This window comes from Nonomuraea sp. NPDC003707 (assembly GCF_053587055.1).
Window position 1 is genome coordinate 397,376 of record NZ_JBSFNK010000001.1, and the last position, 221,758, is coordinate 619,133.

The 221,758-nt window shown below is 70.7% G+C and carries 225 protein-coding genes, 1 pseudogene and 1 riboswitch (1 of these 227 only partly in view); of the genes and pseudogenes, 101 read left to right on the plus strand and 125 right to left on the minus strand.

What is annotated here, in order from left to right; all coding sequences use genetic code 11:
* Window positions 1-91 precede the first annotated feature (91 nt).
* A complete protein-coding gene (locus ACWDRB_RS01765; RefSeq protein ID WP_449891457.1) occupies window positions 92-571 on the plus strand; it encodes a nucleotidyltransferase family protein in 480 nt (159 codons plus the stop codon).
* Window positions 572-587: 16 nt separating this feature from the next.
* Here ACWDRB_RS01765 and ACWDRB_RS01770 read toward each other — a convergent pair whose 3' ends face one another.
* A complete protein-coding gene (locus ACWDRB_RS01770; RefSeq protein ID WP_449891458.1) occupies window positions 588-1,808 on the minus strand; it encodes an RNA-guided endonuclease InsQ/TnpB family protein in 1,221 nt (406 codons plus the stop codon).
* On the minus strand, window positions 1,801-2,229 hold the full coding sequence (gene tnpA, locus ACWDRB_RS01775; protein ID WP_449891459.1) for an IS200/IS605 family transposase: 429 nt from the start codon (window positions 2,227-2,229) through the stop codon (window positions 1,801-1,803). The genes ACWDRB_RS01770 and tnpA (ACWDRB_RS01775) overlap by 8 nt, the downstream gene beginning before the upstream one ends.
* Before the next feature lie 152 nt (window positions 2,230-2,381).
* On the opposite strand from tnpA (ACWDRB_RS01775), the gene ACWDRB_RS01780 reads away from it, so the two are divergent.
* On the plus strand, window positions 2,382-2,522 hold the full coding sequence (locus tag ACWDRB_RS01780; RefSeq protein ID WP_449891460.1) for a nucleotidyltransferase family protein: 141 nt from the start codon (window positions 2,382-2,384) through the stop codon (window positions 2,520-2,522).
* A gap of 21 nt (window positions 2,523-2,543) precedes the next feature.
* Here ACWDRB_RS01780 and ACWDRB_RS01785 read toward each other — a convergent pair whose 3' ends face one another.
* Window positions 2,544-3,635: a barbiturase gene (locus ACWDRB_RS01785; protein ID WP_397365252.1), complete on the minus strand. Its 1,092-nt coding sequence runs from the start codon at window positions 3,633-3,635 to the stop codon at window positions 2,544-2,546.
* A gap of 169 nt (window positions 3,636-3,804) precedes the next feature.
* On the opposite strand from ACWDRB_RS01785, the gene ACWDRB_RS01790 reads away from it, so the two are divergent.
* From ACWDRB_RS01790 to ACWDRB_RS01800, 3 genes are all read left to right on the plus strand, one after another.
* Window positions 3,805-4,473, plus strand: coding sequence for an alpha/beta fold hydrolase (locus ACWDRB_RS01790; protein ID WP_449891461.1), 669 nt, complete (start codon window positions 3,805-3,807; stop codon window positions 4,471-4,473).
* A 104-nt stretch (window positions 4,474-4,577) separates the two neighbouring features.
* Window positions 4,578-5,693, plus strand: coding sequence for an FUSC family protein (locus ACWDRB_RS01795; RefSeq protein WP_449891462.1), 1,116 nt, complete (start codon window positions 4,578-4,580; stop codon window positions 5,691-5,693).
* A 51-nt stretch (window positions 5,694-5,744) separates the two neighbouring features.
* Window positions 5,745-6,842, plus strand: coding sequence for an FUSC family protein (locus ACWDRB_RS01800; protein WP_449891463.1), 1,098 nt, complete (start codon window positions 5,745-5,747; stop codon window positions 6,840-6,842).
* Between the two features lie 18 nt (window positions 6,843-6,860).
* On the opposite strand, the gene ACWDRB_RS01805 is transcribed toward ACWDRB_RS01800, so the two are convergent.
* Together ACWDRB_RS01805 and ACWDRB_RS01810 are read right to left on the minus strand one after the other, a co-directional pair.
* Window positions 6,861-7,241, minus strand: a complete 381-nt coding sequence (locus tag ACWDRB_RS01805) for a type II toxin-antitoxin system death-on-curing family toxin (RefSeq protein WP_449891464.1) — start codon at window positions 7,239-7,241, stop codon at window positions 6,861-6,863.
* A complete protein-coding gene (locus ACWDRB_RS01810; RefSeq protein WP_449891465.1) occupies window positions 7,238-7,435 on the minus strand; it encodes a CopG family transcriptional regulator in 198 nt (65 codons plus the stop codon). Before ACWDRB_RS01810 ends, ACWDRB_RS01805 begins: the two co-directional genes overlap by 4 nt.
* Before the next feature lie 4 nt (window positions 7,436-7,439).
* Here ACWDRB_RS01810 and ACWDRB_RS01815 point away from each other — a divergent pair, with 4 nt between their 5' ends.
* Complete coding sequence (locus ACWDRB_RS01815) at window positions 7,440-7,646, plus strand: hypothetical protein (RefSeq protein ID WP_449891466.1); 207 nt, start codon at window positions 7,440-7,442, stop codon at window positions 7,644-7,646.
* Between the two features lie 88 nt (window positions 7,647-7,734).
* Here ACWDRB_RS01815 and ACWDRB_RS01820 read toward each other — a convergent pair whose 3' ends face one another.
* Window positions 7,735-8,751, minus strand: coding sequence for an aldo/keto reductase (locus ACWDRB_RS01820; protein ID WP_449891467.1), 1,017 nt, complete (start codon window positions 8,749-8,751; stop codon window positions 7,735-7,737).
* Window positions 8,752-8,841: 90 nt separating this feature from the next.
* On the opposite strand from ACWDRB_RS01820, the gene ACWDRB_RS01825 reads away from it, so the two are divergent.
* Window positions 8,842-9,390 (plus strand): TetR/AcrR family transcriptional regulator, encoded by a 549-nt coding sequence (locus tag ACWDRB_RS01825; protein WP_355195186.1) that lies wholly within the window; start codon window positions 8,842-8,844, stop codon window positions 9,388-9,390.
* Between the two features lie 6 nt (window positions 9,391-9,396).
* Here the strand turns inward: ACWDRB_RS01825 and ACWDRB_RS01830 are convergent, their stop codons facing one another.
* Window positions 9,397-10,563, minus strand: a complete 1,167-nt coding sequence (locus tag ACWDRB_RS01830; protein WP_449891468.1) for a pyridoxal phosphate-dependent aminotransferase — start codon at window positions 10,561-10,563, stop codon at window positions 9,397-9,399.
* A 150-nt stretch (window positions 10,564-10,713) separates the two neighbouring features.
* Here ACWDRB_RS01830 and ACWDRB_RS01835 point away from each other — a divergent pair, with 150 nt between their 5' ends.
* The 7 genes from ACWDRB_RS01835 to ACWDRB_RS01865 are packed head-to-tail and all read left to right on the plus strand — an operon-like array spanning window position 10,714 to window position 17,361.
* Window positions 10,714-12,369, plus strand: coding sequence for an alpha/beta fold hydrolase (locus tag ACWDRB_RS01835; RefSeq protein ID WP_449891469.1), 1,656 nt, complete (start codon window positions 10,714-10,716; stop codon window positions 12,367-12,369).
* Window positions 12,366-13,286: a DUF418 domain-containing protein gene (locus ACWDRB_RS01840; protein WP_449891470.1), complete on the plus strand. Its 921-nt coding sequence runs from the start codon at window positions 12,366-12,368 to the stop codon at window positions 13,284-13,286. The genes ACWDRB_RS01835 and ACWDRB_RS01840 overlap by 4 nt, the downstream gene beginning before the upstream one ends.
* Entirely contained in the window at window positions 13,246-14,022 is a 777-nt protein-coding gene (locus ACWDRB_RS01845) for a carbon-nitrogen hydrolase family protein (RefSeq protein WP_449891471.1), read from the plus strand. Before ACWDRB_RS01840 ends, ACWDRB_RS01845 begins: the two co-directional genes overlap by 41 nt.
* A 26-nt stretch (window positions 14,023-14,048) precedes the next feature.
* Window positions 14,049-14,495 carry a hypothetical protein gene (locus ACWDRB_RS01850; protein WP_449891472.1) on the plus strand — a complete coding sequence of 149 codons (447 nt, stop codon included), beginning with the start codon at window positions 14,049-14,051 and terminating at the stop codon, window positions 14,493-14,495.
* Window positions 14,492-14,890 (plus strand): hypothetical protein, encoded by a 399-nt coding sequence (locus ACWDRB_RS01855; RefSeq protein WP_350722531.1) that lies wholly within the window; start codon window positions 14,492-14,494, stop codon window positions 14,888-14,890. Before ACWDRB_RS01850 ends, ACWDRB_RS01855 begins: the two co-directional genes overlap by 4 nt.
* 33 nt (window positions 14,891-14,923) lie before the next feature.
* Window positions 14,924-15,421: a SigE family RNA polymerase sigma factor gene (locus ACWDRB_RS01860; protein WP_397365242.1), complete on the plus strand. Its 498-nt coding sequence runs from the start codon at window positions 14,924-14,926 to the stop codon at window positions 15,419-15,421.
* Window positions 15,418-17,361, plus strand: a complete 1,944-nt coding sequence (locus ACWDRB_RS01865; protein WP_449891473.1) for a hypothetical protein — start codon at window positions 15,418-15,420, stop codon at window positions 17,359-17,361. The genes ACWDRB_RS01860 and ACWDRB_RS01865 overlap by 4 nt, the downstream gene beginning before the upstream one ends.
* Here ACWDRB_RS01865 and ACWDRB_RS01870 read toward each other — a convergent pair.
* Both ACWDRB_RS01870 and ACWDRB_RS01875 read right to left on the minus strand, forming a co-directional pair.
* Window positions 17,358-18,842, minus strand: a complete 1,485-nt coding sequence (locus tag ACWDRB_RS01870) for a carboxyl transferase domain-containing protein (protein WP_449891474.1) — start codon at window positions 18,840-18,842, stop codon at window positions 17,358-17,360. The genes ACWDRB_RS01865 and ACWDRB_RS01870 overlap by 4 nt on opposite strands.
* A gap of 74 nt (window positions 18,843-18,916) precedes the next feature.
* Window positions 18,917-20,074 carry a CaiB/BaiF CoA transferase family protein gene (locus tag ACWDRB_RS01875; protein ID WP_355194669.1) on the minus strand — a complete coding sequence of 386 codons (1,158 nt, stop codon included), beginning with the start codon at window positions 20,072-20,074 and terminating at the stop codon, window positions 18,917-18,919.
* Between the two features lie 77 nt (window positions 20,075-20,151).
* On the opposite strand from ACWDRB_RS01875, the gene ACWDRB_RS01880 reads away from it, so the two are divergent.
* Window positions 20,152-20,724, plus strand: coding sequence for a uridine kinase family protein (locus ACWDRB_RS01880; protein WP_449891475.1), 573 nt, complete (start codon window positions 20,152-20,154; stop codon window positions 20,722-20,724).
* A gap of 51 nt (window positions 20,725-20,775) precedes the next feature.
* Here ACWDRB_RS01880 and ACWDRB_RS01885 read toward each other — a convergent pair whose 3' ends face one another.
* A complete protein-coding gene (locus ACWDRB_RS01885) occupies window positions 20,776-21,435 on the minus strand; it encodes a histidine phosphatase family protein (RefSeq protein ID WP_449891476.1) in 660 nt (219 codons plus the stop codon).
* 71 nt (window positions 21,436-21,506) lie between these two features.
* On the opposite strand from ACWDRB_RS01885, the gene ACWDRB_RS01890 reads away from it, so the two are divergent.
* Window positions 21,507-23,465, plus strand: a complete 1,959-nt coding sequence (locus ACWDRB_RS01890) for a hypothetical protein (protein WP_449891477.1) — start codon at window positions 21,507-21,509, stop codon at window positions 23,463-23,465.
* Here the strand turns inward: ACWDRB_RS01890 and ACWDRB_RS01895 are convergent.
* The 5 genes from ACWDRB_RS01895 to ACWDRB_RS01915 all read right to left on the minus strand — a co-directional run bounded on the left by ACWDRB_RS01895 (window position 23,450) and on the right by ACWDRB_RS01915 (window position 30,168).
* A complete protein-coding gene (locus ACWDRB_RS01895) occupies window positions 23,450-25,468 on the minus strand; it encodes a hypothetical protein (protein ID WP_449891478.1) in 2,019 nt (672 codons plus the stop codon). The genes ACWDRB_RS01890 and ACWDRB_RS01895 overlap by 16 nt on opposite strands.
* 57 nt (window positions 25,469-25,525) lie before the next feature.
* Window positions 25,526-26,701, minus strand: coding sequence for a DegT/DnrJ/EryC1/StrS family aminotransferase (locus ACWDRB_RS01900; RefSeq protein ID WP_449891479.1), 1,176 nt, complete (start codon window positions 26,699-26,701; stop codon window positions 25,526-25,528).
* Window positions 26,702-26,781: 80 nt separating this feature from the next.
* Window positions 26,782-27,495, minus strand: coding sequence for an amidohydrolase family protein (locus ACWDRB_RS01905; protein ID WP_350722548.1), 714 nt, complete (start codon window positions 27,493-27,495; stop codon window positions 26,782-26,784).
* A complete protein-coding gene (locus ACWDRB_RS01910) occupies window positions 27,492-28,181 on the minus strand; it encodes an amidohydrolase family protein (RefSeq protein ID WP_449891480.1) in 690 nt (229 codons plus the stop codon). The genes ACWDRB_RS01905 and ACWDRB_RS01910 overlap by 4 nt, the downstream gene beginning before the upstream one ends.
* 19 nt (window positions 28,182-28,200) lie before the next feature.
* A complete protein-coding gene (locus ACWDRB_RS01915; RefSeq protein ID WP_449891481.1) occupies window positions 28,201-30,168 on the minus strand; it encodes a PQQ-binding-like beta-propeller repeat protein in 1,968 nt (655 codons plus the stop codon).
* Between the two features lie 85 nt (window positions 30,169-30,253).
* On the opposite strand from ACWDRB_RS01915, the gene ACWDRB_RS01920 reads away from it, so the two are divergent.
* From ACWDRB_RS01920 to ACWDRB_RS01930, 3 genes are read left to right on the plus strand one after another with little or no spacing between them, the layout of a single operon-like run.
* Entirely contained in the window at window positions 30,254-31,057 is an 804-nt protein-coding gene (locus tag ACWDRB_RS01920) for an amidohydrolase family protein (protein WP_449891482.1), read from the plus strand.
* A complete protein-coding gene (locus ACWDRB_RS01925; protein ID WP_449891483.1) occupies window positions 31,054-31,782 on the plus strand; it encodes an amidohydrolase family protein in 729 nt (242 codons plus the stop codon). The genes ACWDRB_RS01920 and ACWDRB_RS01925 overlap by 4 nt, the downstream gene beginning before the upstream one ends.
* Window positions 31,783-31,826: 44 nt before the next feature.
* Window positions 31,827-33,776, plus strand: a complete 1,950-nt coding sequence (locus ACWDRB_RS01930; RefSeq protein WP_449891484.1) for a PQQ-binding-like beta-propeller repeat protein — start codon at window positions 31,827-31,829, stop codon at window positions 33,774-33,776.
* On the opposite strand, the gene ACWDRB_RS01935 is transcribed toward ACWDRB_RS01930, so the two are convergent.
* The 5 genes from ACWDRB_RS01935 to ACWDRB_RS01955 all read right to left on the minus strand — a co-directional run bounded on the left by ACWDRB_RS01935 (window position 33,773) and on the right by ACWDRB_RS01955 (window position 38,925).
* A complete protein-coding gene (locus ACWDRB_RS01935) occupies window positions 33,773-34,669 on the minus strand; it encodes a dihydrodipicolinate synthase family protein (RefSeq protein ID WP_449891485.1) in 897 nt (298 codons plus the stop codon). The two genes, ACWDRB_RS01930 and ACWDRB_RS01935, sit on opposite strands and share 4 nt — an antisense overlap.
* 10 nt (window positions 34,670-34,679) lie before the next feature.
* Window positions 34,680-35,546 carry a carbohydrate ABC transporter permease gene (locus ACWDRB_RS01940; RefSeq protein WP_350722559.1) on the minus strand — a complete coding sequence of 289 codons (867 nt, stop codon included), beginning with the start codon at window positions 35,544-35,546 and terminating at the stop codon, window positions 34,680-34,682.
* Window positions 35,543-36,412 (minus strand): carbohydrate ABC transporter permease, encoded by an 870-nt coding sequence (locus tag ACWDRB_RS01945; RefSeq protein ID WP_449891486.1) that lies wholly within the window; start codon window positions 36,410-36,412, stop codon window positions 35,543-35,545. Before ACWDRB_RS01945 ends, ACWDRB_RS01940 begins: the two co-directional genes overlap by 4 nt.
* 32 nt (window positions 36,413-36,444) lie before the next feature.
* A complete protein-coding gene (locus ACWDRB_RS01950; protein WP_350722563.1) occupies window positions 36,445-37,686 on the minus strand; it encodes an extracellular solute-binding protein in 1,242 nt (413 codons plus the stop codon).
* Between the two features lie 87 nt (window positions 37,687-37,773).
* Window positions 37,774-38,925 carry a DegT/DnrJ/EryC1/StrS family aminotransferase gene (locus ACWDRB_RS01955; protein ID WP_449891487.1) on the minus strand — a complete coding sequence of 384 codons (1,152 nt, stop codon included), beginning with the start codon at window positions 38,923-38,925 and terminating at the stop codon, window positions 37,774-37,776.
* A 59-nt stretch (window positions 38,926-38,984) separates the two neighbouring features.
* Between ACWDRB_RS01955 and ACWDRB_RS01960 the strand changes: the two genes are divergently transcribed.
* Complete coding sequence (locus ACWDRB_RS01960) at window positions 38,985-40,190, plus strand: hypothetical protein (protein WP_449891488.1); 1,206 nt, start codon at window positions 38,985-38,987, stop codon at window positions 40,188-40,190.
* Between the two features lie 411 nt (window positions 40,191-40,601).
* On the opposite strand, the gene ACWDRB_RS01965 is transcribed toward ACWDRB_RS01960, so the two are convergent.
* From ACWDRB_RS01965 to ACWDRB_RS01985, 5 genes are all read right to left on the minus strand, one after another.
* The gene (locus ACWDRB_RS01965) at window positions 40,602-41,657 is read right to left on the minus strand and encodes a dihydrodipicolinate synthase family protein (RefSeq protein WP_449891489.1); all 1,056 of its coding nucleotides are present in this window, start codon (window positions 41,655-41,657) and stop codon (window positions 40,602-40,604) included.
* A 65-nt stretch (window positions 41,658-41,722) separates the two neighbouring features.
* The gene (locus ACWDRB_RS01970; RefSeq protein ID WP_449891490.1) at window positions 41,723-42,730 is read right to left on the minus strand and encodes an NAD-dependent epimerase/dehydratase family protein; all 1,008 of its coding nucleotides are present in this window, start codon (window positions 42,728-42,730) and stop codon (window positions 41,723-41,725) included.
* An 83-nt stretch (window positions 42,731-42,813) separates the two neighbouring features.
* Window positions 42,814-43,698: a Gfo/Idh/MocA family protein gene (locus ACWDRB_RS01975; RefSeq protein ID WP_449891491.1), complete on the minus strand. Its 885-nt coding sequence runs from the start codon at window positions 43,696-43,698 to the stop codon at window positions 42,814-42,816.
* A 12-nt stretch (window positions 43,699-43,710) separates the two neighbouring features.
* Window positions 43,711-45,519 (minus strand): hydantoinase B/oxoprolinase family protein, encoded by a 1,809-nt coding sequence (locus ACWDRB_RS01980; RefSeq protein ID WP_449891492.1) that lies wholly within the window; start codon window positions 45,517-45,519, stop codon window positions 43,711-43,713.
* A complete protein-coding gene (locus ACWDRB_RS01985) occupies window positions 45,512-47,512 on the minus strand; it encodes a hydantoinase/oxoprolinase family protein (protein ID WP_449891493.1) in 2,001 nt (666 codons plus the stop codon). The genes ACWDRB_RS01980 and ACWDRB_RS01985 overlap by 8 nt, the downstream gene beginning before the upstream one ends.
* A gap of 65 nt (window positions 47,513-47,577) precedes the next feature.
* On the opposite strand from ACWDRB_RS01985, the gene ACWDRB_RS01990 reads away from it, so the two are divergent.
* Window positions 47,578-48,288 (plus strand): thymidine kinase, encoded by a 711-nt coding sequence (locus ACWDRB_RS01990; RefSeq protein ID WP_449891767.1) that lies wholly within the window; start codon window positions 47,578-47,580, stop codon window positions 48,286-48,288.
* Here the strand turns inward: ACWDRB_RS01990 and ACWDRB_RS01995 are convergent.
* From ACWDRB_RS01995 to iscB, 4 genes are all read right to left on the minus strand, one after another.
* Window positions 48,260-48,664, minus strand: coding sequence for a MarR family winged helix-turn-helix transcriptional regulator (locus ACWDRB_RS01995; protein ID WP_350722579.1), 405 nt, complete (start codon window positions 48,662-48,664; stop codon window positions 48,260-48,262). The genes ACWDRB_RS01990 and ACWDRB_RS01995 overlap by 29 nt on opposite strands.
* 34 nt (window positions 48,665-48,698) lie before the next feature.
* On the minus strand, window positions 48,699-49,595 hold the full coding sequence (locus ACWDRB_RS02000) for a hypothetical protein (protein ID WP_449891494.1): 897 nt from the start codon (window positions 49,593-49,595) through the stop codon (window positions 48,699-48,701).
* A gap of 42 nt (window positions 49,596-49,637) precedes the next feature.
* Window positions 49,638-50,276, minus strand: a complete 639-nt coding sequence (locus tag ACWDRB_RS02005) for an SRPBCC family protein (protein ID WP_449891495.1) — start codon at window positions 50,274-50,276, stop codon at window positions 49,638-49,640.
* 91 nt (window positions 50,277-50,367) lie between these two features.
* A complete protein-coding gene (iscB, locus tag ACWDRB_RS02010) occupies window positions 50,368-51,678 on the minus strand; it encodes an RNA-guided endonuclease IscB (RefSeq protein ID WP_449891496.1) in 1,311 nt (436 codons plus the stop codon).
* A gap of 737 nt (window positions 51,679-52,415) precedes the next feature.
* On the opposite strand from iscB, the gene ACWDRB_RS02015 reads away from it, so the two are divergent.
* Together ACWDRB_RS02015 and cydB are read left to right on the plus strand one after the other, a co-directional pair.
* Window positions 52,416-53,762: a cytochrome ubiquinol oxidase subunit I gene (locus tag ACWDRB_RS02015; RefSeq protein ID WP_449891497.1), complete on the plus strand. Its 1,347-nt coding sequence runs from the start codon at window positions 52,416-52,418 to the stop codon at window positions 53,760-53,762.
* 11 nt (window positions 53,763-53,773) lie between these two features.
* Window positions 53,774-54,670, plus strand: coding sequence for a cytochrome d ubiquinol oxidase subunit II (gene cydB / locus ACWDRB_RS02020; protein ID WP_449891498.1), 897 nt, complete (start codon window positions 53,774-53,776; stop codon window positions 54,668-54,670).
* On the opposite strand, the gene ACWDRB_RS02025 is transcribed toward cydB, so the two are convergent.
* The 5 genes from ACWDRB_RS02025 to ACWDRB_RS02045 are packed head-to-tail and all read right to left on the minus strand — an operon-like array spanning window position 54,667 to window position 59,220.
* On the minus strand, window positions 54,667-55,395 hold the full coding sequence (locus ACWDRB_RS02025; protein WP_449891499.1) for an ABC transporter ATP-binding protein: 729 nt from the start codon (window positions 55,393-55,395) through the stop codon (window positions 54,667-54,669). The genes cydB and ACWDRB_RS02025 overlap by 4 nt on opposite strands.
* Window positions 55,396-55,414: 19 nt before the next feature.
* Entirely contained in the window at window positions 55,415-56,146 is a 732-nt protein-coding gene (locus tag ACWDRB_RS02030; protein ID WP_449891500.1) for an ABC transporter ATP-binding protein, read from the minus strand.
* On the minus strand, window positions 56,143-57,132 hold the full coding sequence (locus tag ACWDRB_RS02035; RefSeq protein WP_355194625.1) for a branched-chain amino acid ABC transporter permease: 990 nt from the start codon (window positions 57,130-57,132) through the stop codon (window positions 56,143-56,145). The genes ACWDRB_RS02030 and ACWDRB_RS02035 overlap by 4 nt, the downstream gene beginning before the upstream one ends.
* Complete coding sequence (locus tag ACWDRB_RS02040) at window positions 57,116-57,997, minus strand: branched-chain amino acid ABC transporter permease (RefSeq protein WP_449891501.1); 882 nt, start codon at window positions 57,995-57,997, stop codon at window positions 57,116-57,118. Before ACWDRB_RS02040 ends, ACWDRB_RS02035 begins: the two co-directional genes overlap by 17 nt.
* On the minus strand, window positions 57,991-59,220 hold the full coding sequence (locus ACWDRB_RS02045) for an amino acid ABC transporter substrate-binding protein (RefSeq protein ID WP_350722598.1): 1,230 nt from the start codon (window positions 59,218-59,220) through the stop codon (window positions 57,991-57,993). The genes ACWDRB_RS02040 and ACWDRB_RS02045 overlap by 7 nt, the downstream gene beginning before the upstream one ends.
* 104 nt (window positions 59,221-59,324) lie before the next feature.
* On the opposite strand from ACWDRB_RS02045, the gene ACWDRB_RS02050 reads away from it, so the two are divergent.
* From ACWDRB_RS02050 to ACWDRB_RS02060, 3 genes are all read left to right on the plus strand, one after another.
* Window positions 59,325-60,356 (plus strand): LacI family DNA-binding transcriptional regulator, encoded by a 1,032-nt coding sequence (locus ACWDRB_RS02050; RefSeq protein ID WP_350722600.1) that lies wholly within the window; start codon window positions 59,325-59,327, stop codon window positions 60,354-60,356.
* A 105-nt stretch (window positions 60,357-60,461) separates the two neighbouring features.
* Window positions 60,462-61,172, plus strand: coding sequence for a hypothetical protein (locus tag ACWDRB_RS02055; protein WP_449891502.1), 711 nt, complete (start codon window positions 60,462-60,464; stop codon window positions 61,170-61,172).
* Window positions 61,173-61,200: 28 nt separating this feature from the next.
* Window positions 61,201-63,510 (plus strand): PQQ-dependent sugar dehydrogenase, encoded by a 2,310-nt coding sequence (locus ACWDRB_RS02060; RefSeq protein ID WP_449891503.1) that lies wholly within the window; start codon window positions 61,201-61,203, stop codon window positions 63,508-63,510.
* Here the strand turns inward: ACWDRB_RS02060 and ACWDRB_RS02065 are convergent.
* From ACWDRB_RS02065 to ACWDRB_RS02110, 10 genes are all read right to left on the minus strand, one after another.
* Complete coding sequence (locus ACWDRB_RS02065) at window positions 63,507-63,926, minus strand: hypothetical protein (protein ID WP_350722604.1); 420 nt, start codon at window positions 63,924-63,926, stop codon at window positions 63,507-63,509. The genes ACWDRB_RS02060 and ACWDRB_RS02065 overlap by 4 nt on opposite strands.
* A gap of 50 nt (window positions 63,927-63,976) precedes the next feature.
* Complete coding sequence (locus ACWDRB_RS02070) at window positions 63,977-64,399, minus strand: hypothetical protein (protein WP_449891504.1); 423 nt, start codon at window positions 64,397-64,399, stop codon at window positions 63,977-63,979.
* 66 nt (window positions 64,400-64,465) lie between these two features.
* Window positions 64,466-65,473: a leucine-rich repeat domain-containing protein gene (locus tag ACWDRB_RS02075; protein ID WP_449891505.1), complete on the minus strand. Its 1,008-nt coding sequence runs from the start codon at window positions 65,471-65,473 to the stop codon at window positions 64,466-64,468.
* Between the two features lie 87 nt (window positions 65,474-65,560).
* Window positions 65,561-67,918: an aerobic carbon-monoxide dehydrogenase large subunit gene (gene cutA / locus ACWDRB_RS02080; RefSeq protein ID WP_449891506.1), complete on the minus strand. Its 2,358-nt coding sequence runs from the start codon at window positions 67,916-67,918 to the stop codon at window positions 65,561-65,563.
* Window positions 67,915-68,424, minus strand: coding sequence for a (2Fe-2S)-binding protein (locus ACWDRB_RS02085; protein ID WP_350722612.1), 510 nt, complete (start codon window positions 68,422-68,424; stop codon window positions 67,915-67,917). Before ACWDRB_RS02085 ends, cutA begins: the two co-directional genes overlap by 4 nt.
* Window positions 68,414-69,241, minus strand: a complete 828-nt coding sequence (locus ACWDRB_RS02090; protein ID WP_449891507.1) for an FAD binding domain-containing protein — start codon at window positions 69,239-69,241, stop codon at window positions 68,414-68,416. The genes ACWDRB_RS02085 and ACWDRB_RS02090 overlap by 11 nt, the downstream gene beginning before the upstream one ends.
* Complete coding sequence (locus ACWDRB_RS02095) at window positions 69,238-70,650, minus strand: uracil-xanthine permease family protein (protein ID WP_397365205.1); 1,413 nt, start codon at window positions 70,648-70,650, stop codon at window positions 69,238-69,240. Before ACWDRB_RS02095 ends, ACWDRB_RS02090 begins: the two co-directional genes overlap by 4 nt.
* Before the next feature lie 148 nt (window positions 70,651-70,798).
* Window positions 70,799-71,443, minus strand: coding sequence for an NYN domain-containing protein (locus ACWDRB_RS02100; RefSeq protein WP_449891508.1), 645 nt, complete (start codon window positions 71,441-71,443; stop codon window positions 70,799-70,801).
* A gap of 150 nt (window positions 71,444-71,593) precedes the next feature.
* Complete coding sequence (locus ACWDRB_RS02105; RefSeq protein ID WP_350722619.1) at window positions 71,594-71,797, minus strand: RNA-binding S4 domain-containing protein; 204 nt, start codon at window positions 71,795-71,797, stop codon at window positions 71,594-71,596.
* A gap of 11 nt (window positions 71,798-71,808) precedes the next feature.
* Window positions 71,809-73,410 carry a PucR family transcriptional regulator ligand-binding domain-containing protein gene (locus tag ACWDRB_RS02110; protein WP_350722621.1) on the minus strand — a complete coding sequence of 534 codons (1,602 nt, stop codon included), beginning with the start codon at window positions 73,408-73,410 and terminating at the stop codon, window positions 71,809-71,811.
* Between the two features lie 130 nt (window positions 73,411-73,540).
* Between ACWDRB_RS02110 and ACWDRB_RS02115 the strand changes: the two genes are divergently transcribed.
* The 6 genes from ACWDRB_RS02115 (at window position 73,541) to ACWDRB_RS02140 (ending at window position 81,140) form a co-directional block, all read left to right on the plus strand.
* Entirely contained in the window at window positions 73,541-74,395 is an 855-nt protein-coding gene (locus ACWDRB_RS02115; RefSeq protein WP_449891509.1) for a DUF2877 domain-containing protein, read from the plus strand.
* Window positions 74,392-75,744: an FdrA family protein gene (locus ACWDRB_RS02120; RefSeq protein WP_449891510.1), complete on the plus strand. Its 1,353-nt coding sequence runs from the start codon at window positions 74,392-74,394 to the stop codon at window positions 75,742-75,744. Before ACWDRB_RS02115 ends, ACWDRB_RS02120 begins: the two co-directional genes overlap by 4 nt.
* Window positions 75,741-77,117: a DUF1116 domain-containing protein gene (locus tag ACWDRB_RS02125; RefSeq protein ID WP_449891511.1), complete on the plus strand. Its 1,377-nt coding sequence runs from the start codon at window positions 75,741-75,743 to the stop codon at window positions 77,115-77,117. Before ACWDRB_RS02120 ends, ACWDRB_RS02125 begins: the two co-directional genes overlap by 4 nt.
* 121 nt (window positions 77,118-77,238) lie before the next feature.
* On the plus strand, window positions 77,239-79,275 hold the full coding sequence (locus ACWDRB_RS02130) for a protein kinase domain-containing protein (protein WP_449891512.1): 2,037 nt from the start codon (window positions 77,239-77,241) through the stop codon (window positions 79,273-79,275).
* 41 nt (window positions 79,276-79,316) lie between these two features.
* Window positions 79,317-79,889: a TetR/AcrR family transcriptional regulator gene (locus ACWDRB_RS02135; protein WP_449891513.1), complete on the plus strand. Its 573-nt coding sequence runs from the start codon at window positions 79,317-79,319 to the stop codon at window positions 79,887-79,889.
* 51 nt (window positions 79,890-79,940) lie between these two features.
* Complete coding sequence (locus ACWDRB_RS02140; protein WP_449891514.1) at window positions 79,941-81,140, plus strand: Cmx/CmrA family chloramphenicol efflux MFS transporter; 1,200 nt, start codon at window positions 79,941-79,943, stop codon at window positions 81,138-81,140.
* On the opposite strand, the gene ACWDRB_RS02145 is transcribed toward ACWDRB_RS02140, so the two are convergent.
* On the minus strand, window positions 81,123-82,352 hold the full coding sequence (locus ACWDRB_RS02145; protein WP_449891515.1) for an RNA-guided endonuclease InsQ/TnpB family protein: 1,230 nt from the start codon (window positions 82,350-82,352) through the stop codon (window positions 81,123-81,125). The two genes, ACWDRB_RS02140 and ACWDRB_RS02145, sit on opposite strands and share 18 nt — an antisense overlap.
* Before the next feature lie 138 nt (window positions 82,353-82,490).
* Here ACWDRB_RS02145 and ACWDRB_RS02150 point away from each other — a divergent pair, with 138 nt between their 5' ends.
* Window positions 82,491-83,306, plus strand: a complete 816-nt coding sequence (locus ACWDRB_RS02150) for an MOSC domain-containing protein (protein WP_449891516.1) — start codon at window positions 82,491-82,493, stop codon at window positions 83,304-83,306.
* A 116-nt stretch (window positions 83,307-83,422) separates the two neighbouring features.
* Complete coding sequence (locus ACWDRB_RS02155; protein ID WP_449891517.1) at window positions 83,423-84,622, plus strand: MFS transporter; 1,200 nt, start codon at window positions 83,423-83,425, stop codon at window positions 84,620-84,622.
* Between the two features lie 64 nt (window positions 84,623-84,686).
* On the opposite strand, the gene ACWDRB_RS02160 is transcribed toward ACWDRB_RS02155, so the two are convergent.
* Window positions 84,687-86,255 (minus strand): bifunctional 3'-5' exonuclease/DNA polymerase, encoded by a 1,569-nt coding sequence (locus ACWDRB_RS02160; protein ID WP_449891518.1) that lies wholly within the window; start codon window positions 86,253-86,255, stop codon window positions 84,687-84,689.
* A 21-nt stretch (window positions 86,256-86,276) separates the two neighbouring features.
* Window positions 86,277-87,719, minus strand: a complete 1,443-nt coding sequence (locus ACWDRB_RS02165; RefSeq protein ID WP_449891519.1) for a metallophosphoesterase family protein — start codon at window positions 87,717-87,719, stop codon at window positions 86,277-86,279.
* A gap of 175 nt (window positions 87,720-87,894) precedes the next feature.
* Between ACWDRB_RS02165 and ACWDRB_RS02170 the strand changes: the two genes are divergently transcribed.
* Window positions 87,895-88,314, plus strand: a complete 420-nt coding sequence (locus ACWDRB_RS02170; RefSeq protein WP_449891520.1) for a hypothetical protein — start codon at window positions 87,895-87,897, stop codon at window positions 88,312-88,314.
* Between the two features lie 58 nt (window positions 88,315-88,372).
* Here the strand turns inward: ACWDRB_RS02170 and ACWDRB_RS02175 are convergent, their stop codons facing one another.
* A complete protein-coding gene (locus ACWDRB_RS02175; RefSeq protein ID WP_449891768.1) occupies window positions 88,373-89,965 on the minus strand; it encodes an FAD-binding oxidoreductase in 1,593 nt (530 codons plus the stop codon).
* A 31-nt stretch (window positions 89,966-89,996) separates the two neighbouring features.
* On the opposite strand from ACWDRB_RS02175, the gene ACWDRB_RS02180 reads away from it, so the two are divergent.
* The 4 genes from ACWDRB_RS02180 (at window position 89,997) to ACWDRB_RS02195 (ending at window position 93,419) form a co-directional block, all read left to right on the plus strand.
* On the plus strand, window positions 89,997-90,506 hold the full coding sequence (locus tag ACWDRB_RS02180; RefSeq protein WP_192786458.1) for a TetR/AcrR family transcriptional regulator: 510 nt from the start codon (window positions 89,997-89,999) through the stop codon (window positions 90,504-90,506).
* Window positions 90,507-90,522: 16 nt separating this feature from the next.
* Window positions 90,523-92,034: a glycerol-3-phosphate dehydrogenase/oxidase gene (locus ACWDRB_RS02185; protein WP_350722643.1), complete on the plus strand. Its 1,512-nt coding sequence runs from the start codon at window positions 90,523-90,525 to the stop codon at window positions 92,032-92,034.
* A gap of 112 nt (window positions 92,035-92,146) precedes the next feature.
* Window positions 92,147-93,007: a sucrase ferredoxin gene (locus ACWDRB_RS02190; RefSeq protein WP_355194584.1), complete on the plus strand. Its 861-nt coding sequence runs from the start codon at window positions 92,147-92,149 to the stop codon at window positions 93,005-93,007.
* A 100-nt stretch (window positions 93,008-93,107) separates the two neighbouring features.
* Window positions 93,108-93,419: a WhiB family transcriptional regulator gene (locus ACWDRB_RS02195; RefSeq protein ID WP_080036407.1), complete on the plus strand. Its 312-nt coding sequence runs from the start codon at window positions 93,108-93,110 to the stop codon at window positions 93,417-93,419.
* A gap of 110 nt (window positions 93,420-93,529) precedes the next feature.
* Here ACWDRB_RS02195 and ACWDRB_RS02200 read toward each other — a convergent pair whose 3' ends face one another.
* Entirely contained in the window at window positions 93,530-93,937 is a 408-nt protein-coding gene (locus ACWDRB_RS02200) for an NUDIX hydrolase (protein ID WP_350722646.1), read from the minus strand.
* A gap of 77 nt (window positions 93,938-94,014) precedes the next feature.
* Between ACWDRB_RS02200 and ACWDRB_RS02205 the strand changes: the two genes are divergently transcribed.
* Window positions 94,015-94,656 carry a DinB family protein gene (locus tag ACWDRB_RS02205; protein ID WP_350722648.1) on the plus strand — a complete coding sequence of 214 codons (642 nt, stop codon included), beginning with the start codon at window positions 94,015-94,017 and terminating at the stop codon, window positions 94,654-94,656.
* A 29-nt stretch (window positions 94,657-94,685) separates the two neighbouring features.
* Here ACWDRB_RS02205 and ACWDRB_RS02210 read toward each other — a convergent pair whose 3' ends face one another.
* Window positions 94,686-94,919, minus strand: coding sequence for a DUF397 domain-containing protein (locus tag ACWDRB_RS02210; RefSeq protein ID WP_127935054.1), 234 nt, complete (start codon window positions 94,917-94,919; stop codon window positions 94,686-94,688).
* Between the two features lie 135 nt (window positions 94,920-95,054).
* Window positions 95,055-95,936 (minus strand): helix-turn-helix domain-containing protein, encoded by an 882-nt coding sequence (locus tag ACWDRB_RS02215; protein ID WP_397365190.1) that lies wholly within the window; start codon window positions 95,934-95,936, stop codon window positions 95,055-95,057.
* A 231-nt stretch (window positions 95,937-96,167) separates the two neighbouring features.
* On the opposite strand from ACWDRB_RS02215, the gene ACWDRB_RS02220 reads away from it, so the two are divergent.
* Window positions 96,168-96,539, plus strand: coding sequence for an ATP-binding protein (locus ACWDRB_RS02220; protein WP_449891521.1), 372 nt, complete (start codon window positions 96,168-96,170; stop codon window positions 96,537-96,539).
* 14 nt (window positions 96,540-96,553) lie between these two features.
* Here the strand turns inward: ACWDRB_RS02220 and ACWDRB_RS02225 are convergent, their stop codons facing one another.
* Window positions 96,554-97,186, minus strand: a complete 633-nt coding sequence (locus ACWDRB_RS02225) for a phosphoribosyltransferase (protein WP_355194576.1) — start codon at window positions 97,184-97,186, stop codon at window positions 96,554-96,556.
* Between the two features lie 57 nt (window positions 97,187-97,243).
* Window positions 97,244-98,341, minus strand: coding sequence for a ribosome small subunit-dependent GTPase A (gene rsgA / locus ACWDRB_RS02230; protein WP_449891522.1), 1,098 nt, complete (start codon window positions 98,339-98,341; stop codon window positions 97,244-97,246).
* Window positions 98,342-98,624: 283 nt separating this feature from the next.
* On the opposite strand from rsgA, the gene ACWDRB_RS02235 reads away from it, so the two are divergent.
* From ACWDRB_RS02235 to ACWDRB_RS02245, 3 genes are all read left to right on the plus strand, one after another.
* Complete coding sequence (locus tag ACWDRB_RS02235) at window positions 98,625-99,203, plus strand: sigma-70 family RNA polymerase sigma factor (RefSeq protein ID WP_350722658.1); 579 nt, start codon at window positions 98,625-98,627, stop codon at window positions 99,201-99,203.
* Entirely contained in the window at window positions 99,200-99,913 is a 714-nt protein-coding gene (locus ACWDRB_RS02240) for an anti-sigma factor family protein (RefSeq protein ID WP_350722660.1), read from the plus strand. Before ACWDRB_RS02235 ends, ACWDRB_RS02240 begins: the two co-directional genes overlap by 4 nt.
* A 163-nt stretch (window positions 99,914-100,076) precedes the next feature.
* A complete protein-coding gene (locus tag ACWDRB_RS02245; RefSeq protein WP_449891523.1) occupies window positions 100,077-101,363 on the plus strand; it encodes a CHRD domain-containing protein in 1,287 nt (428 codons plus the stop codon).
* Between the two features lie 361 nt (window positions 101,364-101,724).
* Here ACWDRB_RS02245 and glyA read toward each other — a convergent pair whose 3' ends face one another.
* The 3 genes from glyA to ACWDRB_RS02260 all read right to left on the minus strand — a co-directional run bounded on the left by glyA (window position 101,725) and on the right by ACWDRB_RS02260 (window position 104,620).
* Window positions 101,725-102,999, minus strand: a complete 1,275-nt coding sequence (glyA, locus tag ACWDRB_RS02250; RefSeq protein ID WP_449891769.1) for a serine hydroxymethyltransferase — start codon at window positions 102,997-102,999, stop codon at window positions 101,725-101,727.
* Window positions 103,000-103,077: riboswitch (ZMP/ZTP riboswitch) on the minus strand.
* Between the two features lie 42 nt (window positions 103,078-103,119).
* Window positions 103,120-103,254 (minus strand): hypothetical protein, encoded by a 135-nt coding sequence (locus tag ACWDRB_RS02255; RefSeq protein WP_449891524.1) that lies wholly within the window; start codon window positions 103,252-103,254, stop codon window positions 103,120-103,122.
* A 91-nt stretch (window positions 103,255-103,345) separates the two neighbouring features.
* Entirely contained in the window at window positions 103,346-104,620 is a 1,275-nt protein-coding gene (locus ACWDRB_RS02260) for an RNA-guided endonuclease InsQ/TnpB family protein (RefSeq protein ID WP_449891525.1), read from the minus strand.
* Window positions 104,621-104,643: 23 nt separating this feature from the next.
* Between ACWDRB_RS02260 and tnpA (ACWDRB_RS02265) the strand changes: the two genes are divergently transcribed.
* Window positions 104,644-105,072, plus strand: a complete 429-nt coding sequence (tnpA, locus tag ACWDRB_RS02265) for an IS200/IS605 family transposase (RefSeq protein WP_449891526.1) — start codon at window positions 104,644-104,646, stop codon at window positions 105,070-105,072.
* A gap of 76 nt (window positions 105,073-105,148) precedes the next feature.
* On the opposite strand, the gene ACWDRB_RS02270 is transcribed toward tnpA (ACWDRB_RS02265), so the two are convergent.
* Genes ACWDRB_RS02270 through ACWDRB_RS02285 form a run of 4 tightly spaced genes read right to left on the minus strand, consistent with a single transcriptional unit; the run spans window position 105,149 to window position 107,563 of the window.
* Window positions 105,149-105,367, minus strand: coding sequence for a hypothetical protein (locus tag ACWDRB_RS02270; RefSeq protein ID WP_449891527.1), 219 nt, complete (start codon window positions 105,365-105,367; stop codon window positions 105,149-105,151).
* Between the two features lie 12 nt (window positions 105,368-105,379).
* On the minus strand, window positions 105,380-106,312 hold the full coding sequence (locus ACWDRB_RS02275) for a YihY/virulence factor BrkB family protein (RefSeq protein WP_449891528.1): 933 nt from the start codon (window positions 106,310-106,312) through the stop codon (window positions 105,380-105,382).
* Between the two features lie 57 nt (window positions 106,313-106,369).
* Entirely contained in the window at window positions 106,370-106,744 is a 375-nt protein-coding gene (locus ACWDRB_RS02280; protein WP_350722670.1) for a YccF domain-containing protein, read from the minus strand.
* Between the two features lie 54 nt (window positions 106,745-106,798).
* Window positions 106,799-107,563, minus strand: a complete 765-nt coding sequence (locus ACWDRB_RS02285; RefSeq protein WP_449891770.1) for a TIGR03084 family metal-binding protein — start codon at window positions 107,561-107,563, stop codon at window positions 106,799-106,801.
* A gap of 250 nt (window positions 107,564-107,813) precedes the next feature.
* On the opposite strand from ACWDRB_RS02285, the gene ACWDRB_RS02290 reads away from it, so the two are divergent.
* The 5 genes from ACWDRB_RS02290 (at window position 107,814) to ACWDRB_RS02310 (ending at window position 111,337) form a co-directional block, all read left to right on the plus strand.
* Window positions 107,814-107,900, plus strand: coding sequence for a putative leader peptide (locus ACWDRB_RS02290; RefSeq protein ID WP_350723228.1), 87 nt, complete (start codon window positions 107,814-107,816; stop codon window positions 107,898-107,900).
* 107 nt (window positions 107,901-108,007) lie between these two features.
* A complete protein-coding gene (locus ACWDRB_RS02295; RefSeq protein ID WP_350722671.1) occupies window positions 108,008-109,696 on the plus strand; it encodes a nitrite/sulfite reductase in 1,689 nt (562 codons plus the stop codon).
* Entirely contained in the window at window positions 109,693-109,836 is a 144-nt protein-coding gene (locus tag ACWDRB_RS02300; RefSeq protein WP_185077756.1) for an Insertion element protein, read from the plus strand. The genes ACWDRB_RS02295 and ACWDRB_RS02300 overlap by 4 nt, the downstream gene beginning before the upstream one ends.
* Complete coding sequence (locus ACWDRB_RS02305; RefSeq protein ID WP_350722673.1) at window positions 109,833-110,561, plus strand: phosphoadenylyl-sulfate reductase; 729 nt, start codon at window positions 109,833-109,835, stop codon at window positions 110,559-110,561. The genes ACWDRB_RS02300 and ACWDRB_RS02305 overlap by 4 nt, the downstream gene beginning before the upstream one ends.
* Window positions 110,543-111,337 (plus strand): sirohydrochlorin chelatase, encoded by a 795-nt coding sequence (locus tag ACWDRB_RS02310; protein WP_363965766.1) that lies wholly within the window; start codon window positions 110,543-110,545, stop codon window positions 111,335-111,337. The genes ACWDRB_RS02305 and ACWDRB_RS02310 overlap by 19 nt, the downstream gene beginning before the upstream one ends.
* 7 nt (window positions 111,338-111,344) lie before the next feature.
* Here ACWDRB_RS02310 and ACWDRB_RS02315 read toward each other — a convergent pair whose 3' ends face one another.
* On the minus strand, window positions 111,345-112,094 hold the full coding sequence (locus tag ACWDRB_RS02315) for a DUF1707 SHOCT-like domain-containing protein (protein ID WP_449891529.1): 750 nt from the start codon (window positions 112,092-112,094) through the stop codon (window positions 111,345-111,347).
* Between the two features lie 168 nt (window positions 112,095-112,262).
* Here ACWDRB_RS02315 and ACWDRB_RS02320 point away from each other — a divergent pair, with 168 nt between their 5' ends.
* A complete protein-coding gene (locus ACWDRB_RS02320; protein ID WP_449891530.1) occupies window positions 112,263-113,600 on the plus strand; it encodes an ankyrin repeat domain-containing protein in 1,338 nt (445 codons plus the stop codon).
* A gap of 30 nt (window positions 113,601-113,630) precedes the next feature.
* Here the strand turns inward: ACWDRB_RS02320 and ACWDRB_RS02325 are convergent, their stop codons facing one another.
* From ACWDRB_RS02325 to ACWDRB_RS02340, 4 genes are all read right to left on the minus strand, one after another.
* Window positions 113,631-114,203 carry an HD domain-containing protein gene (locus ACWDRB_RS02325; RefSeq protein WP_357732042.1) on the minus strand — a complete coding sequence of 191 codons (573 nt, stop codon included), beginning with the start codon at window positions 114,201-114,203 and terminating at the stop codon, window positions 113,631-113,633.
* Between the two features lie 104 nt (window positions 114,204-114,307).
* Window positions 114,308-114,820, minus strand: a complete 513-nt coding sequence (locus tag ACWDRB_RS02330; protein WP_449891531.1) for a hypothetical protein — start codon at window positions 114,818-114,820, stop codon at window positions 114,308-114,310.
* A gap of 241 nt (window positions 114,821-115,061) precedes the next feature.
* Window positions 115,062-115,952 (minus strand): maleylpyruvate isomerase family mycothiol-dependent enzyme, encoded by an 891-nt coding sequence (locus ACWDRB_RS02335; protein WP_449891532.1) that lies wholly within the window; start codon window positions 115,950-115,952, stop codon window positions 115,062-115,064.
* Window positions 115,952-116,509: a sigma-70 family RNA polymerase sigma factor gene (locus ACWDRB_RS02340; protein ID WP_350722683.1), complete on the minus strand. Its 558-nt coding sequence runs from the start codon at window positions 116,507-116,509 to the stop codon at window positions 115,952-115,954. The genes ACWDRB_RS02335 and ACWDRB_RS02340 overlap by 1 nt, the downstream gene beginning before the upstream one ends.
* A gap of 152 nt (window positions 116,510-116,661) precedes the next feature.
* Here ACWDRB_RS02340 and ACWDRB_RS02345 point away from each other — a divergent pair, with 152 nt between their 5' ends.
* Entirely contained in the window at window positions 116,662-117,087 is a 426-nt protein-coding gene (locus ACWDRB_RS02345) for an OsmC family protein (RefSeq protein WP_363965774.1), read from the plus strand.
* Window positions 117,088-117,199: 112 nt separating this feature from the next.
* Window positions 117,200-119,320, plus strand: coding sequence for a glycogen debranching protein GlgX (gene glgX / locus ACWDRB_RS02350; protein ID WP_449891533.1), 2,121 nt, complete (start codon window positions 117,200-117,202; stop codon window positions 119,318-119,320).
* On the opposite strand, the gene ACWDRB_RS02355 is transcribed toward glgX, so the two are convergent.
* Window positions 119,274-119,687, minus strand: coding sequence for a hypothetical protein (locus tag ACWDRB_RS02355; RefSeq protein ID WP_350722688.1), 414 nt, complete (start codon window positions 119,685-119,687; stop codon window positions 119,274-119,276). The genes glgX and ACWDRB_RS02355 overlap by 47 nt on opposite strands.
* A gap of 193 nt (window positions 119,688-119,880) precedes the next feature.
* Between ACWDRB_RS02355 and ACWDRB_RS02360 the strand changes: the two genes are divergently transcribed.
* The gene (locus ACWDRB_RS02360) at window positions 119,881-120,351 is read left to right on the plus strand and encodes a GNAT family N-acetyltransferase (RefSeq protein WP_449891534.1); all 471 of its coding nucleotides are present in this window, start codon (window positions 119,881-119,883) and stop codon (window positions 120,349-120,351) included.
* Between the two features lie 82 nt (window positions 120,352-120,433).
* On the opposite strand, the gene ACWDRB_RS02365 is transcribed toward ACWDRB_RS02360, so the two are convergent.
* The gene (locus ACWDRB_RS02365; RefSeq protein ID WP_449891535.1) at window positions 120,434-120,682 is read right to left on the minus strand and encodes an SDR family NAD(P)-dependent oxidoreductase; all 249 of its coding nucleotides are present in this window, start codon (window positions 120,680-120,682) and stop codon (window positions 120,434-120,436) included.
* A gap of 126 nt (window positions 120,683-120,808) precedes the next feature.
* Here ACWDRB_RS02365 and ACWDRB_RS02370 point away from each other — a divergent pair, with 126 nt between their 5' ends.
* A complete protein-coding gene (locus ACWDRB_RS02370; protein ID WP_355203876.1) occupies window positions 120,809-121,408 on the plus strand; it encodes a TetR/AcrR family transcriptional regulator in 600 nt (199 codons plus the stop codon).
* Window positions 121,409-122,445: 1,037 nt separating this feature from the next.
* Here ACWDRB_RS02370 and ACWDRB_RS02375 read toward each other — a convergent pair.
* Complete coding sequence (locus ACWDRB_RS02375) at window positions 122,446-123,051, minus strand: TetR/AcrR family transcriptional regulator (protein ID WP_449891536.1); 606 nt, start codon at window positions 123,049-123,051, stop codon at window positions 122,446-122,448.
* A 68-nt stretch (window positions 123,052-123,119) separates the two neighbouring features.
* On the opposite strand from ACWDRB_RS02375, the gene ACWDRB_RS02380 reads away from it, so the two are divergent.
* A complete protein-coding gene (locus ACWDRB_RS02380; RefSeq protein WP_449891537.1) occupies window positions 123,120-123,821 on the plus strand; it encodes an SDR family oxidoreductase in 702 nt (233 codons plus the stop codon).
* Between the two features lie 73 nt (window positions 123,822-123,894).
* Window positions 123,895-124,317, plus strand: a complete 423-nt coding sequence (locus ACWDRB_RS02385; RefSeq protein ID WP_449891538.1) for a tautomerase family protein — start codon at window positions 123,895-123,897, stop codon at window positions 124,315-124,317.
* Between the two features lie 478 nt (window positions 124,318-124,795).
* Here the strand turns inward: ACWDRB_RS02385 and ACWDRB_RS02390 are convergent, their stop codons facing one another.
* The 3 genes from ACWDRB_RS02390 to ACWDRB_RS02400 all read right to left on the minus strand — a co-directional run bounded on the left by ACWDRB_RS02390 (window position 124,796) and on the right by ACWDRB_RS02400 (window position 128,510).
* Window positions 124,796-125,815, minus strand: a complete 1,020-nt coding sequence (locus ACWDRB_RS02390; protein ID WP_449891539.1) for an alpha/beta fold hydrolase — start codon at window positions 125,813-125,815, stop codon at window positions 124,796-124,798.
* A 967-nt stretch (window positions 125,816-126,782) separates the two neighbouring features.
* Window positions 126,783-128,021 carry a serine hydrolase domain-containing protein gene (locus ACWDRB_RS02395; protein WP_449891540.1) on the minus strand — a complete coding sequence of 413 codons (1,239 nt, stop codon included), beginning with the start codon at window positions 128,019-128,021 and terminating at the stop codon, window positions 126,783-126,785.
* A gap of 129 nt (window positions 128,022-128,150) precedes the next feature.
* Complete coding sequence (locus tag ACWDRB_RS02400; protein WP_449891541.1) at window positions 128,151-128,510, minus strand: DUF1048 domain-containing protein; 360 nt, start codon at window positions 128,508-128,510, stop codon at window positions 128,151-128,153.
* A gap of 310 nt (window positions 128,511-128,820) precedes the next feature.
* On the opposite strand from ACWDRB_RS02400, the gene ACWDRB_RS02405 reads away from it, so the two are divergent.
* A complete protein-coding gene (locus ACWDRB_RS02405; protein WP_449891542.1) occupies window positions 128,821-129,549 on the plus strand; it encodes a MarR family transcriptional regulator in 729 nt (242 codons plus the stop codon).
* A gap of 479 nt (window positions 129,550-130,028) precedes the next feature.
* Here ACWDRB_RS02405 and ACWDRB_RS02410 read toward each other — a convergent pair whose 3' ends face one another.
* From ACWDRB_RS02410 to ACWDRB_RS02425, 4 genes and pseudogenes are all read right to left on the minus strand, one after another.
* Complete coding sequence (locus ACWDRB_RS02410) at window positions 130,029-130,385, minus strand: hypothetical protein (RefSeq protein WP_449891543.1); 357 nt, start codon at window positions 130,383-130,385, stop codon at window positions 130,029-130,031.
* A gap of 190 nt (window positions 130,386-130,575) precedes the next feature.
* Window positions 130,576-130,887 (minus strand): annotated as a pseudogene (locus ACWDRB_RS02415) (thymidine phosphorylase); the annotation flags it as partial.
* A gap of 74 nt (window positions 130,888-130,961) precedes the next feature.
* Entirely contained in the window at window positions 130,962-131,171 is a 210-nt protein-coding gene (locus tag ACWDRB_RS02420; protein ID WP_449891544.1) for a hypothetical protein, read from the minus strand.
* Entirely contained in the window at window positions 131,164-131,454 is a 291-nt protein-coding gene (locus ACWDRB_RS02425; protein ID WP_449891545.1) for a hypothetical protein, read from the minus strand. The genes ACWDRB_RS02420 and ACWDRB_RS02425 overlap by 8 nt, the downstream gene beginning before the upstream one ends.
* A 225-nt stretch (window positions 131,455-131,679) precedes the next feature.
* On the opposite strand from ACWDRB_RS02425, the gene ACWDRB_RS02430 reads away from it, so the two are divergent.
* The 3 genes from ACWDRB_RS02430 to ACWDRB_RS02440 are packed head-to-tail and all read left to right on the plus strand — an operon-like array spanning window position 131,680 to window position 133,950.
* The gene (locus tag ACWDRB_RS02430) at window positions 131,680-132,414 is read left to right on the plus strand and encodes a pyrimidine reductase family protein (protein ID WP_449891546.1); all 735 of its coding nucleotides are present in this window, start codon (window positions 131,680-131,682) and stop codon (window positions 132,412-132,414) included.
* A complete protein-coding gene (locus ACWDRB_RS02435) occupies window positions 132,398-133,573 on the plus strand; it encodes an ATP-dependent DNA ligase (protein WP_449891547.1) in 1,176 nt (391 codons plus the stop codon). Before ACWDRB_RS02430 ends, ACWDRB_RS02435 begins: the two co-directional genes overlap by 17 nt.
* Before the next feature lie 56 nt (window positions 133,574-133,629).
* On the plus strand, window positions 133,630-133,950 hold the full coding sequence (locus ACWDRB_RS02440; protein ID WP_449891548.1) for a hypothetical protein: 321 nt from the start codon (window positions 133,630-133,632) through the stop codon (window positions 133,948-133,950).
* A gap of 24 nt (window positions 133,951-133,974) precedes the next feature.
* Here the strand turns inward: ACWDRB_RS02440 and ACWDRB_RS02445 are convergent, their stop codons facing one another.
* Window positions 133,975-134,184 (minus strand): hypothetical protein, encoded by a 210-nt coding sequence (locus ACWDRB_RS02445; protein ID WP_449891549.1) that lies wholly within the window; start codon window positions 134,182-134,184, stop codon window positions 133,975-133,977.
* A gap of 89 nt (window positions 134,185-134,273) precedes the next feature.
* Here ACWDRB_RS02445 and ACWDRB_RS02450 point away from each other — a divergent pair, with 89 nt between their 5' ends.
* Window positions 134,274-134,453 (plus strand): hypothetical protein, encoded by a 180-nt coding sequence (locus ACWDRB_RS02450; RefSeq protein ID WP_449891550.1) that lies wholly within the window; start codon window positions 134,274-134,276, stop codon window positions 134,451-134,453.
* Here the strand turns inward: ACWDRB_RS02450 and pgeF are convergent.
* The 7 genes from pgeF to ACWDRB_RS02485 are packed head-to-tail and all read right to left on the minus strand — an operon-like array spanning window position 134,446 to window position 140,468.
* Complete coding sequence (gene pgeF, locus ACWDRB_RS02455; protein ID WP_355194539.1) at window positions 134,446-135,153, minus strand: peptidoglycan editing factor PgeF; 708 nt, start codon at window positions 135,151-135,153, stop codon at window positions 134,446-134,448. The two genes, ACWDRB_RS02450 and pgeF, sit on opposite strands and share 8 nt — an antisense overlap.
* Before the next feature lie 43 nt (window positions 135,154-135,196).
* A complete protein-coding gene (locus ACWDRB_RS02460; protein ID WP_449891551.1) occupies window positions 135,197-135,967 on the minus strand; it encodes an enoyl-CoA hydratase/isomerase family protein in 771 nt (256 codons plus the stop codon).
* Window positions 135,964-137,451, minus strand: a complete 1,488-nt coding sequence (locus ACWDRB_RS02465) for a tripartite tricarboxylate transporter permease (protein ID WP_449891552.1) — start codon at window positions 137,449-137,451, stop codon at window positions 135,964-135,966. Before ACWDRB_RS02465 ends, ACWDRB_RS02460 begins: the two co-directional genes overlap by 4 nt.
* Entirely contained in the window at window positions 137,451-137,924 is a 474-nt protein-coding gene (locus ACWDRB_RS02470; RefSeq protein ID WP_449891553.1) for a tripartite tricarboxylate transporter TctB family protein, read from the minus strand. The genes ACWDRB_RS02465 and ACWDRB_RS02470 overlap by 1 nt, the downstream gene beginning before the upstream one ends.
* Window positions 137,921-138,874, minus strand: a complete 954-nt coding sequence (locus tag ACWDRB_RS02475) for a tripartite tricarboxylate transporter substrate binding protein (RefSeq protein WP_449891554.1) — start codon at window positions 138,872-138,874, stop codon at window positions 137,921-137,923. Before ACWDRB_RS02475 ends, ACWDRB_RS02470 begins: the two co-directional genes overlap by 4 nt.
* Window positions 138,871-139,257, minus strand: coding sequence for a thioesterase family protein (locus ACWDRB_RS02480; RefSeq protein ID WP_449891555.1), 387 nt, complete (start codon window positions 139,255-139,257; stop codon window positions 138,871-138,873). Before ACWDRB_RS02480 ends, ACWDRB_RS02475 begins: the two co-directional genes overlap by 4 nt.
* Window positions 139,254-140,468 (minus strand): CaiB/BaiF CoA transferase family protein, encoded by a 1,215-nt coding sequence (locus ACWDRB_RS02485; RefSeq protein ID WP_350722709.1) that lies wholly within the window; start codon window positions 140,466-140,468, stop codon window positions 139,254-139,256. The genes ACWDRB_RS02480 and ACWDRB_RS02485 overlap by 4 nt, the downstream gene beginning before the upstream one ends.
* Before the next feature lie 135 nt (window positions 140,469-140,603).
* Here ACWDRB_RS02485 and ACWDRB_RS02490 point away from each other — a divergent pair, with 135 nt between their 5' ends.
* Genes ACWDRB_RS02490 through ACWDRB_RS02500 form a run of 3 tightly spaced genes read left to right on the plus strand, consistent with a single transcriptional unit; the run spans window position 140,604 to window position 142,089 of the window.
* Window positions 140,604-141,317 (plus strand): GntR family transcriptional regulator, encoded by a 714-nt coding sequence (locus tag ACWDRB_RS02490; RefSeq protein ID WP_363965800.1) that lies wholly within the window; start codon window positions 140,604-140,606, stop codon window positions 141,315-141,317.
* Window positions 141,314-141,703 (plus strand): FAS1-like dehydratase domain-containing protein, encoded by a 390-nt coding sequence (locus ACWDRB_RS02495; RefSeq protein ID WP_363965802.1) that lies wholly within the window; start codon window positions 141,314-141,316, stop codon window positions 141,701-141,703. The genes ACWDRB_RS02490 and ACWDRB_RS02495 overlap by 4 nt, the downstream gene beginning before the upstream one ends.
* On the plus strand, window positions 141,700-142,089 hold the full coding sequence (locus tag ACWDRB_RS02500; RefSeq protein ID WP_449891556.1) for a MaoC/PaaZ C-terminal domain-containing protein: 390 nt from the start codon (window positions 141,700-141,702) through the stop codon (window positions 142,087-142,089). Before ACWDRB_RS02495 ends, ACWDRB_RS02500 begins: the two co-directional genes overlap by 4 nt.
* Here the strand turns inward: ACWDRB_RS02500 and ACWDRB_RS02505 are convergent.
* On the minus strand, window positions 142,079-143,122 hold the full coding sequence (locus tag ACWDRB_RS02505) for a class I SAM-dependent methyltransferase (RefSeq protein ID WP_449891557.1): 1,044 nt from the start codon (window positions 143,120-143,122) through the stop codon (window positions 142,079-142,081). The two genes, ACWDRB_RS02500 and ACWDRB_RS02505, sit on opposite strands and share 11 nt — an antisense overlap.
* Before the next feature lie 136 nt (window positions 143,123-143,258).
* Between ACWDRB_RS02505 and ACWDRB_RS02510 the strand changes: the two genes are divergently transcribed.
* Together ACWDRB_RS02510 and ACWDRB_RS02515 are read left to right on the plus strand one after the other, a co-directional pair.
* Window positions 143,259-144,698, plus strand: coding sequence for an aldehyde dehydrogenase family protein (locus tag ACWDRB_RS02510; RefSeq protein WP_363965808.1), 1,440 nt, complete (start codon window positions 143,259-143,261; stop codon window positions 144,696-144,698).
* 19 nt (window positions 144,699-144,717) lie between these two features.
* Complete coding sequence (locus ACWDRB_RS02515) at window positions 144,718-145,593, plus strand: tetratricopeptide repeat protein (RefSeq protein ID WP_350722720.1); 876 nt, start codon at window positions 144,718-144,720, stop codon at window positions 145,591-145,593.
* Between the two features lie 50 nt (window positions 145,594-145,643).
* Here ACWDRB_RS02515 and ACWDRB_RS02520 read toward each other — a convergent pair whose 3' ends face one another.
* On the minus strand, window positions 145,644-146,024 hold the full coding sequence (locus tag ACWDRB_RS02520; RefSeq protein ID WP_350722722.1) for a hypothetical protein: 381 nt from the start codon (window positions 146,022-146,024) through the stop codon (window positions 145,644-145,646).
* A 262-nt stretch (window positions 146,025-146,286) separates the two neighbouring features.
* Here ACWDRB_RS02520 and ACWDRB_RS02525 point away from each other — a divergent pair, with 262 nt between their 5' ends.
* On the plus strand, window positions 146,287-146,679 hold the full coding sequence (locus tag ACWDRB_RS02525) for an NUDIX hydrolase (protein ID WP_350722724.1): 393 nt from the start codon (window positions 146,287-146,289) through the stop codon (window positions 146,677-146,679).
* A 63-nt stretch (window positions 146,680-146,742) separates the two neighbouring features.
* Here the strand turns inward: ACWDRB_RS02525 and ACWDRB_RS02530 are convergent, their stop codons facing one another.
* Window positions 146,743-147,132, minus strand: coding sequence for an RNHCP domain-containing protein (locus tag ACWDRB_RS02530; protein ID WP_449891558.1), 390 nt, complete (start codon window positions 147,130-147,132; stop codon window positions 146,743-146,745).
* Between the two features lies 1 nt (window position 147,133).
* Window positions 147,134-147,502: an RNHCP domain-containing protein gene (locus ACWDRB_RS02535; protein ID WP_350722726.1), complete on the minus strand. Its 369-nt coding sequence runs from the start codon at window positions 147,500-147,502 to the stop codon at window positions 147,134-147,136.
* 318 nt (window positions 147,503-147,820) lie between these two features.
* Here ACWDRB_RS02535 and ACWDRB_RS02540 point away from each other — a divergent pair, with 318 nt between their 5' ends.
* Window positions 147,821-149,893: an acyl-CoA dehydrogenase gene (locus ACWDRB_RS02540; protein WP_449891559.1), complete on the plus strand. Its 2,073-nt coding sequence runs from the start codon at window positions 147,821-147,823 to the stop codon at window positions 149,891-149,893.
* Here the strand turns inward: ACWDRB_RS02540 and ACWDRB_RS02545 are convergent, their stop codons facing one another.
* Together ACWDRB_RS02545 and ACWDRB_RS02550 are read right to left on the minus strand one after the other, a co-directional pair.
* The gene (locus tag ACWDRB_RS02545; protein WP_449891560.1) at window positions 149,894-150,622 is read right to left on the minus strand and encodes a class F sortase; all 729 of its coding nucleotides are present in this window, start codon (window positions 150,620-150,622) and stop codon (window positions 149,894-149,896) included. It lies immediately after the preceding gene.
* Between the two features lies 1 nt (window position 150,623).
* Complete coding sequence (locus ACWDRB_RS02550; RefSeq protein WP_397365162.1) at window positions 150,624-151,064, minus strand: hypothetical protein; 441 nt, start codon at window positions 151,062-151,064, stop codon at window positions 150,624-150,626.
* A 166-nt stretch (window positions 151,065-151,230) separates the two neighbouring features.
* Here ACWDRB_RS02550 and ACWDRB_RS02555 point away from each other — a divergent pair, with 166 nt between their 5' ends.
* On the plus strand, window positions 151,231-151,425 hold the full coding sequence (locus ACWDRB_RS02555; protein WP_364239536.1) for a hypothetical protein: 195 nt from the start codon (window positions 151,231-151,233) through the stop codon (window positions 151,423-151,425).
* Between the two features lie 6 nt (window positions 151,426-151,431).
* Complete coding sequence (locus tag ACWDRB_RS02560) at window positions 151,432-152,241, plus strand: MBL fold metallo-hydrolase (RefSeq protein WP_449891561.1); 810 nt, start codon at window positions 151,432-151,434, stop codon at window positions 152,239-152,241.
* Here the strand turns inward: ACWDRB_RS02560 and ligD are convergent.
* Both ligD and ACWDRB_RS02570 read right to left on the minus strand, forming a co-directional pair.
* Window positions 152,238-153,239, minus strand: coding sequence for a non-homologous end-joining DNA ligase (ligD, locus tag ACWDRB_RS02565; RefSeq protein WP_449891562.1), 1,002 nt, complete (start codon window positions 153,237-153,239; stop codon window positions 152,238-152,240). The genes ACWDRB_RS02560 and ligD overlap by 4 nt on opposite strands.
* A gap of 177 nt (window positions 153,240-153,416) precedes the next feature.
* A complete protein-coding gene (locus ACWDRB_RS02570) occupies window positions 153,417-153,557 on the minus strand; it encodes a hypothetical protein (RefSeq protein WP_350722739.1) in 141 nt (46 codons plus the stop codon).
* 106 nt (window positions 153,558-153,663) lie between these two features.
* Between ACWDRB_RS02570 and msrB the strand changes: the two genes are divergently transcribed.
* Window positions 153,664-154,065 (plus strand): peptide-methionine (R)-S-oxide reductase MsrB, encoded by a 402-nt coding sequence (gene msrB / locus ACWDRB_RS02575; protein ID WP_350722740.1) that lies wholly within the window; start codon window positions 153,664-153,666, stop codon window positions 154,063-154,065.
* 154 nt (window positions 154,066-154,219) lie between these two features.
* Here msrB and ACWDRB_RS02580 read toward each other — a convergent pair whose 3' ends face one another.
* Entirely contained in the window at window positions 154,220-154,963 is a 744-nt protein-coding gene (locus ACWDRB_RS02580; protein WP_449891563.1) for a hypothetical protein, read from the minus strand.
* A 308-nt stretch (window positions 154,964-155,271) separates the two neighbouring features.
* Between ACWDRB_RS02580 and ACWDRB_RS02585 the strand changes: the two genes are divergently transcribed.
* Together ACWDRB_RS02585 and ACWDRB_RS02590 are read left to right on the plus strand one after the other, a co-directional pair.
* Window positions 155,272-156,027, plus strand: coding sequence for an SDR family NAD(P)-dependent oxidoreductase (locus ACWDRB_RS02585; RefSeq protein ID WP_449891564.1), 756 nt, complete (start codon window positions 155,272-155,274; stop codon window positions 156,025-156,027).
* Window positions 156,027-156,905, plus strand: coding sequence for an ABC transporter substrate-binding protein (locus tag ACWDRB_RS02590; RefSeq protein ID WP_449891565.1), 879 nt, complete (start codon window positions 156,027-156,029; stop codon window positions 156,903-156,905). Before ACWDRB_RS02585 ends, ACWDRB_RS02590 begins: the two co-directional genes overlap by 1 nt.
* On the opposite strand, the gene hemQ is transcribed toward ACWDRB_RS02590, so the two are convergent.
* Window positions 156,902-157,603, minus strand: coding sequence for a hydrogen peroxide-dependent heme synthase (gene hemQ / locus ACWDRB_RS02595; protein ID WP_350722748.1), 702 nt, complete (start codon window positions 157,601-157,603; stop codon window positions 156,902-156,904). The two genes, ACWDRB_RS02590 and hemQ, sit on opposite strands and share 4 nt — an antisense overlap.
* 5 nt (window positions 157,604-157,608) lie before the next feature.
* The gene (hemG, locus tag ACWDRB_RS02600) at window positions 157,609-159,012 is read right to left on the minus strand and encodes a protoporphyrinogen oxidase (RefSeq protein ID WP_449891566.1); all 1,404 of its coding nucleotides are present in this window, start codon (window positions 159,010-159,012) and stop codon (window positions 157,609-157,611) included.
* Window positions 159,013-159,115: 103 nt separating this feature from the next.
* Here hemG and ACWDRB_RS02605 point away from each other — a divergent pair, with 103 nt between their 5' ends.
* Window positions 159,116-160,069 carry a DUF4349 domain-containing protein gene (locus ACWDRB_RS02605; protein ID WP_449891567.1) on the plus strand — a complete coding sequence of 318 codons (954 nt, stop codon included), beginning with the start codon at window positions 159,116-159,118 and terminating at the stop codon, window positions 160,067-160,069.
* Between the two features lie 88 nt (window positions 160,070-160,157).
* On the opposite strand, the gene katG is transcribed toward ACWDRB_RS02605, so the two are convergent.
* The 3 genes from katG to hemE all read right to left on the minus strand — a co-directional run bounded on the left by katG (window position 160,158) and on the right by hemE (window position 163,966).
* A complete protein-coding gene (gene katG / locus ACWDRB_RS02610) occupies window positions 160,158-162,386 on the minus strand; it encodes a catalase/peroxidase HPI (RefSeq protein ID WP_449891568.1) in 2,229 nt (742 codons plus the stop codon).
* A gap of 29 nt (window positions 162,387-162,415) precedes the next feature.
* The gene (locus ACWDRB_RS02615) at window positions 162,416-162,838 is read right to left on the minus strand and encodes a Fur family transcriptional regulator (protein ID WP_357730872.1); all 423 of its coding nucleotides are present in this window, start codon (window positions 162,836-162,838) and stop codon (window positions 162,416-162,418) included.
* 123 nt (window positions 162,839-162,961) lie between these two features.
* The gene (hemE, locus tag ACWDRB_RS02620) at window positions 162,962-163,966 is read right to left on the minus strand and encodes a uroporphyrinogen decarboxylase (protein ID WP_449891771.1); all 1,005 of its coding nucleotides are present in this window, start codon (window positions 163,964-163,966) and stop codon (window positions 162,962-162,964) included.
* A gap of 622 nt (window positions 163,967-164,588) precedes the next feature.
* Here hemE and ACWDRB_RS02625 point away from each other — a divergent pair.
* The 5 genes from ACWDRB_RS02625 to ACWDRB_RS02645 all read left to right on the plus strand — a co-directional run bounded on the left by ACWDRB_RS02625 (window position 164,589) and on the right by ACWDRB_RS02645 (window position 170,076).
* Entirely contained in the window at window positions 164,589-165,185 is a 597-nt protein-coding gene (locus ACWDRB_RS02625; protein ID WP_350722757.1) for a DUF3000 domain-containing protein, read from the plus strand.
* Window positions 165,186-165,230: 45 nt separating this feature from the next.
* Window positions 165,231-166,457, plus strand: coding sequence for an HRDC domain-containing protein (locus tag ACWDRB_RS02630; RefSeq protein ID WP_449891569.1), 1,227 nt, complete (start codon window positions 165,231-165,233; stop codon window positions 166,455-166,457).
* A gap of 438 nt (window positions 166,458-166,895) precedes the next feature.
* The gene (locus ACWDRB_RS02635; protein WP_449891570.1) at window positions 166,896-168,041 is read left to right on the plus strand and encodes a Gfo/Idh/MocA family protein; all 1,146 of its coding nucleotides are present in this window, start codon (window positions 166,896-166,898) and stop codon (window positions 168,039-168,041) included.
* A complete protein-coding gene (locus ACWDRB_RS02640) occupies window positions 168,038-169,207 on the plus strand; it encodes a dihydrodipicolinate synthase family protein (protein WP_397365150.1) in 1,170 nt (389 codons plus the stop codon). The genes ACWDRB_RS02635 and ACWDRB_RS02640 overlap by 4 nt, the downstream gene beginning before the upstream one ends.
* On the plus strand, window positions 169,204-170,076 hold the full coding sequence (locus ACWDRB_RS02645) for a sugar phosphate isomerase/epimerase family protein (RefSeq protein ID WP_355194483.1): 873 nt from the start codon (window positions 169,204-169,206) through the stop codon (window positions 170,074-170,076). The genes ACWDRB_RS02640 and ACWDRB_RS02645 overlap by 4 nt, the downstream gene beginning before the upstream one ends.
* A gap of 9 nt (window positions 170,077-170,085) precedes the next feature.
* Here ACWDRB_RS02645 and ACWDRB_RS02650 read toward each other — a convergent pair whose 3' ends face one another.
* The 7 genes from ACWDRB_RS02650 to ACWDRB_RS02680 form a co-directional block, all read right to left on the minus strand.
* Complete coding sequence (locus ACWDRB_RS02650) at window positions 170,086-170,679, minus strand: class I SAM-dependent methyltransferase (RefSeq protein ID WP_449891571.1); 594 nt, start codon at window positions 170,677-170,679, stop codon at window positions 170,086-170,088.
* 4 nt (window positions 170,680-170,683) lie between these two features.
* Complete coding sequence (locus ACWDRB_RS02655; RefSeq protein WP_449891572.1) at window positions 170,684-173,254, minus strand: PEP/pyruvate-binding domain-containing protein; 2,571 nt, start codon at window positions 173,252-173,254, stop codon at window positions 170,684-170,686.
* A 60-nt stretch (window positions 173,255-173,314) separates the two neighbouring features.
* Window positions 173,315-174,241: an alkaline phosphatase family protein gene (locus ACWDRB_RS02660; protein ID WP_449891573.1), complete on the minus strand. Its 927-nt coding sequence runs from the start codon at window positions 174,239-174,241 to the stop codon at window positions 173,315-173,317.
* Between the two features lie 26 nt (window positions 174,242-174,267).
* Window positions 174,268-175,041: a sugar phosphate isomerase/epimerase family protein gene (locus tag ACWDRB_RS02665; RefSeq protein WP_449891574.1), complete on the minus strand. Its 774-nt coding sequence runs from the start codon at window positions 175,039-175,041 to the stop codon at window positions 174,268-174,270.
* Window positions 175,038-176,030, minus strand: a complete 993-nt coding sequence (locus ACWDRB_RS02670) for a LacI family DNA-binding transcriptional regulator (RefSeq protein WP_449891576.1) — start codon at window positions 176,028-176,030, stop codon at window positions 175,038-175,040. The genes ACWDRB_RS02665 and ACWDRB_RS02670 overlap by 4 nt, the downstream gene beginning before the upstream one ends.
* 67 nt (window positions 176,031-176,097) lie before the next feature.
* A complete protein-coding gene (locus ACWDRB_RS02675) occupies window positions 176,098-177,285 on the minus strand; it encodes a hypothetical protein (protein ID WP_449891577.1) in 1,188 nt (395 codons plus the stop codon).
* Between the two features lie 350 nt (window positions 177,286-177,635).
* Window positions 177,636-179,120 (minus strand): LCP family protein, encoded by a 1,485-nt coding sequence (locus ACWDRB_RS02680; RefSeq protein ID WP_449891578.1) that lies wholly within the window; start codon window positions 179,118-179,120, stop codon window positions 177,636-177,638.
* 212 nt (window positions 179,121-179,332) lie between these two features.
* Between ACWDRB_RS02680 and ACWDRB_RS02685 the strand changes: the two genes are divergently transcribed.
* The 4 genes from ACWDRB_RS02685 to ACWDRB_RS02700 all read left to right on the plus strand — a co-directional run bounded on the left by ACWDRB_RS02685 (window position 179,333) and on the right by ACWDRB_RS02700 (window position 183,858).
* On the plus strand, window positions 179,333-180,061 hold the full coding sequence (locus tag ACWDRB_RS02685; RefSeq protein ID WP_449891579.1) for a hypothetical protein: 729 nt from the start codon (window positions 179,333-179,335) through the stop codon (window positions 180,059-180,061).
* A gap of 57 nt (window positions 180,062-180,118) precedes the next feature.
* Window positions 180,119-181,282, plus strand: a complete 1,164-nt coding sequence (locus ACWDRB_RS02690) for an acetyl-CoA C-acyltransferase (RefSeq protein WP_435054210.1) — start codon at window positions 180,119-180,121, stop codon at window positions 181,280-181,282.
* Complete coding sequence (locus ACWDRB_RS02695) at window positions 181,279-183,381, plus strand: 3-hydroxyacyl-CoA dehydrogenase NAD-binding domain-containing protein (protein ID WP_449891580.1); 2,103 nt, start codon at window positions 181,279-181,281, stop codon at window positions 183,379-183,381. The genes ACWDRB_RS02690 and ACWDRB_RS02695 overlap by 4 nt, the downstream gene beginning before the upstream one ends.
* A gap of 93 nt (window positions 183,382-183,474) precedes the next feature.
* Complete coding sequence (locus ACWDRB_RS02700) at window positions 183,475-183,858, plus strand: SSI family serine proteinase inhibitor (RefSeq protein ID WP_364239577.1); 384 nt, start codon at window positions 183,475-183,477, stop codon at window positions 183,856-183,858.
* A gap of 30 nt (window positions 183,859-183,888) precedes the next feature.
* On the opposite strand, the gene ACWDRB_RS02705 is transcribed toward ACWDRB_RS02700, so the two are convergent.
* Window positions 183,889-185,361, minus strand: a complete 1,473-nt coding sequence (locus ACWDRB_RS02705) for an amino acid permease (RefSeq protein ID WP_449891581.1) — start codon at window positions 185,359-185,361, stop codon at window positions 183,889-183,891.
* A 126-nt stretch (window positions 185,362-185,487) separates the two neighbouring features.
* Entirely contained in the window at window positions 185,488-187,368 is a 1,881-nt protein-coding gene (dxs, locus tag ACWDRB_RS02710) for a 1-deoxy-D-xylulose-5-phosphate synthase (protein ID WP_350723235.1), read from the minus strand.
* 132 nt (window positions 187,369-187,500) lie between these two features.
* Here dxs and ACWDRB_RS02715 point away from each other — a divergent pair, with 132 nt between their 5' ends.
* From ACWDRB_RS02715 to ACWDRB_RS02725, 3 genes are read left to right on the plus strand one after another with little or no spacing between them, the layout of a single operon-like run.
* Window positions 187,501-188,391, plus strand: a complete 891-nt coding sequence (locus ACWDRB_RS02715) for a neutral zinc metallopeptidase (RefSeq protein WP_449891582.1) — start codon at window positions 187,501-187,503, stop codon at window positions 188,389-188,391.
* A 43-nt stretch (window positions 188,392-188,434) separates the two neighbouring features.
* Window positions 188,435-189,247 (plus strand): neutral zinc metallopeptidase, encoded by an 813-nt coding sequence (locus ACWDRB_RS02720; RefSeq protein ID WP_449891583.1) that lies wholly within the window; start codon window positions 188,435-188,437, stop codon window positions 189,245-189,247.
* Between the two features lie 22 nt (window positions 189,248-189,269).
* Window positions 189,270-190,025, plus strand: a complete 756-nt coding sequence (locus tag ACWDRB_RS02725) for a neutral zinc metallopeptidase (RefSeq protein WP_350722789.1) — start codon at window positions 189,270-189,272, stop codon at window positions 190,023-190,025.
* A 7-nt stretch (window positions 190,026-190,032) separates the two neighbouring features.
* Here the strand turns inward: ACWDRB_RS02725 and ACWDRB_RS02730 are convergent, their stop codons facing one another.
* From ACWDRB_RS02730 to ACWDRB_RS02755, 6 genes are all read right to left on the minus strand, one after another.
* On the minus strand, window positions 190,033-191,238 hold the full coding sequence (locus ACWDRB_RS02730; protein ID WP_350722790.1) for an ROK family transcriptional regulator: 1,206 nt from the start codon (window positions 191,236-191,238) through the stop codon (window positions 190,033-190,035).
* A gap of 35 nt (window positions 191,239-191,273) precedes the next feature.
* Complete coding sequence (locus tag ACWDRB_RS02735; protein ID WP_363965870.1) at window positions 191,274-192,536, minus strand: sugar ABC transporter permease; 1,263 nt, start codon at window positions 192,534-192,536, stop codon at window positions 191,274-191,276.
* Window positions 192,533-193,297, minus strand: a complete 765-nt coding sequence (locus tag ACWDRB_RS02740) for an ATP-binding cassette domain-containing protein (protein ID WP_350722794.1) — start codon at window positions 193,295-193,297, stop codon at window positions 192,533-192,535. The genes ACWDRB_RS02735 and ACWDRB_RS02740 overlap by 4 nt, the downstream gene beginning before the upstream one ends.
* Before the next feature lie 50 nt (window positions 193,298-193,347).
* A complete protein-coding gene (locus ACWDRB_RS02745) occupies window positions 193,348-194,469 on the minus strand; it encodes a sugar ABC transporter substrate-binding protein (protein ID WP_449891584.1) in 1,122 nt (373 codons plus the stop codon).
* Between the two features lie 352 nt (window positions 194,470-194,821).
* Window positions 194,822-195,028 carry a 4-oxalocrotonate tautomerase family protein gene (locus ACWDRB_RS02750; protein WP_350722797.1) on the minus strand — a complete coding sequence of 69 codons (207 nt, stop codon included), beginning with the start codon at window positions 195,026-195,028 and terminating at the stop codon, window positions 194,822-194,824.
* A 71-nt stretch (window positions 195,029-195,099) separates the two neighbouring features.
* Window positions 195,100-195,834, minus strand: a complete 735-nt coding sequence (locus ACWDRB_RS02755) for an SDR family oxidoreductase (RefSeq protein WP_449891585.1) — start codon at window positions 195,832-195,834, stop codon at window positions 195,100-195,102.
* A 102-nt stretch (window positions 195,835-195,936) separates the two neighbouring features.
* On the opposite strand from ACWDRB_RS02755, the gene ACWDRB_RS02760 reads away from it, so the two are divergent.
* Window positions 195,937-196,641 carry a TetR/AcrR family transcriptional regulator gene (locus ACWDRB_RS02760; RefSeq protein WP_449891587.1) on the plus strand — a complete coding sequence of 235 codons (705 nt, stop codon included), beginning with the start codon at window positions 195,937-195,939 and terminating at the stop codon, window positions 196,639-196,641.
* 123 nt (window positions 196,642-196,764) lie between these two features.
* Window positions 196,765-196,932, plus strand: a complete 168-nt coding sequence (locus ACWDRB_RS02765) for a hypothetical protein (protein WP_449891588.1) — start codon at window positions 196,765-196,767, stop codon at window positions 196,930-196,932.
* Between the two features lie 41 nt (window positions 196,933-196,973).
* Here the strand turns inward: ACWDRB_RS02765 and ACWDRB_RS02770 are convergent, their stop codons facing one another.
* The gene (locus ACWDRB_RS02770; protein WP_449891589.1) at window positions 196,974-197,708 is read right to left on the minus strand and encodes a sulfite exporter TauE/SafE family protein; all 735 of its coding nucleotides are present in this window, start codon (window positions 197,706-197,708) and stop codon (window positions 196,974-196,976) included.
* Between the two features lie 197 nt (window positions 197,709-197,905).
* Between ACWDRB_RS02770 and ACWDRB_RS02775 the strand changes: the two genes are divergently transcribed.
* The 3 genes from ACWDRB_RS02775 (at window position 197,906) to ACWDRB_RS02785 (ending at window position 199,299) form a co-directional block, all read left to right on the plus strand.
* Window positions 197,906-198,136, plus strand: a complete 231-nt coding sequence (locus tag ACWDRB_RS02775) for a hypothetical protein (RefSeq protein WP_449891590.1) — start codon at window positions 197,906-197,908, stop codon at window positions 198,134-198,136.
* Window positions 198,117-198,452 (plus strand): type II toxin-antitoxin system PemK/MazF family toxin, encoded by a 336-nt coding sequence (locus tag ACWDRB_RS02780; RefSeq protein WP_449891591.1) that lies wholly within the window; start codon window positions 198,117-198,119, stop codon window positions 198,450-198,452. The genes ACWDRB_RS02775 and ACWDRB_RS02780 overlap by 20 nt, the downstream gene beginning before the upstream one ends.
* An 82-nt stretch (window positions 198,453-198,534) precedes the next feature.
* Complete coding sequence (locus ACWDRB_RS02785; protein ID WP_449891592.1) at window positions 198,535-199,299, plus strand: neutral zinc metallopeptidase; 765 nt, start codon at window positions 198,535-198,537, stop codon at window positions 199,297-199,299.
* On the opposite strand, the gene ACWDRB_RS02790 is transcribed toward ACWDRB_RS02785, so the two are convergent.
* Window positions 199,236-199,916: a TetR/AcrR family transcriptional regulator C-terminal domain-containing protein gene (locus tag ACWDRB_RS02790; RefSeq protein WP_449891593.1), complete on the minus strand. Its 681-nt coding sequence runs from the start codon at window positions 199,914-199,916 to the stop codon at window positions 199,236-199,238. The genes ACWDRB_RS02785 and ACWDRB_RS02790 overlap by 64 nt on opposite strands.
* 70 nt (window positions 199,917-199,986) lie before the next feature.
* Here ACWDRB_RS02790 and ACWDRB_RS02795 point away from each other — a divergent pair, with 70 nt between their 5' ends.
* Together ACWDRB_RS02795 and ACWDRB_RS02800 are read left to right on the plus strand one after the other, a co-directional pair.
* On the plus strand, window positions 199,987-200,904 hold the full coding sequence (locus ACWDRB_RS02795) for an ATP-binding cassette domain-containing protein (RefSeq protein WP_449891594.1): 918 nt from the start codon (window positions 199,987-199,989) through the stop codon (window positions 200,902-200,904).
* 15 nt (window positions 200,905-200,919) lie between these two features.
* On the plus strand, window positions 200,920-201,720 hold the full coding sequence (locus tag ACWDRB_RS02800; RefSeq protein ID WP_449891595.1) for an ABC transporter permease: 801 nt from the start codon (window positions 200,920-200,922) through the stop codon (window positions 201,718-201,720).
* Window positions 201,721-201,885: 165 nt separating this feature from the next.
* On the opposite strand, the gene acnA is transcribed toward ACWDRB_RS02800, so the two are convergent.
* Together acnA and ACWDRB_RS02810 are read right to left on the minus strand one after the other, a co-directional pair.
* Window positions 201,886-204,615 carry an aconitate hydratase AcnA gene (gene acnA / locus ACWDRB_RS02805; protein WP_449891596.1) on the minus strand — a complete coding sequence of 910 codons (2,730 nt, stop codon included), beginning with the start codon at window positions 204,613-204,615 and terminating at the stop codon, window positions 201,886-201,888.
* Window positions 204,616-204,762: 147 nt separating this feature from the next.
* A complete protein-coding gene (locus tag ACWDRB_RS02810) occupies window positions 204,763-205,491 on the minus strand; it encodes a metal-dependent hydrolase (protein WP_350722815.1) in 729 nt (242 codons plus the stop codon).
* Between the two features lie 428 nt (window positions 205,492-205,919).
* Here ACWDRB_RS02810 and ACWDRB_RS02815 point away from each other — a divergent pair, with 428 nt between their 5' ends.
* The 3 genes from ACWDRB_RS02815 (at window position 205,920) to ACWDRB_RS02825 (ending at window position 208,003) form a co-directional block, all read left to right on the plus strand.
* Entirely contained in the window at window positions 205,920-206,648 is a 729-nt protein-coding gene (locus tag ACWDRB_RS02815; protein WP_449891598.1) for a PadR family transcriptional regulator, read from the plus strand.
* 32 nt (window positions 206,649-206,680) lie between these two features.
* Window positions 206,681-207,235, plus strand: a complete 555-nt coding sequence (locus tag ACWDRB_RS02820; RefSeq protein WP_449891600.1) for a DUF1707 SHOCT-like domain-containing protein — start codon at window positions 206,681-206,683, stop codon at window positions 207,233-207,235.
* Window positions 207,236-207,322: 87 nt separating this feature from the next.
* Window positions 207,323-208,003: a DUF6879 family protein gene (locus ACWDRB_RS02825; protein WP_449891601.1), complete on the plus strand. Its 681-nt coding sequence runs from the start codon at window positions 207,323-207,325 to the stop codon at window positions 208,001-208,003.
* 18 nt (window positions 208,004-208,021) lie between these two features.
* Here the strand turns inward: ACWDRB_RS02825 and ACWDRB_RS02830 are convergent, their stop codons facing one another.
* From ACWDRB_RS02830 to ACWDRB_RS02850, 5 genes are all read right to left on the minus strand, one after another.
* The gene (locus ACWDRB_RS02830; protein WP_449891602.1) at window positions 208,022-208,897 is read right to left on the minus strand and encodes an ABC transporter ATP-binding protein; all 876 of its coding nucleotides are present in this window, start codon (window positions 208,895-208,897) and stop codon (window positions 208,022-208,024) included.
* Window positions 208,897-209,838 carry an ABC transporter ATP-binding protein gene (locus ACWDRB_RS02835; RefSeq protein ID WP_449891603.1) on the minus strand — a complete coding sequence of 314 codons (942 nt, stop codon included), beginning with the start codon at window positions 209,836-209,838 and terminating at the stop codon, window positions 208,897-208,899. The genes ACWDRB_RS02830 and ACWDRB_RS02835 overlap by 1 nt, the downstream gene beginning before the upstream one ends.
* Window positions 209,835-210,719, minus strand: a complete 885-nt coding sequence (locus ACWDRB_RS02840; protein ID WP_185077827.1) for an ABC transporter permease — start codon at window positions 210,717-210,719, stop codon at window positions 209,835-209,837. Before ACWDRB_RS02840 ends, ACWDRB_RS02835 begins: the two co-directional genes overlap by 4 nt.
* A complete protein-coding gene (locus ACWDRB_RS02845; RefSeq protein ID WP_355194426.1) occupies window positions 210,716-211,711 on the minus strand; it encodes an ABC transporter permease in 996 nt (331 codons plus the stop codon). The genes ACWDRB_RS02840 and ACWDRB_RS02845 overlap by 4 nt, the downstream gene beginning before the upstream one ends.
* Before the next feature lie 64 nt (window positions 211,712-211,775).
* A complete protein-coding gene (locus ACWDRB_RS02850) occupies window positions 211,776-213,533 on the minus strand; it encodes an ABC transporter substrate-binding protein (RefSeq protein WP_449891604.1) in 1,758 nt (585 codons plus the stop codon).
* Between the two features lie 328 nt (window positions 213,534-213,861).
* On the opposite strand from ACWDRB_RS02850, the gene ACWDRB_RS02855 reads away from it, so the two are divergent.
* Window positions 213,862-214,767, plus strand: coding sequence for an LLM class flavin-dependent oxidoreductase (locus ACWDRB_RS02855; protein WP_449891605.1), 906 nt, complete (start codon window positions 213,862-213,864; stop codon window positions 214,765-214,767).
* A gap of 15 nt (window positions 214,768-214,782) precedes the next feature.
* On the opposite strand, the gene ACWDRB_RS02860 is transcribed toward ACWDRB_RS02855, so the two are convergent.
* From ACWDRB_RS02860 to ACWDRB_RS02875, 4 genes are read right to left on the minus strand one after another with little or no spacing between them, the layout of a single operon-like run.
* Window positions 214,783-215,382 (minus strand): response regulator transcription factor, encoded by a 600-nt coding sequence (locus tag ACWDRB_RS02860; protein ID WP_192786541.1) that lies wholly within the window; start codon window positions 215,380-215,382, stop codon window positions 214,783-214,785.
* Complete coding sequence (locus ACWDRB_RS02865; protein WP_449891606.1) at window positions 215,379-216,470, minus strand: sensor histidine kinase; 1,092 nt, start codon at window positions 216,468-216,470, stop codon at window positions 215,379-215,381. The genes ACWDRB_RS02860 and ACWDRB_RS02865 overlap by 4 nt, the downstream gene beginning before the upstream one ends.
* A complete protein-coding gene (locus ACWDRB_RS02870) occupies window positions 216,467-217,585 on the minus strand; it encodes a sensor histidine kinase (protein WP_449891607.1) in 1,119 nt (372 codons plus the stop codon). Before ACWDRB_RS02870 ends, ACWDRB_RS02865 begins: the two co-directional genes overlap by 4 nt.
* Window positions 217,586-217,636: 51 nt before the next feature.
* The gene (locus ACWDRB_RS02875; RefSeq protein WP_449891608.1) at window positions 217,637-218,620 is read right to left on the minus strand and encodes a hypothetical protein; all 984 of its coding nucleotides are present in this window, start codon (window positions 218,618-218,620) and stop codon (window positions 217,637-217,639) included.
* A gap of 145 nt (window positions 218,621-218,765) precedes the next feature.
* Here ACWDRB_RS02875 and ACWDRB_RS02880 point away from each other — a divergent pair, with 145 nt between their 5' ends.
* The 3 genes in view from ACWDRB_RS02880 to ACWDRB_RS02890 are tightly spaced (at most 44 nt apart) and all read left to right on the plus strand, a layout consistent with a single transcriptional unit that may run on beyond the window.
* Window positions 218,766-219,680 (plus strand): LLM class F420-dependent oxidoreductase, encoded by a 915-nt coding sequence (locus ACWDRB_RS02880; protein ID WP_449891609.1) that lies wholly within the window; start codon window positions 218,766-218,768, stop codon window positions 219,678-219,680.
* 44 nt (window positions 219,681-219,724) lie between these two features.
* Window positions 219,725-221,224 carry a 3' terminal RNA ribose 2'-O-methyltransferase Hen1 gene (locus tag ACWDRB_RS02885; RefSeq protein WP_449891610.1) on the plus strand — a complete coding sequence of 500 codons (1,500 nt, stop codon included), beginning with the start codon at window positions 219,725-219,727 and terminating at the stop codon, window positions 221,222-221,224.
* A protein-coding gene (locus ACWDRB_RS02890; protein ID WP_449891611.1) for a polynucleotide kinase-phosphatase crosses the window boundary here: on the plus strand, window positions 221,163-221,758 show its 5' portion. It continues 1,912 nt past the right edge of the window; 596 of the gene's 2,508 nt are visible here — the first part of the coding sequence; it begins with the start codon at window positions 221,163-221,165; the stop codon falls past the right edge of the window. The genes ACWDRB_RS02885 and ACWDRB_RS02890 overlap by 62 nt, the downstream gene beginning before the upstream one ends.

A 221,758-nucleotide genomic window follows, 5' to 3' on the forward strand; every position in this document is an offset into this window, starting at 1 on the left:
CTCTACATAGCTAGAACAAGGCCCACCCTCCCGCTCCGGCGACATGCTCGTACCCACCGACGATGTCGGTTCCGGCTGGTAGACAGGTGCGATGCGGATCGGACGCCTTCCCCTGGACGAGCAGCTCGCCGCTCTACGGACGGTGCTCGGCGCCAACCCCACCCTGACCACCGTGCTCGACGGCGCTCGCGCGCTCGACCTGCCCGGATGGTGGGTCGCGGCAGGCGCGGTCGTCCAGACGATCTGGAACCACGTCACCGGTCGTGACCCCGAGCACGGGATCAAGGACTACGACCTGGTCTACTACGATCCCTCCGACCTGTCCTGGGAGGCCGAGGACAGGGCGATCAGGGCGGGGGCCGAGCTGTTCGGGGACGTGCCGGTGGAGATCCGCAACGAGGCCCGGGTGCATCTGTGGTACGAGGAGCGGTTCGGCGTGCCGTGCCCGCCCTATGAGAGCGCCGAGGACGCGATCGACTCCTTTCCCTCCACCACCAGCTCCCTCGGCGTGCGGCTCACGCCGTCGGGCCGGTGGCAGGTCTACGCGCCCTGTGACTCCTCCCCCTCGTAAACGAGGGGGCTTCTCGCTACGCCGCGCCGGCGTCGCGGAGGACCAGCCCGGCCCTCTTGATGTTGCTCGCCCCGACCACGTCCGCGTTGGCGGCATACCCGCATGCCACGCAGGCGAAGTCGGCTTGGACCTTGCGGTTCTCTCCGCTCGCGTGCCCGCACCGGGGGCAGGTGCGGGAGGTGTTGGCGGGGTTCACCGAGATCAGCTCTCGACCGGCGCTTTCAGCCTTGTGCGCGAGGATGCCCAGGAACACCCCCCAACCCGCGTCCAGAATGCTCTTGTTCAGCCCGGCCTTAGCGGCTGCCCCGTTGGCCAGGAACACGCCCGCCCGCTCAGGATCGGGCCTGGCCCTCGGACTCTTGGTCATATTGGCGATCCGCAGGTCCTCCACCACGATCACGTCCGCGTTCCGGACCAGCGCGAGCGCGGTCTTGTGCGCGTGGTCGGCTCGTCGCCGGGCCACCGCACGGTGAATCCGGCCGATCTTCCGCGCCACCTTCCGGCGACGCCGGGAACCGCGTTTCGTGCCCGCGTAGGCGCGCTGAGCGGCCGCCAGCTCTTCCTGCGCGGTTCGCAGGTGGCGCGGGTTGGGGATGTGACCATGTTCGTCGCTCACCCCGGCAATCGGCTCGCTGGCGGTGGCGAAGTGGACCACACCCATGTCCACGCCGATCTCGCGGCCGGTCGCCGGCAGCGGCACAGCGGGCACATCGTCGCAGGAGACGATCACGAACCAGCGGGAGCCTTCCCGCTTGACCTCGATCTGCTTGACCCGGCCGCGCACCGGACGGTGCCGATGCGCCCGCACCTGCCCGATCCCGTGCAGCTTCACGACCGTCGCACCGGGGTGGTGGGGCTGGGAGTCCCACTTGGCGCCGTCACCCTCGACAAAGGTGACCGTGTCGAACCAGCCCTGCCCCTTGAACCGCGGGTAGCCAGGCCTCTGACCCGCTTTGACGCGGCGGAAGAATGCCTCGAACGCCTTGTTCAACCGGCGTAGCGTCTGCTGCTGGCTGGTGAACGACCAGCGGCCTTGGCCTGCCGGGTCATCGGCGCGGATCTCCTTCAGCTGCGCCGACTGCTCCCCGTACCGGATCGAGATCTTCGCCCGGCGGTACGCCTCGCGACGCTCTTCCAATGCCGCGTTGTACAGCGCCCGATGATCGTCCAGCATCGCGGTCAGCGCGATCTGCTGCTTGACCGTGGGACGCAGCACGAACTTGAACGACCTACGCATCAGCGCCCCCGCCGTTGCCGGGGACACGCTCGTCGGGGGTCTCGATAGAGCGCGGCACGTCCGCCACGCTGACCGCTCCCACGCTCGCCACAGAATACGAGCGTGACCACAGGTCGCAAGCCGGGAGCGCAGGTGCGGGAACTCGGCCCGCAGGTGGCCGGAGGTGAACCCCTTGAACGGGTCGGCCACGTACGAGGGCGAGTGCTTCGGGGTACGGCCTGACGAACAGGTGCACGTGGTCAGGCACCACCTCCAAGGCGATGATTTCCCCGTCGTGCGCTGCGGCCCTGGCGCGAATCAACTCCTCCAGCCGGGCCTTGATCCGGCCGCCCAGAGCACGACGCCAGCACTTGGGGCACCACACCACGTGATAGCCCAAGTCGTACGCCGCACCGGGGGAAGCGCGCACCTGACGAGACACTCGATCATTATCAGACCTGCGCTCCTCTAAGAGCAGCGGTTTCTGAAAGCCGAAATCCGCAGGTTAACGCACGCTCAGGCGCTAGAGCGCCTTCCCGCGCGGCATTCCCCCGCTCCCTGAAGGAAGCGGTCCCCTGCCTTCGACTTGATGGCGTGGCCGACGCGTTCGGCCTGGTGCTGCGGCCCAATCCCAGGCAGGCGCCCAGGCACGTGTACGAGGCCAAGGTGGCCCGGTGGACCGAGGAATGGCCCGAGCTCACCGCCCTGAGCCCGGGTTCCCCGGCCCTGCTCTGATCCCCAGGGCCCTTTGGCCGTCTATCCCAGGTCGGAGATGGCCGCGACCGGGCCGCCGCCCGAGGGACCCTGGTGGACGGCCGCCACCGAGACGAACACCGCCGGGTCGCCCGTGACCGAGGCCGCCACCCCGCCCACCGTCGCCTTGATCTGCCGGTGCCAGTGCACGTCCGAATCGTCCAGCATGATGTTGCGCCGTCCGCGAACCCGTCCCGACGGGTCGGCCTCGCACTTCATGAACACGTTCACCAGCCGCCCCCCGAGGTCCGACGGGTGCGGGCGCTCCGGCAGCGGCAGCCCCGAGTCCCTGATGGCCTCCCAGATGCCGTCGGCGTCCAGGGCGTCCTTCATGACGCTGTGGCCGACGCGGTAGCGGCCGCCGATCCCCCGCACGTTCCCCACCAGCACGATCTGCGCCCGGTCCAGCTCCACCCCGGACGAGCACGAGGCCACGGACGAGTACAGCGACAGGTCCTTGTGGATCTGGTCGGCGCTCGGCATGTCGATCTCGCCGAGGGCGACGGCGATGCCGAGGGCGGTGGTCGAGTTGGACAGGTCCATGGAGGGGCCGGTCTCCTCGATGGCGGTGTCCTGGCCGCGGCTCTTGGCGTCGGTGATGGTGGCCAGGGTGAGCAGCGGCGTCTTGGTCTGTACGTAGTGGACGTCGCGCGGGTCGTCGATCCCGGCGATCTTCATGGCCTCGCGTACGCCCGCTGCGACCTTCTCCACCATGGCGGGCCTGCCGATGTCCTCGGGCAGGATCACCTCGCTCATCGCCACGCCCACCGACAACCGCGGCTCGTCGGACGGGGGCGCGTCGGCCGTGGTGGCGAAGATGGTGGCGTGCGGGCTGAGCACGCCGTCCGTGCCGCCCGACCACACCAGCGGCACGCTCTCCGGCGCCGGATGCCCGTGCTCCGCCAGCACCTCGCGGAAGGCCCGGTCGGCGAGGATGCGCGTGTAGTCGTTCACGCCGCCGTTGCCCTCGGTCTTGCCGACGACGGCGAGCACCCGGCGCGCCTCGATCACCCCGTCGGCGATGAGCCGGGCGAGACCGGAGGCGTCGGTGACGCTCTCGATCGGCACCTTGCGTACTTCAATCGGGTCCGGCATATGACGCCCCTTCTCCGTTACCGGTCCTCCCCGCCCTCGCGACGCTATCCGAGCCGGTCAGCGGGGTTCATGGTCAATGTCTGCCCATGAACCCCGCCGACGATGTCAAGGTGCGCTCAGCGCCACGGGCCGGGGAGCACGCCGGACGCCGGGCGGTATGGTCGCCGGTGTGATTCGCGAAGCACTCGTCAACGGGATCAAGCTCGTGTACCGGGAGGAAGGCGACCCCACCGCTCCCCCGCTCCTGCTCATCCACGGCCGGACCGCCAACCACAACGACTGGAACGGCATCACCCAGCACTTCGCGGCGCGCTACCACGTCATCGCCCCCGACCTGCGCGGGCACGGGGTCAGCGACTACCAGGGCCCGTACGAGGTGCCGGAGATGGCCGAGGACGTCGTCGCGCTGCTCGACCACCTGGGCATCGGGCGCGCCACGCTGGTCGGGCACTCGCTCGGAGGCGTGGTGGCGTACCACGCGGCCATGAACCACCCGGACCGGGTCGAGCGGCTCGTGCTCGAGGACGCGCCGCCGCCGCTCCCCTTCAAGAACCGCCCGCCGGTCGTCGAGGACGATTCGACCGGGTTCGACTGGCGCATGATGCACGACACGGAACGGCAGCTGGCCGGCCCCGATCCCGCCTGGCTGGCGGGGCTCGGCAAGATCACGGCGCCGACGCTGGTGTTGAGCGGCGGGGACCAGAGCCCCGCCAACACCGGGGAGGTGGCGGCGCGGATCCCCGGGGCGCGGCTGGTCACGATCGACGTCGGGCACCTGATCCACACCACGGCCCGCAGCCGGTTCCTGCAGGCGGTGGACACCTTTCTGGACGGCTGACGGGCCGCATCTCATCACGCCGTAACCCTGGTGTCACGTATGCACGGCAGGGTAGAGGCGTGGTTGACATGCACGTACATCAGCGTCTGGGCAGACTGAGGCTGATGGCCCCCACGATCGGCCAGTGCGCGATCGGAGCCGCGATCGCCTGGCTCGTGGCCAAAAATCTGCTGGGCCACAGCCGCCCGTTCTTCGCGCCCATCGCCGTCGTGGTCTGCATCGGCGTGGCGCTGGGCCAGCGGCTGCGGCGGGTGGTGGAGCTGGTCGTCGGGGTCACCCTCGGCGTCGGCGTCGGCGACCTGCTGGTGTCGCGGATCGGTTCGGGCGCCTGGCAGATCGCGCTGGTGGTGGCGCTGGCGATGGCCGTGGCGGTGCTGCTCGACAGCGGTTCGCTGATCGTCCTCCAGGCGGGCTCGTCGGCCGTGCTCGTCGCCACGCTCCTGCCACCGAGCGGCAGCGGCGGGTTCGACAGGATGGTCGACGCCCTGGTCGGCGGGCTCATGGGGCTCGCGGCCGTCGCCCTGCTGCCCACCAGCCCGGCGGCGCTGGCGAGGAGGCACGCGAAGGGGACGTTCGGCGCGCTGGCCGACGCGTTGCGGCAGATCGCCGAGGCCATCGAGAACCGCGACGCGCGCGTGGCCTCCGACGCGCTGGAGGAGGCGCGCGGCAGCCACAAGAACGTGGAGGAGTTCAGGCAGGCGCTGGAGACGAGCAAGGAGATCGCCACCATCTCGCCGCTCCACCGCCACCGCCGCCCCTTCCTGGACGGGTACGAGCAGGCGGCCGTGCCACTCGATCACGCGCTCAGAAACGCCAGAGTGCTGGCCAGGCGGGCCATCGTGGCACTCGACGGCCCCGGCGCCCTCCCGCCCCGGCTGCCGGGCGAGCTGCGCGAACTGGCCGACGCCGCGCTCATGCTGCGGGACGACCTCGCCGCCGGACGCTCGCCGGAAAGGGCGCGCCGGGCGATCCTGTCGGTGGCCTCGCGGCAGGGCGCGGAGCGGTGGGGCTTCTCGGCGGACGTGATGACCGCCCAGCTCAGGTCCATCATCGTGGACCTCCTCCAGGCGACCGGCATCGATCGGGACGAGGCGGTCGCGACCCTGCCGCCGCTGGACGTCCACCCCGACCACCCATCAACCGACTCGCCCGACCCCGGCGCGGAGAGCGATCCCCCAAGCTCCGAAAAACCCCCACAACGCCCGACGAAAAGGACGTAGCTGGGGCAAACGTGACCTCAATGTCATATAGATCCGCCTTAAGGTAGAGGGGTGCGAACCAGGCTCAGCGATCATGTGAAGGAACGACTGGGCACGTTCGGCCTCATGGCCCCCTCCATCGCGCAGTGCGCGGTGGGCGCCGCACTGGCCTGGATCATCGCCATGGAGCTGCTCGGCCACCCCCGCCCGTTCTTCGCGCCGATCTCGGTGCTGATCTGCGTGGGCGTCGGGCTGGGGCAGCGGCTGCGCAGGGTGGCCGAGCTGGTGATCGGCGTCAGCCTCGGGGTGGGCATCGGCGACCTGCTGGTGTCCTGGATCGGTTCGGGCGCCTGGCAGCTCGCGCTCGTGGTGGCGCTGGCGATGGCCGTCGCGGTGCTGCTGAACAGCGGGGCGCTGTTCGTCGCGCAGGCCGGATCGTCGGCCGTGCTGGTGGCCACCCTGGTGCCCGGCGACGGGGCCGGCGGGCTGGACCGGATGGCGGACGCGCTCACCGGGGGCATCGTCGGGGTCATGGCGGTCGCGCTGTTGCCCGCCAGCCCGTTCACGATCGCGGCCAAGCACCTGTCCGGGGTGCTCGACGCGCTGTCCACGGTACTGGAACGAGCGGCGGAGGCGATCGAGAAGCGGGACGTGGAGCTGGCGGCGGAGGCGCTCGAGGAGGCGCGGAACACGCAGGAGGCGGTGGCGGAGTTCGAGCACGCGCTGGAGACCGCCAAGGAGATCACGATGCTCTCGCCGCTGCACTGGCACCGGAAGGCCAGGCTGGCGCGCTACGAGACCGCCGCCGTGCCGGTGGATCTGGCACTGCGGAACGCCCGGGTGCTGAGCAGGCGTACCCTCGCCTCGCTCGGGGAGGCCAGCCCGCCGCCCACCGCCCTGGCGGAGGCCCTGCGCGAGGTCTCGGAGGCGGCGCTGCTGCTGCAGCTGGAGCTCGGCGCCGGCCGCGAGCCGACGCTGGCGCGCCAGGCGCTGCTGGCGGTGGCGGCGCGGGAGCGGCCCGACGGGCTCGGCTTCTCGGCGCACGTGATCATCGCGCAGCTGCGTTCGGTGGTCGTGGACCTGCTGCAGGCGACCGGGATGGAGCACGAGGCGGCCACGGACACGCTCACCCCGTTGGACGAGCCCCGCGACGAAACCAGCCGCCGCTGATCCGGGGCAGGCTGTCGGTCAGGGCCGGATCGTGAACGTACGCAGGACGTCGGCGATCTCATCGACCTCGGTGAGCTTGCCGGCCGCGACGGCGACGACCAGGTCATAGGCGGAGTCGTCGTCAGTGTCGAGCTCAACTCCGTTGAACCGCAGGAAGACGTCCGTCACCAGCCAGGACAACCGTTTGTTGCCGTCGATGAGCGGATGATTGACCGCGAGCGAGTGCAGGAGCGCGGCGGCTTTCGTGATCAGGTCGGGATAAGCCTCCTGGCCGAACATGGCGGAGCCTGGTCGATGCACAGCCGAGGAGAGGAGACCGAGGTCTCTGACCGCGAGAGCGCCGCCGAGCTCCGCTTCCGCGAGCGCGAAGACCTGCTCCAAGGTGAGATAGCGCGTCATTCGCCGAGCCGATCAAGCACTGACCGCCAGCGCTCCCTGGACTTCGCGCCGAGCCGCCGAACCTCTTCGTCCGCAGCGTGCCGCGCCAGATACTCGTCGACGGCGGCCAGAATGACCTGCTGCATGCTCCGCCCCTCGAACTCGGCGCGCTTGCGGAGGGCCTCGGTCTGATCGTCGGTCAGGCGAAGGGTCATAGCCATGCCCCCCATCGTAGGTCGAGGGCGGTATCACGACGACACCAGCACGATGACGCCGAGGCCGCCGGGAACCTGGGCGGGGCGCCACGCGGTGCCGTCGTACCCGAGCAGGAACGGCTCGCCGTCCCGCGTCCCGGCCGCCCACGCGCTGGTGGGGCCGGTGGCGATGACGTCCCGCAGCCGGCTGCCGGGGTCCTCGCCGACGTAGGTGTAGCGCCAGCCGCCGGGGGTGGCCTCCGGGACGATCGGGGTCGGCGTCGCCGAGGGGGTGACGCGATCGGTCGCCGGCGGCTGGATCAGCGGGGGACGAGGTGGAAGAACGAGCCGTCCATGGGGCCGAGGTCGTGGTGGGAGATCTCGTCCAGCCGGGCCGCCGCCTCGTCCGGGAGGTCGAGGTCGAAGGCCGCCAGGTTCTCCCGCAGCTGCTCCACCGATCGCGGGCCGATCAGCACCGAGGTCACCCCGGGCCGCCGCGCCACCCAGGCCAGGGCCACCGATGCCGGTGCGGCGCCGAGTTCGGCCGCGACCTTGACGAGTTCGTCGGCGATGTCCAGATTGCGGTCGTTGAGCAGCGATCGGGCCCAACGGTTCGCGCCGGGGAGGGAGTGGCCGAGCAGCCTGCCCATGCGGCTGTCGGGGTCGGGGGTCTCGCCGTGCCGGTAGCGGCCGGTCAGCACGCCGCCGCCGAGCGTCCCGTACACGACGGCGCCGATCCCGTGCCGCTCGCACGCCGGCAGGATCTCCGCCTCGATCACCCGCTGGATGAGCGAGTACTGCGGCTGCAGGCTCACGAACGGCGTGCCGCCCACGCGGGCGGCGGCCCACTGCGACTCGACGAGCTGGGTCGCGGTGAAGTTGGAGCAGCCGAGGTAGCGGACCTTGCCCGCCTTGACGAACCCGTCCAGCGTGGCCATCGTCTCCTCGATCGGCGTCACCGGGTCCCACTGGTGGCACTGGTAGAGGTCCACATAGTCGGTGCCGAGCCGGCGCAGGCTGGCGTCGAGGGCTCTGGTGAGGTGGCGGCGCGACAGGCCGCGCCCTTCCGTACCCACCGGCATGGCGCCCTTGGTGGCCAGCACGACCCACTCGCGCCTGCCCTTCAGCGCACGGCCGACGATCTCCTCGGTCTCGCCCCGGTGGTACAGGTCGGCGGTGTCGATGAAGTTGCCGCCCGCGTCGAGGAACGCGTCGATGATCCGGCCCGCCTCGGCCTCGTCACTGGCGGCCAGGCCGTACTCGGTGCCGAAGTTCATGGTGCCCAGGCAGGCCCTGGAGACGCGCAGGCCGGAACGGCCGAGATTCAGGTAGTCCAAGGGATTCCCCCTAGAATCGGAATGGTTGTTCCGGATGTTGACCATACGGAACAACGGTTCCGGTTGTCAACGAGGAAGGGGCTCTCTGTGATGCGTGCGGACGCGCGACGCAATCGCGCCCGGGTGCTGGAGGCCGCCGAAGTGGTTTTGGCCAGGGACGGGCTGTCCGCGTCGATGCGCGAGATCGCCTCGCTGGCCGGGGTGGGGGTGGGGACGATCTACCGCCAGTTCCCCACCAAGGAGGACCTCTACCAGGCGATCGTCGTCGACCGGATGGCGCGGCTGGCCGCGCTGGCCGACGAGCTGGCCACGGCCCCGGACGCCGGGGAGGCGTTCTTCGAGTACTTCACGATGATCGTGGAGGATTCGACCGTCAAGAAGGTGCTCGTGGACGCCCTGGCGGCGGCGGGGATCGACGCCAAGGCCGGGATGCCGGACATCCGGGGGGCCATCGAGACGCTGCTGGTGCGGGCGCAGGGCGCCGGGGCGGTTCGGGGGGATGTGGGGATGGCGGAGTTGCTGGCGCTGTTGAGCGCCACGTGTCTGGCGGCGCAGCACAACGGGTGGGACGAGGGCCTGCGGACGAGGACCCTCGCCATCGTCTTCGACGGCCTCCGCCCCTCGCCACCGACCCGATGACTCCCGTCAGGTGGAGAGGCGTTTGAGGCGGGTCACGGCCTCGTCGATGACCTCGTCCTTCTTGCAGAACGCGAACCGGACGAAGTGCCGCCCCCGGTCGGCGTGGTCGTAGAAGACCTGGGTCGGGATGGCCACCACGCCGGCCAGGTCCGGGAGGCGGCGGGTGAGTTCGAGGCCGTCGGTGAAGCCCAGGGGGCGGATGTCGGTCTGGACGAAGTACGTGCCGGAGGGCCGCAGGACGGAGAAGCCGGCGGCCGCGAGGCCCTCCATGAGGCGGTCGCGCTTGTCCTGGAGGCCGGCGCGCAGCGCGGACACCCACTCGAGCTCGTGCCGCAGCCCGTACGCCACCGCCATCTGCCACGGCGCGCTCGACGTGAACGTGAGGAACTGCTTGACCGTCTGCACCGCCGTGATCAAGGCGGGAGGGGCGCAGATCCAGCCCGTCTTCCAGCCGGTGACCGAGAACGTCTTGCCCGCGGACGAGATCATCACCGTGCGCTCGCGCATGCCGGGCAGCGTGGCCAGCGGGATGTGCTCGACCCCGTCGAACGTCAGGTGCTCGTACACCTCGTCGGTCACCGCGATCAGCCCGCGCTCCTGGCAGAGCTCGGCGATGACCTCGAGCTCGGCGCGGGTGAAGACGGTGCCGGTGGGGTTGTGCGGGGAGTTGACGAGGATGACGCGGGTGCGCGGGGTGACGGCGGCGCGCAGCTCGTCGGGGTCGAACGTGAAGCGCCCGTCCACCGGGCGCATCGTGACGGCGACCAGGCGGGCCTGGGCGAGCGCGATCGAGGCCGCGTACGAGTCGTAGTACGGCTCGAAGGCGATCACCTCGTCCCCCGGCTCGCAGAGGGCGAGCACGGCCGCCGCGATGGCCTCGGTGGCCCCCACCGTGACCAGGATCTCGCCCGCCGGATCGTAGGAGAGGTCGTAGTGGGCGGAGCGGTGTTCCGAGATCGCCCGGCGCAGCTCCAGGACCCCCGGACCCGGCGGGTACTGGTTGGCGCCCGAGGTGATCGCCTGGACCGCGCGGTCGAGCATGGCCGCGGGCCCGTCGGTGTCGGGGAAGCCCTGGCCGAGGTTGATGGATCCGGTCTCGGCGGCGAGCGCGCTCATCTCCGCGAAAATCGTCGTGCCGAAGGCGCGCATCCTGGCAACAAGTGGTTCGGTCACGGCACTTAGGCTATGCCCGGCGGGAAAGCCGCCCATCATTCCGCCCCCTGATGTCGCGAAGGGCATGGGCGGTTCGCCGCGCCTTGTCGGTAGTCTCGTCCCGTGATCATTCGGGTCGTGCTAGCCCTCGCTTTAATGACGCCCCCTGTCATGACCCCGTCGGACGCCGGCCCGAGCGCCTGCCCGGTCGCCATGCCACCCCGTACGACGTGCGGTTTTCTCGAGGTCCCCGAGCGCAGGGACGCGCCGGAGCGGAAGATCAAGGTGGGGTACGCGGTCCACGCCTCCACCGCCAAGGACCGCAGGCCCGACCCCGTGGTGTACATGAGCGGGGGCCCGGGGTCGGCGTCCATGCAGCTGACGGGGTTCCTGAGCCAGATGTTCCCCGATCGCGACGTGGTGACGATCGAGCAGCGCGGCAGCAAGTACTCCGAGCCGGTCCTGGGGTGCCCCGAGACGGCCGAGGCGCTGCTCGGGCAGCTCAGGCGGCCCCCCGCCGACGTCGGCGCGGCGGCCGTCCGCTGCCGCAAGAGGCTCCAGGAGCAGGGCGTCGACCTGCGCGGATACAACACGAAGGAGATCGCGGCCGACGTGGTCGCGTTACGGGAGAAGCTCGGGTACGACTCCTGGAACCTGTTCGGCGTCAGCTACTCCACCAGGGTCATGATGGACGTGGCCGCCGCGGACCCCAAGGGCGTGCGGTCGGTGGTGCTGGACTCGTACCTGCCGGAGAGCGTCAACTGGTACGACGACGCCGACCGCAACCTGGCCGACACGGCGGCGCGGCTGAACATGAAGGACGCGTTCGAGGCCATGACGACCCGGCTGAACGCCACGCCCGCGCAGGTGACGACGACCGACCCGCTGCTCGGCAAGGCGTTCGAGGCGCGGATCAGCGGTGACGACGTGGCCACGATCATGGCGGAGGCGCTGCACGAGGCGGACTTCGCGGCGGTCGCGCCCGCCATGGTCGGCGCGCTCGCGAAGGGCCACGACGAGCTGCTGCGGGCGCTGGCCGACGCGGTGGGCGAGGGGCTGGTTTCGCACGAGTTCGGGCTGTACCACGCGGTGCAGTGCCAGGACGAGGTCCCGTTCAACACATACACCCCCAAATCACGACTTTTCACTGCAAATGGGGACAAGGCGGTGTGCGATGCGTGGCAGCTCCCCAAGTCCAAGCCCGTCAACGCCACCACCAAGGCCCCCGTGTACGTGGTGGGCGGCCAGTACGACCCCACCACCCCCACCAGGACCACCAGGCCCGCGGCCGAGGCCCTCCCCGGCGCCCGCTTCGAGGAGTTCCCCCGCGCCTCCCACGCCGTCTTCCTGACCAGCCCCTGCGCCCGCCGCAAGATCGTGGAGTTCCTCGACGCACCGGCCGGCGGCACGGCCTCGCCGTGCGTCGACGACGCCGCCGGGCAGCCGGGCGACCTGCACGTGACCGCCGCCCCGTACCAGATCTCGAAGTCGCCCTGGCTGGCCGCGCCCTTCGCGCTGTTCGCCCTCGTCTCCCTGATCCAGCTGGTCGCGGGCGCGCTGAGGGGCCGGGCGCTGGCGGCGTTCGGCGGGCTGGCCGGCGTGGCCTTCGCCGGGCTGGTCGGGCAGTCCGTATACGCCCTGGTCACCCGGAACGAGACCGCGCTCGCCGTCGGCGTGCCCGGCACGGCCGTCGTCTACACCTGGATCGCCGCCGCCTCGGCCGCGCTGACCGCCGCCGCGCTCCTGCGCGACCGGCGCTGGCCGCAGATCGCGGCGACCGCCGTCGGCACCGGATTCCTCGTATGGTGGTTGGCCTGGTTCCTGTGACGCGCATCCGTGAGCTCGACGCCCTCCGCGGTTTCGCGGTGGGCGGCATCATGCTGGTCAACACCTGGCAGCACACCGACAAGGACCCGCGCAACGGCCTCGACTGGGTCATCGAGGCGCTGTTCCAGAGCCGGTTCTACCCGATCTTCTCGCTGCTGTTCGGCATCAGCTTCATGCTGTTCCTGCGCGGCAACAGCCGCTGGGCGCTGCTGAGCAGGCTGTTCTGGCTGTTCTGCCTCGGACTGGTCCAGCACACGTTCTACGAGGGCGAGGTGCTGACCTACTACGCCTTCTACGGCGCGGCGGTGCTGCTGCCGGCCTCGTTCCTGACCGGCGGCCTGCCGGTGCTGCTGCTCGGGGTGGCGGTGCTGGCGTGGGGGCTCCAGGTGGGCGGCGGGGCGTGGCTGATCCCCGGCCTGTTCCTGATCGGCATGGGGCTGTGGCGGCTGAGCCCGTCCAGGTCGCTGCTACTGCCGTCGTTCGCGGTCACCGCGCTGGCCGGCGCGCTGCTGACGGCCGCCTGGGCGAGCCAGGGCGGGTGGATCCTCTACAGCACGGCCGCGCTGGCGGGCGCGGCGGCGTACTCGCTGGGGCTGCTGCTGGCGCTGCGGCCGTGGTTGTCGGCGGTGCTGGAGCCGCTGGGCAGGATGGCGCTGACCAACTACGTCACGGGCACCGTCGTGATCGTTCTGGCCACCCCGCTGCTGAACACCGACCCGACGCGCTGGTCGGTGGTGGCGCTGGCGGCGGTGACCGTGACGGCGCAGGTGCTGTTCAGCAGGTGGTGGCAGGCCAGGTTCAGGTACGGGCCTCTTGAGTGGATCTGGCGGTGCCTGACCTGGTTTCGAGTGGTACCCAACCGGTTAGAGTCGGGCCGTGACCGAAATCGCCCTCTGCCAGATCCCGGTGTCTCCTGACCCGGCCACGAACCTCGAACGTGCCCGGGAGGCGCTCGCCAGGGCCGAGGGGGCCGACCTGGCGATCTTCCCCGAGGCGACTCTCACCCGCTACGGGCGGCGCATCACGGACCTGGCCGAGCCGCTGGACGGGCCGTTCGTGTCGGGCCTGGCGGAGGCGGCCAGGAAGCACGGGCTGGCGGTGATCGCCGGGGTCTTCGAGCCGGGCGACGACCGCGTGCACAACACGGCCGTGGCCATCGACGCGCAGGGCGCGGTGCGGGCGGCGTACCGGAAGATCCACCTGTTCGACTCGTTCGGCGCGAAGGAGTCCGACCTGGTCGCGCCCGGCGCGGAGCCGACCGTGGTGGAGCTCGCGGGGCTCAAGGTCGGCCTCGTCACCTGCTACGACGTGCGTTTCCCCGAGCTGGCCAGGGCGCTCGTGGACAAGGGCGCCGAGCTGTTCGCGGTGATCGCCGCGTGGGGCTCCGGGCCGCTCAAGGAGGACCACTGGGTCACCCTGGTCAGGGCCCGGGCGCTGGAGAACACGATGTGGACGGCCGCCGTCGGCCAGGCGCCCAACCCGGCCGAGTCGTCCGACGGCTACGGGGTGGGCCGCAGCATGCTGGTCGATCCCCTGGGCGTGATCCGCGCCGATCTGGGCACGGCGCCCGGCGTGCAGACCGTGCGGGTGGATCACGAATGGACAACAGCCGCCAGGGCGACCCTGCCGTGCCTCCAACACCGGGTTCTCTGAGGTTCAACCGATCGTAAAGTAGTACCGTGAGCGGAACGCAGATGCAGAAGGTTGTCCCGCCGCGTCTGCTCGTGCCATACCTGTCGGGCAAACGCACGGTGATCTCGGGTTACGTCTACCGCGTGCAGGACTGCGTCAGGCTGACCACGCCTGAGTCGCTCTACCACGGGCTCGACCTGTCCTACGACGGATCGGAGCTGTTCGGCGAGGTGCCCGAGCTCTACGTGATGCGCTGGTACGCGCGCGACGTCGACACGTACGCGGTGCCGTACGGGCCCCACATGGGTGGCGACTGGAGCGACGCGCCGCCGTTCGCCGGCAACGGTTTCACAACATCGTCGGATCACGTGGTGCCGCAGTTCCACACCGTTCCGATGCCGATCCCGGCCGGGACGGAGATCGTCCACGTCACAGCCGACGGCGAGCGGCCCTTCGCCGAGTACGACGGCCTGACTTGGCGGCCCGCGGCATGAGCGACGACGAGATCATGCCGGTCGCGTCCGGCTTCGTGGCACGCTTCGACGGCCGCACGCTGCCTGCCGCCCTGGGCCCCGACAACGACCAGGTGGTGCTGTTCAGCGAGGTCGAGCTGGACGGGTTCGATCCCGCGTCGGGCTACTGGCGCAGGGTGGTGGCCAGGTCGCAGGTGGAGTGGCTCGTGCTGATCCGTACGGTGGGGGCGTTCGGCGGCGAGCCGTGCATCGTGATCGACGAGGACGATGACGGGCTGCACATCGCCTACACGGGGCACAGCGGGATGAAGGCGGAGGCGCTGGGCTACTGGCTGGTCGACCACGGCGCCTACGAGGTCGTGGTGCCCCGCGAGGAGGTCTTCTCGATCCGCGTCGAACGGATTCCGGTCCCCTAGTCAACCTGCCACCGTTCCGGGTGTCTCTATGAGGTGACCGAAACAGCGACCACGACGCAGCCGTCGTTCGCCGAGCTGTTCGCGGCCCAGTACCACTCCCTGGTACGCCTGGCCGGGCTGCTCGGCGCGGACGACCCTGAGGACATCGCCCAGGAGGCGTTCGCCCGGCTGCACACAAGGCGGTTGCGCGACGACGGGGCCGCCCTGGCCTACCTGCGCTCCACCGTCTGCAACCTGACGCGCAACCGCCTGCGCCACCTCAGCCTCGTACGACTGCGCCGCCCCGACCCTCCCGAACCGGCGCGCAGCAGCGAGCACGCCGTGCTCGCCTCCGAGGAGCATCGCGAGCTGCTGGCCGCCGTGGACCGGCTGCCGCGCCGCCAGCGCGAGGCGCTCGTCCTGCGCTACTGGCTGGACCTGTCGGAACGCGAGATCGCCGACGCCATGGGCGTCTCGCCCGGATCGGTGAAGACGCACGCGAGCCGGGCCCTGGCGGCCCTGGGCAAGGCGCTGAAGGAGGAGGACGCGTGAACGACCTGGAAGAGCGCCTTCGAGCCGCGTTCGACGCCCGTGCCCGGGCCTACGAGCCCGATCCGCACGCCTGGGCGCGCATCATGGAGCGCCGGCCGCGGCGCCGACCGGCCCGGTGGCTGCTGGCCGCGCTGCCGGTGGCGCTGCTGACCGTGTTCGTTCCTGTGCTGCTCAACGGGGGCCTGGGCAGGAACACCGCGATCGACCCGACCGGGATCTACCAGCAGCTCATGAAGGAGCGCACGCCCCTCGGCAAGGAGGCGTCCGTCGACAACCCCTCCGAGGGCAAGCCGCTGCGGATCTGGTTCGCCAGAGGGAAGCTGGGCTATCCCGAGGTCTGCTACATCGTCGAGCGGGCCGCCGGCGAGCCGTACGGGGCCTGCCTCGACGCCGTCGAGTGGGAGCACGCGGACGCCTGGTACGTGGGCAGCACGCTGCGGGACGGCGCGGCGACCGCGATGGACTGGGGGCTGGCGCGCCAGGACGTCGGCGCGGTGGCCGGGGTCACGAAGGGCGGGCAGGAGTTCCAGGGCACGGTGCGGAGCCTGGACGGCGCGCCGTACCGGCTGTGGACGGTGACGTATCCGTCCCAGGATCCCATGTCCAAGATCCGGATCTCGGACGTCGACGGCAAGAGCCTCGGGTGGTGGTCCCGCGACGGCCTGTTCCTGCCGGACGGGCAGCCCATGAGCGCGCCCATGGAGCTGTCCCAGGGCATCTCCGTCCAGCCGTACCTGACGAAGGAGGGGACGCGGCTGACCTGGTCGCGGCACGGCGCCGAACTCACCTCGCTGCTGCCCTCCGCGACGGACTCGGCAGTGACCATCAGCGGGCGACGGGACATGATCATCGGCCTCGCCCGCAAAGACGTCGCCAGGATCGAGGTCTCGTTCGGCGGCGGGAGCACAGCGAGCGTCGTGACCAGGCCCGATCCCTGGAACCTGGGCGTCACGCTGTTCGCCGCCATGAGCCCGTCCGACGACCGGGCCGAAAGTCGCCGCGTCACCGCCTACGACGCGTCGGGCAAGCAGGTCTGGAGCCGAGACGAGCCGGGTGAGGCAGCGCCGGCGCCGTACAAGGACGACAAGGTCGCCGGCGAGGTGATGATCCTCCCGGGCACCGAAGGCTCCGGCCGCCCGGTACGCGTCTGGTTCACCCAGAGGTCCGACGACGGGGACGGGTTCTGCTTCACCGGCGGGCCCGGGCCGAGCGACCGGGGCGTGAGCGGCTGCTTCATCAGCTTCGCGCAGAACTCCTACCCCTTCCAGCAGTCGACCACCTACCTGCCGGACCCCGGCGCCGACATCTACTTCGGCCCGGCCCTCGCGGGCTGGGAGTCGGTCGAAGCGGTGCTCCTCGACGGGCAGCGGGTGCGCGCCTCGTTCCTGCGCGGCAAGGGCACCCCGTACCCGGTCTGGCACGTCAGTGTCCCGCGCGACACCGAGGTCGGGGGCTTCGTCGTGAAGGCGAAGGGCAAGCCGGACAAGCAGGTCCCGAATTACAGCAAGAGCTGCGCGAGGCAGGCCGCGAGGTCCGGGGCCACCCCCCAGACCCTGCCGGCGGGCATCACGGCTCTGCTCGTGCCGGGCTGCGCGGCCTTCTGGGAGAACGGCGAGCTGACGCCGGCGCTGCCCGGGCCGCTGCCCGGCGCGCGGCTGAGCGACCTGCTCGACGCCGAGCGGCCGGTCCAGTGGATCAGCCTCAAAACGGCGTGGTACGGCTACGCGCCCGCGGGCACGGCCAAGGTGGGGATCCGCATGAAGGGCGGCGCCACCGCGACGGCCGAGGCCGTACCGGACTCGTGGGGGCAGAATGTGACGCTGTTCGCGGCCCCGGCCCCCAAGGGAGGCGACGAGACCGTCGCCCTCACGGGCTATGACGCCGGCGGCAAGGAGCTGTGGCGGTACGAGCCGGCAGCTCGGCGCGCCCCGAAGTCCTAGCCGAGGTTGCGGTAGCGGGCCCGGCGGGCCGCGAAACGGTCCGCCGGGCTCAGCTCCAGCAGCCGGGCGATCTCATACTCCAGCGCCCGCCCCACCCGCTCGCAGAACTGCCGCGGCTCGTACGCGGCGTCCGGCACCTCCGGGACGACCCGGTCCACGATGCCGTCGCGGCGCAGGTCGGTGGCGCGGATGTGCTGGGCCTGGGCGATCTCGGGCGCGAAGTCCACCGAGCGGTAGAGGATGGCCGAGGCGCCCTCCGGCGGCAGCGGCGACAGCCAGGCGTGCTGGGCGCAGAGCACCCGGTCGGCGGGCAGCAGCGCCAGCGCCGCCCCGCCCGCCCCTTCGCCAAGCAGCAGGCACACGGTCGGCGCGTCGAGCATGACCAGCTCGGCCAGGCAGCGGGCGATCTCGGCGGCCAGCCCGCCCTCCTCGGCCGCCTTCGACAGGTCGGCGCCCGCCGTGTCGACGACGGTGATCAGGGGCAGGCCCAGCTCGGCCGCCAGCCGCATGCCCCGCCGGGCCACCCTGAGCCCGGCCGGGCCGAGGGGCGAGTTGGTCCGCTGGACCCGCCGGTCCTGGCCGAGCACCACCGCCGGCGCCGTGCCGAACCTGGCCAGCGCGAGCAGCAGCCCCGGCTCGTTCTCACCCTCCCCGCTGCCGCTGAGCGGGGTCACGTCGGTGGCGGCGAGCTTGAGCAGCGTACGCACGCCGGGCCGGTCGTCGCGGCGCGAGCGGGTGATCGCCTCCCACGCCTCCACGGGCCGCAGGTCCTCCTCCGGCGGAATGCCCGCCTCCACCCGCGACCTGTCGTCGGCGAGCACGCCGAGCGCCCTGATCGCGATCTCCCGCGCCTCCTCGGCCGGGACCACCGCGTCGATCAGGCCCTTGCGGTGGAGGTTCTCGGCGACCTGCACGCCTTCGGGGAACGGATAGCCGTGCAGCGACTCGAACACCCGCGGCCCCATGAACCCGATCAGCGCCCCCGGCTCGGCCGCCGTGACGTGCCCGAGCGACCCCCACGACGCGAACACCCCGCCCGTCGTCGGATGCCGCAGGTAGACCAGGTAGGGCAGGCCCTCGCTCCGGTGCAGCTGGATCGCGGTGGTGATCTTCACCATCTGGACGAACGCGAGCGCGCCCTCCTGCATCCGCGTGCCGCCCGACGCGGGCGCGGCCAGCACCGGCAGCCGCTCGCGGGTGGCCCGCTCGACGGCCACCGTGAACCGCTCGGCCGCCGCCACCCCGATCGAGCCCGCCATGAACGAGAACTCACACACCACCAGGGCCACCCTGCGGCCGCCGAGCAACCCTTCGCCGGTGATGACGGACTCGTCGTAGCCGGACTTGACGCGGGCCGCGGCCAGCTCGTCGGCGTAGGGGGAGCCGGGCTGCGCGGGGTCCGCGGGCGGCGCGTCCCACGACTTCCACGACCCCTGGTCGAGGATCGTTTCGATCAGTGTGCGCGCGTCCGGACGGCTCACTATCGCTCCCTAAATGTCGGCCAGCCTTGCAATGTTGACGCACGAAGAGTTCGTCCGGTGCCGCGAAATGCGGATCATCGTTCACGCTCTTCGAGCCAGGCGAGCACGGCGTCGCCGTCCTGGCCGAGGGCGGGTGGCGCGGTGTGCTCGAACCCCTCGAGACCGTCGAAGCGCAGCGGCGGCCCGGGCAGCTCGATCGTGCCCAGCACCGGGTGCTCCACCTCGACGACCAGGCCCTGCGAGCGGGTCTGGTCCCAGGCGTAGACCTCGTCGAGCGTCCTGATCGCGCCCGCGGGCACGCCCTCCTCGCCCAGCCTGGCCAGCCAGTGGGCGCGGTCGTGGGCCGCCAGGGCCTTCTCCATGTCCGCGATCAGCTCGTCCCGGTGCGCGAACCTGTCGCGGTTGGTGGCGTACTTCGCGGCGTCGGGGTCGATGCCGAGGAGCGTGGCGACCTTCTTCCACTGGCCGTCGTTGGCCGCGGCGATCTGCAGCATGCCGTCGGCGCAGCGGAAGGCGCCGTAGGGGGCGATGGAGGCGTGGTGGTTGCCGCCGGCCGCCGGCACCTTGCCGCCGACCGTCCAGGCGGTGCCGTGGTAGGCGTGGACGCCGGTGATCGCGGCCAGCAGCGAGGTGCGTACGACGCGGCCCTTGCCGGTGCGCTCGCGCTCGTAGAGGGCGCCGGTGACGCCGTACGCGCCGTGGATGCCGGCGAGCAGGTCGGCGATGGAGGCGCCGACGCGGTAGGGCTCGTCGGGCGACGGCCCGGTCAGCGACATCAGGCCGGCCTCGCCCTGGGCGATCTGGTCGTAGCCGGGCCGTCCGCCCTCCGGGCCGTCGTGGCCGAAGCCGGTGATCGACAGGATGACCAGCCGGGGGTTGAGCTCGTGGAGGCGCTCGACGGAGAAGCCCAGGCGGTCGAGCACGCCGGTGCGGAAGTTCTCGATCAGGACGTCGCTCTGGCGGACGAGGCGCTCGATGAGCCGCTTGCCGTCGGCGGACTTGAGGTCGACGGCGATGGACTGCTTGTTGCGGTTGGCTGCCAGGAAATAAGTCGATATTTCGTGATCCGGTCCGACGAACGGCGGTCCCCACCCGCGCGACTCGTCACCCCCGTCCGGATGCTCCACCTTGATCACCCGAGCGCCCAGGTCACCCAGCATCTGCGCCGCGTGCGGCCCGGCCAGGGCCCTGGACAGATCGAGCACGACGATGTCACCGAGGGGTCCGAGCAAGATCAACCTCCTGCTTGCATTCGGGGCGAAAGAACATTCTCTCAGTAGCCCACACCACGTCTTCTACCCTGGGTCCGGTGAACCACCTGGCCGATCGCATCATGACCCTGCGCCCCTCGTGCGGCCCCGTCCGGCTGGTGGCCGTGGACGGGCCGGCGGGGGCGGGCAAGACGACGTTCGCGGGGCGGCTGGGGGCTGCGCTCGGCTGCCAGGTGATCCACAGCGACGACTTCCCCGTGCCGTGGGAGGAGGGGCCCGGCGGCTGGTTCCACGCGCTGGAGTCGCAGGTGCTGGTCCGGCTCCGGGACGGCGAGCCCGGGGGTTTCCGCAGGTACGACTGGGTGCTCGGCGAGTACGCCGAGCACGTGGCGGTCCCGGTCGCGCCGGTCCTGGTCATCGAGGGCGTCGGCACGGCCCGCGCCTCGATCGCCCGCCTGCTGGCCTTCACCGTCTGGATGGACGCGCCGCGGGCGCTGCGCTTCGCGCGGGTCATGGAGCGGGACGGGGCCGAGCTGGAGCCGCGGTGGCTGGAGTGGTTCGCGGCCGAGGAGAAGTGGTTCGCCGAGGACCGGACGCGTGACCGGGCCGACCTGATCGTCGAGACCGGCCCGGACCGGCCAGGGACGGGCGACGCCGCCGAGACCGGCTGATCAGAGACCGGCTAGAGGTGGCGGGAGCCGTCGAGACCGACCAGAGACGGGCTAGAGGTGGCCGACGTCGTTGAACCGGACGAGCCCGGAGCCGTCCCACACGGAGACGGAGGCGTTCAGCACCGGCGCGAACTCCAGGACAGCGGCCAGATCCGCGTCCGGGCCGCCCGCGAGGACGTGGCGCAGGCCCAGCACCACCGAGTCGTGGGCGACGATCAGCACCCGCCGCCCGGCCGCGTGCTCGCGCAGGTCGGCGAGGAGATCACGGAGCCGCACCACGACGTCGGCCAGCGACTCGCCGCCGGGCGGCCGGAAGGCGTAGGCGCCCTGGGCCTCCCGCCGCGCCATCTCCTCGGGGAAGAGCTCTTTGATCGCGGCCAGGTTGTAGCGCGCGAACGCGCCCGCCTCCTGGTCCCTGAGCCGCCCGTCCACGGTGAGCGGGAGCGGGCCGGCGCCCCACGCCCGCAGGGCCACCCGCCACGTGTCGAGCGCCCGCAGGTAGGGCGAGCACCACACCACCTCGGGGGCCTCGGCGGCGGGCAGGCCCGCCAGTGACCGTCCGAACGCGGCGGCCTGCGCCCGGCCCAGGTCCGTCAGCGTGACCTCGTCGTCCCCGCGCCCGTAGACCAGGGGCGCCGACCCGGCCTCCCGGTGCGCGAGGTTGGCCTCGCTCTCCCCGTGCCGCACCGCCATGATCCGCGTCGGTCCCATCCCGACATCTTGTCACGGCACCCTCCGGCCAATTACGGTCAAGCCCGTTATATCGCTCTGGGAGGTCGTACGTGCGCACCATCCTCGCAACGCTCCTCGTTGCCTTATCCCTCTCGGCTCCGGCCCAGGCCGAATCCACCGCAGCCCCACCCACCGGGTGCGGCTTCCAGAACCTCGGCACGCTCCCGCTGACCGGCGCCACCACCGCCGGCACCGCGCTGGACGCCCGCCACCCGCAGGGCCCGCGCGTTTACTCGGTCACCTCCAGCGCCTCCGGCCCGGCGCTGCTCGGGATCAGGGACGCCCGCGACGGCCGCCTGATCGCCGAACGCCCGCTCCCGCTCGCGCTCGGCTCCTGGGCCGTCACCGTCGCCCCCGACCACTCCGTCTACGTCGGCAGCTACAACGCCACCGCCGGGGCGATGGGCCGCCTCTTCCGCTACAACCCGTCCACCGACCAGGTGAGCGAGCTCGGCATCCCCATCGCGACCGAGACGTTCGTCTGGGCCGTCGCCGCCAGTCCCGACGGCTCGGCCGTCTACGGCGGCACCTCGCCCACGGGCAAGCTCTTCCGCTACGACACCGCGACCGGCGCCTTCGCCGACCTGGGCAGCCCGGTCCCCGGCGACCAGTACGTCCGGGACCTGGCCGTCGGCGAGAACGGCACCGTGTACGCCGGCGTCGGCGCGCGCAGCATGAAGGTCGCGGTGCTCACCCCCGCCGGCACGGTCGAGCGGGTGATCGACCCGCCCGTCGAGGGCAGCGGCTACGCCTACGACGTGGACGTGGCCGGCCGCTACCTGCTGGTCCGCTTCGTCACCTCCACCGGCGCCAACCCCATGGGCGTGTACGACCTGCGCAAGCGCGCGTGGAAGGACGTCGTGGAGGACGTCGACAACCTGACCGTCGGCGGCGGCAGGCGCGGCCACGACCTCTACCTGTTCCAGCATGACGAGCTCGTGAAGTACGACCTCAGGACCCGGAAGATCACCAGGCTGGGCTTCACCGGGTACGGCGAGGGCGCCGCCCGCCCGCTCGGCTGGCTCGGCCACACCCTCGTCGGCACCAGCTCCACCGGCCGCATCTGGCAGTTCGACCGCAGGACCGGGCAGGGCCGGCTGCTCGACGGCGCGCTGACCGGCCAGCCCGTCAGCATCCGCTCGCTCGGCACGGGCCCCGACGGCCGCGTCTACGCGGGCGGGTTCTTCACCGGCGGCCTGGCCGCCTACGACCCCTCAACGGGCCAGTCCCAGAACTGGCCGAACGTGGGCCAGAGCGAGGGCATCGTCACCCACAAGGGCAAGCTCTACCTCGGCGTCTACCCCGGCGCCCGGATCTACGAGTTCGACGGGACCGCGCCCAAACTGCTGCTGGACCTCGGCGGCCAGGAGCAGGACCGGCCCTTCGCGATGATCTCGGCGGGCGACCGGCTGGCGTTCGGCACGGTGCCCAAGGCCGGCACCCACGGCGGCGCGCTCGGCCTGCTCGACCCCGCCACCGGCCGCACCGTGATCAGGCGGGACATCGTCCCTGGCCACAGCATCATCGGCCTGGCCTACCGCGACGGGGTCGTGTACGGCGCCACCTCGGCCTTCGGCGGCACCAGCACGCCGCAGGGCGACGCCGTGGCGTTCGCGTACGACATCGCCACGGACTCGCTCAAGTGGCAGTCCACCCCCGTGCCCGGCGACCTGGCGCTCGGCTCGATCGCCTTCGACGGCGACGGGCGGCTGTGGGGGCTGACCCCGGACACCCTGTTCGAGCTGGACCCGGCCACCGGGCGGACCGTCAGGAGCGTGAAGCACCAGACCTACGCCTGGTCCAGCGCCACGCAGGTCTGGCTGGACACCAACCTCGTCTTCCACAAGGGCTACCTGTGGGGCAAGGTGCAGGGCAAGGCGTACCGGATCGATCCGGGGACGATGACGCTCGCGCTCATCGCCCGCCCGATCTCGAACCTGATCCTCGGCCCCGACGGCCACCTCTACCTCTCACGCTTCGAGAACTTCTCCACTTACCGCGTCTGCTGACGGGTCAGCCGGAACAGGCGCGGCCCTTCGGCGAAGTAGACATCCCCGGACCCGTGCACCGCGAGCTGGTGCACGGGTCCCTGCCGCAGCACCGCGTGCCGTCCGGTCCGCGGGTCGAGGGAGAAGACGTCCTGGCCGGCGTGCGCGCCGTACAGGGTGCGGTCGCGCCGGTTGTACGCGAGCTGCCCGCTCGCGCTCTTGCTGTCCGACAGCGTGACGCGCGAGACCACCTTGCGCGCGGTCGTGTCGACCGCGAACACCTCGCCGCCCGCGATCCCCCACAGCCTTCCCCGGTCGTCGAACGTCAGCGCCGGGACGGCCGGCTTGCCCGCGGCGGGCACGATCTCCCACAGCAGCCGGTTCGCCTTCACCGACCACGCGAACAGCTTGGCCTCCGGCTGCGTCGGCGGCGTCGCCGACTGGCCGCTGTAGATGGACGTGCCGCCGTAGAGCACGCCGTCGCGGTAGGCGAGCGAGACGATGCTCTGGTCCTGGACGACGTTGCGCTGAGCGTGCTTGAGCGTCCCGGTCCGCGGGTCCCACACGGCGAGCACCCCGCCGAGCTGGCCGAGGTCGGGCATCGTGCCCGCCGCGAGGTAGCGGCCGGCCGACACCAGCGCCCGCGGCCTGATCTGCTTGTCAGCGGCGAAGTCGAACAGCCGGGCCGGGTTCGGCGCGGGGCCGGGCTCGGGGCTGGGCGAGTACTCGGTGCTGTTCCACGGCAGCGCCGGGTCGTAGGCGTAGACCCTGGCCTCGGGATAGGCGCCGACGTAGAGCTTGCCGTCGTGCGCGATCATGTCCTCGCTCTGCGAGAACGTGTGAAACTCCGTCCTTTTTCCGGTCTTCGGGTCCAGGGCGGCGAAGCCGCCGTTGAGGAAGCCGCCGGCGTACATGCGGTGGTCGGGGCCCTCCGCGAGCGCGGTCACGTCGATGGGCTCGCCCCTGACCGCCGTCTGCACGAACGACTTCGCGCCGGTCTGCGGGTTGTAGCGGAACATCAGCCCGCGCCAGAGCAGGCCGACGACGCTCTTCCCCGGATAGTCCGGCAGGCCCAGCTCGGCCCAGCCGATGCCGCGCGTGTTGGCCACCCGGCCGGTGAAGGGCAGGCCGGTCGACGTTGTGGCCTGCGTACGGGGGTCGTAGCGGACCAGCTCGCCGCTCTTGACCAGGTAGACCGCGCCGTCGGCGGCCGGGGGCGAGACGTCGAGGCCGTGTACGGCGTCGAGCGCGCCGGTCCACTGGCCGGCGGCGATGTCCCAGACGTGCATCGGGCCCGGGCTCGCGCCGCCGTAGCGGACGTAGAGGAAGCCGCCCGCGACGTTGACGTCGTACGCCCACTTGCCCGCCGGGTCGAGGCCGTCGGGCGTCGGGAGCTGCCTGGTCGCGCCCGAGGCGGCGTCGATCTCGAAGACGGCGGCCGGGGCCTCGGTGCCGGCGTAGATCTTCCCGTCGGCGTAGGAGACGCTGCGCACGTAGGCGTGGGCGGGCGAGAGCTTGCCGTAGTCGCGCACGCCGGTCGCGGGGTCGTAGGCGAACAGGCGGCCGCCCGGGGAGGTGCCGCCGTAGACGGTGGCGCCCTCGCCCGCGGCCACGGACCAGATGAAGTTCTCCGAGGGCAGGGGGCGGCCGAGGTCCTGGACGCCGCCCTGGTCCGCCCAGCGGTAGAGGCGGCCGTCGCCGTACGTGCCCGCGTACACGCTGCCGTCCGGGGTCGCCTCCACGGCCCAGGAGCCGCCGGCGCCCGGCAGGTCGTACCTGGCCACCTCGGCGCCGGTGGCGGGATCGACGGCGTTGAGGTGGGCGGGGGTGCCCGACGAGGCGCCCCACAGCACGGTCCGGCCGCCGGGGCCCGGCGCCACCACGCCGCCGATCAGCAGCACGTCCTCCAGGGGGACGCCGAGATCCTCCACACGGGGCGCCGCCGCGACCGCGGGGGCGGCGGCGCCGAGCACGGCGAGGGTGGCCGCCATGCTGCATGCCAGCATGCGCTTAATTAAGGTCATGACCGAAACCTAAGATGAGGCTGGTTTCGCCGTCAATGACGAATTACGGCCAAGGAACTAATTGGCGAGCACCTTCGCGAGAGCCTCGGCGACATCGCCGGCCGCCTCGGGGGCGTCCATGAGCATGGCCTGGCGTACCCACACCACGGTCCTGGCGGCCTCCTCGGCGCCCGGGCACGGCTCGACGCGGGCGCCCTCGGCGGTGAGGGCCTCCATCGTGCCGAGCGGCGGGTAGCCGGCGTCGAGCGGCACCCCCTCCGCGGCCATGGCGGCCAGCACGAACTCCCGGTCCACCCCGGCGTCGAGGCGCAGCATGAGCAGGTGGCGCGAGTCGCGGGTCGTGCCCTCCGGCGGCGGCACCACGGTCACCTCGGGAACGTGGGCCAGCTCGCGCTCCAGGGCGGCGCAGAAGGCGTTCCTGCGGTCGATCTCCTCGTCGAGGCGGTCCAGCCAGGGCAGCAGGAGCGCCGCCTGGATCTCGGTGAGGCGCAGGTTCCAGCCGACGGACGGGTGGCCGTACCAGCGGCCGCCGGGCGCGCGGCCGACGTTGCAGGCCGACCAGACGCGGTCGTGCACGGTCTGGTCGCGGCAGACGATCAGGCCGCCCTCGCCGGCGGTCATCGCCTTGCTCGCCTGGAAGCTGTAGACCCCCGCGTCGCCCAGACCGCCCACGGGACGGTCCCGGTACGTGGCGCCGTGCGCCTGGGCGGCGTCCTCGACGACCGCGAGGCCGTGCCGGGCGGCCAGATCGTTGAGCGGGTCCATGTCGGCGGGGCTGCCCGCCAGGTGCACGGGCATGATCGCCGCGGTCCTGCCGGTCACGGCGTCCCGCACGGCTCGCGGGGACAGGTGCAGGTCCACCGGGTCCACGTCGGCGACGACGGGGACTGCGCCGGCCAGCAGCACGGCGGTGGCCGAGGCCACGAACGTGTACGCCGGGACGATCACCTCGTCCCCCCTGCCCACGCCGAGGCCGCGCAGCGCGGCGAACAGGCCCAGCGTGGCGTTGCCCACGGCGACGCCGTACGGGACGCCGGAGCGGCGGGCGAACGCGCCGGTCAGGTCCGCCACCACGGAACCGCCCTGCGTGGCTCCCCACAGTCCGCTCTCGAGCACCTTGGTGACGAGCTCGCGCTGCGCGGGGTCGAGGGGCGGCGGCCAGGCGGGCCAGGGGGCCGAGCGGACAGGAGTGCCGCCGTGGATGGCGAGCGTCACGGGGAGACGTCCCTTCACGAGTGGACCTTCACGGGTGGGCCCTTGCGAGCGGGCCTTCACGGGCGGACCTTCACGGGCGAGCCCTTACGGGCGGGCCTTCACGAGTGGCCGAGCAGGCGGGCCAGGTTGGCGCCCTGGATGAGGGCGCGGTCGGTGTCGGTGAGCGGGGCCAGGGCGACGCGGCCGTAGCCGGTGCGCAGGTCGAGGAAGCAGGCGTCCGAGCCGAACAGCACCCGTTCGGCCCCCGCCAGGGCGGCCAGCCGGGCGATCCACCGGCCGGTCATCTTCGATCCGCACGTCTCCAGGTAGACGTTCGGCAGGTCGGCCACGAGACGGGCCGCGCGGCCGAACCCGTACGCCCAGAGCCCGGTGTGCCCCATGATCAGCGGAACGTGCGGGTGCCGGGCCGCGACGGCGGCGAACTGGGCGGGGTCGCTCCAGGGCGAGTCCGTCTGGCCGTGCGCCAGGACCGGCAGGCCGAGCCGCCAGACCGGCTCGTACAGGGGGTCGTCCAGGCGGCACTGGTGCACGTCGGGATGGAGCTTGACCCCCCACACGCCGTCGCGGGCGAGCGGGGTGCGGTGGTGCGGGTTGTAGACCTGCCACACCCCGAACCGGCCGGGGAAACGCCCGGCGATCTCCATGGCCAGCTCGTTGCCGCGCACGGCGTCGGGGCCGACGGCGAGCAGGTGGCTGATGCCCATCGCGGTGACGCCGATCCGGTCCATCGCGGCCACGAGGTGTTCGGCGGTGGGATGGGGGATGAGGAAGTCGGGCCAGGTGCCGACGTGGCCGTGCGCGTCGAGGATCACAGCAGCTCCTCCAGCGTCCCGGCGGCGATCCGCTCGATGTCCTTCTGGGGCAGGTCGAGGTGGTCGAGCAGGAAGCGGGGGCCGCAGTCGTCGGACACCGGCGCGCCCGTGCCGAACACCAGCCGCCCCGCCCCGAACAGCGCCGCCAGCCACTCGACGCCGCCCTGGGTGTTGACGGTGCCGATCTCGGCCCGCACGTTCGGCGCCTCGGCCATCAGCTCCGCCAGCGCGCGCAACCGGCGGTAGCCGGGGTTGAGGACGAGCAGGGGCAGCTTGGGCAGGCGCTCGGCGAGGTGGCCGAGCTGGGCGGGCGAGGTCTCGTCGAGGTCGATCGCGACGGGCAGGCCGATCTCGGCCAGCCACCGCAGGGCCCACGGTCCCGTGAGGTCGAAGCGGTGGCGTTCGGGGCAGAGCCTGATCATCCGTACGCCCCATGCCGCCACCTCGTCCGGCCCGTCCGGCTCCCCGGCCCCCGGCACCACGACGGGGACGGGGATGAACCGGGGGTCGTCGAGCGCGAGCAGCGCCTCGTTGCCCGCCTTCGGGTCGGAGTAAAGGCTGAGCGTGTGGGTGACACAGGCCAGGCCGATGCCCAGCCGGTCCATCTCGTCCCGGGGGTCCGTCGGCAGGTCGTCGAACGGCACGGGACCGATGAGCCGGTGGGCATCGATCACATATTTCGGCACAGACCGAAACTAGCAGAGATTACGGAGTGACGGTCAAGGACGGGCAGCGCGGATCGAGCCGGATCCTGGCCAGGTCGCGGCCCACGAGCCCCCAGGCCCGCCAGGAGCCGGGCTCGAAGTGCAGCTGCGGGTTGGTGTACCACTCGTCGCCGAGCCCGGTGGCCAGCAGCTTGGCCTCGGTGCCCAGCTCGTACGCGTTCCCGCCGCCGAAGAACGTGGACGCGAACACCCTGCCCCGGTGCACGGTCAGCTCGCCGTACCCGGAGAGCTTGCCCTGCCGCACCACTGCCTTGGTGGCCAGGTCCATGGCGATCCAGGTGCCCGAGTCGCGCTTGTAGACGCCGTACAGCAGCCCGTCGTGCACCTTGATGTCCTGGAACGTGCGGTGCCCCGGGATCGGGTCCACCTGCCAGAGCACCTTGCGGGCGCGCAGGTCGAAGGCGGCCACGGACGCGGACGTCTTCACCGGCGGGGTGCCGCCCCCGCCGAGCACGTCGCCGCCCAGGTAGACGACGCCGCCCCGGGGATCCACCGACAGGCTCATGAGGCTCTGGTCGGGGATGACGCCCTCGTAGACGTCGATGCGGCCGGTGCGGGGGTCGATCACGGACAGCGCGCCGTTCAGCTTGGCGCCGAGCGGGGCGCTGGCGACCACGAGCTTGTCGGTGGCGGGGTCGTACTCGATGTCCCAGGGGCGCTGCTGGCCGTGGCCCAGGTAGCCGAGGCTGCGCACCCGGTCCGTACGCAGGTCGACGGAGACGATCTGCCCGCTCGGGTAGATGGCGGCGTAGATCTTGTTGCCCTTCCGCACGAGGTCCTTCGGCTCGCCGGGCATCCGGAACCTGCGCTTCTCGCCCGTGCGCAGGTCGCGTACCTCCATGGAGAAGTGGCCGCCGATGTAGACGGCGCGGTTGGGCACGACGAGCATGCTCTGCGGCCGCTCCGGGCCGCTGGGCAGGCCGGCGTCGATGAGGTCGACGAACTCTGACTTGCCGGTGCGCAGGTCCAGCCACCACATGCCGCCGCTGCCCGAGAAGCCGAGCATCGTGTTGTCGTCGAGCTGCTGCAGCCGTCTGGTCTCGTCGCCAGGGGACGGCGGTTCGGCGACCTTGGTGAACGCGGTCTCGCCCACGCGGTAGCGGTGGACGGCGCCATCGGGCCGGGAAGTGGCGTAAACGGTGTCATCTGCGGCCACGGTCAGCATGTCGATCGTGCCGCCGGTCAGGGTCGCCCGGCGCTCGTCCGTGCCGTCCGAGCGGATGTCGATCAGCGTGTCTCCGGCGGCGGCCAGCACCCGGTCGCCGTGCACGGCGACGGCGCCGATGCCGGTCGGGGCGGCGGCCAGCTCCTTCACCGTGCCGTCCGCCCGGGTGATCCGGACGAGCCGGCCCTTGTCGAGCAGCCCCGCGTACACGTAGGTGGCGTCGGCGGCGACCGCGCGCACGTACCGCTCTCCCTGGACCAGCACGCCGAAGTCGCGCACCGCGCCCGTGCCCGGCACGTACTCGCGGACCCGGCCGTCCGGGTAGGTGCCCACGTAGAGGGTGCCGTCGGGCGCGGCGGCGAGGCTCCAGACGAAGCCGCCGTTCTTCCCGAACGACGCCAGCCGCTCCACGGCGCCCGTGGCCGGGTCGAAGCTGTAGAGGTCGGGCACCGGGTAGGTGCCGACGTAGATCTTGCCGCCGGACACGGCCGTGGCCCAGGCGCCCTCGGGCTCACCGGCGGCCGGGCCGTCGGGCAGGGTGACGCTCCTGACGACCTTGCGGGTGGCGAGGTCGATGTCGGCCAGCACGGGGGGCTTCAGGCCGCGGGTCACCACGTAGGCGTGCCCGTCGAGCACGGAGGCGCCCACGATGGCGCCGGTGACCGACGCAGGGCCGAATCGCTCCACGGCCGGGGTGTCACAGGCCGTCGCCGCCCGCGCGACCGGGCCGGTGAGGAGCGCGGGTAAGAGCGCCGACAGGATTACCAGGAGGGATCGGAGCATGGGCGCACCTCGCGTTCATTGCTGAGCAATTATGGGCCAGACCGTAACTTTATAAGCACAGTTCGTCAATGGCATGATGTGCGGCATGGCGATTGAGGATGGGTCCGGTATTCCGTTCGACGCGTGGCGCCTGGTCGGCGGGCTGGAGGTGGCGCTGGACGTGGACGTGCTGTTCGGGGCCTACCCCGACCGCGACGGCCCGCCCGGCGCCCCGGACCAGGTGCTGCGGCTGCTGGGCGAGCACCGGATCAGGGCCGCGGCGGTGGCGAGCCTGCGGGCCGCGCTGTTCGACGTGCGCTCGGGCAACGACGAGCTGATCGGCGTGCGGTCCGGCAAGGACGAGCTGATCGCGCGGGCGGCCCCGGAGGTCGTCCCCGTCGGAGCCGTGGACCTGCGCGACCCGATCGGCGCCGCGCGCGAGCTGGAGCGGCTGGCCGCCGGAGGCGTCCGGGCCGTCCGGCTGTTCCCCGACGAGCAGGGCGTCGAGGCGGGCTTCCCGTCCGTCAGGCACGTCGCGCGCCGGGCGGCCCGGCTCGGCCTGGTGGTGCTCACCGGCGGCGACGTGCGCAGGTTCTGGCAGCCCTTCGCAGGGCTCGGGGCCGACGTGGTCTTCCTCGACACGCACTTCTACCACCTGGGCGACTTCCTGGTGGCCGCCGCGGACGAGCCCGGCTTCCACACCTCCACCCGCCTGCTCAACTCCCCCGACGCGCTGGAGCTCGCCGCCGCCGAACTCGGCGCCGACCGCCTCCTGTACGGCTCGCGCGCCCCCCACTACGAGCCGCTCGTACCCCTCCTGCGCCTGGCCACCAGCGGGCTGAAACCGGAGGAGATCGCCACCGTGGCGGGCGGCAACGCGGAACGGCTCCTGAGGAGGCCACAGTCATGATCATCGACGTGCACGCCCACTGGGGCCCGTGGTTCTTCACCATGGACGTGGCCGAGGCCAACCTCGCCACCATGGACCGCTACGGCATCGACCGCGCGATCGTCTCCGCCACCGAGGCCGTCATCTACGACGCCGCCGCCGGCAACCGAGCCCTCGCCTCCTACCTGGAGACGCAGGACCGCCTGCTCGGCTACGTCACGGTCAACCCGCGCCGGCTGCGCGAGGCGGAGGCGGACCTGGCGGCGCACCTGCCGGGCGGCCGGTTCGTCGGCGTCAAGATCCACACCGACTACACGGGCTCGCCGGTCGGCTCCGCCCAGCTCCGCGACGCACTCACGCTGGTGGCCGCGACCGGGCGGCCCGCGCTCGTGCACACCTGGGGCACATCCGTGCTGGCCCTGGCGGAGGTCTGCGCGGACATCCCGGACCTGCGGGTGATCGCCGGGCACATGGGAGCCGACGGGTTCCGGTACGCCGTCGAGGCCGCGAACGCCTGCGACCGCCTCTACCTGGAGCCCTGCTGGTCGCACTTCCCCGCCGGCCGCATCGCGGAGGTGGTGGCGGCCGTGGACCCGGCGCAGCTGCTGTTCGGCACCGACGCGACGCTGATCGACCCCTCGTCGGCGTTCGGGGCGGTCGCGGCGGCGGGGCTCACCGGTGGGACCGCCGAGCGGATCGCCTGGCGCAACGCCGCGGAGCTCTTCGCTCTGGACATTACGGCCTAGCCCGTTATAGCGTGCGGCCCAAACTTCACCAAGGGAGCCCGCGCATGATCCCCCGCCGTCGTTTCCTCCAGGCGGCCGCCGCGACCACGGCGGCCGCCACGTTCACGACCACGCCGGCCCGCGCCGCGACCCACCAAAAAGCCCAGCCCGAGGGCACCCTCACCGACCTGGGGCCGGCGAGCGTCGCCAGCCCGCTGGGCAACGGCGAGTTCGTCGGCGGCGTGCTCTACGCCGGCTCGCGCGGCCTGTCGCCCAACGTGGTCGGCGCGTTCGACCTCGGCCAGGATTCGGTCACGACCCATTTCGACATCCCGACCGGCGTGGGCATCTGGGCGATGTGCAAGGTCGGCACCGACGTCTACGTCGGCACCCACGCGAGATCCGACCTGTACAAGATCGACACGATCGCCGGCCAGGTCACCAAGGTCGCCGAATACCCCGACCACTACATCTGGACCATGGCCTCCTCCCCCGACGGCAAGGTCTACCTGGGCACGTCGGAGCCCGGCCGCGTCTGGGAGTACGACCCGGCCACCGGCACCAGCCGCGACCTGGGCCAGCCCGCCCCCGGCGAGGCGTACGTCCGCAGCATCCAGGCCGACGACACGTACGTGTACGCCGGGATCGGCGCCAACGCCCACCTGATCGCGATCGACCGCAGGACCGGCGAGAAGCGCGAGCTCCTGCCGTCCGCCGTGGCCGACCGCGACTGGGTCTCCAGCATGGGCATGTCGGAGACCCACCTGGCCGGCGGCATGAACTCGCTGGGCGAGCTGCTCGTCCTGGAGAAGGCCGCGCCGCAGAACTACAAGGTCGTCAAGGCCACCGCGGCCGGCGAGAAGTACATCGTCGCGGTCCTGATCCACGACGGGTACGTCTACTTCGCCGGCCGCCCCTCCGGCACGTTCTACCGCTACCACCTGGCCACGGAGAAGCTGGAGGTCCTCGGCGTCCCCTACTTCGAGGCCCTGACCCACCGCATCCTGGCCCACGAGGGCCGGATCTACGGCATCCAGGACAGCGCGGTCTTCGTCTACGACCCGGCGACCGGCTCGCTCGACTACGTCAACCTCGTCCAGCGCGGCTTCAAGGCGGCACCCGAGGAGCCGATGTCCGTGCACTCCGACGGCCGGCGCGTCTACGTCGGCGGCAAGGGCGGCGCCGACGTCCACGACCTGGAGACCGGCAAGGTGACCCGGCTGGGCATCTCGGGCGAGCCGAAGACGCTGCTCACCGTCGGCGACACCACGTACCTGGGCATCTACACCCAGGCGGCCCTGTACGCGCACCGCCGCGGGAAGACCGAGGCCGACCTGATCGCCCGCACCGGCAACCAGCAGGACCGCCCGCGCGACCTCGCCTACGACGCCACGACGGGCCTGATCGTGATGCCCACCCAGCCGGAGCCCGGCCACATGAACGGCGCGCTCTCCCTGTACTCGCCCCGGAAGGGCACGTACGAGACCTACCGGCCGGTGGTCGAGCGCCAGACCGTCTACTCGGTCGTCGCCCGGCACGGCGTCGCCTACCTGGGCACCCTCATCCAGGAGGGCCTCGGCCTGCCGCCGGTCACGACGACCGCCCGCCTGGCCGCGTTCGACCTGCGCACGCGCAAGCTGCTCTGGCAGCTGGAGCCGATCCCCGGCGCCCGCATGATCTCCTCGCTCGCCCTCGGCAGGAACGGCACCCTGTACGGGATGGCGAGCACGGGCGAGGTGTTCGAGTTCGACCTGCGGAGCAGGAAGGTCACCAGGACGATCAAGGTCGGGACGAAGGGCGGCGAGCTGTTCGTCACCGGCCGGGTGGCGTACTGCACGGACGGCGGCTCGATCTACAAGATCGACCTGGTCGCGTTCACGTCGAAGGCCATCGTGGAAGGGCTGGCCGGGCAGTGGTTCGGCGGCGAGCCCAAGCTGGCGCTCGACCCCTCCCGCCGGGCCCTGTACGCGGTGCGCGCCCGCAACCTCGTCCGGGTGGCCATCGCCGGCCGCTAATGAGCCGCCTGGCTCATCGCGACGATCACGGCCCGCTCCTCCGCCGGGAGGGGCGGGCCGTACGGGTCATGGGAATGCGTCTCGGGCACGCGCCCCTCGGCGGCGGCCAGCCAGAGCATGCGCTGCACGTAGCCCTCCATGGGCTCGGTGAACGTGACCTGCGCCAGCCGGTCCAGCCGCCCGGACGCCTCCTCGAACGCGCGCAGGTCCTTGCCCGCGAACGCCTCCAGGACCGCGGCGGTCACCCCGACGCTCGCCGCGGCGATGCCGACCAGGGCCGCCTCGGCCCCCCACAGCAGGGACGGGCCGAACATGCGGTCCTCCCCCGTGATCGCCAGCCGGTCCGCCTCCCTGGCCAGCGCGATGGCGCGCTGGCAGCCCATCGCGTCCGACAGCAGCGCCGTCTTCAGCCCCGCCACGCCGGGATGCGCCAGCAGCTCGCGCAGCGTTCCGGCCGGGCACGGGCGCGTGTAGAGGTCGAACGCGATCATCGGCAGCCGGGCCGCCCGCCACACCTCCTCGTGCAGCGCCACCCGGTCACCCTCCGACGGGAAGACGAGCACGCCGTCCGCGCCCAGCTCGGCCGCCACCCGCGCCTGGGCCGCCGGGTCCTCCGCCCCGCCGCCCACGCCGGCCAGCACCGGGACTCCCCCTTTACCGGCGCAGGCGACCGCGCGCTCGATGACGGCGGCGCGGACGTCGGGGGCGAGGTACGGGCCGCGGCCCGTGTGGGCGAGCACGGCCAGGCCGGTGGCGCCGTCGGCCACCAGACCGGCGAGGTAACGGGAGACCAGGTCGAGGTCCACCTCGCCGGACGCGGTCATGGGGGTGGCCGCGGCGGGGATCAGCGCGCCGCGGAGCCGGTCACGAAGGTTTCGTACAGCGATGTCCACCCGCACGACCCTATTTCAGGCCGGTCATCGCGATGCTGTTGACCAGGTACCGCTGCAGCAGGAAGAACACCAGCAGGCACGGCACCACCGACACGGCCGCCGAGGACATGAGCACCGACAACTGCAGTTCCTCGGTCCGCAGCGTGGTCAGCCCGACGGTCAGCGTACGGGTGGCGTCGCTCTGGCCGACGACCAGCGGCCACAGGAAGTCGTTCCAGTGCCACAGGAACACGAACACGCCCAGCGTCGCCAGGATCGGCCTGGTCAGCGGCACCACGATCGTCCAGTAGACCCGCCACTCCGAGGCCCCGTCGACCTTGGCCGCGTCGAACAGCTCGTCCGGCAGCCCCAGGATGAACTGCCGCATCAGGAAGACGGCCTGCGAGTTCGCCAGCGTCGGCACGATCAGGCCCCAGAACGTGTCCACCCCGTCCAGGCTGTTGACCAGCACGAACGTCGGGATGAGCGTGGCCTGGAACGGCACCATCATGGTGGCGAGGAACGTCCAGAACATGGCCTCGCGGCCGGGGAAGCGCTTCTTGGCGAACGCGTACCCGGCCATGGACGAGGTGAGCAGGATGATCACCACGGAGACCACGGCGTAGATCAGCGAGTTGATCGTCCACGTGACGAACCCCGACGACTCCAGCACCCGCGCGATGTTGTCGAGCGTGAGCGAGTCCGGCCACCGGGCCGGCACGGTCGGCCGGCCCGCCGGCGAGAGCGCCACGATGAACATCGCCACGAACGGGCTCACGGTCAGCACGGACAGCACCGCGAGCAGGGCGGCCAGCGGCCACTTGCCCCGCCACCACCGGCGGCGGGCCGCGCGGGCCGTCCGCACCTCGGTGACGGGCCGGGACGCGGTGATCGTCATGTTGTGTTCCCCCGATCCAGGAAGCGGCGCTGGACCAGCGACACGATCAGCACGATCGCGAACAGCACCATGCCCCACGTGGCGGCGTAGCCGAAGTCGAACGATCGGAAGCCGTGGTCGTAGATGCCGAAGATGAGCGTGTAGGTGGCCCTGGCCGGGCCGCCGCCCGTCATCACGTACACGGTGTCGAAGGTCTGGAAGGCGCTGATCGTCTCGATCACCACGACGAAGAAGATCGTGGGCTTGAGCAGCGGCAGCGTGATCCTGCGGAACCGCTGCCACGCGCTCGCCCCATCCACCGTGGCCGCCTCCAGGTAGGAGGACGGGATCGACTTCAGCCCGGCCAGCAGGATCAGCATCGAGTAGCCGAACCCCTTCCACACCGACACGACGGCCAGCGCGGGCAGGATCACGGCCGACTGCTCCAGGAACGCCACCGGGCCGAGGTCCGCCTTGGCCAGCAGGCCGTTGATCAGCCCGTCGAACTCGTAGATCCAGCGCCAGATGATGCCCGCCAGTACGAAGCTGGTCACGTACGGCAGGAACAGCATGCCGCGGAACAGCCCGCGCATGAAGACCACCTGGTTGAGCAGCAGCGCCGTGCCGAGCGCGACGAGCAGCGTGAGCGGCACGTAGATCGCCACGTACACGAGCGTGACCCGCAGGCTCAACCAGAAGTTCACGTCGTCGAGCAGCCGGGCGTAGTTGTCCGTGCCGATGAATTCCCAGTCGCCGCCGATGTTCCAGTTCGTCAGGCTCATCCCCGCCGCGCCGAGCGACGGGAAGATCCGGAAGATCAGGAACAGCACGAGCACGGGCAGCACGAACAGCAGGCCGGTGACCGGGTCACGCAGGCGTTGGCGCACCAGGTGTTTCCTTTCTGGCGGTGTGCGGGGGCTCAGCCGGTGCCGAGCAGCTGGTTGGCCTCCTTGGCGGCCGCGTCGAGCGCGGTCTTGGCGTCCTCCTTGCCGAGCAGCGCCGCCTGGATGTGCGGCGCGAGCACGCCCATGACCTGGCGGGCCTTGGGGTGGGTGTCGCCGGGGAAGGCGTACTGCAGGGACTTGGCGAACTCCTTGGAGGCCGCCGACTGGTCGGGCACGGTCACGTCCGTGCGGGCGGGGAAGAAGCCCGACTCCTTGGCCAGCCCGCCGGACACCTCGGGCGAGGCCAGGTAGGTGGCGAACTTCTTGGCGGCGTCCTTGCTCTCGGAGTGCTTGGCCAGCACCAGGGCGCCGGGGATGCCGAACGCGACCCGCTTGGTCCCTTCGAGCGGCAGGCCGATGCCGACGTTGTCGGCACCGATGGCGGCGCCGAGCTGGTCGGCCATGCCCGCGGTGGCCGCGTGGTACATGGCGGTCTTGCCGGCGGCCAGCGGGCCGCCCTCGATGTCGTTGGCCTTGCTCGCGGTGTTCTCCGGCAGCCCGCCCACGGCCTTCAGGTCGAGCAGGAACTGCAGGCTGGCCACGCCCTCCTGGCCGTTGAAGGCGACGCTCTTGCCGTCGGCGGAGAAGACCGTGCCGCCGTTGGCCCACAGGATCGGGTAGAAGCTCTGGTTGAGGCTGACGTCGGGCTTGCCCGGGTAGTCCAGTACGGCGACCTTCTTGGCGGCCAGCTTGGGCGCGGCCTCCTTCAGCTCCGCCAGCGTCTCCGGCACCTTCTCGACGCCCGCGTCGGCGAACAGCTTCTTGTTGTAGATGGGCGCGGTGATCGTCTGGTAGATCGGCACGCCGTACAGCTTGCCGTTGACGGTGAGAGCGGCCAGGGAGTTGGGCAGGTAGGAGGACTTGGCCGGGGCGACGATGTCGTCCACCGCCTCGACCGTGCCCTGCTGGGCGTACTGGGGGATCTGGTCGGGACCGAGCACCACCAGGTCGAAGCCCTTCTTCGAGACCAGTGCGGTGGTGACCTTCTCCTGGCGGCCCTCCCAGGGCTGCTGGTCGATCTTGATGTCGATCGTGGGGTTGGCGGTCTCGAAGTCCTTCTCCACCTTGCCCCAGAACGCCTGGGCCTTGGCCTGGTCTCCGATGACGGGATACATCCACAGGGTCACGGTGCTCTTGTCCGAGCCGCTGCTGGATCCGCACCCGGCGGCCGCGAGGCTCAGGGCGGCCGCGAGGCCGACTGCCGCTGCCTTCTTCATCGGCGGCTTCCTTTCAACTAATACCGGTCCTGACCGAAACCTAATGAGCGCGTCTTGACCGGGTCAATCCCTGATACATGAACGTAACTACGGTCGAGCCCGAAATTTCGTGATTTCCTGGGCGATCAGCTCGACGTGCTCGGGGGTGTAGGCCTCGTTCCAGTCGATGACCAGCAGCGTACGGTCCACCATGAGCTCCGCCTGCGGGCAGGGGTTGGGCCGGTAGTCCTCGAGCGGATAGCGGGAGGAGCCGTAGATGGCAGCGTCCCACACGGGCGCCCTGTTCAGCGGCTCGGCGAGGTAGCCGGCCCGCGCCGGGATCCCGGCCGCGGCCAGGTGGGCGGCCAGCTCGGGCGCGTCGCCGTCCGGGCACACGATCGGGAACAACCACCAGGCGTGGCCGTCCGGGCGCGGCAGGCGCACCCCTGGGAGGCCCTTCAGCGCGTCCAGGAGCAGTCCGGCCGTGCTGCGGCGGGCCGCGACAACGCCGGGGAGTTTCGCGAGCTGAGCGCGTGCCACGGCGGCCTGGAGCTCGGTCATGCGGTAGTTGATCCCGAAGGCGGCGTGCGACCGGCCGGCCGCGCGATCCCAGCCCTTGTCCGAGAACAGCCGCATCCGCCTGGCCAGCTCGTCGTCGTCGGTGATCGCCACCCCGCCGTCGCCGCAGGTGATGTGCTTCCACTGCTGCAGGCTGAGGCAGCCGACCTGGCCCACCGTGCCCGCGAGCCCGCCGCCGGGCAGCTCGGTCAGCCAGGCCTGCGCGCAGTCCTCGATCAGCGTCAGGCCGCGCTCGTCGGCGAGCGCGCGCAGCTCGCCGACCCTGGCCGGCGCGCCGAACAGGTGGACCGCCATGATCGCCTTCGTACGGGGGCCGATGAGCGCGGCCACCGCGTCCGGATCGAGATTGCCGTCGGAGGGATCCACATCGGCGAAGACAGGGACGGCGTTCTGCGCCAAGATGGGGGCCACGGTCCCGAAATCCGTGATCGGGGTCGTGATGATCTCGTCTCCGGGGTCCGGCGCGGCCGCGACGACCGACAGGTGGAGGGCCGCGGTGCCGGAGCTGCAGGTGATCGCGTGACGGGAGCCGTAGACTCGGGCGATCTCACGCTCCAGCGCCCGCGCCTCGGTCCCCCAGACGGAGTTGAGCATGCCCGAGCGGATCACCCGCTCGGCGGCGGCCACCTCCTCGTCGCCGAGCGTACGGCCGTCCGCTTCTGCCATGGACGGGAACTTCACCGGGCACCTCACAAGATATGATTGCGGTCTTGACCGAAAATAGCGAGAGGGAGGCGTGGGTGGGAATCGTCATCGGGGTCGTCGGCCCGCACGACCTGGTCGACGACGTCGCGGCCGTCTGCGAGGAGCAGCCGGGCGTCAGCACGCTGCGCCTCGACTACGACCACGAGTCTCAGGCGCCCGCGATCGTCGAGGCGCACGCCTCCTCCGTGGAGGGGTGGCTGTTCACCGGCATAGTGCCCTACATGCTCTCGCGTGACGCCGACGCGCTCACCCGCCCGGCGGCGTTCGTCGACTACTCGGGTGCGACGCTGCTCAGCGCCCTCGTACGCCTCCAGCACGAGGGCCAGGACATCACCCGGCTGTCGATCGACACGCTGTCGGCCGCCGACGTCCAGACCACGTTCGCCGAGGCCGGGCTGCCCACCGGCGATCTGCGCACGCTGCCGTACCGGCCGGAGATGACCTCCAAGAAGGCCGTCACCTTCCACCGGAAGGGGCCCGCGCACGCGGTGATCACCTGCCTGAGCTCCGTGCACGAGGCCCTGCGCGACGAGCGCCACGTGCTGCGCCTGGTGCCCTCCGTCCATTCGGTACGGGTGGCGCTGCGCCAGCTCATGCTGACCGCCGAGGGCCAGGCGCAGGAGGACGCCCAGATCGCGATCGGGCTCGTCGAGGTGGCCAACGAGGAGGGCCTGCTGCGCGAGGCCACGGCGCTCGGCGGCACCCTGGCGGCCTTCCGCGGCGGCACGCACCTGCTGGTGACGACCCGCGGCCCGCTCCACGACGCCACGGGCGGCTTCACCGGGCTGCCCATGCTGGCGCGGCTGGCCGGCCAGAACGACGTCGTACGCGTCGGCTTCGGCCTGGGCCGCAGCGCGGCGGAGGCCGAGAGCCTGGCCCGCCGCGCCCTGGCCAGGGCCCGCCGGATCGGCGAGGTGGCCGCGGTCCTGTCGCTGCGGGCGGACACGGACATCGTCCTGGAGTCGGTCACCCCGGCGCCCACGGGGGCGCAGAACCTGTCGGTCATCGCCCGCCGCGTCGGCCTGTCGGTGCCCACGCTGGAGAAGCTCCTGGAGGCGCGGGCGGCGGCGGGGGACGAGCCGCTGACGACCCGGGAGATCGCCGAACGGCTGGCCGTCCAGCAGCGCACGGCCCGGCGCATGCTTCATCGGCTGGAGCTCGCGGGCCTGGCGGAGCGCACCGGCAACCTCACCAGCGGCTCCAGCGGCCGCCCCCTGACCCTCTACCGCCTGACCCTCTGACCGTTCCTCGACGCCGAGCGGGAGTGAGTCCCACGCAGCGGCACGCCCCGAACGGTCTTGGGCGCACTGGTCCCCCACGTACAACCCTGGGCGGCGACGCACGTCCCGCGTGCGGTCCGATCCAGAGCGGCAGGCTCCCTGACGACCTGGGCCACACCGACGCGGCCAGAGGCAGCCGGGGAGGCCCCGGCCCATCGCACCGGTGGAACGGGGGCCCCGGAAGCCGACACCGCATCGTGCGCACCAGATCGCACACGCAACGTACACGCACCGTTTCAAACTGTCAACGCAAACACTCACTCAAGCGACCTCGTGTACACGGGAATGCCTTCCTCAACGAACAGTTCCAACCCCCACGGGCCAGACGCAGCGGCGGCGGGCGTGGGGGTGGCGGGGAGGAGGGGCATGGGGTCAGGAGAGCCAGCGGTCGAGCCCGGCCGAGACGAAGTCGTCGTCCCGGAGCCACGGATACGCGCCCCAGATCCGGTCGATCTCCGTGAGCTGCCCCGGTGAAAGCTCCTCCGCCGGGTCCAGGCACCACCGCCCCGCCAAGAGCCCCTGCCGCCGCAGCACCTCGTGGATGCCCGGAATGCACCCATGGAACCCGTTGGCCGAGTCGAAGATGGCCGCGTTGGCATCCGTCAGGTGCCCGTCCAGCGTGAGCAGCCGCCGTACCACCGCGTCGTCCCCGCCCCGGGCGAGCTTGGCCTCCTCAAGCAGTTCCACGGCCCGCCGCACCCACACGGCCCACTGCCCGAGCAGCCCGCCGACGAACTCGACCTCCACCTCGCGCCCGTCCACGACCACCCGGTGCGAGGTGATGAGGTCGGCCAGGATGTGGTCGTCGTTGCCCGTGTAGAGCGCCACTTCGCCGGCCCGCCCCGCCCGTACGACGCCGTGCAGCACGTCCAGCGTGCGATAGCGGTCGAAGGGCGCGACCTTGATGCCGACGACGGACTCCACGGCGGCCAGCCGCGTCCAGAAGTCACGGGACAGGGTGCGCCCGCCCACCGCGGGCTGCAGGTAGAAGCCGATCACCGGCAGCACCTCGCCCACGGCCCTGGCCCGCTCGATGAGGGCGTTCTCGTCGAGCTCCCGGTAGGGGCTCAGCAGCACCATGTGGTAGCCGAGCGACCTGGCCAGCTCCGCCTCGGCCACCGCCTGGGCGGTGGGCCCGGTCGCCCCGGCCACCAGCACCACCTCGCGCTCGACCTCCTTGGCGGTGCGGGCCGCCAGTTCGAGCACGGGCGGCAGCAGGCCGGTGCCGTGGATGGCGAACTGCGTCGTGTGCACGCCCACCGCCAGCCCGCCCGCGCCCGCCTCGACGTAGTAGCGGGTCAGCGCCCGCTGGCGGCGCTCGTCCAGCTTCCTGTCCTCGGTGAGCGCGAGCGGGTGCGCCGGGATCACCAGGCCGCGCCTGAACAGGTCACGAACGGACGTCTGCGCCTGTGGAGCCGTGCTGAGCACGTGAGGTCCCCCTTGGTGTTTGTCGGTGTGGGCGGGCAGAGTGGTGGGTAGGGTGCCGGAGCCGGTCAGAAACGGCCGTCACGGCGTTCGAACTTGGTGGGTTTGCCGAGCAGCGGCCCGCCGTCGGCCACCCATCGCGCCGTGTGCTCGATGAGCTCGGCGGGCGTGAGCTCGGGGTAGCCGAACAGGCGGTGGCAGCGCCCCGCGTTCGACAGCAGCGCGGTCGGCGCCTCCTCCCCGGTGAACACGGGCTCCTTGCCCAGCGCCGCGCCGAGGTCCAGGGCGATCCGCCGCACGGAGAGCAGCTCGGGCCCGGTCACGTTGAGGAGGTACGGCGGCGCGGAGGCCAGGGCCAGCGACCGGAGCGTGACCTCGTTCGCGTAGCCCTGCCAGACCACGTTCACCTGGCCCGTCGACAGGTCGACGGGCTCCCCGGCGAGGATCTTCTGCGCCAGGTCGATGAGCACGCCGTAGCGCAGCTCGACCGCGTAGTTGAGGCGGACGAGCGACAGCGGCGTGCCGTACGTCTCGGAGAAGTGCGTCAGCACCCGCTCGCGCCCCAGGCAGCTCATGGCGTAGTCGCCCACGGGCCCCGTCGGGGAGTCCTCCGTGCTGCCGCCGCCGGCGACGGGGACGAGCGGGTAGACGTTCCCGGTGGACAGGGCGGCGATCCGGCTGTGCCGGAAGCGGTCGGCGACCCTCCCGGGCAGGTACGCGTTGGTGAACCAGGTGGCGTGCTCACGCCCCTGCGTGCCGAACTTGGCGCCGACCAGGAAGACCACGTTCGGCGCGTCGGGCAGGTCGCGCAGCGCCTGCTCGTCGGCCACGTCGGCGGACACCACCGTCGCGCCGTCCTCGGCCAGCGACTCGGCGAGCCCCGGCTCGGAGAAGCGCGAGACCGCGATGATCCGCCGGTCCCCGTTCGTGGCGTTGAGGGCCAGCCGTACCAGGCTCGGCCCCAGCTTGCCGCCGGCGCCCAGGATCAGGATGTCGCCGTCGAGCCCGCTGAGATCGTCCACCAGCCCGGCGCTGGGCCGGGCCAGTCGCTCCTCGAGTTCCGCTGTCGTGCGCACGCGGGCATCTCCTCCGTCTGTTATTTACGGTCCAGACCGTAACTGTCGCAGACTTCGGCTGTCAACGGGTACGCACAACTGGGTCAGGCGACCTCACGGGCTGTGACCAGCACATCGAGGATCGCCCTGGTCTGCTCCCACGGCACCGGGCTGGGCGCGCCGCGCACCATGGAGAGGAACGCGTCGATCGTCCCCTCGTACCCGAGCCCCTTGACCGGGTCGTCGCCGCTCTCGATCACGATCGACTCGGAGCCGTCGCGCCTGTGCACGGTGACGGTGTAGGCCTCACCCTCGGAGACGCCGAGGATCTCCACCGTCCCCGTGACGCCGCTCCCCCACCGCAGCGCCATCACGCCGGTGTCCTCGGAGCGCAGGCCCTGGTAGTGCCGCTTGGCCCCGGCGGCGCCCACCAGCCGCACGTCCGGCCCCAGCAGGGCGACCAGCAGCTCGACGCCGTGGATGCCCATGGTCACCATGGTCCCGCCGCCCTCGCCGGGCGTGTCCTGCCAGGCGTTGTAGCCGTCGGCCCACAACCCCACGTCGTGCCGTACGGTGGCCCGCACGGCCAGCACCTCGCCGGGATCGACCCGGACCCCGGCGAACGCGGGGGCGAACCTCAGCACCGAGCTCGACAGCACCCGGTCGCCGATCGCCAGCCGGTCGAGCGCGTCGAGCTGGACCCGGCTGGCGGCGGCCGGCTTGTTCACGAAACAGGGGGCGCCGGTCTCCAGGACCCGGGCCAGCGCCTCGGGCACCTGCGGGTTGGGGACGGTCAGCACCACGCCGTCGGGCCCGGTGGCCAGCGCCTCGCCGAGGCTGCCGGCCACCTTCGCCGTCGGGTGCTGGCCGGTGAAGCGCCGCAGCCGCTCGGGGTCCTGCTCCCACACCACCAGGTCCGCGTGGCGGGCCAGGGTGTGGGCGTCGGTGTACGGATGGCTGGTGGCCAGCCCGGCCAGGACAATGCGCACGACGGAATCTCCCTAAAGCTCGTCCACCTCGGCATACGCGCGTCCGCCCGAGAGCTTCGCGTACCCGGGCCCACGGTCGAAGAAGCGGTCGCCCGGAGGGCGCAGTCGGGCGCGCAGCTCGGCGGTGCCCTGCTCGTCGATGCGGTCGCCGTCGAGCACCACGCCGTAGTCGCCCAGCGCGCCCGCGATCGACACCTTCCCGTCCCGCACGTCGGCGGCCACCGAGCGGGGGTCGCGGTCGTACGGGGAGCCCCAGCCGCCGCCCCCGGTCGTACGGATGCGGATCAGCTCACCGGCCTGCACCGGATGGTCGTCGACCAGGCCCTCCATCTCCTTGCCCGCGATCTCCACCCGGAACGGCCGCCCCGCGAGGCCGCCGTTGACGCCCCAGCAGGACAGGATCGAGCGGTCGGCGATCGACATGTAGGAGGCGTCCCTGAGCATCCTGATGTGCTTGTCGTAGCCCAGCCCGCCCCTGAACATGCCGGGCCCGCCGGAGTCGCAGGCCAGCGCCAGCCGCTCCACCCGGAACGGCCAGCGCGCCTCGGCGAACTCCACCGGGATGTTGCGCGAGTCGGGCACCACGTGGATGGTGTCCTCGCCGTCGGCGTACCAGCGCCCGCCCGAGCCGCCGCCCAGGACCTCGCGCATCAGGTACGGCTGGTCGTCGGCGTCCGCGCCGTACACGCCGGTGTAGCGGATGGTCTCCTGATCGGCGGGCATGCGGCCGTTCGTGGCCTTGGCCAGCACGCCGGCGAGCACGCCGAGCAGGCGCAGGATGACGAACGTGCGGGCGTTCGTGGGGGCCGGGAAGACCGGGGTGAGCAGGGTGCCCTTCTCCGGGAAGATCATCTTGATGAGGGGCACGACGCCCTCGTTGACGTCCAGCTCGGCCATCCGCTCGGGCGTGTCGGCCAGGTTGCGCAGCACCGGGGCCAGCCACTTCTTCAGGAACACGCCGTCGGCGTAGTCGCCCGCGTGGTTGATCGGCCCCTTGGCCTGCGGCGACGTGCCGGTGAAGTCGATCGTGAGCGGGGAGTCGGCGGCGTGGTCGACGGTGAGCGTGATGCGCTGGGCGTGCAGGCGGGGCTCGTCCACGCCGTCGTGCTCGGCGTAGTCCTCCCACACGTACGTCCCCTCGGGGATCTTGGCCAGCAGCTCCCTGCGGAACGTCTCGGTGGTCTTGGAGATGATCGCGTCGAAGCACTCCTCGACGGCCTGCCTGCCGTACCGGTCGAACAGCTCGCCCAGCCGCCGCGCCCCCATCAGGCAGGCCGAGCACTCGGCGTCGAGGTCGCCGGCCAGCGAGTCGGGCATGCGGGAGTTGCGGGTCATGATGCGCAGCGCGGCCTCGTTCGGCACGCCCTGGTCCCACAGCTTGATCGGCGGCACCATCAGGCCCTCTTCGAACACCGACCGGGCGTGCGAGGGCATGGAGCCGGGCACGGACCCGCCGATGTCGTCGTGGTGGCCGAACGCCTGCACGAACGCCACGACGGCGCCCTCGTGGAAGACGGGCACGGTCACGCACAGGTCGGGCAGGTGGCCGATGCCGCCCTCGGAGAGGTAGACGTCGTTGTGGAAGTACACGTCGCCGGGCTTCATCGTCTCGACCGGGAAGTCGCGCACCACCGGCTGGACGAGCGCGCTGTAGGAGCGGCCGGTGAGCTTGCGCAGCCGTACGTCGTGGATGCCCGCGCGGAAGTCGTGCGCGTCGCGGATCATCGGCGAGCGGGCCGTACGGGCGATGGCCGTCTCGACCTCCTTCTCGACGGACGCCAGCGTGCCCTCGACGATCTCCACCAAGATCGGATCAGTCACGGCGGACCTCCACATTTCCGTACTCGTCCACCTTCGCGGTGAAGCCTGGGTGGATCGGGATCGTCGAGCCGTACTCCTCGATCACGGCCGGCCCGGTGACCGTGGCGCCGGGGCCGAGGGCGGAGCGCTGGTGGATCGCGGTGTCGCGGGTCTCGTCGAAATGCACGGGACGCACCGAGGTGGCGCCCTCGCCGGCCTTGTCCAGGCGGCGGATGGCCGGGCGGGTGATGGGGCCGATGCCGGAGACGCGCAGGTTCACCCATTCGACGCCGTGGCGGGGGTCGTCGCGGTACGCGTACCCGTACAGCTTCTCGTGGGCCGCGTGGAAGCGGTCGACCACCTCGGCCTGCCAGTCCTCGTCGATCTCGCCCGCCGGGGCCGGCACCCGCACCTCGTACGCCTGGCCGTAGTAGCGCAGGTCGGCGCTGCGCAGGTAGACCGGGTCGTCGAAGCCCTCGCGGTCGAGCGCCTCGCCCGCCTGATGCTCCAGGTCATGGAAGATCTCGACGGCCTTGCCGAGCGAGAGGTCGCGGGTGACGTACGTACGGACGTAGTCGTTCTTGACGTCCACCGTCAGCAACCCGAACGCTGAAACGTTCCCGGGGTCGCGCGGGACGATCACGGCCGGCAGGCCGAGGATGTCGATCAGCCGGCACGCCAGCAGCGGCCCGGACCCGCCGAACGTCACCAGCGGGAAGTCACGCACGTCCAGCCCGCGCTTGACGGTGAGCTGCCTGATCGCGTTGCTCTGGTTGAACGCGCTGATCTCCAGGATGCCCGTCGCCGTCCGCTCGGGAGTGAGCCCGAGCTTGTCGGCCAGCGCCTCGATGCCGCCGCGCGCGGCGTCGGCGTCCAGCGGGATCTCGCCGCCGAGCAGGTGGGGCGGGATCCGGCCGAGGAACACGTGCGCGTCGGTGACCGTCACCTCCGTCCCACCCTTGCCGTAGCAGATGGGGCCGGGGTCGGCGCCCGCGGACCTGGGGCCGACCTTGAGCGTGCCCTCGGGCGAGATCCACGCGATCGAGCCGCCGCCCGCGCCGACGGTGATGATGTCGATCATCGGGATCTTGCACGGGTAGCGGCCCACGGAGCCCTCGGTGGTGATCGAGGGCTCGCCGTCGATCACCACGGCCACGTCGGTCGAGGTGCCACCGCCGTCCAGCGTGATCACCGACGGGTGCCCCGCCGTGGAGGCGATGAGCGCCGCGCCGAGCGCGCCCGCCGCCGGGCCCGACAGGACGGTGGTGATCGGCTGGTTGACGACCTCGCGGGCCGACAGGATGCCGCCGTTGGACTTCATGACGGAGAACGGCTTGCCGAGGCGGTTGGACAGGCTCGCGATGTAGCCGCGCATGGCGGGCTTGACGGCGGCGTCCACCAGCGTGGTGACCGAGCGCTCGTACTCGCGGTACTCGCGCAGCACGTCGCTCGACAGCGAGATCACCGCCTCCGGGTGCTCGCGCCACAGCACCTCGCGCATGCGGCGCTCGTGCTCGGGGTTGGCGTAGGAGTGCAGGAAGCAGACGCCGATCGCGTTGATCCCCTTGGCCCGGAACCAGCGGGCCACCTCCACGGCCTGCTCCTCCGAGAACGGCCACACCTCCTGCCCCAGGTGGTCGAGCCGCCCCCCGACGGTCTTCACCAGGTGCACGGGAACGATCCTGGGCGGTTTGACCCAGAAGTAGGAGTTGCCGTAGCCGTCGGGCACGCTCTGCCTGGCGATCTCCAGGACGTACTCGAAGCCCTCGGTCGTGATGAACCCGAGGTTGGAGATCCGGTCCTCGAGCAGTTGGTTCGTGGCCACCGTGGTGCCGTGGACGATCGACCCGACGTCGGTCGCGCCGAGCTTCTCGATGCCCGCGACGAACCCGTCCGCCGGGTCGGCGGGCGTCGACGGGGTCTTGGTGGTGAGGATCTCACCGGTCTCCTCGTCCACCGCGACCACGTCGGTGAAGGTTCCTCCGGTGTCCACTCCGATACGCACGCTACGCATGGCTCCTCAGCTCGGTGACCACTGTTCCTCCTGCGAACTCCAGAGGAGAAATGTCCCACGAGGTCATGGAACAAGCCAAGCCACTAAGCTGGCCCCCCGTGACTGAACTGTCTGCCTTGTCTGCCGTGCCGTCTGGCGCCCGGGATGCCGTGCTCAAGTTTTACTTCGGCCCCATGGACTGCGGGAAGTCCACCTTGGCACTCCAGATGAATTACAACCACGGACGCCAGGGTAGGCGTGGTCTGGTGCTGACCAAGCACGACCGCTCCGGCGGCCCCAAGATCACCAGCCGGATCGGCCTCGGCCTGGAGGCCATCGAGGTCGAGGACTCCCTCGACATCGTGGAACTGGTCACCTCCCACGACCGCATCGACTTCCTCATCTGCGACGAGGCCTGCTTCTACACCGTCCCGCAGATCGAGCAGCTCGCGGACCTGGTGGACGAGCACTGCGTGGACGTCTACGCGTTCGGGCTGGCCTCGGACTTCCGCTCGGTGATGTTCCCGGCGGCGCAGCGGCTGTTCGAGCTGGCGGACGAGGTGTGCCGGCTGCAGGTCGAGGTGCTGTGCTGGTGCGGCCGTCCCGGGCAGCTCAACGCCAGGGTGGTGGGCGGGGTCATGGCGCGTACGGGCGAGCAGGTCGTGATCGGCGACACCGACGCCTCGCCGGTGCGCTACCAGGTGCTCTGCCGCCGCCACCACCGCTCCGGCCGGCTCGGCGAGGGCGAGAGCCAAGGCCGGAGCGTCCTCACACCAGGCGGTCCAGCAGGTCTCTGAACAGCCGCCGATCCTCCTCCGGCAGGTCTGCCAGGAACTCCTCCTCCGCCACGCCCACGGCGCGGGTGGCGGCCTCCAGGACCTCGCGCCCGTGGCCGGTCAGCTCCACCATGTTCTTGCGCCGGTCGGCGGGATGCGGCCGGCGCCCGACGAGCTTCTTGCGCTCCAGGCCGTCCAGCAGCGCGACCATCGTCGTCCGGTCGATGCCCAGCCGCTGGGCGGCCTCCAGCTGGGAGAGCGGCTCCGGCGTGCGGAGCACCGACATGACCCCGAACTCCCGCCCGTCGATCTCGTACGGCTCCAGCGCCGGCCCCGTCAGCTCCCCCAGGCGCAGGTTGGCGTGCTTGAGCAGGTAACCGAGGCGACGTCGCGACACGCCTCGATTGTCACACAACCCTTTCGCCGGACGGCTATCCGGCGGCCAGCTCCTCCAGGCGGTAGGGAAGGTACGCCGAGTCGTCCACGAGCGCCGAGGCGCCCCGCCACCACCCGAACCACTCCCCGCTCCGCCACATCCAGTCCACGCGTTCGATGGCGGCCACCACGTCGCCGACCGTCTCCCAGCGCTCGCCGAGCTGCTCCCGGGTGGCGCCGTGCCGCACCGCCCAGGCCCGCAGGACTCCCCCGGCGGCGGCCGGGACCTCGCGGGCGTACGGGTCGGGGTCCTCGCCGGGCAACCGGTGCGGCCCCAGCCCGGCCGCCACTCCCCAGCTCCACTGCGCCTCGGCGGGCCGGGAGTAACGCAGCGAGTGGAAGTCGAGGTTGGACCCGAGATCCTCGTCGGGCCTGCGGGTGACGACCGCGTCGAGCCGCCCGCCGGCGTCGAAGTGAACGACCAGCCGCTGCCCCGGCTTCACCCCGGGCGGCAGCCGGAAGCGGTCCTCGGCATGCCACGAGTTGAGGTCGACCTCGGCGACGGGCCGGCCCCACAGCTGGTCGGCGGCGTCGTCGGAGATCCAGGCGGCCAGCATCTCCAGCGCGGTCAGATCGGTCCAGGGCTCGATCGCGACCGCCGTGCGCACCACCTCGTCGGGGGCCGGCAGCTTGCCGCCCCTGAGCCGGCTCCACCACTCCTCGCCCAGCTCGCGGGTGCCCACGAGCAGCGCGGCGATGGCGGCCAGCTCGGCCGAGCGCCGGGTGAGCGAGGCTCCGAGCGCGAGCCCCAGCGTCCGCTCGGTCCGCTCGTCCCCGAGCACCGGGCGCACGTCGACGATCAAGGTCTCGGCTGTGGGGCGCTCGTCGCCCAGCAGGTTGCGAACGACTCTCCTGGCTTCGGTTCGTGCGTCTTCCGCGTGTGCCTGCCGCATACCAGCCACGCTACGCCTGGAGATCCTTTTCCGCGAGAGCCCTCATGGGCGCCGGGAGGCTCGTCCGATGAGCCAGCCCACCGCGACGCCCGTGAGCGCGATGCCCGCCCCCATCCCGAACGACGCCAGCATCACCCACGGCCGCGTCTGCGTGTGCGGTCTGGGGATCCGCCCGTACACGGCGCCGCCCGCCGGGCTCACCGCTTCCGCCTCGGCGGGCGCCTGCACGCCGGCGGGGACGGCCGCCGCACACAGGTGATCCTCCACGGCCGCGAAGAACTCCCCCGCCGTCCGCTTGGCCACCGACCCCAGCATGCGCTGCCCGACCCCGCCGATCATCCCGCCGATCACCGCGTCGGCGTCGTAGTCGACCCGGGTCCCGTCGTCGACCTCGCTCAGCCGCACCACGACGGTGGCGTCCACCGTCCCGGGCGCCCCCTGCCCGCGCGCCTTGAGCGTGAAGCTCTCGGGCGCCAGCGGGTCGGTGAGCGACACCTCCCCCTGGTAGACGCCCTTGATGGACGCGACGCCCGCGTTCACGGTCATCCGGTACGTGTCCGGCCCGGTCTCCTCTAGGCACTCGCATCCCGGAATGGTGCTCGCCAGCACCGCCGGATCCTGGAGCGCAGCCCATACCCGATCCCTCTGAACGCCGATCACGGCAGTACCCGCCACCTTCATCGGAGTCCCCCAAGGAAACCCAGCCCTTCAGCCTCAGGGCTGGGAGGGATCGGGGTCCCGTCAGGAGTAGCCCGGCGAAGCCGGGACAGCCTCAAGCGCGAAGCGCGCATACTTCCTCCTCCTTCGTGATGGTGTAGGCATAGCCATCCGCCCGCTGCAGCAGGCGGACATGCCGGTGGTGGATGCCCTGAACAGTGCCGTGGGTGGTGGCGATGTTGAAGCTGCCGGTGGCCCGTACGGCGACCCGGCCCGTGTGGGTTCCGGCCTTGTTGCCGGTGGGGACAACAGCGCGGACGAGGTCGCCGGTGGCGAAACCGTAGAACTGCTTGCGGCGCGGGAGCCGCAGGCGGGGAAAACCGTACTTGTCGGTGCGGGTGCGAGTGTGGCTGCCACGGCCCGCGCATCCGGCGATCAGGACGCGGCTGACAGTTTCGGTAATGGTGTCGAGCTTGCCCACCGCAAGTGCGTCGAGGGTGTGGGACTTGGGCAGGCCGCATCGGGTGCGGTTCCACTTGGTCCGGCCACCCGACGCGTTGTGGGTGGGCAGCCGCTGGTCGAGGGCGCGCCATAGCGCCCAGCGGACCGATTGGACGGCGGCGGCGTCCCGCAACGGTGTTTTCGCTTGAGCCAGAATCCGGGCCAGCACTCGGTGGTTGGTGACGAACTCCTCAGCCGGGCGGTTGCTCTTGGCCTGGTTACACCGGATGCAGGCCAGGACCAGGTTCGACACGCGGTCCGAGCCGCCCCGCGACCGGGGATGGACGTGGTCGATATTCAACGGCACACCAGTTGTGCCACAGTAGACGCAGGCGCGGCTGAACTTGGCCAGCAGGTACTCGCGCACCTCGTATCCGTACAGGGTGCCATGCTGGTACTCGGCTCCCTCCAGCGGACGGCCGGCGCTGATGGCGTGGGTGTCGAACGCGACCCGTTCCACGTGCACCACGCGGACCGGCGCCCACCTGGCCAGCCTGTCCACCCACGAAACCATGGTGCCAACGCGGTGCCGCAGCGACGGGGCGAGCCAGCCGCTCGGGCGGGCGCGGTTCAGGAACCGCGGTGCGCGGTAGCGCAGGTTCGCGGACCGGCGCCGCCTGCGGTAGAGAGCTCGTTGCTTCAGTTTCTCGCGGATCTGCGCGCCGCGGTGATCGAGCTGGAGAGCGAACCGGCCGCGGCGCTCCCCGGCCACGGCGGTGAACACGGCGATGCCGGTGTGGCGGGAGCCAGGGTCAACGCCCAGCTCCACCCCGTCGACCTGGCTGTCGGCGGCGGTGCGATCCTTCAAGCGGATCACGAACGGAGTGTGCCGGGCGACCACCGCCCGCCCGGACTTCAGCAGCCTTCGCGCCCTGGCGGGCGTGCACGGCTGCAACGGCGTCCCATGCTTGTCGAGCACGAACACGAACGGGTGCCGCTCACGCGGCTCCTCCCCGGCCTTGAAAGGCTCGGGGGTGACGCCACCAGGCGCAGGTGAACGCCTGGCGATCTCCTCTCGACCATCTTCCGCGCACGGTGCCGTACGGCGCTGCGGGCCCGTTTCGTTCCCGATCCGGGGAGTGTCTGCTGCCCGTAGTTCCAGAGCAGGCTGCTGAGGAAGCACAGCCTGGTGGGTCTTCTGTCCTGCACGAAAGGTAGCCAACGTAGTCACCTCCTTGTCGGTGTTGGCTGGGTCTGGTAACGGCGGCCCTCAGCCCGTGGGGCTGAAAGCCCGTCCTTTGAGGCCGGGATCCCGTTACGTCGCCACTCTAAGCAGCACGGACCGTGCAGATAAGGGCAACAGCTGCCGAAGGAGTGGCGCGTGCCATTTGGTGGTCGAGCGGCGGATTGCCGTCACACACCTCCTGTCACAGAAGCATCACCCACCGCAACATTATTACCCACTGTTATCGAAGTTTTCCATACTGTTTTCGAAGGGGCAGCGGCGCCATCGACCCCCGGGGACCACACCTCCACCCCCGGACGTACGAATGAATCACCCCGGCGGCGGACGCGCCGGGGCCCGTCCGCACGGGATCCTCGATGCGGCAACAACCAACGGGGAGCGATGTGACCAAGCTCGCATCGCGTTGCTCTACGAGCTGTAGTACTACTTCAAGTAGATAAACTACACGCTGTAGAGCTCAGGGAGTCGGCGGGGAGATGGACGCACTTGACCTGGCACGGTGGCAGTTCGGGGTGACCACCGTGTACCACTTTCTGTTCGTCCCCTTGACCATCGGTCTGGGGATCTTCGTGGCGGGCCTGCAGACGGCCTGGCACCGGACAGGGAAAGAGCACTACCTGAAGCTCACGAAGTTCTTCGGGAAGCTGTTCCTGATCAACTTCGCCATGGGCGTGGTCACCGGCATCGTGCAGGAGTTCCAGTTCGGAATGAACTGGAGTGAATACTCCACGTTCGTCGGCGACGTCTTCGGGGCGCCGCTCGCCATGGAGGCGCTGCTGGCCTTCTTCATGGAGTCCACGTTCCTGGGGCTGTGGATCTTCGGATGGGATCGGCTGCCGAAGAAGGCGCACCTGGCGTGCATCTGGGCGGCCGCCATCGGGTCCAACTTGTCGGCGTATTTCATCCTCGCGGCCAACGCCTGGATGAAGCACCCCGTCGGCTACGAGGTCGTGGACGGCAGGGCCAGGATGACCGACCTGTGGGCCGTGCTGACCAACTCCACGGCGGTGGCGCAGGTGCCCCACGTGATCGGGGCGGCGTTCATCGTGGCGGGCGGATTCGTACTGGCCGTGAGCGGCTACTGGCTGCTCAGGACGCGCGCCCCGATGTGGCGCAGCGCGGCCCGCGCCGCCCTCGTCATGACGGCCCTCGCGGGCGCCGTCGTCGCGGGCACCGGCGACATGTCGGCCAGGCTGATGTACGAGCAGCAGCCCATGAAGCTGGCCTCCGCCGAAGGCCTGGAGCGCGACACGGCCGGCGCATCGTTCTCCCTCGTCCCGGGCATCGAGATCCCCAAGGTCCTCAGCTTCCTGTCCGCCCACGACCCGAACGCCACCGTCCAGGGCACCGAGGACCTGCAGCGCCGCTTCGAGCAGCAGTTCGGCCCGGGCGACTACCGGCCGAACGAGCCGGTCGTGTTCTGGTCGTTCCGCGTGATGATGGGGTTCGGGATGGCCACGGTGGGCCTGTCGGTGCTGGGCCTCTGGCTGACCCGGCGCAGGCGTGAGTTCCCGAGATGGCTGTCGCGGGCGATGCTCCTGGCGGTGCCGCTGCCGCTGCTCTCGGTGATCGCCGGGTGGCTGCTGAGCGAGGTCGGCCGCCAGCCGTGGACGGTCGCGGGCGAGCTGCTCACCGCCTCCAGCGTGTCGCCGGGGGTGAGCCTGGCCGAGGTGGCCACGTCCCTGACGATCTTCACACTCCTGTACGGCGCGCTCGCCGTGGCCGAGGTCGTCCTGCTGACCAGGCATGTCCGCAAGGGCGTCGAGGAGCAGGCGCCCACCCCCGCCGCCGCCGAGCGGCGCGAGCCGTCGCTGATGTACTGAGGGAGCAGACAATGATCGAGTTGTGGTTCGTCATCATCGCCTTCCTCTGGACGGGCTACTTCGTGCTGGAGGGCTTCGACTTCGGCGTCGGCATGCTGGCCCCGCTGGTCAGCCGCAACCCCGGCGAGCAGCGGCAGAGCCTGCAGACCATTGGCCCGGTGTGGGACGGCAACGAGGTGTGGCTGATCACCGCCGTCGGCGCCATGTTCGCCGCGTTCCCCGCCTGGTACGCGGGGGTGTTCAGCTCGTTCTACCTGCCGGTGACGCTCGTCCTGGTCGGCCTGATCGTGCGCGGCGTCGGCCTGGAGTGGCGCGGCAAGGTGAAGGACCCGCGCTGGTGCGACCTGGGCATCGTGGTGGGCAGCGCGCTCCCGGCGTTCCTGTGGGGGGCGGTCTTCGCCGACCTGGTGTTCGACAGCGTGCCGGCCGCCCTGCTGGGAGGCGCGTTCTCGCTGGCGGTGTGCGCCCTGCACGGCGCCGTCTTCCTGGCGCTCAAGACCACCGGCCCGGTACGCCGCCGCGCCCGCGTCGTGGCGATGGCCGCCAGCGGCGTGGCCGTTCCGGTGGCCGTGGCCGCCCTGTCGAGCCTGGGCACGTTCCCCGCGCTGGCCGCCATGGCGGCGCTGGCGGCCGCCACGGCGCTGATCTGGCGCCGCCGCGAGGGCTGGGCCTTCGCGGCCACGGCGGGGGCGATCGTGCTGTCGACCCTGGCGGTCTTCATGGAGCTGCGCCTGCGCCCGTTCCCCGGCCTGACGCTGGCGGAGGCGGCCTCCGGGCCGTACACGCTGACGATGCTGAGCTGGATCGGCCTGATCACGCTCCCGTTCGTGCTGGTCTACCAGGGGTGGACGTACTGGGTGTTCAGGAAGCGCGTCCGGGTGGAGGGCACCCTCCTCACGCAGGGCTAGGTGACAGGGGCGCCGCCGAGATAGAGGCGGCCGAGCCGGGGGTCGGCGGCCAGCTCGCGGGCGGGACCGGAGATGTGGACACGGCCGAGGTCGAGCACGCAGCCGACGTCGGCCATCTCCAGCGCCCGGCGCGCGTTCTGCTCCACCAGCAGCACGGCGACGCCCGTACGGCGCATCAGGTCGATCTGGTCGAAGACCACCTGCGTGTTACGCGGGTCGAGCCCCATCGACGGCTCGTCCAGCAGCACCACGGAGGGCTCCAGCATGAGCGCCCGCGCGAACTCCACCTGCTTCTGCTGCCCGCCCGACAGCAGCCCGGCCATGCTCCCCCACCGCTCGCCCACCACGGGGAACAGCTCCTTGACCGCCTCCATCCGGGCCTGGAGCTTCGCGGAGTCGCGCACGGTGAAGCCGCCGAGCCGCACGTTCTCGGCCACGGTCATCTCGCGGAACACGCTGTGCCCCTGCAGCACGTGGGCGAGCCCGCGCTCGAGCAGGCGCTGCGGCGACAGGCCGGTCACGTCCTGGCCGGCCAGCAGGACCCGCCCCGACCGGGGCGCGAGCAGCCCGCTGGCGACCTTGAGCGCGGTGGACTTGCCCGCGCCGTTCGGCCCCACCAGGCAGACGACCTCGCCGGCGCGCACGGTGACGGTCAGCCCGCGCAGCACCGGCGCGGCCCTGCCGTAGCCGGCCTCGACGTCCTCCAGCGCCAGAACGGTGCTCATGGGTCGCTCACCGCTCCTCTCAGACACCGAGGTACGCCTCCAGCACGCGCGGGTCGTCCCGCACCTCGGCGGGCGGGCCCGCCGCGATCGGCGCTCCCCGGTCGAAGACGATCACGTGGTCGCACATGCCCATCACCATGTCCATGTTGTGCTCGACGACGAGGAACGTACGGCCCTCCGCGTTGAGGTCGCGTACGAGCGAGACGATCCGGTCGATCAGCGCCGGGTTGACCCCGCCCGCCGGCTCGTCCAGCAGCACCAGCTCGGGCTCGGCCATGAGGACGGCGGCCAGCTCCAGCAGCTTCTGCTGGCCGTAGGACAGGTCGCGGGCCTCGGCGTCCTCCAGGTGCTCGATGCCCATGCGCCGCAGCCAGTGCCGGGCCCGCTCGACCTCGCCCTGGTCCCGCAGCCCGGCCAGCAGCTCGCGCAGGCGGGTGCGGCGGACGGCGACCAGCATGTTCTCCAGCACGGTCAGGCGCGGGAAGACGCGGCAGAGCTGGAAGGTGCGGCCGATGCCGGCGTGCGCGACGCGGTGCGGCGAGTGGCGGGTGATGTCGCGGTCGCGGTAGAGCACCCGGCCGGAGTCCGGCTTGATCATGCCGGTGACGATGTTGAAGAACGTGGTCTTGCCGGAGCCGTTGGGGCCGATCAGGCCGTTGATCCTGCCCTCCTGGAGCTCGACGCTCGCGCCGTCCACGGCGAGCACCCCGCCGAACGACCTGGTCAGTCCCTCGGTGCGCAGCGAAGTCATCGGGCCACCCCCTGGAGCCGCTGTTCGGCCGTCTCGTCCGGGATGGAGGGCCCGGCGCGCCTCCTGGTGAGCCGGGCGAGGATGCCGTCCGGCATGAACAGCACGACCAGCACGAGCAGCAGGCCCGTCGCGGTCAGGTGGATCTGCGTCTCGCCCAGCGCGATCAGGAAGTACTCGCCGGCCGGGGCCACGATGAGCGCCCCGAGCAGCGGCCCGAACAGGTGCCTGACCCCGCCGAGCAGGCTCATCAGCACCATGTACGACCCGATGAGGATGGAGAAGACGAAGATCGGGTCGAGGCTGCCGAACCAGACCGCGTAGAGCCCTCCGGCGAGCGACACGAACAGGGCCGACAGGGCGAAGGCCGTCACCTTGTACGCCCCTGTCGGCACCCCCAGGGACTCGGCCTTGTCCTCGTCCTCCCTGATCGCCCGCAGGCCGGCGCCGAACCGGGAGCGCGAGACGTACCACCAGGACAGCAGCGCGAGCCCGAGCAGCGCCAGGAACAGGTAGAAGAACACGATGTGCGTCTGCCCCCGGTGCAGGTCGGGGAAGGGCGAGGGGACCTGCAGCCCGGTGGAGCCGCCGGTGAGCGAGCGCCAGCCCTGCACGACGAGGTTCATCATCGACACGAGCGCGATCGACACGATCACGAACGACGCGCCGCGCACCCGCACGGCCGCGACGCCGACGAACACGGCGAACGCCGTCACGGCCACGGCCGACACCAGCAGGGCCGCGACCCACGGCACGCCCAGGCGCACGATCAGCAGGCCGGTCCCGTACGCGCCGAGGCCGAAGAACGCCGAGTGGCCGAGGGAGACGTATCCGGTGAAACCGCCCAGCAGGTTCCAGGACGTGGACATGGCCGCGTACATGACGGTCAGCGCGCCCGCGTACACGAGGTAGTAGTTGGGGACCAGCCACGGATAGGCCAGCGCCAGGCAGGCGACCAGCAGCGGGATCCCTCTAGAAGCGATGCGCAAGTCGGCCTCCGAAGAACCCCTGAGGGCGCGCGAGCAGCGTCAGGAAGAGGAAGACGTAGAACATCATCGTGGCCCAGGTGGCGTCCACGGTCACCAGCACGAGGCCCTCGACCACGCCGAGCAGGACGGCCGCCAGCGCCGCGCCGATCACGCTCCCCAGCCCCCCGACCACGATGATGGCCATGAGCTTGCCGATCCACACCCAGTGCGAGGCGGGGAAGAACGGCGTGATGAGCGCGAGCACGGTGCCGCCGACGGCCGCGGTGGCGAGGCCGACGCCGAAGCCGTACCCGGCGACCCGCTCGGTCTGGACGCCGACCAGCCGGGCCGCCTCCCGGTGCTGGATGGTGGCCCGCAGCGCCTGCCCGAACCGGCTCTTGACCAGCACCGCGAACAGCACCGCGAGGGTGAGCGCCGCGACGAAGAACGCGATGATCTTGTCGTACGGGAGGTGCACGCCGCCGATCGTCAGCGACTTGGTCGCGTACTCCATGCTGACCGACTTGTAGGACCCGGTGTAGATCGTCCCGAGCAGCCCCTCGATCGTCAGCGCGATCCCGAACGTCAGCAGCACCGACATCATCGCCAGGTTGTCCGGCGCCAGCCGCGCGACGAGCAGCCGCTGCACCACCACGCCCAGCGCGAAGAAGAGCGGCACGGTGACGGGCAGCGCCAGGAACGGGTCCACGCCGAACGTCGTGTGCACGGTGTAGGTCAGATAGGCGGCCAGGAACAGGAACGCGGGGTGGGCCACCATGACCACCCGCATCACCCCGAAGTACAGCGACAGACCGGAGGCCAGCAGCGCGTAGAGGCCTCCGGTCAGCACGCCCAGGGCAAGCCCCTGCAGGAGCAGGCTCACCATGGCTTCTTCGGGTAGACGAGGTCGGCCGTCTTGGCCTGCTCGGGGAGCACGATCTCGACCTTTCCGCCGACGTACTGCTGGATCATGTGCGCCTGCTCGGGCCTGCCCTGGTCGTCGAAGGAGAGCTTGCCCACGACCGTGTCGAACGTGCCCTGCCTGATGTGGTCGGCCAGCTTGTCCTGGCACTCCTTGGTGGCGTCGACGCACTTGGCGGCGTTCACGGCGGCCTCGACGACCTGGCCGACGGTGAAGCCGTTGGCGGTGTCCTCGTTCGCCTCGCCGTTGAACATCTCCTTGTGGCGTTTGATCATCTCCTGGTTGCCGGTGAAGGTGGCCGTGGCCGACCAGCCGACGGGCGAGATGATGCTCTCGGCCGCCCCCTTCACCGCGGCGGGGAACTCCGGCTCCGTCGGCCCCGTCGAGAACGCCGCCAGCTTGGGCTGCACCTTCAGCTCCTGCAGCGCGCGCACCAGGCCCACGGAGTCCTCGAACTGCGTGCCGCCCACCACGATGTCCGGCTTGGCCGCGGCGATCTTGGCGGCGATGGGCGAGAAGTCGGTGGTCTCGGGCGGGTAGACCTCGTCCACGACCGTCTTGATCCCGGCCGCGGCCAGCTTGTCCCGCAGCCCGTACGCGGTGCCCTGCGCGAACGGGTCGTCCAGGCTCGCGTACGCCGCCGTCTTCGGCCGCTTGTCGGCCGGCAGCTTGATGATGTAGTCGGCCAGGTAGTTGTAGTGGTCGCTGGCGATCGCCGGCGCCGCGTAGAACAGCCGCTTGAAGCCCTGCTCGAAGACCTCCTTGGCGGCCCCGGCCGGCTCCACGAACAGCATGTTGTACGACTCCGCGACCTTCGCCGCGGGGATCACCAGCCGCGACGAGAACGGTCCGAAGACCAGGTTGACCTTGTCCTGGGTGATGAGCGACTCGTAGTCGGAGCTGACCCGGTTGGGGTCGGAGGCGTCGTCGCGGAAGATCAGCTCGACCTTCCTGCCCAGCAGGCCGCCCTTGGCGTTCACCCGGTCGGCCCAGACCTGGTAGCCGTCCTTGATGCCGTTGCCGGGCTCGGCGAAGTCACCCGTGAGCGGAAGGGAGATGCCGATCTTGACCGGACCCTGCTGCTGCCCCGCCGGCTGAGCCGTCCCCGGCTCGTCGGTCTTGGCGCAGGCAGTCAGGGCCAAAGCGCACATCGAAGTGATCGTCAGGCTCTTGAGAACTCTTGCCATCGAGGAAATCCCCCGTCAGAAGAGGCGCCACGAAAGCGCTTACGTAAGCGCTTTCGGTTACGATTACACGAGATCCGGCCCCGGACAAGGGGGGTTCTCAGCGCATGACCGAGCGATCTCATCCACCCCGCCTCGTCGACGTGGCCAAGGCCGCGGGGGTCTCGCTGGCCACGGCCTCCCGGGCCCTGACGGGCAGCAGCGGCGTGAGCGCCGAGGTCGCCGCCCACGTCCAGGCGGTCGCGTCCCAGGTCGGCTACGTGCCCAACAGCCACGCGCGGGCCCTGGCCGGCGGGCAGGCGTCCATGGTCGGGCTGATCGTGCACGACGTCGGCGACCCCTACTTCGGCGAGATCGCCAGGGGCGTGCTGCGCGAGACCGAGAGCCGCGGCTACATGGCGCTCATCAGCCAGACCGAGCGCGACCCGCGTGCCGAGCTGTCCCGGGTCCGGGCGTTGCGCGCGCACCGCGTGACCTCGATCGTGCTGGCCGGGTCCGGCTACGTCGATGCGGCGACCGAGGCCGACATCGCCACCGAGGTGCGCTCGTTCACGGCGGCGGGCGGCCGGGTGGCCGTCATCGGCCGCCACCACCTGCCGGTGGACGCCGTGCTGCCCGACAACGCGGCCGGCGGCTCCACGCTCATGCACCACCTGCTCGACCTGGGCCACCGCCGCCTCGGCGTGCTCGGCGGCCCGGCCAACCTGACCACGGTGGAAGACCGGCTGGCCGGGCTGCGGGCGGCGCTGGCCGCGGCCGGGCTCGACTGGCGCTCGTTCCCCGTCGTGCACGGCGACTTCACCAGGGAGGGCGGCGCGGCCGCCACGGCCCGGCTGATGCGGGCGCACCCCGACCTGACGGCCGTGGTCGCGCTCAACGACCCGATGGCGGTGGGCGCGCTGTCGTGGCTGCTCAACAACGGGCGCAGGGTGCCCGGGGAGATCTCGGTGGCCGGGTTCGACGACGTGCCGGTGGCGCGCGACGTGTATCCGGCGCTCACCACGATCAGGCTGCCCATGGTCGAGATGGGCAAGCAAGCGCTTGAGCTAGTTCTCAAGCCGCCCGCCTCGCGCCCGCGCCGCCGCCGCACCGCGCACGAGCTGGTCGTACGCGCCTCCACGGCCCCACCGCCGCCTTGACACCGGTCCACCGACCCTCTTGACAGCCGGATCTTCCGGGTTAGTTTCTTTACGGAAGCGCTTTCGGAAGCGCTTACGTTGAGCCATCCGGCGAGAGGATCCTGGATGTCAGCCTTTCGCACCCTCCTCCTGACGGCCATGCTCGCGCTGGCCGTACCGATCCCCGCGCAGGCCGCCACCGCCACGGTGGCACCGGAGTGCGGCCCCGGCCATGCCAAGGTGAAGCAGGTCAACGACGGGCGCAACTGGGCGCCCGTGACACCCGCCAAGTGGCAGTTCCCCGGCGACCAGGTGATCCTCGCCGAGGCCGGCGTCGCCCGCCCGGGCCCGCGCCGGCCCTTCGAGTACGCGGTGCTGAAGACGGGCCCCGAGTTCGGCTCGGTGCGGATCGACGCGCAGGTCCGCCTGGACACCCCGACCAGCGTCAGCAACCGCGACGTGATCATCGTGTTCGGCTACCGGTCGGACACGGAGTTCTACTACGTCCACCTCTCGCAGGACAACACCATCTACCCGCACAACGGGATCTTCGTCGTCAACAACGCGGACCGTCTGCGCATCGACGACCAGTGGAACGGCCAGGTGGGCGCGCCGCCCGCGGTCATCGACACGGCGTGGCACCGCGTCCGCGTCACCCACTGCGTCGAGACCGGCCGCATCGCGGTCTACATGGACGGCGCCACGACGCCGCTGATCACGGCCACCGACCGCACGTTCGCGTCGGGCCGGGTCGGCTTCGGCTCTTTCGACAACATCGGCAGGATGCGCGACATGACCGTCAAGGGCACCCCTGCCTGCGACAGCGCCGATCAATAGCCCTCGACTCCCCTGGTGGTGAGCAGGTATGCCGAAAACCCTCCGGTGCCTGATCGCCGCGGTGCTGGTGACCGCGTTATGCGCGCCGCCGGCAGCCGCGCAGGCCGACCCGACCCCCGTCGACGACCCCATCCCCGAGAAGCCGACCGCCTCGGGGCTGACGCTGACGCTGGAGGAGTTCGCCTCGTTCCCGAAGACGGAGACGACTCCCGAGCCGACCGACCCGCGCCTGGTCCGCACGGCCAGGATCAACTACCTGGGCGAGCTCCCCGACGGCTCGCGCCGCCTGTTCGTCAACGACCTCAACGGCAAGCTCTACTTCCTCGACAAGGGCCAGCCGCGCGAATACCTGGACGTCGGCGCGACTTTCGCGCCCGACTTCGTCTCCGGGCGCGGCCTGGGCAGCGGGTTCGGCTTCGCCGCCTTCCACCCCGAATTCGCCAGGAACGGCAAGTTCTACACCGTGCACACCGAGTGGGGCAACGCGCTGACCACGAAGACCCCCGACCTGACGCCGCAGCCCAGCACCAGGTTCCACGGCGTCATCACCGAGTGGACGGCCACCGACCCGAAGGCGAACGTCTTCTCCGGCACCCGCAGGGAGGTGCTGCGGCTCGGCTTCAGCGGCCAGATCCACGGCATCCAGCAGATCGACTTCAACCCGACGGCCCGCAAGGGCGACAAGGACTACGGCCTGCTGTACGTCGCCGCCGGTGACGGCGCCCGCGGCGTGTCCAGCGACGACCCGCAGAACCTGGCCATCCCGCAGGGCAAGATCCTCAGGATCGACCCGGCCGGCACGAACGGCGCCAACGGCAGGTACGGCGTCCCCGCCGCCAACCCGTTCGCCGGACAGGCCGGCAAGCTCGGCGAGATCTACGCGTACGGCATGCGCGACCCCCACCGCTTCAGCTGGGACCCGCAGGCCGGCAACCGGCTGTTCCTCGGCCACATCGGCGAGCACGCCATCGAGGCCATCTACGACGTCGGCGCCGGCGACAACCTGGGCTGGAGCGAGCGCGAGGGCTCGTTCGTGTTCAGCAAGTCCGACCGCTGCCACCTCTACACGCTGCCGGACGACGACGCGCAGTACGGCTACACCTACCCGGTGGCCGCCTACGACCACGACCCGCCGCCCGGACACTCCTGCACCTCCGACAGCGGCCACGCCGTCACCGGCGGGTTCGTCTACCGCGGGCAGAAGCTGCCGCTGCTGTACGGCAAGTACCTGTTCGGCGACATCGTGGACGGCCAGGTCTTCTTCACCGTCGCCTCCGAGATGGACGAGCGCACCGGCCGCCGGGCCACGATCCACAAGCCGCGGCTGGTGGACACGTCCGGAAAGCAGCTGACCATGCAGGACCTGGCCGGGAGCACCCGGGTGGACCTGCGCTTCGGCCGGGACGGCGCGGGCGAGCTCTACGTCCTGTCCAAGGCGAACGGGAAGATCTGGAAGATCACCAAGGCCGGCTGGACCCCGTCGGAGCTGCTGCCGACCCTGCGTAAGAACCTGGTGGCCGCGTACGACTTCGAGCACCCGCTGCCCGCCGACCCGGCCCAGGAGCAGGACCAGGGCCTGTCCGGCACGAACATCACGCTGGTCAACGGCGGCGCCGCCATGCGCGTGGCCGACCAGGCCTACCGGGGCAGCACGTACGCGCTGCAGACCCGCCAGGTCGATCCGGCCACGACCGGCAACGACGACTGGAAGGCCGGCGTCTACGGCGCGGACGGCGTGCCGACGCTGCGCGCGTTCAACGGCGTCAAGGGCGCGACCGTCATGGGCTGGTTCAAGATGCTGGGCGACGGCCCGGCGCCCAACTCCAACACCGAGGACCCGGCCGACTTCTTCAACGCGATCGGCCTGGCCGGGGTGCTCAGCGGCAACTCCCAGGGGCACGACGTCCGGGCCCTGCTCGAGCTCATCACGGTGAACGGCGAGATGAGGGTCGTGGCGCTCGCCCGGCGCGTGGACGGCAGCGCCTCCCAGACGTTCGCCGCGAACAAGCCCTGGCGGGAGGTGCTGCCTCGGGACCAGTGGGTGTTCCTGGCCGCGACGTTCGACTTCGACAAGGGGACGATGAAGCTCTACAGGAACGGCCGCCCGCTCGACGGGTTCTACTCGGTCACCGGCGACCCGTGGGGCGTCGAAGGGGACCCCGAGCCGGACGTCACCTCGGCGACGGACCCGAGAGGCATCAAGATCGGCGGTAGCTTTCCGCAGAACACCAGGGAGCAGAACCCCTGCGACTGCCGGATGGACGGCCTGATGTTCCTGGACCGCGTCGCGGCCCCGGCCGAGGTCTGGGCCCAGTACGAGTTGCTGAAGCTCCGCTAGCCGATGGTCTTCATCTGCTTCGTACGGTGATCAGTGAGGTGGAGGTCGCCGCCGAGCCGCTCCTTCAGCAGGTCGAGCACCTTGCGACTGGACAGCACGGTCCAGAGGTTGCCGACCAGGTGGGGGTTGTACTCGGGGGCGGCGTCCATCCAGGCGTCCTTGCCCGCCTGCGTCTTGAACGTCGTGACGAAGAACTCGCCATCGGGGGTCTTGCAGTAGCCGGTGCGGATCTCGGCGGCGTTGACCTGCATCTTCGGCTTGCAGCCGACCTTGGCCGAGAGCTGCTCGACGGTGAGGGGGGCGGCGTGGCCCTGCTTTCCGGCTGCTGCGACATAGCCGCCTCCGCTCCCTGAGGAGCATCCGGCGACCAGTCCGGCCAGCAGCGCGAAAGCGGCCAGACGTGGAAGTGTCGTCATGTGCGAAGGTACGCGGGCCCACCAGCCCCGGTTCACCTCATACCGATTGGTTACTTCGGTGGCGCCGGCGTCTGGGAGACCCTGTGGTCCATCAGATGCAGATCGCCGCTGAGCGGCTCCTTCAGCTGCTCCAGCACCGGGAGCGGGCCCAGGACGGTCCACTGCGGGCCGACCAGGTGCGGGTTGTACTCCGGCGCCCGGTCCATCCACTCGTCCTTGAGCTTCTCGCTGGCGAACGTGTTGACGAAGAACTGGCCCGCCTTGGTCTTGCAGTAGCCGGTGCGGATCTCGGTGGCCTCGACCTGCATCTTCGGCTTGCAGCCGACCTTGGAGGAGAGTTGCTCGACGGTGAGGATTGCCGCTGGTTTCTGCGTTTCGCCCGCTGCGACGTAGTCGCCCCAGCCCCCTGAGGAGCATCCGGCGACCAGTCCGGCCAGCAGCGCGAAAGCGGCCAGACGTGGAAATGTCGTCATGTGCGGAGGTACGCACCCTCGATCACCCCGGTTCACCCCGAATCAGCCCAAACCTGAGCGATTCCATCAGCGCAGGATGACGCAGCCCTGATCGCGGAGCCGTCGCAGCACCTCAGGCTCGCCGTCGAGCTTGTTCCACCGCAGGTCGAGCTTCTCCAGCGGGGGCAGGCTCGCGGGCAGCTCGCGCAGCCGGTTGTTGCGCAGGTCGAGGTGCCTGAGCCCGGGCGGCAGGCGGTCCGGCAGCTCGCGGAGGTGGTTGTTGCGCAGGTCGAGCACGCGCAGCTCGCCCAGCTCGGCGATGGAGGCGGGCAGCCGGGTCAGCCGGTTGCCCTGCGCGTGCAGCTCCCGCAGCCCGGCCAGGCCGCCGATGGCCTCGGGCAGCGACTCCAGCCGGTTGTTGTAGAGGCGCAGCTCCACCAGCGCGGCCATCCGCCCCAGCGACTCGGGCAGCCGGGTGAGCCGGTTGTCGGTGAGGTTGAGGTAGGCGAGCCGGTCCAGCCGCCCGATCGCCTCCGGCACCTCGGTGAACCGGTTGTCGCTCAGGTAGAGGTAGTCGGTCAGGTCCAGGTCGCCCAGCTCGGGCGGGACGGAGTCGAGCCGGTTGTGCCCGAGGTCCAGCATGCGCAGCCGGGTCAGCCCGCCGATCGCGGCCGGGACCTCGGTGAGCGCGTTCTCGGCGAGGTTGAGGGATTCGAGGCCGGTCAACTTCCAGAGCGAGCCGGGCACGTCGGTCAGCCCGTTGCCGCCCGCGGCGAGGTGCCGCAGGGCGGGGCTCAGCCGGTCGGGGATCGCGCCGACGCGGTTGCCGTACAGGAAGAGCACCTCCAGGCGCGGCGGGCAGCCGGGGAAGGACGTCAGCTCGTTGCCGTCCAGGTGCAGCGCGCGCAGCGCGGTGAGCCGCGACAGGTCGGGCAGCGAGCGCAGCCGGTTGCCGTCGAGCCTGAGCTCCTCCAGCGCGGTGAGCCCGGCCACCCAGGCGGGCACCTCGGCGATGTCGTTCCAGGCCAGGTCGATCAGGCGGACGTCGGCGGGAACGGCGGGGAATTCGGTCAGACCGGAAGCGGGCGCACGCATGGCGCCGATCATCCCACGGCGCGGGTCATCGGTCGGCGCGGGTCATCGTGCAGCGGGTCATCGGTCGGCGGGTCGCCGGTGGGCGGGTCATCGGTCGGCGGCGCGCAGGTCGAAGAGCTCGGACGGGGAGATCGGCATGCGGTCGATCTCGATGCCCTCGGCGTCCTCGATGGCCGAGGCGATCACCGCGGAGACGGGGATCACGCCGGCCTCGCCCGCGCCCTTGACGCCGAGCGGGTTGAGCGGCGACGGCGTCTCCAGGTGGGCGGTCTCGACGTGGGGGATCTCGGTGGCGTATGGCATGAGGAAGTCCATGAAGGAGGCGTTGACGAGCTGGCCGTGCGAGTCGTACACCATGCGCTCGTAGAGCGCCCCGCCGATGCCCTGCGCCACTCCCCCGTGGATCTGGCCCTCCACGATCATCGGGTTGATCAGCCGGCCGCAGTCGTGCACGACCGCGTAGCGCACCACCTTGATCTCGGCCGTGTCCGGGTCGGTCTCGACGATCGCCGCGTGCATGCCCGACGCGAACGTGGACCTGATCGGCGAGTAGTAGTCGCGCCCCTCCAGCCCCGGCTCCTCGCCCTCGGCGACCGGCGGCCGGTCGGGCGACGCGGTGCCGGAGAACTGGGTGGCCTTGGCCGTCTCGTCGTCGAAGGCGTAGCGCAGCGGGTTGGCCAGCACCGCCACCGTGGACAGCGGGATGGACGCGCTCGGCGTGCCGGCCACGTGCACCATCCCGTCGGTGATCTCCAGGTCGGCCGGGTCGGCCTCCAGCGCGTCGGCGGCGATCCGCAGCGCCTTGTCGCGTACTTTCCGGCAGGCCAGCGCGATGGCGTTGCCGCTGACGACGGCCGCCCGCGAGGCGAACGTGCCCACGGCGTAGCCGAACCTGCGGGTGTCGCCGGTGACCACGCTCACCCGCTCGATGGGCACGCCCAGCTCGGTGGCGACGATCTGCGCGAAGGCCGTCTCGTGCCCCTGCCCCTGCGAGGTGAGCCCGGTGGACACGTGTACCCGCCCGTCGGAGGTCACCTGCACGTGCCCGCCCTCGTACGGCCCCACGCCGGTGCCTTCGACGTAGCACCCGACGCCGATGCCCCTGCCGGGCCGCGCCTCGAAGGAGTCCCAGCCGATCAGCTCCTTGATCATGCGGAGCATCTCGGGATAGTCGCCGCTGTCGTAGATCAGCGGCCGGCCGTCCTGGAACGTCATCCCCTGGTCGTACGGGAACTCGTCGGGCCCGATGAAGTTGACCTCGCGTACCTCGGTGCGGTCCTTCCCCAGGTAGCGGGCGATCTTGTCCATCGTCCGCTCCATGCAGAACACGCCCTGCGGCCTGCCGGCCCCCCGGTAGGGCGTGACCTGCACGGTGTTGGTGTAGACGGCGGTGAACTCGACCCGGTACGCCCCGATCTTGTACGGCCCCAGGAGCTGCGTGGAGGTGACGATCGGCACGATGATCCCGTAGGGCGTGTAGGCGCCGTGGTCGTGCAGGATCGTCACGTCCAGGCCGAGCACGCGGCCGTCGTCGTCGAAGCCGACCCGTACGTACTGGACCTGGCCGCGCTCGTGGGCCGAGGAGATGAAGTGCTCCCTGCGGTCCTCCGTCCACTTGATCTCGCGCCCGAGCGTCATGGCGGCCCACGGCACCAGCACCTCCTCGGGCCACGGGTGCACGATCTTCACCCCGAAGCCGCCGCCCACGTCGGGCGCGATCACCTCGACCTGCGGCAGCGGCAGCTCCAGCGCGGCGGCGACGGCCATGCGGACGCTGGTGGAGGTCTGGGTGCTGGAGTAGACGCGCAGGTCCCGGCCGTCCCACCGGGCGTACACGCCGCGCCCCTCCAGCGGCATGCTGGCGCTGCGCTCGATGTCGAGCCGGAAGGCCAGCGTGTGCGGCGCGGTCTCGATCGCCTCGCGCGCGCCGCGCCCGTCCGTCCTCGCGACCTCCTGGACGAGGTGCGCGCCGACGTTGCCCGGCACGTCCTCGTGCACGAGCTGGGCGCCCTGCACGGCCTCCTCCAGGCCGACGACCGGCTTGAGGAGCTCGTAGTCGACCTCGATGAGCGCGCAGGCGTCCTCGGCGGCGTACCTGTCCGCCGCCACGACCATCACCACCGGCTCGCCGACGTGCCTGACGACGTCCCTGGCCAGCGGGTACGCGGTGCGCCCGTGGGTGAGCGCCGGGTGCGGGATCAGCAGCGGCAGCGGCCGGCCGACCCGTCCGGGTAGGTCTTCCCAGGTGTAGATGGCGACGAGCCCTTCGACGTCGAGCGCGGGGCCCACGTCGATGTCGCGGATGCGGGCGTGCGCGTGCGGCGAGCGCACGAACGCGGCGGCCAGCGCGTCGGGGCCGAGGTCGTCGAGGTAGCGGCCCCGGCCGGTGAGCAGCCTGGGGTCCTCCCGCCGCTGCACGGGCTCCCCGAACAGCCTCGTCGTCATGCTTCCTCCGCCAGCAGCTCGGCGGCCCGGTGGACGGCCTTGACGATGTTCTGGTAGCCGGTGCACCGGCACAGGTTGCCCGAGATGCCCTCCAGCACCTCGTCGTCCGTGGGGGTGGGGTTGTCCCGCAGCAGGGCGGTCACCGTACACAGGAACCCCGGCGTGCAGAACCCGCACTGCAACCCGTGACACTCGGCAAAAGCCCGCTGGACTGCGCTCATGGCCTCACTCCGTGAGGCGGGCTCGGTCGCCCTGGTGCCGTCGCCAGCCAGCCCCTCGACCGTGGTGATCTCGGACCCGTCCACGCTGACCGCGAACGTCAGGCACGACCGGATCGGCTCCCCGTCGAGCAGCACGGTGCAGCAGCCGCAGACGCCGTGCTCGCAGCCGACGTGGGTGCCCGTCAGGCCGAGGTCGTGGCGCAGGCAGTCGGACAGCAGGCGTCTGGCGGGCACGCCGACCCGCCTGGCCGTGCCGTTCACGACGAGCGTGATCTCATGCTCCACGATCCCCTGCCTCCCTGGTCGCGTTCCGCACGGCCCGCTCGGCCAGCACGCCCACGAGGTGGCGGCGGTAGGCGGCCGAGGCGTGGATGTCGCCCTCGGGTTCGACCCGGTCCCGTACGATCCGCGCCGCGTCCGCGGGGCTCTCCGTCACGTCCACGACGACCTGCACGGGGCCGACGCCGATGCAGGCGAGCCTGGCGGCCTCGACCCGGCCGTCCTCGTCGAGCGTGACGACGGCACAGACCCCGGCCAGGGCGTAGTCGCCGTGCCGCCGGGCCACCTCCTCGAAGGCTGCCCCGGTACGCGGACCCAATGCCGGGAAATATGCCGACACGGCCAGCTCGCCCGGCTGGACCGCCGACTCCATGGGCCCGACGAAGAACTCCTCGGCGCCCACGTCGCGTACCTGTCCCTGCCGGGCCACCCGTACGGAGCCGCCCAGGACGGCCAGCACGGCCGGCAGCTCGGCGGCCGGGTCGGCGTGCACGAGGCTGCCCACCACGGTCCCCCGGTTCCGGATCACCGGGTGGGCGACCAGCCGCAGCGCCCGGCTCAGCAGCGGATGCGCCGCGGCCCGCTCCGCCTGCGAGTGCCGGACCGTCGCCCCCACCCGGACACCGTCCCGCTCGGTCTCCATGGCCGACAGCCCCTGGACGCGGTTGATGTCGACGAGATGCTCGGGAGCGGCCAGCCGCATGTTGAGCATGGGGATCAGGCTCTGCCCTCCGGCCAGCACCTTCCCGCCCACCTCCGCGAGGGTCCGGAGCGCCTCGTCGAGGTCGCGGGGGGCGTGGTACTCGAACGGGGGCGGTTTCACCCGGCCTCGCTCCCGGCCGGCCGGGCGGGCCGTCCGGCGATGGCCCGCAGCAGGTGGTATCCGCCCAGCACCACGATGGTGCCGAGCGCGATCCCCTCAAGGGTGAAGTCGCCGCCGATGAAGTGGCTCACAGGTCCGATGGCCAGGATGATGCCCGCGCCGATCGGAACCATGTTGACGGGGTCGGAGAAGTCGACGCGGTTCTCGATCCAGATCCTGGCGCCGAGGAGGCCGATCATCCCGTACAGGATGACGGTGACCCCGCCCAGCACGCCGCCCGGGGTCGCGGCGACCAGCGCGCCGAACTTGGGGCAGAGCCCGAACAGGATCGCGATGATCGCGGCGATGTAGTAGGCGGCGGTCGAGTAGACCTTGGTGGCCGCCATGACGCCGATGTTCTCGGCGTACGTGGTGGTGGGCGAGCCGCCGACCGCGCTGGCGACCATGGTGCCCACCCCGTCGGCCATCACCGCCCGGCCCACGTACGGGTCGACGTCCGCCCCGGTCATCTCGCCGACGGCCTTGACGTGCCCGATGTTCTCGGCGATGAGCGCGATGACGGCGGGCAGCACCAGCAGCACGGCGGAGGTCTTGAAGTCGGGGGCGTGGAAGTTCGGCACCCCGAACCAGGGCGCCGACGCCACGGAGTCGAAGTTCACCCGGTCGTGCGGGAAGGCCGTGGCCACGCAGTACGTGCCCTCGGCCGGGCAGCTCGCGCCCGCCGCGTCCCGCAGGTTGGCGCCGGGCAGCACGGACGTGACGGCCCCCGCGGTCTTGTCCAGCACCCACGACAGCACGAACCCCGCGATCAGCCCGACCAGCACCCCGATCCGGCCGACGAACCCCTTGAAGAACACGATCACCAGGAAGGTGACCAGCATGGTGATGAGCGCGACCCAGTGGTCCTGCGGCCAGTAGACGTCCGCCACCACGTACGCCAGCCCGAACCCGATCAGCATGACGACCGCCCCCGTGACCACGGGCGGGAACACGCGATGGATGATCTGCACCCCGAGGAAGTGGACGGCCAGCCCCGCCAGCGCCAGCACGAACCCGGCGACCAGGATCGCACCTGTCACGATCGCGTCCGCGCCGGCCGTGTCACCGCCGTAGGCGGCCCTGATGGCCAGCACCCCGCCGACGAAGGACGCGCTGGTGCCGAGATAGCTGGGCACCTTCCCCTTCACGATCAGCAGGAACAGGATCGTCGCGACGCCTGACATCATCACGGCGACGTTCGGGTCCAGCCCCATCACCAGGGGGAAGACGAACGTCGCGCCGAACATCGCGATCACGTGCTGCGCCCCGAAGCCCACCATCCTGGGCCAGCTCAGCCGCTCGTCGGGTCTGACCACCTCTCCGGGCGCCAGGTGCTTGCCGTCACCGTGTTTGGTCCATCCCAAAACCATGAGAGCCCCTCTTGTCCTGGGCCGGCGACACGTTCCGTTGCGGGCACATTAGGCCCGCCGCAACGCTCCTACACGGGCATGATCTGCCAAATCTACGCGGAGGGCCAGTGAAAACCTCGCGCACACGCGATCCGAATTCACTGTGAGGTCAGTTCCAGTGCTGCGGGCGGTGGTAGACGCACCCGTCGGACGCCTGGACGACGTTGGGAAGCTGAGACCGGCGGATCACGGCATGACCCAGCGGGAACCACGCGTCGCTGACGCGCTGCAGAACCTCGGAGCGCCTTCGGGGCGGAAGCACGGTGATCACCCGTGTCTTGGTCCCAAGCTCGTCATTCAGCCGCCTGATGGCATGAACCGCCGCGCATAGGTCAGAGTCGGCCGACACGAGCATGACCGCGTCCACCTGGTGTGTCGCGACATCCGCCACCATGGCCGCGCCGAGCGCCACATCGGACTGCTTCTCAGCATAGGTCCGGCGCGTCGCTCCACAAGAGTGGCACTGCACCGACTGCTGCTGGTATCTCCCCATGACGACCTGCACGCCGAGGCTTGCCGTCGCGGCCAGATACGTCTCCTGCCGTGCCACGGCCGGGGGATCGTTGCGGATCGCCGCGGTGAAGTAGCTGACACCCACAAGGCGCTGATGCGGCCGCAGCAGGTGCGTCGCCATGGCGCGCAGATCGAGCCAGAGATGCCGCCGTCTCCCGAGCTCCCTCAGGCCGTAGTACAGGTTGAACCCGTCGACATAGACGCCGACGCGCTCGATTCCGGGATTCGACTTGTCGCTCACCGCTATCACGCCCTAACATGGAGTCACCCGCCCGGGGGTACGTTCCCGGGTATGACGGCCCCCGACAGGGGGCCGTTTCTTTTTGCCGGTGCGCCCGATGTTAGTAAACAGTGAGTAAGCGTGCGGTGACTTTTCGTCAACAGGTTCCCACTACTCCACGTGGATGGAGAACCCCTCCCCGCTGACCACCTGCCCCGAGCGGATCTTGGCGCGCTTGCGCAGCTCCACCTCGCCGTCCACCAGCACCAGCCCCTCGGCGATCAGCAGCTTGGCCATGCCGCCCGTCTCCGTGATCCCGCAGTACTTCAGCAGGTCACACAGCGGGATGTACTCGGAGCGCAGTTCGAAATCCACAAGCCCCAACCCTAGATGCCGCGCATCCGCAGCACGTGCAGGGCCAGGGTCAGGTTGAGGCGCAGGTGCGGGTCGTCGGTGAAGTTGCCGAGCAGGCGCTCCAGCTTCCCGATCCGGTAGCGGAGGGTGTTGTAGTGGAAGTGGAGACGCCGCGCCGTCTCGGCCACGTTCATGTTGGTCTCCAGGAGCACCTGCAGGGTGCGGCGCAGGTCGGCGTTCTCGGCGTCGGCGTCGGCCGCCAGCGGGCCGAGCGTCTCGCGTACGAAGGCGTGCAGCTCCTCCGTGTCGTTGACCAGGGACAGCAGCCGGTAGACGCCGAGCTGGTCGAAGTGGGCGACGGCGCCGGGCCCGTGCAGCTGGCGGCCCACCCGGGCCGCCTTCAGCGCCTGCGAGTACGCCTCCGGCAGCGTCTCCGCCCCCGGGCTGGGCCGGGAGGTGCCGGTCGAGAACGTCGCGGGCGGCACGTCGGCGAAGCCCGAGGCCGCGTCCTTGGCGACCCTGGTCGCGTCGATCGAGGCGTCCACCACGGCCACCACCTCGTGCGAGAACCCCGCCACCGCCCCGCGCGGGTCGTGCCGGCGCATCGCCGCCGTCCAGCACGCCACCAGCCGGTCCTGCGCGCTGCGCTCGTCGCCGTCCGGGTCCAGCTCAGCCACCAGTACGGTCACCGGCCGCGCCAGGTCCCACCCGAACGCCCGCGCCCGGGCCGTGACCCGCTCCGCCGTGCCCGCCCGGCCGGTGAGCACGTCGCGCAGGAAGTCGGCGCGGTACTTGCTCTCGACGGCGTTCACCGCCTCCTGCCGGGTGACGACCAGCGCGGCCACGGTCGCGGCGCGTTCGAGGATGCCGACGTCGCTGTCGCGGATGGCCCCGGACGGGCTGTAGGCGACGATCCTCCCGTGGTGGTGACCCCCGGCCAGCACGGGCACCGAGGCGAACGACCGTACCCGTCCCGAGGCGGACGTACGGGGCGGGCCCTCCAGGGAGATCGACTCGCGCAGGACGGCCACCTGCTCGGCCGGACCCGCGGTGGCCAGCACCCGGCCCGAGCCGTCCACCGCCGCCACCGACACGTCGAGCAGCTGGGCCACCTCGGCGGCCACCTCGTTGAGCCCGCCGCCGGCCAGCACCACCTGCACCAGCGCCCGGTGCGCCTCCTCGGCGCGGGCGAGCACGGCGGCCTGGCGGTTGAGGATGTCGGTCAGCACCTGGTTGAGGATGTCGTCGAACCCGACGTCGTTCGGCAGCAGGATGAGCGGGAAGCCGAGCCGGTCGGCCTGCTCGACCATCTCGTCGGGCAGCTCGTCCACATACCGGCCGAGCTTGATCGCCAGCGCCGACAGCCCGCGCTCGTCCAGGTCGGCGACCAGCCGGCCGAGCGACTGCGGCGTGTTGCGCAGCGGGTAGCCGGTGGTCAGCAGCAGCTCGTGCGGCTTGACCCAGGCCAGGATGTCGGGGACCTCCATGACGTTCAGCCGTTGCACGATGCGGCCCAGCCCGCTCTCCCCTGCGATCAGCCTGGCCTCGGCGAGGGTGGAGACGCCGAGCACCTCTCCGACGGAAACGCCGTGAATGATCGTCCCGGTGCTGGCGAGACGGACGGGGGGCTCCATGTGGAGATTGTGACCCCAGAAACCGTCTGTCAGGAAGAGCCAACCTTCCCGCTGACTGTTGGCAAATTTACCCGTACGGAGGGTTCCCCGGCCGTTTTACGGTCGGGTCCAAGGTCGGATGGGAGGTTCGGTGACCGTAAGTACTCATGCGAGGCGTACCCGCATCCACGTCACGGGCGCGGCCAGCACGGCGGTACGCCCCGTCCTGGAGTCGCCGCGCCGCCCCGCGCGGGTGCTCGCCGCGTTCCCGGCGGGGGTCTATCTCGAGGTCAGGACCGACCTGGAGCCTTCGGTGATCGCCGTCATCACGGGGGCGGCCACCCGGTTGCCCAACTCCGTGCTGCTGGCCGGCGCACTGCCGAGCGTCACGGTGGGCGACGAAGCCTCGGTGGGCGACCGCAGCATCGAGCTGGGCCCGCTGAGCCTGGGCGTGCGCCGCTGGTGGGACCCCGCCCCGCCGCTGGGCCGGATCGATCGGGCCCGGCTCGAACAGGCCGCCGCCCGCTTCGGCGACCCGCCGCAACCCGGGCTGGCCGGGAACGGCGCCGTCGAGCTGCTGGCCGACAGCTGCGCGAAGGGCTGGCTGCTGGGGGCCGTGACGGCGGCCGAGCAGCTCATGGGCCTGGGGCCCGGCCTGACGCCGAGCGGCGACGACGTCCTGGCGGGCCTGCTGGTGACGCTGCGGCACCTGGGCGCGGCGGCCGGGGCGGAGCGGGCGGTCTGGCTGGCCGACTGGCTGGCGGCGACCGTGACGTTCGACGCGAGGACGCGTACGACGCCCATTTCGGCCACGCTCCTGCACTGCGCGGCCAGGGGCGAGAGCAGCCCCGAGGTGACCGCGGTGCTGCGCGGCATCACGGGCGGGCAGGCCCTCGAACCGGCCCTGCGCCGCCTCCACGGCCTCGGCCACACCTCGGGCTCCGACCTGGCCCAGGGCGTCGCCATCGGCGTGACCGCCGTCCTCGCGCTGAGCAGGCCCCGATGAGCGCCGACACGGTGGCCGACACGGTGCTGGTACGGAAGGGCGCGTACGTCGACTCCATCTCCCTGATGCGCATAAGCCGGGCGCTGACCGAGATGTCGGGCGTGGAGGCCGCCATGGTCGCCATGGCCACCGACCTGAACCTCGCCGTCCTCCGCGATCTGGGCTTCACCGTCCCGCAGGCCGGCCCCGGCGACCTCCTCATAGCCGTCCGCGCCCGCGACGCCGGCGCGGCCGTCGAGGAGGCCGACCGGCAGCTCGCGAGCTTCGACCGCCCGGAGGCGACCACCGCCGACCGGCCCCCGCTCACCACCCGCTCGGCCACCGGCACCCCGGCCGACCTGGTGCTGGTCTCCACCCCGGGCGAGCACGCCTTCGCCGAGGCGCTGGACGCCGTCCAGGCCGGGCTCCCCGTCATGATCTTCAGCGACGGCGTCCCCGTGGCCCAGGAACGGCGGCTCAAGGAGCTCGCGGAGGCCGCGGACGTCCTCGTGATGGGCCCCGACTGCGGCACCGCCGTGCTCGGCGGCGTCGGCCTGGGCTTCGCGAACGTCCTCACCCCCGGCCCCGTCGGCGTGGTGGCCGCGTCCGGCACGGGGGCCCAGCAGGTGACGTCCCTGCTCGACTGGGCCGGCACCGGCGTCAGCCACGTGCTCGGCGTGGGCGGCAGGGACCTGTCCGCCGAGGTGGGCGGCCTGTCCACGCTGCGGGCCCTGCGCATGCTGGACGAGGACCCGGCCACCGAGCTGATCGTGCTGATCTCCAAGCCGCCGTCCCCCGAGGCGGCGGCGACCGTACGGGAGGCCGTGGGACGCCTGCGCACGCCGGTGGTGCCCGCGCTGCTCCCCGAGTCCGACCTGACGGAGGCGACCGAGCGGGTCCTGCGCGCGCTCGGCCGGCCGGTGCCCGAGTGGCCCTCCTGGCCCGCGTGGTCGGGCAAGCAGAGCCGGACCAAGGCCATCAAGGGCGTCTATTCCGGCGGGACGCTCAGCACCGAGGCCGCGCTGGTGGCCGGCAAGGGCGAGTTCGTCGACTACGGGGACGACGCCTACACCAGGGGCCGGGCGCATCCCATGATCGACCCGACCCTGCGCGTCGAGGCCTTGGCCCGCGCCCAGGAGACGGACCTGGTGCTCATGGACGTCGTGCTCGGCCACGGCGCCGACCCCGACCCGGCCGCCTCGCTCGCGCACGCCGTCGCCCGCACCCCCGCCACCGTCGTGATCGCGCTCATCGGCACCGAAGGCGACCCCCAGGACCTGCACCGCCAGGCCGCCGCCTTCCGGGAGGCGGGCGCGGCCGTCTTCACCTCCAACGCCCAGGCCGCCCGGCACGCCAGGAGCCTCATATGAGCCCGCTGTCCGTCCCGTCCCGCGTCATCACGGTGGGCGCGGGCCTGCTCGACGAGGCGCTCAGGGCGCAGGCCGTCGAGACGACGCCGGTGTCCTGGCGCCCACCGCTGCCCGGCACCGCCGAGGCCCTGGCCGCGGTGCTCGCCGACCCGCGCAGGCAGGCCGCGAACGAGCTGGCCGTGAGCAGGCTGACCTCCGCCCGCCCGCACCTGGTGGGGGTGCGCCGGGCCTCGGAGGTGCTGGCGGCGCGAACGTTCCTGCACGCGGGCCCGCCCATCACGTGGGAGCGCGCGTCGGGCCCGATGCGCGGCGCGCTGATCGGCGCGATGCTGCTGGAGGGCCTGGCAGGCGACGAGCACGAGGCCGGGCGCAGGCTGGCGGCGGGCGAGATCGCGCTGCGGCCGTGCCACGAGCACGCCACCGTGGGCCCGATGGCGGGCGTGGTGAGCCCGTCCATGTGGCTGTTCGAGGTGCGCGACGACGAGCACGGCGGCACCGCGTACTGCTCGCTGAACGAGGGCCTGGGCAAGGTGCTCCGGTACGGCGCCTACGGGCCCGAGGTGCTGGAGCGGCTGCGCTGGATGGACGCGGTGCTCGGCCCCGCCCTGGCGGCGACGCTGGAGCGCACGGGGCCGATCGACCTGCGCTCGCTGATGGCGCAGGCCCTGCAGATGGGCGACGAGCTGCACAACCGCAACCGCGCCGCCACCTCGCTCCTGCTGCGCGAGCTGGCCCCGGCGGTGGTCGAGGCCGCCCCGGGCGCGGCCGCGGAGGTGCTGCGCTTCATCAACGGCAACGACCACTTCTTCCTGAACGCCGGCATGGCCGCCGCCAAGGTCAGCACGGACGCGGCCCGCGACGTGCCCGGCTCGTCCATGGTCGTCGCCATGGCCAGGAACGGCACCGACTTCGGCGTCCAGGTCTCGGGGCTGGGCGGGCGGTGGTTCACGGGACCGGCCGGCGTGCCCGACGGGCTCTATCTCGGCTCGTACGGGCCGGACGACGCGAACCCGGACATCGGCGACTCCACGATCACGGAGACCTCGGGGCTGGGCGGGTTCGCGATGGCGGCGGCGCCGGCCATCGTGCGGTTCGTGGGCGGCGAGGTGTCCGACGCGGTGCGGGCCACCCGTTCCATGTACGAGATCACGCTCGCCGAGCACCCGGGGTACCAGATTCCGGGGCTCGGCTTCCGCGGCACGCCGGTCGGCATCGATGTAACTCTCGTCGCAAGAACGGGCCTGCTGCCCGTGGTCAACACCGGCATCGCGGGCCGCGTCGCGGGAACCGGTCAAGTAGGAGCAGGCCTGGTCAAACCCCCTGTAGAGGCATTCACTACTGCATTGATCGCATTGGCGGAACAAGCCATCTGAATGGCGATATTTCCCCAGGTCAAAGCTTTTGTAAGGATGCTCCAGCTTCCCTTGCGCATGCCCCGCCGATATCGTAACGAACCACTTTAAATTGCTCGTAGCGCGGGATGGGGGCGGGATCATGGCAGCCGACCGCTTGCTCAGCGGCCCCGGCGCGGAAGGGGGCGCCCCGAGCGGCGCCCCGCAGAGCCAGGGCCGTCTGATCGGCCGGCGTTACCGGCTCATGTCACCCGTCGGCAGGGGCGGCATGGGCATGGTGTGGCACGCCCACGACGTCCTGCTCGACCGGGACGTGGCGGTCAAGGAGCTGATCCTCCCGTACGGGCTCGACCACTCGGGCATGCAGGGGGCCCACCGGCGCGTGCTGCGCGAGGCCAGGTCGGCCGCGCGGCTGACGCATCCCGGCATCGTCACCGTCCACGACGTGGTCGAGGAGGACGGCCGCCCGTGGATCGTGATGGAGCTGGTCCGCGCGTGGTCCCTGGAGCAGGCCGTACGCCAGAGCGGGCCGCTGCCGGTGCTGCAGGCGGCCGAGATCGGCATCCGGGTGCTCGACGCGCTCAGGCACGCGCACTCCGCGGGGATCCTGCACCGCGACATCAAGCCCGGCAACGTGCTGCTGACCCAGGACCGGGTGGTGCTGACCGACTTCGGCATCGCGGCCATCGAGGGCGACGTGGCGATCACGCAGACCGGGCTGCTCATGGGGTCGCCCGCGTACATCCCGCCGGAGCGCCTGTCCGGGCAGCCGATCACGCAGGCGGCCGACCTGTGGTCGTTCGGCGCGACGCTGTACGCCGCCCTCGAGGGGCGGCCGCCGTACGAGGGGCCCGACCCGGTGGCGGTGCTCGGCGCGGTGCTCACGCAGGAGCCGATCGCGCCCCAGCGGGCCGGCTCGCTGATGCCGGTGGTCGAGGGCCTGCTGCGCAAGAACCCGGCCCAGCGGCTGACCTCCGACCAGGTCATCGAGATGCTGGAGGCGGTGCTGCGCGCGCACGGCTCCGTCCGCCCGCGCCCGGCCGAGTCGCTGCCCACGGCCGGGCCCGCCCCGGGGGACATGCCGGCCTCCGGGCTGCTGGACTCCCCGTCGGGGCCGATGCCGTCGCGGATCGTGGAGACGCCCTCGGGTCCGATACGCGTGCCGTACGACCCGATGAGCAGCCCGTCCGGCGGTCACTCGATGCCGTTCGACGGCCTGACGAGCCCCTCCGGCAGCCACCGGACCGACCAGCTGGTGCCGCCGCCGCCCGAGTTCGGCGGGCCCTCGGGGGCGCAGCCCGCTTTCGGCATGCCCTCGGGTCCGCACCGGGCCCCCAGGGGCCGCGGCGACGAATCCGGCCCGCAGCCGGCGCCGATCCTGCCGCTGACCACGGACAGCCGTACGTCGTCCGCCGCCACGCCGTGGCCGCTGGCCTCCGCCGAGGACCTGCGCGAGCAGTCGCGCGACCTGTCCCGCGACCTCGGCCACAACCGCCTGGCCACGCTGCCCAGCACGGCGCCGCGCACCGGCAAGAGCCGGCGCAGGCCCGACGAGGACGACGGGATATGGGTGCGCCGCGGGCGGCCGACGCCGCTCACGATCATCAGCGCGATCGTGGCGGTGGCCGCCGTCGTGGGCGCCGTCATGCTCCTCATGCCGGGCGGGTCGCCGTCCCCGCAGACGGCCACGTCACAGGCCGCGACGTCCTCACCCGCCGAACCCGGGAACGCCGAGCCCTCGGCGATACCGTCGGGCTACACCGAGCACGGCACGGCCGGGTTCGCCGCCGCCGTGCCCGGGAGCTGGAAGCCTTCGACGTCGGGCGGGGTGACCACGTTCAGCGGGCCGAAGGACTCCGGCATGCGGATCATGGTGCAGAAGGTGAGCCCGCAGACCGACGGAGGGCTGTCCGAGCTGGGCCGCCAGGAGGCCAAGGGCGGCGTGGAGGGCTACATCCAGGTGCAGCTCCAGGCCGTCGACTACCGCGGCTGGCAGGCCGCCGACTGGGAGTACACCTACACCACGGCCAGCGGCGTCCCCATGCACGCGCTCACCCGGTACGTCACGATCGACGACATCACCGCATACAAGATCACCTTCGACCTGCCCGAGCTCAAGTGGGACGACCAGGCGGAGACCCGCAAGGTGTTCCTGGACACGTTCCGGCGGGATGGCTGACGTATTGCACCGCTCAGTCCAAAACGGGTAATGTTCGACATATGGGGCGACCGAGGAAGTTCGAGGAGGAACGCGCCGTCGAGGCCGCGATGCGCGCGTTCTGGTCCGCGGGCTTCGAGGCCACCTCGACGGCGGACCTGTGCGCGGCCACCGGGCTCGGGCGCAGCAGCATCTACAACACCTTCGCCAGCAAGCACGACCTGTTCGTGAAGGCCCTGACCCGCTACATGGACCAGCGCAACGCCACGCTCGCCGAGACGCTGGACGCCGACCTGCCGCTCAAGGAGAAGATCAGGACCGTCCTGTGGTGGGCCGTCGACCCCGAGCCCGGCGAGCCGCCCGGCTGCCTGGTGGTCAACTCGATGACCGAGCTGGCCCCGCACGACCCGGAGATCGCCGAGCTGCTGCGGCGCGACAACGACAGGCGCCGGCAGATGGTCCGGGCCGCCATCGAGACCGGCCGCTCGCGGGGCGAGATCGACCCGGACAGGGACCCGCTCGCGCTGGCGCACTTCGTCTTCGCCACCGTCAGCGGCCTGCGCGTGGCCGCGCGGGGCGGGACGGACCGGGACGGGCTCGAGTCGATCGCGAAAACCGCCCTGGGCGTTTTCTGATCTTTTTTACGCCCTCATTTTGAACCGACCAATCCAAAAAGGAGAAGCACCATGCCCTTGGCCATCTACATATTGGGGCTTTCGATCTTCGCTCAAGGCACTTCGGAGCTCATGCTGGCCGGGCTGATCCCGGAGATGGCCGCCGACCTGCGGGTGTCCGTGCCAGAGGCGGGGCTGCTGATCTCGGCGTTCGCCATGGGAATGCTGGTGGGGGCGCCGGTGCTGGCCGTCCTCACGCTGCGCTGGCCACGGCGTACGGCGCTGCTGACGTTCATGGCGGTCTTCGTCGTGTCGCACGTCGCGGGCGCGCTGACGTCGAGCTACACCGTGGTGTTCGCCACCCGCGTCGTGGGGGCGTTCGTGTACGCGGGTTTCTGGGCCGTGGCGGCGAGCACGGCGGTCGGCCTGGTGCCCGCCAACGCCCGCGGCAAGGCCATGAGCGTGCTCGCCGGCGGCCTGACGGTCGCCACCATCGTCGGGCTGTCCCTGGGCACGGTCATCGGCCAGCACCTCGGCTGGCGGGCCGCGTTCTGGGCGGTCGCGGCGCTGTCGGCGCTGGCCGGGGCGGGCGTGCTGAGCACCATCCCGGGCGGCCGCCCGGAGGCCGGCGCGACCCCGCGCGTCTCCGACGAGCTGCGCTCCATGATCAACCCCAGGCTCTGGCTCGCGTACGGCACGACCGCGCTGACCACGGGAGCCCTGCTGGCCTCCTTCAGCTACCTGAGCGTGCTGCTGGTCGACACCACGGGCCTGGATCCCGCCTGGGTGCCCGCGGTCCTGGCGCTCTACGGCGTCGGCTCGCTGATCGGGATCACCATCGGCGGCCGGACCGCCGACGCGCGGCCGTTCCCGTCCCTCTACCTCGGCGTCGCCGGCCTGATCGTCTGCTCGGTGGCGCTGGCCCTGACCGCGTCCGTCCCCGTGGCGGCCATCGCGCTGATCTTCCTGCTCGGCGCGTTCGGCTTCGGCATGAACCCCGCCCTGAACACCCGCGTCTTCTCCCTGGCCAAGGACGCCCCCACCCTGGCCGCCGCGGTGAACGTCTCCTCCTTCAACGTCGGCATCACCGTCGGCCCCTGGCTCGGCGGGCTGGCCATCGGCGCGGGCCTCGGCTACCCGTCCGTCGTCTGGATCGGCGCCGCGATCGGCGTGCTCGCCCTGGCCACCGTGGCCGTGGCGGGCGCTCTGCACCGCTCGCCGGCGCCGGAGCGCAGTGGGGTACCTTCGGCCGTGTCAACGACCACCGGTTGAGGCCGGTGGCTTGCTCTCACGGTCCCGTCTGGCTGAAGGGAGGCCGGTAGCGTGTGGCTGGTTGACAGCAGCCCAGCCCGCAGCGCCGCGTGCGGCGATGTTGCGGGCCGCGATGTGATCGGCGTGCCCAGCGAGGCCACACCCAGTGCAGACGAACCGACCCCGCGTCGGCCTATTCGCCCTACTCATACACCCGCACTCTGGACAGCGCTGAGAGGTGTGTGCGGGGTCGACCAGCACGAAAGCGACCCCGGCCCGCGCGGCTTTGTAACGGGTGAATGCCATCTGCTGAGCAAACGCCCAGCTGTGCAGGGTGCGCCGCTGGAACCGATGAGCCCTTACCCGCCCGCGGATGCCCTGCAGATCCTCCAAGGCGATCCCGCGGCCGGTGCGTTCGGCTTCGCGCACCACGTGTTTCGAAAGCTGATGGTTGAGGTCGGTCATCATCCGATGCTCACGCCCGGCCAAGCGACGCAGGACCCGCCGCGCCGCACTCGTGCCCTTCCTCTGCAACCGTTGGCGTTGCCGATGCCGCCGCTCCCGCAGCGTACGGACGTGGCCGTTGCCGGTGATCGGCCCGGCCAGGGCGGAGCCGGGGAGCACGGCCCCGTCCGACGTGACCGCCAGGTTCGCCACCCCTTGATCCACCCCTAGAAAGCCGTGAACCGGCTCACGCGTCCGGGGCTTGGGCAAGGTGATGGCAACTTGCAGCAGCCATACGCCGCGCCGACAGATCAGGTCGGCCTCCCCGAGAGGCAGCGCGTTGACAGCCTGGAGGTCCTCTGGCCGACCTGTGTATGGCACGGCCACACGTCCCGTGGAGGTCCACAGCGACACGGTCCGGGCTTCACGGGACCAGCTCATCAGGCGCGCGTCGTACGGGATGGCGCCGTGCTGGCGGAAGGTGTGGGCCCGTTTCTTGGTGGCTCGCCGGTTGCCGTAGGCACCGGCCACCCGGGCTATCGCCCGCATCGCCGCCTGCGCGCCCAGCCCGGCGAACTGCGCACGCGCGGAATGGTAGGCCAGCCGATGCAACTGGAGGACGGTGAAGGTACGGTGCTGCCAAGCCAGACGGGAAACAAAGGTGGCCGCCTGATTACAGACCAGCACCGTCGCAGTCAGGGCGTCAGCCTGAGCAGGTGTAGGCATGAGCCGCAACTGCACCGCCGACGGCAGGCCTGCCAGCTTGGCCGTGGAGCGGCGGATCGCCATTACACACTCCCTGTCGTGGAAGAGTCACCCACCGCGAACACTATCGAGCGTTACTAAGGCTTTCCATACTGTTTTCGAAAGGAGGAGTGGCGCTCCCTCCCCATCCTGAAAGACCAGGGTGTCCGCGCCACAGCTCAGATGAATTTGGCGAGCATCCACTTTTACCCCGTCAAGTCCACCGCGGGGCACCAGGTCCACGAGGCCGAGGTGCAGCCGTGGGGGCTCGCCGACGACCGCCGCTACCTGATCACCGACGAGCACGGCGAGCTCCTGACCGCCCGTCAGGAGCCCCGCCTGCTGGCCTGCGTGGCCCGGGTCGACGGCGGTTCGCTCACGCTGACCGGCCCGCACGCCGCCCCGCTGCGGGTCACGCCGACCGCCGTCATGTCCACGGTCAGCGTGGGCCGCACCCCCGTGGAGCTCACCGACTGCGGCGACGACGCGGCGGACTGGCTGTCCGGGCTGGTGGCCCGGCCCGTCCGGCTCAAGTGGCTCGACGACCCGACCCGCCGGCCGGTCAATCCGGAGTACGGGCGGCCGGACGACCGGGTGAGCCTGGCCGACGGCTATCCGCTGCTGCTCACGTCCAGCGCCTCGCTCGCCCTGCTCAACGACTGGATCGTGGAGACCGCGCTGGAGCGCGGCGAGGAGGCGCCGGAGCCGCTGCCCATGCACCGGTTCCGGCCGAACGTGGTGATCGACGGCGTCGGCACGCCGTTCGCGGAGGACGAGTGGAAGCGGGTACGCATCGGCGCGGTCGACTTCCGGGTGAGCAAGCGGTGCGACCGGTGCGTGCTGACCACGATCGACACGTCCACGTACACGAAGGGCAAGGAGCCCATCAGGACGCTTTCGCGGCACCGCAGGTGGGACGGCAAGGTGTGGTTCGGCATCAACCTGATCCCGGACCTGCCCGGACGCATCGCCCAGGGAGATTCAGTCACCATTCACTGAAATATCGCCCTTTGGGGTGATGTCAGGGGCTATGCGAGACTTCACGAGTGACCAGTGCCCCCACAACGCCCACTGTCTCGTCCTCTGACCGAATTCGCGGCGTCCAGCGCCGCACCTTGACCGTCCTGTCCGCGACGCAGATCGTGAGCGGGGTGGGGGTCGCCGTCGGGCTCGCGCTGAGCTCGGTGGTCGTGGACGAGCTCTCGGGCTCCACGGTGATCAGCGGCTTCGCGGGCACCGCGACCGTGCTCGGCGCGGCGCTGCTGGCCCTGCCCACGGCCAAGGCGTCGGGCAGCGGCGGCCGCCGGGCGGGCCTGTCGCTGGCGTACGCGGCGGCGCTGGCGGGCTGCCTGATCTCGGCGCTCGCGATCAGCCTGCGTACGTGGCCGCTGCTGCTGGCGGGCCTGGTGCTGGTGGGCGGCGGGAGCGCGGGCAGCCTGGCCGCGCGTTACTCGGCCACGGACCTGTCGCCCAAGGGCCGCTCGGCCAGGCACCTGTCACTGGTCGTCTGGGCCTCCACGATCGGCTCCGTGGCCGGCCCGAACCTGGCCAAGCCCACCGACCAGATCGGCATGCGGCTGGGGCTGGTGGAGAAGGCGGGGCCGTTCGTGTTCGCGGCGCTGGCGTTCGCGGTGGCGCTGGCCCTGATCTTCTGCCTGCTGCGCCCCGACCCGCTCACGCTGGCCCGCTCCCTGAACGAGGGCACGGACACCGGCCGCGGCCCCAAGGGGACGATCCGCACCGCCTGGCAGACCCTCCGCACCACCCCGACGGCCCGCCGCGCCCTCGTCATGATCGCGGTGAGCCACACGGCGATGGTGTCCGTCATGTCCATGACCCCGGTCAAACTCCACCACGACGGCTCGAACCTGGACGTCATCGGCCTCGTGATCAGCCTGCACATCGCGGGCATGTACGTGCTGTCGCCGGTGGTGGGCTGGCTGGCCGACAAGGCGGGCAAGGTGCCGGTGCTCGTGCTCGGCATGGCCCTGCTGCTGAGCGCCGCCACGCTCGCCGGCACGGCCGGGCATGCGATCTGGCAGGTGACGGCCGCGCTGGTGCTGCTCGGCCTCGGCTGGTCGTGCGGCCTGGTGGCGGGCTCCGCCCTGGTCACGGAGTCCGTCCCGCTCGAACGCCGCCCCGCCGTCCAAGGGCTCTCGGACCTGCTGATGAACGTCTGCGGCGCCACGGGCACGATCGTCGCGGGCGCCATCGTGGGGATGCTCGGCTACGGCGTGCTCGGCCTGGTCGTGGGCATCATGGTGGCGCTCGCGGGCATCTGGCTGACCATCACCTGGCGCGCCGACCGCTCCTGAACCCGGCGACGCGACCGTCACTGGGCGTCGGCATCGGACGACACCGCCACCGGCGGGACGGTCGTCACTTCGCGTCGGCGTAGGACGAGACCGCCACCGCCTCCATGGGAAAGCGCACCGGCGTCGCCCCGAACAGCAGCCGGGTGGCCTCGGCCGCGGCCGAGGACACCGCGGCGATCACCTCCTCCGCCTGCTCCGCCGGGCAGTGCACCATCACCTCGTCGTGCTGGAAGAACACCAGCCGCGCCGGCTCCGGCAGCAGCCCGCGCAGCACCGCCATCAGCGCCAGCGCCCACTCGGCCGCCGTGGCCTGCACCACGAAGTTGCGCGTGAACCGCCCCCGGTCCCGGGCCGCCCGCGTGCCCTCGGGTCCCGACACCAACTCCCTCCACCGCGGCGAGGGCGGCGGGCTGGTGCGCCCGAGCCAGGAGCGCACGAGCCGCCCCTCCTCCCCGTCCTTGGCCGCGTCCTCCACGAACTGGTAAGCCCTGGGGAAGCGCTGCCGCATCACCGCAAGCAGCTTGGGCGCGTCACCGCTGGTGCCGCCGTACATGGCGGACAGCATCGCGATCTTGGCATTGTCACGCTCGCCGCCGAACGACTGCGCCAGCGCCGAGTACAGGTCGATCTCCCCGGCGGCCCCGGCCAGCCCCACGTCGCCGGCCATCGCGGCTAGCACCCGCGGCTCCAGCTGGGCGGCGTCGGCGACGACCAGCACCCACCCCTCGTCGGCCACCACCACCCGCCGCATCACCTTGGGGATCTGCAGCGCCCCGCCGCCGCTGGTGGCCCAGCGCCCGGACACCACGCCGCCCACCACGTACTCGGGCCGGAAACGCCCGCCCCGCACCCACTGGTCGGCCCACACCCACCCGTGGAAGCTGTACAGCCGGGCCAGCTCCTTGTAGGCCAGCAACGGCTTCACGGCGGGGTGGTCGATCTGCTTGAGCTCCCACGACCGGGTGGTCTTCAACGCCACCCCCGCCCCCTTGAACGCCTTGACGAGCTGCTGCACCGAGTCGGGGTTGACCGGCTGGCCGAGGGCCGCGGTCACCTCGTCGGCCAGCGCCTGCAGCTTGGCCGGGCGCATGCCGTGGACGGGCCGCGGCCCGAGCAGCTCGGTCAGCAGCTCGTCGTGCACGTCGCGCCGCCAGGGCATGCCGTCGTACGACATCTCGGCCGCGATGAGCGCCCCCGCCGACTCGGCCGCCACCAGCAGCCGGAACCTGCCCGGCTCGGGCAGCGCCTCGATCCGGCGCAGCTGGTCGGCCAGCACCTCCGCCACGACCTCGGCCGCGAGCGGCTCGGGCGCGAACAGCGTGCCGGGCGCGCTCGGCTGCTCCTCCGGCACCGGCAGCCCGTGCAGCCGGGCGTGGGCGGCCCGGGCCGAGCGGCTCTCGCCGTAGCGGCCCTCGTACGCGAGCAGCAGCCCCTCGGTGAGCGCGACGTCGTGGCAGCGCGAGACCCGCGCGCCCGCGCTCAGCAGGTCGGGATAGATCTCCCGCGCGTCGGCCCACACCCACCGCGGGCGCTCGGCCTCCTCCAGCTCGCGTACGGCCCCCGCCAGGTCGGCGGGACGCCGAGCCGAGCCGCCCACGGGCAGCAGCGTCTCTCCTGCGACCACGACATGCACGTGGTCAAGAGTGCCAAACGGCTACGACAAAGCGATGCGCACCTCGTCCTCCAGCGGCGGATCGGCCTCCTGGGCCCGGCAACCCGTGGCGGCGAAGCACCGCACGGTCAGCTCCTCGGGCGTGACCGACAGGTGCAGGAACTGCTTGAAGAACGGCGGCGTGTCCCAGTCGGACAGCTCCGACAGGTAGCGGTGGAACACCTTGTCGACCGGCAGCCTGAGCGGCCACGGCCACGCCCCGAGCAGCCGCGCCGCCCACCGCATCCTGCGGGTGATCGTGACCGGGCCCTGGGGGGTTCGGACGGGCTCGTTCTTGATCTGGTCCGACATGAGGCACAGGGCCTCGGAGGGCGTCAGGTAGATCCACTTCATCCGCAGGCGGTGCGCGTACAGCTGGCTGTAGAAGGACAGGGAGTCGCCGCGCAGCGGGTAGCACCTGAAGTCGTCCTCGTGCACGCCCTTGACGTCGACCCTCTGGATCGTGTGCGTGGCGTGCATGAAGGCGCCGCCGCCGCCGGACACGATGTACTGGATCACCCGGTCGCCCACTTTGACCGGGTAGCGCTGGTAGTTGTGCACGTCTCCGCCGATGGCCGCGACGTACCGGTTCGCCGGGTCGCGCACGATGTCGTCGATCGTGCCGCCTTCCTCCAGCGGTGAGGGCTTGTAGACGTTCCCGGTGTAGATGGGCTTGCCCGTGACGAGGATCTTCGGCCGCGGATCGCGCGAGACGCGACGCAGCCACGCGGTCTGCCCCTTGTCGATGATGTTCTTGATGCCGGTGTCCACGCCGACGATCAGCAGGCTGTCGCTCTCGATCACCCAGTACGGCCCCGGCTGCGTGACCTGCTGGGACGGCTTGCCCCTGAGCTCCCGCGCCTGCGCCAGCCCCTCTTCGTCGATGGCCTCGGGCTTGCGCCACAGCAGGCCGCGCAGCCAGCGGTCCGGCTTCGGCTTGAGCGCCGGCGCGTCGCAGAAGACCCGCATGAAACCGCCGAGCCCGTCGTACCAGTCGTGGTTGCCGGGGACGGCGTAGATCGGGGCGTCATAGTCCTTGTACGGACGGAAGAACTTGTCCCCGTACTCGTTTCCCGATCCCGTCGGATAGATCACATCACTCGCAATGACGGCGAACGACGTGTCTTCCCCCACTTTCAACATCCCCGGAACAACGGCGTACTGGGACGCGTCTCCCTCGCCTGTATCACCGAGCAGGAGGAAACTGAAATTTCCCCCGACCGGCGGTTTGATGCGAAATTCCGGATCAATCCCCCGCGCTTCCTGAGCCGCCACCCATCGCGCCCGAACCTCTCCCGACGGATCCCCGAGCAACCCCGCGAGGATGTCGTTACGCGATCTCCACAGCGTCACCAAATTCAGCCAGGTAAACCCGTGATCGTTAGGTCTGAGCTGCGCGAACGTCCCCGTTTGTGTGCAGGCCCATCCTGCTCCCTCCTCTGACACCCTTGAAGAAAGTTGCTTTCCCCGCTCGGCCGCGACTTCCACCATGACCACATACTTACCGCGATCACCCATTCGCGCACCCGGAACGCTCCGTACCGTAAGGAACACAGAAGGTTCGCAATGGTGTACCCTCAACCCCCCAAGCAAGCGGTAGGGACGTCGAGGGGAGTGCTCCATGAGCCGTAACGGCCCTGACGACACGACCCGGAGCGGCACTTCCGACGTTGAGGCCATCGAGGGTCTGCTGGCATACGCGCAAACCCGGTCATCCCGCTGGAGCGGGGCGGCCCTCAAACGGGTCGGCGAAGCGGTCGCGCGCAGCCGCGCCCTCGACGCACGTGCTCCCGGCACGCACACGACCCTGCTGGCCCGCAGCCTGCTCGCCAAGGCGAAACTCCTGCTCAAGCGGGACCGGGCGGCGGAGGCGCTCCCCCTGGCGCAGGAGGCGGTGGCGCTCACCCGGCTGACGGGCGGCGCCCCGCTGGTGGTGGCCCTGAACTGCCTCGCCACCACCCTCGAGTCCCTCCACCGCTACAGCGAAGCCGCCGCCGCGATCGCGGAAGCCGACCGAATCCTCCCCCCGGACGAACCCTGACCCATCCGAGCCGACGGCGGCGGGTGGGCGGGAGTGGGCTCGGAGCCAGGGTGCCGGGCTACGCGGCCGGGGGTGGGACGAGGGCGCCGGGGTTGAGGATTCCGGCGGGGTCGAGCCGGTCCTTGACCGCCCGCAGGATGCCCACCCCCACCGGCCCCACCTCGGCCGCATAAGCGTCCCGGTGGTCGCGTCCGACCCCGTGATGGTGGGTGATCGTGCCGCCGGCCGCCACGATGGCCGCGTTCACCGCCTCCTTGGCGTGCTCCCACTGCGCCACCGGGTCCCCCTCCTGCGCGACGACGACCGTGAAGTACAGCGAGGCGCCGGTCTCGTACACGTGGGAGACGTGGCACATGACGAGCGGCGAGCCGAACGCGCCCGCCAGGGCAAGCCGCACCGCGTCGTAGAGCCGTGGCAGGTTCGCCCAGAAGCCGGCCGTCTCCAGCGTCTCGACGGTGGCTCCGGCCCCGAGCAGCGAGTCGCGGAGGTACGGCGCGGAGAAGCGCCCGTGCTCCCACGCCTCCCCCGGCTCGGCGCCCAGCGGCTCGCCTCCCATCCGGGTCAGCACGGCGGCGGCCCCGGCCTGCCGGGCGGCCGCCGAGCCCCATCCGGGGACCGAGGCGGGGGTGCTCTCGTAGCCGGCGATCAGGAGGCAGCCCGAGCCGCCCGACCCGATGGCGTCCGGCTTGGCGAGGCCGATCATGGTCTCGGTCTCGTCCGAGAGCCGGAGCACCGTCGGGAGCGGCCCCTCCTGGGCGAGTGCGCGCACCGCCGCCGTCCCCTCCGCGAACGTCCCGAACCGCCAGCCCTCGTACCGCCGCTCGTCAGGAGCCCGCCGCACCCTCAGCCGCAGGGACGTGATGACCCCGAAGGCGCCCTCGGAGCCCAGCACGAGCTGGCGCAGATCGGGTCCGGCCGCCGACTTGGGGGCGCGCCCGAGGTCCAGGGTGCCGGTGGGCGTGGCCACCGTGAGGCCCACGACCATGTCGTCGAAGCGCCCGTACCCGGCGGAGGCCTGGCCGCTGGAGCGGGCCGCCGCGAAGCCGCCGAGGGTGGCGTACTCGAAGGACTGGGGGAAGTGGCCCAGCGTGAGGCCGTGCGCGGCGAGCAGCCGCTCGGCCTCGGGGGCGCGTACGCCGGGCTCGAAGGAGGCCACGAGGGACTCCGGGTCCACGGAGAGCAGGCGGTCGAGCCGGCCCAGGTCGAGGGCGATCAGCCCCGTGAAGCCCGAACCGGAGCCGGTGAGGCCGCCCACCACGGAGGTGCCGCCGCCGAAGGGGATCACGGCGACGCGTTCGGCGGAGCACAACCGCAGCAGCTCGGCCACCTCCTCGTGCGAGCCGGGCAGCACCACCGCGTCGGGCGCGGCCGAGCCGTCCCCCGCGCGCATCCGCAGCAGGTCGGGGGTGGACTTGCCGCGCGTGTGGCGGACGCGGGCCTCGTGCGAGGTCAGCACGTACGCGGAGCCGACCACCCCGGCCAGCGCGCCGAGCAGCGGCTCGGGCAGGGCGACCGGCGGCAGGCGCACCGATTCGAGGCCGACGGCGGGGACGTCCGGGGCGCGGACGCCGAGGAAGTCGCGCAGGAGCGCGCGGACCTGCTCGGGCAGTTCGCGGGCGAGAGCCGGGTCGCCCCAGCCGGACCACAGCATCGGTTCTCCAGTCACGCATACACTGTGACACATGACGTCGATTCGTCACAATGATGGAGTGCTGGACGCGGCCCGCGACTGCGTGCTGGCCTACGGCGTGCGCAGGACGACGCTCACCGACGTGGCGCGCCGGGCGGGGGTGTCGCGGATGACGATCTACCGCCGCTGGCCCGACGTGCGCACGCTGGTCGCGGACCTGATGACCAGGGAATGGGTGCGGGTGGTCGAGGAGCTCGACCTGGCGGACCCCGTGCGCGCGGTCGTCGAGGGGGTCAGGGGGCTGCGCGCCCACCCGCTGTGGCGGAAGATCGTGGAAGCGGATCCGGAGCTGCTGCTGCCCTACCTGCTCGACCGGCGCGGCGCCAGCCACGAGGCGATACTCGAGGTCCTGGAGCGCGCCGTCGGGGATCCGGGCAGGGCGCGGGCGGTGCTGCTGGTGGCGCAGTCGTTCCTGCTGTCGGCGCCCACGATGCTCGGCCCGGTGACCATGGACGAGCTCGACGGCGAGCTCACCGCCCTGCTGGAGGCCTATCTTGGATAGCTCGCATGGAGGCACCTTGGACAACAGCTCGCTGAACGCCCGCAGAAGATCCCGTGAGCTGCGCCGCGTCGCGGAGGAACGGCTCGACGTGCTGGTGGTCGGGCTCGGCGCGACCGGCGCCGGCGCCGCGCTGGACGCCGCGTCCCGGGGGCTCAGCGTAGCGGCGATCGACGCGCACGACCTGGCTTTCGGCACGTCCAGGTGGAGTTCCAAGATGATCCACGGCGGCCTGCGCTATCTGGCCAAGGGGCAGGTGGACGTCGCCTACGAGAGCGCGGTCGAGCGCGGCATCCTGCTCCGCACGACGGCTCCGCACCTGGTCGCGGCCCACCCGTACCTGCTGCCGCTGACGAAGGCGGTCTCGCGGCGGCAGGCGGCGCTCGTGATGAGCGGCTACCGGCTCGGCGACGGCCTGCGGGCCGCCGCGCGCACGCCGCGCCGGCTGCTGCCCGGCCCGACGCGGCTGAGCGCGGCCCGCACGCGCACGCTGGCGCCCGTGCTCGACGGCGACGGCCTGCGCGGCGCGCTCCTGTCGTGGGACGGCCGGCTGCTGGACGACGCCCGCCTGGTCGTGGCGATCGCCAGGACCGCCGCCGCGCACGGCGCCCGCGTGCTGACCCGCTGCCGCGCGCTGCGGCTCACGGACGGGCCCACGGACCGGGGCGCGCTGGTACGCGACGAGCTGACGGGCGAGGAGTTCGACGTCCGCGCCAGAGTGGTGATCAACGCGGCCGGGGTGTGGGCGGGCGGGCTGGATCCCGAGGTGAAGCTGCGCCCCTCGCGCGGCACCCACCTCGTGCTGACCCAGGGGACGCTGCCCGGGCTGATCGCCGGCATGCATGTGCCCATTCCCGGAGAGACCAACCGATTCGCGCTCGTACTCCCCCAGCGCGACGGCCGCGTGTACGTCGGCCTCACCGACGAACCGGTGGACGGGCCCGTCCCCGATGTTCCGGAAGTGCCCGAGGAAGACGTCAGAACGCTCCTGGAGGTGCTGAACGGGGTTCTTGAGACTCAGGTGACCCGGGAGGCGGTCGCGGGCGCGTACGCGGGCCTCAGGCCCCTTCTGGCGGCCGACGGCCACACGGCCGACATCTCGCGTAGACACGCCGTTCTCGCGCATGACGGGATCGTCACGGTCGTCGGCGGCAAGCTCACGACATATCGGCGTATGGCCGAAGACGCGGTGGATGAAGCGGTCTCGTCCGGGAAACTCCGGGCGCGCCGGAGTCGCACCAGAAAGATCCCGCTCGCCGGGGCGGGCCCGCGGCCGTCCGGGGTGCCGCACCGGCTGGCCGAGCGGTACGGCAGCGAGGCCGAGGCCGTGCACGAGCTCGTCAAGGCGCACCCGGAGGAGGTCGGGCTCGGCATCACCGAGGGCGAGCTGGTCTGGTCGGTCCGGCACGAGGGCGCGCTCGACGAGGGCGACCTGCTGGACAGGAGGACCAGGATCGGCCTGGTCAAGCAGGACAGGGACCGCGCACTGCCCGCGACACGGGACGTGTTGGACCGAACCGCCCGCGACTGACCCCACCAATCCGTTAGGTTAGTCTTACCTAATTCGGGTTGGAGAGGGAGAACAGGCGTTGGCAAGGGGCTGCGAGCATCCGAACGGGTGCCACACCGGAGGGGTTCCGACGTTGGCCAGCGCCACCGTGGGAGCCCGGCTGTGGCTGCTCGTCGAATACACCGGCGCCTGGCCGTCACACCTGGAAAACTTCGAACTTCCTGAAAAAATCTCCGAACTGGTCCGCCGGGCGCTCGAGCGCGGTATCAGGCCCCAGTTGATCCGCCGGCCGGGAAAGCGAACCCGCCCACAGGAGCAGGGGATCCGTGTGCTACTCGCGTACGCGGTAGGAGACCGGCCCTGGTTGGCGAGCGGTGTCGTCGCAGGTCCCGACGATCTTGACCTCGACGCGCTCGTGGCGGGAGTGGTCCCGGAGTCCTGCATACTTGAAGACGAGCCGGTATTTCTGGTCTGCACGCACGCCAAGCGCAATGCGTGCTGCGCCCGCATTGGACTACCCCTCGCTCGCACGCTGGCCGATTCTTTGCCGGACAGAGTGTGGGAAACGTCACACGTTGGCGGCGATCGCTACGCCGCCAACCTGGTGTGCTTGCCACACGGAATTTTCTACGGCAGCATGTCTCAGGCTGCTGCACTGGCAGCGGCTAACGCGTACCGGTCGGGCGAGGTCATTCTCGACCGCTACCGGGGACGCGCAGGCATCCCTGAGCCATTGCAAGCCGTGGAGCACTTCGCCCGAGCCCATACGGGAGAGTGTTCCGTCGGCGCGGTGGCCGTGGAATCCTCCAGGTCGGACGGTGACGTCACCGAAGCGCTCGTACGCTGCGGGGACGTCCGGTTCCAGGTTGTGGTTGAGCCATCGGCGTTCACAGCGCCGTGTGGTACGGCTTGCGCCGAGACGATCACCACCTACCGGCTGGTTTCGCTGGACAGGCTCACGCCTGTGCGGTACGCCACGCCCGCTCTCGCCTGAACAGGGAACATCGCGGCCCAACGTTGCGTTGGAACAGTGACGCCATAAGCGTCCAATGCGGCCCAATTACCGAAATACCTCTCACGAAGGTGGTTTTCTCATGTCTCAGGTACGTCGGCAGCTCGCCCGCCCGCGCCCCAGCTGGGGTTGGCAGGATGATGCCGCGTGCCGGGGTGAGGACCTCGTGCTCTTCTTCGGCCCCGACGGGGAGCGGCAGCCCGAGCGTGACGTACGTGAGCGGAAGGCCAAGGCGATCTGCGCCCAGTGCCCCGTTCGCAACGAGTGCCTTGACTACGCGCTGTCCCGTCCGGAGAAGTACGGCACGTGGGGCGGTCTCAACGAAGACGAGCGCGCCTCCGAGCGTCGTCGTCGCATGCGCCGCGCGGCCAGCGCCGGCATCTCCGCCGCCTGACATACCCGGCAGCGTCACCATCATCGCGTGATCAAGCAGTTGTCCCGATGAACCGGAGCCTGGCCCTCCATGCACAGGCTCCGGCGAACCCGGTCGGGACAACTGCCTGATCAGGCAGCACCTCCGAGAACACCGGCCCGCACGAGCAGCGGCACCACCTGGTCGCGCACGGCAGGCGCGAGACGCGGCACGTAAGCGTCACGCCCGTCCGTCCACCCCAGCGCCGCCAGCTCCGCGGCCGGTCTCGGATCCCCCGAAACCCTGGCGGTGAAGACCGTCATGCGCATGGGCACGCCCTCCAGCGCCGCCACGTCCTCCACGTGGTCGAGCAGGGCCAGGTCGTGCGGGGTCACCCCGAGCTCCTCGGCCAGCTCGCGCGCGAGCGTCTCCTCCGGCTCCTCCCCCGCCTCGGGCTTGCCCCCCGGCAGGTAGAAGACGTCCGGAGCGGCCTGCTTGCTCACGACGAGCAGTCGCCCCCGGTCCACGACCGCCGCGGCGACCACGCGCAACACATCCATGCCCGACAGCATCCCACGCGCCACCGACAAACCGGGCTCTCCGGAGATTGTCGCACCCGGCCGATAGGGTGCCCGGCATGACAGAATCCGAGCTCTCCCCCGTGACGGCCGACGACCTCGACGAGGCCGTCCGGCTGGCCGTCGCCGCCCTCCGCGAGGCGCCCGAGACCGCGTGGGACCGCAAGGCCGGCACGCTGGAGTGGACGTGCTGGGAGACGGTCGAGCACCTGGCCGACGACCTGTTCGCCTATGCCGCCCAGCTCGGGCTCAGGATGCCGCCGCTGGACACGTACGTCCCGTTCATCCTGGAAAGTCGCAGGCCGGAAGGCCCCGCCAACACCATCCACGCCGACCCCAAGGCCGGTCCCGTCGGGCTGCTGCAGGTGCTGGAGTCGTGCGGCGCGATGCTGTCCGCCATGGTGCGGACCACGCCGCCGGAGGTCCGCGCCCACCACGGCTTCGGCGCGGCCGACCCCGAGGGCTCGGCGGCGATGGGCATCGTGGAGACGCTCGTCCACACCCACGACCTGGCCGACGGGCTCGGGCTCGGGTGGGCGCCGCCGGCCGGGATGTGCGCCCGGGTGCTGGGGCGGCTGTTCCCCGACGCCCCGCGCGACACGGATCCGTGGACCACCCTGCTGTGGGTCACCGGGCGCGCCGACCTCCCCGGCCGTGAGCGCCCGGTGAAATGGCGCTGGTACAGCGCGCCGCGGTCCTGAGCGGCGCGCGCTCCCCTAAACGTCAGACCTCAGACGATCAGATCGTCGAATTCGCCGTCCTTGGCCCCCAGGACGAACGCGGTGATCTCCGCCTGGGTGTAGACCAGCGCGGGGCCTTCGGGAAAACGTGAGTTACGCATGGCTATCTCCCCCGTGGGCAGGTTCGCGACTTCGACGCAGTTGCCGTTGGGGTTGCTCCGCTTGCTCTTGCGCCAGACGACAGGAAGGCGGCCGGCGGGCGTTCCGTTCCGGAACTCATGCATGGGGGCAGCTCCTCGCGATCTTACGGATGCACGTGCATCCGCGTTTGCGAGGAGACAATACGGTAACGCGTCGGTCTCCATATAGCGGACGACCAAAAAGCCAGATATGGGGTGGGTCACAGGGATATCAGCAGCTCATCGGGAAAGCAGGCGTTCCAGGAAGCGCCTGCTCTCCTTGGGCTCCTCGGCCTGGATGCTGAGCCGGTCCATGACTTCCATGTAGTTGTCGGAGTCGGCGGGTTTGTCCAGGTAGAGGGCGCTGGTGAGCTGCTCCATGTAGACGACGTCGGGCAGCTCGGGCTCGGGGAAGCGCAGGATGCTGAACGGGCCCCCGGCCGCCGCGTGGCCGCCGCGGTCGAACGGCATGATCTGCACGGTGACGTTGCGCTCGGCGGTGAGGTCGAGGAGATGGGCGAGCTGCGCGCGCATGATCTCGGAGCCGCCGATCGTACGGCGCACGACGGCCTCGTCGATCACCGCCCAGACCGTCAGCCCGCTCTCCAGCCGCCCCTGCCGGGTGGTGCGCACCGCCACACGGCGATCGAGCTCCACCCTAGGGGCCTTCTCGTGGGCCAGTTCGATCACGGCCCTGGCGTAGTCGGGGGTCTGGAGGAGGCCCGGCACGAACTGGTTCTCGTACGTACGGATGCTGGAGGCCGCGCCTTCGAGGCCGATGTAGACCTCGAACCAGGGCGGCAGCACGTCGCCGTACTTGTGCCACCAGCCGGGGGCGTTGGCCTGCTTGGCCAGGGCGAGCAGCGGCTCACGCTCGGCGGGGTCGGTGACGCCGTACAGGGTCAGCAGGTCGGCCACGTCGCGCTGCTTGAAGCTGACCTGGCCGAGCTCCAGCCGGCTGATCTTGGCGTGAGATGCGCGAATCGAGTACCCGGCGTCCTCGCGCGAGATACCCTTCTCCGTGCGGAGCCTGCGCAGCTGAGTGCCCAGCAGGATCCGCAGCACCGTCGGGCTTCCCGGCGAATGGTTGAGAAGCTTCCCTTCCGCGCTCTCTGCGCTCACCCTGCCGCTCCTAGGTCATCTGCACGTGCAGATGCGATTCGCATCCGTAAACGACGAAAAGTCTTGCATCGGTTCGCACTCCCCGTAAAGATGGGCATTGGATCACCAGACCGCGCTTCGGGGGCCAGAATGACGACTTTCGACGCTCGGCCGCAAGCCGCCATCGGTTCCCGGCCACCAGGATGGCTTTTTTCCATTCTGGTCGAGGGGCATGCCTGGGAGTGCGACGCGGTGTTCCCCTTCCATCCGCGGGTCGCGCTCGAGCCCGCCTGCGTGGCGACGGCGCGGCGGTTCGTCGACCAGACGCTGACCACGTGGGGGGTTCCGGGGCCGGCCTTCGACGCTCAGCTGGTGGTGTCGGAGCTGGTGACCAACGCGATGCGGCACGGCGGCGGGGCGGCGCAGCTCCGGCTGCTGTCGCACGGGGCGGAGCTGGCGTGCGTGGTGACCGACCACAGCCGGACCGTGCCGGTGGCGGCGGCTCCCGACGTGTTCTCCGAGTTCGGGCGGGGGCTGCGGCTGATCGACGCCCTCTGCACCGCCTGGGGCTGGCTGTCGCCCGGCGGCGCCCGCAAGCTCGTCTGGGCCGTGCTCGCCGCCTGACCCCCCGTACGTCCTCATCGCCGCGCCCGGTCGAGCAGTTCGAGCACGTCGGCGTCGGTGAGCTGGTCGAAGTGCTCGTACCACTGGCCGACCGCCCTGAAGTCGATCGGCGTCAGCAGGACCACCACCTCGTCGGCCTCCCGCCGCAGCGAGCCGACGGTCTCGCGGGCCCCGACCGGCACGGCCAGCGTCACCCTGGCGGGCTTGGCCGTGCGGACCGCCCTGAGCGCGGCCCGCGCGGTGCCGCCGGTGGCCAGGCCGTCGTCCACCACGATGACCTCGCGCCCCTCCAGCGAGGGCAGCGGGCGGTCGCCGCGGTAGGCGAGCACCCTGCGGGCCAGCTCGCGCCGCTCCTTCTCCACCACGTCCGCCACTGACTCGGGCGTCATGCCGAGGCGGCGCAGCAGCGTGTGGTCGAACACGGGCTCGCCGCCCTCGGCTATCGCGCCCACACCCAGCTCCGGGGTGGGCGGATAGCCGATCTTCCTCGTCACGAGGACGTCGAGGGGGGCGCCGAGCCTGCGCGCGATCGGCAGGGCCACCGCCACGCCGCCGCGGGGCAGGGCGAGCACGACGGGGTCGCGCACGTCCTCCAGGCGCTCGGCCAGCAGCTCCCCGGCCTGGGCACGGTCTGCGAAGAGCTCCATGACCAGTGCCCTACCCGCTCAGACGCGCTCCTCGCCTCACCCGCGGCGGCCGGGCCGCTAGGGCCGGCTGCGGCCCGAGCGGCGCATCTCCTTGGTGATGAGCTTCCACTTGTTCAGCTGCTCCTTGCGCAGGCGGGCATCGGTCCTGGAGGCCATCCAGGCCGCCTCCCGCTGCAGCTTGCGCCAGCTGTCCAGCCGCCGCTCCGGCAGCTCACCGGTCTCCAGGGCGGCCAGCACCGCGCAGCCCGGCTCGCCGGAGTGCCCGCAGTCGCCGAAACGGCAGAGTCCGGCCAGCGCCTCGATGTCGGAGAAGACCAGGTCGACGCCGTCGGCGATGTCGTACAGGCCGATCCGCCGGATCCCGGGCGTGTCGATGACCAGCCCGCCCCCGGACAGCGGGATGAGCTCCCGGTGCACGGTGGTGTGCCGGCCCCGCCCGTCGGCGGCGCGCACCTGCTGGGTCTCCATGACGACCTCCCCGGCCAGCGCGTTGACCAGGGTGGACTTGCCGGCTCCCGACGGGCCGAGGATCACGGCCGTACGGGAGCCCTCCAGGTAGCCGGCGACCAGCGGGACCCCGTCGCCGTGCAGGGACGAGACCGCGTGCACGTCCACGCCGGGCGCGGCCACCCGGACGTCGTCGAGCAACTGGTCGAGACCGTCCTCGAACAGGTCGGACTTGGTGATGAGCACCACGGGCGTGCCGCCTGACTCCCAGGCCAGCGCGACGAGGCGCTCGATGCGGCCGAGGTCGGCGAAGTCCGTGGAGTGCATGGACGGCTCGGCCACGAAGACGACGTCGACGTTCGCGGCGAGCACCTGGCCCTGGCCGTCGCCGGACAGGCCGCCCACCGAGTCGCGGCTCACGCCGCCCCTGATGAACGCGGTCGTCCGCGGCAGGACCTCGTCGAGCTCGTAGCGGCCCTCAGGGAGCAGCCTGAGCGCGACCCAGTCGCCCACGCACGGCAGCGCGACCGGGTCGGCGGCCGCCGCCCTGCGGACGCGGGCGCCGTACTTGACGTGAAGCTGGCCCTCGGCCGCGATCACCTCGGCGGCGCCGCGGTCGACGCGGGCCACGCGGGCGGGGACGGTGTCAGCGGGCAGCTCGGCGGCGCGGAGAGCGGTCCAGCCGAGCAGGGAAAGATCGTGATTCAACGCAGTGAAACCTTTGATCGAGAAGGGAAACCCGGCAGCTCAGCGGAGCCCGGGGAGGTGGACGAAGAGCACACGGAACGCGATGACCCGCATAGTCCTCACCTCCTCGATCAGTTGCCGCAGACTCTACGCACCTCTCCCGCAGGGACGCAATCGGATTAAGTATGGCGATCTGTTGAACCCTGCCTGGGCGGCTGGCCGTACCACCTGCCGACGGACCCGAGAAAGGGGAATGATGCACACCAGCACTTATCCCCCGCCCTCGGCCGAGGGAGCCGCCCCCATGGGGAAGCCGCGTTTTCGACACTGGATCCGCCGCGTACGGCCGGATGACGGGGTGCCAAATGACGGGGTGTCCAATGACGAGGCGGCAGTGTCCGCGCTCTACCGGGAGTATCACAGGCCGCTGCTGGCCTTCGTGATCAGGTTGACGGCGGGCGATCGGCAGTGGGCGGAAGACGTGGTGCAGGAGACCATGATCCGGGCTTGGCGCAGTGCGGAGCAGCTTGATCCCGAGTCGGTCTCGCTGATGCCCTGGCTGGCGACGGTCGCCAGACGTATCGTGATCGATGACCGGCGGCGCCGGGACGCCCGCCCTCGGGAGTCGGGTGACGGGCCGCTGGAGACGATGCCCGTGCCTGACGAGATGGAGGGCCTGCTGCACCAGGTGGTCGTGTCAGAGGCACTGAAGACGTTGTCGCCGGCACACCGCGAGATCCTCAACGAGACGATCTTGCGAGACCGGTCGGTCAACGACGCCGCCGAGGCGCTTGGCATCCCGGTCGGCACTGTGAAGTCCCGGGTCTATTACGCCGTTCGCGCGCTGCGGATCGCACTTGAGGAGAGGGGGGTGACGGCGTGACTTCGAGAGTCGAGCACACAGACGTGGGCGCGTACGCGCTCGGTCTGCTGGAGGAGGACGACAGGCACGCCTTCGAGGCCCATCTCCTGGGCTGCGCCCCCTGTCGCGCCGAGCTGTCCGATCTGTCCGGCATGGCCAGCATGCTGAGCGGGATCGGCCCGGTGGAGGACTACGGGGCGCCGTCCCCCGAACCGGTGATCGACCTGCTCCAGCGCAAGAAGAGGACGGACAGGAAGACCCGCAGGGGGACGTTCGTGATCGGGATGGCGGCGGCGGTCACGCTGGTGGCCGGCGGCCTGACGGTCGGCACGCAGCTCTCCGTCGGCGACGTCCCTCCGATGGCCGCCCAGGGGCACGGCAGCCACATGGGCCCCGCCGAGCAGTTCTTCGCCGACGGCACGCCCATCGAGGGGAAGGGCGTCGACGGGGTCACCGGCGGGCTGGTGGTCGAGTCGAAGGCCTGGGGCACGCACGCCGCGCTCAAGCTGGCCGGGGTGAAGGGGCCGCTCGAGTGCGAGCTGGTCTCGGTCGGCAAGTCGGGTGAGCGCCGGGTGATGACCGGGTGGTCCGTACCTCCAGCCGGGTACGGAGTGCCGGGTTCGCCCGATCCGCTCTACATGCACGGCGGCAGCGCGACGCCGCTGAAGGACATCGATCATTTCGAGGTGGTCACTTCGGCAGGCAAGAAGCTGCTCACCATCACCGCCTGACCCGACAGGCGCTCCAAGCCCTCCCGCCGCTGGTGGGAGGGCTTTTTCATGTCTTCGGGGCTGTGTGCAAAATTACGGATTCGCGGGTTGAACCTCCCCCGGCACCCGGCGCGTACTGCCTGCCGTACCAACCGGAATATCAAACCGTTTAAGAGGTTTAGCCATGTTCATCCGAAAGTTCGCGATTCCTGGCACGCTGCTCGCCGCCGCCCTGATCGCCTCCCCCGCTTCGCCGGCGAACGCCTCCGGTGACGACGTCTATCTCGCCGCCGGCCTGCGCGGCGACAACGAGGTGGGCGTCAAGGGCGACGCCGACGGCCGCTCGACGGTCGTGATCAGGATCAGCGGGAACGAGGTCACGTTCGCGGCCCGCTGGAACAAGATCGGCACGCCCACCGCCGGCCACGTCCACCTGGGCGCGAAGGGCGTCAACGGGGACGTCAGGCTCGAGTTCTTCACCAAGCCGCTGCCCGCCGGCGTGCTCGGCGTCACCGGCACCGTCAGGGCCGACAACGACCTGGTCAAGGCGCTCATCGACAACCCCGGCGGCTTCTACGCCAACCTGCACGACGCCGACCACCCCAAGGGCGCGGTCCGCGGCCAGTTCCACCGGCTGAACAAGCCGATCGACCTCAACGGCGTGCTGCAGGGCAGCAACCAGGCCACGCTCTCCACGCGCGCCGACGGGGCGCAGGAGGTGCCGGAGAACGACGGCAAGAAGCGCGGCGACCAGGACGGCCAGGCCGGCTGGTGGCTGCGTCCCGGCGGCTCGTCCATCGCGTACACGGCCTTCTGGTCGGGCCTCGGCGCGGTCACCAACGGCCACCTGCACAAGGGTTCCGCAGGCGGGAACGGTCCAGTGGTCGCCGACCTGTTCGCGGGCGCCCTGCCGGAGAACCTCACCGGCGTCGCGGGCGAGGCCCCGGTCGCCGCCGGCGTCGTCAAGCGCATCGCCGCCCACCCCGGCCGCTACTACGCGAACCTGCACACCTCCGACTTCGACGGCGGCGCCGTGCGCGGCCAGCTGTCCGACCGGCCGTTCACCCACCCGCGCGCGCTCACCGCCGAGGTGCTGCGCGGCGCGCAGATCTACTCCTGCACGGCGCAGCCGAGCGGCGGGTACGCCTTCACCCAGCTGGGCGTCTCGGCCAAGCTGCGGCGCGGGATCGACCACTCGTTCGTGACGCCCGCCGCCGGACCGCCGCAGTGGATAGCTCCAGACGGGAGCGCGGTGCGCGGTGCGGTCGTCACCAAGACGCCCAACGGCGACGGCAACATCCCCGAGCTCGTGCTGGACGCCACCCAGGCGGGCAAGGACAGCGGGCTCCTCGCGCACGCCACGCAGATCCTGCGCCTGAACACCACCGGCGGCGTCGCGCCGTCCGGCGCCTGCACGCCGGGCTCGGAGGCCCGGGTCCCGTACGGGGCCGACTACCTCTTCCTGGGCTGAGGCTTCCGGGGGACGATTCGGTCCCGTCCCCTGGAACGCCTTCCCCGGTCGATCCGGCCCACGTCCCCCGGGCCGCCGGTCGGCCGACCGCGAGCGGGGCACTCCGGCCCGCCCCGCTCGCACCGAACGCCCCGCCGCACTCCGGGAGCCCGTGCGGCGGGGCGTTCGCCGTCTTGCCCGCAGTCGCCGCCCGCACCGCCGTCTGCACATGGTCGCCCCGCAGGGCCGACCGCGGATGGCGGCGGCCGGGTCGGCGGCGACTCGGAGGCGGTGCACCGAGTCGGCGGCGACCCCCGGAAGCCGTGCGCCGGGCCGGTGGTGTCGCCCGGAGGAGACGCTGGCCCGGTGTGAGGTGGATCGGTTACAGGCCCGGGGCCGGGAACTGGGCGGTGAGCTCGCTGACCTCGTGGTGCACGCGCGTGATGACGTCCTCCGCGTCCCCCTTGGCCAGGGCCGTGACGACCTCGTCCATCCAGGCGCCGATCTGACGCATCTCGGCCTCGCCCATGCCCCGGGAGGTGACGGACGGGGTGCCGATGCGGATGCCCGACGGGTCGAACGGCTTGCGGGGGTCGAAGGGGACCGTGTTGTAGTTGGTCTCCAGCCCCGCCCGGTCGAGCGCCTGGGCGGCGGGCTTGCCGCCGATGCCCTTGGGCGTGAGGTCGAGCAGGATCAGGTGGTTGTCGGTGCCGCCGGAGACCAGGTCGAACCCGCGGGAGGCGAGCTCGTCGGCCAGGGTCCTGGCGTTGGCGACGACCTGGTGGGCGTAGTCGCGGAACGACGGCTGGGCGGCCTCGTGGAGCGCGACGGCGATGGCGGCGGTGGTGTGGTTGTGGGGGCCGCCCTGCAGGCCGGGGAAGACGGCCTTGTTGAGCGCCGTGGCGTGCTCGTCGGCCGTGGCCATCAGCATGGCGCCGCGCGGCCCGCGCAGCGTCTTGTGCGTGGTCGTGGAGATCACGTCGGCGTGGCCCACCGGGGACGGGTGCGCGCCGCCCGCCACCAGGCCGGCGATGTGGGCGATGTCGGCGGCCAGCACGGCCCCGACCTCGCGGGCGATCGAGGCGAAGCCCTCGAAGTCGATGGTGCGCGGGATCGCGGTGCCGCCGCAGAAGATCAGCTTCGGCCGGTGCTCGAGGGCGAGCTGGCGCACCTCGTCGAGGTCGATGCGGCCGGTGTCCTTGCGTACGCCGTAGCGGACCGGGTTGAACCACTTGCCGGTCGCGGAGACGGACCAGCCGTGGGTGAGGTGGCCGCCGAACGGCAGGCCCATGCCCATGACGGTGTCGCCCGGCTGCAGGAACGCCATGTAGATGGCGAGGTTGGCGGGCGAGCCGGAGTAGGGCTGGACGTTGGCGTGGTTGACGCCGAACAGCGACTTGGCCCGCTCGATGGCCACGGTCTCGATCTGGTCGATGACCTGCTGGCCCTCGTAGTAGCGCTTGCCCGCGTAGCCCTCGGAGTATTTGTTGGTGAGGACGGTGCCGGTGGCCTCGAGCACGGCCTTGGACACGTAGTTTTCGGACGCGATGAGCTTGACGGTGTCGGCCTGGCGGCGCTCTTCCGCCTTGATGAGCTCGGCGATCTGCGGGTCGACGCTCGCGAGAGAACTCATGATTCTCCTGTCATCGTTGACAATTGCGAAGACCCAGGCGCACGGCCTCCGCTCCTTTCGCTCCCCGGTGGTCGATCCCACCAAAATGCGCCAGTCGCGTCTCCTCGTAGACGATAGCGGATGTCACGGGGCCCATCCGTCGTGTCACGATGAGCTGACCGCCACGTTCCTGATGACCCCGAGCAGCACCAGATCGACGTCGACCCGGTCGGCGTCCCGCGGCACGCCCTCGAAGATCGCGTACATCCGGAGCTGCGCTCCCGCGGGGAACGGCGCCATCGGCAGGTCCGTGCACGCGCAGAGGTGAGGGGTCTTGTCCTTCCAGGCGGGTTGAACTCCTCCCCGGCCTGAAGGCCGGGGGTTCTTCCCGTCACGCCGCGCTGGCGTGCGGGGGTTCACGCTTCACCGACCGGGTATCCCCGAGGTCTCCACGCGCTGACACCGGCGTTCCGTCGGCGTTTTCGATATTGATGGCTGCGTTGGTGTCGGCGTTGCCGACCCAGCCACAGGCCGGGTTGGTGCAGGCGAACACCGCCTGAGAGATCCGGGCGGCTGGATCACGACGACCACATTGGTGGCAGGTCTGGGAGGTTCCCGCAGCCGGAACCTTCACCACCCGGCCCCCGCGATCTTTCAGCTTGTATTCCAGCATGGTGACGGTCCTGCCCCATGCCTGTTCGTTGATCGCCCGGTTCAACCCGGTCTTGGCCGCGACGTTCTTGCCGGGGGACTCGAGCGTGCCCTTCGCGGAGCGGATCATGTTGATGATCCGCAGGTCTTCCACTTTGATCTCCCCGAATGTGACGGCGAGTTCGGTGGTGGTCTGGTGCTGCCAGTCGATGGCCCTGCGCTTGGCTGTCGCGCGGAGCCTGGCGATCTGGTCGTAGGTGCGGGTGATCCGCTTGGAGCGGGGCGCACCCTTGCGGCGGGCTGCCTTCTGGCGGGCGGCTTTGTGTTCCAGGCGGCGCAGTCGGGCGCGTTCGGTGCCGGTCACCCAGGGGCCGTGCTCGCGGCTGGCGCCGTCCGACAACGCCAGGGCCACCGTGACACCCCGGTCGATCCCGACGCGCCCGCCCTGGTGTGAGCGTGCCGGTTCGACCGCGATCTCGGTGCGGAACACGATGCTCCACCCGAACGGATCCTTGATCAGACGAGCTCCGGTGACCCGACCGGCGGGAGCACCCCGGGTGATCCCGGGCAGGTTCTTGGTCCATCGGAACCGCACCCGGCCGACCTTGGGCAGGTTGACCGTGCCCCACCGCCGGTTCAACCGCTTGACGTGCAAGTCGCGGGCCTGGGGAACATCGACGGCCGGCCGGGAGCGCCCCCGAGCCTTGAACGTCGGCCGCCTGGCGGGATGGCCGGGGTTGAAATAGTTCGCCCACGCCTGCCGGTAGGTTTTCAGCACCGCTTGGGCGGCCTGGGCGGGCAACTGCCCCATCCAGTCGATCTCCTTGCGGGCCGCCCGGATCGCCTCGTCACACTCCTTCAGAGTCGCGAACCGGCCCTGCCGGAAGGTGAAGTAATCGTGCAGCAGGTTCCACAACGCGCGAGCGGTGTGTGCCTGACCATCCAGCACGGCACCCTGCGCCGTGCTGAGGTCAAGTCGCGCCACGTGCGCCCTGGCCCGTTTCACCTTCTCCACGCTCTGATCGTATCGTTTGGTCTATGTCACCGCGGTGGGAACCGAATCGCGATGTGCGCACGGGTCGGCACGTCGTTTGCCATCTTCACGCCCATTTGGTGTTCATCACGAAGTATCGGCGCGGGGTCTTCACCGACGAGATGCTGACCCGGTGCGAGGAGATCATGCGCGAGGTCTGCGCCGACTTCGAGGTTGAACTCCGTGAGTTCAACGGTGAGCACGACCACGTGCACCTGCTGGTCCACTACCCGCCCAAGGTCGCCCTGTCCAAGCTCGTCAACAGCCTCAAGGGCGTCTCGGCACGCCTGCTCCGCAAGGAGTACGCCACTCACGTCCGCCGGTATCTGTGGGGTGGGCACTTCTGGTCCGGCTCGTATTTCGCCGGGTCGGTGGGCGGCGCGCCCCTCACTGTCCTGCGCCAGTACATCGAGCAACAGAAGCGACCGGTCTGAACCAGGCAGGCGCCGGGCGGGACGAGGTTCACCCGCGAGTCGGTGGTGTCGAAGGCGCCGCCGCCGAACCCGGCGTTCAGCACGGGCGCGGTGAGAACCTGACGACCCGCCTGGCGGCCTCGGCTTCCTTGCCGAACCTGCGCCTGAACTCCTCCCGCGCGGCCAGCTCGGGCCGCATCGTCTTCACGGCGACCCGCCGTCCGTCAGGGGCCTCGGCCAGGTAGACGAGGCCCATGCCGCCCTCGCCCAGCTTGCGCACCAGGGTGTACGGCCCGACTCTCCGCTGCGCCTCCATATCGGGGGGACTCTATTTGGTACGGCTGACGCCCGGCCAGAGCCGGTCCACCTCGGCGTTCAGGATGGCCCCGATGAGCACGGCCAGGGCGGTGATGTAGAGCCAGAGGAGCACGGCGATGGGCGCGGCCAGCGACCCGTAGACGGAGACGGGCGAGAACCAGGCGGCCAGCACGGCCCGCAGCACCGCCGCGCACACGATCCACAGGAACAGCGCCAGGATCGCGCCGGGCAGCTCCCGGTACCACTTGGTCCGCACCGGCACGCTGACGTGGTAGAGCACGGTCAGGAACAGGACCGAGCCGATGATCACGACCGGCCAGTAGAGGATGTCGATGAGGACTCCGTACTGGGCGGGCAGGGCGTCCCTGAGCAGGGTCGGCCCGATGACCAGGATCGGCATGACGATGATGCCGATGATCAGGCCGACGACGTAGAGGCCGAACGACATCAGCCTGGTGCGGATGATGCCGCGCTCCTCGCCGAGCCCGTAGGCCACGGAGATGAGGTCGACGTACACGTAAAGGGCTCGGGAGCCGGACCAGAGCGACAGCAGGAAGCCGACCGAGATGATCGACACCTTGCTGGCGTCGTCGCTGAGGACGTCGGTGAGGAGCGGGCTGATCACCTTGTTCACGGCCTCTTCCGTGAACAGCACCCCCGCCTGCGCGATCACCCACGCCTTGACCTGAGCGACCACGCTGGAGCCCAGCCAGGTGCCGAGCTTGGCCAGCACGCCGATGAGGCCCAGCACGAACGGCGGCAGCGACAGCAGCGCGAAGAACGCCGCCTCACCTGCCAGGCCGGTGACCCGGTAGGTGACGCCGGCGTTGGTGGCCGCGCGGACGATCGCCCACGACTTCGTGTCGAGCACCCAGCTCAGCCTGGCCCTGGCGTTGGAGACGAGCCCTCTCTTCGGCCGGGGAGGCGCATCGGTGGACGTCATGGCACCCAACGGTATTCGCAGTGACTCTTCGGGACAGCTTACGTCCCGGAGTCTGCCCTAGTCGTTGTCAACGATGCGTGCGCCCAGCGGAAGCAGGGAAACGGGGACGAGCTTGAGGTTCGCGATGCCCATCGGGATGCCGATGATCGACAGGAACAGCGGGATCGACGTCACGACGTGCCCGATGGCCAGCCAGACGCCGGCGACCACGCACCAGATGACGTTGCCGATCAGGGAGAACGCGCCCGCGTCGGGGTCGCGCACCACGGTCCTGCCGAACGGCCACAGCGCGTACGCCGCGATCCGGAACGACGCGACGCCGAACGGGATCGTGACGATCAGGATGCAGCAGATGATCCCGGCCAGCGCGTAGCCGGCGGCCAGCCAGAGTCCCGCGAAGATCAGCCAGATGACGTTCAGAATCGTGCGCATACCTGAAGGATCTCACCGGCCGGTCCGCCCGCGTCATCCGGCAAGACCCTGACTTCACCCTGACCTGGGCGCCCGCCCCTTGCCGGGCGGCCCGGCGAATGCCTGCGCGATCTCCATCCAGGCCCGCGCGGGCTCGCCGGTCAGCTCCAGCGCGGTGTCGGACAGGTGGACGCGCTGGGTGACGGCCAGGCAGAAGTCGAGGACGGTGCCGCGGACGAGGCCGTCGGCTCCCTCGGGCCCCGCCGTCCACGTGGTCCCGTCCGGCATGGCCAGCTCGGCGCGTACGGTCTCCTCGGGCACCGGCAGGCCGCGCGCGATGAAGCTGAAGGGCCGGGCGCGGAAGCCCATCATGGCCACGTGGCGCAGCCGGGCCGTCGGCTCCCGGGTGACGCCGAGCGCGTCGGCCACGTCCCGGCCGTGCGCCCACGTCTCCATCAGCCGCGCGGTCACGAAGGAGGCGGCCGACATGGCGGGGCCGAACCACGGCACCCGTTCGCGCGCGTCCAGCGTCGCGAAGACCTCCAGGCTGCGGGAGCGGGCCGCGCGGAACCACGCGCGCAGCTCGGCCGGCGGCATCCCGCGCGACTCAAGGGTGAGTTCGTCCACGGACGTGAAGCCCGCCAGCGAGGCCTGGAAGCCGCCGGGGTCGGTGGCCGCGCGCACGGCGGCCTCGTCGAACCAGGCCAGATGGCTCACCTGGTCACGGATCGCCCAGCCCTCGGCGGGTGTGGGCCGCTCCCAGTCCTCGTCCCTCAGCGGATCGAGCAGGGCTTCGAGGGACGCGGTCTCGGCACGCAGGTCGTCGAGCAGCTCGGCCATGAGATCCACGCCCGCCAGCCTAACCCGAACAACGTTCTAGGAGAATAATCGTCTTGTGATCTGTGAGAGCTGCAAGGACAAACGCCACGAGGACTGCCGCGGCGGCTCCTGGTGCGATTGCCAGCACCAGGTCCAGGAGAAGCCCCACGAGCCCGACCTCAGCTGGAAGAGCCAGGGCTGAGCGAGCTGGACAGTCCCACACTCTGGACCCTGTCTTGGACAAACGGGACGGCCAGAGTATCTTCTAGGTATGCCAGCGGACCCCATGCTCGTCGGTCGACGCCACGTCGACCTTCAGCGTGTCCGCAGTGCCATCTGTTGCGACGCCCGCCTGTAACCCCATCCTTTTCACCGCTGAGCGCGTCGCACACCTCCTCTCCACCCCTGCCCTCGACGACGAGGCAGGAGGAACCCTGCGCGCGCCCATGAACCGAAGGACGCGCAATGAGCACCCCTGCCAGCCGCACTCCTGCCAGCCGGCACCACAAACGCCCGCGCGGCGAAGGCCAGTGGGCTCTCGGTTACCGTGAGCCGCTCAACAAGAACGAAGAGAACAAGAAGAACGACGACGGCCTCAACGTCCGCCAGCGCATCATCGACATCTACTCCAAGCGGGGCTTCGACTCGATCGACCCGGCCGACCTGCGCGGCCGCATGCGCTGGTACGGCCTCTACACCCAGCGCAAGCCCGGCATCGACGGCGGCAAGACCGCCATCCTGGAGCCGGAGGAGCTCGACGACCGCTACTTCATGCTGCGGGTGCGCATCGACGGCGGCCAGCTCGACCTCGCCCAGCTGCGCACGATCGCCGACATCTCCAACGAGTACGGCCGCGGCACCGCCGACCTGACCGACCGCCAGAACATCCAGCTCCACTGGATCGAGATCGAGTCGGTGCCGGACATCTGGGAGCGCCTGGAGGCCGTGGGCCTGTCCACCACCGAGGCGTGCGGCGACACCCCCCGCGTGATCCTGGGCTGCCCGCTGGCCGGGATCGACGCCGACGAGGTGCTCGACGCGACCGAGCAGATCCACGAGGTGCAGGACCGGATCGTGGGCAACCCGGCGTACTCCAACCTGCCCCGCAAGTTCAAGTCGGCGCTGAGCGGCTGCACCGCCCACTGCACGGTGCACGAGATCAACGACATCGCGTTCGTCGGCGTGGTCAACGAGCAGGGCGAGGTCGGCTACGACCTGTGGGTGGGCGGCGGCCTGTCGACCAACCCGATGCTGGGCAAGCGGATCGGCGTGTTCGTCCGGCCGGAGCAGGCGGTCGACGTCTTCGAGGGCGTGGTCGGGATCTTCCGCGACTACGGCTACCGGCGGCTGCGGCACCGGGCCCGCATCAAGTTCCTGGTCAACGACTGGGGAGTCGAGAAGTTCCGCGAAGTCCTCGAACAGGAATACCTCAAGGAGCCGCTGCCCGACGGGCCCGCCCCCGAGCTGCCGCGCGGCAGCCGCCGCGACCACGTGGGCGTCTTCCCGCAGAAGGACGGCAACTTCTACGTCGGCTTCGCGCCCAAGGTGGGCCGGCTCGACGGCGACAGGCTGCACCTGATCGCCGACATCGCCGAGCGGCACGGCTCCGGCCGGGTCCGCACGACCGTCGAGCAGAAGATGGTCATCCTCGACGTCGCGCCCGACCAGGTCGACTCGATCGTGGCCGAGCTGGAGGCCAACGACCTGCGGGTCCGGCCGTCCACGTTCCGCCGCCAGACGATGGCCTGCACCGGCATCGAGTACTGCAAGCTGGCCATCGTCGAGACCAAGGCCGCGGCCGCCGACCTGATCGACGAGCTGGAGCGGCGGCTGCCGGCGTTCGAGGAGCCGCTGACGATCAACGTCAACGGCTGCCCCAACTCCTGCGCCCGCATCCAGGTCGCCGACATCGGCCTCAAGGGCCAGCTCGTGGTGGACGAGAACGGCGACCAGGTCGAGGGCTTCCAGATCCACCTGGGCGGCTCCCTCGGCGTCAACGCCGGCTTCGGGCGCAAGGTGCGCGGCCTCAAGACCACCGCCAAGGCGCTGCCCGACTACGTGGAGCGCGTCGTCAAGCACTACGACGCCCAGAAGAAGGAAGGCGAGTCGTTCGCCGACTGGGTGCAGCGGGCCGACGAGGCGGACCTCAAATGAGCGAGCGAGCGGTCCCGTTCCACTGCCCGTACTGCGGCGACGAGGACCTCGAACCCTACGAGGGGGACGGCGGCTGGTACTGCCGCGCCTGCGCCCGCGCCTTCAAGCTCAAGTTTCTCGGGATCGGAGTGAAGATATGACGCTCGTGGACATCGAGGTCGGCCTGAAACAGCAGCGCGGCACCCTTGACCTGCAGGACATCGTCGAGTCCGCCGCGACGTTCCTCGAGGGCGCCCCCGCCCGCGAGATCATCCGCTGGGCGGCGGCGACGTTCGGCGACCGGCTGTGCCTGACCTCCTCGATGAGCGACGCCCTCCTGATCGACCTGGTGAGCAGGGTCAAGCCCGGCGTGGACGTGCTGTTCATCGACACCGGCTACCACTTCGCCGAGACGATCGGCACGCGTGACGCGGTGCGCCAGGTCTATGACGTCAACGTGATCGACATCAAGCCGTCGCGGACGGTCGAGGAGCAGGATCGCGACCTCGGCCCGCGCCTGTTCGGCCGCAACCCCGACCTGTGCTGCTTCCTGCGCAAGGTCGAGCCGCTCAACCGGGCTCTGGAGCCGTACCTGGCGTGGATCTCCGGCATCCGCCGCGACGAGTCCTCCAGCCGCGCCGACTCCAAGGTCGTCGAGTGGGACGCCAAGCGGCAGATGGTCAAGGTCAACCCGATCGCGGCCTGGACCCAGGAGGACGTCGACAACTACATCGCCGACAACGGGGTGCTGATCAACCCGTTGCACTACGACAACTACCCCTCGATCGGCTGCGCGCCGTGCACGCGGCAGGTCGCGGAGGGAGAGGATCCGCGCAGCGGACGCTGGGCGGGCCTGGGGAAGGTCGAATGCGGCATTCACCTGTGATCCCCAGCAGGGGACCCGTCCCGTTGGCAGGCGGGGCGGCCCCCGGCCGCGTGCCACTGGTGGCGGTGGCGCACGGGTCGCGAGATCCGCGTGCCGCCGCCACCGTGGCCGCGCTGCTCGACCGGGTACGCCTGGCGCGCCCTGAGGTGCCCGTACGGGTGGCGTACCTCGACCACTGCACTCCCGCACTGGGACAGGCGCTGAGCGGCCTCCAGGAGGCCGTTGTGCTGCCGCTGCTGCTCACCGAGGCCTACCACAGCCGGGTGGACCTGCCGGCGGCGCTGAACGAGGTCCGGGCGCGCGAGCCGCGCCTGCGCGTGCACTATGGCAGCACGCTGGGGCCGCACCCGCTGCTGCTGACGGCGCTGGAGCGGCGCCTGGCCGAGGCGGGCGTGCGCGCCGGGGACCCGGAGACCGCGGTCGTGCTGGTGTCGGCGGGTTCGAGCGACGCCAGGGCCAACGCGGTCATCGCGGGGCAGGCGCGGGCGTGGCGGCGTTCCGGCTGGTGGACGGTGTCCGCCGGCTACGCGTCGGCCGCCGATCCGTCACCCGCCGAGGCCGTGGCCGCGCTCAGGCGGGCGGGCGCGCCGAAGGTCGTCGTCGCCCCGTACCTGCTGGCGCCCGGCTACTTCGCGGACAAGGTACGGCAGACGAGCCTGGAGGCCGGGGCCGCGGTCGTGTCGGACGTGCTCGGCCCGGCGCCGGAGCTGGTGGAGGTGCTCCTGGAGCGTTACGAGGCCGCCCAGCGGCAGCCGGTGTCCTCCCTGGTCGGCTGAGCCGGGGTCAGTAGCCCCACCGGTCGCCGCGGCCGTCCCCGCGCGCCTGCCTGCCCAGCTCACGGGCCTGCCGGTTCAGCTCGCGGGTCTCCTGCCGCATCTGCCGGCCCAGCGCCCGCCAGTCCTCACCATGCAGCCGCCGCCAGTGCTCCCGCCAGGCCGCGAACGCGCGCTGCACCGGCTGCGCCCGCGAGTCGCCGATCACCTTGACGTCCCCCATCACGGCGTACGCGCGCACGCGCACCACCGGGACGTTCATGCCGGGGGCCGCCTGGAGGACGTCCACCCGCTTGTCGCCCATGACGGCCACGCCGTCGAGGTCCACGTTCACGCCGTCGGGGACGATGATCTTGACGTCGCCCATCACGGAGACGGCCATGATGTCCACCATGTCCGTGCGAACCTCGGCCTCGCGCAGGTCGAGCACCACGTCGCCCATCACGGCGACCGCGCCGAGCTCCTGGTCGATCCGCCAGGTCCCGCGCCGCTTGGAGTCGCCCATGAAGCCCACGAACCACCGCCGCTTCCTGCCCGCGGGCACCGGGGCGGGCGCCGGCGCCGGCGCGGGCGTGGCTCCCCCCGGCAGGTCCTGGGTGAGCAGGGCCAGCTCGGCGTGCGTGGTCGCGGAATAGGCGGCCTCGGTACGGTCGGTCAGCTCGGCGAGCGTCAGCCTGCCCTCCACCGATGCGACACGCAGCTGCTCGACGACGGCCTCGCGCTCGGCGTCCGAGGCGCGGAGCCCACCGGGATCAGTCATACTCGCAACATATCGCGTCTTGCCCGGAATGCGACTCCTCCCCGAGAAGGAAAACATGTCATCCCTTGTAGGTGTTTGAACCTAGACGCCGCTTTGGCGCGTACCAAGCGATGACACGGGGCTCTGGCTTGGCCCGGGGCGCGGCCGGACCAGGCTAGGGTCCCTGTCATGCATGAGGAACAGCTCTACCGCGCGGCGTTGAACGGCGAGACCGAGACCGTGGGCAAGCTGCTCACCGGCGGCGCCGATCCCAACAGCCCAGGTGAGGAGGGGTTGCCGCTGTGCGCGGCCGCCGCCTGGGACCGCGTGGAGGTGGCCGGCGCGCTCCTGACGGCCGGCGCCGACGTGAACGGCCGGGAGGAGGGCGGCTGGACGGCGCTGCACTGGGCGGCCTCCAACGGCCACGCCGCCACCGCCAAGGCGTTGATCGAGGCCGGCGCGGAGGTCGACGCGGCCAACGAGTCCGGCGACACCCCGCTCACGCTGGCCGTCCGGCGCGGCGCGCTGGGCGTGGTGCAGGTGCTGCTCGAAGCGGGCGCCGATGCCGAGAAGTACGACGGCGACGGCGACACGCCGCTCGAGATCGCCGCCTCCTGGGTGGGCGTGCACCTGGAGAGCGCGCTGCTCGACCAGATCGAGAAGGAGGGCTGGGAGTACGTCGTGGCCCGCCAGTACGCCAAGGACGGCACCGAGCTGGTCACGGTGGCCGGACGCGCGGCCGACGGCTCGGAGAGCGAGCAGGTGCAGGCGCAGCGCGGCCACGCCGCCGTCGCGACCCTGCTGGAGGACGCGACGGGCACGTACACGCCGGTGGAGCAGCTCGTGGCGCGGGCCGTGGCGCACCGCGACATCGACGAGGACGCCGAGACCTGGTGGATCGTGGCCGACTCGCTGGGCAGGCGGGCGGACGACGAGACGTACGAGGCGCTGGTCCGGCTGTGCGGGAGCGAGGACGCCAGGGAGCGGGAGTTCGGGGTCGACGCGATCGCCCAGTTCGGGTTCGCGGAGGGTGAGAAGCCCTACCTCGACACCACGCTGCCGCTGCTGCAGAAGATGGTCACCACGGAGGGCAACCCGCAGGTGCTGCGGTCGGTCCTGGCCGCGCTCGGGCACCAGGGGGACGCCCGCGCGCTGCCGTACGTGCTGGACGTCATCGGGCGTCCGGGGCACAAGCGCACGATGACGGACGCGATCGCGCTGGCCGACGTGCTGCCGCCGGGCCACGAGGAGGGCCTGGCGATGCTGATCGCGATGACGGAGGACGAGGACACGGAGGTGCGCGACTGGGCCACCGCCGGGCTCGCCGGGCTGTCCGAGGACACGCCCGTCATCCGTGAGGCCCTGGCCGCCCGCCTCGCCGACGCCGACCTGCGCACGGTGGCCGAGGCCACGCGTGGGCTGCTGACGCGCGGCGACGAGCGCGCTTCGCAGGGCGTGGATCGGGTGCTGGCGGAGAGCGCCGACGAGTACGAGCGGGACCTCGTCACCCGGCCCGTCACCGACTGACCCGCACCCTCCCGCCGGTCCGGGGAGCGCTCAGTCGCCGTTGAGCACGCGCGTCACCCACTCCAGGGTGCCGGTGCGCAGGGCCTCCTCGGCCAGCCGTTTCCCGGTCGGGGTCGTCAGGGCGTCCAAGGAGCTGTCGATCCAGCCCTGGACGTTCTGGTGCCCCTGCTCCCGGTATTCGACCGCCTGGATGAGGCATTCCAGCTTGTCCGCGTCCCGGGCGCAGACGGCTTCGAGGCTGGCCTTCTCCTCGTACTCCCCCACCGCGTCGCCGACCATGTCCGCCACCTCTGCGGGCAGGCCGCGCATCTGGTCGGCGGTGACGTCCTCGTTGGAGGCCGCCTTGAGGTAGCGCTTGCCGATGTACGGGATGTCGGTGATGCGGGTCTCCTGGGTGTCGTGGAAGAGGCTCATGAACGCGGCCCGCTCCGGATTCGCGCCTTCGAGCCTCGCGATCACGCCGGCTATGACGGCCGCTCGGAACGAGTGCTCGGCGATGCTCTCCGGGTCCCGTACGCCCGCCACCAGCCACCCGGTCCGCTTGTAGCGCTTGAGCAGCCCGAACTCGTACAGCAGCCCCGCCAGTCCCGTCGCGTCATCCATCACGGGGACCCTCCTCTCCTACGGCAAATGCCGTGGCCGTTTCGCCGGCCACGGCATTTGTCATCGACCGTTCTCCGAAAACGGGAGCTGTTTCAGCTCACCGGTTAATTCTCGCCGCCGAAGATATCCCGCCAGTCGTCCCCGTTGGGCCACCAGCTGTCGTTCTGGCCCGTCTCGTCCTGGCCCGTCTCTTCGGGGGCCTCGAACTGGTCGTCGTCCTTGATCGGCTGCTTGACCGGCTCCTCCTTGACGGGCGTCCGCACCGTCGGCGGCGTGTGGTGCACCGGACGGTGGTGCTCGCGGCGCGGTGTGCGGATGCGGATGATCTCGTCGTCATCACGGTGGTGGTGACGACGTCCCCAGCCGCCCCAGCCCCAGGGGCCACACCAGGGGCGCCAGCAGCCGCCTCCCCATCCGCGACGGCCGCAGTGCTTCCCACAGAGCGGCGGCTTCTCGTTCGAGATGACCCCGACGCCCGCGGCGCTGCTCGGCACCGCGCTCGCCGCGGCCGCCAGACCCGTGGGAAGGAGCAGGGAGCCGACGATGGCGCCGGCCAGCGTTAGTGTCGCGGCCCGCCCATGGCGAGGCGTCCGCGATTGCCGACTTTCAGTGTTCACGTGCATTCGTTTCCGTTCATGGGTAGATCGGCCCGAAATCCAGTGCCCACTATCTCCGCAGGCACTCAGACAGGGGCAGACGTACCCATGTGAATATTCTCGCCTAACTATGTAAACACAAATAACCTGTCAAAACCCGGCGGGGTCATTAAACGATGGTTTTGCGAGTTACTTAAAGGACCTCGCGCTATATCTCAGGGCATTTCCCGCCCAATTCCCCCAGAATGGACAGCGCCGCCGATCAGGGGCCGGAAAGCGCCGGGGCCGCGGTCAGGACGTCCCTGGCCAGCGGCAGGTCGCCGGCCAGCTCGGCCGGGAACTCGGCGGGCTCTCCCCTGCCGCCCAGCAGGAAGCAGAACGCGACCACGTCCGCCGTGATGTGGGCGTCCGGCGCGCCGGGCCGGGTGTCCTCCACGCCCAGCGGCACCTGCCACTCGCCCCCGCCCGCGCCCGTCAGCGTGAGGTGGAGGGTGCGGCCGGAGCCGTCCATGCCCGACAGGAGCATCGTCCAGGGCAGCAGGCGCGCGCAGAGGTCGGCGGTCGGGTGGATGTGGTCGGCGATGGGGTCGGGCAGGCGCAGCCGGGCGGTCCGGGCGGCGTCGGCCGTGTGGATCCAGGTCTCCAGGCAGCGCGCCAGGAGCTGGTCGCGGACCGGGACCTCCATGCCGTCCAGGGTGGCCGGGGTCGTGGGCGGCAGGTCGGCCAGGTGGCGGCAGAGGGCGTCGGCCTGGGCCCGCCAGTCCCTTCTGGTCTGCTCTGGGCTGCGGGTGCGCTCGTACGCCTGAACGTCGCTCGTACGTCCCGTCGAATCGGTCGCGCCCATGGGCGGCCCCAGCACGGGGGCGCCGACGGAGGCGGCCAGGAGGCCGTCCTTGGCGGCCAGGTGGGCGACGAGCTCCTGGAGGGTCCAGCCCTCGACGATCACGCGCGACCAGTCGTCGTCCACGGCCGAGGTCAGCAGCGCGTCCATCGCGGCCACCCGGCCCGCGTACGGCTCCGCCCAGGTCGCGGTTGGGGCCGCGGGCCTGCGCCGGGCCCTGGCCCCGGCCAGGAGCTGGGGCCGCAACGAACGGGCCGGCACCTCCGGGTCCTCCATCATCGCGTCCAGATAGAGGCGCTCGATGGGGTCCATTACACCTCTTCCTCCGCAAGCGCGTCCGCCAGGCGTCTCAGCGCCAGCCGGATGCGCGATTTGGCCGTGCCCTCGGGCACGCCCAGCTCCTCGCTCACCTGCCGATAGGTCCTGCCGCCGAAGTAGGCGAGCTCCACCGCCTCCCGAAGGCCGTCGGGCAGCGAGGTCACCGCCTGCCGCACCCGTTTGGCCTCGTCCGAGGCCAGGACCGTGTCCTCCAGTCTGTCAGGTTCGCGCTCGAACAGCCTGGGTCCGAGTGCCGACACCCGCCGCCGCTCCTCGGCGCGCACGTGGTCGACCGCGCGTCGGTGCGCGATCGTCGCGAGCCAGGCGCGTAAGGTGCCACGCTCCGGGTCGTAGGACAGGGGGCGCTCCCAGAAGACCAGGAACACCTCCTGAGTGATGTCCTCGGCGATCACCCGGTCCCTGGTGACCCGCAGCGCGAGCCCGAAGATCAGCGAGGAGAGCCGATCGTAGACCTCGCCCAGCGCGGACTCATCGCCGCCGACCACCCGCTGGTGCAGCAGGCGGTCGTCGTACGGTGCCTCCACTGGCACCACACTCCCGTGTAATCCGGACCAGAAGGCGGCGGGTGCGCCGCGACCCGAGCATGTCATTATTCGCCGGAAAAGTAGAGCTGGATGACCGAGAGGCAGGGAGTTTGCCGGCGCGCGATAAGGTCGGAGGACCAATACGGAGGGAGCACGTCATGGCCACCACTCGCACCGCCACCACCCAGTGGAAGGGCAACCTGATCAACGGTTCGGGCACCGTGTCGCTCGACACCTCGGGCGTGGGCACGTTCGAGGTCTCCTGGCCGTCCAGGTCCCAGGAGGCCGGCGGCAAGACGTCCCCGGAGGAGCTCATCGCGGCCGCCCACTCCTCCTGCTTCTCGATGGCGCTCTCGCACGGGCTGGCCGGCGCCGGCACCCCGCCGGAGTCACTGGAGACCAGCGCCGACGTGACGTTCCAGCCGGGTGAGGGCATCACGGGCATCGTGCTCACGGTGAAGGGCCACGTTCCCGGCATCTCGGCCGAGCAGTTCGCGGAGGCCGCCGAGACGGCCAAGGCCAACTGCCCGGTCAGCAAGGCCCTGACGGGCACCATGATCACGCTCAACGCCGAGCTGCTCTGACGGTCGCCGCGACCTGCCCGGCCCGGAGGCCGGGCACGTGGAGACCCCGGTACGGAGGGCGATCGGCGCATTGAGCGACCAAGAGCGGGTTCGCGTGCGACAATTGGGCCACATGCGCGAGGTCTGGCCGGGCGAGCCCTATCCACTCGGCGGCACCTGGGATGGCGTTGGCACCAGCTTTTCGGTGTTCTCCGAGGTTGCCGAGCGAGTCGAGCTGTGCCTTTTTCATGACGACGGCACCGAGGAGCGCGTCGACCTGCCCGAGGTCGACGGGTTCGTCTGGCACGGCTACCTGCCGGGCATCCAGCCGGGCCAGCGCTACGGCTACCGCGTCCACGGCCCGCACGACCCGTCGCAGGGCCACCGGAGCAACCCCGCCAAGCTGCTCCTCGATCCCTACGCCAAGGCCATCGACGGCGAGCTGACCTGGAACCAGGCGCTGTTCCCCTATTACTTCACCGATCCGACCCGGCGCAACACCGAGGACAGCGCCCCCTACATGCCGAAGAACGTGGTCATCAACCCGTTCTTCGAGTGGGGCAACGACCGGCCGCCGCGCATCCCGTACCACCAGACCGTGATCTACGAGGCCCACGTGCGCGGGCTCACCATGCGCCACCCCGACGTGCCGCCGGACCTGCGCGGCACGTACGCGGGCGTGGGGCATCCGGCCATCATCGATCACCTGCTGTCGCTGGGGGTGACGGCGGTCGAGCTGATGCCGGTCCACCACTACATCCCCGAGCACTTCCTGGTCGCCCGCGGGCTGACCAACTACTGGGGCTACAACACCATGGCCTACCTGGCTCCCCACGGCGGCTACTCCAGCGCGGGGACGCGGGGGCAGCAGGTGCTGGAGTTCAAGGCGATGGTGCGGGCGCTGCACGAGGCGGGCATCGAGGTCATCCTCGACGTCGTCTACAACCACACGGCCGAGGGCGACCACATGGGGCCCACGCTGGGGTTCCGGGGGATCGACAACGCCGCCTACTACCGGCTGCACGACGGCGACCGGCGCTACTACCTCGACTACACCGGGTGCGGAAACTCCCTCAACGTACGCTCGCCGCACGCGCTGCAGCTGATCATGGACTCGCTGCGTTACTGGGTCCTCGACATGCACGTCGACGGGTTCCGGTTCGACCTGGCCTCGGCGCTGGCCAGGGAGTTGCACGACGTCGACCGGCTGAGCGCGTTCTTCGACCTGATCCAGCAGGATCCGGTGATCTCGCAGGTCAAGCTGATCGCCGAGCCGTGGGACGTGGGGCCCGGCGGCTACCAGGTCGGGAATTTCCCGCCTTTGTGGACGGAGTGGAACGGCAAATATCGCGACATCGTGCGCGATTTCTGGAGAGGCACGCATTCCGCGCTCCCCGAGTTCGCCTCCCGCCTGACCGGCTCCGCCGACCTGTACGAGTCCTCCGGCCGCCGCCCGGTCGCCTCGATCAACTTCGTGACCTGCCACGACGGTTTCACCCTCAGCGACCTGGTCTCGTACGACCACAAGCACAACGAGGCCAACGGCGAGGACAACCGCGACGGCACCAACGACAACCGCTCCTGGAACTGCGGCGCCGAGGGCCCCGTGGAGGACCCCGGCATCGTCCAGCTCCGCCACCGCCAGCGCCGCAACTTCCTGGTCACCCTGTTCCTGTCGCAGGGGGTGCCCATGCTCTCCCACGGCGACGAGCTCGGCCGCACCCAGCGCGGCAACAACAACGCCTACTGCCAGGACAACGAGCTGGCCTGGGTCGACTGGTCGATGCTGCACACGGAGCCGGAGCTGCTGGAGTTCGTCAGGGCGCTGTCGAAGCTGCGCCGCGAGCACCCGGTCTTCCAGCGCCGCCGCTTCTTCCACGGCCGCCATCCCGAGGACGGCAAGCGCGACCTGGTCTGGCTCACCCCGGGCGGCACGGAGATGACGGCGGGCGACTGGCACATCGGCTACGCCAAGTCGCTCATGGTCTACCTCAACGGCGAGGCCATCACCGAGCCCGGGCCGCGCGGCGAGCGGATCGTGGACGACTCGTTCCTGCTGCTCATCAACGCCCATCACGAGAACATGTCGTTCACGCTGCCGGGCGAGGAGTGCGGCACCGGATGGGTGCCCGTGCTCGACACCAGCCACGAGACGATGGAGGACGCGTTCGTGGACGAGGGCTGGCAGGCCGGCGACCTGGTCGCCGTCACGGCCCGTTCCCTCCAGGTCCTGCGCCAGCCGCGCTCGCGGTGAGCAGCATCAGCGCGAACGTCGCCACCCCCGCCAGGCCGTGCAGCGTCACCGCCAGCACCGGGAACCGGCGCCCGCACGTCGTGTGCCGCCCGGCCCCGAGCCAGCGCGTGGACATCGTGAACCCCAGCAGCGCGGCCACCGCCAGCCCTCCGAACGCGGCCCACGCCAGCGCCCTGCTCCCCGTGACCAGCCCGCCCACCCAGCACACCAGCGCCGACACGGCCAGCGTCGGGTGGGAGAACACCAGCGCGGCCGGGAAGCGGGTGACCTTGGCCCGGCGCAGCCCGTCCCCGGAGAGCCAGAAGTAGAGCAGGTACACTCCGGCCAGCGCGGCGATCGCCCACGCCACAGCGGTGATCAGACCCACAGGGCCTCCCTCCCCCGATCCCCTTCCGCCACGTAAGCACGTGAACGCCCGCGCGTCCTTGGATACACAAAAGTGCTATACGCCCCATATCCCGAAATGCCCGCTCGCATCTGCTAGCTTTACCTTTCCGGCCGGATGTTGCTTCCGGCCGGAACGTGTTTGTATGACCATTTCTCAGGCAACCGTGCGGCCCGTGAGCGCCGCGGACCACCCCACCGTCGAACGGCTCTGGCTCATGTTCCGCCACGACATGGCGGAGTTCCAGGGCGGGCTGCCCAACCCCGACGCCACCTATCACAGCGACCGGTTGCGCTCGGCGCTCGAGGACGACGACTGGGCGGCCTACCTGTTCACCAGCGGCGACCGGCCTGTCGGGTTCTCGTTCGTGCGCGCGCTGTCCGGCCCGGCGCGCGTGCTGAACAGCTTCTTCGTGGTACGCGGCGCGCGCCGGTCCGGGATCGGGATGGAGGTCGTGCGGGAGGTGATCTCCCGGCACCCCGGCCCCTGGAAGATCGCCTTCCAGGACTCGAACGCGGCGGCCGTCGCGTTCTGGCGGCGCGTCGCCATCGAGATCGCCGGTGAGGCGTGGACGGAGGAGCGCCTGGCCGTGCCGAACCGGCCCGACGTTCCCCCGGACGCGTGGATCTCCTTCACCACCGCCTGACCAGCCCAGGAACCGGGCGGGGCCCGCGACGAGCGGGCCCCTGAGGCTGTGAACGATAGTTGGCCACGATGAGTTCTGTTGATCAGTAACGGGATCGGGTGACGAGAAAGGATCCGACGGCCTGCGGGTCGGCCAGGTCGGCGCCGATGAAGCGCACGGTGCCCGTCGCGCTCTGCCGTACGTCGACCACGACCTGGGCGCCGCGGTCCGGGTCGGTGCCGGTAATGATCACGTTTGCCCCACCGGCGGCGAGAATCTTCGCCGTGGCGTGCCCGAGCCCGCCGATGGCGCCCGATCCGGTGATCAGCGCCGTCTTGCCGTGGAAGTCCATGTGGGCCTGCCTTTCTCCGCTGGTGCGCGAGCTCGCCAGCGACTTCCATGCGACCGTTCAATAAGTCGTCCGGCCATCAACGTACAGACTTTTGTGTGAGCGGTCAAAAAGTCGTAACCTGGGAACATGGCACGCACAGGACGCCCCCGCGCGTTCGACAAGGACCAGGCCCTGGAGCGCGCGCTGCTGCTGTTCTGGTCCCGGGGCTACGGAGAGACCTCTGTCCAGGACCTCGTCGACGCGCTGGATCTGGAGCGGGGCAGCCTGTACGGCGCCTTCGGCGACAAGCGGCAGTTCTACCTGGCGGCGGTCCAGCTGTACTGGGACACCTACGAGCGCGAGCTGATCGCGGCGCTGGAGGCCGGGCCGGTGCTGCCGGCGCTGCGTGAGGTGCTCGCCAACCCGGCCCGGGCACAGGAGCACGCCTCCGACGCCGGCGTTCCGCAAGGGTGCATGATCGGCAACACCACCGCCGAACTGGTCCCGCAGGACGCCGAAGCCCGCGACATCGTGGCCCGCTCGCACGCCCGTTTCACCCAGATCGTCGCCGACGCCCTGCGGCGCGCGCAGGTCGGCGGCGAGGTCACCCGTGCCGCCACCCCCGAGGCCCAGGCGCAGCTGGCGCTGTTCACCGTCCAAGGCCTGTCCCTGGTCTCCCGCGCAGGACTCGACACCTCCGCCGCGCTCGCCGCCGTCGACGCCCTGATCGACGCCCTTCGTGCTTGAAGAGCACCATTCCGGCGAGGTTGTTTTCATTCCGGAATCCACTGGTCTCGTCCGGTTCGACGCCCCAGACCTGATCGCGGACGGTGGCCTAGGGTCGGTGGTGCGGTCTGCCCACGCTGGTCGGGGAGTACGGTCTGGCTGCGGCCTCGAACGACGGCACCGCAGCCTTCTCCGCGGCGAAGGTGATGTCGCTGGTGGGCGTCATGGCCGCCGACAGCATCGATGACATGCACCGGCCACGGCATGCACGGTGCGATGGGCAGTCTGTTCTCCGCGCGGCTCGCTGATCAGCGGAACCTGATGAATGCCGGATGCTGTTGCAGTATCCTCCGACACCGCGACGGAGGCTCGACGCGATGCGCGGCCATCGTCACCTCGGAGCCCATCATCGTGTCCCCAAGTTGGCCACGGGTGGGGATCGCCCAGGACAGAGGGACGACTACCCCTTTGTCTGGTACTGCCCCCGCCAACGCGCCGTGCCTGCGACGTCTCAGGAGGTTGGAAGAGCGCGGAGTGATCACTGGCTACCGGGCAATCGTCACCCGCCGACGACGTGGAAAGCGTGATCATCCCCGACTGCGGCCACTATCCGGCCGAAGAGGCACCCGGGGAGATGCTGGCGGCCCTCAAACCATTCCTGATGGCCCGCCGCTGGGCGATCGGAAAGGAAGGGGCCCGGTCGACGCGGTCCTTGGCCGCGAACCTGCGCGCAAGTCGCGGTTTCGCTGTCGTGTCGGAGCGGTTCAATCGTCATCTTGGGTTCTTGGCCCTTTCTCGCAGGTCAGAGCGAGATGATCTTGTCAGGCGTGTAAGGCACGGTGCCGAACCGGGCAGCCATAAGCGCGAGGTCCGCGGCCCCGTCCCGCAAGCGCGGAGATCACGATTGCCGCGCCCAGTCCGCGGGAGACACGAACGAGGCGCGCGACGACGACGATGATGACGAGGGCTGGCTCCCGGCGCCCGTGAGCGCGTGACAGGACAAGCAGGACAAGGGGGCGTTTCGTGGCGGTGACCTTTCGCCCGACGGTCGGGCAGCTTTACGACCCGATGCGCGAGCAACTACCCGAGGCGATGTTTTCGTCACCCACGAGATGTTCGCGGACCGCGGTGAGGATCCGGTCGGACAGGTCGTCGTCGGCGCAGGCCCGTGACAACAGCAACGCTCCCACGATGGTGGACAACTCCACGAGCACCGCCTCCTCGTTCCCGTCGTCGAACTGCCGCATCCCGTCGACCATGCCGCGCAAGCCGGTGGCGAACGCCTGACGCAGGGGGTCGCCGGGTTCGGCGCGGGCGGCGTCCGCCGCGAGGGCCGGGCCGGGGCAGCCGAGGGCGGGGTTGTCGCGGTGCAGGGCCGACACATAGCCCGCCAGGAATTCGGTGCGGGCGCGGCCGGGGGTGGTGTGCTGTGTGAGGTCGTCCAGGGCGGTGGCCCGTTCGGCGAACGCGGCCGAGCAGGCCTGGGCGATCAGGTCGTCCTTGGAGCTGAAGTGGCGGTAGAAGCCGCCGTGGGTCAGCCCCGCCGCGGCCATCGCCTGCGGAACGCTCACCTTGTCGACGCCGTGCGCGCGCAGCAGCTTCGCCGTGGCCTCGATTACCTGCTCACGGTGCCGCTCGGCTTCGGCCTTGGATGCTCGGGGCATGGTGGGTACACTTCCCTCACGATATAGATGATGCTAATCATCTATTCTACTCAGAAGGAGGTCCGTCCATGGTCGCGATCGAGAATTCCGTGGCGCTGGTGACCGGTGGCCAGCGCGGTCTCGGCAAGGCGTTCGCCGAGGCACTGGTGGAGCGCGGTGCGGCGAAGGTCTACGCGACCGCGCGCAAACCCGCTACCAGCGATGATCCGCGAATCCTGCCCGTTGCCCTCGATGTCACCGATCCGGACGCGGTATCGTCCCTCGCCGCCCAGGCCCGGGAGGTGACCATCGTGATCAACAACGCCGGCGTGCTCATCCCATCGCCGCTGCTGAAGGCGGACATGGCCGACGTGGTCGCCACGTTCGACACCAACGTGTTCGGCGCGCTGCGAGTGGCGCAGACCTTCGCTCCGATCCTGGCGGCCAACGGCGGTGGGGCGCTGGTCGACATACACTCCGTGTTGTCCTGGGGTGCCGGCGCGGCGGCCTACGGTGCCTCGAAGGCCGCGCTGTGGTCGATCACGAACTCCCTGCGCGTCGAACTGGCCCCGCAGGGCACCCAGGTCGTCGGCGTGCACCTCGGCTTCGCCGACACCGACATGGCGGCGGAGATCCCGGTCCCGAAGGTATCGCCCGCCGAGGTCGCCATCGCGGTGCTGGACGGCATCGAAGGCGGTGCCGACGAGGTGCTCGTGGACGAGGTCACCAGGCGGATGAAGGCGGCGCTGTCCGGCCCGGTAGGAGGGCTCACCGTGACCATCGGGCGTTGAGCCGTCAGACATTGACCCGTCTGACATTGAGCCGTCAGGCGCGTAGCCGTCGAACCTCAAGGAGGCAGGGCAGATGCCGTTGTGGCAGGTCTATCATCCCGTCGGCGCGTATTCCGAGGAGCAGAAGCGTGGCTTCGCCGAGGATGTCACGCAGTTCTACGCCCGTTTCGGGCTGCCGAAGTTCTACGTTGTCACGCTCTTCCACGAGGTCCCGCGGGCATCGTTTCTGGTCGGGGGAGTACCTTCGGACGACACCGTGCGCGTCGTGATCGAGCACATCGCCCGCCATGCTGAGGATTCCGGCCTGCGCGAGCGGATGAGCGAGGCCCTGGGTCGCCTGCTGGCCGCGCATACCGGCGACCGCGGGCTGCACTGCGAGTTCCACATCGACGAGACCCCGCGGGATCTGTGGATGATCGACGGGTTGTGCCCGCCCCCGACGGGTTCGGAGGCGGAGCAGCTCTGGGCGCAGGACAACCGGCCCGTGCCCTACTGATCACGCCGCACCGATCAGGCCGCTCTCGAGATCGAGGGCCCCTCGGTGATCAACCGGACGGTTTCGCCATGCTCGCCCGCAGCGCCAGCCCAGGCGGAAAAACTCGCTCCGTGCCTCTGGGCTGCGACCTGACAAGATCCTCTGTTCGAGCTCCTGCGCGACAGGCCGAATCAACATGGCGGTGTTCGGGCCCCGCAAGGAGCAGCGGAGGATCCAACGCCCCCCTTGGAGCTGGGACTGCCAGATTCGACCGGTCGACAGGGGCGATCCCGCGCTCCTGACAGATTCCTTCGGCTGCTGCCGAGATCGGACGTCCGGCACACGTCGACTTCCGATGTTCGGAATCACAGAAGGAGTTCGAAGACACCTTCTTTAGCTTGATCTTTGACCTTGCCGACGATGACGGGAATGAAAGCTCAGCCGGCAGCTTCTGAGGCCGAGGTTGGCGGGGCCGAGGCGGTGCTCGGTGCCAGCAGCATCACCACCGCGACTCGGCGACCTGGCTGGTGAGCCAGGACTCGATGTGCTCGTTCACCGCGTGCGGTGCCTCCATCTGGAGCCAGTGCCCGGCCGGAACGGTGGCCTCGGTGAGATCTGGGCAGGTGGATCGCATCGCGTTGAGTGCTGTGGGGCTGCGAAGGTCGGCGACCTGGTCGTAGGCGGCGCCGATGAACAGCACCGGTAGTCGGAGCACGCGACCACCCGGTGCCGCGTCCGCGTAGCGAGCGTTCACCCCGTGGTTGAGGTAGTAGCCGGTGGGCCCGCCGAACCCGTTGCGCGCCAGGGCATCGGTGAGGTCGTGAAAGTCGCGCTCAGTCAGGACCGTGGTGCTCAGCGGGGCGTCCGGGGCGCTCGGGGCGCCGCCGAACCAGCCGCCTCCGCGAGTGATCGCGGATGTCGGTGCGGGCCCGGTGTGCTCTGCCGGGTTGCCGCGGCGGAAGAGCGCCTTGACCGTGTTGCCTGGGGCCGACTCGAAGACGGACGCCGCGTGCTCGGCGTGGCTCTCGTAGTAGGCCATGTAGTCGAACTGGCCGTACGGGTTCGTGTCCTGTGGGTATCGGTCGCGGTCGACCGTCACGAGCAGGCCGTCCCACCCGCGTTCCAGCGTGCCGAATGGGACGGCTAGCGTGGCAACGGCGACAGACCGCTCAGGGAAGTGCGCGGCGAGGTTCCAGACTGTGGGGCTTCCCCAATCGTGTCCGATCCAGACAGCCCGCCGGCGCCCGAGGTGGTCCAGCAGGTTGAGCATGTCGGCGGCGACGAGCTCTTGCCGGTAGGCGGCCGGGTCGTCATGAACGGTGGAGTCACCGTAACCCCGCATGTCGGGTGCGACCACTCGGTAGCCCTGTGCGGCGAAGTACCCGAGCTGGTGCCGCCACGTCGAGGCAAGCCCCGGCCAGCCGTGGACGAACACCAGCACAGGACCGTTTTCCGGCCCGGTTTCGAGATAGGAGGTGGTGTGCACGGGCGTGACGAGCGTATGCCTGAACGTGTTCACGATGCCTCCGCTTTTGTGCGCTGCGCAGGCGCGTTACTGCGTCGGAGCGTCTACTTCCCGGCCTGAACTGGGATACGCCCAGACGCACAGCCATCTTCGCCGGCCAAGCTCAGCGAGACTGACGCGACGGCAGCGCCAACGGCCGCGAACAGCTCCTGACCCAGCCCGCAGGACCGTCAACTCCCAGCAGTGGGGGTATCGGTCCGAACGCTACCGCTGACTTGTCCGCTCCGCCGACCACCTCCTGGTGATCACCGCGCTTGAGAGACAGGGCCGCGAACCTCGCGCTTATGGCTGCCCGGTTCAGCACCGTGACTTACATGCCTGACAAGATCATCTCGCTCTGACCTGCGAGAAGGGGCCAAGAACTCAAGATAACGATTGTAGGCCAGCGGGCGCAGCCACTTGTTCCAGTCCGGGTCACGTCCCAGGGACCGATGCCAGATAAGCCACATACAGGCATCCCGGCTTTGGGGAGCGGCGGGCGTGCGGACGGGCTGGGCGTGCATGCTGTTGATGGCGATGACGCGGACGCGGTAGCCCAATGCGCGGATCTCGCCGAGCCAGCTGTCCCACTGGTCCCAGGCCCGGACGTCGACGACGTGTCGCAAACCTCCGGCCACAACCGCGCCGAACTCGAACGCCGCCTCGGTACGCCAATGACCGCTACCTGCGCCTGTATACCAACCCACCCGACGACATCGCCGCTGGCTACGTCGAAGACCTATGACCGCAAGGCTCAAGCACCCTGAAGACCAGTGGGCCCACCTGGACCTGGGCTTGGCCGCCTGAGAAGTGCCTCCGGCCATGATGTGGTCGGCGTGGTACAGGCCCTGGGTGAGCGGGCGGGGCGCGTGCTCGTCGGCCGTGCTGGGGGAGACAAAGGTGATCGCGGAACATGGTGGCGTCGAAGGCCGGAGCCTGGTCGAGGTCTTTCTGCCGGAGCGATCTCGACCAGGTAGGCGGGTCAGTTGTCGATTGCCTGGTAGAGGGTGGTCCAGAAGTCGTGGATGGCGTTCGCCGAGTCGGGGGTGGACATCCCGGTCTGGGTGAGCAGGATGCCGACGAGGCCGTTCTCGGGGTCGGCGTAGGTGGTGGTGCCGGCTCCGCCGTCCCAGCCGAACTGGCCGATGGGCGCGTAGTCGCCGCGGTAGGTGCGCACCGCCATGCCGAAGCCCCAGCCGCCGTGCTGCCCCAGGCCGTACCCCGTATGGAGGACGTTGCGGGCATAGACCTCTCGGGCGGCTTGCTGCTCGGGCGTGAGGCGGTTGGTGGTCATCAGCTCGACGGCGGCCTGGGACAGGATGCGTCGGCCGTCGTGCATGCCGCCGTTGAGGAGCATGCGGAAGTAGGCGTGGTAGTCGTCGGCGGTGGAGTCGAGTCCGCCGCCGCTGGACGGGAACGCCGGAGGCTTGCTGTGGTGTCCGCCTTCGGCCGGGTCTTCCACGGTGAACTCTCCGGTCTGCCAGTCGGGGGCGTACAGGGGCGGCAGCCGGTGGATCTTGTCGGCGGGCACGTGGAAGGCGGTGTCGGTCATGCCGAGGGGGTCGAAGACGCGCTCGCGCAGGAACGTCTCGAACGGCTGGCCGGTGACCCTGGCCACCAGCACGCCGAGCACGTCGTCGCTGAGGTTGTACTGCCAGCGCTGTCCGGGCTGGTAGGCCAGCGGGAGCGTACCGAGGCGGCGCATCCACTCATCCGGCCCCAGTTCGGGCAACAGCCATCCGTCCTCCTGGCCGTAGACCCCCTGCTCGAAGAGCGCGCCCATGATCGGAGCGGTCTTCGCCGTCAGATCCAATCCGAGCCCGCACGTGGAGGTGAGCAGGTCCCGTACGGTGATCGGCCGCCGCGCCGGCACGGTCTCGTCCAGCGGGCCGTCGGGCCGCTTCAGCACCTGCCGGTCGGCGAGTTCGGGCAGCCACGAATCCACCGGCTCGTCCAGCCGCAGCCGGCACTCATCCAGCAGGACCATCGTCGCCGACACCGCGACCGGCTTGGACGTGGAAGCCATCCGGAAGATGGTGTCCCGGCTCATCGGCGCGCCCCCGTCATGGCGCATTGTCCCGATCGTTTCGACGTGTGTCTCCTCGCCTCGGCTGACCAGGGCGACGAGTCCGGGAATCTTCCCGGACTCGACATGCCCGGCCAGCACCTCGCGCAGTCTGTCCAGCCCGGTCTTGGAGAAGCCGCTGTTGCTGTGTCCCATCACAAATTTCCTTACATACAAGTGTTCGATACACAACGTTGATCTTGCGTGACCCGTCCCGTCCCGGCGCGGCGCTCGGCCTCGGGCGCGATGTGCTGGGTCGTCGTCAGACGGTCTTGTCGTGTTTCCTTAACCGGCGGCGCGCTCGATGGCGTCGGTCAGTTGCTTGCGCGCACGGGCGGGGACGTAGCCGCCGTCGGTGTAGTTCCGGGCGAACGCCTCGGCGAATTTCACCGGGTCCTGCCCGACGATCTCGCGGATCGGCGTTCCGTCCGCCGCGGCCTGTTCGAACAGGGCGGCGAGGTCTTCGAACCTCGACGCGTCGCTGTTGGCGTCAGTCGGCACGAAGTGCATCATGTGCCGCTGAATAGCTTCGACCGCTGTGCGGTAGTTCGGCGGAAGCTGTCGTACGCATGCCTGGTACTGCCGCCACCGCCGCTTGGGGCCGATCATCATCGCGACGAAACCGCCGAATTTGGTGTCGGACATGGTGATCCGTCTCCTTTGTGGAGCCGTTCGAGCCGTTGCGTGGGGAAGCTCCAGATCCTCCACCAGGCCGGTTGTTCATGCATCGCTGAACGTCTGCGACAGTACATTGCATTCATAAATGAGTCAACATCACGGGAAAGCCGATAAGCCTGTTCAAGAGCAGTCTGTGGACGAATACTGCAATGAGTATGACGCTGATTGCAATAGATGATCAAGATCTGTGTTGCAATGGACTTCGAGTGATTGCATACTGTGCGGCGGGAGTGCGGGCGCCGAGGCGCGCACGCCGGCAGATGGGAGACGAGCACCGATGCCCGGAGACAGACTCACCGACGAGGACCGTCGGCACATCGCTACAGGGCTGGCCGAGGGGCTCGGATACACCGAGATCGGCCGGCGTCTCGGGCGGCCCGGCTCAACCATCATGCGGGAGGTCACCCGCAACGGCGGGCCCGACGATTACCGGGCGCAGCAGGCGCAGGAAGCCACCCAGCAGCGTGCGCGCCGGCACAGGAAGGCCAAACCTCCGGCGCCGCCGATCGGCGACAGCAGCCACGGGCGCGACCCCCAGGCGGTCCAGAACGTCACCGAATCCTTCGCCACGCTCCTTGAGCAGCAAGGGATGCCCCGGATGGCGGCCAGGGTGCTGGCCTGCCTGCACGTCACCGACTCCGGCAACCTCACCGCCGCCGACCTGGTCCAGCGGCTTCACGTCAGCCCCGCGTCGATCTCGCAGACCGTCGCCCTCCTGGAACAGCAGGGACTCCTCAAGCGGGAACGAACTCCCGGCGGGCGCCGCGAACGCTACGTCGTCGACGACGAGCTCTGGGTCCGCTCCACCCTCGCGGCTCTGCAGATGAACGAGACCCTGGCCGCCACCTCGCAGCGCGCGGCGGAGGTTCTCGGGGCCGCGACCCCGGCCGGCGCCCGCTTCTGCTCCTCTGCCGAGTTCCTGCTCCTCGTGAACGCGAGCCTCGGACAGGTCATGGAGCAGTGGCAGCGGAACCAGGACGAACGGAACGCCAGGCACCGGTCATGATCTCTCGCGGCTTTCGGCGGGGCCCAGGAAGGGATCCCCTATGAAGACGCACTCCCACCATCGCTCGCTCCTGCGCGGCATGCCATGTACGCGATAATGGCCGCTTATCACGTACATGAGCGATCGCGGCGACGCGCCGACCAGGAGAGCCCCTCGCCGGATCGATGCGCGACTCCGGCACGTTATCGGGTACATCGCGGCGAACGTCGCGCGGCGGCCGGCCGCACTGCTCCAGAGCTGCAGGCCAAGAGCCGCCACCAGCACCTGGCCAGCCTCGGCCGCTACATCCGCCTGGGCGAGGAGACCTCAGCCCGCATCACCGCCGTCCCCGCTGATCAAATCACGGTGCCAGTCCCCGCAGGTCAGCCCTCTACTTGGCGGCCGAAAGCAGACTGGCCGACGGCACCCCGTATCACCCGTTGATCGCCGAGGTGCTGACCCGGACCGGTCGCCAGCTGACCGGCGCGAGCCGGCCAGCCTCATGCTCGCTTGGTGAAGTGCGCGCGTACCCACAGGTAGCCGAGCAACGAGAGCCCGGCGCACCCGGCGATCGCCATGACGACCGGTCCCGCCGACGGCGGGCCGGCCAGCAGGCCGCGCAGGGTGTCGATGAGCGGGGTGAACGACAGGTGCCGAGCTATGGGCCGCATTCCCGACCCCTTCTTGCCAGCCGGCACGAGCCCGATGATGATCCCGATGGCCACGAGGCTCGCGAGCATGACGTCGTAGCGGGCCAGCGGGCCCCGCATTGTGTGGCGGAAGTCGATGCCGTCCAGGACGATCTTGTCCTCGTACGCCTTACGCGGCGTCGCGGCCGCAATCACTGAGCCGTTCATGGTCGTTACGGTCGCGGACCGCTCTGATGCCCGGCCGGTGTCGCGCTGACGCGGCCGCTGACACGGCCGGCGCGGCGCAGGCATGGGCCTCGCCCCCAGAGCACATGCCTGCCTGCAACGCAGCCAACATGCCTTACGTGCCTGACAAGATCATAACGCTCTGACCTGCGAGAAGAGGCCAAAGACCCAAGATAACAATCGCCGCGTCGGGGTCGCCGCCCTGAGCCTGGATCATGCGCCGCCACACGTCCATGGCCGATCCGTCGCGTAGGCGGTCTGCCGGGTCGATCCCGTCGAGTCCGGCGGTGGCGAGCATCTCGCGGGCCAGGGTGAGCGTCAGATCCACCACGTCGGAAGGCCCGCCGCCGGCCAGGTCCTCCACCGACTCGCGCACTTCGAGGGCGTTGCCCGCAGTGAGCCCGAGCGGGGTGTTCATGTCCGTCAGGACGGCCACGGTGGCTATCCCGTGGTCGTCGCCCAGCTCGACCATGGTCCTGGCGAGGCTTGCGTGAAGCCCATCGCGTCGCGCCGTGAGGCCCCTCCGCGAGGCCTGCTGTCGGGATGTCTGCCGCTGGCTCACAGCAGCCTGCCGTTCTCGTCCAGGAACGCCGCCAGCGCCGCGTCGTCCAGCGCGGAGCCGGTGGCCAGGTCCTGGACGGCGGCGATGGTCGCCTCGGCGCCGTCGCAGAGCTCGGCGATGGCCTCGGCGCGATCGGCGGTGAACCGGATCTGCTGCTTGTGCAGCAGCGACAGCGCCCGGGAGGCGGCCATGCGGATTTCAGCCATGCGTTGAAGACGTCCATGGACGCATCGGCCTCGGTTCCATCCCGGGCCGCGCGGGCTTGAGCAGCCGGCGTCTCCCGCTCACGGCGCTGGGCGTCATCGAATTCGCGCTGCCGCTGGCTGGTGACGTCGGCGGCCGCAGCGCGGTCTTGACCGCCTTCGGATGTTCGATCACGTAGGTGATGGCCGCGGGGCGGGTTCCAGAGCTGACCGCCTCCCGCTCGATCCCCTTGCGCCGCTCGTCCGAGATGGCCCGGGCGTCGAAACTGCGATAGTAGCCCAACATTACTTGACGAACATGTCTGACTACCAAGAGTCACCCAAGGTAACGGCGCCAATCCGCCGGCTGAAGCGCTCAGCCACCGTCTGTGAGGTCTCTGTCTCTCCAACTACCGCTCTCAGATTGGCCACCTACTGCTCACACTGGCCATCTATCGCCCACACGCTCACCCCGCCCCCGCGCGAGCTCCCGCGTGGGCCAACTGTCGGTGGGGTGTGCCAGGGTAGAGGAGTGCGGCGCATCTATCCCGACATACAGGACAACCCGGACATCGTGCAGGCGTACGCCTACCCCGAGGGGCGGGCGTGGCTGCGGCTCAACATGGTGGCCAGCGCCGACGGCGCGGCGTGGCTGAAGGGCCGCTCGGGCGGGCTGTCGAGCGCGGGTGACAAGCGGATCTTCCAGACCCTGCGCGGCCTCGCCGACGTCGTCCTCGCGGGCGCCGCGACCGTGCGCAAGGAGGGATACGGTCCCGTCCCCCCGCGTGACTGGTGGGGCGAGATCCGCGCGGGCAGGCCGGAGGTGCCGCCCATCGCGGTCATCACCCGCAGCCTGGACTTCGACCTCGACGACGAGCTGTTCACCGAGGCGCCCAGCCGGACGATCGTGATCACCTGCGAGGCCGCCCCGCACGAGCGGCGCAAGGCGGCGGCCAGGCACGCCGACGTCATCGTGGCCGGGGGCGAGAGCGTCGACCTGGCGCCGGCCGTCACGGAGCTGCACGCGCGCGGGCTGACCAGGATCCTGTGCGAGGGCGGCCCCAGGATCAACGCCCAGCTCGCGGCCCAGGACCTGGTCGACGAGATGTGCCTGTCCATCAGCCCGCTGCTGGTGGGGGGCGGCGCGGCGCGCATACTCAACGGCGAGCCCTCGGAGGTCTCGCTGCGCCTCAGCCAGGTGCTGGAGGAGGAGGGGGTCCTCTTCTGCAAATACGACAGGGAGCAGAGCCATGACCGAGCCGACTGAGCCCACGGAGCCCACGGAGCCGACCGGGCTCGCGGAGCCCGCCGAAGAGCAGCCGGTGCCCAACCTGCCGGTGCGCCCGCCGGTGCCGCCCATGCTGGCCAAGCCGGTCAAGGCCATGCCCAAGCAGAACGGCTCGCTGTTCTACGAGCCGAAGTGGGACGGTTTCCGGTGCATCGTGTTCCGCGACGGCGACGAGGTCTATCTGGGCAGCCGCAACGAGCGGCCGTTCACGCGCTACTTCCCGGAGCTGGTCGAGGCGGTCAGGGCGGAGCTGCCGGACAGGTGCGTGGTGGACGGCGAGATCGTGCTGCCGAGGGGGTCGCAGCTCGACTTCGACGCGCTGCAGCAGCGCATCCATCCGGCGGCCTCGCGGGTGAAGCTGCTGTCGGAGCAGACGCCGGCCCAGTTCGTCGCGTTCGACCTGCTGGCGCTGGGCGACGAGTCGCTGATGGAGACGCCGTTCTCGGAGCGCCGCGCGCGACTTCAGGGGATATTTTCGGAAAAGGGCGAGTCCATTCGGCTGACCCCGGTCACGACCAACGACGAGCAGGCGGCCGAGTGGTTCGAGATGTTCGAGGGCGCGGGGCTCGACGGCATCATCGTCAAGCCGGGCGACCAGCCGTACATCCCCGACAAGCGCACGATGTTCAAGGTCAAGCACGAGCGCACGGCCGACGTGGTGATCTGCGGCTACCGCGAGCACAAGTCGGGCCCGATCGTGGGGTCGCTGCTGCTCGGCCTCTACGGTGACGACGGCCGGCTGCACCACGTGGGCGTGGCGGCCTCGTTCCCGATGGCGCGCAGGGCCGAGCTGGTCGAGGAGATCAAGCCGTACCTCGCGGAGCTGAGCGAGCACCCCTGGGGCCACTGGGCCCAGCAGGCGGCGGCCAACGTCGGCCAGCCCGCCGCCGGGCCCGCGACGGGCGGGCAGCGGGTGCCCGGCGCGGTGTCGCGGTGGAACGCCAAGAAGGACCTGTCGTTCATCCCGCTCAGGCCGGAGCTGGTGATCGAGGTGGCCTACGACCAGATGGAAGGCGACCGGTTCCGGCACACGGCGCAGTGGCGGCGCTGGCGGCCCGACCGCACGCCGGAGTCATGCACGTACGAGCAGCTCGAACGTCCCGTGAGTTACAACCTGGACGACATCCTTGCCCGGTAGCCACGCCACCCGTTATATCTCGACATATGAGTACAGGGGATGAGTTAAAGGCAGCTGTGTCCGCCCGCCGGGACCTCGGGCCGGAGTTCGAGGACGCCGTGGTCGAGTCCTTCCTCGACAAGATGGGGCAGGAGGTCGACCGGCGGGTGGATGAGCGCATCGCGCAGCGGGCGTCGAAGGCGCCGGCACGCGACCGGGCGCCCGACGGGCAGCGGCTCGCCCTGGCGATCGTCTCGCTCAGCCTCGGCACCATCTCCACCCTCCTGCTGGTCCTGCTGGGGGACGACAAGGCGGGCTACCTGGTGCCGATCTGGCTCGGGATCATCATCATCAACGTGATCTTCAACTCGGGGAGGTCGAACGGCAAGAGCGGCTGACTCCGCCGGCCCGCGCCTGATCCTTCACTCCGGGGAGGCGTCGGCCTCCACCGACCAGCTCCGGCGTGCGTTGAGCGTGGCGGGCTCGAAGCCGGCCGGCTGCTTGTGGCGCAGGGCGATCTCCTCGCGCTCGGCCAGCGGCAGGACGTCCTCGACGTCGGCGAAGCCTCGCGGGGCGCGCTGGTGGGCCGGCTTCAGGACGACCTCGGGCCCGTCCTTGCGGTTGGCCGGCACGACGTCGTTCGTGACGGGCCGGCGCTGCTCCTCGTAGAAACTCCAGCCCCCGGCCGGTCGCCGGCGCGTAGGCCAGGACGCGGGCGTCGATGATGGCCTGGGTGCCGCCGTTGGAGCCGGTGGGATACCGCCTCGTGGATGACCACCTCGGTGATTCCCGCGGCGTGCAGGCTCAGGGCCGCGGCCAGCCCGGCGATGCCCGCACCGGCGATGACGACGCGCATGGAGCGACATTAACCGAAGAAATGCAGAAAAAGGAGCCTATGTGAGCCAGATGAGCCCGGCGAAACGACCGCCCGGCTGCTCCCTGCGGTGCGAGTAGAGCTCCGCCGACTCGATCGTGCAGCGGGCGTCATGGCGTACGTCCTGGACCCCCGCGGCACGGAGCTGGGCCTCGATCCCGGCCCGCAGGTCGAGCGCGGGCGTCTCCCACGACGTCGTGGACCACGTCTCGGGGACGCGGGAGGCCACCCGCTCGCGCAGGTCGGCGGGCACCTCGTAGCAGCGGCCGCACGCACCGGGCCCGACCAGCGCGACCATCCGGCCCGGCGCCGCGCCCTTGGCCGCCATGGCCGCCACCAGGGCGCTCGCGATGCCCGCCTCGGTGCCGGGGCGGCCGGAATGCGCGGCGCCCACCATGCGCGCCACCGGGTCGGCCACCAGCACCGCCGGGCAGTCGGCCCCGAGCGAGGCCAGCGCCAGCCCCGGCTCGGTGGTGAACACGCCGTCGAGCGCGGGCGGATCGTCCCCGAAGGGCTCGCTCACGTACGCGACGTCGGCGCTGTGGACCTGGCGCATGAACACGACACCCCGCACGCCCAGCTCGGCGGCCACCCCAGCCCGGTTGGCCCGCACGGCCTCCGGGTCGTCGCCGACCATCCCGCCGAGGTTGCGCGACCCGAACGGCGGGACGCTGATCCCTCCGTGGCGATCGGTGACGGCGACACGCACTCCAGGGGCCAGCTCCATGGCTCGATCTTAGAGCGCGAGGCTCACCAGCTCTGCCAGAGGTTCACCGGCCCTGCCAGGTGGCCCGCTCCTTGGCGAGGAAGGCGGGCACGGCGGCGTGGAAGTCGGCGCTGCCGAAGACCGTGGCCACGATGTCGTCGCCGTCCGGCAGGCCGGCCACGCGCAGCCGCCTGACCGCCTCCTTGGCCGCCCACATCGACAGCGGCGCGTGGGAGAGCAGCCGCTCCTCCACCTCCGCCTGCCGCGCGGGCAGGTCGTCGGGAGCGCACAGCTCGGCCACGAACCCGGCGGCGTGCGCCTCCTCGGCCGTGTACATGCGAGCCCGCAGCAGCATGTCCAGCGTGCGGGCGGGGCCGAGGTGGTGGACGAGCAGCGAGTACGTGTTCATCGACAGGCAGTTGCCCAGCGTCCTGGCGATGGGAGCCCCGAACCGGGCACCCGGCACGGCCAGCCGCAGGTCGCAGGCGGCGGCCACGACCAGGCCTCCGCCCACGCAGTAGCCCTGGACGACGGCCACGGTGGGCACCTTGACGCGTTCGAGCCGGTCGATGATCCGCTGGACCTTGCGCTCGTACGCGATCCCGTCGTCCCCATCGACAAAGGTGGAAAACTGCGAAATATCGGTGCCCGCCACGAAGGCCCGCCCACCGGCCCCCGACAACACGAGCAGCTTGATGGCGGGATCCGCGTCGGCCCGCTCGCAGGCGTCGTAAAGGCCGTCCCACATCGCCCAGGTCAGGGCGTTGTGCTGCTCCGGCCGGTTGAACGTGACCCGCAGCACGGGCCCGTCGGCGACGACGACAAGCTCGGTCACACCGTCTCCTTGACTCTTCGCGGGATGAGCTTCAGCAGCGAGGGCCCGGCCGCCAGCAGGGCGGCCAGCACGAGCACCGCCAGCGCGATCGGCCGGGTGAGGATGATCGTCAGGTCGCCGTCCCCCATCGCGGACGTCTGCACGAGCGCCTTCTCGAACAGCGCCCCGATCACCAGCCCGAGCACGAGCGGCGCCATCGGCAGATCAAACTTTTTCATGAAATATCCGATCAGTCCGGAAACGAACACGATCCACACGCTGAACATGTTGTTGTCGATCGAATAGGCCCCGACGAAGCTGGTGACCAGGATCAGCGGATACAGGTACCCATACGGGATCCGCAGCATCTGCGCGAACAGCGGCGCCAGCGGCAGGTTCAGCACCAGCAGCAGCACGTTCCCGATGAAGAACGAGGCCAGCAGCCCCCACACCAGCTCCGGCTGCTCGTCGAAGAGCAGCGGCCCCGGCTGGATCCCGTACATCGTGAACGCCCCCAGCAGCACGGCCGTGGTCGCGCCGCCCGGGATGCCCAGCGCGAGGGTGGGCACGAAGTTGGCGTTCGCGGCGGCGTTGTTGGCGCTCTCCGGCGCCGCGACGCCCTCGATCGCACCCTGCCCGAACTCGTCCCGGTGCCGCGAGACCCGCTTCTCCACCCCGTACGCGAGGAAGGACGCCAGCGTGGACCCGGCGCCGGGCAGGCAGCCGAGCAGGTAGCCGATCACGCTCCCCCGGGCGATCGCCCCCTTGGAGCGGGACAGCTCCTCCCGGGTGATCACCAGGTCCCTGAAGCGGGCCCGGATGGGCTCGGCCGCGCCCTGCCTGATCTGGTAGAGCACCTCCCCCACCGCGAACAACCCGATCATCACCTGGACGAACGGCAGCCCGGACAGCAGGTCCACGTCCCCGAAGGTGTAGCGGGGCAGCCCGGTGGCCGCGTCCACGCCGACGGTCGCGAGCAGGACGCCGAGCACGGTCATGGCCAGACCGCGCAGCCGCGCCCCGCCGGAGAAGCTCACGATGGTGGCCAGGCCGAGGACCATGACGGCGAGGTTCTCGGGCGGGCCGAAGTCGAGCGCCAGCTTGGCGAACGGCGGCGCCATCGCCACCAGCAGCACCAGCGAGACGATCGCGGCGGCGAACGACCCGATGGCCGCGATCGCCAGCGCCGCCCCGGCCCGTCCCTTGCGGGCCATCTGGTAGCCGTCGATCGCGGTCACCACGCTGGCCGCCTCGCCGGGCGTGGAGATCAGCACGGAGGTGATCGTGCCGCCGTACTGGGCGCCGTAGTAGATCCCGGCGAGCATGATGAGCGCGGTCAGCGGCTCGAACGACAGCGTCAGCGGCAGCAGCACGGCCACGCCGGTCGTCGAGCCCAGCCCCGGCAGCAGGCCGATGACGGTCCCGGCGAGCACGCCGACGAAGCACCACAGCAGGTTGGCGGGCGTGAGGGCCGCGCCGAAGCCCATGACCAGGTTGTCCAGCATCACCCGTCACCTCCGACGCCCAGCAGCCCGCCGGGCAGCGGGACGGCCAGAAACAGCACGAACACCGCGTAGATCACCACCGTGGCGGCCACGGCCACGCCCGCCGCCGGCACGACCCGCTGCTTCTCCACGAACGCCGACACGGCGAAGACCAGCAGCCCGAACGCCACCAGGAACCCGGTCAGCGGCACCAGCAGCAGCGCGACCAGCAGCATGGCGAACACGGTCCACAGCGTCCTGACGCGCCGGGGGTCGTCCGCCTCAGCGGCGGGCGCGGCACGGCGTACGGACTGCAGGAGGCAGGCGGCCGAGAGCACGGCCAGCGCCACGCCGCTCACCAGCGGCAGGAACCCAGGCCCCACCTGCCCGCCGTCCTTGGTGATGCCGTAGCCGAACGAGACGGCGGCCATGGCCGTCGCCAGGCAGACGAGCACCGCCCAGACGACGGCCTCGCCGCGGAGCAGTTGCCTCATGACGACTTCTTCAGCACCGGCGCGAGCGCCGTGTCGAGCTGTTCGAGGTATTCGCCGAAGTCGGCGCCGTACAGCTCGGCCTGTTGCAGGTAGTTGTCCTTGAGCCACTTCTGGAACTCGGCGGTCTTGGCCACACCCCTGGCCGCCTGCTCCCAGTACGCCTTCTCCCGCGCGTCCAGCCCGCCCGGCCCGATGAAGCCTCTGAACTGCACGTACGAGACGTCGATGCCCTGCTCCTTGGCCGTGCCCAGGGAGGCGAACTCGGGGTAGGTGTAGCGCTTGTCCGTGGTGACGCACAGGCCCCGGAGGTCGCCGGACCTGAACTGGCCGATCACCTCGCCCGGGTTGAGCAGGGCGACCTGGATCTGGCCGCCGAGCACGGCCGGCACCAGCTCGCCGCCCGACTCGAACGGCACGCGCTGGAACTTCACGCCGGTCTTCTGCTCGATCATCGTGAAGATCACGTTGTCCACGCCGTACGCGCCCGACATGCCCACGCTCACCCGGCCGCTCCTGGCCGCGCCGACCACGTCGGCGCACGTCTTGAGCGGCGAGTCCTTCTTGACCACGACGATGCCGCCGTCCTCGGCCAGCTTGGCGACCGGCGTGAAGTCCTGCCGGGTGAAGGACACCTGGCCGCTGAGCGGCAGCGACAGGATGGCGTTCTCGGTGGCGAGCAGGTACTTGCCGTCGCCCTTCTTGCCGAGCAGGGCCGAGTAGCCGACCGCGCCCGAGCCGCCCTCGCGGTTCTCCACGGTGACCTTCAGCCCGGGCTGGGCCTTCTCCAGAGCGGCGGCGATGGCGCGGCCCGCCAGGTCGCTGCCGCCGCCCGCCGAGAACGGCACGATCATGCGGACGTCGCCGCGCGGCTTCCACGCGCCGCCCCCGGCGTCGGCGTTCGTGCCGCAGGCGGCGACCCCGAGCAGGAGCACGGCGACCCACGCCCTCATGACGCCTGCTCCGCGAGCTTGGCGGCGAACTTGTCCAGGTTGATGATGAAGCGTTCGTGAGTGCCCTCGCCGACCTTCCCGTTGGCGTCCTCGGCGACCACGGCGAACACGACGCGCCGCCGGTCCACCTCGGTCACCGTGGCGGTCGCGGTCACCTCGCCCCCTTTGAGCGTGGGCGCCACGTGCGCGATCTCGACCTTGCTGCCGACGCTGCCCTCGCCGTCGGCCAGGTACGGGGCCAGCGCCTCGATGGCGGCGTCCTCGATCAGGTGGACCAGGTTGGGGGTCGAGAAGATGTCGTGGTCGCCGCGGCGGGTGCAGTGCCGCTCCGTCACGATCCAGGTGAGGCCGGCGCTCACACCCGGGGTCAGCTGGTCGCTCATGAACTCTCCAAGGGGGTGGGGGATTGGGCCGCCGCGCCTTCGGCGAGCAGCCGGTCGATCTCCTGCTCGGTCAGACCGCACTCGCGCAGCACCTCCACGGTGTCCGCGCCGAGCGACGGTCCGGCGGGGCCGCGTCTCGTCGGCGTGTCCGAGAAACGCATGGCCGAGCCGAGCTGGCGTACGGGGCCCATCTCGGGATGCTCGGCATCCCAGAAGAACCCGCGCTGGTTCAGGTGCTCGTCTTCGAACACCTGGGAGTAGTCGGAAATGGGGGCGCACGGCACGCCGTGCTCGTCGAGCGCGGCGACGACCTCGGCCGTGGTGCGCCGGGTGGTGGCCGCCTCGATGGCCGGGATCAGCTCGTGGCGCAGGCCGTGCCGGTCGTGCGCGTCGGTGTAGCGCTCGTCGTCGAGCAGGGCGGTCAGGCCGAGCGCCACGCAGAAGCCGCGCCAGGTCTTGGGGGTGACGGCGCCGACCGTGCACCAGCCGTCGGAGGTGCGAACGGCCTGGTACGGCGCCGTGCTCTGGTGCGCGGACCCGAGCGGCCCGCCCACCTCGCCGGTGGCGAAATACTTGCCCGCCTCCCAGATGGCGAACGACACGGCCGACTCCAGCAGCGACACGTCCACGTGCTGGCCCTGGCCGGTCAGCGCGCGGGCGTGCAGCGCGGAGATCGCTCCGAGCGCGCCGTAGAGCCCGCACACCAGGTCGGCGATGGGCACGCCGACCTTGACCGGGTCACCGCCCGGCATGCCGGTGACGCTCATCAGGCCGCCCCTGGCCTGGGCCATGATGTCCAGGCCGGGCAGGTCCGCGAGCGGGCCGTCCTGGCCCCAGCCGGAGGCGGAGACGTACACGAGGCCGGGGTTGAGCTCCTTCAGGTCGGCGAAGCCGAGCCCGAGCCGGCGCATGGCGCCGGGGCGGAGGTTCTCCACCAGGACGTCGGCGTCCTCGACGAGGCGGCGGAAGGCCGCCACGCCGAGCTCGGACTTCAGGTCCAGCGCGACCGACCGCTTGTTCCTGTTGAGCCGGGCGAACGGGGAGCTGTGCCCGGCCGTGAACGGGCCGACGGCGCGCACTCCGTCGCCTCCGTCGGGGTTCTCGACCTTGATGACGGTGGCGCCGAGGTCGGCGAGCTGCATGGCCGCGAAGGGGGCCGCCATGAACGCGCCGACCTCGACGACCCGGATGCCGGACAGTGGAGTGGTCATGTGTTACGAAAACCTCACTTCGGGCCGGATTGGTCTATTGTCTACAGAAGACAAGTGAGCTAGACAAGGGTTCTGCCGGAAGTTCTTCGGCACTATGGCGGCAGACGATGATCGCCTACGACAAGAGAGACCACGATGCGCATCGAGGCACCCCCCAGCATGGTTCAGCTCGCCACCGAGGCGCTGATGCGCATGCTGCTCAGCGGCAAGCTGCAGCCGGGCGACCGGGTCGTGGAGAACCAGCTCACCCAGGAGCTGGGCGTCAGCAGGCCGCCGCTGCGCGAGGCCATGCGCGTGCTGGAGCAGCAGGGGCTGATCACCCAGCAGCCGCGGCGGGGCGCGTTCGTCACGCAGCTCACGCTGCACGACATCTACGAGATCGTCACGCTGCGGCGGGAGCTGGAGCGGATGGCCGTGGACCTCGGCGTCCCGGTACGCGAGCCCGCCCGGCTCCGGCGCTGCCACGCCGCGCTCGACCGGCACGAGGCCGCCGCGCGGTCCGGCGACTGGCTGGGGGTGCTGGAGCAGGCCGTCGAGTTCCACAGCTCGGTCATCGGACTGTCCGGGCACCGGCGGCTGGAGGAGGCCTACCGGTCGATCCAGCTCCAGATGCTGCTCTGCATGGGCATGAACCGGCAGGTCAGGGCGTCCGGCGAGTCGCTCGTCGACGACTGGGAGCGGCATCGGCGGCTGCTGGAGGTGATCGAGGCCGGCTCGCCCGAGGCCGTGCACCGGGAGCTGGCCGGGCACGGTGACATGGCGTTCCTCGACGGCATCGAGGACCGGGTCGGCGGCCACTCCCCCGAGTCGCTGGCCTGGCTGAAGCGGGTCAGGGAAGGAAACACATGATCGAGGCTCTCCAGGAGGCGGTGGGCTGGACGGGGCCGCCGCGCGAGGACGTCGTCGAGCGACGGCACCTGGCTTTCTACCTGCGCGCCGTCGGGGCGTCGGGCGACGAGGTGCCGCCCACGTTCACGGCGTGCTTCCTCGACGAGCCGCCGTCGCTGCCGGCCGCCTCGTCGTACGGGTCCGGCTGGCTGAACGGCGGCGACCGGTTCGAGTACCACGCGCCGCTGCGCGTGGGCGACGTGATCGTGTCGCGGCCGCGGTTCACCGGGGTCGTCGAGAAGAACGGGTCGGCGGGGCCGATGGCGCTGCTGACGTTCGAGACGGAGTTCCGCCGGCCGGACGGCGAGCTGGTGGTCAGGCACATCGGCACCAGGATCAGGAAATGACCGACATTCCCCCGCTGACGGAGACGACCACGCTGCGGACGCTCGTCGAGTACGCCGGAGCGTCGGGCGACTTCTACGAGATGCACTACGACCTCGGCTTCGCCCGCTCGCTCGGCCACCCCGAGCTGGCCGTGCATGGGCTGCTCAAGGCCGCCTACCTGGGCAGGCTCGTCACCGGCTGGCTCGGCGGACGGGGGCGGCTGGCCGTGCTGGAGGTCAGCTACCGCGGCATGGACTTCCGCGACCGCGCCCACACGTGCCGGGGCAGGGTGGTCTCGACCGACGGCAACCGGGCGGAGCTGGAGCTGTGGGGCGATGACGACACGGGCCGCCGCACCACGCTCGGCCGCGCGGAAGTGATCTACGACGAGGAGTTCAGCGGCTGAGGCGGTGGACGGTGAGCGGGCCGCCGCCCCAGCGGCCGATCGCCTCGTCGTCGGCGAAGGCCAGCACGCGCATCATGTTGCCGCCGTCGCTGAGGTCCACGCTGCGGCGCAGCCTCCGCCGCAGCGGGCGGGGCAGGGCGGTCGTGCCGGCCTCGACCGTGTCGCCGTAGTGCGGGGCGAAGGAGACGCCCGCGAAGCCGGTACGGCTCAGCAGCCTGCGCACGGTCCACGGGGAGTAGAACATCAGGTGGTTCCTGGTGAAGCCGCTCCACGCCGGCCCGTACGCCTTGAGCAGCAGCGACTGGGCGTTCACGGTCAGGATGAGCAGCACGCCGCCGGGCGCCAGCAGGCGGCGGAAGCTACGGAAGTCGTCCAGCGGCCTGGGCAGGTGCGCGAGCACCGACCAGAGCGTGATCACGTCGAACCCTCCCGCGGCGATCTCCGGCACGTCCTCGGGGGCGCCCAGATACGCGCGGGCCCTGCTCAGCCGCTCGTTGGCCTGGACGACGGACTCCGGCGACAGGTCCACGCCCCAGGCGTCGAACCCGCGCCGCTCGGCCAGCTCCAGGAACAGCCCGGCCCCCGAGCCGAAGTCGAGCAGCCGGCGCTCCTTGCCCTCGTCGAACACCGGCGAGAACGCGTCCATGGTCAGCTCGTACCGGCGCTGCCGTTTTGCGGCGTACGAGCCGGTCAGGAAGGTGTTGTAGCCGGTGGCGTACAGGTCGCCGAGGCGTTCGGGCAGGATGTTGGGGTTGCGGTAGAGGAAGCCGCACGAGGGGCAGCGGACGACGTGATAGTGCCAGCCGTTGCCGGAGGGCTCGAACATCGGCTGCTGGCGCGACTCCCCGCACATCATGCAGGCCAGGAACTCCTCGTTCGCCTTCAGCGGCCTGAGCCTGCGGTAGTCCGTCAGCTCCATGACCGGGGCCCGCGTGGTCAGCAGCTGCCACTGCGCCTCGCGTACCAGGCGCTCCCCCGGACGGACGTACACGCGCTGCGCCCAGGGAATGCGGTCGTATCGGGAGCCATACACCAACCGGCTCAACAGTCGATATGCCATGCGAAGCGTCTTCCCCGACGTCAAGGACCGCTATGCGTGAAGATCCGGGCACTTTACGTGATCTTAGGGCTTCATGGCGAATGATGACAAGCAAGCATATGCTTGGTCCGTGTCTGACTATCGCAATCTCGTCGGCGGCGAGCTGGTCCCCGCAAGCGACGGCAGAACCCTCGACTCGGTCAACCCGGCGACCGGGGAGGTGTGGGCGCGGATCCCGGCGAGCGGGGCGCCCGACGCCGAGGCGGCCGTGGCGGCGGCCCGGCGCGCCTTCCCCGCCTGGTCGGCGCTGCCCGCCCTGGCCAGAGCGGGTTACCTGCGCAAGGTGTCGGAGGTGTTCGCCCGCAACGCCGAGGAGCTGGCCAGGCTGGAGACGCGCGACAACGGCCGCATCCTGCGCGACACGCTGAAGAAGGACCTGCCCGGGATGGCGTACCTGTGGCAGCTGGCCGCCGGGCAGTGCCTGGACGCGGCCAAGGGCGACACGGTCATCCTCGGCCCGGACACGCTCGGGCTGACACGGCGGGAGCCGTACGGGGTGGCGGTCTGCATCATCCCGTGGAACTCACCCATCTCCACGTTCTCGGCCAAGGCGGCGTACGCGCTGGCGGCCGGCAACACGGTGATCGTCAAGCCGGCCGAGCAGGCGAGCGCGTCGGTGCTGCGGCTGGGCGAGCTGCTCGCCGAGGTGTTCCCGCCCGGGGTGCTGAACATCGTCAGCGGCCTGGGCGAGGAGGTGGGGGACGCGCTCGTACGGCACCGCGACGTCGCCAAGATCAGCCTCACCGGCTCGACGGCCACCGGTCAGGCCATCACCCGGGCGTCGGCGGACGCGCTGAAGCCGCTGACGTTCGAGCTCGGGGGCAAGTCCCCGAACATCGTCTTCCCCGACGCCGACCTGGACGCGGCCGCCCAGGGCGTCACCGTGAACTCCGTCTACACCGGCAACGCCGGGCAGGTCTGCGTGGCGGGCTCCCGCATCCTCATCCACCACTCGATCTGGGACGAGCTGCTGGAGCGCATCGCGCGCATCTGCGCCGAGCTGGTCCTGGACGACCCGCTCGACCTGCGGACGACCATGGGCCCGATCGTCTCCTCGGCCCAGTACGAGCACGTGAGGTCGTACCTGGAGCTGGCCGAGAAGGAGGGGGCGAGCCTGCTCTTCGGCGGGCGGACCGGGGCGGAGGTGGTGCCCGGCCTGCCGGGCGGCTACTGGGTCTCCCCCACCCTCTACACGACCACGGACAACTCGCTCCGGCTCTGCCAGGAGGAGATCTTCGGCCCGGTGGCGGTGGCCATGCCGTTCTCCTCCGACGAGGAGGCCCTGGAGATCGCGAACGACTCCCGCTACGGCCTGGCGGCCGGCGTCTGGACGCGTGACCTGGGGCGGGCGCACCGTTTCGTGCGCGATCTGCAGAGCGGGACGGTGTGGGTGAACACGTTCCGGCAGATGCCGCCCGGCCTCCCGTTCGGGGGCGTCAAGGACAGCGGGTACGGGCACGATTCGGTCCTCGAGTACACCCGCGAAAAGGCGGCCATAATCCAGATTTAGTCGGATAGATTTACGCCTCATGAGCGAGGGGATCAAGGACGAATCCGAGCTGCCGGACGCAGCCGCGCAGTCCCGTGCGTCCGTACTACGCAGTCGCGCCGAATCGTACATCGCCCTGTCGAGGTATGACGCCGCGATCGCGGATCTGACGGAATCGATCGCGTTAGTACCGGACAACGCCCGCGCCTGGCGGCTGCGCGGCGAGAGCCATCGCGTCATCGAACGCTACGAGACCGCCCTGGAGGACTTCGACGAGGCGCTCAAGCTGGAGCCGGACAGCGCGTACGCGCTGGGCTCCCGGGGCCAGACGTACGCCGCGATGGGCCGCCTGGACGAGGCCATGACCGACTTCGAGCACGCCCTCACCCTCTCCCCCGACTCCCTGTGGATCCTGGAGGCGAAGGCCGACGTCCTGGTGGACCTGGACCGCCTAGACGAGGCCCTGGAGGAACACGCCAAGATCATCGCTCTGAACGCGGACCTGCCCTACTCCTGGGCCGCCCGGGGCGACCTGTACCAGCGCATGCACCTCTACGCCGAGGCCATCGAGGACTACACGAAGGCGCTGGAGGCGAACCCGGAGTACGTGCGCGCGCTGAGCCGGCGGGGCGAGGCGTACCGCATGATCGACCGGTACGAGGAGGCGCTGGCGGACCTGAGCCGCGCGGTGGAGCTGGACCCCGAGAACGACCGGGCCTATGGCAGCCGGGGGGCGGTGCTGAGCGAGCTGGGCGACAACGAGGCGGCGCTGAGCGATCTGAACCGGGCGATCGAGCTGGATCCCGAGTACATCTGGGCGTTCCGCGTACGCGGGGAGATCCTGCAGGAGGCGGACCGCCACGAGGAGGCGATCTCCGACTTCACCCGGGCCCTGCACCTGGAGTTCGGGGACTGACCTCGCGGGCGGGAGTGGCGGCCAGGTGCGAGACCTGGCCGCGCCCCCGTCTATGCGTTGCGGGTCTCCAGCAACCGGTCGAGCCTGCGGCCGAGGTCGACCATGTCGTGCCGCAGGGAGTCGAATACCCCGAGGATCTCCGCGCGGGCGGAGATGAATTGATCGTTGGTCTGCCGTCGAAGACCTGTCAGTTCGTCGCCCAGGGCCGCGAAGTCCTGGGAGATCTCCAGCTGAACATCCGCGATCTCGGCCCGCATCTCGGCGACGGCGATGTCCGCCGAGGTGATCTTCGAGCCTTTCGCGCGTGTACGTCTCCCCGTTCGCAGGTGGGCATGGCTGTAGTCGTCAGAATCTGCGTCACCGGAACGCACGATCGCTTCGAACGCGTCGATGCGGAGCTTCAAAGCGCGGATCTCCGCCTCAATGTCCACGTACTCCTGCCTTTGCATGTACTCGGAAGGGATTCCGTGCCCCGATGACGCGAATCTCCGCTTCCCCTGAGACATCGTCGCAGGTAGCGCGAGATTGCGAGGCTCGGCGAGAACGCTCTGGGTGTGGTTTTCTCTGTCTCGGGAGTGCCAGAGATCTCTGCGGGGATGACGTATGTAAGCCGCGCGGTCGCAGGAAATGACCAACCATCCGATGACTCTCCAAGGGGGCTAAATGCGGATGGATATGTGCATGATGGTCGGCATGATTGACAAGATCGCGTGGATCCACCTGGCGGACGGCAAGATCCTCAGCACCCGGTCACGGGGCAAGACCGTCTACTACCTCCCCGGCGGCAAGCGCGAACCCGGCGAGAGCGACCTCGACACCCTCGTCCGCGAGATCGACGAGGAGCTGTCGGTCGCCATCGTCCCCTCCACCGCCGTCCACCTGGGCACGTACCAGGCTCAGGCGGACAGCCACGCCGACGGCGTGATCGTGAAGATGACCTGCTACACCGCCGACCACGAGGGGACGCCGACGCCCAGCAGCGAGATCGAGGAGGTGGTCTGGCTCACCTACGCCGACCGCGACCGCGTGGCGCCCGTGGACCAGATCATCTTCGACGACCTCCACCAGGACGGCCGCCTGCGCTGACCCGATGTCCGTCCGGGGCATATCGGGCCGTCCGGGGGTCACCCCGGACGGCCCTCGGGTCGCTTACCCCGCCCAGGCGGGCAGGGGGAGGCGGGGCGCGGACAGGGGGCGCATGGCGATGCGGAGCAGGGCCAGCGCGTTGTCGTCGCCCGCGATGCGGTTGGCGCTGAGCTCGTCGCAGGACTGGCAGTGGTGGATGATCAGCCACTCCCCGTCCGGCCGGACGGTGATGCTCAGCGCCGCCATCCTGCCCCGGCAGGCCGCGCGGCGATCCCCCGGGATCCGGTGGTCGACGTGCAGGCTCGTCAGGCAGTGCGGGCAGTGGTTACGGTGGGCGGTGCCCGGCGCGATCATCGGGACGTCCAGCCTGCAGGAGACACAGCGGAACGCGTCCGGGTGATGCGCCTTCTTGCGTTGCCGGGCCCTGTCCCGGACCGGATTCCTCCTGGGCATGTCACAGACCGCCGAACGCCTCGAGCGGGAACGGCGGCTGCGCCAGCGGCCGTACGGCCATGCGCATGAGGATGAGCTGGTTGTCGTCCCCGCAGATGGGGTTGGACGTCAGCTCACCGCACCGGGTGCAGCGATGGATGAGCATCCAGTCGCCGGTGCGCAGGACCGCGATCGAGATCGGGATCATCCGCGCCCCGCATTCCGAGGGGCCGCCTTCCGCACGGTCGAGCACGTGCTGCGAGTGCAGGCAACTCGGACAGTGGTTGCGGCGGGTGCCGTCCGGTGCGGTCACGGCCACGGTCAGGCCACAGCGCACGCACGGGAAGGTGTCGGTGTTCACGATGGAACGAGGTTTGCCGTTGGTGGACAACCTGGGTACTCCTTGCCGGAATGACTTTGTCGAAAGGCAGCAAGAGAGCGCCGAGCGAGCCTCGCGGTGTATGCGGGCATGCTGGTACGGCAGGCGGTCCGGCCGGTCAGAGGTGGTGTTTCAGAGGCAGGATCCGCCCACGGCACGACGAGGCGCGCAAGGCGCGGTGCCAGGCATTAATCCACCCCTCCCCAGATCATGAGTTCCATCGTCAGGACATCAGGGAGATTAGCGGGGCGAGTCCGGCGGCCGCCAATGGTTTTCCTGGCCGTCTGGTTTTCCTGGCCATCGACCGAATGATCTTCTAGGTTCGGACGTATGGGCATCGGGACCACCGAGGAACACCAGGCGCTGGCCGACTCCGTACGGGGGCTCGCCACGCGCACGACCGAGCACGCGGCTCTGGCGGGGCAGGGGATTCTGGGGCTGCATCTGCCCGAGGAGTGCGGCGGGCAGGGGTATGGGCTGCTGGAGCTGTGCGTCGCGCTGGAGGCGCTGGGTGAGCGGCGGGTCCCGGGCGCGTACCTGCCGACCGTCCTGACCTCGGCCGCACTCACCTGGCCCGGACCAGCCCACCCGACCGGAGGCGCCGTGACCGCCGCGTCGCTGATCGCGGGGCTCGCCGACGGGTCCATGACCGCCGCCGTCGCGTTCCCCGCCGAGGGTGGCGACCCGGGACCCGTCCTGGCGCTGGGCTCTCCGGAGGCCGACCTCTTCCTCGTGCCGGTGGACGGCCGGGGATGGGCGGTGCTCGACCGTGCCGACGTCGTCGCCGAGCCCGCCGACGGCGTCGACCTCGACCGGCCGCTCTGCTCCGTCGCCGCGCGCACCGTGCCCGCCGACCGGGTGCTCGGCGAGGTGCCGGTACGGGAGCTCGCCGCCGTACTGCTGGGGGCGGACGCGTGCGGCGTGGCGGCGTGGGCCGTGCGGACGGCGGCCGAGTACGCCAAGGTACGCGAGCAGTTCGGGCGGCCGATCGGGCAGTTCCAAGGGGTCAAGCACCGGGTGGCCGCCGCGCTCGTGACCCTCGAACAGGCAAGCGCCGCCGTATGGGACGCCGCCAGAGCCCTGGACGCCACACCCGGGGGCGGGGTCGGGGGCGAGGTCAGGCTGGCGGTGGGGGTGGCCGGGGTGTTGGGGACCGAGGCGGCCGTGCGGTGCGTGGCGGATGCGATCCAGGTGCTCGGCGGCATCGGCTACACCTTCGAGCACGAGGCGCACCGCTACTACCGCCGGGCCCTGTCCGACCGCATGCTGGCCGGCGACCCGGGACCGTGGGCCGAGGAGGTGGCCGGGCTGGCGGCGGCCGGGGTTCGGCGGGCGATGGAGCCGGACCTGCCCGAGGAGGCGGCCGCCGTCAGGGACGCCATCAGGGTGGAGGCCGAGTCGCTGCGGGCCGAGGAGCCACTGGCGCGACTGGGCAGGTTCGCGAGGGAGGGGTGGATCATGCCGTACCTGCCCAGGCCCTGGGGCAGGGACGCCTCGCCGCTGGAGCAGGTGATCATCCACCAGGAGTTCCGCGACCTCAAGCGGCCGAACCTGGGCATCGCGGCCTGGGCCGTCCCCTCCATCGTCCGGTACGGCACGCGGGAGCAGCAGGAGCGGTTCCTGCCGAGGACGTTCACCGGGGAGATCGTGTGGTGCCAGCTGTTCAGCGAGCCCGGCGCCGGGTCGGACCTGGCCGGGCTGGCGACGAAGGCCACGAGGGTGGAGGGCGGCTGGTCGCTGACGGGTCAGAAGATCTGGACGTCCCTCGCGCAGTTCGCCCATTGGGGCATCTGCCTCGCCCGGACTTCTCCCGAAAAAGCGAAACATAACGGGATCACGTACTTCCTGGTGGACATGGCGTCCCAGGGGGTCACCGTCAGGCCGCTCAAGGAGATCAACGGGGACGAGGTGTTCAACGAGGTCTTCCTCGACGACGTCTTCGTACCGGACGACCTGGTCGTCGGCGCGGTGGACGAGGGCTGGCGGGTGGCCCGCGACACGCTCTCCCACGAACGCGTCGCGCTCGGCGACTCCTGGGGCCCCGGCTCACAGCACACCGACATGGCCGAGCTGATCGCGACGCTGCCCCCGCTCCGGCAGTCGCAACGCGAGCAAGCGGGTCGGCTGTGGGCCGAGGGCCAGGCCATCTCGGCGCTCGGCCTGCGCGTGACGCTCTCCAAGCTGTCCGGCGTGGACGCCGCGACCGCGTCCAGCGTGCGGAAGTTGCTCGGTATGCGGCACGCTCAGGCGATCTCGGAGTTCTGCTGGTCGCTGGCCCCGGCGAGCCGCCGCTGGAACCGCATGATCCTCGCGACGCGGGCGTTCACGATCGGCGGCGGCACCACGGAGGTGCAGCTCAACATCATCGCCGAACGCGCCCTCGGCCTGCCGCGAGACCCCTGATCAGCTCTTGGGGTAGTACGGCGCCGCCAGGTGCGCGTACACGATCGTGTTGTCCCGGTAGCTGTGCGCCTGCCGGTCGAACGTCCCGCCGCAGGTCACCAGCCGCAGCCCGGGATAGGCGAGCCTGCCGTACACCTTCTTGACGGGGAAGCTGCGCTTCGGCGTGTGCTCGACCTTGTCGACGACGAACACGGCCACCGAGCGGTCGGCACGCAGCACCTGCACCTGGTCGCCGCGCTTGACGTTCTTGAGGTTGGCGAAGACGGCGGGGCCGGATCTGGTGTCCAGGTGGCCGGTGATCACGGCGGCGCCGCGCTGGCCGGGCACGGGGCCGTAGCGGTACCAGCCGGCCAGGTCCGGAGGGTCGAACGGCGGGTTCTCGATGACGCCCGCCGCGTCCAGACCCAGCTCCATGAGCGAGGCGGCCACGCCGATGGACGGGATGTAGACGGCGGTCGGCTTGGCGGCCCGCATGGGCGCGGCCACCTTGCCGAGCGGCAGGCCGGTGACCGGGGCCGCGCCCTCGACGGGTCCGCGCCGCGTGGCGGCGACGGGCTCCGGCGCGGGCTCCCCACCCACGATGCCGCTCAGCCCGAGCCCGACCAGCAACGCCCCGGCCAACGACACCGCACCGGCCACGACCAGCATGCCCCGCTGCCCGGACCTCCGGCCACCGCCCAGGTCCCGGCGCGCGGATGGGTCCCGGCTCGGGGTTTCCGCTGTGGCCAAGCTAGGCGACACCTCTGCGGCGTCGTACTGCGGCTCCGGCCAGCCCCGCGCCCGTCAGCAGCGCCACCCCGCCCAGCGCGAACGGCCACATCGGGTCGTCCGGGGCGAGCCCGCCGCCACCGGTCTCCGGGTGCCCCCTCGGCACCCGGTGCTCGTTCTCGGCCGCGGGCCGCCACGGCTGGGCGGACTCCTCCGGCCCCGGCCAGGATCGGCCGGGATCGGGCTCGGCGGAGGGCGGCGGGCTCGGCTCCTCAGGCTCGGGTTCGGGCTGCTCGTCGCAGAGCAGCGGCAGCGGAAGCAGGCAGGTGGGCAGATCGACCGGTAGGTCAACCGGCAGGTCGGGACCGGTGCGGGCGGACGCGTGGGACGGGCCCGCCGCCAAGGTCACTCCTCCGACCACGAAGACGGCCACCAGCGCCGCGAGATGTCGGGCTTTTGCCATGAGAGAAGGCTCCAGAATCGGTTGTCGCCCCCGATACACAAGAGAGCCTTGCGAATTATTAGATAACGAGTCAAGTAATGTGATCGAAGTGAAACCAGCCAGACACGGAGGGTTTAAGCACGTCCCAACGTGGCAGGAAATAACCCCATAAAGGGGGACAAATGCCATGAGCAATCCACAGCAGCCCGAGATTCGCAGATCAGGCAAATCGCCCACCGAGTTCAAGTCCACCCACCTCGTCTCCGACAAGCAGCGCGGCGCCAGGCGCGCCGACCATCCGCACTCCACGGACAAGGGCAACAAAGGGGGCGGCAAGGGCGGAGGCGTGCCTCCCGACCAGCGCTCGCCGTACCCGGGGTGAGCCGAGGTGAAAGGCAGCCTGCAGTTCATCGGCAACGCGACCACGCTGATCCGCTACAACGGCCTCACGCTGCTGACCGATCCCAACTTCCTGCACCGGGGCCAGCGGGCGTACCTGGGCTACGGCCTGTCCTCACGCCGCCTCACCGACCCGGCCCTGGAGATCGAGGACCTGCCGCCGCTCGACGGGGTGGTGCTGTCGCACCTGCACGGTGACCACTGGGACCGGGTCGCCCGCAGGAAACTGGACAAGGGCACGGTGATCGTCACGACGACCGCGGCGGCCCGCAGACTCCGGCTCCAGGGCTTCCGCCGCAGCGTGGGGCTGGAGGAATGGCACACGCACGAGCTACGCGGCCCGCACGGCACGGTCAGGATCACCGCGCTGCCCGCCAAGCACGCGCCGGGTCCGGCCGAGGCGCTGCTGCCGCCCGTCATCGGCACGATGCTGGAGTTCCGCAACCTGGACGAACGGCTGGAGCTGACCGTGCACATCAGCGGCGACACGCTGCTCGACCGCCGCCTGGACGCGATCCCGCGCCGCTTCCCCGACGTCGACCTGGCCATCGTGCACCTGGGCGGCGCCCGGCTGCTCGGCCTCCTGCTCGTCACGATGGACGGCGAGCAGGGCGCGTCGTGGTGCGACCTGATCAACCCGCACGCGGTCGTACCGGTGCACTACGACGACTACGCCGCCTTCAGCTCACCGCTGGAGGACTTCCGCCACCACATCGAGCAGAACGGCCTGGCCGACCGGGTGGTCTACATGCGGCGAGGCGAGATCCGCGAACTCGCCCCGCACCACCTCGTCCGCTAGTCGGCGTTCCGGGCCCGGCTCGGCTGCACGCGCATGGGCTCGCCCGGCATCTTCGGGTAGTTGGGCGGGTACGGCATGTCGCCCCGGTCGTCCTTGGCGTAGAGCTCCAGCAGCGGCTCGATCGAGTACGCCACGTCGTCGATGGCCGCGTGCACGTCGCCCACCTCGGCGAACCGGGCCGGCACCGTACGGATGTCGAAGTCACGCGGTTCGGCGTCGACCAGCTCGTCCCAGGTCAGCGGGGCCGAGACGGGGGCGTGCGGCTGGGCCCTGACGGAGTAGGCGCTGGCGATCGTACGGTCCCGGGCGTTCTGGTTGAAGTCGATGAACACCCGCTCCCCGCGCTCCTCCTTCCACCACGCCGTGGTCACCAGCCCCGGGTCCCGGTCCTCGACGGCCCTGGCCAGGGCGATGCCGGCGTGACGTACCTGGATGAAGTCCCAGTGCGGCTCGATGCGTACGGCGATGTGCACGCCGCGGTTGCCCGACGTCTTCACGAACCCGGTCATCCCCAGCTCCCCCAGCACCTCCCTGGTGAGCAGCGCGGCCTTGCGGGCGGCGTCGAAGTCCAGGCCCGGCTGCGGGTCCAGGTCGACGCGCAGCTCGTCGGGATGCTCGACGTCGGAGGCCCGCACCTGCCAGGGGTGGAAGTCGATGGTGCCGAGGTTCGCGCCGTAGGCGATGGCCGCCACCTCGGTGACCCGCAGCGACTGCGCCGTACGGCCGCTCGGGAACCGCACCGTCACCGACTGGAGCCAGTCGGGGTGCTTGGGTGGCATCCGCTTCTGATAGATCGCCTCGGTCTGTACGCCGTCGGGGTGGCGCTTGAGGTTGGTGGGCCGGTCCTTGAGCGCGCGCAGGGCACCCTCGCCGACGCTCACGTAGTACTCGACCAGCTCCCGCTTGGTGGCGCCGATCTCCGGGAAGTAGACCTTGTCGGGGTTGGTGACCTTGACGGTCCGCTCCCCCACCTGCAGCTCGATGTACGGCGATGCCATGCACCGAACATACTCTCCACTCGTGGAGGGCGCTCCCTCGCGTGCTCATGGCCTCCACTTCGCGGAGGCGGGCTCGGTCGCTTCGGTGCCGTTGCCTTCCCTCGCGTGCCATGGCCGAGGTGGGCCCGTCCCGGAGCCGCCTCGGTGGCGGGACCGAGGGCTCGACGGGACGAGCCGCTAGATCACCCGCCGCCGTTCCGGGCGCTGGCGCGCCACCCGGCCGGCCGTGGCGATCCCCAGCGGCTCCAGCACGGGCGTGGGCTGTGCCGCCTGGCGGGATCTGCGGATGATCTCACCCCTGACAGGAGGCGATGACACCCCCTTGCCTACAAAGACGCGAATTCACCCCAGAACAGATGCTTCAGCCTGCGAAGATCTCTTTTTGCCTGATCTCTCATCGCCTCCGATCTCGTACGCTGGACGCATGGAGAAGGTGGTCAAGAGCGAGGCCGAGTGGCGGGTCCAGCTCTCGCCTGAGGAGTTCCACGTCCTCAGGGAGGCCGGGACCGAGCGCCCGTTCACGGGCGAATACGTGGACACCAAGGCGGAGGGCGTCTACTCGTGCCGCGCGTGCGGGGCGGAGCTGTTCCGGTCGGACACGAAGTTCGAGTCGCACTGCGGGTGGCCGAGCTTCTTCGCGCCGGGCGACTCCGACGCGGTCCGGCTGATCGAGGATCACAGCCATGGAATGGTGCGTACGGAGGTGCGGTGCGCGCGGTGCGACTCGCATCTGGGGCACGTGTTCCACGGAGAGGGATATCCCACTCCGACCGACGATCGTTACTGCATCAACTCGATCTCCCTTAGGCTTGAACCCAAGGGGTGATCGGCCAGCGACAGCGCGTACTGATCACCTGCCTCGGGTAGGAGTTTTGTGTGCGCTTTGTCCATCTGCGCCATCGCTGGGTGACGATTGAGGCCATCGGGCGGGTCGTGACGCAACGGTGTGAGGTGTGCGCCAAGACCCGCGTCCGGGTCCGCTAGTCAGGGGCGGGGTGGGTGACGCGACAGCTGGTGTCGGACGGGCCGAGGATGTTGGCGAGCACGGGATTGCCGTTCTCGCCGAACTCGGCTTGTACGAACACGACCGGATGGGCCACGCCCCTCGCGCGCAGGTACGCCAGACCGCGCTCGCACAGCGTGATCGCCTGGGACGAGTTCCCCGCCGTTTCCGGTAGATCCGTGTAAATGCGCAAATATCCGCCGACCGTGCGGATGTCCTTGAGGCGTTTCAGCGCCTTGTCGTCCGGGCCCCAGTGCGTACGGAAATACTCGGCCGCCTGCTGATCGGTGTGCCGCGACGGGCCGTTCGCCTTGTACCCCTCCGCCTCGCCGGGGTCGGGACCGCCCGCCAGCAGGTCCTCCGCGTCGGTGGTGCCCGGCACCAGCCCCTGCTCGACCGTACCGGGAGAAACCGCACCCGGGCTCGGAGCGGCCTGGGACGGCGGCTCCGACTTCGGCAGCTCACGCGTCCTGACCTCCGCGCTCACCCCCGCGCTGGTGGTGCCGCCGCCCTTTCCCGGCAGTGCCGCGGAGCCGTTCTCCGGCTCCACCCGAGCCTGCGGCGCCGGTCGCGCCTGCTGGGACGAGGCGGCGGTCAGCGCCCCGCCGAAGGTCCCGTTCGCGCCGAGCACCGCGGCCACACCGCCGGCCAGCGCCACGGCCCCGACCGCTCCGACCGCCCACCGCCGGCCCAGACCGCGCCGCCGCGAGCGCGTCGCCACATGACGGCCTGCCCCGCGCCGCCGGCTCCCCCGTTTTCCCGATCCACCCATCACCCCGCCCTCCCCGCCACCGTGGGACGCCGCCCCGGACCCCGCCATGGAGCGTGCCTTGGAACGTGCCTTGGAACGTGCCACCGCAAGCTGCCCGTACGAACAGAGGATTTCCCTGATTGTGACAAAGCGGATAGATCAAGTCGCCTGGATCGCCAACTTCGGCCTCGCTCTTTCTGCCGTTATCCGGACGGCCCCGTGGGCAGCAAGGAAGAGCAGGGACAGTCCAGGCCGCAGGATGGGCAGGGGGTGGGCCCGTGGCTGAGGCAACCGGCAGGGTGGCGTTGGTGACGGGGGCCAGCAGCGGAATCGGCGCGGCCACCGCACGCCTTCTGGCCGCGCGAGGGATGCGCGTGGTGGTCAACTACCTCCGCAGCGCCAGGGCGGCCGAGGAGGTCGTGGCCGGCATCGAGGCCGCCGGCGGCCGGGCCATGGCCGCGCAGGCCGACGTACGCGAGGCGACGGCGGTCGGGCGCATGATCCGGCAGGTCGAGGCGGCGTGGGGCGGCATCGACGTGCTCGTGCACAACGCGCTCACCCCATATGTGATCAAGCATTTCCAGGACATGACATGGGAGGAGCTGGGCGGCAAGCTCGACGACGAGATGCGCGCGGCGTTCACGGTCACCAAGGCCGTCCTGCCCGCCATGACCGAACAGAGCTGGGGACGCATCATCTATCTCGGCACCGGCCTCAGCCGCCGGCCCCGGGAGGGCATGGTCGCGCTGGGCACGGCCAAGGCGGCACTGGCGCAGTTCGCCCGCTATCTCGCCCAGGAACTGGGCCCGCGAGGCATCACGGTCAACGTCGTCGAGCCCGGCCCGGTCGCGGACACCCGGATGGCGAACGTGCTCGACGAGGAGCTCGTACGGCGGCAGGTGGCCGCCACCCCGCTGGGCCGCCTGGCGCACCCGGGCGACGTCGCCCAAGTGGTCGCCTTCTACGCGAGCGAGGACAACGCCTTCATGACCGGCACCACGGCCGCGGTCAACGGCGGGATGGCCATGTACTGATGTACACGATCGATCTCGCCTACGTCGGGCGCGGCCTGCACGAGGAACTGGTCGCCTACATCGCCGACCAGCAGGGCTACTACGCCGACGAGGGCGTCCACGTCGCGCTGCGCGACGGCTGCTCCTGGGACGAGGAGCGGCTGCGCCACGTCGCCACCATCGGGCTCGGCCGGGCGCTGCTGTCCCGGCTGGCCGACGGCGTGCCCTGGGTCGCGCTCAACGTCAACACCCACCGCCCGCTGTTCTGGTTCCTCGCCCGCGCCGGTCTGACCTCCCTGGCCGATCTGGCCGGTCGGCGGGTCGCGGTGCACGCCCCGCAGACCGCACCGGGGTGCTTCGCCCGGATCGTGCTGCGCCGGGCCGGCCTCGACCCGGACCTCGACATCCGCGCCGTCGTCCGCCAGCCCGGCGACTACGGCATGGACCTGCGCCGGCTGCACGAGGGCAGGATCGACGCCGCCCTGGTCGGCAGCACCATGGCACCGGAGGCGGTGGCCGCCGAGAACGGCTGGCAGGTGCCGGCCTGGGTCGGCGACCACTTCCAGATCCCCACCGTCGGGGTGGCCGTCGATCCCACCCGCATCCCTCCGGACGACCCCGCGGTCCAGGCCGTCGTACGAGCCCATCGGCGCGCCCTGCGGGTGATCCACGACGAACCCGACACCGCGGTGCGGCACATCCGGACGTTCCTCGGCCGGCACACCGCGGACGAGGCCCGAGCCCACTACGAGACGTTCATCGCCCCGTATTTCACCACCGAGGGCCAAGCCGACCTCGCCGTCGGCGCCACCGCGATCACCGCGGTCGCCGCCGAACTCGGCATCCCCGCCACCGTCACCGCGGCCGAGTTCTACCGCACCGCGACCACCGCACCTTAGGGCAGGGCCGCGATCAGCTCCCGCACCGGCTTGCGGGCGCCCGTGTAGAACGGGATCTCCACGCGCGTGTGGCGGCGGGCCTGGGCGCCCCGCAGCGTACGCATCAGGTCGACGATCCTGTGCAGCTCGTCGGCCTCGAACGCCAGCATCCACTCGTAGTCGTTGAGCGAGAAGCACGCCACCGTGTTGGCCCGCACGTCGGGATAGTCGCGCGCCATCCTGCCGTGCTCGGCCAGCATGGCCCGGCGCTCGGAGTCCTCGAGCAGATACCACTCGTACGACCGCACGAACGGATAGACGCTCACGTAGGCCCGCGGCTCCTCCTCCGCCAGGAAGGCCGGGATGTGCGACTTGTTGAACTCGGCCGGCCGGTGCAGCGCCATGGCCGACCAGACGGGCCTGCTGTGGCGGCCCAGCTCGGTGCGCCGGAACCTGGAGTAGACGTCCTGCAGGTCCTCGGCGGTGGGCGCGTGCCACCAGAACATGAAGTCGGCGTCGGCCCGCAGCCCGGCCACGTCGTAGACCCCCCTGGTCACGACGCCCTTGCCGGCGGCCTGGTCCAGCAGCTCCTCGACCTCACCCGCCAGGCCCTCGCGGTCGGCGGGACACGGCTCGGTGACCTGGAAGACCGACCACATCGTGTAACGGATCACCTGGTTGAGATCGCGGGCCTTGGGCCGCGGGGCTGCCTCTGTCATAGCCTCTATTGTCCTCTCGGGGACAGGTGGTCCAGAATCCGGGCCGCGGCCGTACGCGCCGTGCTGATGCAGGCCGGGATGCCGATCCCGTCGTACGCGGCGCCGCAGACGGCCAGCCCGGGCTGCACGGCCACCGCCGCGCGCACCCTGGCCACCCGGTCGAGGTGACCCACGTTGTACTGCGGCAGCGCGCCGCCCCAGCGCGTGACCCGGGTGTCCAGCGGCAGCCCGCTGGTGCCCATCACGTCGGCCATCTCGGCGGCGGCCAGCGACACCAGCTCGGTGTCGTCCCGCTGGAGCAGGTGCTCCTCGCCGACCCTGCCGATCGAGCAGCGCAGGATCACCATGTCCTTGACCAGGTGCGGCCACTTGACCGAGCTGAATGTGACCGCCTTGACCGCCCGTCCCTCCACGGGCGGCACCAGGTAGCCGCTGGAGGCGGGCGGCTCGGGGAAGGCGTCGATCGGGTACGCGAGCGTGACGATGGCCATGCTGGCGTACTCGATCCTGGCCAGCTCGCTCGCCGCCTTGGGCACCTCGGCCTTGAGCAGCCGGGAGGCCGCGGGCCCCGGCGTGGCCACGATCACCGCGTCCGCCTCGATGACCTCGGGCCTCGGGACCGGGCCGGTGACGAGCTGCCAGCCGTCGCCGGTCCTGCGCAGCTCGCGTACGGTGACGCCGGTCCTGATGTCCGCGCCCGACGCCTTGGCGACCGCCTCCGCGAGGCTGCCGACGCCGTTCTTGAGGGTCGTGAAGACCGGCCCCGCGTCCTTCGGCGCCTCCTCGACGAGCTGCCTGGCCCCGGTCAGCAGCGAGCGCTCGGAGCGCGCCACCGCCGCCACGCGCGGCATCGTGGCCTCCAGCGACAACATGTCGGACCGGCCCGCGTAGACGCCGCCGAGCAGCGGCTCGACCAGCCGCTCCACGACCTCGGCGCCCATCCTGGCCCGGATGTACGCGGCCACGGACACGTCGGTGCGGACGAGCGTCGCCGGCAGGATCTGGTCGAGCGGCACGCGCAGCAGGCCGCCGGGCGAGACGATGCCGGACTTGGCCAGCTCGGTCAGGTCGGCGGGCACGCCCATGACCTGGCCCTTCGGCATCGGCCGCAGCGTGCCCCTGCTGTAGATGGCCGAGCCGGCGGTGCCGGGGAAGACCAGGTCGTCGCCGAGCCCCACCGCTCCGGCCAGCTCCTTGCCCTCGGGCCGCCTGGCCAGCATGGCCTCCGCGCCCGCGTCCACGCTCACCCCGGCGACCTCCGAGGCGTACAGCTTGCCGCCGATGCGCGAAGCGCCCTCCAGCACGGTCACCTTGACCCGCTTGCCCCCGCTCTGGCGGAGATACCACGCGGCGGCGAGACCGGAGATCCCCCCGCCGATGACGACCACGTGGGCCCGATTCCCTTCCACGCTTCCAGACGCTACCGCCTCAGCGCCTTGCCTCCCTAAACGCAGTGACCTTAACGTGATTCATCCCGTCAAACCGGGGCTATCTCGCGTCCGTCTTATGGGCATGAGGAGAATCCGGTACGGAATCGCACTCGCGACCGCCTGCTCAGCCCTGCTCCTGGCCGGCTGCGGCGGCGGCAGCCGCTCGAACATCCTCACCAGCGACGCGGGCGGCGAGGCGGCCGCACCGGCCGTGGCCTCCGCGGCGCCGGATCAGGCAGAACAGGACGTCGGCAAGCAGCCGAGACCCCAGCGCAAGGACGACGGCGGGCTGGTCTCGAACGTCAAGCTCACCCAGCAGGACCGCCAGGTCATCTACACCGGCAGCATGACCGTGCGGGCCAAGCAGGTCACCGCCGCCGTGCAGCAGGCCAAGCAGATCGTGACGTCGGCGGGCGGCTACCTGTCCAAGGAGGAGACCAGCTCGGCCAGTGACAGCGAGGACACGGCCATGCTGGAGTTCAAGGTCCCGCCGGACAAGTACGCCGAGGTGCTCGGCCGGCTCGGCAAGGACCTGGGCAAGCAGCTGTCCATGAACCAGGGCACCCAGGACGTCACCATGCAGATGGCCGACGTCAACAGCCGGCTCAAGTCGGCGCAGCAGTCGCTGGACTCGCTGCGTACGCTGCTGAAGAAGGCCGACACGATCGGGCAGGTCCTGCAGGTGGAGCGGGAGATCTCCACGCGCGAGGCGGATCTGGAGTCGCTGCAGGCGCAGCAGAAGGAGCTGACCACGCAGGTCGCCATGGCCACGCTGACGCTCCGGCTGGTCGGGCCGGTCACCGAGGTCCAGGATCCCGAGGAGGAGCCCGCGGGTTTCCTGGGCGGGCTGAAGGCGGGCTGGAAGGCGCTGGTGTCGTTCACGAAGATCGCGCTGACGGTGCTCGGCGCGCTGCTGCCGTGGCTGATCGCGTCGCTGCCCCTGATCGCGTTGGTGATCTACCTGGCGCGGCGCAATCGCGTCAGGCGTCCCACCGTCCCCACGCCCCCGCCGGGCCCCGGCCCCGAGGCGGCCTGACCGCCCAGAGGCCGGTGCTGAGGCCGGTTACTGGGGCCGGGTACGCCGTCCGGGCCGGCCCGTCGTGGGCCGGCCCGGACGTCGATCATCAGACCAGGTCGAACCGGTCTAGGTTCATGACCTTGTCCCACGCCGCGACGAAGTCCGTCACGAACTTCTCCTTCGCGTCGTCGCTCGCGTAGACCTCCGCGACCGCGCGCAGCTCGGAGTTGGACCCGAAGACGAGGTCGGCCCGGCTGCCGGTCCACTTGACCGCACCGGTGACGTCATCCTTGGCCTCGAACGTGTTCGCGTCCTCGGACGTCGCCGTCCACGTCGTGCCCAGGTCGAGCAGGTTGACGAAGAAGTCGTTGGTCAGCGCCCCGGGGGTCGCGGTGAGGACACCGAGCTGCGACTGCTGGTAGTTCGCACCCAGGACGCGCAGGCCGCCGACGAGGACCGTCAGCTCGGGAGCGCTCAGGGTAAGCAGGTTGGCCCGGTCGATGAGCAGGTACTCGGCCGGCAGCCGGTTGCCCTTCCCGAGGTAGTTGCGGAACCCGTCGGCGGCCGGCTCGAGCGCGGCGAACGACTCGACGTCGGTCTGCTCCTGCGCGGCGTCCACGCGGCCCGGCGTGAAGGGCACCTGGACGTCGAAGCCGGCGTCCTTGGCGGCCTTCTCCACGGCCGCGGCACCGGCCAGCACGATCACGTCGGCCAGCGAGACCTGCTTGCCGCCGGTCTGGGCGCCGTTGAACGCCTTCTGGATCCCCTCAAGGGTGCCCAGCACCGCCGCCAGCTGGTCGGGGTCGTTGGCCTCCCACCCGCTCTGCGGCTGCAGGCGGATGCGCGCGCCGTTGGCGCCGCCGCGCTTGTCGCTGCCGCGGAAGGACGCGGCCGACGCCCACGCGGTGGAGACGAGCTGCGACACCGACAGGCCCGAGGCCAGGACCTGGCCCTTGAGGGCGGCGATGTCGGCGGCGTCGACGAGCTCGTGCGTCACCGCGGGCAGCGGGTCCTGCCACAGCAGCGTCTCGGACGGGACCTCCGGGCCGAGGTAGCGCACGATCGGGCCCATGTCGCGGTGGGTCAGCTTGTACCACGCGCGGGCGAAGGCGTCTGCGAACTCGGCGGGGTTCTCCAGGAAGCGCCGCGAGATCGGCTCGTAGACCGGGTCGTACCGGAGCGACAGGTCGGTGGTCAGCATCGTCGGAGCGTGGCTCTTCGACGCGTCGTGGGCGTCGGGGACGGTGTCCGCGCCCGCGCCGTCCTTCGGCCGCCACTGGTTCGCGCCGGCGGGGCTCTGGAACAGCTCCCACTCGTAGCCGAACAGGATCTCGAAGAAGCTGTTGTCCCAGGTGATCGGGGTGTTCGTCCAGATGCCCTCGAGACCGCTGGTGATCGCGTCGCCACCCTTGCCGGTGCCGAAGCTGTTCTTCCAGCCGAGGCCCTGCGCCTCGATCGGGGCGGCCTCGGGGTCGGCGCCGACGTTGTCGGCCGGGCCGGCGCCGTGGGTCTTGCCGAAGGTGTGACCGCCGGCGATCAGGGCGACCGTCTCCTCGTCGTTCATCGCCATCCGGCGGAACGTCTCACGGATGTCGCGGGCCGCGGCCAGCGGGTCGGGGTTGCCGTTCGGGCCCTCCGGGTTGACGTAGATGAGGCCCATCTGGACCGCGCCCAGCGGGTTCTCCAGCTCGCGGTCGCCGGTGTAGCGCTCGTCGCCGAGCCAGGTGGTCTCGGGGCCCCAGTAGACGTCCTCGTCAGGCTCCCAGACGTCCGCGCGGCCGCCGGCGAAGCCGAAGGTCTCGAAGCCCATCGTCTCCAGGGCGACGTTGCCGGCGAGGATCATGAGGTCGGCCCACGAGAGCTTCTGGCCGTACTTCTTCTTGACCGGCCAGAGCAGGCGGCGGGCCTTGTCGAGGTTGCCGTTGTCGGGCCAGCTGTTGAGCGGGGCGAAGCGCTGCTGCCCGGCCCCGGCGCCGCCGCGGCCGTCGCTGATCCGGTACGTGCCCGCGCTGTGCCAGGCCATCCGGATGATGAACGGGCCGTAGTGACCGAAGTCGGCCGGCCACCAGTCCTGCGAGGTCGTCAGCGCCTCCGCGATGTCCCGCTTGACGGCCGGGAGGTCCAGGCTCTTGAACGCCTCGGCGTAGTCGAACTCCTGGCCGAGGGGGTTGGTCTCGGCGGGGTTCTTGGCGAGGATCCTCAGGTTGAGCCGCTCCGGCCACCACTGGCGGTTTCCGCCACCCTGAGTCGGATGCGGGGCGCGCTGGTGCGCGACCGGGCAGCCTGCGCTTTCCGCCTTCGCGTCAGTGACGATTGCATCATGGTTCTCAGACATGGGAATCCTTCCGGACTAGATCACGGTGCTCAGGAACTGCGGGCGGTGGAACATGCGGGGCACAGGCCCCAGTAGATGACCTCGGCCTCGTCGATCGTGAAGCCGTGGGCGTCGGACGCGGTCAGGCAGGGCACCTCGCCCACCGCGCAGTCGACGTCGGCGACGACACCGCACGAGCGGCACACGACGTGGTGGTGGTTGTCGCCGATGCGTCCCTCGAACCGGGCCGGGCTGCCGGCCGGTTCGATGCGACGTACGAGCCCCGCTGCGGTGAGCGCGTGCAGGGCCTCGTACACGGCTTGAAGGGAGACATGGCCGACACGGTCGCGCACCCCGGAGGCGATCGCCTCGACATCGAGGTGATCGCCCTCCCGGACGGTCTCGAGCAGCGCGACGCGGGCGGCCGTCACTCTCAGGCCTACACCGCGCAGCTCCTCGGCGGTGGTCTTCATAAACACGAACTATACAAGATAATGAATGATCCAGGTCTAGTGACGCGCCGGGAAACATTTCGTGACATGCGAAAAGGCCTGCCCCGCGCGCTGCGGGACAGGCCTCGAATCTGCGGCCGGGTGTCAGCCGGTGACGCTCGCCTCGTGGACCAGGTCGGTGAGGCGCGTGAGCTGGTCGGGGTCGGTCGAGGGCAGCACGCCGTGCCCCAGGTTGAACACGTGCCCCTCGGCCGCCCGGCCCTGGCGCAGCACTTCGCGTGCCTTGCGCTCGACGACCTCCCAGGGTGCCAGGAGCACGGCCGGGTCGAGGTTGCCCTGGAGCGCTTTGCCGGGGCCGACCCGGCGGGCCGCCTCGTCGAGAGGCACCCGCCAGTCCACGCCCACCACGTCGGCCCCGGCCTCGCCGAGCACGCCGAGCAGCTCGCCCGTGCCGACGCCGAAGTGGATGCGCGGCACGTCCGTCACGCCCTCGAAGATCCGCCGCGTGTACGGCAGGACGAACTCCCGGTAGTCGGCCGGCGCCACCGCCCCCACCCAGGAGTCGAAGAGCTGCACCGCCGAGGCCCCCGCCGCGATCTGGATGCGCAGGTGCTCGAGGACGATCGTGGACAGCCGCTCCATGAGCGCGTGCCACAGCTTCGGCTCGCCGTACATCATGGCCTTGGTGTGGTCGTGGTTCTTGGACGGGCCGCCCTCGATCAGGTAGGAGCCGAGCGTGAACGGCGCCCCGGCGAAGCCGATCAGCGGCGTGCCGCCCAGCTCGCCCGTCAGCGCGCGGATGGCCTCGGTGACGTACGGCACGTCGTCCGGCTCCAGCGGGCGCAGCGCGTCGACGCCCTTGGCGTCGCGGATCGGGTCGGCCACGACGGGGCCGACGCCCGGCTTGATGTCGAGGTCGACGCCGATGGCCTTGAGCGGGACGACGATGTCGCTGAAGAAGACGGCCGCGTCCACGCCGTAGCGGCGCACGGGCTGCATGGTGATCTCGACGATCAGATCGGGCCTCGCGCAGGCGGTGAGCATCGGCACGCCCCCGCGGACCTTGTGGTATTCCGGCAGCGCCCGCCCGGCCTGGCGCATGTACCAGACCGGGGTGTGCGGGACGGGCTGGCGGCGGCAGGCACGCAGGAACGCTGAGTCGGCGAGGTTCACCCCACAAGGGTGCCATGGCAGGGCGGCGGTCCCGACACTGGCGCGAGGTGTCGGAAAAACATCGATCGAACACCCCAAGTCATGATCAGATAGCCAGATGAAGGTTTACCGGTCTGCTCGGCATCGGCATCGCACGAGGGTCGAACACACCCCATGCCCGGCCAGAGTGCCGGTCTCGACTGGGCCAAATGTTCACCAACCCCCCGCGCGGCATCGATTCAGAGACCACTTTCGGGACACGCCGAGCGCGTTGCGGGGAAATGTCAGCGGCTCGTGCCAACGTCGGAGCCACGACCCGAAGAAAGGCCCCGGTTCGATGACTCGTGCGACTACCGCGTTGTGGACTTCCCCAGAGCGCCGCAATGAGCGCTGCCTGTCCTGTGCCGGCGAGCGGCTGTTCGAGCAGCCGCCGTGCCTCGACGGGCACGAGCCCGGCCACTGCCCGGAGTGGGCCTGCGTCGAGTGCGGTCACGCGATCGTCATCGGCACCGCCGAGTCCGTCCGACAGGTTCGCCAGCTGGTTACGGCAGCGGCTTGATCACGAAGGATGAGCACCCCTGTGGTCCCCTTCCGTCCGACTTCGACCTACGCTTCCGCTATGACACTCAGTGACCAGCCTCCTCCGCCCGCGGCGTTCACGCGCGCGGCGGAGAGCATGCGGTTGACCGAGGTCAGGCCGGAGATCGAGCTGGAGGAACTGCCCGCTCCGCAGCGGCTGGCCCCCTACTCGTCGGCCATCGGCGCGTCGGTCTACCGCGACGACGAAGAGCTCGCGGTGGGCAGGCTGATCCTGCTCTACGACCCTGACGGCCAGCGCGGGTGGGAGGGCCCGTTCCGGCTGGTGGCCTACGTCAGGGCCGACATGGAGCCGGAGATCACCTCCGACCCGCTGCTCGGGCCGGTCGTCTGGAGCTGGCTGACGGAAGCTCTGGAGGCCCACCAAGCCGACTACTCCGCCGCTGGCGGTACCGTGACAAGAGCCGTGTCAGAGGGGTTCGGCAACAAAGCCGAAGACCCGGTCACGACCGAGCTCGAGCTACGGGCGTCCTGGTCACCCGCGCAGGAGGATCTCTCCGGCCACGTCGCCGCCTGGTGCGACCTCATGTGCCTGGCGGCGGGGATCCCGCCGCTCCCGCCCGACGTGGCCGCCCTTCCCCGCCGCCGTGATGATCCGGAGAGTGACCGTACGAAGTGAGGGCACCAGTCAAGACAGCACAAGCGTCATGAGGTCGGTGAACTCGTGACAGAAGAACGTACCGTCGTGCCGCTCCTGGAGCCGCGCGAGGGCATTCCAGCGGTCATCGCGGACGCCGACGCGCTGACTGAAATCGTTTCGCGTTTCGCGGCGGGCAAGGGTCCCGTGGCGGTCGACGCCGAACGCGCCTCGGGCTATCGGTACGGCAACCGCGCCTACCTCGTACAGCTGCGCCGGGCCGGGGCCGGGACCGCGTTGATCGACCCGATCGCCTGCCCCGACCTGTCCGCGCTCGACGCGGCCGTGGCCGAGGCGGAGATCGTGCTGCACGCCGCCTCCCAGGACCTGCCGTGCCTGCTCGAGGTGGGGTTCAGGCCGCGGGAGATGTTCGACACGGAGCTGGCGGGGCGGCTGCTCGGCTACGAGCGGGTCGGACTCGGCACGATGGTCGAGACCGTGCTCGGGCTGCGCCTTGAGAAGGGACACTCGGCCGCCGACTGGTCCACCCGGCCGCTGCCGGAAGACTGGCTGCGGTACGCGGCCCTCGACGTGGAAGTGCTGGTCGAGCTCCGCGACGTGCTCCACCAGGAGCTGGCCGACAGCGGGAAGCTGGAGTGGGCGCGCGAGGAGTTCGCCGCCGTGCTCAACACGCCGCCGCCCGTGCCGCGGTCCGATCCCTGGCGGCGTACGTCGGGCATCCACAAGGTCCGGAACGTACGCGCGCTGGCGATCGTGCGGGAGTTGTGGACCATGCGCGACAGGATCGCCCGGGAGTCCGACCTGGCGCCGGGGCGGGTGTTGCCCGACGCGGCCATCGTCACCGCCGCGCTGGAGGGACCCCGTACCAAGAAGGCCTTGACCGAAATATCAGCATTCACCGGGCGTAGCGCACGCCGCCACATGGGCGACTGGCTCGCCGCCGTCACCCGGGCCCGCGGACTGCCGGACAACCAGCTCCCGCAGCCGAGCACCCCGGGCGACGGACCGCCACCGCCCAACCGCTGGGCCGACCGCGACCCGGCCGCCGCCAAACGCCTCGCCGCCGCGCGAGCGGTGGTGGCGGGGCTGGCCGAGCAGCACCACATGCCGACCGAGAACCTGCTCCAGCCGGACGCGGTCCGGCGGCTCACCTGGGAGCCGCCGGAGGAGATCACCGAGGAGACGGTGACGGAGCGGCTGCGCGAGCTCGGGGCCCGCGAGTGGCAGCTCTCCCTGACGGCCCAGCCCATCACCAAGGCCCTGGGCCGCCTCGAAACCCGCGGCGACCTCTAGCACCTCGCGCCTCACCGCGACGCGCCCCGACCCACCCGAACCCGGGAGGGTCGGGGCGCGTCGCACACCCGCGGCCTGGCCCGCGCACGGCCCCGCCAACGCATCTGCGCGCCGCAGAACGCCAACGCCACGACGCCGACACCCGCCTCGCGCCTGAACGCCCGGCTGGACACCGCGCCCGATCGCCCTTGCGCCCGAACGCTCGGCCGAGCACCGTGCCCAAGCACCACGCCCGAACGCACCGTGCCCGAGTGCCCTTGCACCCCCCGGGCGCCGCGCCCGAACGCACCGTGCCCGAGTGCCCTTGTGGGCCCGGGTGCCGGGCTTGGGGGGTGGGTTTTCGGGTGTGTGGGGGTTGGGGCTACTTGACGGGGTTGGTGGGGCGGCCGTACGGTTCGGGAAAGCGCTTTCCCCATGTTTGTCCTGAAGGGATCCTCAATGAGCGTGCGCACCATCGGCGTCGTGATGAACGGCGTCACCGGGCGGATGGGCTACCGTCAGCACCTGGTCCGCTCCGTCCTGGCCATCAACGAGCAGGGCGGGGTCACGCTCTCGGACGGCGGCAGGGTGAAGATCAAGCCAGTACTTGTCGGCCGAAATGCCGATAAATTGGCAGATATCGCGGCGAAGCATGGGATTTCGGATTTCACTACGGAGCTCGACTCCGCCCTCGCCGACGACGACAACCTGATCTACTTCGACGCCCAGGTCACCAGCGCCCGCGTCAAGGCCGTCTTGAAGGCCATCGAGGCGGGCAAGCACATCTACGCCGAGAAGCCCACCGCCGAGTCGACGCAGGAGGCGATGGCGCTGGCCGAGGCCGCCACGGCCAAGGGCGTCAAGAACGGCGTCGTGCAGGACAAGCTCTTCCTGCCCGGCCTGCTCAAGCTGAAGCGGCTGATCGACAGCGGTTTCTTCGGCCGGATCCTGTCGGTGCGCGGGGAGTTCGGCTATTGGGTGTTCGAGGGCGACTGGCAGGAGGCGCAGCGCCCGTCGTGGAACTATCGGGCCGAGGACGGCGGCGGCATCGTGCTCGACATGTTCCCGCACTGGCACTACGTGATGGAGAACCTGTTCGGCCGCGTCCAGTCCGTCTACGCCCGCGCCGTGACCCACGTCCCCGCCCGGGTGGACGAGCAGGGCAACACGTACCAGGCCACCGCGGACGACGCCGCGTACGGGATCTTCGAGCTCGAAGGCGGCATCGTCGCCCAGATCAACTCCTCCTGGACCGTTCGCGTGAACCGCGACGAGCTGGTCGAGTTCCAGGTGGACGGCACGCACGGCAGCGCCGTGGCCGGCCTGCGCAACTGCCGCGTGCAGCACCGCTCCGCCACCCCCAAGCCCGTCTGGAACCCCGACCTGCCCGCCACCGCCCGCTTCCGCGACGGCTGGCAGGAGGTGCCGGACAACGCCGAGTTCGACAACGGGTTCAAGGTGCAGTGGGAGGCGTTCATCAAGCACGTGCTGGAGGACGCGCCCTTCCCGAACGACTTCGCCTCCGGCGCCCGCGGCGTGCAGCTCGCCGAGCTGGGGCTGCGTTCGTCCGCCGAGGGCCGCAGGATCGAGGTGCCGCAGCTGTGACGACGATCGACCTGCCCGGGATCGGCGCCTACACCCTGCGCGAGCCCGTCACATGGGAGGTGCCCGGGGGCCCGCCCGCCGGCCGCGTCGTGTACGCGGCCGCGCACGTGGTGGCCGACCCGCTCGGCGACAACACGCCCGGCTCCCCCGCCGCCGTCGACTGGGACGCGACCCTGCGCTTCCGCCGCCACCTGTGGACGCACGGCCTGCGCGTCGCGGACGCCATGGACACCGCCCAGCGCAACATGGGCCTGGACTGGGCGGCGACCAAGGAGCTCATCCGGCGCAGCGCCGCCGAGGCCCGCTCGTACGGCGACCCGGCGACGCTGGTCGCCTGCGGCGCGGGCACCGACCACGCGCCCCAGGCCGCCGACCTCAACACGATCACGGCCGCGTACGCCGAGCAGATCGAGACCGTCCAGTCGGCCGGCGCCGGAGTGATCGTCATGGCCTCCCGCCAGCTCGCCAGGGTGGCGGCGGGTCCGCAGGACTACCACCAGGTGTACGGCAAGCTGTTCGGCCTGGCGGAGCGGCCGGTGATCCTGCACTGGCTGGGCGAGATGTTCGACCCGCAGCTGGCCGGCTACTGGGGTTCGGGCGACGTGGCGGCGGCCACCGAGTCGTTCCTGGAGCTGATCCACGCGCACGCCGCGATGGTGGACGGCGTCAAGGTGTCGCTGCTGGACGAGGAGCACGAGGTAGGGCTGCGCGCCGCGCTCCCCGAGGGCGTCCGGCTCTACACGGGGGACGACTTCAACTACCCGTCGCTGATCAAGTCGGGCTCGCACGCGCTGCTGGGCATCTTCGACGCCATCGCCCCGGCGGCGACGGCGGCGCTGCAGGCCCTGGACGCGGCCGAGGCGGCGCAGGACGCGGACGAGGCCGCCCGGCAGCTCGCCCGCTACGACGAGATCTTCGCCCCGACCGTCCCCCTGTCCAGGAAGATCTTCGAGACGCCGACGTACAACTACAAGACCGGCATCGTCTTCCTGGCCTGGCTGAACGGCCACCAGGACGCGTTCGCCATGGTGAACGGCGCCCAGTCGGCCCGCTCGCTGCGGCACCTCGCGGAGGTGTTCCGCCTCGCCGACCAGGCCGGGCTCCTGTCCGACCAGGAGCTGGCCGTGGGCCGGATGAAGGCGCTGCTGGCGGTGAACGGCCTGTGAGCCTTGCGCTGAACCAGTGGACGACCCGGCGGTGGTCCGTGGCCGAGGCCGTGGACGGGTGCGTGCGGCACGGCCTGGAGGCGGTCGGGCTGTGGCGGGAGAAGGTCGCCGAGCAGGGCCTCGCGGAGAGCGTGAAGCTGGTGCGCGAGGCCGGCCTGCGGGTGTCCTCGCTGTGCCGGGGCGGCTTCCTCACGGCGGGCGGGCTGCCCGGCGAGGAGGGCCGGCGGGCCTTCGCGCAGGCGCTGGACGACAACCGGCGGGCCATCGACGAGGCGGCCGAGCTGTCGGCGGCCTGCCTGGTGATGGTGGTCGGCGGCCTGCCCGGGGTGAAGCCGGGCGAGGACCTGCCCCCGAGCGGGTTCTCGCGGGACGTGGCCGGGGCGCGCGAGCGCGTGGCGGAGGCGCTGGCCGAGCTGGCGCCGTACGCCGGGGAGCGCGGGGTCAAGCTGGCCCTGGAGCCGCTGCATCCGATCTACTGCCCCGACCGCGCCGTCCTGTCCACCCTGGGCCAGGCGCTGGACCTGAGCCTGGCCCACCCGGAGGAGCAGGTCGGCGTGGTGGTCGACACGTTCCACGTGTGGTGGGACCCGAGGGTGTTCGAGGACATCGCGCGGGCCGGTCGCAGGATCGCCTCCTACCAGGTGTGTGACTACCTGCACCCGCTGCCGCAGGACATCCTGCTCGGGCGGGGCATGATGGGCGACGGCGTGATCGACTTCCGGCCGATCACGCAGGCCGTCCTGGACGCCGGTTACGCGGGCGACGTCGAGGTGGAGATCTTCAACGCCGACGTCTGGGCCGCCGACCCGGACGAGGTGGTGGCCACGATGAAGGCCCGTTACGAGGACGTGGTGCTCCCCGTACGGTGACGCCCGGCGCTACCTCGGCTTGTCCCAGACCAGCAGGTAGCGCCGCAGGAGGAGGCGGCGGAGGCGGCAGCCGGGCAGCAGCCCGCGGGCCGCCCGCCCCACCTCGCCCCACGACATGACGGGGTCCATGACCGGCACGCCGGGACCGCGCTTGCCGCCGTGGAACAGCCTGAGCACGTGCGAGACCGCCTGGCCCGAGAGCCGGATGATCCCGTCCAGGAGCGTGCGGTCCCTGGCGTGGCCGACGATCACCAGCCGGCCGCCCGGCGCCAGCAGCCCCACCAGCGCGTCCATGGCCTCGCCGAAGTCCGCGTGGTGGACGACCGCGACGGCGGTGACGAGGTCGTACTTGCCCTCGGGGAGCCGGCCGTCGAGGTAGTCGCCTTCCAGGAAGGACACGTTGCCGGGGCGGCGCTCGCGGGCCATGGCGATCGCCTCGGCGGAGCAGTCGACGCCGGTCACGTAGGGGACGCGGGCCGCGAGCTTGCCCGCCAGCAGCCCGTCACCGCATCCGACGTCGAGCGCGTGCGCGCAGTCCTCGGGAACGAGCTTCAGGACGAGCCTCTGGTAATGGACGTTGTGATTCCAGTAGGTCTCGGGCATTTGATCACGATAGCGTCACGGTCCCCGCGGCGCCGTTCACTTCGATCTCCTGCCCCGTCGTGATGCGGTGGGTGGCGTCGGGGACACCGACGACGGCCGGGATGCCGTACTCCCTGGCCACCACGGCGCCGTGCGACATCGCGCCGCCCATCTCCATCACCAGCCCGCCCGCCGTCAGGAACAGCGGCGTCCAGCCCGGATCGGTCGAGGGGCAGACCAGGATCTCGCCGGGCTCCAGGTGCGCGCCGATGGGGTCGAGCACCACTCTGGCCACGCCCTTGACGGTGCCGGCCGAGGCGGCGGTGCCCGTCAGCGCGCCTTCCACGGCGCTGGTCGCGAGCGCCTCGGGCTCGGTGCCGTCGGACAGCAGGATCCTCGGGACGTGCCTGCGGCGCGACTCCCGCTCGTACGTCTCCCGCCGCTCCGCCACGACCGCGCGCAGGTCGCCCCCGTCCAGGGCGGCCCTGGCCTCGTCGAAGCCGAGGAAGTACACGTCCCGCGCCGAGTCCAGGACCCCGAGGCCCACCAGGTGCTCCCCCACCGCGAGCATGCTCCGCCGCACCCCGGCGAGGGTCTTGACCAGGTAGAACTTGGGCAGCTCGCGCAGCCCCGCGAACTCCCTGGTCCGCCGGAGCCCGAAACGTACGACCGCGGCCCGCCAGCGGCCCTTACGGCGGGCCTCGGACGCCACGTGGGCGATGGCAGAGCGCGCCGCCTCGGCCCCCTTGCCGAACAGCGCGGAGGGCACGAGGTCGGCGCCGCCGTCCATCCGCAGGTAGTTGGCCAGCACGCCGAGGATGTGCGCGGGCTCCTCCGACCAGCGGGGCACGCCCAGGTCGATCTCGGCGACGCCGCGGTGGCCGTACTCGTCCAGGAACGCGGTGATCTCGCGCTGGGCGACCGGCGGGAGGTTGCCGGCCTCGAAGAGGCGGACCAGCTCGGCCACCGGCTCCTTCCTGAACGGCTCCGGCTCGATGCGGGTGGCCAGGTGCCACAGCTCCAGGTCCATCTCCGTGGTCGGGTTGTGCGGGACGCTGCGCAGGACGTCCTGCATGTCGGCGATCGGCACGCCGGAGAGCCTGGAGGCCAGCGCGAACAGGCCGTAGCCGGTGAGCACCATGGGCATGATCGAGAGGATGACCGGGAAGGTGGCGGCGAGCAGGCGTTCGGCGTGGTCCAGGCGCTGGGCGGGGGTGGCCGCCTCGGGGAGCCGCAGGCGCCGGTCCAGCTGCTCGCCGATGCGGGCGGCGTACGCGAGGCCCTCCTTCGGCCGCGTGAGGGCGAGCAGGATCCGGGAGGGCGCGTGGATGCGGCGGGCGAACCTGCGCAGGCCGCGCAGGACCGGGCGGGGTGACGTGTGCACCACCGAGAGCCTCGGGTCCTCCATCAGCCGCTCGAACACGGGGACGGTGCGCGCCTCGCCCAGCGCGAGCATGCGCGGCAGGACCGCGCGGCCGAAGCGGCTGCGTACGGCCGTGGTCAGGTCCAGCCACATGCGCTGGCCCGACACGGTCATGAACGGCGCGCCGTCCCGCGGGTCGGCCGGCCCGTAGCCGGGCAGCCCCGCCGCCCCGGAGGAGATCAGCCGGAACGCCGACAGGCCCATCGGGGTGAGCGGCCCCATGACGCCCTGGACGACGTTGACCGAGAAGTACACCCGCAGGCCCGGCCGGCTCTGCTCGGGCAGCGGGTAGAGGGTGGTGATCGGTCTCGCCTGGGTGAGCCAGAGCCGGCCGTCGCCGTCGATGGCCCACTCGGTGTCCTGGGGCGCGCCGTAGTGGTCCTCCACGCGGGCGCCCAGCTCGGCCAGCGCGCGCACCTGGTCGTCGGTCAGGCAGAGTCCGTCGTGCGCGGTCTCGACGCGTTCCGTGCCGCCGCCGGGCACGGAACGGATGGTCAGGCGCTTGTCGCCGGCGTGGCGTTCGAGGATCTCGCCGCCGTGCACGACGAACCGGTCGGGGTTCACGGCGCCGGAGACGACGGCCTCGCCGAGCCCGGGGTTGGCGTCGATGACGGCCTCGCGCCGCCGCCCGGTCACCGGGTTGGCGGTGAACATCACGCCCGCCACCCGCGCGTCCACCATCTCCTGCACGACCACCGCCAGCCGGACGGCGGCGTGGTCGATGCCGTTGGACTCGCGGTAGGCGACCGCGCGGTCGGTCCAGAGCGAGGCCCAGCAGCGGCGCACGGCCTCGACCACCGCCTCGGCGCCGACGACGTTGAGGTAGGTGTCCTGCTGCCCGGCGAAGCTGGCGAACGGCAGGTCCTCGGCCGTGGCGGACGAGCGCACCGCCACGGCCACGTCGTCACCGAGCGCGGCGTAGGACGTCACGATCGTCTCGCGCACGTCCTCCGGCACCGGCGCCTCCAGCAGGTGCCGCCTGGCCCGCTCGGCGAGCCCGTCGCCGCTCGTCTCCAGGCCCTCCGCGACCCGCCGGTACGCCTCCGTGGTCAGCACCCATCCCGGCGGGACGGGAAGGCCGGCCCTGGCCAGCTCGCCGAGGTTCGCGGCCTTGCCGCCCACCTCGGCGAGCATCCCGGCGTCGATCTCGGAGAAGGCCAGTGCCGTCTTCATCGTCTGCTCCCCTGCCGTTCAGCTTCCTGTCACTCAGTGTGGCTCTTCCTGGAGAGAAATTCAACGGTTGATGAAAAGATCCGCGCCGTCCAGGTCCCAGGCGGGATCGACTCCGACGCCCAGCACTCCGAGCGCCGTCGGCCCCACGTCGACCAGCCGCGGCTCGCCGAGCGAGCGGCCGCCCAGGTCCTCCTCCAGCCGGTTCGCGATCACGAACACCGTGCGCTCCTCGTCCGACGTCCCGCCGTGGCCGCCCGCGTCCACGTGCCCGTGGTCGGTCGTGATCAGCACCGTCCATCGCTCGTCGAGGTACGAGGACCGCCCCCGCACCGCGTCGAGCAGCTGCCCCAGGTAGGCGTCCTGGGTCTGGAGCGCGTCGAAGTACTCGGGGCAATGAGGGCCGAGGTCGTGGGCCACCTCGTCGGTGTCGCCCAGATACACGAAGACGGCGTCGGGGTCGGCCGCGGCCAGGTGCCGCTCGGCGGCCTCGGCGACCTGCCTGTCGGCCTCGGCCCAGGAGCCGAACTCGTAGCCGTCCAGGACGAACCGGTGGTCGATGGCCCGGCTGAACGCGCCGTGCTCCTCCAGCGCCCCCCAGGAGAAGAACGCGGCGGTGCTCAACTCCGGCCGGGCATGCTTCGCACGAGTCAAGAAGTCCGGATATTTCGTGAAACGGGGGTTGGCGAAGCCGTTGTCCACCACGCCGTGTTTGTCCGGCCAGACTCCGGTGGCGATCGACGACCAGCCGGGACCCGAGTCCGTCCGCGAGGCGATGACGCGACCGCCCGGCTCCGGAGCCTTGGGGACGACCTGGCCGGGCGACTCCGTACGCGGCGTTCCCGCCTCGCCATAGGGGAGCTTGCTGGTGCCGTACGCGCCGGAGGACATGAGCGAGCCCAGCACGGGCGCGCCCAGAGCCTGGAGGCGGTCGAACCGCAGGCCGTCCATCCCGACGACCAGCACCTTGTTCCGCTTAGATAGGGGCATCCCCCTATCTAAGCGGCGAAAGGTATCTAAAGGGCGAAACGCCGCACCCAGTCAGCCGCGCCCGGGAGGATCTCCTCGACCGGGGCGACCTGCGGATACCAGGTGCGCTCCCATTCCAGCGACACCCATCCGTCGTAACCGGCCGCGCGCAGCAGCTCGCCCGACTCCTCCAAGGGCACCGAGCCCGTCCACATGGGCACCGGCGTGGTGTCCTCGGCCGAGACCGCGTCCTTGACCTGGACATAGGAGAGGTACGGGCCCAGCGCCGCCAGCGTTTCGGCCGGGGGCTCGCCGTGGCGCCACGGGTGCAGCAGGTCCCAGATCGCGCCGGTGGACTCGGGGCAGCCCGCCTCGGCCAGCAGCCCGGCCACGGCGGCGCCGGTGGCCATGTGGTCGTGCGTCTCGACGAGGACGCGGGTGCCGAGCGCGGAGGCCGTACCGGAGACCGCCTTGAGCCGGCGGGCGCCGACGGCGGGATCGTCGCCGCCCGGGAACACCCGCACCGCGGGGGCACCCAGGTCGGCGGCGAGCCGGAGGTCGGCGAGGAGCGCCTCGATGGCCGGTTCGTCCGGTCCAGGCGCACATACCCTGACATATCCGGCGAGTGCGGCGATCTCCAGGCCCGCCCGCTCGACCCGTTCCCGCACCGAGCGCCGCTCCGCGGCGTCGAGGCCGGCGTGCACCCCGGTGTCCGGGTGCAGGCGCAGCTCGAGGCCCTGGCAGCCGCCTCCGGCCGCGATCCCGATCGCCCTGTCCAGCCCTTCGCCGGGCATCCCCAGGGTGCTGACGGCCAGCTTCACGCCATCCTCCGTACGCTCTCTCGCAGCACGACCTCGCCCGCGACCTGCTCGACCACGACCTCGTCCGTCTCACCCAGCGCGAGCTCCAGCGCCCGCGCGCCCATGTCCGTCAGGGGCAGCCGCACAGTCGTCAGCGCGGGCACGTGGTCCCGCAGCGTCACGATGTCGTCGAACCCGGCCACCGAGACGTCCTCCGGCACCCGGACCCCGCGCTCCCTGTAGGCCGCCAGCGCCCCGACCGCCATCACGTCGTTGACCGCGAACACGCAGGTCGCGTCCTTGACCTGCTGGGCCGCCGCGTAGCCGCCGTCGCGGTCGAACGGCCCGTGGATGACGTGCGGCGCGGGCAGCCCCACCTCCTCCAGCGCACCGGCGAACCCGGCGCACCGGTCGGCCGCCGTCACCAGGTGCGGCGGCCCGGCCAGCACCGCGAACCGCGTGTGCCCGAGCCCGGCCAGCGCGCGGGCCAGCTCGGCCGCGCCCGCTCTGTTGGCGGGCGCGACGGTGTCGACTCCGAGGAGGTCCTGGCCCACACAAGCGGCGCGGCCGCCGCCCGACTGGTAGCGGGCGAGCTCGTCGCGCAGGCGCCCCGTGACGGCGTGGTCGGCGACGCGCGAGCCGACCAGCAGCACCGCCCGCACGCGCTGGGCGTTGAGCGTGGCCACGTAGGCGATCTCCTGCTCGGGGTCGCGATGCGTGGTGCCCACCATGACCAGCAGGCCCTCGGTGGCGGCCGCCCGCATCGCCCCGTCGGCCAGGGCCGCGAAGTAGGGGTCGGTCAGGTCGTGGACGACGATGCCGATGACGTTGCTGGCGCCGCGGGCGAGCGTCTGGGCGGCGATGTTGGCGCGGTAGCCCAGCTCGTCCGCGGCCTGCTCGACGCGCGCCCGCAGAGTCGCGCCCACCTGGCGGGTGCTGCCGTTGAGCACCCGCGAGGCTGTCGCGAGCGAGACGCCCGCCTGCTTGGCGACATCCTCAAGCGTGACCACGAGACCTCCCCGGAAAGCGGTTTCCAAGTCTGCCAGATCAGCACCTGGATCCGCATCCTCGCACGTCTCAGGCCCAGGGGAACAGGATGTCCAGAAGTCCCTTGCTCTCCTTGGTGGGCGTGGGCGCGGGCGCCTGGGTCTGCGGCGGCGCCTGCGTGGAGGGAGCCTGGGTGGACCTCGACTCCGGCGCCTTGGTCGACACCGTGTTGTCCCTGCTGTCCGTGTCGTTCGTCGTGCTCGTGCGGTCGTCGTTGTCGTTCGTCTGGTTCTGCGGGGCGCGGGTGGGCCTCGTGCTCGCCTTCGCCGTCGGCTGGCCGATGCGCGTGTTCGTCGGACGGGCCGAGGGCTCGCGCGTGGGCCGGGCCGCCCGCGTGGGCGCGGTCGTCGTCGGGGTATCGGAGTCGGACTCGGTCGGCTCCGGGGTGTCCGTATCCTCGCTCTCGGGAGTCTCCTCCTCCGAGGTCGTGTCCTCGGGGGCCGCGCTCTCCGAGGGGCGCGTCACCTCGCCCGCGCTGGCGCACTGACCGCCCTTGCAGGGGTCGTCGGAGGAGTTGCCCGTGAGCATGAAGCCGGCGCCCACGCCGACCAGCACCACCGCGGCCGCGACCACCAGCAGCTTCCTGGTGCGCCGGCGCACCTCACCGCCGTCGTCGCCGCTGCCGCCGCCGGAACGGCCGCCCGAGCGCCTGTCCTGCGGGCGCTTGTCGTCCGAGTCCTCCGTCCAGCCCGAGCCGAGGAAGCCGCGCTTGGGCTTGTCGTCGTCGTGGTCGTCGTCGATCCCGGCGTCGTAGCTGCGGTCGAGCGGGAGGTACGGGTTGTCGTCGTCGATGCGGTGGGAACCGCTGGGTCCGCCCAGGTCGTCGGCGTCCAGGACGTGATGGGGACCGCTGGCCCCGCCGTACACGTCGCGGTGGCCCACGTCGAGCGGGTCGCCGGCCGCGTACACGTCGCGCTTGCTGCCGTCCAGCGGGTCGCCGGCCACGTACATGTCACGCTGGCCCCCCACGTCGAGCGGGTCGCCGTACAGGTCGCGCTGGCCCGCGTCGAGCGGGTCGCCGTACACATCGCGCTGGCCCGCGTCGAGCTGGTCGCCCTGACCGCCGAGGACATCGTGCGGGCCGTCGTCGAGCAGGTCACGGCCCCCGATGAGCTGGGGCTCGCTCTTGTCGAGGGGGAGGATGTAGGTCTCGTTGCCGACGACCTGGATGGCGGGCTGCTCGTCGGTGTCATCGGTGCTCCACCGTGGGGAAAGCACGTCGCCCGTCAGATCCGGGTTTAACGACCTCCCCTGCCCATCCTCATAAGGCCTGTCGTTCTCGTCGCGCGCCACGATGAACCTCTCTAGTACGAATTCGGACCGCGCCCTTCTTAACAGACCCGACCATCACTTGTCCGGAAATTTCACATGTTTCCCTAAAAACACTCTCTGTAACATTCGTCACTCTAAGAGATCGAAGGCACGCTGTTGGTGAGCCGATCGGCCCTCCAGAACCCCCTTTGACCACGGAGTTCACCCGCGCGGGCACGCTCCGGCGTCATGGGGCACGGCAGGCGAAAGGCCGCCCGGACCGGGTCCGGGCGGCCTGTCAAGAGCACAGTCAGGAGTCACAGGCAGGGATTGGTGTCGGAGTCGACGACCTTGTCCTTGAGCGAGTCGGGGATCGCCGACACGACGCGCACGCCGGGCCAGTCCGCCCCGATGACGACCTGGATGATCGGCCCGCCGGGGACCTCGACGCCGGCCTTGGACTTGTACGGCTGCGTGGTGATCGGCTTGACCTTGCCGGCCACGGGCGTCTTCTTCTCCTTCGACAGCCGCGAGGCCACCGCGTCCCCGTAGGCGGGCCCGTCGGCGGCGTCCTTCTTGGCGTACCGGAGCGCGGTCTTCGGGGTGGCGGCGACGTTGCCGACCTCCGTGATCACGAACCCCTGGGCGGCCAGCTCGTCGGCCACCTTGAGCGCCTTGCCCTGCTCCCCCGTGCCGTTGAGCACCTGGACGCGCACCTGCTTGTTGTCGATCTTGGGCCCGGCGGACTTGCCGGGCGAGGGAGCCGCGGTGACCTCGACGTCGTTGCGCACGCTCTCGAAGAAGTCGCGCGCGGACGGCTGGCTGAACTGGACCCTGTTCTTGTCCGCCGGGTAGGGCTCGGTGGGCACCGTGATGCCCTTGAGCTCCTTGGTCGTCAGGCCCTTGACGCTGAGGGCGATGTCCACCATGCGGTCGAGGGTGAGCTGGTCGTCCAGCGTGACGGCCTTGGTGGCGGCCAGCAGGAACGAGTTCAGCTTGACCGGGTCGGTGAGCAGGCCGCCGTCGGTGACCGCCTGCAGCACCTTGGTGAGGAAGACCTGCTGGCGCTGGATCCTGCTCAGGTCGCTGCCGTCGCCCAGCGAGTACCGGGCGCGCACGTAGCCCAGCGCCTGCTCACCGCTGACCACGTGCCGGCCCGCGCTGAGCACCAGCTTCGCCTTGGGGTCGTTGACGGCCTTGGGCAGGCAGATCTCGATGCCGCCGATGGCGTCGATGATGCCCTTGAAGCCGGTGAAGTCGACCTTGACGAAGTGGTCGATCCTGATGTTGGTGAGCGACTCGAGGGTCTTGATCGTGCAGTTGATGCCGCCGTCGTTGAAGGCGGCGTTGATCTGGCGCAGGCCGCCGGGGATCAGGGCGCCGGTACGGCTCTTGCACTCCGGGATCAGGACCATGGAGTCACGCGGAAAGCTGATCATGGTGGCCTTGTCCCGGTTCGGGGAGATGTGCAGCAGCATGATCGTGTCGGTGCGCTCGCCGATCTCCTTGAGGTGGGGGCCGTACCTCTTGTTGTCGCCCTCACGGGAGTCGGAGCCGACGAGCAGGACGTTGAGCGCGCCGGTGTCCGGCGGGCGGCTCTCGCCGACGGCGATGGGCTCGCGGGGGATCTCGCTCTCGATGTGCCGGTAGTACGCGTACGCCCCGACCGAGACGACCACCAGCACCAGCGTCATCCCGATGCCGACCCATCCCAGCACCGAGACCCGCCATCGCGGGCCGCGCTCGCGCCGCCTCCTGCGCCGCGGCGGAGCATCCCCCACGTGTTCCGGACTCTGCCTCACGCGCCCCCCTTCACCCACCCCACAAGAGAAACGCGTACCGCCAGATGGCGGCGCGTAGCTCACCGAGTTACCGATGATTCCAGGACTGTCGCGCCTTGCAGATAAAAGTGGCAATCCTCGGGGCTGCCACTGTTGCGTGCCGGGCGAGGAGCTCCATCCAAAGCACGGGAATCCGGGGCGTCACCACGCAGAGTGACGCCATGATGACATTCATGCTGTTGACCGAGATGGCGCCCCCTCCAGGCGCCCAGGAACTGGCCGGGCTGCGGGCCAGAGCCAGAACCGCCCGCCGCCGGGCCTTCGTCGCGCTCTCCGCCTCGATCGCGCTGCTGGCCACCGCCCAGCTGCTCGCCGACCGGGCGCAGACGAGGGAGCAGACGCTGCCGCTGGCCGTGTTGTCGCTGGCGGTCTTCGCGGCCGCGGTGCCCGCACAGGCGATCACCCAGTACGTCTGGGGCACCCACGCCCGGCACGTCCACCGCAAGGAGCGCGAGCTGTACGCCGCCCCCCGCACCGGACGCGTGCGCCCCCTCAGCAGGCTGGCCGTGGCCTGCTGCTGGGCGGTGACGCTGCTGCTCGGCTGGACGGCGCCGCGCCTGTTCCGGGAGGCCGCCCTGTACGGCTTCGCCGACTCCCTGGGCTGGGTCACCGAGGCGCTGGCGCTGATGAGTCTCGCGACGGGGGTGTTGTTCGTCCTCTGGTGGGCAGGCGACGCGTTGGGGACACTGGCGCGCGCCGTGCGGTCGGGCGGGTCACCTGGCGATCCGTGGGACCCCGGCCGAGGCGCGCGCCGGCGAGAGGGCGCGGCGCTCTGGACGGGCGCGGCCGTGGCGGTCGCGGCCCTGGTCGGGGCCCGCGCCCATCTCTGGGAGCCGGCCACGGCGGTCGTTTACACATTGCTGACCGCCGCCCTCGTCTGCGGAGTAGTTACTGACGAGTAGCATAGGCACGGAACCCTATCAACGAGGAGCGAATCCGTGCCTTCCTCTCGTGACGTCGTGTTCGTCGACGGCGTGCGCACGCCTTTCGGCAGGTCAGGACCAAAAGGGCTGTACGCGGAGACCCGCGCCGACGACCTGGTCGTCCGCGTCATCCGCGAGCTCGTCCGGCGCAATCCCAACCTGCCCCCCGAGCGAGTGGACGAGGTCGCCATCGCCGCGACCACGCAGATCGGCGACCAGGGCCTGACTATCGGCCGGGCGGCGGCGGTGCTGGCCGGGCTGCCCAAGAGCGTGCCCGGCTACGCCATCGACCGCATGTGCGCGGGCGCGATGACCGCGGTCACCACGGTCGCGGGCGGCATCGCGTTCGGCGCGTACGACGTGGCCATCGCCGGCGGCGTCGAGCACATGGGCCGCCACCCGATGGGCGAGGGCGTCGATCCCAACCCGCGCTTCCTGTCGGAGAAGCTGGTCGACCCGAGCGCGCTGGTCATGGGCATGACGGCGGAGAACCTGCACGACCGCTACCCGCACATCACCAAGGGCCGCGCGGACGCGTACGCGGTGCTGTCGCAGGAGCGGGCGGCCAAGGCGTACGCCGACGGCAGGATCCAGCCCGACCTGGTCCCGACCGCGATCAGGACGGCCGAGAAGGGCTGGGGCCTGGCGGTCGAGGACGAGGCGCCGCGGCCCGGCACCACGGTGGAAGGGCTGAGCACGCTCAAGACGCCCTTCCGGCCGCACGGCAACGTCACGGCGGGCAACTCCTCCGGCATCAACGACGGCGCCACCGGGTGCGTCGTGGCCGCCAAGGAGGTCGCGGACGAGCTGGGGCTGGGCGCGAAGATGCGGCTCGTCTCCTACGCGTTCGCGGGCGTGGACCCCGAGGTCATGGGCGTCGGACCGATCCCGTCCACGGAGCGGGCGCTCCGGCTGGCCGGCCTGGACATCTCCGACATCGGGCTGTTCGAGATCAACGAGGCGTTCGCCGTCCAGGTGCTGGCGTTCCTCGACCACTTCGGGATCGCCGACGACGATCCCCGCGTGAACCAGTACGGCGGCGCGATCGCCTACGGGCACCCGCTCGCCTCCTCCGGCGTGCGGCTGATGACACAGCTCGCGCGGCAGTTCGGCGAGCGTCCCGACGTGCGGTACGGCATCACCACCATGTGCGTCGGCATGGGCATGGGCGGCACTGTGATCTGGGAGAACCTCGCATGACCAACGTCGACAACTGGCGCGCGCTGCTGGGCCGGCGCAACACCGACGAAGTCGTCACCAAGGCGCTCGTACGCGACGTCCAGCTCCCCTACGGCGCCGGCACGATGGCGCTGATCACGCTGGACAACGGCTTCGACCACACCAAGCCCAACACGTTCGGCCCGAACGGCCTGTTCGCGCTCAACGGCGCGCTGTCGGAGATCGCCGAGCGCACCGACCTGGCCGCGGTGGGCGTGACGGGCAAGCCGTTCATCTTCGCCGTCGGCGCCGACCTCAAGGGCGCGGCCGCCCTGTCCACGCGCGAGGAGGCCCTGGCCATCGGCGCGCTGGGCCACCACGTGTTCCGCAGGCTGGGCGAGCTGGCGATCCCGTCGTTCGCGTTCGTGAACGGCGCCGCGATGGGCGGCGGGCTCGAGGTGGCGCTGCACTGCACGTACCGGACCATCTCCTCGGGCGTGCCCGCGGTGGCGCTGCCGGAGTGCTTCCTCGGCCTGGTGCCGGGCTGGGGCGGCACGCAGCTCCTGCCCCGCCTGATCGGCCCGGCGAAGGCGATCAAGCTCGTCATCGAGAACCCGCTCTCGCAGAACCGCATGGTCAAGGGCAAGGAGGCGTACGAGCTGGGCGTCGCGGACGCGATGTTCGAGCCCGCCGACTTCCTGGAGGAGTCGCTGCGCTGGGCCGCCCGCGTGGTCAAGGGCGAGCTGGCCGTGGAGCGGCCGGCACACGACGAGAACAGTGACGAGGACTGGGACAAGACGGTCGCCGACGCGCGCTTCCTGGTGGACATGAAGCTGCGCGGCGCCTCGCCCGCCCCCTACCGCGCGCTCGACCTGATCGCCCAGGCCCGCACGGCCTCCCGCGACGAGGGCTTCGCCGCCGAGGACGAGGCGCTGGCCGACCTGCTGATGGGTGACGAGCTGCGGGCCGGGCTCTACTCGTTCGACCTGGTGCAGCGCCGTGCCAAGCGGCCCGCGGGCGCGCCCGACCGGTCGCTGGCCCGCAAGGTCACCAAGGTCGGCGTGGTGGGCGCGGGGCTGATGGCCTCGCAGATGGCGCTGCTGTTCGCGCGCCGCCTGGAGGTGCCGGTCGTGCTGACCGACCTCGACCGGGCCCGGCTCGACAAGGGCGTCGGGTACGTGCACGCCGAGGTCGACAAACTCCTGGGCAAGGGCCGCGTCTCGGCCGACCAGGCCAACCGGCTCAAGGCCCTGGTGACCGGATCGCTGACGAAGGACGCCTTCGCCGACGCCGACTTCGTGATCGAGGCCGTGTTCGAGGACATGGCGGTCAAGAAGCAGGTGTTCGCCGAGGTGGAGGCCGTGGTCTCGGCCGAGTGCGTGCTGGCCACGAACACCTCCTCGCTCTCCCTGACCGAGATGGGCGCCGGGTTGGCACACCCCGAGCGGCTGGTCGGGTTCCACTTCTTCAACCCGGTCGCCGTCATGCCGCTGCTGGAGATCATCCGCGGCGCCGCGACGGACGACGCCACGCTGGCCACGGCGTTCGCGGTGGGCAAGTCGCTGAAGAAGTCGTCGGTGCTGGTCAAGGACGCCCCGGCGTTCGTGGTCAACCGGCTGCTGACCTGCTTCATGGGCGAGGTCGTGACGGCCGTGGACGAGGGCACGCCGCTGGAGGTGGCCGAGCACGCGCTGGACGGGCTCGGGCTGCCGATGTCGCCGTTCGCGCTGCTGCAGCTCGTCGGCCCGGCCGTCGGCCTGCACGTCGCCGAAACGCTGCACGAGGCCTTCCCCGACCGGTTCGGCGTCTCGGAGAACATGGCCAAGCTGGTCGCCGCGGGCAAGCCGGGCGTCTACCGGCCCGACTTCACGCTCGACCCGGAGGCGGTCGCCCTCTTCTCGGGCGGCACGTCGCCGTCCACCGCCGAGCAGGTGCGCGAGCGCGTCCTGGCGGCGCTGGCCAGGGAGGTCCGCATCATGCTGGACGAGGGCGTGGTCGCCGCGCCGCAGGACATCGACCTGTGCATGATCCTCGGGGCCGGCTGGCCGTTCCACCTGGGCGGGATCACCCCGTACCTGGACAGGACGGGCATCGCCCGGCCTCGGTTCCTGTCGCCCGGCGTGGCCTCGCTGCCCGCCTGAACCCTTTGAAGGAGGCCCGCCCCGGCGGGCCTCCCTGATCCTCACCGGCCTCCGTCGTAGCGTTGAGTACCGTTCTACGAACGGAGAGTAGTCATGATGAGAGCATTCGGTGCCATCGCGCTCTGCGGAGCCTTCATGGTGGGCGCGTCGTCGCCCGCGGTGGCCGCACCCCACCCGAAGGCGCAGCTCAAGATCGTCGACGCCGTCAAGGACGGCGTGACGAAGACGGTCTGGCTCAACTGCGGGCCCGCGGGAGGGGCCCACCCCAACGCGCGCGCGGCCTGCCGGCTGCTGGAGAAGGTCGACGGGCACCCCGAGCGGCTCAACGTCACACCGGACGCCATCTGCACGAAGGAGCTGCAGCCGCACGTCGTCGTGGTGGCGGGCCAGTGGCAGGGCGCGACGGTGCAGTGGGCCAAGGTCTTCGGCAACGGCTGCACGATGAAGGCCGCGCTGGGAGCCGTCGTGTCGTTCTGACCGGCCGCGAGGGGGCGGGCGCCCGCCCCCTCAGCCGCCGCTCTTGACGCGGACCTTGACCGTCCTGCTGTGGCGGTAGCCGTAGACGAAGTAGATGACGACGCCGACGATCATCCAGATCACGAACCTCAGCCACGTCTGCACCGGCAGGTTGAGCATGAGGTAGAGGCAGGCCAGCACCGACAGGACCGGCAGCACCGGGACGAACGGCGCGCGGAACGCCCTCGGCAGGTCGGGCCGGGTGCGCCGGAGAATGACCACCCCGATCGAGACCACCACGAACGCGAAGAGCGTGCCGATGTTCACCAGCTCGGCCAGCTCGCCGAACGACACGAACCCGGCCAGCGCCATCGTCACCACGCCGATGATGATCGTGAGCCGGGCCGGCGTGCCGAACTGGGGGTGGACCTTGGCCAGCGGGCGCGGCAGCAGCCCGTCGCGGCACATCGCGAAGAGCACCCGGGTCTGGCCGAGCAGCAGCACGAGCACCACGGTGGTCAGGCCGGCGATGGCGCCGACGCTGATGATGGTGGCCAGCCAGCCGTAGCCGACCGAGGCGAACGCGTCGGACAGCGGCGCCGAGGTGCTGAGCCGGTCGTAGCGCTGCATGCCGACCACGACGAGCGAGACGGCCACGTACAGGGCCGTGCAGATGGCCAGCGAGCCGAGGATGCCGCGCGGCACGTCGCGCTGCGGGTGGATGGTCTCCTCCGCGGCGGTGGCCACGATGTCGAAGCCGATGAACGCGAAGAACACGATCGCCGCGGCGGAGAAGACGCCCAGCATGCCGAACGCGACCGGCGTGACGCCGAACAGCACCTGGATCAGCGGCGCCTTCAGCCCCTCCACCCGCGGCGTGGGCACCGCCTCGGGGATGAACGGCGTGTAGTTGGCCCCCTTGACGAAGAACAGCCCGGCCACGATGACCAGCAGCACGACGGTGATCTTCGTGATCACCAGGATGAGGTTGACCCGCGAGGAGACCTTGATCCCGATCACCAGGATCACGGTGAGGAGGAGGACGATGAGGATGGCGGGCACGTTCACGACGGGGTTCTCGCCCGCGATCGAGGCGGGCAGATGGATGCCGATCGACGTCAGCATCGAGGCGAAGTAGCCCGACCAGCCGACCGCCACCACGGCCGCGGCCAGCGCCAGCTCCAGGGTCAGGTCCCAGCCGATCACCCAGGCGGGGAACTCGCCCAGGGTGGCGAAGGCGAAGGTGTAGGCCGAGCCGGCGACCGGGATCGTGGAGGCGAACTCGGCGTAGCACAGGGCCGCCAGGCCGCAGACGATGCCCGCGACGACGAACGAGAGCGCCACCGCCGGGCCCGCCACCTCCTTGGCGACCTGTCCCGTGAGCACGAAGATCCCGGTGCCGACGATCACCCCGATGCCGAAGACCGTCAGGTCGGTGGCCGTCAGGCGTTTGCGCAGCTGATGCTCCGGATCCTCGGTGTCACGGATCGACTGCTCGACACTCTTCGTGCGAAAGATGTCCACGCCCGGTGATCCTTCCCACGCCCTGAGTGATCATGCGTGGTGGGGATCCAGTCTCACCTTCCGGATAGGAGCGCGACGCGGCGGTGATCGCCATGCCGGGGATCACCGCCGCGCCGCGCCGGGTGCTCAGTGGCGGGCGGGCACCTCGTGGGAGGTCCGCTTCGCGACCGCCTCGGTGATCTGCCGGGCGAGGTCCTGCGCGGTCAGGCCGATCCTGGCGAGGATCGCGGCCCGCTTGGCGTGGTCGAGGAACTCCTGCGGGATGCCGTACGTGCGCACCGGCACGTCGACGTCGGCGTCGCGCAGCAGGCGGGCCACGGCGTCGCCCACGGCGCCCACGCGGCCGTTGTCCTCGACGACGGCCACCAGCTTGTGGGCGCTCGCGGCCAGCACGAGCGCCTCGTCGAGCGGCTTGACCCAGCGGGGGTCGACCACGGTGGCCCCGATCCCCTGGGCGTCGAGCAGGACCGCGGCGTCCATGCAGAGCTGCGCCATCGGGCCCACGCCGACCAGCAGCACGTCGGGGTCGCCCTTGGGGGCGCGCAGCAGGTCCATCTCGCCCAGCTTGCCCACCGGCTCGACCGGCTCGGCGACCGGGCCCTTGGGGAAGCGCAGCACGGTCGGGCCGTCGGTGACCTCGACGGCCTCGCGCAGCAGCTCGGTCAGCCGGTCGCCGTCGCGCGGCACCGCGACCCGCAGCCCGGGGACGACCTGGAGGATCGACAGGTCCCACATGCCGTTGTGGCTGGCGCCGTCGTCACCCGTGACGCCCGCGCGGTCGAGCACCACCGTGACGGGCAGCCGGTGCAGCGCGACGTCCATGAGGAGCTGGTCGAAGGCCCGGTTGAGGAACGTGGCGTAGACGGCCACGACCGGGTGCATGCCGCCGAGGGCGAGACCGGCGGCGCTGGTCAGCGCGTGCTGCTCGGCGATGCCGACGTCGTAGATGCGCTCGGGGTAGGCGTCGGCGAAGGCGTTGAGGCCCGTCGGGTGGAGCATGGCCGCGGTGATCGCGACGAGGTCCTCGCGCTCCTTGCCGAGCCGGACGAGCTCCTCGCTGAAGACGTTGGTCCAGATGCGCGGCTTGGGCTTCTCCGCGCCAGTGGCCCGGTCGAAGGCGCCGGGCGAGTGGAACTGGTCCTCGTCGTGATTCTCCGCGGGCGTGTAGCCGCGGCCCTTCTGGGTGAGGGCGTGGACGATGACGGGGCCGCGGAAGTCGCGGGCCTTGCGCAGCGCCGCCTCCATGGCCTGCTCGTCGTGGCCGTCGATGGGTCCGACGTATTTGAGCCCGAGGTCCTCGAACATCACCTGCGGGGCCAGGACGTCCTTGACGCCCTTCTTGAAGCCGTGCAGGGCGTCGTAGAGCACGGGAACGTTCCCCAACTTGTCCTTGACGTAGTCGAGGAAGTCCTCATACCTGCGGTTGACCCGCAGGTTGGACAGGTGGGAGGCCAGGCCGCCGATCGTGGGCGAGTAGGAGCGGCCGTTGTCGTTGACCACGATCACGAGCCGGAGGTCCTTGCCGGCGGCGATGTTGTTGAGCGCCTCCCAGGCCATGCCGCCGGTCAGCGCGCCGTCGCCGATCACCGCCACGACCGTGCGGTCCTGCTCGCCGCGCAGCTTGAACGCCTTGGCCAGGCCGTCGGCGTAGGACAGCGCGGTCGAGGCGTGGGAGTTTTCCACGAAGTCGTGCTCCGACTCGGCCTGGCTCGGGTAGCCCGACAGACCGCCCTCCTGCTTGAGCGCCTCGAAGCCGGAGGCCCGTCCGGTGAGGACCTTATGCACGTACGACTGGTGGCCGGTGTCCCAGACGACGGGGTCGTTCGGGGAGTCGAAGACCCGGTGGATGGCGATGGTGAGCTCGACCACTCCCAGGTTGGGGCCCAGATGGCCGCCGAACCTGGCGCACGAGTCGACCAGCAGGTCGCGGATCTCCCCCGCAAGCCGCGGCAGCTCCTCGACAGTGAGCCGTTTGACGTCGTGCGGTCCCTCTATCGAGCCCAGCAACCCGCTCACGGATCCGACTCCCCTCTGCTCTTGTGCGCCGTTGACCCGAGTCTAGTTCGCTCCCGCCTCACTGACTCCATCGAGTCAAATCCACCCACATATGTCTGATCTTGGGATAGTTTTTCGGAACATATGAACTCTGCCCCCAAAAGCAAACTCGCGGCGCTGGCGGTCGCCATGGTGGCGCTTGCCCTGGCAGCGGCCGGTTTGGTGCTCGTGCTGGCCGGCGTGGCCACCCCCTCGTCGGAGTCGCTGAAGGGGGCGGCCCAGCAGCTCTCCTCCCCGCCGGCCAAGGGCTCCAGCGAGTCGAAGAAGGGGCCCTCGATCGGCCAGGCGCTGGCGACGGCGAACCCGCTGTACCGGACCGGGCGCCTGGCCGACGTCAACTGCGCGCCCGGCGACCTGCCGGCCGGGAGCATGACCGCGTACCGGCGCTTCCTGACCCGCGTGACCAACTGCCTCAACAAGGCGTGGGCCGCCCAGTTCCGCAAAGCCGGGCTGCCCTTCGCCAAGCCGCGGCTGCGCATCATCACCACCAAGGTCAGGACCCCCTGCGGCACCTGGAACACCGGCGCCGACGGCGTCTACTGCTCCACGGACCGCACGATGTACCTGATGATCAGCAGGGACCAGCTGCGCAACCCGTTCCCGCTGGGCATCACCCGCCTGATCGCCCACGAGTACGGGCACCACGTCCAGCAGATCTCCGGCATCTGGAACTACTACTGGACCGCCAGGAATGTCGCGGGCAAGGCGAAGCGGCTGCAACTCTCGCGCAATTCGGAACTGCAGGCGGAGTGCTTCTCGTCGGTGTTCATGAGCACGATGAAGGGAACGGAACTGGTCACCGACGCCGACTGGGCGTACACGGTCGACTGGTTCAGGAAGAACGGCGCCAAGGGCTGGCCCCAGAACGACCACGGCAAGGGCCCGACGCAGGCGGCCTGGATGACGCGGGGCTTCAACCGCGGCGGTCCGGGCGCGTGCAACACCTGGTCCGCCACGGCCCGCAACACGCTTTAATCTTCCTTTACCTGGAACTCCCTATTCAATAGGGTGCCTTCTCATGCGTATCACCCGATTGGCGCTTATGGCAGGCACCATGGCGAGCCTGCTCTTCGCCGGAACGGCCCACGCGGCCACCGCTGCGCCGGCATACAAGCCTGTACTGGCGAAAAGCCCGATCTACAAGACGGGCAAGCTCGGCTTCGACACGTGCGAGGAGCCGAAGGTGCAGTCCGGCAGCCTTGAGGAGGTCAAGGGCTACCTGAACGTCGTGCTCGACTGCCTCAACGCCGCCTGGGAGCCCAAGGTGAAGAAGGCGGGCTTCAAGTTCACCAAGCCCACCATGCAGGTGATCACCAAGCCCGGCGCACAGACCGGGTGCGGCAAATTCCCCGAGGGCGGCGTGCAGGCGCTCTACTGCTCGACCAACAAGAAGATCACCTATTTCGCCAGCTCCAACCTGGTCGAGGAGCAGAACGACCTGATGCTGATGCTGGTCCTGGCCCATGAATACGGCCACCACATCCAGCAGACGACGGGCATGTTCAAGGCCCTGACGCCGTACAACCGCAAGAACGAGGCCCGGGTGCTCGACGAGAGCCGGCGGCTCGAACTGCAGGCGGAGTGCCTGTCCGGCGTGTTCACCGGCAGCGTCTGGCACTCGCTGGGCCGCCAGGAGTCCGACTTCACCTACTGGGTCAGGAACGGCGGCACCGGCCTCGACCTGTCCGCCCTCGGTGTGAAGGTCGACAACTGGGGCGAGAAGACGCACGGCAACGCCAAGAACACCGGCGCCTGGCTCAAGCGCGGCTTCGACACCGAGTCGGCCGGCGGCTGCAACACCTGGAAGGCTCCGAAGTCCCAAGTGTCGTAAAACTCCTCTAAGATCCGCGATCGTGCGCATATCCCTCTTAGCGGGCATGGTCGCGGGTCTCCTGCTGTTCTCCGGGCATTTTTCTGGGCCGGCCTGGGCGGCGTCGCGTATCGCGCAGGCCGGCCTTCTGGGAGAGATGGGCGGGGACGTGGTCGCGCAGACCTGCGAGGTCCCGGAGATCCGTCCGGGCAGCGTCGCCTCGCTCAAGACGTTCTACCGGGCGATGGCCGGATGCGCCGACCGCTTCTGGGCCGGGCGGTTCGCGCAGGCCCGGCTGCCGTACGCGCCGCCCGAGGTCACGATCACGACGGGGAGCGACTCCGTCTGCGGGGAGATCACCAGCAACGGCGCGCAGTACTGCCCCGAGCAGCGCACGATCGCCATCCGCATCATGAAGCACGACCTGCGCGACCCCTTCAGGATGAACATCGCGCACTCCGTCGCCCACGAGTGGGGACACCACGTGCAGCAGCTCATCGGGGTGCTGGACGCGCAGAACGCGCTGTCCTGGCAGGCGTCCGGCAGCGCGCGGACCCTGCTGAGCCACCGGCTGGAGATGCAGGCCGAGTGCTTCGCCGGCGTCCTGTACAGCGCCACGCTGAAGTCGATCAGGCCGGGGATCGAGTGGGACGACTGGATCGACGCGGTGCGCAGGGCCGACGAGAGCGAGATCCACGGCAAGCCCCGCAACCTCGCCTTCTGGCAGGAGCGCGGCTACCGCGGCGGGGCCACGGGCTTCTGCAACACCTGGACGGCCGCCAAGTCGAAGGTCGGCTGACGGAGGTCTAGGCGGTGGCGCGGGCGAGGACCTCCAGGGGGTCGGCGAGGACGTTGGCGAAGGCCAGCTCGGCCGCGCCCACCAGCGGTGCGGCGTCCTTGAGCGACGCCGTGCGCAGCCGCAGCCGCTCCCGTTGCGGCGCCATCGCGTGCAGCGCGAGCTGGGAACGCACCCGCGCGGCGGACCCCAGGTAGATCTCCCGGAGGATGCCCCCGAAGATGACCATCTCGGGGTTGAAGATGTTGACCAGGTTGGCCACGCCGAGGCCGAGCCAGTCGCCGACCTTCTTGAGCGCGTCCTGCGCCTCGATGTCGCCCCGGTCGGCGGCCTCCACCACGGCGCGCACCGCGTCGCGTCCGTGCTGACCGGGGCCGATGCGGCCCGCGGCCTCCAGCAGCGCCCGCTCCCCCACCTCCGCCTCCAGGCACCCGTGGGACCCGCAGCCGCAGGCGCGCCCGCCGGGGTTGACGACCATGTGGCCGACCTCGCCGCCGTAGCCGTCGTGGCCGCCGAGCAGATGGCCGCCCGCGATGATGCCGCCGCCGATGCCCACGTCGCCGTGCAGGTAGATGAGGTCCCTGACGGCGGCGCCGACGCCACGGCTGTGCTCGGCGAGGGCGGCCAGGTTGGCGTCGTTGCCCACGCTGACCGGCAGCCCGAGGCCGAGCCGGCGGCCCAGCTCCTCGCCGAACGGGATCTCCTCGGCCAGCAGGTTGGGCGAGAACCGCACCACGCCGTCGGCCTTGCGCACGCCGCCGGACACGGCCGCCGCCGCGCCCACGCAGACGGTGTCGTCCCTGGTCTTGCGCCGCATCTGCCGGGCGAAGCCGGACAGCACCCCGGTCAGCTCGTCCAGCTCGAACTTGCCGCGCTCGCGGGTCGTCTCACGGCGGTCGAGGATCACCCCGCCCAGACCCACGCGGGCCACCGCCAGCCGGTCGGGGCCCACGTCGAACGCGAACACGTAGACCCGGGCCGACTCCGGCCGCACCACGAGCGAGGGCCGTCCCGCGCGGCCCGTCTCGCGGGGCAGCTCCTCGCGCACCAGCCCGGCCGCGGTGAGGTCCGAGGTCAGCGCCATGATCGTGCTGCGGTTGAGCCCCATCCTCGAGGTCAGCTCGGCGCGCGAGATCGGCCCGCCCAGATGGACATGGCGAAGCAGCGCGCCGAGATTGTGGCGCCTGATGTCCTCTTGGGAAGGGCCGGCACGCATCGTCTGGTATTCCTTCGGGGGCTGAGAGTCGCTGATCACCTTAGACCAGCGGCCGACGCCCGTTTGCGGGCCAGGGCGTCGACGCCCGCGGCGAGCAGCAGGACGGACCCCGTGACCAGGTACTTCACACTGGCCCCATACCCCATCAGACCCATGCCGTTCTCGATGACCGCCACCACGGCGCCGCCGAGCACGGCGTCCAGCACCCTGCCCTTGCCGCCGAACAGGCTCGTGCCGCCGATGACCGCCGCGCCGACCGCGTACAGCAGGACGGAGCTTCCGCCCGTGTTCGGGTCGACCGAGCTGGCCCTGGACGCGGCCACGATCCCGCCGATCGCGGCCATCGAGGAGCAGATCACGAACGCGCTGATCCTGATCCGGTCGACCGGGATGCCGGCCCGGCGCGCGGCCTCGGTGTTGCCGCCGACCGCGTAGATGTGGCGTCCGAACGCGGTACGGCGCAGCACCATCGTCCACGCGACCAGCAGCACCAGGATGATCGGCACCACGATCGGCACGCCGGTGAGCGAGACCAGCGCCGGGTTGCGGCTGCGCTCAAGGTTGAGCACGTAGACCGCGAGCCCGGCCAGCACCGCCAGCGCGCCCACGCGGGCGGCGATCAGCGACATCGGGTCGGCCACCAGCCCGCGCTTGGTGCGCTTCCTGGCCCGCAGGAGCTGGACGGCGGCGTAGACCGCCACGCTGGCCGCGTAGAGCACCCAGCCCAGCCAGGGCGGCAGGTTCTTGTTGGCGATGGCGACGATCATGCTGTCGCGGATGGAGATGTTCGTGCCCTCCTGGACCAGCACCAGGACCAGGCCCTGGAAGGCGAGGAAGGCGGCCAGCGTGACCACGAACGACGGGATCCCGACCTTGGCGACGAGCGTGCCGAGCACCGTGCCGATGATCACGCCGGTGACGATGGCGGCCAGCGCGCACACGTACCAGGGCAGGCCCAGGCTGGTGAGCGTGACGGCCAGCACCGCCGCGCACACGCCGCTGGCGAAGCCGGCGGACAGGTCGATCTCGCCGAGCAGCAGCACGAACACCAGGCCCATCGCGATCAGCGTGATCGCGGCGCCCTGGGTGAAGAGGTTGGCGAAGTTGATCGAGGTGACGAAGGCGGGGCGGGCGACGGCGAAGACCGTGCAGAGCACGACCAGCCCCAGCACGGCGGGCAGCGCGCCCATGTCGCCGCCGCGTACCCGCTCGACGTAGGCGAGGAAGCTGTTGCCGATCGACGGCGACTGCGTCGCGGCGACGATGGCCTCGCCCGGGAGTTCTTTGACCTTGCTCATGGGGTGACCCCGTTCTTGAGGCCGAGTTCCCCGCTGCGGCCTGAGGTGATCAGTTCGACGACCTGGGCGTGCGTCAAGTCGGCGGTCTTGACCTGGGCGGCCATCCTGCCGAGGTAGAGCGCCGCGATCCGGTCGGAGACGGCGAAGACGTCGTTCATGTTGTGCGAGATGAGCACGACGGCCAGGCCGGTGTCGGCCAGCCTGCGCACCAGCTCCAGCACCTGCGCGGTCTGGGCCACGCCCAGCGCCGCGGTCGGCTCGTCGAGGATGACGACCTTGCTGTTCCACAGCACGGCCTTGGCGATGGCCACGGTCTGCCGCTGCCCGCCGGACAGGCTGGAGACCTGCTGCCGGATGGACTTCACCGTGCGTACGGACAGGCCGCTGAGGGTCTTCTCGGCCAGTTCCTCCATGCTGTCCTCGTCGAGCAGGAGCCCGTTCTTGCGCTCCCTGCCGAGGAACATGTTCTGGACGATGTCGAGGTTGTCGCACAGGGCCAGGTCCTGGTACACGATCTCGATCCCGAGCTCGCCCGCGTCGCGTGGGCTGTGGACGTGCACCTGCCGGCCGTCGAACAGGATCTCGCCGGCGTCGATCGGATAGATGCCGCCGATGCACTTGACCAGGGTCGACTTGCCCGCGCCGTTGTCTCCGACCAGGGCCGTCACCTCGCCGGCGTACGCCTCGAACTCGACCTTGTGCAGCACCTTCACCGGGCCGAAGCTCTTGTCGATCCCGCGCACTTCAAGGAGGGGGGTCATGGGGCTCCCTAAAAGGGGGCACGACCGGTCCGGCCGCGCCCCCTTTGGTCTTATTGAATACCTGCCTCGGTGCACTTCTTGGCGAAGTCACCCGTGCACAGTTCCTCCTTGGTCACGTAACCGTCGGCCACCACGTCCTTGACGTTGTCGAGGTAGATGGCCTGCGGCTCAAGGAGCTCGGAGGGGACGTCCTGACCGCTCTCGACGTCCTTGACGCTGCCGCTCGCCGTGGGCTTCTCGCCCTTGGCCAGCGCCACCGCGAGCTTGGCCCCGGCGTCGGCCTCCTTCTTGACGGCCTTGTAGACGGTCATGCACTGGTCGCCGGCGAGGATGTTCTGCAGGCCCTGGACGGTGGCGTCCTGGCCGGTTACCGGCACCTTGCCGTTGAGGTTCTGCTTCTTCAGCACGGTGATGGCGGCGTTGCCGAGGCCGTCGTTCGCGGCCAGCACGCCCGCGATCTTCGGCTGCTGGGTGAGCATCTGCTCGAAGATCGTGCCGGCCTGGGTGTTGTCCCAGTCGGGCACGGCCTGGTCGGGGCCCTTGACGTACTCGCCGGAGTCGAACTTGGGCTTGAGCACCCCGTCGTACCCCTGCTTGAACAGGGTGGCGTTGTTGTCCGTCGGCGAGCCGTTCAGGTAGGCCACGATGGGCTTGCCGGCCTTCTTGTCGGTCAGGCACTTGCTCAGGCCCTCGCCCTGCAGGGTGCCGACCTTGGTGTTGTCGAAACTGACGTAGTAGGCGGCGCCGCCGCCGAGCGTCAGCCGGTCGTAGTCGATCGTGGCCACGCCCTGGGACTTGGCCTTGTCGATGACCGCCTTGCCGCTGCCGCTGTCCAGGTTCACGATCATGAGGACGGTGGCGCCGTTGGTGATCATCTGGTCGGCGATGGTCTGGAACGCCGTCTTGTCGTTCTGTGCGTTCTGGATGTCGTACTGGACACCGGCGGCCTTGAACGCCTCTTCGAGGTATTTGCGGTCCGCCGTCTCCCACCGGGCCGAGGACTTGCTGTCCGGCAGGATGACGCCGATCTTCCCGGCCTTCGCCGCTGAGGCCGTGGCCGACGCGGTCGACGAGGTCGACGTCGTGTTCTGACCGCTGTTGCCCCCGCAGGCGGTGAGACCGAGGGCGAGCGTGGCTGCCGCGGCGGTCAGGCTGAGGATCCCCTTGCGCATGGTGCAGGGTCCTTTCTTCCGGAGGCGCCCGGATGAATGTTGTTTGCGGCAACGTATTCCGGGATGGCCTGCTTTGGAAGACCCTGTGGGCCGGGAGTTTGTTGTTTCGGGTAACAATCCAGAAACGTCACCGGAATCTTCGGGGGCTCCGGTCCTGTGACCGAGCGCGGTGCCGGGCGGGACGATCCCGTCGATCCGGTCGAGCAGATCGTCGGTGAGCGTGACGTCGAAGCCGGCGAGAAGGTCGTCGAGGGCGGGCAGCGGCAAGACCGGCGGCCATGGAAGGGGCGGTCCCGCCGGGCCTCGGGACTGGGCCGGGCCGGGTGGGATGCCCGGCCCGGCCCCGGACGGGTCAGCTTCGGCCGAGCATTTCAGCGGTGAGGATATTGCCGCCCAGGCCCCAGCCGCCGTCCGGAACCTCCTCCAGGAGGACCAGGGTGGTGGCGCGGGCTCGTTCTCCGTAGACGTCGGCGTAGGCGTCGGTGACGGCGTCGATGAGCTTCTTCTTGGACTCGGGGGTCAGGGTGTCGGCGGGCACCTTGAGGTTGGCGAACGGCATGCCGGTTTCCTTTCGTGGCGGGAATTCAGAGGGTTGGTAGAACTCGGCACGGAGGCGGTGGGCGGCGGTCGTCAGATGATCCCGCCGTTCGCGCGTACGACCTGCCCGTTGACCCAGTGCCCCGCCGGGCTCGTCAGGAAGGCGACGACCTCGGCGATGTCCTCGGGGGTGCCGAGCCGCTCCAGCGGCGGCTGCTTGGCGAGCCGCTCGACGGTGGCCTCGTCCTTGCCGTCGAGGAACAGTTCGGTGGCGGTCGGGCCGGGCGCGACCGCGTTGACCGTGATGTCCCGCCCTCGCAGCTCGCGGGCGAGCACGAGCGTCATCGCCTCGACGGCCCCCTTGCCGGCGGCGTACGCCCCGTAGTTCGGGAACTGCAGACCGACCACGGAGGTGGAAAGGGAGACGATCGCGCCACCGGCGCGCACGCGACGCGCGGCCTCCCGCGCCATGACGAAGGCGCCGCGAATGTTGGTGCGGTGCAGGGCGTCCAGGTCGTCGAGGTCGAGTTCGGCGATGGGGGACAGCGACAGCCGCCCCGCCGAGTTGACGACCACATCGACCCCGCCGAAGGCCTTCTCCACCGTGTCGAACATCGCCGCGACGGCGCGCTCGTCCGCCACGTCGGCCTGAACCGGGATCGCCCGGCCGCCGGACGCCGTGATCTTCTCGACCACCTGCGCCGCGGCGGAGGCCGACCCTTGGAACCCCACCGCGACCGAGCAGCCTCGCGCCGCCAGCGCCATCGCGATCGCCTTGCCTATCCCGCGAGAGCCGCCGGTGACGACGGCAACATGCTGATCACTCACGGAAGCTCCTTATCTTCGATACGGTTTTTCCATATCGGCGCTACGGAATGACCGTAGCACAGATCCGTATCACTGCTATCGACTGGCAGTAGCATTGATTCCATGGCAGCGACAGACCCGCTTCGCACGGCGATGATCGAAGCCGCGGTGCGGCAACTGGCGACGTCCGCTAAGCACGAGATCGCCACGCGCGCGGTCTGCGAGGCGGTCGGCGTGAGCCAGCCCGTGCTCTACCGGTTGTTCGGTGACAAGCACGGGCTTCTCGACGCCGTCGCCGACCACGGGTACGAGCGGTACGCCGCGATCAAGACCGCTCAGGAGCAGACGCACGACCCGGTCGCCGATCTGCACGCCGGCTGGGACGGTCACATGGCGTTCGCGAAGGAGAACCCGGCCCTCTACCAGCTCATGTTCACTCCCCGGCCGTGGTCCCACTCAACGGCGCGAGATCGCGTGATGGACCTGCTGGTGGCGGCTCTCACCCGGTGCGCGGCGGCGGGCGCGTTGACGGTCGCGCCGCGGACCGCCGCTCAGCTCATCCTGTCGGCGAACGTCGGGACCGCCCTCGACCACATCTCCAGACCGGCCCTGTTCGACGACCCCGCACTGTCCCACCGCATGCGAGACGCCGTATTTTCGTACGTACTCACCGAAACGACCGCTCACAACGACGCCGACCCCGTGCGCGCCGCCGCACTACGCCTTCACGCGCAACTCGATCTCGTCGGGACCGAGGCCCTCGAACCGGCCGAGACCGCCCTCCTGCGGCGATGGCTCGAACGCATCACGCAACCTCATGACCCATGAGTTGCGCCGTTACGTCCCGTCGCTCAGATCGATGCGGGCGGAGGCTCGTCGGCCGGGAGCGGCAGTGCCACGATGCGAAGGACCCGTCATGACCTCCTCGATTCTCAAGCCGGCCGATGAGATGTGGGCCGGCCGGCGCGAGCCGGCCACCATGCCGACCGCGCACTGGAGCTGTCACGCGCCGGCGAATACCGGCCGGCCTGCCACCTCGCCCAGCTCGCCGGCGACGCCGCCCCGGAGGACAGGGCCGTCCACACCGCCCGCGCCGAGGTCAAGCGGCCGGCGAGTTGAATCCGTCACATCCCCCATCCACCGCTCACAGCCTCACGGTCTCAGGCGAGCTGCGCGATCACGTTCTGCGCGATCAGCGCCAAGGCGGAGGCGGCGGCCACCCCGAGCACGGCCACCCGCACCTTGCCGCCGTCGAGATACCTCCGCAGCGGCCCCGACACCAGGAAGCCGAGCACCATCGGCATGATCAGGATCGCCCCCGTCGCCAGCGCCCGGGCCGGGAGCTCGTCCACGACGGCGAGGATGACCAGCGACTGGGCGGCGCTCAGGAAGAAGAACATCGCCAGCGTCGCCCTGATCTGCGGCCCCTTGGCGTGCTGGTACACCAGCCCCATGGGCGGCCCGCCGATGCCCGTCGCCGTCCCCGTGATCCCGGAGACGAACCCGGCGGAGGCAAGCGTCACCCCGTTGCGCGGCACGCTCAACGCCCTGGCCGTCAGGGCCACCGCGATGAGCACCATGACGGCGACGAAGACGCCTCTGGTGTATGCGGAAACGTAGACAACGATGACAGCACCGATGACGCTTCCGGGCAGCCTCCCCAGCACCGCGAACCCGAGCCCGCGCCAGTCCACCATCCGCCATTCGGCGGCCAGCGTGAACAGCGGGAGCGTCACGTTGACGACCTGGATGGTGCCCGGCATGAGGTCGGGGGCGAGCATGGTGAGCACGGGAGCGGCGACCAGCCCGAGGCCGAAACCCACGCCACCTTGGACAATCGCCCCGACAAAGACCGCCAAACTGCCAATAATCAGCACCAACGCCACATCAGTCATGGTGCGAGTCAATCACCTTTACTCTCTGTTGCCATTCCGGCCGCGAGAGTGACCAAGCGGGTGTAGCGTCCTTCTCACGACGCCGACGTAGTGTCTGGAGCATGGCCATGAGATCTAAAGCTGCTGGGACATCGATACGCGTCAGCTTCAAGACCCGAGACCGACTAGCCGCAATCGCCCGACAGGAGGGCCGAGCCATGACCGAGGTGCTGAACGACGCCATCGCCGACTACGAACAGAAGCTGTTCTGGGAAACGCTCGACGAGCAGGTCGAGCGGACCCAGCGCGAAGACCCCGAGGGCTGGGCTGACTACCTCGCCGAGCGCGAGGCCTGGTTGGGGCCACGGCCACGCTCCCGCCGGATCGCGCCCGAGTGGGAGGGACTGATCACATTCCCCGAGGAGAAGAATGAAACTAACCCAAGGTGAGATCTGGTTCACGCAGTTCGACCACCATCCGGTCGGCCGCGAGCAAGGCTTTGACCGCCCAGCCATGATCCTCAGCAGCGACCGGTTCAACCGATCGAAGCTGGGGCTCGTCTTCGCGGTGCCGCTGACCAGCCGCGAGCGTGGATATCCCTCGCATATCCGCATCGACTGGAAGGGCACTGGGCTAACCAGGACCAGTTGGGCGATGATCGAGCAGGTGCGCGCGATCTCGCCCGACAGGTTCGACTTCTTCATCGGCAACGTGCCCGACGACGTCGTCGCGGCAGCGGTCAGCGCGCTCAACCGGATGCTGTGAATTTTGCCGCCCGGCGAAATAGTGGTTCGCCGGGTGGCACCTCCATCGTGCCACATCGCCGCTGATCGTTAAGCTGCCCTCCGTGCAGTCCCTCCCGCTCACGCGCGCCCTCGCCCTCGTCGCGGTCCTCGCGGCCGTCTGCGTGCCCGCTCAGATCGCCCACGCCGCCCCCGTCACCAGCCCGTTCGCCAAGAAGGCCGGGAAGCTGCGTGACACCGCCTGTCCCGAGACGGCGATCACGTACGGGGGGATCCCGCGGGCCCGGCAGTACCTCGCAGCAGTCGTGAAATGTCTGGACACGTCGTGGGGTGCTTACTTCGGGCGGGCCGGATGGGCGTTCGGCAAGCCCGTCGTGCGGTACTACGAGGAGCCCGAGAGCACCGTGTGCGGGGTGCCGTGGCCCGAGCAGGCGGCGGCCTTCTACTGCATGGAGCGCGGCACCCTGGTGTTCCCCCTCACCGGCCGGTGGATCGAGGACAGGACCGATCTCTATCCGTTCAAGGTGGCCGCCCACGAGTACGGGCACCACCTGCAGAGCCGGCTCGGCGTCTGGCGGCAGTACAAGGCGAAGATCCCGGCCGACCGCCAGGGCGAGCTGAAGCGGCGCTTCGAGCTGCAGGCCGACTGCCTGTCCGGGGTGTTCCTCGGCAGCGTGTGGGGGTCGCTGCGGCGCGGAAAGGACGACTGGGCGGCGCTGCTCGACGCCACCCGGGCCAGCGGCGACGAGGACGGCTACCGCAGCCACGGCAAGGGCGCCACCCGCGTCTACTGGCTCCAGCGCGGCTACCGCGCCGTCTCCCCCTCCGCCTGCGACACCTGGTCCGCGCCCGCCGCCAAGGTGTCCTGAGCCTTCAGGCGCAGCCCCATCCCGTCGAGGATCAGCTGCAGCCCGCCCTCGAACGACAGGTCGCCCTGCGGGTCGCCCACCTCCGCCAGGCCCGCCATGAGCCGCGGATAGGCCGCCTGGAACTCCTCCATGTCCGGCATGCCGCGCTCCTCGTCCGTACGCGTCCGGTCGGCCTGCTCCTCCAGCACGAAGCCGGCCACGTATCCGCTCACCGTGAACAGCCCCCGCGCCGCGTCCCCGGCGCCGAACCCCGCCGCCTCCAGCCCCGCCAGCGCCCGCTCCACCACGGCGAACAGCTCCGACGACGGCCGCGTGCCCGCCACCAGCTTGGCCCCGTCGCGATAGGAGTTGAGCATCGCGCGGTCGGCGCGCGCGTAGCCGGCGACCCACTCCCGCCACTTTCCCGGCTCCGTCAGCGTGGGGCGGGACGTGTGCGCGGACATCATCGCCGCCGCCATCGCGTCCAGCAGTTCCTGCTTGTTCTTGAAGTGCCAGTAGAGGGCCGGGGCCTGCACGCCCAGCTCGCCCGCGAGCCGGCGCAGCGTCAGCCCGTCGAGCCCGACCTCGTCCAGGAGCCGTAGCGCGGTCGCGACGATGGTGCTTTTTTCGAGTGCCACGGTTGACAGCTTAACAACGTTCAATGCATCCTTAACGCTGTTAGATTTAACGCTGTTAAGGGGGGTCTTCATGATCCACGCGGAAGGATTACGGAAGCGGTACGCGGCCACCGAAGCGCTCAAGGGCATCGACCTCGACGTCCCGGCCGGCACCGTCTGCGGCCTGCTGGGGCCGAACGGGGCGGGCAAGACCACCGCCGTACGCATCCTCGCCACGCTCCTGCGCCCCGACGCCGGCCACGCCGAGGTCGCCGGGCTGGACGTCGTGCGCGACGCGGCCCCGCTGCGCTTCCGCATCGGCCTGGCCGGGCAGCACGCGGCCGTCGACGAGCTACTGACCGGGCGGCGCAACCTGGAGTTGTTCGGGCGGCTCTACCACCTGAGCAGGGCCGAGGCGCGGCGCAGGGCGGTCGAGCTGCTGGAGCGGTTCGAGCTGGCCGAGGCGGGACAGCGGCCGGTCAAGGAGTATTCGGGGGGCATGCGGCGCCGGCTCGACCTGGCGGCGAGCCTGATCGTGTCGCCTCCGGTGCTGTTCATGGACGAGCCGACCACCGGGCTCGACCCGCGCAGCCGGATGCAGCTCTGGGAGCTGATGCTCGACCTGGTGAAGGAGGGCACGACCCTGCTGCTGACCACCCAGTACCTGGACGAGGCCGACCGGCTCGCGGACCAGATCGTGGTGCTGAGGGAGGGCGTGGTGGCCGCGGCGGGGTCACCGGCCGAGCTGAAGAGGCAGATCGGCGGCGACCGGGTCCAGATCGTCTTCCGGGAGCCGGGGGACGTGGACGCGGGGCTGCGGCTGCTGCGCGCCGCCGGAGCCCCGGAGATCGAGAGCGCCGAGGGACGGCAGGTGACCGTCCCCGCGGCCGACGGCGCGCAGTCGCTCGTCCGCATCGCCGGCGCGCTGGACGCGGCCGGCATCCCCGTGGAGGACCTGGCGCTGCGGCGGCCGACTCTCGACGAGGTCTTCCTCCACCTGACGGCCTGAGAAGGAGCCGGAGAGATGTACGAGACGCTGCGCTGGACCCTGAACGACTCCCTCACCATCGCCGGCCGCACCTACTCGCGGCTGAAGGCCCAGCCGGGCGAGATCGCGGGATTCCTGGTGTTCCCCGTGATCATGACCGTGCTGTTCGGCTACGTCTTCGGCAGCGCGATCACCCTGCCGGGCGGCGGCGACTACCGCGACTACCTCATGCCCGGCATCTTCATGCAGGTCATGGCCATGACGGCCACCTCTGCCGCCACCACCGTGGCCGAGGACATGGCCCGCGGGATCACCGACAGGTTCCGCGCCCAGCCCATCGCCCGCAGCGCCGTGCTGGTCGGGCGGAGCGTGGCCGCCCTGTCGCTGCACCTGCTGTCGCTGTCCGCCATGGTGCTGACCGGAGTGCTGCTGGCCGGGTGGCGGGCGCACGGGAGCCTGGGGGCGACGGCGGGGGCGTTCGGGCTGCTGGCGCTGTTCGGGTTCGCGATGATCTGGATGGGCACGTACATCGGCCTGTGGGTCAAGAGCGGCGGACAGGCGGACGCGGCCACATTCGGCTGGCTGATGCCGATGACGTTCCTGGCCAACACGTTCGTCCCCACCGAGGGGCTGCCGGCCTGGCTCAAGCCCGTCACCGACTGGAACCCCATGAGCGCCGTCGCGGCCGCCACCCGCGGCCTGTTCGGCAACCCCACCTCGGTCTCCTCAGCCTGGCCGCTCCAGCACCCGGTGGCCGCGACCCTGATCTGGTCGGTGGGGATCCTCGCGGTGTTCCTGCCGCTGGCCGTCCACCGCTACCGGACGATGTCCCGATGACGAAGAGCCGCCCGGCGGGGGTTGTCCCGCCGGGCGGCTCTTCTTTGTGTCGGGTGGTTCCCCCGATACGGGCGCGTGAGGATCACGCCCCACCCCCCGGCTTCAACGAGCGGCCAAGGGTTCCCGGCCCCCGCGCGGCTCATGACCGCGCGCGAGCCCGGGAAGTCACTTCGCGAGCAACGAGCGAAGAACGTACTGCATGATCCCGCCGTGCCGGTAGTAGTCGGCCTCGCCCGGCGTGTCGATGCGCACCACCGCGTCGAACTCCACCTCGCCCGCCCTGACGTGCACGGTGCTCGGGATGCCGCCGGAGTTGAGCTCCTCGACACCCGTGATGTCGAAGGTCTCCTCGCCGGTCAGCCCGAGCGACTCCGCCGTGGCGCCCTCGGGGAACTGCAGCGGGAGCACGCCCATGCCGATCAGGTTGGAGCGGTGGATGCGCTCGTACGACTCGGCGATGACCGCGCGCACGCCCAGCAGCGCCGTACCCTTGGCCGCCCAGTCGCGCGAGGAGCCGGAGCCGTACTCCTTGCCCGCCAGCACCACCAGCGGCGTCTCGGCCGCGGCGTAGTTGACCGAGGCGTCGTAGATGAACGACACCGGCCCGTCGGGCTGGGTGAAGTCGCGGGTGTAGCCGCCCTCGGTGCCCGGCGCGATCTGGTTGCGCAGGCGGATGTTGGCGAACGTGCCCCGGATCATCACCTCGTGGTTGCCGCGCCGCGAGCCGTAGGAGTTGAAGTCCTTCACCTCGACCCCGTTGGCCTGCAGATATTGCGCGGCCGGGGTGCCGGTCTTGATGGAGCCGGCCGGCGAGATGTGGTCGGTGGTGACCGAGTCGCCGACCTTGACCAGCACGCGGGCGCCGGCGATGTCGGTGACGGGCTCCGGCTTCGACGGCATGCCGTCGAAGTAGGGAGCCTTGCGCACGTAGGTCGAGGACGGGTCCCACTCGAACGTGTCGCCGGTCGGGATCGGCAGCGAGCGCCAGTGGTCGTCGCCCTTGAACACGTCGGCGTAGTCGCGCTCGAACATGTCACGGCCGATGGAGGAGTTGACCACCGCGGAGATCTCCTCCGGCGACGGCCAGATGTCCCTCAGGTAGACGGGCTTGCCGTCGTTGCCCAGGCCCAGCGGCTCGGTGTCGAGGTCGACGTCCATGGTCCCGGCCAGCGCGTACGCCACCACGAGCGGCGGCGAGGCCAGGTAGTTCATCTTGACGTCGGGGTTGATGCGGCCCTCGAAGTTGCGGTTGCCCGACAGCACGGCCGTGACCGCGAGGTCGTTGGCCTGCACGGCCTCGGAGATCTCGGGCGGCAGCGGGCCCGAGTTTCCGATGCAGGTGGTGCAGCCGTAGCCGACGAGGTTGAAGCCGATCTTGTCGAGGTACGGCTGGAGCCCCGAGCGCTCGAAGTAGCCGGTGACGACCTGCGAGCCGGGGGCCAGCGAGGTCTTGACCCACGGCTTGCGGGTCAGGCCCTTCTCGACGGCGTTGCGGGCCAGCAGCGCCGCGCCGAGCATGACGTACGGGTTGGAGGTGTTGGTGCACGAGGTGATCGCGGCGATCGAGACGATGCCGTGGTCGATCTCGAACGAGGTGCCGTCGGCCAGCGTGACCGCCACCGGCTTGTGCGGCCGGCCGCCGTTGGCGCGGGCGTTGGAGGCGGGCGCGTCGGAGGCCGGGAAGGTCTCCTGGCCCGCCTCGTCGACGCCGTCCTCGACGTAGTTCTGGACGTCGTGACGCCAGGTGGCCTTGGCGGCCGACAGCGCGATGCGGTCCTGCGGGCGCTTGGGGCCGGCGATGGACGGCACGACGGTGCCGAGGTCGAGCTCGATGTACTCGGAGAAGACCGGCTCGGGCGCGGACGGGTCGAGCCAGAGGCCCTGGGTCTTGGCGTACGCCTCGACCAGCGCGATCTGCTCCTCGGAGCGGCCGGTCAGGCGCAGGTAGTCGACGGTCTGGCCGTCGATCGGGAAGATCGCGCAGGTGGAGCCGAACTCGGGGCTCATGTTGCCGATCGTGGCCCGGTCGGCCAGCGGCACGGACGTGACGCCCTCGCCGTAGAACTCCACGAACTTGCCGACGACGCCGTGCTTGCGCAGGATCTCGGTGATCGTGAGCACCAGGTCGGTGGCGGTGGCCCCGGCGGGCAGCTTGCCGTTGAGCTTGAAGCCGACCACGCGCGGGATGAGCATGGAGATCGGCTGGCCGAGCATCGCGGCCTCGGCCTCGATGCCGCCGACGCCCCAGCCCAGGACGCCGATGCCGTTCTCCATGGTGGTGTGGGAGTCGGTGCCGACGCAGGTGTCGGGGTACGCCTTGCCGTCGCGGATCATCACCACGCGGGCCAGGTGCTCGATGTTGACCTGGTGGACGATGCCGGTGCCGGGCGGGACGACCTTGAACTCGTCGAAGGCCGTCTGGCCCCAGCGCAGGAACTGGTAGCGCTCGCGGTTGCGCTCGTACTCGCGCTCGACGTTGCGCTGGAAGGCGTCGGGGTGACCGAAGAAGTCGACGATGACCGAGTGGTCGATGACCATCTCGGCCGGCGCGAGCGGGTTGATGCGGGCCGCGTCGCCGCCGAGGTCGCGCACGGCCTCGCGCATGGTGGCCAGGTCGACCACGCAGGGGACGCCGGTGAAGTCCTGCATGATGACGCGCGCGGGCGTGAACTGGATCTCCACGCTCGGCGCCGCCTTCGGGTCCCAGCCACCCAGCGCCCGGATGTGGTCGGCGGTGATGTTCGCGCCGTCCTCGGTGCGGAGGAGGTTTTCCAGCAGGATCTTCAGGCTGTACGGGAGGCGTGCGGCGCCCTCGACGGCATCCAGCCGGAAAATCTCGTACGACGCGTCGCCGACGCGTAGCGTGTCACGGCTGCCGAAGCTGTTCGCGGACACGGTGATTCGCCTCCTCCATCAGACATTTTCCTCAGACCAAATCCTGCCGCACTCTTCGCACGACCAGCACGTTAGGTGACCCTAACTGGCGAGCTCCGCGGCGGATGTCTCGACGTCAAGATATCCCTAGGTTATCTCGACATCAAGTTAACCGGGTGCCAACCGCCAGAACAGCAGGCCGACGATGGCCACCGACAGGATCGGCGCGAGGATCTTCTGCTCGAACGTCTTGCCGGTCTTGATGCCGATCTTCCACGGCAGCACGAACTTGGCCCCCAGCGGCCACAGCACCGGACAGCCCCGTTCGGTCATGCAGTCGCCGACGACATGGATGAGGCACCCGATCGCCACCGCGAGCCCCAGCCAGGCGTAGCCCACGCCGAGCGAGAGGAAGACGGCGTAAAGCCCGGCGGTCAGCCCGATGTTGATCATCGCGGAACCCGCCTTGTTGCCGGGGATCCCGACGCCGATCGCCCGCAGGGCCAGGCCGATGAGCAGCACGACCATGATGTCGCGCCCGATGGGATAGGTGTTGGCCAGCCAGTGGGCCCCGAATCCGAGCGCCGCCGCGAACACCAGCGAGTGCGTCGCCCCGCGGTGGCCGCCGCTGACCCAGCTCACGGCCTTGCTGAGCGCCCATGTGACCGGCCCGAACGTCTGCGCGATCGTCGCGCTCGGATGGTCGAGGTCGGGCAGCATCGCGGCGCCCGCGCAGATGAGGGCACCGGCGATCAGCTCCGCCGGGCTGAGCGCGGTGGCCATGATTCCCGTCTCGACGAACCGGGACGACTCGTTCAGCAACGGAAGTGCGGCGAGGGGCGGCGCCAGCCCCAGCCAGGCGATGGCCCCGGTCATCGCATGCGTGTGCCCCATCATGATCCGGACTGTACGGCAAAGAAGTCCTTTACGCGCCGAGACCCGCCTGGCGGGGCCTTCACGATGACCTGGGGCCGATCCGCGACGCGTTGCTTGGCGAAAACATGGTGATACGTGGTCACGCACGGTCTTCGCGGCCGGTCAGCTCGCCTTCCCGCTCTCCCGCGCACGCGTGCGGGAAAGGAGCGGGCGCGGTCCCGAAAAGTCCCCGCAAACGCAGACGAGGCCGTCTCCGCGGCGACAGCACCCCCCAGCCCTGCCGACGCGGAACGACCTCGTCTGCTCTGGATAACGAGCCTTTCCTCAATCCTGTTCCCGGATTCCGCAACTTTTTCGTGATCTGGCTCACTCCTACACCGGCCTTGCGAACGACACACTATCGATATATCGTTGACGCATCGAGAACAGATCACGATATAGGGGGAGAAATGGATTCCGCACAGGCAGCAGGCGGGCACTGGCCCGGCGCGCACGAGTACCGGCAGGCGGCCCGTGAGGCCAAGCAGGCCGCCCGCGAGGCGTTCAGGGCCGTTTCCGAGGCCTTCGACGACATGGGTGGCCGCCGCCACCATCACGAGCACCGCCAGCGCGGCAGGCGCGGCGGTCCCGGACCGTTCCCGTTCGACTGGGGGCGCGGCCCCTGGGGCGGCCCCGGCGGGCCGTGGGGCGGCCAGCGGGGCTGGGGCGGCCGGGGCCGCAAGGCCAAGCGGGGCGACGTCCGCGCCGCGATCCTGGCCCTGCTCTCGGAGGAGCCGCGCAACGGCTACCAGATCATCCAGGAGATCGCCGAGCGCAGCGAGGGCGGCTGGAAGCCCAGCCCCGGCGCCGTCTACCCGGCGCTGCAGCAGCTCACCGACGAGGGCCTGGTGATCTCGGAGGAGAGCGAGGGCCGCAAAACCTTCCGCCTCACCGAGGCGGGGCGCAACTACATCGAGTCGCACGCGGACGAGATCCGGGCCCCGTGGGACGAGATGCGCCCCGACATCGACGACAACACCGCCGATCTCTGGCACATCGCCCGGCAGTCGGCCTTCGCCATGATGCAGGTTTTGCAGACCGGGAACGACGCACAAATCCGAGAAGCGCGTAAGACTCTTATAGAGACCCGGCGCAAGCTCTACCAGATCCTGGCGGACGACGAACCGGGCGAGGAGTGAGCGCGAGCTTCCGGAAGGATTCGGGATCAGGTATGGACTCGCACGACCTTCGCATCGGCGACGCCGAGCGTGAGCAGACGATGGCCGTCCTGCGCGAGCACTTCGCGCAGGGCCGCCTGACCCACGAGGAGCTCGACGAGCGACTCGACCAGACGCTGGCCTCGAAGACGGCCCGTGACCTGGCAAAGGTGACGGCCGACCTGCCGGGGCCGCAGCCCGCGCCCGGCTACCGCGAGCCCGCACCCCACTACGACCCCCACCATGACCCCCACCATGACATGGACGGCTGGCGGGAGGCGATGTCGGCGCACCGCCGGCAGATGCAGTCCATGCACCAGTCCCACCATGACATGCGCCACTCCATGCACCAGGCCCGCCGGGAGATGCGCCGTCAGTGGCGCGAGCAGGGCGGCAACCACCCGTGGCGGCGCCATCGCGGGCCGCATCCGTTCATGGGCGTGCTGTTCGTGTTCCTGCTGCTGGGGCTGATCTTCGGCGGGTTCGGGATCTTCAAGGTGCTCTTCGTGGTGTGGCTGGGAGCCATGGTGTTCAGCCTCATCCACCGGCGCTTCCACTACCGGCGCTGACGGTCCGCCCAGATCGTTTTGGGCCTTGACCCTGTCAGGGGCTCATTTCATGATCAGGGCGGATCTTCAGAGTCGAAGGGACGCCGCATGACCCAGCAGGGCGCTCCGGCCCGCCGCACGAACCCGTTCGCCGCCGTCGCCCCGGCCGACGGCCTCGCCCTGGACGTGCCGGAGTACCAAACCGGTTTCGACCGCGACCACGCGATCTGCCCCGAGCCGATGTGGAAGCTGGAGCGCGCCCAGCACTTCTACGAGCCAGACGTGGCGAGCTGGCGGGCCATGATGGACGGCGACTGGGAGCGTTCGCTGGCCCTGACCGCGCACATGGCGGCGACCGTGGCCGACTATTTCCGGCACCGCGTCCCGGTCAAGCGGGTGCGGGTCGTCGAGTTCCCGATCACCTCGTACCTGCAGTGGGAGATGCACATCCTGGCCTTACGCGCCAGGGCCGGCTCCCCGTGCCGGGTGGTGCCGGCCGAGCGGGTGGCGGGGCTCGACCCGATGCCGGAGCTGGTGATCTTCTCTCCGTCCCTGATGTACGAAGTGCTGTACGACCGGTACGGCGGGGGCATGGGCGGGCGGCGGATCACCGATCCCGCGGTCGTGGGGCCATGCCTGCGGATGGTCCAGGAGCTGTTCGCCGAGGGGGAGAACGTGCTCGACTTCCACGAGCGGGAGATCGTGCCGCTGCCGCCGCCGCAGGTCACCGACGAGATGCGCGCCGCGCTGCCCGCCTACGCGCACCGTACCGAGGAGTTCCGGGTCTGAGCGCCCCCTTCACATTTCTCAGCAGGCCGGGAGGCGGGCGCACGCCACGAGATGGCCGGGTTCGGTCTCCAGCAGCGCTCCCGTGCCGCCGCGCTCGTGGTAGAGGCAGGTTTCCACGGGCGTGGCGTCGTCCCAGGCCTGGTGCAGGCGCGGCACGGCGGACAGCAGCTCGCGGGTGTACGGGTGCAGCGGATCGCCGAAGACCTTGTCCGTCAGCCCCATCTCGACCACGCTCCCCTGGCGCAGCACCACCGTGCGCTCGGCGAGGTAGTTGCCAAGCGAGAGGTCGTGCGTGATGTAGAGCACGCCGAGGCCCCGGGTCTTCAGCTCGGCGAGCAGGTTGAGCACGTCGATGCGGGTGGAGGCGTCCAGCATGCTGGTGATCTCGTCGGCCACCAGCAGCTTGATGTCCAGCAGCAGCGCGCGGGCGATGAGCAGGCGCTGGAGCTGGCCGCCGCTGAGCTGGTGCGGATACTTGCCGAGCACCTGGTCGGGGTTGAGCCGCACGTCGCGCAGGCACGCCGCGACCCGTCCGGCCCACTCGGCCGCCGGGACGGACGGGTGGTACGCCTCCTTGACCAGGTCGAACACCCGGTCGGCCTTGAACACCGGGTTGAACGAGCTGAACGGGTCCTGGAAGATGCCCTGGATGTGGCGGTAGTACTCCTTGCCGCCGCGCACGGGCCGCCCGTCGAAGGTGATCGTGCCGCTGGTGACCGGGTTCAGGCCGAGGATCATCCGGCCGATCGTGCTCTTGCCGCTGCCGCTCTCCCCGATGAGGGAGACGACCTCGCCGGGCACGACCTCGAAGCTCACGTTCCGTACGGCCGCGACGCTCTTGCCGCCGAACGCGCCGATCCTGAATTCCTTGGTGACGTCGTCGAGTTTCAGCATCAGGCCTTCCAGCAGGCGACGTGATGGTCGGCGGCGAGCTCGACCACGGGCGGTTCCTCGGCGCACTCGTCCCCCGCGATCGGGCAGCGGTCGCGGAAGCGGCAGCCGGCGGGCGGGTCCAGCAGCGACGGCGGGCTGCCGGCGATGCCCTCCAGCCTGCGGTCGGCGTAGCGGACCCCGACCTCGGGCAGGGAGTCGAGCAGCAGCTTCGTGTACGGGTGGCGGGGCGCCTTGACGATCACGTCGGCGGGCGCCTTCTCGGCCAGCTTGCCCGCGTACATGACCATGATCGTGTCGGCGATGTGGTGGGTGAGCGCGATGTCGTGGGTGACGAAGATCATGCTCTTGACGTAGCCGCTCTCGCGGAAGCCGAGCAGCGCGCGGGCGACGGCCTTCTGGGTGGAGACGTCGAGCGCGGAGGTGACCTCGTCGGCGATCAGCAGGGACGGGTCGAGCAGCGTCGAGATGACCATCACCATGCGCTGCTTCATGCCGCCGGACAGCTCGATCGGGTAGCGGTCGAGCACCTCGCGGGGCAGGCCGACCTGGTCCATCCGGCGTTCCAGCTCGGCCGCGTCCACCTCCGCGCCCCTCGACCTGAGCAGCTCGCCGACCATCCTGCGGATCTTGCGGGTGGGGTTGAGCGCGCTCATGGCGTACTGCGGGATGAGGGAGACCTCCTTGAAGCGGAAGTCGTTCATCCCGCGGTCGTCGGCGATGGGCAGCTCTCGGCCGTCGAGCACGACCCGGCCGCCGACGTGGCGCATGCGGCCGTCCATGCGGATGAGGCTCTTGCCCAGCGTGCTCTTGCCGCAGCCGGACTCGCCGACCAGGCCGAGGATCTCGCCGTCCGACAGCCCGAAGGACATGCCGTCGAGGGCGCGCACCTCGCCCCTGAGCGTGCGGTAGTGCACCCTCAGCTCGCTGACCTGCAGGCTCATGTCTCCCTCAGTTTCGGGTTGAAGACCTCGTCGAGGCCGACGTTGGCCACGTACAGGGCGCCCACGATGGCGGTGATGGCCGCGCCCGGCGGCACGAACCACCACCACATGCCGAGCTGGAGCGCGCTCCACTGGTTGGCGTTCTGCAGCATCAGGCCGAGCGAGACCCCCTCGGTCGGGCCGAGGCCGATGAAGTCGAGCGAGGAGGCGATGAGGATCGAGCCGCCGAACAGCAGGATGAAGGTCATGAACAGGTAGGAGCTCATGTTCGGCGCGATCTCCCTGGTGATGATCTTCCAGGTGCTCGCGCCGCTCATCCTGGCCAGGTCCACGAATTCCCTCGTACGCAGCGAGAACGTCTGTGCCCTGATCGCCCGCGCCGCCCACGGCCACTGCGTCAGGCCGATGAACAGGCCCTGCACGGCCACGCTCCTGATCCCCAGGTACGCGTTGATGATCAGCAGCACGGCCAGGGTCGGGATGACGAGGATGACGTTGGTCAGCATGTTGAGCACCTCGTCGACGATGCCGCCGCGGTAGCCGGCCACGAACCCGACGAGCATGCCGATGGCCGCCGCGATGCCGCCGCCGACCACGCCCACGGCGAAGGTGCTGCGCAGGCCGTGCACGAACTGCAGGAAGATGTCCTGGCCGAACGTGGTGGTGCCGAGCCAGTGCCCGGCCGAGGGCGGGCTCATGGGCTGGGGGCCGTACTCGTTGGGCGTGCCGCCGGTCAGCACCGGCCCGATCAGGCCGAGCAGGAGCAGCGCCAGCACGAGGCCGAAGCCGAACATCAGCTTGCCGTTGCGCACGGCGAAGTAGAGCGCCTCGCGCCGGACCCCGGCGCGCTCGCGCGGGGCGACTTCCTGGAGTGCCGTCATGCCCGCGCACCCGCCATTCCCGCCCTGGTACGCGGATCGACCACGACGTAGACGATGTCGATGATGAAGTTGGCGATCAGCACGCCGAGCACGATGAACAGGAACGTGCCCTGGAGCAGGAAGAAGTCCTTGTTCTTGATGGCGTTGAGAATCAGGCTGCCCAGGCCCGGGTAGGCGAAGACGATCTCGGTGACCAGGGCTCCGGCCACGATCACGCCGAGTTGCAGGGCCAGGCCGGTGATCTGGGGCAGGACGGCGTTACGGAAGGCGTACCTGCGGATGAGCCTGGCCGGCGCGCCGAGCGCGGCCAGGTAGTTGGAGTAGTCGGACTCCAGCTCATAGATGATCATGTTGCGCATGCCGATGGCCCAGCCGCCCAGCGCCACCAGGAACAGCGACAGGAACGGCAGCGTCCAGTGGTGCAGCAGGTCGAGCAGGAACGCCCACGACCAGTTGGGCCGCATCGAGAAGCTGTAGCCGCCGGCCACCGGGAACAGTCCGGCGATCACGCCGAGCGCCCAGGCCAGGAGCACGGCCAGCCACATGTACGGCATCGCGGTCAGGACGTACCCGACCGGGAGCACGGTGTTGTCGAGCAGCTTGCGCCGGGCCGCGTACGCGCCGAACCAGTTGCCCACCACCCAGCTCAGCAGCACCGACGGGATGATCAGCGCCAGCGTGTACGGCACCGCGCTCATGATCACGGAGCTGACGGGGGAAGGGAACAGCCAGATGCTGATCCCGAAGTCGCCCCTGAACAGCGCGGCCCAGAAGTTGAGATACTGCGTGATCAGCGGCTGGTCGAAGCCGAAGAGGTTGCTGTAGTAGACCCGCATCGCCTCCGCGGCGGCGGGCTGGGTGACGTTGGCCCTGGCCACCATGCTCGCCACCGGGTCGCCGGGCATGAAACGCGGGATCAGCCAGTTGACGGTGACAGCGACGAAGAAGGTCAGCCCGTATATGAGCAGTTTTCTGCCGAAATATCGACGCACGTGATGCTTTCTCCGTGAGAGCCGTGAAAGTCCCCCGCTCCTGCGGGAGCGGGGGACGATGGGGTCAGGAGCCGGAGGGCTGGAGCTGCGTGAGGGTCTCGAACCCACCCAGTTCGAGCCAGTTGTGCCACATCACGGCCGGGGTCTTGGGCGTGCTGCCCGCCGCGGCCGGCCAGTTCTTCCAGACCTGATTGCTCGACTGCGCCCAGAGGCCGTTGTACCAGAGCGGGATCACCGGCAGGTCGTCCAGGTGGATCTGCTGGAGCTGGGAGATGATCTTCTTCATGCCCTCGGCGTCGTCGGTCTTGACCTGGTCGAGCTGCTTGGTCAGGTCCCAGGCCCGCTTGTTCTCGTAGCGGGCGAAGTTGACGGTGTTCTGCTGTTTCTGGATCGGGAGCTGGAAGAGGTACTCGTAGTAGGTGTACGGCGAGTTGGACAGCTGCCGCTCGTTGTTGATCAGCAGGTCGAAGTCGCCCTTGGCGCGCTTCTCCACCAGGGCGTTGAAGTCGGGGAAGTCCGGGGTGATCTGGATCCCGGCGGTCTTGGCGCTGGCGGCGATGGACCTGGCCGACTCCATCCAGTCCGTCCAGCCGGACGGCACGATGATGGTCAGGCTGATCTTGGAGCCGTCCTTGTTCTCGACGTAACCGTCGCCGTCGGTGTCCTTGTAACCGGCGTCGGCCAGCGCCTTCTTCGCCTTGGCCGCATCGAAGGCGAACCCCGACTTGGCCACCACGTTCTGGTCGACGTACTGCTCCCACTGCGGCAGCAGGCCGGTCGGGCTGGCGGCCTTGACGAGGTTGCCGTACACGCCTTCGACGATCTTCTTGACGTCGATCGAGGCGGCGAGCGCCTTGCGGAAGGCGGGGTCGTCCATCGGCTTCTTGGTGGTGTTGGGCACCAGCCACGCGGTGTTGGCCGACAACATGTACGGCGGCTCGCTGTAGTAGGTCGTCAGGCCGAAGTTGCCCTTGACCAGGTTGGCCACGCCGGGCAGGAAGTTGTTGCTCAGGTCCATGCCCTTCTGCAGCAGCAGGCCCATCGCGACCTCGTTGCTCGGGGTGGCGATGTCGACGATGTAGCGGGGCTTGGGCTCCATGTTCAGCGCGGTCTTGCCCCACCAGTCGTCGCGCCGCTGCAGCACGACGCGGTCCTGGTCCTTGGCCATGAACTTGTATGCGCCCGTGCCCACCGGGTTCTCGTTGATCCCGTCGAGCACGTCCTTCTCCGAGCGGCCCTTCCAGATGTGCTCGGGGACGATCGACCGGCTGTACAGGTTGAAGTCCCACTGCTGGTAGTTGGCCGTGGAGAAGCTGAACTTCACCGTCTGGTCGTCGACCGCCTCGACGCTCTTCAGCCAGGTCCACAGGTTGTGGTACGGGATCGTCTCCATCTTGCCGAGCTCGAAGGAGTACGCCACGTCCTTGGCCGTCAGAGGCTGGCCGTCGGCCCACTTGACGCCCTGGCGGAGCTTGATCTGGTACGTCTTGTCGTCGGCCCACGAGCCGCTCTCGGCCAGCCAGGGGGTCAGCTTGCCGGCGGTCGCGTCATAGTGGAACAGCGTCTCGTACACCAGGCCCTTGGTGCCCGTAGCGTGGTCCCATTCCCTGATGGGGTTGAAGTTGACGGGCGGCCCCCACTGGGTGCCGGTCGTGTAGAGGGTCTCGTTGCGCGGCAGCGAGTCGGGGTTGGCGCTCGCCACCGCGCCCTGGCTCTGCGGCTGGGAGGCCGGTGGGGTCGGCGTGGCTCCGCCGCCGGTGCAGGCCGCGGCGAGCAGGCCCGCCGCCACGAGCGGAATCATGATCCGAGCCCGGTTTCGCATCGCTTCTCTCCTTCCTCCGCGCGTGGCGCGAAGGTTCGCACGTCTTCCATCGACCCCCGATGGGCCGGCTTGCTCTCGAACGGGCGGCGGGAGCTCCCACCTGGGAGCGCTCCCAGCAAGGACGCAGAACGCGCCCCCGCCCTGGAGACCGGTGAGCGATTCACTGAGGAGTAGTCACAGGCCGCGAGGGCCTGCTGAACCGGATAAGTACCGCGAACGTAAGTTCACGATGTCCGTGCCGTCAATACCCGTGACGTTTTCGAGACGCGCCCCGCAAACGCTCTCACCGGTTGACCTCGACCGCGATTGAGGTTGCACGGTGGAGCGCATGAACAGCTTCACGATCGGCGTCATCCTGCCGGGAGTCTCCGTGCAGCGGCGCGACGGCATCGACCTGCCGGCCGCCGCGCGGCACGCCGAGGACGCCGGGCTGGACGGCGTGTGGCACGGCGACCACCTGGCCATCGGCGGGCCGACCCTGGACGGGCCCATCGCCCTGGCCGCCGCGGCGGCGGGCACCCGGCGGATCAAGGTCGGGATGAGCGTGTTCGTCCCCGCCATCCGGCCCCTCGCGTGGGCCGCCAAGCAGATCGCGACCCTGCAGCACGTCACCGGCGACCGCCTCGTCCTGGGTGTGGGCTCGGGCGGCGGTCCCGGGCAGTGGGCCGCGGCGGGGGTGCCCTACCGCTCGCGCGGCCGGCGTACCGACACCGCCCTGGACCTGCTGCCCCGGCTGCTGGCGGGCGAGGAGACGCGGCTGCGGGACGAGACCGGCGAGCCGCCCGTACGGCTGGCGCCCGCCGCCACGATGCCGCCGGTGTGGGTCGGCAACGCGTCCGAGGCGGCGATCCGGCGGGCGGCGCTGCTCGGCGACGGGTGGTTCCCGTCCCTGGTCCCGCCCCGGGAGGTGGCCGAGGGCCGGGCCCGGCTCGCGGAGCTGGCCGCGGGCCGGGGCCGTCCCGTACCGGTCGTCGCGATCGGCGGCACGGCGGCCCTGGGGAGTGGCGACGGCGTCCCGTCGCGGAAGGAGATCGCGTCAGGTGTCGCCGCCGCCTACGGCCGCCCCTTGGAGGAGGTCCTGCCGATCCCGCTCACCGGCCCGCCGGAGCGGGCCGCCGAGGCGCTCGCCGCCTACCGCGACGCCGGGGCGGGCCACGCGGTCATCGGCATAGCGGGCGGCGACTGGCGTACCCAGGTGGACCTGCTGGCGAAGGTGCGCGACCTGCTGCGGTGAGGTCCCCGGACGGGTTCAGAGCCAGCCCATGCGCTGGGCCGTGCGGATGGCCTCCAGGCGGTTCTGGGCGTTGAGCTTGGTCATCGCGCTCGACAGGTAGTTGCGTACGGTGCCCTCGGTCAGGTGCAGCTCGGCCGCGATCCGCGAGATCGTGGCCCCGTCGCCGGCCAGCCGCAGCGCGTCGCGCTCGCGCTCGGTCAGCGGGCTGTCGCCGGCGGCCATCGCGGCGGCGGCCAGCTCGGCGTCGAGATAGCGGCCGCCCGCCTGGACCTTCCGGATCGCCATGGCCAGCTCCTCGGCCGAGGCGTCCTTGCCGAGGAAGCCGCTCACCCCCGCCGCCATGGCCCTGCGCAGGTAGCCGGGGCGGCCCAGGCTCGTCAGGATGACGATCTTGCACTGCGCGCTGATCTGCTCGGCCGCGCTGAGGCCGTCCATGCCGGGCATCTCGATGTCGAGCACGGCCACGTCGGGCCGGTGCTCGGCCACGGCGGCCACGACCTCGTCACCCCTGCCCACCTGGGCGACGACCTCGATGCCCTCCTCCAGGTCCAGCAGGGCCGCGATGGCGCCCCGGATCAGGTGCTCGTCGTCGGCCAGCAACACCCTGGTCGTCATGCCGGCACCGCCGCCCGCAGCAGGTAGCCGCCCTCGTGCGTCGGCGCGGCCTCCAGGGTGCCGCCGACCGCGCGTACGCGCTGGGCCAGCCCCGCCAGGCCGTTCGGCGCGTGCTCGCCCGCCGGCCCGCTCACCCCGTCGTTGGACATCTCCAGCACTCCATCCTCGATCGTGATCGTGCAGCGTCCGGCCGTGCTGTGCTTGAGCACGTTGGTGGTCCCCTCGCGCACGACGGTGGCCAGCAGCGTGCGGGTCTCCGGCGGCAGCGAGCCCGTCTCGGCGCGCACGGTGCATCGTACGTCCGCCGCCTCCAGCACGGCCCGCACGCTGGCGAGCATCTCGTCCAGGTCGACGGCCCGGTAGCTCTGCACGACGGAGCGCACCTCGCGCAGCGACCTCCGGGCCAGGTCGCGCACCGCGAACATCTCCTCGGCCGCCGCCGCCGGGTCGACCGGCAGCGTGCGCGACGCGCCCTCGGTGCGGGCCGCGATGTCGGTGAGGCTCTGCCCGAGCAGGTCGTTGAGGTCGCGGGCGAAGCGCAGGCGCTCCTCCGAGACCGCCAGCCTGGCCTGCGCCTCCTGCCCCTCGTACGCCTCCTTGGCCACCCGCCAGAGCCACAGGTTCGTCAGCACGCCGACCACGCTCACGGCGGTGAACACCGACTGCACCAGGAGCGTGCCCCAGATGGGCGCGCCCTGCAGCGCCACGTAGAGGTTGAAGAGCACGACGGACAGGACCGACAGGATCACGATGGTGCGCCTGCGCACGAAGGGCCCCAGCATGCCCAGCCACGTCGGGATGGCCCACATGAAGAAGGCGACGGACATGACCAGGATGATCACGCCGGTCACCGCCAGGATCGCGGTGGGCCGCCGGCCGCCCCTCATGGCCACCCGGTGCGGCCGCGTCGCGAGCACGTTGAAGACCACCAGCAGGGCGACGCCGGCCAGGACCACCGGCCACGGCACGCCCATCTGCCAGCGGACATAGAGGTCGTAATAGCCGAAGAAGGAGAACAGATTGATGAGGTCGGTCGAGTAGACGATCACCCAGCGGATCTTGTCCAGCTTCGTCGCACGGCGTATCACGCGGGCACCGCCGCTCGCAGCAGGAACTCGCCCGCCGGGGTCGGCCGGGCGGAGAAGGAGCCGCCCGCCGTGGCCAGCCGCTCCGACAGGCCCCGCAGGCCGCTGCCGGAGGCGGAGGGGTGCCCGTCCACGCCGTCGTTGATCATTTCGAGCACGCCGCCGTCGATCGTGATCGCGCAGCGGGTGGCCGCGCTGTGCTTGAGCACGTTGGTGGTGCCCTCGCGGACCGCCCAGGCCAGCAGCGTCCGGGCGGCCGGCGACAGCCCGTCGGCCCTGGCGTCGATCAGGCAGCGCGCGCCGGCCGCCTCCAACGCCACCCGCGCGCCGGCCAGCTCCTCGTCGAGGTCGAGCGTCTGGTAGCCGTGCACCGCCTGCTGCACCTCGGCCAGCGACTCGCCGGCCAGCCGGTGCACCTGGGCCATCTCGGCGTCCGCCCGCCCGGCGTCCTTGGTCGCCAGCTTGGCGGCCAGCTCGCTCTTCAGCGTGATCACCGACAGGCTGTGCCCGAGCAGGTCGTGCAGGTCACGGGCGAAGCGCAGCCGCTCCTCCGACACCGCCAGCCGGGCCTTGGCCTCCTTGCTGTCGTGGGCGTCCCTGATCGTCCACCAGATCCAGCGCCAGACCAGCATGGCCACCGTCAGCGCGACGGCGCTGAACGTCTCGGGGACGAGCACCCCGTACCACGGCTCGCCGGTCACGGCCATGACATAGCCGCCGGCCAGGCCGACCACGGCCACGCCGAGGCAGAGGGTCACGGCCCACGGCAGGTAGAGGGCGGCGATCGACAGCCACAGGACGCCGATCTCCAGCCAGGTGGGCACGTTCTCCAGCGGCTGGTGCGGCACCAGCGCCACCGCGACCGCCGCGGACAGCCCCGCGACCACCAGCTTCGGCGTCGGCCGGGGCCTGGCGTCGTAGGCGTCCCTGAGCAGGGAGGGGAAGAGGCCGAAGCAGACAAGCAGGCACGTGAGGACGGCCGCGGCGTGGAGCGTGGAGATCCGGCCGTCCGCCAGGTAGATGACGATGACCACCACGAACATGACGCCGAGGAGCATGACCGCGGCGTCCATCCAGTAGAGCAGGATCTTTCGCGCCGTCTCCGGACGCGCCGCCATCACGCCATCCCCCTGCCGCTGGAAACCTCGCCCGTCGCGGAAATCCTATAGTCAGGGAGAGGTCTGCCAAAGAATCCGCGACACGTCCGGCTTCGGGGCGACTCCGCGCAGCGACAGCCAGGCCAGGCCGTGGCGGGCGGCGTAGGCGGCCAGGGTCCGGGCGTCGACCTCGTTCAGATCGCCCTCGCCCACCAGCACCGGGGTGAGCGCGATGTGCGGCCACGCCTCCTCGGGGTCGTCCAGGCCCTGGGCCCGCGCGATCTGGTCCCTGGCCGCCAGCACGGCCTCCGCCACCCGGCGCAGGCGGCCGTCAGGGGCGCCCCGCGGCTCGATGTCGGCCAGCAGGTTGACGGTGCCGATCTCGGCGCCCGCCTGGCGGGTGGCCCGCAGCATCGCCACGTCGCCGGAGCCCAGCCCGTCCGACTTCAGCGGCAGCGTGAAGCTGACCTGGAGCGGCCGCTCGCGCTGCATGGCGTAGATGGCCCGCGCCCGGCGCAGCACGGCGGCCTCGTCCCGGCTGTCGCTGACCTCGAAGTCGATGGTGTCGGCGTCGAACGCCCCGACCACCCTGCGGTAGGCGGCCGCGAGCCCGCCCGGCCTGGTGCAGGTGTCGGCCAGCTCCCGCCCCTCCGGGCCGCCGAACACGGGCGCGGCGTCGCCGCCCAGCGCCCTGAGGCGGCCGATCCGGTTGGCCACGGGGTTCTTGCCGGGATCGAGCGGGTCGGACTGGGACGGGCCATTCCATTTGGGCGCGCAGCCGTCGTCGCCCGAGACGAGGTGGCCGAGCGCGTACCGGCGCACACCGGTGCGCCGGGTCTCCTTGGACAGGTCGAACTCGGGCTCCCGCGCGGTGTCGACGAACTCCACGAACGCCGCCTGCGGCTCCACCGCCACCGGCGGCGGGACGGCAGGGGTGTGCCTCACCACCGGCGGCCTCGGCGCGAGCGTGGCACCCGCGGGAAGCATGCGCACGATCGCTCCGGTGGCGCCGGTGAGAGCGAGGGCCCCGAGGATCGCGAGCGGGCGCGGGAGCATGCCCGGCTCCCTCTTGTGCCGCGGCATAGGCCACCCCACGTGGTCATTCGGCTACTTTCCGGCGCTGACTCGAACGGTAGCAAGCGCGCGAGCCGCTGTGCGGTCCTTTTCCGGCACGCGTCCGTTGTGTGCGGATAATGTCGTCATGAAGCTGCGGATCTTCACCGAGCCCCAGCAGGGCGCGACATATGACGACCTGCTCACCGTCGCCCAGGCCACCGAACGACTGGGTTTTGACGCTTTCTTCCGTTCCGACCACTACATGCGCATCGGCCCCGGCGACCCGGGGGTCGGCTCGACCGACGCGTGGATCACGCTGGCCGGCCTGGCCAGGGAGACCTCGAGGATCCGGCTGGGCACCCTGGTGACACCGGCCACGTTCCGGCTGCCCGGGCCGCTGGCGATCAGCGTCGCGCAGATCGACCAGATGAGCGGCGGCCGGGTCGAGCTCGGCTTCGGCACGGGCTGGTTCGACACCGAGCACGCGGCGTACGGCATCCCGTTCCCGCCGCAGAACGAGCGGTTCGGGCGGTTCGAGGAGCAGCTCGAGATCATCACGGGCCTGTGGACCGCGGAGAAGAGCTTCTCGTTCGAGGGCAGCTACTACCGGGTGGCCGACTCGCCCGCGCTGCCCAAGCCGGTCCAGCGGCCCAGGCCGCCGATCATCATCGGCGGGTTCGGCGCCAAGCGCACGCCGAGGCTGGCGGCTGCGTACGCCGACGAGTACAACCTCCCGTTCCACACCCTGGCCGACACGGAGCAGGCGTTCGCGCGGGTGCGCGCGGCCTGCGAGACGACCGGGCGCGAACTGACGTACTCGGTGGCGCAGACGACCGTCGTGGGCGCGGATCGGGCGGAGGTCGAGCGGCGCGCGGCCGCCATCGGCGAGAACCCCGAGACCCTGCCCGTGGGCGGCCTGTGCGGCACCCCGGCCGAGATCGTGGAGAAGATCGGCAAGTTCGCCGAGCTGGGCGCCGAGACGGTCTACCTGCAGATCATGGACCTGAACGACCTCGAGCACCTGGAGCTGATCGCCGCTGAGGTGCTTCCGCACGTGTAAGTAATCATTGGCGGCGCTTCGTGGCGGTACGGCAGACTTGGGGCGTGCTGCTGACGATCACGACCACCGCGAGGCCCGCCACTGACCTGGGTTTCCTCCTGCACAAGCATCCCGGGCGCGTGCAGGAGTTCGGCCGGTCGTTCGGCACGGCGACGGTGTTCTACCCCGAGGCCGAGGAGGAGCGCTGCACGGCGGCGCTCCTGCTCGAAGTCGATCCGATCGCGCTGGTCAGGTCGCGCGGCAAGAGCTCGCCCGACTTCAGCCTGTCGCAGTACGTCAACGACCGCCCCTACGCGGCCTCCTCACTGCTGGCCGTGGCGCTGGCCGACGTGTTCCGCACGGCGCGGGCGGGCCGGTGCACGGCCAGGCCCGAGCTGGCGGACACGCCGCTGCCGCTGGAGCTGCGGCTGCCCGCGCTGCCCTGCCGGGGCGGCCCCGAGCTGGCCACCAGGCTGTTCGAGCCGCTCGGGTGGGAGGTGGACGCGCAGGCTCTGCCGCTCGACGAGGGCTTCCCCGAGTGGGGCGATTCGCGCTACGTCCGGCTCACCCTGCGCGGCACGGCGCGCCTCGCCGACGCGCTCAACCACCTGTACGTGCTGCTGCCGGTGCTGGACGACGGCAAGCACTACTGGATCGCGCCCGACGAGGTCGACAAGCTGATCAGGGCCGGCGAGGGCTGGCTGGCCGGGCATCCGGAGCGCGGCCTGATCACCCGGCGCTACCTGGGGCGGCGCTGGGCGCTGGCCCGCACCGCGCTGGCGCGCCTGGCCGAGCTGGGCGACGAGACCGAGGAGGAGCTCGAGCCCGCGGTCGAGGAGGACGCGCCCGCCGGGGAGACCGCCGCCGACGAGGCTGCCGCCGCGGAGGCCGAGGCCCAGGGCGACGCTCCCCAGGAGGAGGCCGCCCAAGATGAGGCCACCCAGCAGGCGCCCAAGGCGAAGCCGCTGAACCTCCGGCGGCGCGAGGCGGTGCTGGCCAAGCTGGAGGAGCTCGGCGCGGTCAGCGTGATCGACCTGGGCTGCGGCCAGGGCGAGCTGGTCGGCGCGCTGCTGGCCAGGCCCAGGTTCGCCAGGGTCGGCGGCATGGACGTCTCGTCGATGGCGCTCACCATCGCCGCCCGCAAGCTGCGGCTGGACCGCATGCCCGACAGCAAGCGCGCCAGGCTCACCCTGTTCCAGGGCGCGCTCACGTACACCGACAAGCGACTGTCCGGCTACGACGCCGCGGTGCTCATGGAGGTGATCGAGCACGTCGACCCGCCGCGCCTGACCGCGCTCGAACGCGTCGTGTTCGGCCGCGCCCGGCCCCAGCATGTGCTCGTCACCACCCCCAACGTCGAGCACAACGTCCGCTACGAGTTCCTGACCGGCCTGCGCCACCCCGACCACCGCTTCGAGTGGACCCGCGCCGAGTTCGCCGCCTGGGCCACCAGGGTCGCCGGCGAGTACGGCTACCAGGTCGCTTTCGCGCCGGTCGGCGACGATGACCCCGAGGTCGGCCCGCCGACCCAGATGGGAGTGTTCACCCGTGATCAGCGTTCCTGAGCTCTCGCTGGTGGTGCTCGTCGGCGTCTCGGGCAGCGGCAAGTCGACGTTCGCCAGGAAGCACTTCAAGCCCACGCAGGTCATCTCCTCCGACTTCTGCCGCGGCCTGGTCTCCGACGACGAGAACGACCAGTCGGCCACGCCCGCGGCGTTCGACCTGCTGCACCACATCGTCGGCGTACGGCTGGCCAGGGGCCTGTTCACCGTGGTCGACGCCACCAACGTCCAGTACGCGGCCCGCAGGAGCCTCCTCGACCTCGCCAGGAAGTACGACGTGCTGTGCGACGCGATCGTGCTCGACGCGCCCGAGGAGGTGGCCATCGAGCGCAACGCCGCCCGGCCCGACCGCGACTTCGGCCCCGGCGTGGTCATCCGCCAGCGCAAGGAGCTGCGGCGCTCGCTGAGCAAGATCTCCAACGACGGGTTCCGGCGGGTCCACGTGCTGCGCGGCCTCGACGAGATCGACGACGCGGAGATCACGTACGAGAGGGCCTGGTCCGACAGGACCGAGCTGACCGGCCCCTTCGACATCAT

What these genes read in the sequence shown, in the direction of transcription:
- ACWDRB_RS02605 (WP_449891567.1), top strand. Translation starts at nt 159,116, where the DNA reads ATGAGGAGAATCCGGTACGGAATCGCACTCGCGACCGCCTGCTCAGCC.
- ACWDRB_RS02345 (WP_363965774.1), top strand. Translation starts at nt 116,662, where the DNA reads ATGGCCACCACTCGCACCGCCACCACCCAGTGGAAGGGCAACCTGATC.
- ACWDRB_RS02800 (WP_449891595.1), top strand. Translation starts at nt 200,920, where the DNA reads ATGTACGAGACGCTGCGCTGGACCCTGAACGACTCCCTCACCATCGCC.
- tnpA (WP_449891526.1), top strand. Translation starts at nt 104,644, where the DNA reads ATGTCACCGCGGTGGGAACCGAATCGCGATGTGCGCACGGGTCGGCAC.
- ACWDRB_RS02625 (WP_350722757.1), top strand. Translation starts at nt 164,589, where the DNA reads ATGACACTCAGTGACCAGCCTCCTCCGCCCGCGGCGTTCACGCGCGCG.
- ACWDRB_RS02685 (WP_449891579.1), top strand. Translation starts at nt 179,333, where the DNA reads ATGCTGTTGACCGAGATGGCGCCCCCTCCAGGCGCCCAGGAACTGGCC.
- ACWDRB_RS02130 (WP_449891512.1), top strand. Translation starts at nt 77,239, where the DNA reads ATGGCAGCCGACCGCTTGCTCAGCGGCCCCGGCGCGGAAGGGGGCGCC.
- ACWDRB_RS02860 (WP_192786541.1), bottom strand. Translation starts at nt 215,382, where the DNA reads ATGACGACCAGGGTGTTGCTGGCCGACGACGAGCACCTGATCCGGGGC.
- glgX (WP_449891533.1), top strand. Translation starts at nt 117,200, where the DNA reads ATGCGCGAGGTCTGGCCGGGCGAGCCCTATCCACTCGGCGGCACCTGG.
- ACWDRB_RS02495 (WP_363965802.1), top strand. Translation starts at nt 141,314, where the DNA reads ATGATCGAGGCTCTCCAGGAGGCGGTGGGCTGGACGGGGCCGCCGCGC.
- ACWDRB_RS02815 (WP_449891598.1), top strand. Translation starts at nt 205,920, where the DNA reads ATGGATTCCGCACAGGCAGCAGGCGGGCACTGGCCCGGCGCGCACGAG.
- ACWDRB_RS02780 (WP_449891591.1), top strand. Translation starts at nt 198,117, where the DNA reads ATGAAACTAACCCAAGGTGAGATCTGGTTCACGCAGTTCGACCACCAT.
- ACWDRB_RS02380 (WP_449891537.1), top strand. Translation starts at nt 123,120, where the DNA reads ATGGTCGCGATCGAGAATTCCGTGGCGCTGGTGACCGGTGGCCAGCGC.
- ACWDRB_RS01835 (WP_449891469.1), top strand. Translation starts at nt 10,714, where the DNA reads ATGACCCCGTCGGACGCCGGCCCGAGCGCCTGCCCGGTCGCCATGCCA.
- ACWDRB_RS02425 (WP_449891545.1), bottom strand. Translation starts at nt 131,454, where the DNA reads ATGTTGGGCTACTATCGCAGTTTCGACGCCCGGGCCATCTCGGACGAG.
- ACWDRB_RS01815 (WP_449891466.1), top strand. Translation starts at nt 7,440, where the DNA reads ATGCCCCCCATCGTAGGTCGAGGGCGGTATCACGACGACACCAGCACG.
- ACWDRB_RS02540 (WP_449891559.1), top strand. Translation starts at nt 147,821, where the DNA reads ATGGGCATCGGGACCACCGAGGAACACCAGGCGCTGGCCGACTCCGTA.
- ACWDRB_RS02700 (WP_364239577.1), top strand. Translation starts at nt 183,475, where the DNA reads ATGATGAGAGCATTCGGTGCCATCGCGCTCTGCGGAGCCTTCATGGTG.
- cydB (WP_449891498.1), top strand. Translation starts at nt 53,774, where the DNA reads ATGATCGAGTTGTGGTTCGTCATCATCGCCTTCCTCTGGACGGGCTAC.
- ACWDRB_RS02745 (WP_449891584.1), bottom strand. Translation starts at nt 194,469, where the DNA reads ATGCGCAAGGGGATCCTCAGCCTGACCGCCGCGGCAGCCACGCTCGCC.
- ACWDRB_RS02290 (WP_350723228.1), top strand. Translation starts at nt 107,814, where the DNA reads ATGCCAGCGGACCCCATGCTCGTCGGTCGACGCCACGTCGACCTTCAG.
- msrB (WP_350722740.1), top strand. Translation starts at nt 153,664, where the DNA reads ATGGAGAAGGTGGTCAAGAGCGAGGCCGAGTGGCGGGTCCAGCTCTCG.
- ACWDRB_RS02500 (WP_449891556.1), top strand. Translation starts at nt 141,700, where the DNA reads ATGACCGACATTCCCCCGCTGACGGAGACGACCACGCTGCGGACGCTC.
- ACWDRB_RS02255 (WP_449891524.1), bottom strand. Translation starts at nt 103,254, where the DNA reads ATGGCGCCGTTCCCCGCGGGAGCGCAGCTCCGGATGTACGCGATCTTC.
- ACWDRB_RS02275 (WP_449891528.1), bottom strand. Translation starts at nt 106,312, where the DNA reads ATGACGTCCACCGATGCGCCTCCCCGGCCGAAGAGAGGGCTCGTCTCC.
- ACWDRB_RS01805 (WP_449891464.1), bottom strand. Translation starts at nt 7,241, where the DNA reads ATGACGCGCTATCTCACCTTGGAGCAGGTCTTCGCGCTCGCGGAAGCG.
- ACWDRB_RS02810 (WP_350722815.1), bottom strand. Translation starts at nt 205,491, where the DNA reads ATGATGGGGCACACGCATGCGATGACCGGGGCCATCGCCTGGCTGGGG.
- ACWDRB_RS02050 (WP_350722600.1), top strand. Translation starts at nt 59,325, where the DNA reads ATGACCGAGCGATCTCATCCACCCCGCCTCGTCGACGTGGCCAAGGCC.
- ACWDRB_RS01940 (WP_350722559.1), bottom strand. Translation starts at nt 35,546, where the DNA reads ATGACGATCACCGCGTCCCGGCCCGTCACCGAGGTGCGGACGGCCCGC.
- ACWDRB_RS02140 (WP_449891514.1), top strand. Translation starts at nt 79,941, where the DNA reads ATGCCCTTGGCCATCTACATATTGGGGCTTTCGATCTTCGCTCAAGGC.
- ACWDRB_RS02385 (WP_449891538.1), top strand. Translation starts at nt 123,895, where the DNA reads ATGCCGTTGTGGCAGGTCTATCATCCCGTCGGCGCGTATTCCGAGGAG.
- ACWDRB_RS02410 (WP_449891543.1), bottom strand. Translation starts at nt 130,385, where the DNA reads ATGAACGGCTCAGTGATTGCGGCCGCGACGCCGCGTAAGGCGTACGAG.
- ACWDRB_RS01895 (WP_449891478.1), bottom strand. Translation starts at nt 25,468, where the DNA reads ATGACCTTAATTAAGCGCATGCTGGCATGCAGCATGGCGGCCACCCTC.
- ACWDRB_RS02055 (WP_449891502.1), top strand. Translation starts at nt 60,462, where the DNA reads ATGTCAGCCTTTCGCACCCTCCTCCTGACGGCCATGCTCGCGCTGGCC.
- ACWDRB_RS01855 (WP_350722531.1), top strand. Translation starts at nt 14,492, where the DNA reads ATGAGCGACGACGAGATCATGCCGGTCGCGTCCGGCTTCGTGGCACGC.
- ACWDRB_RS02270 (WP_449891527.1), bottom strand. Translation starts at nt 105,367, where the DNA reads ATGGAGGCGCAGCGGAGAGTCGGGCCGTACACCCTGGTGCGCAAGCTG.
- ACWDRB_RS02740 (WP_350722794.1), bottom strand. Translation starts at nt 193,297, where the DNA reads ATGACCCCCCTCCTTGAAGTGCGCGGGATCGACAAGAGCTTCGGCCCG.
- ACWDRB_RS02875 (WP_449891608.1), bottom strand. Translation starts at nt 218,620, where the DNA reads ATGCTCCCGCGCCCGCTCGCGATCCTCGGGGCCCTCGCTCTCACCGGC.
- ACWDRB_RS02820 (WP_449891600.1), top strand. Translation starts at nt 206,681, where the DNA reads ATGGACTCGCACGACCTTCGCATCGGCGACGCCGAGCGTGAGCAGACG.
- ACWDRB_RS02590 (WP_449891565.1), top strand. Translation starts at nt 156,027, where the DNA reads ATGTACACGATCGATCTCGCCTACGTCGGGCGCGGCCTGCACGAGGAA.
- ACWDRB_RS02180 (WP_192786458.1), top strand. Translation starts at nt 89,997, where the DNA reads ATGACGTCGATTCGTCACAATGATGGAGTGCTGGACGCGGCCCGCGAC.
- ACWDRB_RS02195 (WP_080036407.1), top strand. Translation starts at nt 93,108, where the DNA reads ATGTCTCAGGTACGTCGGCAGCTCGCCCGCCCGCGCCCCAGCTGGGGT.
- ACWDRB_RS02245 (WP_449891523.1), top strand. Translation starts at nt 100,077, where the DNA reads ATGTTCATCCGAAAGTTCGCGATTCCTGGCACGCTGCTCGCCGCCGCC.
- ACWDRB_RS02030 (WP_449891500.1), bottom strand. Translation starts at nt 56,146, where the DNA reads ATGACTTCGCTGCGCACCGAGGGACTGACCAGGTCGTTCGGCGGGGTG.
- ACWDRB_RS02325 (WP_357732042.1), bottom strand. Translation starts at nt 114,203, where the DNA reads ATGGATGACGCGACGGGACTGGCGGGGCTGCTGTACGAGTTCGGGCTG.
- ACWDRB_RS02040 (WP_449891501.1), bottom strand. Translation starts at nt 57,997, where the DNA reads ATGGTGAGCCTGCTCCTGCAGGGGCTTGCCCTGGGCGTGCTGACCGGA.
- ACWDRB_RS02715 (WP_449891582.1), top strand. Translation starts at nt 187,501, where the DNA reads ATGAACTCTGCCCCCAAAAGCAAACTCGCGGCGCTGGCGGTCGCCATG.
- ACWDRB_RS02480 (WP_449891555.1), bottom strand. Translation starts at nt 139,257, where the DNA reads ATGAGCGACCAGCTGACCCCGGGTGTGAGCGCCGGCCTCACCTGGATC.
- ACWDRB_RS01920 (WP_449891482.1), top strand. Translation starts at nt 30,254, where the DNA reads ATGGCGATTGAGGATGGGTCCGGTATTCCGTTCGACGCGTGGCGCCTG.
- ACWDRB_RS02550 (WP_397365162.1), bottom strand. Translation starts at nt 151,064, where the DNA reads ATGGCAAAAGCCCGACATCTCGCGGCGCTGGTGGCCGTCTTCGTGGTC.
- ACWDRB_RS02750 (WP_350722797.1), bottom strand. Translation starts at nt 195,028, where the DNA reads ATGCCGTTCGCCAACCTCAAGGTGCCCGCCGACACCCTGACCCCCGAG.
- ACWDRB_RS02005 (WP_449891495.1), bottom strand. Translation starts at nt 50,276, where the DNA reads ATGAAGGTGGCGGGTACTGCCGTGATCGGCGTTCAGAGGGATCGGGTA.
- ACWDRB_RS02775 (WP_449891590.1), top strand. Translation starts at nt 197,906, where the DNA reads ATGACCGAGGTGCTGAACGACGCCATCGCCGACTACGAACAGAAGCTG.
- ACWDRB_RS02770 (WP_449891589.1), bottom strand. Translation starts at nt 197,708, where the DNA reads ATGACTGATGTGGCGTTGGTGCTGATTATTGGCAGTTTGGCGGTCTTT.
- ACWDRB_RS02485 (WP_350722709.1), bottom strand. Translation starts at nt 140,468, where the DNA reads ATGACCACTCCACTGTCCGGCATCCGGGTCGTCGAGGTCGGCGCGTTC.
- pgeF (WP_355194539.1), bottom strand. Translation starts at nt 135,153, where the DNA reads ATGGAGCTGGCCCCTGGAGTGCGTGTCGCCGTCACCGATCGCCACGGA.
- ACWDRB_RS01985 (WP_449891493.1), bottom strand. Translation starts at nt 47,512, where the DNA reads ATGCGTAGCGTGCGTATCGGAGTGGACACCGGAGGAACCTTCACCGAC.
- ACWDRB_RS02635 (WP_449891570.1), top strand. Translation starts at nt 166,896, where the DNA reads ATGAGCGTGCGCACCATCGGCGTCGTGATGAACGGCGTCACCGGGCGG.
- ACWDRB_RS01925 (WP_449891483.1), top strand. Translation starts at nt 31,054, where the DNA reads ATGATCATCGACGTGCACGCCCACTGGGGCCCGTGGTTCTTCACCATG.
- ACWDRB_RS02695 (WP_449891580.1), top strand. Translation starts at nt 181,279, where the DNA reads ATGACCAACGTCGACAACTGGCGCGCGCTGCTGGGCCGGCGCAACACC.
- katG (WP_449891568.1), bottom strand. Translation starts at nt 162,386, where the DNA reads ATGTCTGAGAACCATGATGCAATCGTCACTGACGCGAAGGCGGAAAGC.
- ACWDRB_RS02070 (WP_449891504.1), bottom strand. Translation starts at nt 64,399, where the DNA reads ATGACGACATTTCCACGTCTGGCCGCTTTCGCGCTGCTGGCCGGACTG.
- ACWDRB_RS02310 (WP_363965766.1), top strand. Translation starts at nt 110,543, where the DNA reads ATGCGGCATTCACCTGTGATCCCCAGCAGGGGACCCGTCCCGTTGGCA.
- ACWDRB_RS02880 (WP_449891609.1), top strand. Translation starts at nt 218,766, where the DNA reads ATGAAGCTGCGGATCTTCACCGAGCCCCAGCAGGGCGCGACATATGAC.
- ACWDRB_RS02075 (WP_449891505.1), bottom strand. Translation starts at nt 65,473, where the DNA reads ATGCGTGCGCCCGCTTCCGGTCTGACCGAATTCCCCGCCGTTCCCGCC.
- ACWDRB_RS02320 (WP_449891530.1), top strand. Translation starts at nt 112,263, where the DNA reads ATGCATGAGGAACAGCTCTACCGCGCGGCGTTGAACGGCGAGACCGAG.
- ACWDRB_RS02170 (WP_449891520.1), top strand. Translation starts at nt 87,895, where the DNA reads ATGAGCCGTAACGGCCCTGACGACACGACCCGGAGCGGCACTTCCGAC.
- ACWDRB_RS02045 (WP_350722598.1), bottom strand. Translation starts at nt 59,220, where the DNA reads ATGGCAAGAGTTCTCAAGAGCCTGACGATCACTTCGATGTGCGCTTTG.
- ACWDRB_RS02095 (WP_397365205.1), bottom strand. Translation starts at nt 70,650, where the DNA reads ATGGTTTTGGGATGGACCAAACACGGTGACGGCAAGCACCTGGCGCCC.
- ACWDRB_RS02015 (WP_449891497.1), top strand. Translation starts at nt 52,416, where the DNA reads ATGGACGCACTTGACCTGGCACGGTGGCAGTTCGGGGTGACCACCGTG.
- ACWDRB_RS02855 (WP_449891605.1), top strand. Translation starts at nt 213,862, where the DNA reads ATGAACAGCTTCACGATCGGCGTCATCCTGCCGGGAGTCTCCGTGCAG.
- ACWDRB_RS02475 (WP_449891554.1), bottom strand. Translation starts at nt 138,874, where the DNA reads ATGAGGGCGTGGGTCGCCGTGCTCCTGCTCGGGGTCGCCGCCTGCGGC.
- ACWDRB_RS02145 (WP_449891515.1), bottom strand. Translation starts at nt 82,352, where the DNA reads ATGGCGATCCGCCGCTCCACGGCCAAGCTGGCAGGCCTGCCGTCGGCG.
- ACWDRB_RS02405 (WP_449891542.1), top strand. Translation starts at nt 128,821, where the DNA reads ATGCCCGGAGACAGACTCACCGACGAGGACCGTCGGCACATCGCTACA.
- ACWDRB_RS02235 (WP_350722658.1), top strand. Translation starts at nt 98,625, where the DNA reads ATGGGGAAGCCGCGTTTTCGACACTGGATCCGCCGCGTACGGCCGGAT.
- ACWDRB_RS02515 (WP_350722720.1), top strand. Translation starts at nt 144,718, where the DNA reads ATGAGCGAGGGGATCAAGGACGAATCCGAGCTGCCGGACGCAGCCGCG.
- ACWDRB_RS02025 (WP_449891499.1), bottom strand. Translation starts at nt 55,395, where the DNA reads ATGAGCACCGTTCTGGCGCTGGAGGACGTCGAGGCCGGCTACGGCAGG.
- ACWDRB_RS02335 (WP_449891532.1), bottom strand. Translation starts at nt 115,952, where the DNA reads ATGGACCCCATCGAGCGCCTCTATCTGGACGCGATGATGGAGGACCCG.
- ACWDRB_RS02490 (WP_363965800.1), top strand. Translation starts at nt 140,604, where the DNA reads ATGCGCATCGAGGCACCCCCCAGCATGGTTCAGCTCGCCACCGAGGCG.
- ACWDRB_RS02450 (WP_449891550.1), top strand. Translation starts at nt 134,274, where the DNA reads ATGATGGCCTGGGTGCCGCCGTTGGAGCCGGTGGGATACCGCCTCGTG.
- ACWDRB_RS02000 (WP_449891494.1), bottom strand. Translation starts at nt 49,595, where the DNA reads ATGCGGCAGGCACACGCGGAAGACGCACGAACCGAAGCCAGGAGAGTC.
- ACWDRB_RS02735 (WP_363965870.1), bottom strand. Translation starts at nt 192,536, where the DNA reads ATGAGCAAGGTCAAAGAACTCCCGGGCGAGGCCATCGTCGCCGCGACG.
- ACWDRB_RS02730 (WP_350722790.1), bottom strand. Translation starts at nt 191,238, where the DNA reads ATGCGTGCCGGCCCTTCCCAAGAGGACATCAGGCGCCACAATCTCGGC.
- ACWDRB_RS02060 (WP_449891503.1), top strand. Translation starts at nt 61,201, where the DNA reads ATGCCGAAAACCCTCCGGTGCCTGATCGCCGCGGTGCTGGTGACCGCG.
- ACWDRB_RS01770 (WP_449891458.1), bottom strand. Translation starts at nt 1,808, where the DNA reads ATGCGTAGGTCGTTCAAGTTCGTGCTGCGTCCCACGGTCAAGCAGCAG.
- ACWDRB_RS01950 (WP_350722563.1), bottom strand. Translation starts at nt 37,686, where the DNA reads ATGAAGAAGGCAGCGGCAGTCGGCCTCGCGGCCGCCCTGAGCCTCGCG.
- ACWDRB_RS02305 (WP_350722673.1), top strand. Translation starts at nt 109,833, where the DNA reads ATGACGCTCGTGGACATCGAGGTCGGCCTGAAACAGCAGCGCGGCACC.
- ACWDRB_RS02365 (WP_449891535.1), bottom strand. Translation starts at nt 120,682, where the DNA reads ATGGACTTCCACGGCAAGACGGCGCTGATCACCGGATCGGGCGCCATC.
- ACWDRB_RS02065 (WP_350722604.1), bottom strand. Translation starts at nt 63,926, where the DNA reads ATGACGACACTTCCACGTCTGGCCGCTTTCGCGCTGCTGGCCGGACTG.
- ligD (WP_449891562.1), bottom strand. Translation starts at nt 153,239, where the DNA reads ATGGCATCGCCGTACATCGAGCTGCAGGTGGGGGAGCGGACCGTCAAG.
- ACWDRB_RS02655 (WP_449891572.1), bottom strand. Translation starts at nt 173,254, where the DNA reads ATGAAGACGGCACTGGCCTTCTCCGAGATCGACGCCGGGATGCTCGCC.
- ACWDRB_RS01930 (WP_449891484.1), top strand. Translation starts at nt 31,827, where the DNA reads ATGATCCCCCGCCGTCGTTTCCTCCAGGCGGCCGCCGCGACCACGGCG.
- ACWDRB_RS02525 (WP_350722724.1), top strand. Translation starts at nt 146,287, where the DNA reads ATGATTGACAAGATCGCGTGGATCCACCTGGCGGACGGCAAGATCCTC.
- ACWDRB_RS02830 (WP_449891602.1), bottom strand. Translation starts at nt 208,897, where the DNA reads ATGCTGAAACTCGACGACGTCACCAAGGAATTCAGGATCGGCGCGTTC.
- ACWDRB_RS02870 (WP_449891607.1), bottom strand. Translation starts at nt 217,585, where the DNA reads ATGGCGGCGCGTCCGGAGACGGCGCGAAAGATCCTGCTCTACTGGATG.
- ACWDRB_RS02555 (WP_364239536.1), top strand. Translation starts at nt 151,231, where the DNA reads ATGAGCAATCCACAGCAGCCCGAGATTCGCAGATCAGGCAAATCGCCC.
- ACWDRB_RS02530 (WP_449891558.1), bottom strand. Translation starts at nt 147,132, where the DNA reads ATGCCCAGGAGGAATCCGGTCCGGGACAGGGCCCGGCAACGCAAGAAG.
- ACWDRB_RS02465 (WP_449891552.1), bottom strand. Translation starts at nt 137,451, where the DNA reads ATGCTGGACAACCTGGTCATGGGCTTCGGCGCGGCCCTCACGCCCGCC.
- ACWDRB_RS02825 (WP_449891601.1), top strand. Translation starts at nt 207,323, where the DNA reads ATGACCCAGCAGGGCGCTCCGGCCCGCCGCACGAACCCGTTCGCCGCC.
- ACWDRB_RS02400 (WP_449891541.1), bottom strand. Translation starts at nt 128,510, where the DNA reads ATGTCCGACACCAAATTCGGCGGTTTCGTCGCGATGATGATCGGCCCC.
- ACWDRB_RS02420 (WP_449891544.1), bottom strand. Translation starts at nt 131,171, where the DNA reads ATGGCTGAAATCCGCATGGCCGCCTCCCGGGCGCTGTCGCTGCTGCAC.
- ACWDRB_RS02375 (WP_449891536.1), bottom strand. Translation starts at nt 123,051, where the DNA reads ATGCCCCGAGCATCCAAGGCCGAAGCCGAGCGGCACCGTGAGCAGGTA.
- ACWDRB_RS01885 (WP_449891476.1), bottom strand. Translation starts at nt 21,435, where the DNA reads ATGGGACCGACGCGGATCATGGCGGTGCGGCACGGGGAGAGCGAGGCC.
- ACWDRB_RS01785 (WP_397365252.1), bottom strand. Translation starts at nt 3,635, where the DNA reads ATGCCGGACCCGATTGAAGTACGCAAGGTGCCGATCGAGAGCGTCACC.
- ACWDRB_RS01795 (WP_449891462.1), top strand. Translation starts at nt 4,578, where the DNA reads ATGGCCCCCACGATCGGCCAGTGCGCGATCGGAGCCGCGATCGCCTGG.
- ACWDRB_RS02110 (WP_350722621.1), bottom strand. Translation starts at nt 73,410, where the DNA reads ATGGAGCCCCCCGTCCGTCTCGCCAGCACCGGGACGATCATTCACGGC.
- ACWDRB_RS02135 (WP_449891513.1), top strand. Translation starts at nt 79,317, where the DNA reads ATGGGGCGACCGAGGAAGTTCGAGGAGGAACGCGCCGTCGAGGCCGCG.
- cutA (WP_449891506.1), bottom strand. Translation starts at nt 67,918, where the DNA reads ATGACGACGAGGCTGTTCGGGGAGCCCGTGCAGCGGCGGGAGGACCCC.
- ACWDRB_RS02210 (WP_127935054.1), bottom strand. Translation starts at nt 94,919, where the DNA reads ATGCATGAGTTCCGGAACGGAACGCCCGCCGGCCGCCTTCCTGTCGTC.
- ACWDRB_RS02225 (WP_355194576.1), bottom strand. Translation starts at nt 97,186, where the DNA reads ATGGAGCTCTTCGCAGACCGTGCCCAGGCCGGGGAGCTGCTGGCCGAG.
- ACWDRB_RS02120 (WP_449891510.1), top strand. Translation starts at nt 74,392, where the DNA reads ATGAGCGCCGACACGGTGGCCGACACGGTGCTGGTACGGAAGGGCGCG.
- ACWDRB_RS02150 (WP_449891516.1), top strand. Translation starts at nt 82,491, where the DNA reads ATGAATTTGGCGAGCATCCACTTTTACCCCGTCAAGTCCACCGCGGGG.
- ACWDRB_RS02205 (WP_350722648.1), top strand. Translation starts at nt 94,015, where the DNA reads ATGACAGAATCCGAGCTCTCCCCCGTGACGGCCGACGACCTCGACGAG.
- ACWDRB_RS01915 (WP_449891481.1), bottom strand. Translation starts at nt 30,168, where the DNA reads ATGCTCCGATCCCTCCTGGTAATCCTGTCGGCGCTCTTACCCGCGCTC.
- ACWDRB_RS01810 (WP_449891465.1), bottom strand. Translation starts at nt 7,435, where the DNA reads ATGACCCTTCGCCTGACCGACGATCAGACCGAGGCCCTCCGCAAGCGC.
- ACWDRB_RS02840 (WP_185077827.1), bottom strand. Translation starts at nt 210,719, where the DNA reads ATGACGGCACTCCAGGAAGTCGCCCCGCGCGAGCGCGCCGGGGTCCGG.
- ACWDRB_RS02435 (WP_449891547.1), top strand. Translation starts at nt 132,398, where the DNA reads ATGACCGAGCCGACTGAGCCCACGGAGCCCACGGAGCCGACCGGGCTC.
- ACWDRB_RS01825 (WP_355195186.1), top strand. Translation starts at nt 8,842, where the DNA reads ATGCGTGCGGACGCGCGACGCAATCGCGCCCGGGTGCTGGAGGCCGCC.
- ACWDRB_RS02285 (WP_449891770.1), bottom strand. Translation starts at nt 107,563, where the DNA reads ATGGCCGAGCTGCTCGACGACCTGCGTGCCGAGACCGCGTCCCTCGAA.
- ACWDRB_RS02660 (WP_449891573.1), bottom strand. Translation starts at nt 174,241, where the DNA reads ATGCCCCTATCTAAGCGGAACAAGGTGCTGGTCGTCGGGATGGACGGC.
- ACWDRB_RS02720 (WP_449891583.1), top strand. Translation starts at nt 188,435, where the DNA reads ATGCGTATCACCCGATTGGCGCTTATGGCAGGCACCATGGCGAGCCTG.
- ACWDRB_RS02850 (WP_449891604.1), bottom strand. Translation starts at nt 213,533, where the DNA reads ATGCGAAACCGGGCTCGGATCATGATTCCGCTCGTGGCGGCGGGCCTG.
- ACWDRB_RS02315 (WP_449891529.1), bottom strand. Translation starts at nt 112,094, where the DNA reads ATGACTGATCCCGGTGGGCTCCGCGCCTCGGACGCCGAGCGCGAGGCC.
- ACWDRB_RS02370 (WP_355203876.1), top strand. Translation starts at nt 120,809, where the DNA reads ATGGCACGCACAGGACGCCCCCGCGCGTTCGACAAGGACCAGGCCCTG.
- ACWDRB_RS02835 (WP_449891603.1), bottom strand. Translation starts at nt 209,838, where the DNA reads ATGAGCCTGCAGGTCAGCGAGCTGAGGGTGCACTACCGCACGCTCAGG.
- ACWDRB_RS02125 (WP_449891511.1), top strand. Translation starts at nt 75,741, where the DNA reads ATGAGCCCGCTGTCCGTCCCGTCCCGCGTCATCACGGTGGGCGCGGGC.
- ACWDRB_RS01990 (WP_449891767.1), top strand. Translation starts at nt 47,578, where the DNA reads ATGGAACAAGCCAAGCCACTAAGCTGGCCCCCCGTGACTGAACTGTCT.
- ACWDRB_RS02760 (WP_449891587.1), top strand. Translation starts at nt 195,937, where the DNA reads ATGGCAGCGACAGACCCGCTTCGCACGGCGATGATCGAAGCCGCGGTG.
- hemQ (WP_350722748.1), bottom strand. Translation starts at nt 157,603, where the DNA reads ATGACAGAGGCAGCCCCGCGGCCCAAGGCCCGCGATCTCAACCAGGTG.
- ACWDRB_RS02650 (WP_449891571.1), bottom strand. Translation starts at nt 170,679, where the DNA reads ATGCCCGAGACCTACTGGAATCACAACGTCCATTACCAGAGGCTCGTC.
- ACWDRB_RS02200 (WP_350722646.1), bottom strand. Translation starts at nt 93,937, where the DNA reads ATGGATGTGTTGCGCGTGGTCGCCGCGGCGGTCGTGGACCGGGGGCGA.
- ACWDRB_RS02280 (WP_350722670.1), bottom strand. Translation starts at nt 106,744, where the DNA reads ATGCGCACGATTCTGAACGTCATCTGGCTGATCTTCGCGGGACTCTGG.
- ACWDRB_RS01765 (WP_449891457.1), top strand. Translation starts at nt 92, where the DNA reads ATGCGGATCGGACGCCTTCCCCTGGACGAGCAGCTCGCCGCTCTACGG.
- ACWDRB_RS02615 (WP_357730872.1), bottom strand. Translation starts at nt 162,838, where the DNA reads ATGAAGACCACCGCCGAGGAGCTGCGCGGTGTAGGCCTGAGAGTGACG.
- ACWDRB_RS02175 (WP_449891768.1), bottom strand. Translation starts at nt 89,965, where the DNA reads ATGCTGTGGTCCGGCTGGGGCGACCCGGCTCTCGCCCGCGAACTGCCC.
- ACWDRB_RS02795 (WP_449891594.1), top strand. Translation starts at nt 199,987, where the DNA reads ATGATCCACGCGGAAGGATTACGGAAGCGGTACGCGGCCACCGAAGCG.
- ACWDRB_RS02295 (WP_350722671.1), top strand. Translation starts at nt 108,008, where the DNA reads ATGAGCACCCCTGCCAGCCGCACTCCTGCCAGCCGGCACCACAAACGC.
- ACWDRB_RS02395 (WP_449891540.1), bottom strand. Translation starts at nt 128,021, where the DNA reads ATGGGACACAGCAACAGCGGCTTCTCCAAGACCGGGCTGGACAGACTG.
- ACWDRB_RS02470 (WP_449891553.1), bottom strand. Translation starts at nt 137,924, where the DNA reads ATGAGGCAACTGCTCCGCGGCGAGGCCGTCGTCTGGGCGGTGCTCGTC.
- ACWDRB_RS02300 (WP_185077756.1), top strand. Translation starts at nt 109,693, where the DNA reads ATGAGCGAGCGAGCGGTCCCGTTCCACTGCCCGTACTGCGGCGACGAG.